Origin of the sequence: Gluconobacter sp. Dm-62 (genome assembly GCF_018256155.1) — a bacterium.
In the GTDB taxonomy this organism is placed as follows: Bacteria; Pseudomonadota; Alphaproteobacteria; order Acetobacterales; family Acetobacteraceae; genus Gluconobacter.
This window is the reverse complement of the sequence record NZ_JAERLY010000002.1, coordinates 1-230,686: the sequence shown is the minus strand read 5'-3', so window position 1 is coordinate 230,686 and position 230,686 is coordinate 1. Positions and strand designations below refer to the sequence as shown.

Annotated in this window: 207 protein-coding genes, 10 tRNA genes, 1 other RNA gene and 1 pseudogene (1 of these 219 cut by a window edge); 88 read left to right on the top strand and 131 right to left on the bottom strand. The window is 59.1% G+C overall.

Annotated elements, in window-relative coordinates:
* The 5 genes from glmU to JK202_RS02785 form a co-directional block, all read left to right on the top strand.
* Positions 1-1,318, top strand: partial view of a bifunctional UDP-N-acetylglucosamine diphosphorylase/glucosamine-1-phosphate N-acetyltransferase GlmU gene (gene glmU, locus JK202_RS02805; RefSeq protein ID WP_211557853.1) — the 3' portion only. 17 nt of this gene lie to the left of the window's left edge; 1,318 of the gene's 1,335 nt are visible here — the last part of the coding sequence; its start codon lies off the left edge, out of view; it ends in the stop codon at positions 1,316-1,318.
* Positions 1,318-3,144, top strand: a complete 1,827-nt coding sequence (gene glmS, locus JK202_RS02800) for a glutamine--fructose-6-phosphate transaminase (isomerizing) (RefSeq protein WP_211557851.1) — start codon at positions 1,318-1,320, stop codon at positions 3,142-3,144. The genes glmU and glmS overlap by 1 nt, the downstream gene beginning before the upstream one ends.
* A gap of 77 nt (positions 3,145-3,221) precedes the next feature.
* Positions 3,222-6,191 carry an FAD-binding and (Fe-S)-binding domain-containing protein gene (locus JK202_RS02795; RefSeq protein WP_211557849.1) on the top strand — a complete coding sequence of 990 codons (2,970 nt, stop codon included), beginning with the start codon at positions 3,222-3,224 and terminating at the stop codon, positions 6,189-6,191.
* 117 nt (positions 6,192-6,308) lie between these two features.
* The gene (locus JK202_RS02790; protein ID WP_211557847.1) at positions 6,309-6,929 is read left to right on the top strand and encodes a thiamine phosphate synthase; all 621 of its coding nucleotides are present in this window, start codon (positions 6,309-6,311) and stop codon (positions 6,927-6,929) included.
* 49 nt (positions 6,930-6,978) lie between these two features.
* Entirely contained in the window at positions 6,979-9,552 is a 2,574-nt protein-coding gene (locus JK202_RS02785; protein WP_211557845.1) for a cation:proton antiporter, read from the top strand.
* Here JK202_RS02785 and JK202_RS02780 read toward each other — a convergent pair.
* The gene (locus tag JK202_RS02780) at positions 9,549-10,973 is read right to left on the bottom strand and encodes a peptide MFS transporter (RefSeq protein WP_211557843.1); all 1,425 of its coding nucleotides are present in this window, start codon (positions 10,971-10,973) and stop codon (positions 9,549-9,551) included. The two genes, JK202_RS02785 and JK202_RS02780, sit on opposite strands and share 4 nt — an antisense overlap.
* A 571-nt stretch (positions 10,974-11,544) precedes the next feature.
* On the opposite strand from JK202_RS02780, the gene JK202_RS02775 reads away from it, so the two are divergent.
* Positions 11,545-13,170 carry a porin gene (locus JK202_RS02775; RefSeq protein ID WP_408872134.1) on the top strand — a complete coding sequence of 542 codons (1,626 nt, stop codon included), beginning with the start codon at positions 11,545-11,547 and terminating at the stop codon, positions 13,168-13,170.
* A 57-nt stretch (positions 13,171-13,227) separates the two neighbouring features.
* Positions 13,228-13,725 (top strand): hypothetical protein, encoded by a 498-nt coding sequence (locus tag JK202_RS02770; RefSeq protein ID WP_211557836.1) that lies wholly within the window; start codon positions 13,228-13,230, stop codon positions 13,723-13,725.
* Here JK202_RS02770 and JK202_RS02765 read toward each other — a convergent pair.
* From JK202_RS02765 to JK202_RS02730, 8 genes are read right to left on the bottom strand one after another with little or no spacing between them, the layout of a single operon-like run.
* Positions 13,722-14,519 carry an MBL fold metallo-hydrolase gene (locus JK202_RS02765; protein ID WP_211557835.1) on the bottom strand — a complete coding sequence of 266 codons (798 nt, stop codon included), beginning with the start codon at positions 14,517-14,519 and terminating at the stop codon, positions 13,722-13,724. The two genes, JK202_RS02770 and JK202_RS02765, sit on opposite strands and share 4 nt — an antisense overlap.
* The gene (locus JK202_RS02760; protein ID WP_211557834.1) at positions 14,516-15,301 is read right to left on the bottom strand and encodes a TatD family hydrolase; all 786 of its coding nucleotides are present in this window, start codon (positions 15,299-15,301) and stop codon (positions 14,516-14,518) included. Before JK202_RS02760 ends, JK202_RS02765 begins: the two co-directional genes overlap by 4 nt.
* Positions 15,298-16,833 carry a methionine--tRNA ligase gene (gene metG / locus JK202_RS02755; RefSeq protein WP_211557833.1) on the bottom strand — a complete coding sequence of 512 codons (1,536 nt, stop codon included), beginning with the start codon at positions 16,831-16,833 and terminating at the stop codon, positions 15,298-15,300. The genes JK202_RS02760 and metG overlap by 4 nt, the downstream gene beginning before the upstream one ends.
* 30 nt (positions 16,834-16,863) lie before the next feature.
* Entirely contained in the window at positions 16,864-17,787 is a 924-nt protein-coding gene (locus JK202_RS02750) for a DNA polymerase III subunit delta' (RefSeq protein ID WP_211557831.1), read from the bottom strand.
* Positions 17,784-18,428, bottom strand: coding sequence for a dTMP kinase (gene tmk, locus JK202_RS02745; protein WP_211557829.1), 645 nt, complete (start codon positions 18,426-18,428; stop codon positions 17,784-17,786). The genes JK202_RS02750 and tmk overlap by 4 nt, the downstream gene beginning before the upstream one ends.
* A 4-nt stretch (positions 18,429-18,432) precedes the next feature.
* Positions 18,433-19,707, bottom strand: a complete 1,275-nt coding sequence (locus tag JK202_RS02740) for a D-alanyl-D-alanine carboxypeptidase family protein (RefSeq protein WP_211557823.1) — start codon at positions 19,705-19,707, stop codon at positions 18,433-18,435.
* Positions 19,704-20,555 carry an RlpA-like double-psi beta-barrel domain-containing protein gene (locus JK202_RS02735; protein ID WP_249199562.1) on the bottom strand — a complete coding sequence of 284 codons (852 nt, stop codon included), beginning with the start codon at positions 20,553-20,555 and terminating at the stop codon, positions 19,704-19,706. Before JK202_RS02735 ends, JK202_RS02740 begins: the two co-directional genes overlap by 4 nt.
* Positions 20,542-21,537: a lytic murein transglycosylase gene (locus tag JK202_RS02730; RefSeq protein WP_211557819.1), complete on the bottom strand. Its 996-nt coding sequence runs from the start codon at positions 21,535-21,537 to the stop codon at positions 20,542-20,544. The genes JK202_RS02735 and JK202_RS02730 overlap by 14 nt, the downstream gene beginning before the upstream one ends.
* 183 nt (positions 21,538-21,720) lie before the next feature.
* Between JK202_RS02730 and JK202_RS02725 the strand changes: the two genes are divergently transcribed.
* Together JK202_RS02725 and JK202_RS02720 are read left to right on the top strand one after the other, a co-directional pair.
* Positions 21,721-22,287 carry a VTT domain-containing protein gene (locus tag JK202_RS02725; protein WP_211558686.1) on the top strand — a complete coding sequence of 189 codons (567 nt, stop codon included), beginning with the start codon at positions 21,721-21,723 and terminating at the stop codon, positions 22,285-22,287.
* 5 nt (positions 22,288-22,292) lie between these two features.
* Complete coding sequence (locus JK202_RS02720; RefSeq protein WP_211557817.1) at positions 22,293-23,357, top strand: ATP-grasp domain-containing protein; 1,065 nt, start codon at positions 22,293-22,295, stop codon at positions 23,355-23,357.
* A 21-nt stretch (positions 23,358-23,378) separates the two neighbouring features.
* On the opposite strand, the gene JK202_RS02715 is transcribed toward JK202_RS02720, so the two are convergent.
* A complete protein-coding gene (locus tag JK202_RS02715) occupies positions 23,379-23,843 on the bottom strand; it encodes an MlaD family protein (RefSeq protein WP_211557815.1) in 465 nt (154 codons plus the stop codon).
* Between the two features lie 171 nt (positions 23,844-24,014).
* Here JK202_RS02715 and JK202_RS02710 point away from each other — a divergent pair, with 171 nt between their 5' ends.
* Together JK202_RS02710 and JK202_RS02705 are read left to right on the top strand one after the other, a co-directional pair.
* On the top strand, positions 24,015-24,857 hold the full coding sequence (locus JK202_RS02710) for an undecaprenyl-diphosphate phosphatase (protein WP_211557813.1): 843 nt from the start codon (positions 24,015-24,017) through the stop codon (positions 24,855-24,857).
* 38 nt (positions 24,858-24,895) lie between these two features.
* Positions 24,896-26,437 (top strand): amino acid permease, encoded by a 1,542-nt coding sequence (locus JK202_RS02705; protein ID WP_211557810.1) that lies wholly within the window; start codon positions 24,896-24,898, stop codon positions 26,435-26,437.
* On the opposite strand, the gene JK202_RS02700 is transcribed toward JK202_RS02705, so the two are convergent.
* Positions 26,429-27,634, bottom strand: a complete 1,206-nt coding sequence (locus tag JK202_RS02700) for a mechanosensitive ion channel domain-containing protein (RefSeq protein ID WP_211557809.1) — start codon at positions 27,632-27,634, stop codon at positions 26,429-26,431. The two genes, JK202_RS02705 and JK202_RS02700, sit on opposite strands and share 9 nt — an antisense overlap.
* Before the next feature lie 203 nt (positions 27,635-27,837).
* Here JK202_RS02700 and JK202_RS02695 point away from each other — a divergent pair.
* Together JK202_RS02695 and JK202_RS02690 are read left to right on the top strand one after the other, a co-directional pair.
* Positions 27,838-27,912 (top strand) — tRNA-Met (locus JK202_RS02695).
* Between the two features lie 76 nt (positions 27,913-27,988).
* Positions 27,989-28,858 carry a glycosyltransferase family 2 protein gene (locus JK202_RS02690; protein WP_211557808.1) on the top strand — a complete coding sequence of 290 codons (870 nt, stop codon included), beginning with the start codon at positions 27,989-27,991 and terminating at the stop codon, positions 28,856-28,858.
* Between the two features lie 53 nt (positions 28,859-28,911).
* Here JK202_RS02690 and JK202_RS02685 read toward each other — a convergent pair whose 3' ends face one another.
* Both JK202_RS02685 and prmC read right to left on the bottom strand, forming a co-directional pair.
* Positions 28,912-29,370, bottom strand: a complete 459-nt coding sequence (locus JK202_RS02685; RefSeq protein WP_249199621.1) for a DUF4167 domain-containing protein — start codon at positions 29,368-29,370, stop codon at positions 28,912-28,914.
* 264 nt (positions 29,371-29,634) lie between these two features.
* Positions 29,635-30,477: a peptide chain release factor N(5)-glutamine methyltransferase gene (gene prmC, locus JK202_RS02680; protein ID WP_211557806.1), complete on the bottom strand. Its 843-nt coding sequence runs from the start codon at positions 30,475-30,477 to the stop codon at positions 29,635-29,637.
* Between the two features lie 33 nt (positions 30,478-30,510).
* On the opposite strand from prmC, the gene JK202_RS02675 reads away from it, so the two are divergent.
* Positions 30,511-30,981, top strand: coding sequence for a hypothetical protein (locus JK202_RS02675; protein ID WP_211557801.1), 471 nt, complete (start codon positions 30,511-30,513; stop codon positions 30,979-30,981).
* A gap of 3 nt (positions 30,982-30,984) precedes the next feature.
* Here the strand turns inward: JK202_RS02675 and prfA are convergent, their stop codons facing one another.
* The 6 genes from prfA to JK202_RS02645 all read right to left on the bottom strand — a co-directional run bounded on the left by prfA (position 30,985) and on the right by JK202_RS02645 (position 38,189).
* On the bottom strand, positions 30,985-32,046 hold the full coding sequence (gene prfA, locus JK202_RS02670) for a peptide chain release factor 1 (protein WP_211557799.1): 1,062 nt from the start codon (positions 32,044-32,046) through the stop codon (positions 30,985-30,987).
* 4 nt (positions 32,047-32,050) lie between these two features.
* Positions 32,051-33,298 (bottom strand): histidine--tRNA ligase, encoded by a 1,248-nt coding sequence (hisS, locus tag JK202_RS02665; protein ID WP_211557798.1) that lies wholly within the window; start codon positions 33,296-33,298, stop codon positions 32,051-32,053.
* Entirely contained in the window at positions 33,298-34,443 is a 1,146-nt protein-coding gene (gene ispG, locus JK202_RS02660; protein ID WP_211557794.1) for a flavodoxin-dependent (E)-4-hydroxy-3-methylbut-2-enyl-diphosphate synthase, read from the bottom strand. The genes hisS and ispG overlap by 1 nt, the downstream gene beginning before the upstream one ends.
* Before the next feature lie 91 nt (positions 34,444-34,534).
* Positions 34,535-35,797: a RodZ domain-containing protein gene (locus tag JK202_RS02655; protein ID WP_211557792.1), complete on the bottom strand. Its 1,263-nt coding sequence runs from the start codon at positions 35,795-35,797 to the stop codon at positions 34,535-34,537.
* Between the two features lie 14 nt (positions 35,798-35,811).
* Complete coding sequence (locus JK202_RS02650) at positions 35,812-36,855, bottom strand: nitronate monooxygenase family protein (RefSeq protein ID WP_211558684.1); 1,044 nt, start codon at positions 36,853-36,855, stop codon at positions 35,812-35,814.
* An 8-nt stretch (positions 36,856-36,863) separates the two neighbouring features.
* Complete coding sequence (locus JK202_RS02645) at positions 36,864-38,189, bottom strand: aspartate kinase (protein ID WP_211557790.1); 1,326 nt, start codon at positions 38,187-38,189, stop codon at positions 36,864-36,866.
* A 174-nt stretch (positions 38,190-38,363) separates the two neighbouring features.
* Here JK202_RS02645 and ubiG point away from each other — a divergent pair, with 174 nt between their 5' ends.
* Positions 38,364-39,119, top strand: a complete 756-nt coding sequence (gene ubiG, locus JK202_RS02640) for a bifunctional 2-polyprenyl-6-hydroxyphenol methylase/3-demethylubiquinol 3-O-methyltransferase UbiG (RefSeq protein ID WP_211557788.1) — start codon at positions 38,364-38,366, stop codon at positions 39,117-39,119.
* A 62-nt stretch (positions 39,120-39,181) separates the two neighbouring features.
* On the opposite strand, the gene JK202_RS02635 is transcribed toward ubiG, so the two are convergent.
* The 8 genes from JK202_RS02635 to JK202_RS02600 form a co-directional block, all read right to left on the bottom strand.
* Entirely contained in the window at positions 39,182-40,453 is a 1,272-nt protein-coding gene (locus JK202_RS02635) for a lactonase family protein (protein ID WP_211557786.1), read from the bottom strand.
* Between the two features lie 94 nt (positions 40,454-40,547).
* Positions 40,548-41,036, bottom strand: coding sequence for a DUF2147 domain-containing protein (locus JK202_RS02630; protein WP_211557784.1), 489 nt, complete (start codon positions 41,034-41,036; stop codon positions 40,548-40,550).
* Entirely contained in the window at positions 41,037-41,294 is a 258-nt protein-coding gene (gene grxC, locus JK202_RS02625) for a glutaredoxin 3 (protein WP_211557783.1), read from the bottom strand.
* Between the two features lie 7 nt (positions 41,295-41,301).
* A complete protein-coding gene (locus JK202_RS02620) occupies positions 41,302-42,072 on the bottom strand; it encodes a ComF family protein (RefSeq protein WP_349291815.1) in 771 nt (256 codons plus the stop codon).
* Positions 42,069-42,263 carry a DUF3553 domain-containing protein gene (locus JK202_RS02615; protein ID WP_249199620.1) on the bottom strand — a complete coding sequence of 65 codons (195 nt, stop codon included), beginning with the start codon at positions 42,261-42,263 and terminating at the stop codon, positions 42,069-42,071. Before JK202_RS02615 ends, JK202_RS02620 begins: the two co-directional genes overlap by 4 nt.
* A gap of 30 nt (positions 42,264-42,293) precedes the next feature.
* The gene (gene pgmG, locus JK202_RS02610; protein ID WP_211557780.1) at positions 42,294-43,700 is read right to left on the bottom strand and encodes a phosphoglucomutase/phosphomannomutase PgmG; all 1,407 of its coding nucleotides are present in this window, start codon (positions 43,698-43,700) and stop codon (positions 42,294-42,296) included.
* A complete protein-coding gene (gene galU, locus JK202_RS02605; RefSeq protein ID WP_211557777.1) occupies positions 43,700-44,584 on the bottom strand; it encodes a UTP--glucose-1-phosphate uridylyltransferase GalU in 885 nt (294 codons plus the stop codon). The genes pgmG and galU overlap by 1 nt, the downstream gene beginning before the upstream one ends.
* A 211-nt stretch (positions 44,585-44,795) precedes the next feature.
* Positions 44,796-44,881, bottom strand: a tRNA-Leu gene (locus tag JK202_RS02600).
* A gap of 59 nt (positions 44,882-44,940) precedes the next feature.
* Here JK202_RS02600 and lipB point away from each other — a divergent pair.
* The gene (gene lipB / locus JK202_RS02595; RefSeq protein ID WP_211557776.1) at positions 44,941-45,642 is read left to right on the top strand and encodes a lipoyl(octanoyl) transferase LipB; all 702 of its coding nucleotides are present in this window, start codon (positions 44,941-44,943) and stop codon (positions 45,640-45,642) included.
* On the opposite strand, the gene JK202_RS02590 is transcribed toward lipB, so the two are convergent.
* A complete protein-coding gene (locus JK202_RS02590; RefSeq protein WP_211557775.1) occupies positions 45,623-46,216 on the bottom strand; it encodes an outer membrane lipoprotein carrier protein LolA in 594 nt (197 codons plus the stop codon). The genes lipB and JK202_RS02590 overlap by 20 nt on opposite strands.
* Positions 46,213-46,527: a BolA family transcriptional regulator gene (locus JK202_RS02585; RefSeq protein WP_211557774.1), complete on the bottom strand. Its 315-nt coding sequence runs from the start codon at positions 46,525-46,527 to the stop codon at positions 46,213-46,215. The genes JK202_RS02590 and JK202_RS02585 overlap by 4 nt, the downstream gene beginning before the upstream one ends.
* A 69-nt stretch (positions 46,528-46,596) precedes the next feature.
* On the opposite strand from JK202_RS02585, the gene JK202_RS02580 reads away from it, so the two are divergent.
* The 3 genes from JK202_RS02580 to JK202_RS02570 all read left to right on the top strand — a co-directional run bounded on the left by JK202_RS02580 (position 46,597) and on the right by JK202_RS02570 (position 50,200).
* On the top strand, positions 46,597-47,217 hold the full coding sequence (locus tag JK202_RS02580) for a DnaJ domain-containing protein (protein WP_211557773.1): 621 nt from the start codon (positions 46,597-46,599) through the stop codon (positions 47,215-47,217).
* An 87-nt stretch (positions 47,218-47,304) separates the two neighbouring features.
* The gene (locus JK202_RS02575) at positions 47,305-48,321 is read left to right on the top strand and encodes an AAA family ATPase (protein ID WP_211557770.1); all 1,017 of its coding nucleotides are present in this window, start codon (positions 47,305-47,307) and stop codon (positions 48,319-48,321) included.
* 4 nt (positions 48,322-48,325) lie between these two features.
* The gene (locus JK202_RS02570) at positions 48,326-50,200 is read left to right on the top strand and encodes a cobaltochelatase CobT-related protein (protein ID WP_211557768.1); all 1,875 of its coding nucleotides are present in this window, start codon (positions 48,326-48,328) and stop codon (positions 50,198-50,200) included.
* On the opposite strand, the gene JK202_RS02565 is transcribed toward JK202_RS02570, so the two are convergent.
* Together JK202_RS02565 and JK202_RS02560 are read right to left on the bottom strand one after the other, a co-directional pair.
* Positions 50,154-51,581, bottom strand: coding sequence for a pyridoxal-dependent decarboxylase (locus tag JK202_RS02565; RefSeq protein ID WP_211557767.1), 1,428 nt, complete (start codon positions 51,579-51,581; stop codon positions 50,154-50,156). The genes JK202_RS02570 and JK202_RS02565 overlap by 47 nt on opposite strands.
* A gap of 78 nt (positions 51,582-51,659) precedes the next feature.
* Positions 51,660-52,481 carry a DUF1217 domain-containing protein gene (locus tag JK202_RS02560; RefSeq protein ID WP_211557765.1) on the bottom strand — a complete coding sequence of 274 codons (822 nt, stop codon included), beginning with the start codon at positions 52,479-52,481 and terminating at the stop codon, positions 51,660-51,662.
* A gap of 104 nt (positions 52,482-52,585) precedes the next feature.
* Between JK202_RS02560 and JK202_RS02555 the strand changes: the two genes are divergently transcribed.
* On the top strand, positions 52,586-53,449 hold the full coding sequence (locus JK202_RS02555; protein ID WP_211557763.1) for a DUF2125 domain-containing protein: 864 nt from the start codon (positions 52,586-52,588) through the stop codon (positions 53,447-53,449).
* Between the two features lie 2 nt (positions 53,450-53,451).
* Here JK202_RS02555 and mfd read toward each other — a convergent pair whose 3' ends face one another.
* Positions 53,452-56,973, bottom strand: a complete 3,522-nt coding sequence (mfd, locus tag JK202_RS02550; RefSeq protein WP_211557761.1) for a transcription-repair coupling factor — start codon at positions 56,971-56,973, stop codon at positions 53,452-53,454.
* Between the two features lie 72 nt (positions 56,974-57,045).
* Between mfd and recG the strand changes: the two genes are divergently transcribed.
* Together recG and JK202_RS02540 are read left to right on the top strand one after the other, a co-directional pair.
* Positions 57,046-59,199 carry an ATP-dependent DNA helicase RecG gene (recG, locus tag JK202_RS02545; protein WP_211557760.1) on the top strand — a complete coding sequence of 718 codons (2,154 nt, stop codon included), beginning with the start codon at positions 57,046-57,048 and terminating at the stop codon, positions 59,197-59,199.
* Between the two features lie 78 nt (positions 59,200-59,277).
* Complete coding sequence (locus JK202_RS02540; protein WP_211557756.1) at positions 59,278-60,978, top strand: bifunctional diguanylate cyclase/phosphodiesterase; 1,701 nt, start codon at positions 59,278-59,280, stop codon at positions 60,976-60,978.
* A 55-nt stretch (positions 60,979-61,033) separates the two neighbouring features.
* Here JK202_RS02540 and JK202_RS02535 read toward each other — a convergent pair whose 3' ends face one another.
* Positions 61,034-62,035, bottom strand: a complete 1,002-nt coding sequence (locus JK202_RS02535) for a lipid A deacylase LpxR family protein (RefSeq protein WP_211557755.1) — start codon at positions 62,033-62,035, stop codon at positions 61,034-61,036.
* Between the two features lie 277 nt (positions 62,036-62,312).
* Between JK202_RS02535 and JK202_RS16375 the strand changes: the two genes are divergently transcribed.
* Complete coding sequence (locus JK202_RS16375; RefSeq protein WP_211557754.1) at positions 62,313-63,011, top strand: cold-shock protein; 699 nt, start codon at positions 62,313-62,315, stop codon at positions 63,009-63,011.
* A gap of 145 nt (positions 63,012-63,156) precedes the next feature.
* Here the strand turns inward: JK202_RS16375 and smpB are convergent, their stop codons facing one another.
* The 4 genes from smpB to JK202_RS02510 are packed head-to-tail and all read right to left on the bottom strand — an operon-like array spanning position 63,157 to position 66,152.
* On the bottom strand, positions 63,157-63,651 hold the full coding sequence (gene smpB, locus JK202_RS02525; protein WP_211557752.1) for an SsrA-binding protein SmpB: 495 nt from the start codon (positions 63,649-63,651) through the stop codon (positions 63,157-63,159).
* Positions 63,652-63,659: 8 nt separating this feature from the next.
* A complete protein-coding gene (gene dapA / locus JK202_RS02520; protein WP_249199560.1) occupies positions 63,660-64,571 on the bottom strand; it encodes a 4-hydroxy-tetrahydrodipicolinate synthase in 912 nt (303 codons plus the stop codon).
* Between the two features lie 19 nt (positions 64,572-64,590).
* Entirely contained in the window at positions 64,591-65,427 is an 837-nt protein-coding gene (locus tag JK202_RS02515) for a prephenate dehydratase (protein ID WP_211557750.1), read from the bottom strand.
* Positions 65,427-66,152, bottom strand: a complete 726-nt coding sequence (locus tag JK202_RS02510; protein ID WP_211558678.1) for a 3-deoxy-manno-octulosonate cytidylyltransferase — start codon at positions 66,150-66,152, stop codon at positions 65,427-65,429. Before JK202_RS02510 ends, JK202_RS02515 begins: the two co-directional genes overlap by 1 nt.
* Positions 66,153-66,227: 75 nt before the next feature.
* Between JK202_RS02510 and JK202_RS02505 the strand changes: the two genes are divergently transcribed.
* The 3 genes from JK202_RS02505 (at position 66,228) to JK202_RS02495 (ending at position 69,959) form a co-directional block, all read left to right on the top strand.
* Positions 66,228-67,016 carry an inositol monophosphatase family protein gene (locus JK202_RS02505; RefSeq protein WP_211557748.1) on the top strand — a complete coding sequence of 263 codons (789 nt, stop codon included), beginning with the start codon at positions 66,228-66,230 and terminating at the stop codon, positions 67,014-67,016.
* A gap of 139 nt (positions 67,017-67,155) precedes the next feature.
* Entirely contained in the window at positions 67,156-68,406 is a 1,251-nt protein-coding gene (serA, locus tag JK202_RS02500; protein WP_211557746.1) for a phosphoglycerate dehydrogenase, read from the top strand.
* 50 nt (positions 68,407-68,456) lie between these two features.
* Positions 68,457-69,959, top strand: a complete 1,503-nt coding sequence (locus JK202_RS02495; protein ID WP_211557744.1) for a YifB family Mg chelatase-like AAA ATPase — start codon at positions 68,457-68,459, stop codon at positions 69,957-69,959.
* Between the two features lie 4 nt (positions 69,960-69,963).
* Here the strand turns inward: JK202_RS02495 and metC are convergent, their stop codons facing one another.
* Entirely contained in the window at positions 69,964-71,175 is a 1,212-nt protein-coding gene (gene metC, locus JK202_RS02490) for a cystathionine beta-lyase (RefSeq protein WP_211557742.1), read from the bottom strand.
* Positions 71,172-72,014 carry a sulfurtransferase gene (locus JK202_RS02485; protein ID WP_211557733.1) on the bottom strand — a complete coding sequence of 281 codons (843 nt, stop codon included), beginning with the start codon at positions 72,012-72,014 and terminating at the stop codon, positions 71,172-71,174. The genes metC and JK202_RS02485 overlap by 4 nt, the downstream gene beginning before the upstream one ends.
* A gap of 129 nt (positions 72,015-72,143) precedes the next feature.
* On the opposite strand from JK202_RS02485, the gene JK202_RS02480 reads away from it, so the two are divergent.
* Positions 72,144-73,223, top strand: a complete 1,080-nt coding sequence (locus JK202_RS02480) for an AI-2E family transporter (protein WP_211557732.1) — start codon at positions 72,144-72,146, stop codon at positions 73,221-73,223.
* Positions 73,220-73,846 (top strand): endonuclease/exonuclease/phosphatase family protein, encoded by a 627-nt coding sequence (locus tag JK202_RS02475; RefSeq protein WP_211557730.1) that lies wholly within the window; start codon positions 73,220-73,222, stop codon positions 73,844-73,846. Before JK202_RS02480 ends, JK202_RS02475 begins: the two co-directional genes overlap by 4 nt.
* 5 nt (positions 73,847-73,851) lie before the next feature.
* Here JK202_RS02475 and cls read toward each other — a convergent pair whose 3' ends face one another.
* Positions 73,852-75,264: a cardiolipin synthase gene (gene cls, locus JK202_RS02470; protein ID WP_211557720.1), complete on the bottom strand. Its 1,413-nt coding sequence runs from the start codon at positions 75,262-75,264 to the stop codon at positions 73,852-73,854.
* 155 nt (positions 75,265-75,419) lie between these two features.
* On the opposite strand from cls, the gene JK202_RS02465 reads away from it, so the two are divergent.
* Positions 75,420-76,142, top strand: coding sequence for an arginyltransferase (locus tag JK202_RS02465; protein ID WP_211557717.1), 723 nt, complete (start codon positions 75,420-75,422; stop codon positions 76,140-76,142).
* A 17-nt stretch (positions 76,143-76,159) separates the two neighbouring features.
* Here the strand turns inward: JK202_RS02465 and parC are convergent, their stop codons facing one another.
* Complete coding sequence (gene parC, locus JK202_RS02460) at positions 76,160-78,370, bottom strand: DNA topoisomerase IV subunit A (RefSeq protein ID WP_211557716.1); 2,211 nt, start codon at positions 78,368-78,370, stop codon at positions 76,160-76,162.
* Between parC and JK202_RS02455 the strand changes: the two genes are divergently transcribed.
* Positions 78,347-78,823 (top strand): hypothetical protein, encoded by a 477-nt coding sequence (locus JK202_RS02455; RefSeq protein ID WP_211557715.1) that lies wholly within the window; start codon positions 78,347-78,349, stop codon positions 78,821-78,823. The two genes, parC and JK202_RS02455, sit on opposite strands and share 24 nt — an antisense overlap.
* Here JK202_RS02455 and recO read toward each other — a convergent pair.
* From recO to JK202_RS02365, 18 genes are all read right to left on the bottom strand, one after another.
* The gene (recO, locus tag JK202_RS02450; RefSeq protein WP_211557708.1) at positions 78,817-79,587 is read right to left on the bottom strand and encodes a DNA repair protein RecO; all 771 of its coding nucleotides are present in this window, start codon (positions 79,585-79,587) and stop codon (positions 78,817-78,819) included. The two genes, JK202_RS02455 and recO, sit on opposite strands and share 7 nt — an antisense overlap.
* A 133-nt stretch (positions 79,588-79,720) precedes the next feature.
* Positions 79,721-80,629: a translation elongation factor Ts gene (gene tsf, locus JK202_RS02445; protein ID WP_211557706.1), complete on the bottom strand. Its 909-nt coding sequence runs from the start codon at positions 80,627-80,629 to the stop codon at positions 79,721-79,723.
* Between the two features lie 101 nt (positions 80,630-80,730).
* Positions 80,731-81,528, bottom strand: a complete 798-nt coding sequence (rpsB, locus tag JK202_RS02440; RefSeq protein ID WP_211557704.1) for a 30S ribosomal protein S2 — start codon at positions 81,526-81,528, stop codon at positions 80,731-80,733.
* Positions 81,529-81,726: 198 nt separating this feature from the next.
* Positions 81,727-85,149 (bottom strand): DNA polymerase III subunit alpha, encoded by a 3,423-nt coding sequence (gene dnaE, locus JK202_RS02435; RefSeq protein ID WP_211557702.1) that lies wholly within the window; start codon positions 85,147-85,149, stop codon positions 81,727-81,729.
* A gap of 68 nt (positions 85,150-85,217) precedes the next feature.
* Positions 85,218-85,913 (bottom strand): ABC transporter ATP-binding protein, encoded by a 696-nt coding sequence (locus JK202_RS02430; protein WP_211557700.1) that lies wholly within the window; start codon positions 85,911-85,913, stop codon positions 85,218-85,220.
* The gene (locus JK202_RS02425) at positions 85,906-87,156 is read right to left on the bottom strand and encodes a lipoprotein-releasing ABC transporter permease subunit (protein WP_211557699.1); all 1,251 of its coding nucleotides are present in this window, start codon (positions 87,154-87,156) and stop codon (positions 85,906-85,908) included. Before JK202_RS02425 ends, JK202_RS02430 begins: the two co-directional genes overlap by 8 nt.
* Positions 87,156-88,472: a proline--tRNA ligase gene (gene proS / locus JK202_RS02420; RefSeq protein WP_211557695.1), complete on the bottom strand. Its 1,317-nt coding sequence runs from the start codon at positions 88,470-88,472 to the stop codon at positions 87,156-87,158. The genes JK202_RS02425 and proS overlap by 1 nt, the downstream gene beginning before the upstream one ends.
* An 11-nt stretch (positions 88,473-88,483) precedes the next feature.
* Positions 88,484-90,142 carry a ribonuclease J gene (locus JK202_RS02415; RefSeq protein ID WP_211557694.1) on the bottom strand — a complete coding sequence of 553 codons (1,659 nt, stop codon included), beginning with the start codon at positions 90,140-90,142 and terminating at the stop codon, positions 88,484-88,486.
* 40 nt (positions 90,143-90,182) lie between these two features.
* Entirely contained in the window at positions 90,183-90,995 is an 813-nt protein-coding gene (locus JK202_RS02410) for a type III pantothenate kinase (protein WP_211557693.1), read from the bottom strand.
* Between the two features lie 16 nt (positions 90,996-91,011).
* Positions 91,012-91,743: a biotin--[acetyl-CoA-carboxylase] ligase gene (locus JK202_RS02405; protein WP_211557689.1), complete on the bottom strand. Its 732-nt coding sequence runs from the start codon at positions 91,741-91,743 to the stop codon at positions 91,012-91,014.
* A gap of 19 nt (positions 91,744-91,762) precedes the next feature.
* Positions 91,763-91,837 (bottom strand) — tRNA-Val (locus JK202_RS02400).
* A gap of 75 nt (positions 91,838-91,912) precedes the next feature.
* Positions 91,913-92,197, bottom strand: coding sequence for an HU family DNA-binding protein (locus JK202_RS02395; RefSeq protein WP_011251684.1), 285 nt, complete (start codon positions 92,195-92,197; stop codon positions 91,913-91,915).
* A 141-nt stretch (positions 92,198-92,338) separates the two neighbouring features.
* Positions 92,339-94,891: an endopeptidase La gene (lon, locus tag JK202_RS02390; RefSeq protein WP_211557688.1), complete on the bottom strand. Its 2,553-nt coding sequence runs from the start codon at positions 94,889-94,891 to the stop codon at positions 92,339-92,341.
* Between the two features lie 152 nt (positions 94,892-95,043).
* Positions 95,044-96,309, bottom strand: a complete 1,266-nt coding sequence (clpX, locus tag JK202_RS02385) for an ATP-dependent Clp protease ATP-binding subunit ClpX (RefSeq protein WP_211557686.1) — start codon at positions 96,307-96,309, stop codon at positions 95,044-95,046.
* 196 nt (positions 96,310-96,505) lie between these two features.
* On the bottom strand, positions 96,506-97,153 hold the full coding sequence (locus tag JK202_RS02380) for an ATP-dependent Clp protease proteolytic subunit (protein ID WP_211557684.1): 648 nt from the start codon (positions 97,151-97,153) through the stop codon (positions 96,506-96,508).
* Positions 97,154-97,288: 135 nt separating this feature from the next.
* Positions 97,289-98,620, bottom strand: coding sequence for a trigger factor (gene tig, locus JK202_RS02375; protein WP_211557682.1), 1,332 nt, complete (start codon positions 98,618-98,620; stop codon positions 97,289-97,291).
* A gap of 59 nt (positions 98,621-98,679) precedes the next feature.
* Positions 98,680-98,764, bottom strand: a tRNA-Leu gene (locus JK202_RS02370).
* Positions 98,765-98,832: 68 nt separating this feature from the next.
* Positions 98,833-100,302, bottom strand: coding sequence for an NAD(P)H-hydrate dehydratase (locus JK202_RS02365; protein WP_211557666.1), 1,470 nt, complete (start codon positions 100,300-100,302; stop codon positions 98,833-98,835).
* A 183-nt stretch (positions 100,303-100,485) separates the two neighbouring features.
* Between JK202_RS02365 and JK202_RS02360 the strand changes: the two genes are divergently transcribed.
* From JK202_RS02360 to JK202_RS02350, 3 genes are all read left to right on the top strand, one after another.
* Entirely contained in the window at positions 100,486-100,938 is a 453-nt protein-coding gene (locus JK202_RS02360; RefSeq protein ID WP_211557665.1) for a hypothetical protein, read from the top strand.
* Between the two features lie 373 nt (positions 100,939-101,311).
* Positions 101,312-103,444: a DEAD/DEAH box helicase gene (locus tag JK202_RS02355; RefSeq protein ID WP_408872133.1), complete on the top strand. Its 2,133-nt coding sequence runs from the start codon at positions 101,312-101,314 to the stop codon at positions 103,442-103,444.
* Entirely contained in the window at positions 103,419-104,762 is a 1,344-nt protein-coding gene (locus tag JK202_RS02350) for a class I SAM-dependent RNA methyltransferase (protein WP_211558676.1), read from the top strand. Before JK202_RS02355 ends, JK202_RS02350 begins: the two co-directional genes overlap by 26 nt.
* Here the strand turns inward: JK202_RS02350 and JK202_RS02345 are convergent.
* From JK202_RS02345 to JK202_RS02310, 8 genes are all read right to left on the bottom strand, one after another.
* Positions 104,707-105,063 carry an iron-sulfur cluster assembly accessory protein gene (locus JK202_RS02345; RefSeq protein ID WP_211557664.1) on the bottom strand — a complete coding sequence of 119 codons (357 nt, stop codon included), beginning with the start codon at positions 105,061-105,063 and terminating at the stop codon, positions 104,707-104,709. The genes JK202_RS02350 and JK202_RS02345 overlap by 56 nt on opposite strands.
* A 15-nt stretch (positions 105,064-105,078) precedes the next feature.
* Positions 105,079-105,447 carry an SUF system Fe-S cluster assembly protein gene (locus JK202_RS02340; RefSeq protein ID WP_211557663.1) on the bottom strand — a complete coding sequence of 123 codons (369 nt, stop codon included), beginning with the start codon at positions 105,445-105,447 and terminating at the stop codon, positions 105,079-105,081.
* Positions 105,444-106,685, bottom strand: coding sequence for a cysteine desulfurase (locus JK202_RS02335; protein ID WP_211557662.1), 1,242 nt, complete (start codon positions 106,683-106,685; stop codon positions 105,444-105,446). The genes JK202_RS02340 and JK202_RS02335 overlap by 4 nt, the downstream gene beginning before the upstream one ends.
* Positions 106,682-107,860, bottom strand: coding sequence for a Fe-S cluster assembly protein SufD (gene sufD / locus JK202_RS02330; protein ID WP_211557661.1), 1,179 nt, complete (start codon positions 107,858-107,860; stop codon positions 106,682-106,684). The genes JK202_RS02335 and sufD overlap by 4 nt, the downstream gene beginning before the upstream one ends.
* Before the next feature lie 14 nt (positions 107,861-107,874).
* Complete coding sequence (gene sufC, locus JK202_RS02325; protein WP_211557659.1) at positions 107,875-108,645, bottom strand: Fe-S cluster assembly ATPase SufC; 771 nt, start codon at positions 108,643-108,645, stop codon at positions 107,875-107,877.
* Between the two features lies 1 nt (position 108,646).
* Positions 108,647-110,128: a Fe-S cluster assembly protein SufB gene (sufB, locus tag JK202_RS02320; RefSeq protein ID WP_211557652.1), complete on the bottom strand. Its 1,482-nt coding sequence runs from the start codon at positions 110,126-110,128 to the stop codon at positions 108,647-108,649.
* Positions 110,129-110,140: 12 nt separating this feature from the next.
* Complete coding sequence (locus JK202_RS02315) at positions 110,141-110,623, bottom strand: SUF system Fe-S cluster assembly regulator (protein WP_211557651.1); 483 nt, start codon at positions 110,621-110,623, stop codon at positions 110,141-110,143.
* A gap of 121 nt (positions 110,624-110,744) precedes the next feature.
* Positions 110,745-111,944: a DUF445 domain-containing protein gene (locus tag JK202_RS02310; protein WP_249199558.1), complete on the bottom strand. Its 1,200-nt coding sequence runs from the start codon at positions 111,942-111,944 to the stop codon at positions 110,745-110,747.
* 224 nt (positions 111,945-112,168) lie between these two features.
* On the opposite strand from JK202_RS02310, the gene JK202_RS02305 reads away from it, so the two are divergent.
* Both JK202_RS02305 and JK202_RS02300 read left to right on the top strand, forming a co-directional pair.
* On the top strand, positions 112,169-114,946 hold the full coding sequence (locus tag JK202_RS02305; RefSeq protein ID WP_211557650.1) for a phosphoenolpyruvate carboxylase: 2,778 nt from the start codon (positions 112,169-112,171) through the stop codon (positions 114,944-114,946).
* An 86-nt stretch (positions 114,947-115,032) separates the two neighbouring features.
* Positions 115,033-116,616 carry a S10 family peptidase gene (locus JK202_RS02300; RefSeq protein WP_211557649.1) on the top strand — a complete coding sequence of 528 codons (1,584 nt, stop codon included), beginning with the start codon at positions 115,033-115,035 and terminating at the stop codon, positions 116,614-116,616.
* Between the two features lie 58 nt (positions 116,617-116,674).
* Here JK202_RS02300 and JK202_RS02295 read toward each other — a convergent pair whose 3' ends face one another.
* From JK202_RS02295 to JK202_RS02280, 4 genes are all read right to left on the bottom strand, one after another.
* Positions 116,675-117,049: a hypothetical protein gene (locus JK202_RS02295; RefSeq protein WP_211557647.1), complete on the bottom strand. Its 375-nt coding sequence runs from the start codon at positions 117,047-117,049 to the stop codon at positions 116,675-116,677.
* An 82-nt stretch (positions 117,050-117,131) separates the two neighbouring features.
* Positions 117,132-119,234 carry an elongation factor G gene (gene fusA, locus JK202_RS02290; RefSeq protein ID WP_211557645.1) on the bottom strand — a complete coding sequence of 701 codons (2,103 nt, stop codon included), beginning with the start codon at positions 119,232-119,234 and terminating at the stop codon, positions 117,132-117,134.
* 170 nt (positions 119,235-119,404) lie between these two features.
* On the bottom strand, positions 119,405-119,707 hold the full coding sequence (gene rpmB / locus JK202_RS02285; protein WP_041110511.1) for a 50S ribosomal protein L28: 303 nt from the start codon (positions 119,705-119,707) through the stop codon (positions 119,405-119,407).
* A 96-nt stretch (positions 119,708-119,803) separates the two neighbouring features.
* Complete coding sequence (locus tag JK202_RS02280) at positions 119,804-121,606, bottom strand: ABC transporter ATP-binding protein/permease (RefSeq protein ID WP_211557643.1); 1,803 nt, start codon at positions 121,604-121,606, stop codon at positions 119,804-119,806.
* A 44-nt stretch (positions 121,607-121,650) separates the two neighbouring features.
* Here JK202_RS02280 and JK202_RS02275 point away from each other — a divergent pair, with 44 nt between their 5' ends.
* The 3 genes from JK202_RS02275 to JK202_RS02265 all read left to right on the top strand — a co-directional run bounded on the left by JK202_RS02275 (position 121,651) and on the right by JK202_RS02265 (position 124,197).
* Positions 121,651-122,514 carry an NUDIX domain-containing protein gene (locus JK202_RS02275; RefSeq protein ID WP_211558670.1) on the top strand — a complete coding sequence of 288 codons (864 nt, stop codon included), beginning with the start codon at positions 121,651-121,653 and terminating at the stop codon, positions 122,512-122,514.
* Entirely contained in the window at positions 122,511-122,957 is a 447-nt protein-coding gene (locus JK202_RS02270) for a DUF3574 domain-containing protein (protein WP_211557641.1), read from the top strand. The genes JK202_RS02275 and JK202_RS02270 overlap by 4 nt, the downstream gene beginning before the upstream one ends.
* A gap of 121 nt (positions 122,958-123,078) precedes the next feature.
* Positions 123,079-124,197, top strand: coding sequence for an AI-2E family transporter (locus tag JK202_RS02265; RefSeq protein ID WP_211557638.1), 1,119 nt, complete (start codon positions 123,079-123,081; stop codon positions 124,195-124,197).
* A 21-nt stretch (positions 124,198-124,218) separates the two neighbouring features.
* Here the strand turns inward: JK202_RS02265 and JK202_RS02260 are convergent.
* The 7 genes from JK202_RS02260 to JK202_RS02230 form a co-directional block, all read right to left on the bottom strand.
* Positions 124,219-124,295: transfer RNA gene (locus JK202_RS02260), tRNA-Pro, on the bottom strand.
* Positions 124,296-124,355: 60 nt separating this feature from the next.
* Positions 124,356-125,150, bottom strand: coding sequence for a MerR family transcriptional regulator (locus JK202_RS02255; protein ID WP_249199557.1), 795 nt, complete (start codon positions 125,148-125,150; stop codon positions 124,356-124,358).
* A 19-nt stretch (positions 125,151-125,169) separates the two neighbouring features.
* Complete coding sequence (locus tag JK202_RS02250; protein ID WP_211557634.1) at positions 125,170-125,496, bottom strand: integration host factor subunit alpha; 327 nt, start codon at positions 125,494-125,496, stop codon at positions 125,170-125,172.
* A 74-nt stretch (positions 125,497-125,570) separates the two neighbouring features.
* The gene (locus JK202_RS02245; RefSeq protein ID WP_211557633.1) at positions 125,571-126,545 is read right to left on the bottom strand and encodes a beta-ketoacyl-ACP synthase III; all 975 of its coding nucleotides are present in this window, start codon (positions 126,543-126,545) and stop codon (positions 125,571-125,573) included.
* A gap of 7 nt (positions 126,546-126,552) precedes the next feature.
* Positions 126,553-127,662, bottom strand: a complete 1,110-nt coding sequence (plsX, locus tag JK202_RS02240; protein WP_211557632.1) for a phosphate acyltransferase PlsX — start codon at positions 127,660-127,662, stop codon at positions 126,553-126,555.
* A gap of 72 nt (positions 127,663-127,734) precedes the next feature.
* Complete coding sequence (rpmF, locus tag JK202_RS02235; protein ID WP_211557626.1) at positions 127,735-127,947, bottom strand: 50S ribosomal protein L32; 213 nt, start codon at positions 127,945-127,947, stop codon at positions 127,735-127,737.
* 153 nt (positions 127,948-128,100) lie between these two features.
* The gene (locus JK202_RS02230) at positions 128,101-128,682 is read right to left on the bottom strand and encodes a DUF177 domain-containing protein (RefSeq protein WP_211557624.1); all 582 of its coding nucleotides are present in this window, start codon (positions 128,680-128,682) and stop codon (positions 128,101-128,103) included.
* Positions 128,683-128,789: 107 nt separating this feature from the next.
* On the opposite strand from JK202_RS02230, the gene JK202_RS02225 reads away from it, so the two are divergent.
* A complete protein-coding gene (locus tag JK202_RS02225; protein ID WP_211557622.1) occupies positions 128,790-129,362 on the top strand; it encodes an outer membrane protein assembly factor BamE in 573 nt (190 codons plus the stop codon).
* 19 nt (positions 129,363-129,381) lie between these two features.
* On the opposite strand, the gene JK202_RS02220 is transcribed toward JK202_RS02225, so the two are convergent.
* From JK202_RS02220 to def, 4 genes are read right to left on the bottom strand one after another with little or no spacing between them, the layout of a single operon-like run.
* Positions 129,382-130,773, bottom strand: coding sequence for an ATP-binding protein (locus tag JK202_RS02220; RefSeq protein WP_211557621.1), 1,392 nt, complete (start codon positions 130,771-130,773; stop codon positions 129,382-129,384).
* A complete protein-coding gene (locus JK202_RS02215; RefSeq protein ID WP_211557619.1) occupies positions 130,751-131,449 on the bottom strand; it encodes a response regulator in 699 nt (232 codons plus the stop codon). Before JK202_RS02215 ends, JK202_RS02220 begins: the two co-directional genes overlap by 23 nt.
* On the bottom strand, positions 131,446-131,934 hold the full coding sequence (locus tag JK202_RS02210; RefSeq protein WP_211557617.1) for a helix-turn-helix domain-containing protein: 489 nt from the start codon (positions 131,932-131,934) through the stop codon (positions 131,446-131,448). Before JK202_RS02210 ends, JK202_RS02215 begins: the two co-directional genes overlap by 4 nt.
* Positions 131,931-132,443: a peptide deformylase gene (def, locus tag JK202_RS02205; RefSeq protein WP_211557615.1), complete on the bottom strand. Its 513-nt coding sequence runs from the start codon at positions 132,441-132,443 to the stop codon at positions 131,931-131,933. The genes JK202_RS02210 and def overlap by 4 nt, the downstream gene beginning before the upstream one ends.
* A gap of 189 nt (positions 132,444-132,632) precedes the next feature.
* Here def and rpsU point away from each other — a divergent pair, with 189 nt between their 5' ends.
* Positions 132,633-132,836 (top strand): 30S ribosomal protein S21, encoded by a 204-nt coding sequence (gene rpsU / locus JK202_RS02200; RefSeq protein WP_011251722.1) that lies wholly within the window; start codon positions 132,633-132,635, stop codon positions 132,834-132,836.
* Positions 132,837-132,953: 117 nt separating this feature from the next.
* On the opposite strand, the gene JK202_RS02195 is transcribed toward rpsU, so the two are convergent.
* From JK202_RS02195 to JK202_RS02170, 6 genes are read right to left on the bottom strand one after another with little or no spacing between them, the layout of a single operon-like run.
* Entirely contained in the window at positions 132,954-135,071 is a 2,118-nt protein-coding gene (locus JK202_RS02195; protein WP_211557613.1) for a prolyl oligopeptidase family protein, read from the bottom strand.
* 52 nt (positions 135,072-135,123) lie between these two features.
* Positions 135,124-135,990, bottom strand: coding sequence for a flagellar motor stator protein MotA (motA, locus tag JK202_RS02190; protein ID WP_211557612.1), 867 nt, complete (start codon positions 135,988-135,990; stop codon positions 135,124-135,126).
* Positions 135,991-136,016: 26 nt separating this feature from the next.
* The gene (locus JK202_RS02185) at positions 136,017-136,952 is read right to left on the bottom strand and encodes a flagellar motor protein MotB (RefSeq protein ID WP_211557611.1); all 936 of its coding nucleotides are present in this window, start codon (positions 136,950-136,952) and stop codon (positions 136,017-136,019) included.
* 50 nt (positions 136,953-137,002) lie between these two features.
* Positions 137,003-138,403, bottom strand: coding sequence for a glycosyltransferase family 39 protein (locus JK202_RS02180; RefSeq protein ID WP_349291812.1), 1,401 nt, complete (start codon positions 138,401-138,403; stop codon positions 137,003-137,005).
* Positions 138,404-138,407: 4 nt separating this feature from the next.
* A complete protein-coding gene (locus JK202_RS02175) occupies positions 138,408-139,514 on the bottom strand; it encodes a glycosyltransferase family 2 protein (RefSeq protein ID WP_211557605.1) in 1,107 nt (368 codons plus the stop codon).
* Positions 139,515-139,525: 11 nt separating this feature from the next.
* The gene (locus JK202_RS02170) at positions 139,526-140,008 is read right to left on the bottom strand and encodes an Lrp/AsnC family transcriptional regulator (RefSeq protein WP_211557603.1); all 483 of its coding nucleotides are present in this window, start codon (positions 140,006-140,008) and stop codon (positions 139,526-139,528) included.
* Positions 140,009-140,107: 99 nt separating this feature from the next.
* On the opposite strand from JK202_RS02170, the gene trxB reads away from it, so the two are divergent.
* Both trxB and JK202_RS02160 read left to right on the top strand, forming a co-directional pair.
* Entirely contained in the window at positions 140,108-141,082 is a 975-nt protein-coding gene (gene trxB, locus JK202_RS02165; protein ID WP_211557601.1) for a thioredoxin-disulfide reductase, read from the top strand.
* A gap of 118 nt (positions 141,083-141,200) precedes the next feature.
* Positions 141,201-142,100, top strand: a complete 900-nt coding sequence (locus tag JK202_RS02160; protein ID WP_211558668.1) for a LysR family transcriptional regulator — start codon at positions 141,201-141,203, stop codon at positions 142,098-142,100.
* 27 nt (positions 142,101-142,127) lie between these two features.
* On the opposite strand, the gene JK202_RS02155 is transcribed toward JK202_RS02160, so the two are convergent.
* From JK202_RS02155 to JK202_RS02140, 4 genes are all read right to left on the bottom strand, one after another.
* A complete protein-coding gene (locus tag JK202_RS02155) occupies positions 142,128-142,457 on the bottom strand; it encodes a hypothetical protein (protein WP_211558737.1) in 330 nt (109 codons plus the stop codon).
* A gap of 96 nt (positions 142,458-142,553) precedes the next feature.
* Positions 142,554-142,859, bottom strand: a complete 306-nt coding sequence (locus JK202_RS02150; RefSeq protein WP_211557599.1) for an integration host factor subunit beta — start codon at positions 142,857-142,859, stop codon at positions 142,554-142,556.
* Between the two features lie 40 nt (positions 142,860-142,899).
* Positions 142,900-143,808 carry a signal peptide peptidase SppA gene (gene sppA / locus JK202_RS02145; RefSeq protein WP_211557597.1) on the bottom strand — a complete coding sequence of 303 codons (909 nt, stop codon included), beginning with the start codon at positions 143,806-143,808 and terminating at the stop codon, positions 142,900-142,902.
* 86 nt (positions 143,809-143,894) lie between these two features.
* The gene (locus tag JK202_RS02140) at positions 143,895-144,362 is read right to left on the bottom strand and encodes a MucR family transcriptional regulator (RefSeq protein ID WP_211557595.1); all 468 of its coding nucleotides are present in this window, start codon (positions 144,360-144,362) and stop codon (positions 143,895-143,897) included.
* Between the two features lie 200 nt (positions 144,363-144,562).
* Here JK202_RS02140 and JK202_RS16370 point away from each other — a divergent pair, with 200 nt between their 5' ends.
* Complete coding sequence (locus tag JK202_RS16370) at positions 144,563-145,828, top strand: UdgX family uracil-DNA binding protein (RefSeq protein WP_211557594.1); 1,266 nt, start codon at positions 144,563-144,565, stop codon at positions 145,826-145,828.
* A gap of 27 nt (positions 145,829-145,855) precedes the next feature.
* Complete coding sequence (locus JK202_RS02130) at positions 145,856-148,099, top strand: FUSC family protein (RefSeq protein ID WP_211557585.1); 2,244 nt, start codon at positions 145,856-145,858, stop codon at positions 148,097-148,099.
* Positions 148,100-148,127: 28 nt separating this feature from the next.
* Here the strand turns inward: JK202_RS02130 and JK202_RS02125 are convergent.
* Positions 148,128-148,217 (bottom strand) — tRNA-Ser (locus tag JK202_RS02125).
* Positions 148,218-148,507: 290 nt separating this feature from the next.
* Between JK202_RS02125 and rplU the strand changes: the two genes are divergently transcribed.
* The 4 genes from rplU to proB all read left to right on the top strand — a co-directional run bounded on the left by rplU (position 148,508) and on the right by proB (position 151,366).
* Positions 148,508-148,822, top strand: a complete 315-nt coding sequence (gene rplU, locus JK202_RS02120) for a 50S ribosomal protein L21 (RefSeq protein WP_062494728.1) — start codon at positions 148,508-148,510, stop codon at positions 148,820-148,822.
* A 33-nt stretch (positions 148,823-148,855) separates the two neighbouring features.
* Complete coding sequence (gene rpmA / locus JK202_RS02115) at positions 148,856-149,122, top strand: 50S ribosomal protein L27 (protein ID WP_062494730.1); 267 nt, start codon at positions 148,856-148,858, stop codon at positions 149,120-149,122.
* 100 nt (positions 149,123-149,222) lie between these two features.
* The gene (gene obgE / locus JK202_RS02110) at positions 149,223-150,233 is read left to right on the top strand and encodes a GTPase ObgE (RefSeq protein ID WP_211557584.1); all 1,011 of its coding nucleotides are present in this window, start codon (positions 149,223-149,225) and stop codon (positions 150,231-150,233) included.
* Positions 150,230-151,366, top strand: a complete 1,137-nt coding sequence (gene proB / locus JK202_RS02105) for a glutamate 5-kinase (RefSeq protein ID WP_211557583.1) — start codon at positions 150,230-150,232, stop codon at positions 151,364-151,366. Before obgE ends, proB begins: the two co-directional genes overlap by 4 nt.
* A gap of 29 nt (positions 151,367-151,395) precedes the next feature.
* Here proB and JK202_RS02100 read toward each other — a convergent pair whose 3' ends face one another.
* A complete protein-coding gene (locus JK202_RS02100) occupies positions 151,396-152,019 on the bottom strand; it encodes a hypothetical protein (protein ID WP_211557582.1) in 624 nt (207 codons plus the stop codon).
* A gap of 54 nt (positions 152,020-152,073) precedes the next feature.
* Positions 152,074-152,340 (bottom strand): DUF2312 domain-containing protein, encoded by a 267-nt coding sequence (locus JK202_RS02095; protein WP_062510070.1) that lies wholly within the window; start codon positions 152,338-152,340, stop codon positions 152,074-152,076.
* A gap of 274 nt (positions 152,341-152,614) precedes the next feature.
* Between JK202_RS02095 and zwf the strand changes: the two genes are divergently transcribed.
* Together zwf and JK202_RS02085 are read left to right on the top strand one after the other, a co-directional pair.
* A complete protein-coding gene (zwf, locus tag JK202_RS02090) occupies positions 152,615-154,084 on the top strand; it encodes a glucose-6-phosphate dehydrogenase (protein WP_211557581.1) in 1,470 nt (489 codons plus the stop codon).
* Positions 154,085-154,090: 6 nt separating this feature from the next.
* Positions 154,091-154,561, top strand: coding sequence for a hypothetical protein (locus JK202_RS02085; RefSeq protein ID WP_249199555.1), 471 nt, complete (start codon positions 154,091-154,093; stop codon positions 154,559-154,561).
* Positions 154,562-154,585: 24 nt separating this feature from the next.
* Here the strand turns inward: JK202_RS02085 and JK202_RS02080 are convergent, their stop codons facing one another.
* Entirely contained in the window at positions 154,586-155,581 is a 996-nt protein-coding gene (locus JK202_RS02080; protein ID WP_211557580.1) for an alpha/beta hydrolase, read from the bottom strand.
* 75 nt (positions 155,582-155,656) lie between these two features.
* On the opposite strand from JK202_RS02080, the gene rnpB reads away from it, so the two are divergent.
* From rnpB to JK202_RS01960, 24 genes are all read left to right on the top strand, one after another.
* Positions 155,657-156,075: RNase P RNA component class A (gene rnpB / locus JK202_RS02075), an RNA gene on the top strand.
* Between the two features lie 286 nt (positions 156,076-156,361).
* Positions 156,362-156,856 (top strand): division/cell wall cluster transcriptional repressor MraZ, encoded by a 495-nt coding sequence (gene mraZ / locus JK202_RS02070; RefSeq protein ID WP_211557578.1) that lies wholly within the window; start codon positions 156,362-156,364, stop codon positions 156,854-156,856.
* Positions 156,853-157,824: a 16S rRNA (cytosine(1402)-N(4))-methyltransferase RsmH gene (gene rsmH, locus JK202_RS02065; RefSeq protein WP_211557576.1), complete on the top strand. Its 972-nt coding sequence runs from the start codon at positions 156,853-156,855 to the stop codon at positions 157,822-157,824. Before mraZ ends, rsmH begins: the two co-directional genes overlap by 4 nt.
* Positions 157,821-158,612, top strand: a complete 792-nt coding sequence (locus tag JK202_RS02060; protein ID WP_211557575.1) for a hypothetical protein — start codon at positions 157,821-157,823, stop codon at positions 158,610-158,612. Before rsmH ends, JK202_RS02060 begins: the two co-directional genes overlap by 4 nt.
* A gap of 81 nt (positions 158,613-158,693) precedes the next feature.
* Complete coding sequence (locus JK202_RS02055) at positions 158,694-160,679, top strand: penicillin-binding protein 2 (protein ID WP_211557573.1); 1,986 nt, start codon at positions 158,694-158,696, stop codon at positions 160,677-160,679.
* Positions 160,680-160,687: 8 nt separating this feature from the next.
* The gene (locus JK202_RS02050) at positions 160,688-162,148 is read left to right on the top strand and encodes a UDP-N-acetylmuramoyl-L-alanyl-D-glutamate--2,6-diaminopimelate ligase (RefSeq protein WP_211557571.1); all 1,461 of its coding nucleotides are present in this window, start codon (positions 160,688-160,690) and stop codon (positions 162,146-162,148) included.
* Positions 162,145-163,518: a UDP-N-acetylmuramoyl-tripeptide--D-alanyl-D-alanine ligase gene (gene murF, locus JK202_RS02045; RefSeq protein ID WP_211557569.1), complete on the top strand. Its 1,374-nt coding sequence runs from the start codon at positions 162,145-162,147 to the stop codon at positions 163,516-163,518. The genes JK202_RS02050 and murF overlap by 4 nt, the downstream gene beginning before the upstream one ends.
* On the top strand, positions 163,518-164,609 hold the full coding sequence (mraY, locus tag JK202_RS02040; RefSeq protein ID WP_211557566.1) for a phospho-N-acetylmuramoyl-pentapeptide-transferase: 1,092 nt from the start codon (positions 163,518-163,520) through the stop codon (positions 164,607-164,609). Before murF ends, mraY begins: the two co-directional genes overlap by 1 nt.
* Positions 164,606-165,952: a UDP-N-acetylmuramoyl-L-alanine--D-glutamate ligase gene (murD, locus tag JK202_RS02035; RefSeq protein WP_211557564.1), complete on the top strand. Its 1,347-nt coding sequence runs from the start codon at positions 164,606-164,608 to the stop codon at positions 165,950-165,952. Before mraY ends, murD begins: the two co-directional genes overlap by 4 nt.
* Before the next feature lie 4 nt (positions 165,953-165,956).
* Complete coding sequence (locus tag JK202_RS02030; RefSeq protein ID WP_211557562.1) at positions 165,957-167,150, top strand: FtsW/RodA/SpoVE family cell cycle protein; 1,194 nt, start codon at positions 165,957-165,959, stop codon at positions 167,148-167,150.
* Complete coding sequence (murG, locus tag JK202_RS02025; protein ID WP_211557560.1) at positions 167,147-168,244, top strand: undecaprenyldiphospho-muramoylpentapeptide beta-N-acetylglucosaminyltransferase; 1,098 nt, start codon at positions 167,147-167,149, stop codon at positions 168,242-168,244. The genes JK202_RS02030 and murG overlap by 4 nt, the downstream gene beginning before the upstream one ends.
* Before the next feature lie 39 nt (positions 168,245-168,283).
* Positions 168,284-169,717, top strand: a complete 1,434-nt coding sequence (gene murC / locus JK202_RS02020; protein WP_211557558.1) for a UDP-N-acetylmuramate--L-alanine ligase — start codon at positions 168,284-168,286, stop codon at positions 169,715-169,717.
* Positions 169,714-170,634 (top strand): UDP-N-acetylmuramate dehydrogenase, encoded by a 921-nt coding sequence (gene murB / locus JK202_RS02015; protein ID WP_211557557.1) that lies wholly within the window; start codon positions 169,714-169,716, stop codon positions 170,632-170,634. The genes murC and murB overlap by 4 nt, the downstream gene beginning before the upstream one ends.
* Positions 170,631-171,542, top strand: a complete 912-nt coding sequence (locus tag JK202_RS02010) for a D-alanine--D-alanine ligase (protein WP_211557556.1) — start codon at positions 170,631-170,633, stop codon at positions 171,540-171,542. Before murB ends, JK202_RS02010 begins: the two co-directional genes overlap by 4 nt.
* Positions 171,542-172,477 (top strand): cell division protein FtsQ/DivIB, encoded by a 936-nt coding sequence (locus tag JK202_RS02005; RefSeq protein WP_211557555.1) that lies wholly within the window; start codon positions 171,542-171,544, stop codon positions 172,475-172,477. The genes JK202_RS02010 and JK202_RS02005 overlap by 1 nt, the downstream gene beginning before the upstream one ends.
* Positions 172,474-173,871, top strand: a complete 1,398-nt coding sequence (gene ftsA / locus JK202_RS02000) for a cell division protein FtsA (protein WP_211557554.1) — start codon at positions 172,474-172,476, stop codon at positions 173,869-173,871. Before JK202_RS02005 ends, ftsA begins: the two co-directional genes overlap by 4 nt.
* A gap of 57 nt (positions 173,872-173,928) precedes the next feature.
* Positions 173,929-175,461: a cell division protein FtsZ gene (gene ftsZ, locus JK202_RS01995; protein WP_211557553.1), complete on the top strand. Its 1,533-nt coding sequence runs from the start codon at positions 173,929-173,931 to the stop codon at positions 175,459-175,461.
* 115 nt (positions 175,462-175,576) lie between these two features.
* The gene (gene lpxC / locus JK202_RS01990; protein WP_211557551.1) at positions 175,577-176,608 is read left to right on the top strand and encodes a UDP-3-O-acyl-N-acetylglucosamine deacetylase; all 1,032 of its coding nucleotides are present in this window, start codon (positions 175,577-175,579) and stop codon (positions 176,606-176,608) included.
* Positions 176,609-176,676: 68 nt separating this feature from the next.
* Complete coding sequence (locus JK202_RS01985; protein WP_211557548.1) at positions 176,677-177,576, top strand: outer membrane protein assembly factor BamD; 900 nt, start codon at positions 176,677-176,679, stop codon at positions 177,574-177,576.
* Between the two features lie 45 nt (positions 177,577-177,621).
* Positions 177,622-179,343, top strand: a complete 1,722-nt coding sequence (recN, locus tag JK202_RS01980; RefSeq protein ID WP_211557546.1) for a DNA repair protein RecN — start codon at positions 177,622-177,624, stop codon at positions 179,341-179,343.
* Positions 179,340-181,391, top strand: coding sequence for an NAD-dependent DNA ligase LigA (ligA, locus tag JK202_RS01975; protein ID WP_211557545.1), 2,052 nt, complete (start codon positions 179,340-179,342; stop codon positions 181,389-181,391). The genes recN and ligA overlap by 4 nt, the downstream gene beginning before the upstream one ends.
* Before the next feature lie 70 nt (positions 181,392-181,461).
* Positions 181,462-182,811 (top strand): hemolysin family protein, encoded by a 1,350-nt coding sequence (locus JK202_RS01970; protein ID WP_211557544.1) that lies wholly within the window; start codon positions 181,462-181,464, stop codon positions 182,809-182,811.
* Positions 182,812-182,847: 36 nt separating this feature from the next.
* The gene (locus tag JK202_RS01965) at positions 182,848-183,420 is read left to right on the top strand and encodes a nicotinamidase (RefSeq protein ID WP_211557543.1); all 573 of its coding nucleotides are present in this window, start codon (positions 182,848-182,850) and stop codon (positions 183,418-183,420) included.
* Between the two features lie 62 nt (positions 183,421-183,482).
* Entirely contained in the window at positions 183,483-183,842 is a 360-nt protein-coding gene (locus JK202_RS01960; protein ID WP_211557542.1) for an Ivy family c-type lysozyme inhibitor, read from the top strand.
* A 40-nt stretch (positions 183,843-183,882) separates the two neighbouring features.
* Here the strand turns inward: JK202_RS01960 and JK202_RS01955 are convergent.
* The 3 genes from JK202_RS01955 to gpt form a co-directional block, all read right to left on the bottom strand.
* Positions 183,883-183,959, bottom strand: a tRNA-Arg gene (locus tag JK202_RS01955).
* Positions 183,960-183,977: 18 nt separating this feature from the next.
* A tRNA-Pro gene (locus JK202_RS01950) sits at positions 183,978-184,054 on the bottom strand.
* A 49-nt stretch (positions 184,055-184,103) separates the two neighbouring features.
* The gene (gpt, locus tag JK202_RS01945) at positions 184,104-184,610 is read right to left on the bottom strand and encodes a xanthine phosphoribosyltransferase (RefSeq protein WP_211557540.1); all 507 of its coding nucleotides are present in this window, start codon (positions 184,608-184,610) and stop codon (positions 184,104-184,106) included.
* 70 nt (positions 184,611-184,680) lie between these two features.
* Between gpt and JK202_RS01940 the strand changes: the two genes are divergently transcribed.
* Positions 184,681-185,907, top strand: coding sequence for an MFS transporter (locus tag JK202_RS01940; protein ID WP_211557538.1), 1,227 nt, complete (start codon positions 184,681-184,683; stop codon positions 185,905-185,907).
* Between the two features lie 69 nt (positions 185,908-185,976).
* Here JK202_RS01940 and JK202_RS01935 read toward each other — a convergent pair.
* The 4 genes from JK202_RS01935 to ispH form a co-directional block, all read right to left on the bottom strand.
* Positions 185,977-186,052: transfer RNA gene (locus tag JK202_RS01935), tRNA-Asn, on the bottom strand.
* Between the two features lie 110 nt (positions 186,053-186,162).
* Positions 186,163-186,615, bottom strand: coding sequence for a ribonuclease HI (rnhA, locus tag JK202_RS01930; protein ID WP_211557536.1), 453 nt, complete (start codon positions 186,613-186,615; stop codon positions 186,163-186,165).
* The gene (locus JK202_RS01925) at positions 186,608-187,558 is read right to left on the bottom strand and encodes a homoserine kinase (RefSeq protein WP_211557534.1); all 951 of its coding nucleotides are present in this window, start codon (positions 187,556-187,558) and stop codon (positions 186,608-186,610) included. Before JK202_RS01925 ends, rnhA begins: the two co-directional genes overlap by 8 nt.
* 6 nt (positions 187,559-187,564) lie before the next feature.
* Complete coding sequence (gene ispH / locus JK202_RS01920; protein WP_062494789.1) at positions 187,565-188,575, bottom strand: 4-hydroxy-3-methylbut-2-enyl diphosphate reductase; 1,011 nt, start codon at positions 188,573-188,575, stop codon at positions 187,565-187,567.
* Positions 188,576-188,676: 101 nt separating this feature from the next.
* Between ispH and JK202_RS01915 the strand changes: the two genes are divergently transcribed.
* Complete coding sequence (locus JK202_RS01915; protein WP_211557532.1) at positions 188,677-189,270, top strand: hypothetical protein; 594 nt, start codon at positions 188,677-188,679, stop codon at positions 189,268-189,270.
* 133 nt (positions 189,271-189,403) lie between these two features.
* Complete coding sequence (locus tag JK202_RS01910) at positions 189,404-191,287, top strand: OPT family oligopeptide transporter (RefSeq protein WP_211557530.1); 1,884 nt, start codon at positions 189,404-189,406, stop codon at positions 191,285-191,287.
* Positions 191,288-191,314: 27 nt separating this feature from the next.
* Here the strand turns inward: JK202_RS01910 and JK202_RS01905 are convergent, their stop codons facing one another.
* From JK202_RS01905 to JK202_RS01895, 3 genes are all read right to left on the bottom strand, one after another.
* A complete protein-coding gene (locus tag JK202_RS01905) occupies positions 191,315-191,872 on the bottom strand; it encodes a hypothetical protein (protein ID WP_211557528.1) in 558 nt (185 codons plus the stop codon).
* Between the two features lie 215 nt (positions 191,873-192,087).
* Positions 192,088-192,660, bottom strand: coding sequence for a cob(I)yrinic acid a,c-diamide adenosyltransferase (locus JK202_RS01900; RefSeq protein ID WP_211557526.1), 573 nt, complete (start codon positions 192,658-192,660; stop codon positions 192,088-192,090).
* Between the two features lie 20 nt (positions 192,661-192,680).
* Positions 192,681-193,271 carry a DUF4142 domain-containing protein gene (locus JK202_RS01895; protein ID WP_211557524.1) on the bottom strand — a complete coding sequence of 197 codons (591 nt, stop codon included), beginning with the start codon at positions 193,269-193,271 and terminating at the stop codon, positions 192,681-192,683.
* A 115-nt stretch (positions 193,272-193,386) separates the two neighbouring features.
* Between JK202_RS01895 and JK202_RS01890 the strand changes: the two genes are divergently transcribed.
* Complete coding sequence (locus JK202_RS01890) at positions 193,387-193,818, top strand: DUF423 domain-containing protein (protein WP_211557522.1); 432 nt, start codon at positions 193,387-193,389, stop codon at positions 193,816-193,818.
* A 6-nt stretch (positions 193,819-193,824) separates the two neighbouring features.
* Here JK202_RS01890 and JK202_RS01885 read toward each other — a convergent pair whose 3' ends face one another.
* Positions 193,825-194,157, bottom strand: a complete 333-nt coding sequence (locus JK202_RS01885) for a hypothetical protein (RefSeq protein WP_211557520.1) — start codon at positions 194,155-194,157, stop codon at positions 193,825-193,827.
* Positions 194,158-194,246: 89 nt separating this feature from the next.
* On the opposite strand from JK202_RS01885, the gene JK202_RS01880 reads away from it, so the two are divergent.
* Positions 194,247-194,768: a thioredoxin family protein gene (locus JK202_RS01880; RefSeq protein WP_249199554.1), complete on the top strand. Its 522-nt coding sequence runs from the start codon at positions 194,247-194,249 to the stop codon at positions 194,766-194,768.
* 42 nt (positions 194,769-194,810) lie between these two features.
* Here JK202_RS01880 and JK202_RS01875 read toward each other — a convergent pair whose 3' ends face one another.
* The 12 genes from JK202_RS01875 to JK202_RS01820 all read right to left on the bottom strand — a co-directional run bounded on the left by JK202_RS01875 (position 194,811) and on the right by JK202_RS01820 (position 206,446).
* Positions 194,811-196,499, bottom strand: coding sequence for a M3 family oligoendopeptidase (locus tag JK202_RS01875; RefSeq protein ID WP_211557516.1), 1,689 nt, complete (start codon positions 196,497-196,499; stop codon positions 194,811-194,813).
* A gap of 41 nt (positions 196,500-196,540) precedes the next feature.
* Positions 196,541-197,752 (bottom strand): pyridoxal phosphate-dependent aminotransferase, encoded by a 1,212-nt coding sequence (locus JK202_RS01870; RefSeq protein WP_211557514.1) that lies wholly within the window; start codon positions 197,750-197,752, stop codon positions 196,541-196,543.
* On the bottom strand, positions 197,749-198,951 hold the full coding sequence (locus JK202_RS01865; RefSeq protein WP_211557512.1) for a pyridoxal phosphate-dependent aminotransferase: 1,203 nt from the start codon (positions 198,949-198,951) through the stop codon (positions 197,749-197,751). The genes JK202_RS01870 and JK202_RS01865 overlap by 4 nt, the downstream gene beginning before the upstream one ends.
* A gap of 152 nt (positions 198,952-199,103) precedes the next feature.
* Complete coding sequence (leuB, locus tag JK202_RS01860) at positions 199,104-200,213, bottom strand: 3-isopropylmalate dehydrogenase (RefSeq protein ID WP_211557511.1); 1,110 nt, start codon at positions 200,211-200,213, stop codon at positions 199,104-199,106.
* A complete protein-coding gene (leuD, locus tag JK202_RS01855) occupies positions 200,210-200,836 on the bottom strand; it encodes a 3-isopropylmalate dehydratase small subunit (protein WP_211557508.1) in 627 nt (208 codons plus the stop codon). The genes leuB and leuD overlap by 4 nt, the downstream gene beginning before the upstream one ends.
* The gene (gene leuC, locus JK202_RS01850) at positions 200,836-202,263 is read right to left on the bottom strand and encodes a 3-isopropylmalate dehydratase large subunit (protein WP_211557503.1); all 1,428 of its coding nucleotides are present in this window, start codon (positions 202,261-202,263) and stop codon (positions 200,836-200,838) included. The genes leuD and leuC overlap by 1 nt, the downstream gene beginning before the upstream one ends.
* Before the next feature lie 21 nt (positions 202,264-202,284).
* Entirely contained in the window at positions 202,285-202,677 is a 393-nt protein-coding gene (gene rplS, locus JK202_RS01845) for a 50S ribosomal protein L19 (RefSeq protein ID WP_041110658.1), read from the bottom strand.
* Between the two features lie 24 nt (positions 202,678-202,701).
* Positions 202,702-203,406, bottom strand: a complete 705-nt coding sequence (trmD, locus tag JK202_RS01840; RefSeq protein ID WP_211557501.1) for a tRNA (guanosine(37)-N1)-methyltransferase TrmD — start codon at positions 203,404-203,406, stop codon at positions 202,702-202,704.
* A complete protein-coding gene (rimM, locus tag JK202_RS01835) occupies positions 203,403-203,945 on the bottom strand; it encodes a ribosome maturation factor RimM (protein WP_211557498.1) in 543 nt (180 codons plus the stop codon). Before rimM ends, trmD begins: the two co-directional genes overlap by 4 nt.
* Positions 203,946-203,973: 28 nt before the next feature.
* A complete protein-coding gene (gene rpsP / locus JK202_RS01830) occupies positions 203,974-204,321 on the bottom strand; it encodes a 30S ribosomal protein S16 (protein ID WP_211557497.1) in 348 nt (115 codons plus the stop codon).
* A gap of 40 nt (positions 204,322-204,361) precedes the next feature.
* Positions 204,362-205,789 (bottom strand): signal recognition particle protein, encoded by a 1,428-nt coding sequence (gene ffh, locus JK202_RS01825; RefSeq protein ID WP_211557495.1) that lies wholly within the window; start codon positions 205,787-205,789, stop codon positions 204,362-204,364.
* A gap of 129 nt (positions 205,790-205,918) precedes the next feature.
* Positions 205,919-206,446 carry a Spy/CpxP family protein refolding chaperone gene (locus tag JK202_RS01820; protein ID WP_249199552.1) on the bottom strand — a complete coding sequence of 176 codons (528 nt, stop codon included), beginning with the start codon at positions 206,444-206,446 and terminating at the stop codon, positions 205,919-205,921.
* A 218-nt stretch (positions 206,447-206,664) separates the two neighbouring features.
* Between JK202_RS01820 and JK202_RS01815 the strand changes: the two genes are divergently transcribed.
* The 8 genes from JK202_RS01815 to JK202_RS16555 all read left to right on the top strand — a co-directional run bounded on the left by JK202_RS01815 (position 206,665) and on the right by JK202_RS16555 (position 215,502).
* Positions 206,665-206,754, top strand: a tRNA-Ser gene (locus JK202_RS01815).
* A gap of 136 nt (positions 206,755-206,890) precedes the next feature.
* Positions 206,891-208,033: a phage integrase central domain-containing protein gene (locus tag JK202_RS01810; protein WP_211557493.1), complete on the top strand. Its 1,143-nt coding sequence runs from the start codon at positions 206,891-206,893 to the stop codon at positions 208,031-208,033.
* A gap of 524 nt (positions 208,034-208,557) precedes the next feature.
* Positions 208,558-209,121, top strand: a complete 564-nt coding sequence (locus JK202_RS01805) for a hypothetical protein (protein ID WP_211557491.1) — start codon at positions 208,558-208,560, stop codon at positions 209,119-209,121.
* A 133-nt stretch (positions 209,122-209,254) separates the two neighbouring features.
* Positions 209,255-209,482, top strand: a complete 228-nt coding sequence (locus JK202_RS01800; protein ID WP_211557489.1) for an AlpA family transcriptional regulator — start codon at positions 209,255-209,257, stop codon at positions 209,480-209,482.
* A gap of 768 nt (positions 209,483-210,250) precedes the next feature.
* Positions 210,251-210,619 (top strand): hypothetical protein, encoded by a 369-nt coding sequence (locus tag JK202_RS01795; RefSeq protein ID WP_249199550.1) that lies wholly within the window; start codon positions 210,251-210,253, stop codon positions 210,617-210,619.
* Positions 210,616-212,511 (top strand): type IV secretion system DNA-binding domain-containing protein, encoded by a 1,896-nt coding sequence (locus JK202_RS01790; protein WP_211557487.1) that lies wholly within the window; start codon positions 210,616-210,618, stop codon positions 212,509-212,511. The genes JK202_RS01795 and JK202_RS01790 overlap by 4 nt, the downstream gene beginning before the upstream one ends.
* Positions 212,511-215,135 carry a MobF family relaxase gene (gene mobF / locus JK202_RS01785; RefSeq protein WP_211557484.1) on the top strand — a complete coding sequence of 875 codons (2,625 nt, stop codon included), beginning with the start codon at positions 212,511-212,513 and terminating at the stop codon, positions 215,133-215,135. The genes JK202_RS01790 and mobF overlap by 1 nt, the downstream gene beginning before the upstream one ends.
* 88 nt (positions 215,136-215,223) lie before the next feature.
* Positions 215,224-215,502: an HNH endonuclease gene (locus JK202_RS16555; protein WP_408872132.1), complete on the top strand. Its 279-nt coding sequence runs from the start codon at positions 215,224-215,226 to the stop codon at positions 215,500-215,502.
* Positions 215,503-215,728: 226 nt separating this feature from the next.
* Here the strand turns inward: JK202_RS16555 and JK202_RS01775 are convergent, their stop codons facing one another.
* The 8 genes from JK202_RS01775 to JK202_RS01740 all read right to left on the bottom strand — a co-directional run bounded on the left by JK202_RS01775 (position 215,729) and on the right by JK202_RS01740 (position 226,289).
* Positions 215,729-216,811: a hypothetical protein gene (locus JK202_RS01775; RefSeq protein ID WP_211557482.1), complete on the bottom strand. Its 1,083-nt coding sequence runs from the start codon at positions 216,809-216,811 to the stop codon at positions 215,729-215,731.
* Positions 216,812-216,813: 2 nt separating this feature from the next.
* On the bottom strand, positions 216,814-218,406 hold the full coding sequence (locus tag JK202_RS01770; protein WP_211557481.1) for a restriction system-associated AAA family ATPase: 1,593 nt from the start codon (positions 218,404-218,406) through the stop codon (positions 216,814-216,816).
* Complete coding sequence (locus JK202_RS01765) at positions 218,403-220,070, bottom strand: restriction endonuclease subunit S (RefSeq protein WP_211557480.1); 1,668 nt, start codon at positions 220,068-220,070, stop codon at positions 218,403-218,405. Before JK202_RS01765 ends, JK202_RS01770 begins: the two co-directional genes overlap by 4 nt.
* A 94-nt stretch (positions 220,071-220,164) precedes the next feature.
* Entirely contained in the window at positions 220,165-221,586 is a 1,422-nt protein-coding gene (locus tag JK202_RS01760; RefSeq protein ID WP_211557479.1) for an N-6 DNA methylase, read from the bottom strand.
* Between the two features lie 593 nt (positions 221,587-222,179).
* Positions 222,180-223,481: a DEAD/DEAH box helicase gene (locus JK202_RS01755; protein WP_211557477.1), complete on the bottom strand. Its 1,302-nt coding sequence runs from the start codon at positions 223,479-223,481 to the stop codon at positions 222,180-222,182.
* A gap of 294 nt (positions 223,482-223,775) precedes the next feature.
* Positions 223,776-224,384: a nitroreductase family protein gene (locus JK202_RS01750; protein WP_211557476.1), complete on the bottom strand. Its 609-nt coding sequence runs from the start codon at positions 224,382-224,384 to the stop codon at positions 223,776-223,778.
* 109 nt (positions 224,385-224,493) lie between these two features.
* On the bottom strand, positions 224,494-225,099 hold the full coding sequence (metW, locus tag JK202_RS01745) for a methionine biosynthesis protein MetW (protein ID WP_211557475.1): 606 nt from the start codon (positions 225,097-225,099) through the stop codon (positions 224,494-224,496).
* Complete coding sequence (locus JK202_RS01740; RefSeq protein WP_211557473.1) at positions 225,099-226,289, bottom strand: homoserine O-acetyltransferase; 1,191 nt, start codon at positions 226,287-226,289, stop codon at positions 225,099-225,101. Before JK202_RS01740 ends, metW begins: the two co-directional genes overlap by 1 nt.
* A 150-nt stretch (positions 226,290-226,439) precedes the next feature.
* Between JK202_RS01740 and JK202_RS16475 the strand changes: the two are divergent.
* A pseudogene (locus JK202_RS16475) lies at positions 226,440-227,402 on the top strand (glycoside hydrolase family 99-like domain-containing protein); the annotation flags it as partial.
* A 26-nt stretch (positions 227,403-227,428) separates the two neighbouring features.
* On the opposite strand, the gene JK202_RS01730 reads toward JK202_RS16475, so the two are convergent.
* The 4 genes from JK202_RS01730 to JK202_RS01715 form a co-directional block, all read right to left on the bottom strand.
* Complete coding sequence (locus JK202_RS01730; protein WP_211557472.1) at positions 227,429-228,439, bottom strand: tyrosine-type recombinase/integrase; 1,011 nt, start codon at positions 228,437-228,439, stop codon at positions 227,429-227,431.
* Between the two features lie 648 nt (positions 228,440-229,087).
* Complete coding sequence (locus JK202_RS01725) at positions 229,088-229,264, bottom strand: hypothetical protein (protein ID WP_211557471.1); 177 nt, start codon at positions 229,262-229,264, stop codon at positions 229,088-229,090.
* Between the two features lie 121 nt (positions 229,265-229,385).
* Complete coding sequence (locus JK202_RS01720) at positions 229,386-230,267, bottom strand: hypothetical protein (RefSeq protein ID WP_211557470.1); 882 nt, start codon at positions 230,265-230,267, stop codon at positions 229,386-229,388.
* Between the two features lie 87 nt (positions 230,268-230,354).
* Positions 230,355-230,686 (bottom strand): hypothetical protein (locus JK202_RS01715; RefSeq protein WP_211557465.1); only part of this gene is annotated, 332 nt, incomplete at its 5' end.

Here is a 230,686-nt window from a genome sequence, read left to right as displayed (position 1 = left end):
TCGCACCACTGCCATCATTCTTGCCGCGGGCCTTGGCACGCGCATGAAGTCCAGCCTGCCAAAGGCGCTGCATCGTCTGGGCAACCAGCCAATGATCAACCATCTCATCACAACCGCCAGGCAGGTCTTTGATGATGTGGTCGTAGTGACAGGCCCGGACATGCCGGAGCTTGAAAAGGCTGTCCATCCGTTCAAAACAGTCACGCAGACCGAGCGGCTTGGTACGGCACATGCCGCCAATACGGCACGGGATCTGTTCGGGATCGGCGATGTGGCCATCCTGTACGCTGACAATCCGCTCATCACGGCTGAGACAATGCGACGTCTGCTGGAAGCGAGAAGAGAAGGTGCCAGTCTGGCACTTCTGGGAATGCGGCCAGCGGAACCGGGACGGTATGGCCGGATTGTCGAAGACCAGGGCAGGGTCGTGAAAATCGTCGAGTTCAAGGACACTACGGAAGAAGAGCGCCAGATTACGCTCTGCAACGCAGGTGTCATGTGCGCAGGCGCGAACGACTTCCGGGCCTGGCTCGCAAATGTGCGTCCTGATAACGCACAGAGTGAGTATTATCTGACAGATGTCGTCGAAATGGCCGCGAAAACCGGTCCCGTCATTTGTGTGGAAGCGTCTGAAGCCGAGCTGGCAGGCATCAATTCCCGTTCCGAGCTGGCACGCGCTGAGGCAACTCTTCAAACGCGCCTTCGAAACGCAGCCATGGACGCAGGTGTGACACTCGTTGCGCCAGAAACCATTTTCTTTAGCACTGACACCGTTATCGAAGCGGATGTGACGATCGAGCCAAATGTTTTCTTCGGCCCCGGCGTCAGGGTCCGTTCCGGTGCCCTCATTCGTGCCTTTTCCCATCTGGAAGGCTGCGAAGTCGGCGAAGGCGCAATGATTGGCCCTTATGCCCGCCTGCGCCTCGGAACGCTCTGCGCCGCACACACGCATGTCGGCAATTTTGTCGAACTCAAGAATGTGGAGCTGGGCGAGGGCGCAAAGGCCAATCATCTGACCTATCTTGGTGACGCCTCCATCGGGAACGGCACGAATGTCGGAGCAGGAACGATCACCTGCAACTATGATGGCGTGTTCAAGCACCGCACCATAATCGGCGAGCGCGTTTTTGTTGGCTCGGATGCCATTCTCGTGGCTCCGGTGACAATCGGGGACGATGCGCTCATTGCGGCCGGGAGTGTCATTACTGATGACGTTCCAGCGGGCGATCTGGCTCTGGGCCGCACACGGCAGACGCTGAAAAGCGGACGAGGCCTTCAGATCAAACAATCTCTCAAAGCTCGGAAGGAACAGGGCTGATGTGCGGTATCTGCGGTATTGTTGGACACCAGCCAGCCAGTCCGATTGCGTTCGAGGCGCTGCGTCGCCTTGAATATCGCGGGTATGATTCTGCCGGTATCGCAACGCTGACGGCATCAGGAGACATCGAGCGCCGCCGTGCGGCCGGCAAGCTCGACAATCTTGAACATGTCCTGAAGGAGCACCCGCTGCCCGGTACAACCGGCATCGGCCATACGCGTTGGGCCACCCATGGCGCGCCCACGGAAAACAATGCCCATCCCCATGAAGCCGGTCGTGTAGCGATCGTGCATAACGGGATCATTGAGAACTTCGCCACGCTCAAGAAGGAGCTTGAGGCGAAGGGACGTGTTTTCGTAACCGAGACGGACTCAGAGACCGTCGCCCATCTGGTCGATGACTATCTGGGTCAGGGACTGGAACCTCGCGAGGCCGCCTTTGCTGCGATCAAGCGGTTGGAAGGCGCCTACGCCATCGCCATGATTTTCAAGGATCATGAGGGCCTGTTGATTGGCGCCCGGCATGGCGCGCCACTTGCCGTTGGGTACGGCAATGGCGAAATGTTTCTCGGGTCTGACAGCATTGCCCTGGCCCCTATGGCCCGGAAGATGACCTATCTGGAAGACGGAGACTGGTGCGAGCTTACTCCCGGTCATATCACGATCTTCGATATGACAGGTGCCGAAGTCAGCCGTCCCGTTCAGGACCTGACCTTCATGGCAGGTCAGGTCGGCAAGGATGGCTACAGGCACTACATGGAGAAGGAACTCCATGAACACCCGGTCGCCATCGGGCAGACACTGAAGCGGATCACGGACCCGGCGTCGAAGCGCATTGCTCTGCCGGCGATGCCGTTCGATCCGGCGCAGGTTCCCCGCATCACCATCACGGCCTGCGGATCGGCCTATTATGCCGGCATGGTTGGCCGGTACTGGCTGGAATCCCTTGCCCGCATTCCGGTGGAAATCGATGTTGCATCCGAGATGCGTTACCGCGAGCCGCCGCAGCCAGACAAGGGTGTGGCGCTGCTGATTTCCCAGTCCGGCGAGACCGCTGATACTCTGGGCGTTCTACGGAGCCTCAAGAAGGCCGGGCAGAGCATCGTCTCCGTGCTGAATGTCGAACATTCGACCATGGGACGTGAAAGCGATCTTGTGCTGGGTATGGATGCGGGGCCGGAAATCTCTGTCGCTTCCACCAAGGCTTTTACAGCGCAGCTCTCTGTTCTGGCTGCCCTTGCGATCGACTTTGCACGCGTTCGCGGCACCATGGATCAGGCCCGCGAGGAACGTTTAACAGCCAGCCTGCTGGATCTGCCGTCCCGTGCTGCGGAAGTCTTCACGCGAACCAAGGATATTCAGGCGATGGCGGCAGTTGTCGCACAGGCCCGGGATGTGCTGTATCTGGGACGCGGAATCTGCACGCCGATCGCGTTTGAAGGTGCGTTAAAATTAAAGGAAATCAGCTACATCCACGCGGAAGCTTATGCCGCGGGTGAGCTAAAACATGGGCCCATCAGCCTCATCGACCAGACCGTTCCGGTCGTCGCCATCGCCCCGTCCACGATCCTGTTCGACAAGACCCTGTCCAATCTTCAGGAAGCCAAAGCACGTGGCGGACGCATTCTTGCGTTTACAGATGCCGAAGGGGCCAAGCGTCTTGAGGGCGTGGCAGAACAGGTCGTCATCATGCCGGACGTGGACGCCTTTGTGGCGCCGATCCTGTATGCCATCCCCGTTCAAATGCTGGCTTATGAAGTGGCGCTCCTTAAAGGCACGGATGTGGACCAGCCTCGCAACCTGGCCAAATCCGTCACGGTCGAATGAAGGATTTTCCTATCGGGGGAAATTTTTTGCAGACATTATAATAGCATCACGTATGGCAGCCTGAAGGAGACGCAGCGATGGGCGGAGACGCAATATCCGGAACACAAACCGGAAATTCAGGGCTCTCTCCCAGCGCCTCCGAAATTGCCATACGCGAAGCTTTTGTCAGACGACTGGATGAACAGGGCTTTGAAGGTGATATCAGCCTTCAGGTTTCCTCCCGTCTGGTCTCTTCGACCGATAACAGTATTTACCAGCGCCTTCCGGCTGCCGTCATTCATCCACGCACCGCTGAAGATCTGAACCGGACCGTGCGCGCCGCCGCAGACGGGCGGCTGACGCTTGCGATCCGTGGGGGCGGAACAGGCACCAACGGCCAGTCCCTGACGGATGGCGTCGTGGTTGATGTATCACGCCATCTGGACCGGATCCTGGATTTTGATGCCGAAGCTGGCACGGTTACTGTCGAGCCGGGCGTCATCCTTGCCCGCCTCAACGCATACCTGAAACCCCACGGATTTTTCTTCCCGCCCACGGTTTCAACCGCCACCAGGGCGACGATCGGCGGCATGATTGCGACCGATGCGTCTGGAAAAGGGTCGCGGATCTATGGCCGGACGTCCGACTACATAGAAACAATGGACGTTGTGCTTGCGGACGGAACCGATCTCCACGTTGGGCAGCTGACCGCTGAACAGCTTGAGAGTGTCATGAACAAAGGGGCGGGGCTCGCGGCCCTTGCATACCGAGAGGTTCATCGGGTCGTCACGGAACAGGCGGATGAAATCCGCCGTGTCTTCCCGGACATGAACCGTGGTCTGACGGGATACAACCTCCAGAACGTGTTGCTCGAGGATGGGAGCTTCCATCTTGCGCGCCTTCTGGCCGGATCGGAAGGGACGCTTGCGCTAACCAAAAAGGTCATCCTTCGCGTCTGCCGTTTGCCGAAATATCGGCAACTCATTGTGGTTCGCTATGCCAGCTTCAATGACACCTTACGCGATGTTCAGACGCTTCTGCCGGCCAATCCGTCTGCCGTCGAGGTTCTGGATGATCGTGTCCTCGCCAAAGCCCAGCAGGACGTAACGTGGCACGCGCTTGAACGCGTTCTCGGCAACAAATCCGCCCTCCCGGTCAAGGGCATGAGCTTCGTCGAGTTCGTCGGGGACGATCTGGATGTTCTGCAACAGCAGATGGCACATGCGGTTACGCTTCTCGAGAACTCTTCTCACCAACCCATTGATCATAAAGCAGTTTCAGATCCGGATATTATTGCGAACCTCTGGACGTTGCGGGAAAAATCTGTCGGACTGCTCGGACGTCCTGACGGTCACAGGCAGGGTGTTCCATTTGTCGAAGATACGGCCGTGCCGCCGGAGGTTCTGCCGGAATATGTGAGCGAATTCCGCGATATTCTGGATGGTTACGGACTGTCCTACGGCATGTTCGGACATGCCGATGTCGGCTGTCTGCACGTCAGGCCGTTTCTGGATATGCTCACGTCGGAAGACCAGGCGCTGATCCGCCCGATTTCAGACGCCGTGGCCGAGTTGACGAAACGTCATGGCGGTCTGCTCTGGGGTGAACACGGGCGTGGCTTTCGGGGCGAATTCTCACCACTGTTTTTTGGAAAGACGCTGTTCACGGAACTCTGCCGGATCAAGGATGTCTTTGATCCCAAAGATATTTTCAACCGGGGCAAGCTCGCACCCGGCGGTGCGGGCTACCCCGTGGACCGGATCGACGGCATCCCGTTCAAAGGAAGCTTTGACGCGGAAATCGCTTCCGCACTCCGCGAGCCTTACGCACTTTCCGTAAGCTGCAACGGCAATGGCGCCTGCTTCAATCGTGAGCCGGACATGGCCATGTGCCCGTCCTATAAGGCCACAAAAGACAGGTCGCAGTCTCCCAAAGGCCGCGCCCTGCTGCTTCGGAGCTGGGCCAGACTGCGCTCTTTGCCAGAAAACGCACCCGATCGGGGGATGCTTGCCGCCCTGACCGAAGAACTCAAGTCTTCGCTTGATACCTGCCTGTCCTGCAAGGCCTGTGCAACACAGTGCCCGATCCGCGTGGACATCCCCTCCATGCGTTCAAAGTTTCTCTCGACCTACTTCCGCGATAACCGCAGACCCATTCGCGATACCCTTGTCTACTGGCTGGAGCCACTTCTGGCGGCAGGGCGCATGGCGCCGACCCTGGCCAATCTCATGATGCACAATCCGGTCTCGCAGAGCGTTCTGTCCCGTCTGGGACTTGTGGACCTTCCGCGCCTGCATCCAGCACGGGTGGGCGCCGAAAATCGCGTCAGCCGGTCATGGCTGCGTCGCAACCGTGCCAACCCGCGCGCCGTGATCCTGATGCAGGATTCCTTTACCGGCAGCTTTGACGGTGGACTTGTCGAGAAGGTTCATACACTTCTTTCCACACTTGGCCTGGACGTGAAGGTGACGCCCGTCTGGGACAACGGCAAGGCCCGTCATGTTCTGGGCTTTCGCAAGGGCTTCGGCATCACGGCCCGGACGGCCTTACGGAAACTCAGGTCTCTGGCGGCTTTTGATATTCCTGTCGTTTCGCTGGACGCCGCAACAGGGCTGATGTTCACGCAGGAATATCGTGAAGTCGCCGGAGACACGCCCATACCAGCCGTTATCCCGCTGGAGACATTCCTTCGCAAACACATAGAGCAGGGGACGTTGTGGACCGTGCAGGGCAGGCGCGATGGCAATGCCATGACAGTCATCTCCCATTGTACGGAGCAGGCTGCGCGGCCTGAGAGTGCCGGAGACTGGGCTTTCATTCTGCGTCATTTCGGACTGTCAATTGATGCCGGGAAAGCGGGATGCTGCGGTATGGCCGGGCTCTTCGGGCATCAGAAGGAGCATGCCGGACTATCACGCCAGATCTTTGACCAAAACTGGGCGACGAAGGTCGAAACTCCTGTTCTGGCAACGGGGTTCTCGTGTCGATGCCAGACCGAGCGCCTGGCCGGTCATCGCCCAGCGCATCCTGCAGAAGCATTGATATCCGCTTTGCAGGAACGCTCATGAAAACAAGACGTTGATAAGGATGTCGCATCTCTGGACGGCCTTGATCCAAGCTGTAACAGTGTTGTCCGATCTGATGATACGCGGCTGTGCATGCAGGCCTTGTGGAGTATGAATGTAATGTCTTCCCTTCCATCCAGGATCTATGCCGTCGTCGACCATCCACGCTGGATAGAACGACTTGGTGGAGCAGGTCTGCGCTTCATCGAACTCTATCTGCGCGATCTGTCTGAAGAAGACCTTCGGGCCCAGGCCCTGCTGGCTCAGGAGCTTGCGGCACGTTTCAATGTGTCGCTGGCGCTGAACCGCTACTGGCAGACGGCCATAGAACTGGGCTATGAATGGCTGCATCTTGGCCCGGAAGATCTGGAAACGGCAGATCTCGATGCAATCCGGGCTGCTGGCATCAGGTTTGGCATCTCGACCCATACCCACGAGGAGCTGGAAACAGCTCTGGCCTGCAGGCCGGACTATGTCTCCTTTGGCCCCGTCTGGTCCACGCAGCTTCGAGGCGTACCGCTGACCGGGCGGGGAGTGGAAAAGCTGGCAGAATGGCGGAAGCTGTGCGGGAACGTGCCGCTTGTCGCGATTGGGGGCCTCACGGTTTCCCGTCTGGCGAAATGTCTGGAAGCCGGAGCCGATACCGTTGCTGTCATGAGCGATTTCATCGGCCACGACGACCCGGAAGGTCGGGTCCAACGCTGGCTTGACGCTGTCTCCCGGGAAGCAGCACCAACTTGAAACACGCGACGTCGTCTGAAGACGACCACATGAAGGAGCCGAGACAACGATGATGGTGACAGGACTTGCGGCCGTACTCCTAGCGCTTGCGTTCCTGCTCACGCTTGTCAGCATCATTCAGCCGCTCGCGAAACGTCTCGAGATTTCCGAAGCTGTCCTGCTGGCGCTGACTGGGATCGGGCTTGGCCTCGTTGCGTCTCTTATCGTCCGCTCCTCAGCCACGGACCTGCTGGACGGTGCCGCTGAGGCGCTGATCTATTTCCCGGTCAACAGTGAAGCGTTCCTGCTGATCTTCCTGCCCATTCTGGTATTTCAGGGTGCAATGGCCATTGATGTGCGTCGCCTGGCGCATGAAACGGCGACAGTGCTTCTGCTGGCAGTCGTAGCTGTCATCGTCTCGACTGCGACCATCGGTTTCGCGCTTTATCCCTTTGCCAAGCAAAGCCTCGTCGTCTGCCTGCTACTTGGGTCAATCGTTGCCACGACCGATCCGTCCGCCGTGGCCGGAATCTTCCGCGAAATCGGTGCGGCCTCGCGTCTGACCCGCCTTGTCGAAGGTGAAGCGCTCCTGAACGACGCTGCAGCTATTTCAATCTTCTCGATCCTGCTCGCCGCCGTCACGTCGCATCATCAGATCCATCTGGCCGACGCGCTGATGGACTTCCTGACGGCCTTCATCGGTGCGATCGTGGTCGGCGTCTGTCTGGCGCGCCTCACATTACTCCTGATCGCAGGACTGGGCGGATCGGCCGCGTCCGAAGTCACGCTGACGCTGGCGCTGCCTTATGCCGTTTACATCCTGTGCGATGAGATGCTTGGTTTTTCCGGCGTTGTCGCAACGGCAGCGGCAGGACTGACGGTCTCCGCTTACGGACCGTCGACTTTCCGGCCGCAGGTCTGGCGCTTCCTGAATGAAATGTGGGAGCAGCTCGTTTTCTGGGCCGGTTCGCTCGTGTTCCTGCTGGCCGCCATGCTGGTGCCCCGCCTGCTGATCGGGATGACGAAATGGGATTTCGTTCTGATCCTGATCGCCAGCGTCGCGGGCCTGATCGCACGTTCAGCCGTGATTTTCGGAATGCTGCCGCTTCTGGCCATTACGAAACTCTCGCCGCCTGTTCCCAATCCCTTCAAGGCCACAATGGCCTGGGGTGGCATCCGTGGCGCCATCACACTGGCGCTAGCGCTGGCAGTGACCGAAAACCAGAGCGTTTCGAGCCCCGTCGCCCATTTTGTCGGCATCATCGCCACAGGCTTCGTGCTCATCACGCTACTGGTCAACGGGACCACGCTTCGCGCGCTCGTCCTGTTCTTCAAGCTGGATCAGCTTTCTCCGATTGATCAGGCCATCCGCCAGCAGATCGTGGGCATCGGTCTTGGGGAGGTCGCGGAACGTACACGGGAGCTTTCCGAGGAACTGGGATTCAGTGAGCAGACCCGCGCGGGCGTCATCAGCCGTCTGGAACGGCGCGCGGAAAAGGAGAGGGCGGCCAATAATTTTGAATCCGCCCTGAGCGACCGCAACCGCGTCAATATCGCCCTGATCACCATCGCCAATCAGGAGCGTTCCCTGCTGCTGGATCTGTTCCGGATTCAGGGACTGTCCCGGCGGGTCATGGAGACATTGCTGCGCACGGCTGAATCCATGGCAGATGGTGCGCGTCTCGAAGGGCGGTATGGTTATGTCCGGGCCCTCAAACGCCGTCTTCAGCCTTCATTGCGCTTCCGGATCGCGCAGGAACTCCATAGCCGCCTGCATATCGACGAACCGCTGACGAACTGCATGATGGAGCGTTTCGAGATGCTCATCATCGCACATCTCGTCTCGCTGTCGCTCCAACGGTTCATCCGCCAGCGCATGGAGCCAACGCTTGGCCCACGCATTACGGAAATCGTGTCCGAAGTGCTCGGGCGCCAACGTAAGCTGCTGGATGATGCGCTGGAGACGCTGCGTCTGCATTACTCCGGTTATTCCGAAGCGCTGGAAAGTCGCATCCTGCGTCAGATCGCCCTGCGTCTCGAAGACGAGGAATATGATGCACTCGAAGCCGATAACCTGATTTCCGAAGAACTGCATCGCGAATTGCACCGTGAGATCGAACGCCAGCGCGCCAGGCTGGATGCGCCACTACGATTCAATCTCAAGAGCGGCATCGAACAGCGCCTCAGGGCCTTTCCGGCCTTTAATGGTGTTCCCGACAGCGTGCTGCAGAAGCTCTCGGGCAAGGTTTCCATGCATTTCGTTTCGCCCGGCGAAGTCCTGTTCAAGCGGGGGCAGCGCGTTCGCGTTGTCTATGCGCAGGTGGCTGGGCTGGCAGAGGTCAATCTGGCGGAGCGGGATCTGCTGTTCGGAAGCGGAGACCTGATCGGCGCGGCATCGGTCATCCGCAACGAAATCATGCCTGGAACGGTGCGCTCCCTGCAGTTCAGTCATCTTCTTGCGATCCCGCGCCCGGTGTTTGAGAAACTGCTGAAGGACTATCCCATCGTTCAGCGTCTTATCATCCAGCGCAGCAAGAAAAGAGCAGACGGGCTTCTCACGCCCATCACGGTCCGCACGCTGGATGGTGACGCCGTCTCCACAGCTTCCGCTACGGAGATGCGGCGTCTGGTTGCACCGCCTTAAGAGATAGGGGGCAGCATCTGTTGTTCGGGAGCCAGCAGTTCTCGAAAGCGCACGGCGCAGAAACCAAGGATCGCCGCAGCCAGTAACGCTGCTCCCGAGTGCAGCAGCCAGAACGAGACGTCGGACATGCGTCCCAGAAGCGTCGCGAGCTTTCCGATCAGAAGATTGGAGAGGAACAGATGCAGTGAGAAGCAGGCAACGAGAACGGTGTTGATGCTCACCGGTGCAGCGCGTGAGAAGAGCGCCATTCCGATCGCATAGTACATTGAAAAACCGATATCATTCACGATGTGGAAAGCCACTCCCCAGAACAGGCTCACTTCGTGAAGACCGGGGCTGAGCCATGCTCCGAGAGCGAGCAGGAGCGGGGCGAAAGCAGCAATAAATGTTCCGATTGCCACCTTGGCGATTTCAGACACGTCCTGCCGCCTGCGCGCATAGGATTTCCAGAACCACAGGACACCGACGGAACAGAGAGCGCTGACAAACCCGTCGAGAGAAACCAGATCGCTTACCGGCATCTCGTATCCCAGAAGATGAAGCTGGAAATGCTCGCGGCCCCAAAGCAGATAGCCATCAAAAATTTCAGAATTAGGCACAGCTCCCAGAGCCATGACAGGAACCAGCACCAACAATAGTGCCGTCGTTCTTTTTTCTCGGGAAGTAAGGGCAGGGCGCTTGTGCTTTTCCTCTGTACCCGAAAACGAATTGGCAGATGCGGCAACGGACGGAAGCCAACGTCGGCCAATGAGATAAACAACCAGCCCGATCAACATGCCCAGACCTGCGGCCAAAAACCCCCAGTGCCAGGCAATTTGCGCGAGACTGGCACACAGAACTGGGGACACCATGACGGCAACCTGAAGGCCCATGGCATAGATCTGATACGCATCTGACCGCCGCCGATCGCTCAACGCATAAAGTGCGCCAACCTGGGCCCTAAGTCCTCCTGCCATACCAAGACCTGCCAGAAGAAGGCCGAGAGCCAGCACGAAGCTCCAGTCAAACGCCATCAGGAAATGACCTGCTGTCATGAGCACTGCTCCCAGCAGGATGGTCCTGGTCTGGCCGAGCACACGATCTGCGAGAAAGCCGCCGAGAAGAGGGGCGGCATAGATTAATGCCAGAAACAGGCCCGTAATGGCCCCAGCCATCGCACGTGGTCCTATTGGGGCATAAAGAACCGAAACAAACCGTTCCAGCGGCGCCAAACCAAGCACACCGCCCGAATGTTCAGGCTGGAGCAGGTGATCCGTCAGATAAAGCGCCAGAATGGCCTGCAGCCCGTAGAGCGAGAAGCCAACCCAGCCTTCAGTCAGCGTGAGAACCCACAGCCCGATAGGCTGTCCCCAGAGTTCTCTCTGGTTTCTGGCAATAGCAGAGGGTGCAACGTCGGAGGAAACAGGAAGAATCTCGGTCATGCAGCCTCATTCGCAGAACGGCGGAATGACTTGCGTAGAGGGAGAGGCCTAATGAGGTAAAGGGGAGAGAGGTAAGTGGCAAAATACCACAGGTGGTCACAGGATGGCATTTTGCCATTACGCCACAATCCGCTTGTTGATCAGTGGCATTAAGCCATTGGCGTCTAGTTTTTGGCATTATGGCAAAATGCCCGCGCGACTTAGGAAGTTCGAGTGCAATCAGTCTGATTCCGGGCAGAAAACCTTGAAAACAGGCTCTATGGCTTTTTGCCACAGCCTAAAAATGCCCGAAAACTGCTGTTTTCAAGGCTTTGGGAGAAATGGATGAAGATAGAATTCAGAATGTGGATTGCAGCCGGGATCACTCACACATGGATGTCGTATAAGATATATTATGCCAACTTATATACTCGGGAATCTTAAATTTCTGACGTTTTTGTGAGAACACATCCTATTGTTGCGAAGAATGTCTCCATTCGCGCTAGGAAAAGCGTTGTAGTCCATTCTACCGGTGAGAGCCCGCATTGCGATCACCGGTATATCCGCGGGAGCGGCTGTTCATATGCCATCTATGTCCCTGTGCCGCCTGAGTCTTCTGGGAAGCACATTCTGCATTGCTGCACTTTCCGTCCTCCCGAATGTCGCAAGGGCAGATGATTATACAGAACTGCTCGACATCCTCCGTGCCAAAGGGAGCCTGAGCCGCTCCGAATATAACGTGCTGCTGTCCCATCACCAGCATCACGCACATCCTTCACTCCAGCGCGACGATGATGGTTCGGCCTCGGCCCCCTCCCGACATCGCAACCGCTACATGCGCTATGGGCCCCAGAATGAAGGTAGCAGTCTGGAAGCTCCTCCTGATGTGACAACCATTGCGGCCGTTTCCGCAGCACGCCGCGCCGCGATGGACGCTTCTGCCAGTGCACAGGATGCCCGCAACTCCCTGATGGAAGCACGACGGACTTACAACCCGGACAGCATCGTTCGCGTGAAGCCGTATGTTGCAGGCAAAGGCGTCACAATTCAGGCTGGCCAGATCGACATCAACATCTCAGGCTTCGTCAATGCCTACTACACTTACAACAGCCCCAGCGGTGGCCGTCCGGTCGCAGGCGGCGTTTCGACCGGCAGCAGCGGTTTCGACTCCTCTTCCGTGCGTAACGGCCTGCTGCCAGGGGGTCTGATCCTCAAGCTGAATACGGTGCAGGACGGGATCAAGCTTGGCGCCGTCTTTGGCATGTATCCTGGCATCAACAACAACAACCCGAGCACATTCAACGCTAATTCCGGCGGTAGCCCGGTGGGCCTCGGAACGGCAGGCCTCGATTTTCGTCAGGTCTTCATGACTGCTGGCACCGACGAACTCGGTACGGTCAAGCTGGGTCGTGATATCGCGCTGTTTGCGTCTGACGCCATCCTGAACGACGCCACCCTCCTCAGCGTTGGCAGCACCGGCAGCAACGCCAACCCTGCCAATACGTCTCTCGGCCGCATTGGCGTTGGCTACGTCTATACCGACTGGCTGCCGCAGATCACCTATATCTCGCCGAAATGGAAAGGCTTTCAGGCCTCTGTCGGCGTCATGACTCCGCTAGACGAATACAACTTTGCCGGTGGTGGCATCTCCGCAACCACGACCCAACACAGTTCACCCATGCTTCAGGGCAAGGTCACTTATGACGGCAATATCGCCGGCTTCACGACCCGTTTCTGGAGCAGCTTCCTCGTCCAGCATCAGCAGAACCTGACCAGCTCCACACTTGGCACCAATAGCCGCAAGGGCACAACGGTCGAAGCGGGCGATGTTGGCTTGAAGGTCACGCGCGGACCATTTGAGGGCGTGGCCTATTACTATTATGGCAGCGGCCTCGGCACGACTGGCATCTTCTTCGATGGCGTCTCAGCCGATGGGCGCAAGCGTGATTCCGAAGGCTATTACGTTCAGGCAGCCTACAAGATCCTGCCCAAACTCAAGCTTGTCGGCAGCTATGGTGTCAGCAACCTCTATCAGGCAGCAGGCGAAGACAATCCGGACATGGTCCGGCGCAACCAGTCTGAAGTCGGAGCGATCTATTACAACCTGACGGACTGGTTCACGATCGTGGGCGAATATGCCCATACGGAATCGGATTCCCACAGCAGCGCCCACGAAAGCGACCACACGATGTCCGCCGGTGCAATGATGACGTTCTGAACCTGGAAACCCGGGCAGCTTCCCTGCCCGGTTTTTTAAAAGCAGACTGCGATGAGAATGTCTTCCGTCCCTGTCCTGTGCGCCCTGTTCGCGCTCCATGGAGTGGCAGGTGCCACCACGATGCAGAAGTTGATAGGGTCAAGGCTCGGAGTATTCCGATATCACGGAGCGGATGTCGTGCTGAACGGAGCCGGTACGTCACGGCAATATCTTGTCTACGCCCGGGACAGGAAATGGTGCGGTGTAACGGGAGGCTGCACGCTCTTCATTCTCACGAAAAGTGGCAATGACTGGCGGGTCCTGTCACGCATGACGCTGGTTCACCTGCCTGTTCGCATCCTGCCTCATCTGTCACAGGGCTGGCAGGATCTCGCAGTTTCCTATTCCGGGACACTGCCGGATGGACGCCCTGCCCTTGTTACCAGTCGCATGCGGTTTGATGGCGCGCAATATCCGTCCAATCCATCAGTTCCGCCCGCTGAACCGATCGCGCATCCGGGTGGACGGATTGTTCTCGCCACGGACAACCCGATACAGACCAGCGTTTCGCATTAAGCCGGAAGATCGAGTACCATTCCGTCATAGGCCGGCTCGACACCGTCCGGCAGTGTCCGTCGCAAGGTCTGGTAATCCATATCGGGGCCCATATGGGTCAGAATTACATGCTTCACGCCAAGCCGCTCGCGCCACTCCAGAACACGGTCGAGCCAGGCATGGGCCGGATGCGGATCATACTGGAAACAGTCCACGATCCAGGTCTGTACGCCTTCAAGCAGCGACAGCGCCTCATCCGAAAGCGTTTCGACATCCGTGCTGTAGGCAAAGCTTCCGCAACGCACGCCCAGAGACGTAATCCGACCGTGGCCCTGCTCAACAATCCGGACATCCAGTCCGGGGAACGTGATCCTCTCACCGGACTGGACGATCCGTTCATCAAAAACCGGCCGGTAAAATTCCGGCCCCTTCCAGGGCGCAAATGCATAGGCATAGCGTAGTCGCAGTTCTTCAAGTACGTCCTGCGTGCCCAGAAGCGGCAATGGCGTTCCGATCACCCGGTTGATGGCCCGCAATTCGTCCAGACCACCGATATGATCGCTATGCGGATGGGTATAAAGGACCGCATGAACATGGCTCAGACCGCAGTTCAGCATCTGATCGCGGAAATCAGGCCCTGAATCCACCAGAAGCCGAAAACCACCCTCACCTTCGATCACGACCGAGGAGCGCGTCCGACGGTTACGCGGCTCCGCGGGGTCACACGCACCCCAGATCCCCGTATGCGGCCCCTCCTCGCCCCCGATCATGGGAACGCCGGCGGAACCTCCACATCCAAGGATCGTCACCTTCATGCAGAGATCCTCGTAAACAGGCGACACGCGTTTTCGGTCGTGATCCGTGTGATCTCGTCGAGAGAAACGCCTCGTTCTTCCGCCAGACGTGCTGCCGTATGGGCAACATATCCCGGAGTGTTGGGCTTTCCGCGCTTCGGGACAGGTGCCAGAAACGGGCTGTCCGTCTCAACCAGAATGCGGTCTTCCGGCACCATCCGCGCGACTTCGCGGATTTCCTCGCATTTCGGGAAGGTCAGCAGGCCGGAGAAGCTGATATAGCCTCCCAGGTCCAGAGCTGCTTCGGCCAGTTTCGGACCGGACGCAAAGCAGTGGATCAGGAACGGAAATGCGCCCTTGGCATGTTCCTCACGCAGGATGGCGATCATATCGTCATCCGCGTTGCGGGTGTGGATGACGACCGGCAACCCCGTCTGGCGTGCGGCCGCAATATGGGTGCGGAACGCGGCGTGCTGGGCGGGTTTGGCTTCATCGCCGCTATGGAAATAATCCAGCCCCGTCTCCCCGATCGCCACGACGGAAGGTGCTTCGGTCTTGGCAACAAGTTCTTCAACCGACGGCAGACGCTCCTCACCCGCATAATCCGGATGGATGCCGATCGCGCACCAGATCCGCAGATCTGGCGTGTCATGCTGCGTCAGGGCAATCTGCGTGTCTGCTTTGGAAAACCGGGTCCCAATCGTGATCATTCCGGACAGGCCGGATTCCCGCGCCAGCTCGAAAGCGGGTGCGAGATCGTCGAGCTTGTCCAGATGACAATGGGTATCGATCAGTCCTGTCATGCTTCTTCCTCGACAAAGCGCGGGAACAGACCTTCCGGCTTGGGAAGCGTCCGGCCAGCGGGGATCAGCGTCTCAAGAGCGGCGAATGTCCGCTCGTCGTCCTGCACGCCGAGCTGGACCAGCATCTTGTCCATCGTGTCCGGCATGAAAGGCTGAAGCATGGTTGCGATCCCGCGGATCATGTCCACGAGAACCCGCAACACGTCCGCCATCCGCTCCGGATCGGTCTTTTTCAGGGCCCAGGGGGCCTGACGGTCAATATAGGAATTGGCCGCACGGATGACCTTCCAGACTTCTTCCAGCGCATCGGTAATCGCCTTGCGCTCGATCTGTTCGGACATGATCGTGGGCAGCAGCGTCACCATGGCCAGCATGGCCTGATCGTCTTCGGTCAGCGTGCCACGCGCGGGCAGAACACCATTCAGATTCCGAGCCACCTGGCTCAACGTGCGCTGGCACAGATTGCCGAGATCGTTCGCCAGTTCGACATTCGTGCGGGTGATCATGGAGCGGCGGCTGAAATTTGAATCGCCACCGAACGGCACTTCGCGCATCAGGAAGAAGCGCAGCGCATCCAGCCCAAATTCGTCAGCAAGCGCCTTCGGATCAAGGACGTTGCCGAGCGACTTGCTCATCTTCTCGCCCTCGACCGTCCACCAGCCATGGGCGAAGACGCTCTTTGGCAGATCAATGCCAGCCGCCATCAGGAAGGCGGGCCAGTACACGCAGTGGAAACGCGCGATTTCCTTACCCACGACATGCACATCCGCCGGCCAGAACTTCGCCCGCGGGTCGTTGAGGTCGGGATAGCCTACTGCCGTCAGGTAGTTCGCCAGCGCGTCGAACCAGACATACATGACATGGTCCGGATCGTTCGGAACCGGCACGCCCCATTTGAAGCTCGTGCGGCTGACGGACAGGTCGCGCAGACCCTGACGGACGAAGCTCTCGATTTCACGACGTGGACCGACGGGGCCAATGAAGTCGGGATTGTCTTCGTACAGTTTCAGAAGCCGGTCCTGAAAATCGGACAGACGGAAAAAATAGGAGGGCTCCTTGACGCGTTCGACGGGCGCACCGGACGGCGCCACAAGCGTTCCGTCGGGCTTTTTGACCAGTTCGTCCTCGCCGATGAAGGCCTCGTCGCGCGTGGAGTACCAGCCTTCATAGGCACCCAGATAGATATGCCCGTTCGCCGCGACTTTCTCCCACAGCGCCTTCGCCGCGCCCTTGTGGCGCTCTTCGGTGGTGCGGATGAATTCGTCGGTCGAGATCGCCATATCCTTCTGCATCTGGCGGAAGGAGGCAGAAACCTCGTCGGCATAGGCCTGCGGGTCCATACCCTTGGCCACGGCCGTCTGCTCGACCTTCTGGCCATGCTCGTCCGTCCCGCTGACAAACAGCACGTCTTCGCCGTTCAGACGATGGAAGCGGGCCAGAACGTCGGCCGCGATGGAGGTATAGGCATGCCCGATATGCGGAGCGCCGTTCACATAGAAGATCGGGGTCGTGATGGTGAAGCGCCGCGTCATGTCCACTCGTTTCATAACGCCCGGACCATCTCAGCTGCCGACAGCGAGTTCCGCTGCCTGACGGATGGCCTGGGCCTTGTCCAGGTTTAAGCCTTCGGTCTGACGCCTCAGCGTGTCCAGTTCGGAACACTGCCGCGCCGCCAGATCGGCCTTTGCAAGATCCCCGCGCCGCGCTGCCGAGCGCGCACGGTCTGCCAGTCCCTCGCCTAGCAAATCGCAGAGCAATGCGAAACCTTCAGCCTCTCTCGCAATACGTTCGCTCAGGGCCATGGTTTCCGAAGCACGCACCTGTCCGCCAAGGATTTCCGCCACAAATGACGCAATCGCCCCATCCCGGTCATGCGACAGAAAGAGTGCCCGTCCCGGCGATCCGTGGGCACGGGACAGCACATCCGCAGAAATGCCAGGGAGTGCGGCGCGCATATCCGCATCGGACAGCGCGGACAGCGTGAGCATCCGGCACCGGCTGCGGATTGTGGGCAGGAGGGCGCCCGGAGAAGACGTCGTCAGCAGCAGGACACAGCGCGGAGGGGGCTCTTCGAGGATCTTGAGCAATGCGTTGGCCGCAAAACGGTTCAGATATTCCGCCCCGTCCACGATCACCACGCGCCATCCGCCTTCGGTCGCCGTATGATGCAGGAAGGTCTGGACCGGACGGACATCCGCCGCTGTAATTTCGCCGCGCAGACGGCCTTTTTTCTCGTCAACGGCCCGCGAGATTTCCAGCAGGTCCCCATGCGTTCCGGCCGCAATGCGCCGTGCCTGTGACGAGTCCGGATTTTCCGCTTTCAGAAGTAGTCGGGCCAGACGGAAGGCCAGCGTCGCCTTGCCGATCCCCGCCGGACCACAGATCAGCCAGGCATGATGCAGCTTGCCGCTGGCCAAAGTCTGCCGAAACGTCGCTTCCGCTTCGCCATGACCGTACAGATTCAGAGTGTGCCGCGGATCGCTCACACGCCCTGAACCGTAAGACGGTCATGCACCGCCCGCAGGAGCGCCGCACTGACGGCTTCGGGCGTCTGGGCGGCATCCACCCGCTTCACCCGCGCCGGATCAGCCGAGGCAATCGCCTCGAACCCCGCCAGAACACGCTCGTGAAACGCTTCCGCCTGACCCTCGTAACGGTCGGTCTGACCGCCGCGTGCATTGAGACGCTCCAGCGCCTGCGTTCGCGGAAGCTCCAGCATGAGCGTCAGATCGGGTTCGCGATTCACGAGACGCCGCGCACCGTTCAGGAACTTCAGAACCTCTGCCGCGCCCTGCCCGACGCCATGACCCTGATACGCCAGCGTCGAATCATGGAACCGGTCGCACACCACGATTTCGCCACGAAAAAGTGCGGGAAGAATGGCGTTGTCGAGATGGTCCGATCGTGCGGCCATGTGCATCAGGATTTCCGCCCGCCAGGACAGATCGACCTTTCCGAACAGCAGCAGGTTGCGGATTTCTTCAGCGCCCGGCGTCCCACCGGGCTCCCGTGTCAGAAGGACATCGTGCCCTTCCGCGCGCAGGGCTTCGGCAAGAAGGCGGGCCTGAGTGGATTTCCCAGCACCCTCACCGCCTTCAAGTGTGATGAACAGTCCTTTTCCAGCCATGCCCTTACTGCGCAGGGCCGTGGCCCAGACGCGTCATGGCGCGGGCGACCAGTCCGAGTTTTGCAACCGATTCGCCAGCTTCAAGCGGCACGCGAATATCGGCCATGTTCGGCGCGGAAATCACCAACGCCCCACAGACCTGACCCTTCGTCACCGGCGCGATCACAGGCGAGGCATAATCCACCGCGATATGCGACCGCTGCTGCCAGCCGACCGGCAGCGTCATAACGATGTCAGCACCCGCCACCAGCGACACCTGACGATGCTCACCCATCCAGACCGGTGCAGAATCCACAACCTGTCCGCGACGGAACAGCGTGGCGTTCTCGAAATTCGCAAATGCCCAAGACATCAGACGCTCGCCCTCATGAGCGCGTTCGTTGCTTGAAGAGGTGCCATTGATGACGACGATGACGCGGTTGCCATTGCGCTTGGAACTGGCACACAGACCGAAGCCGCCCGCATCGGTATGACCAGTCTTCAGACCGTCAGCCAGGCCCTTGTCCACCAGCACGTTCCGGTTGCCCTGACGGATCCGGTTATACGTGAACTCAAGCTCACCGAAATAATGGTAATACTGAGGGAAATCGCGGATCAGATGCGAGGCCACGGTTGCGACATCGCGCGCCGTCATGAAGTGGCCGTCTGCCGGAAGGCCCGTCACGTTGACGAAATGGGAGTTCATCACGCCGAGCTTCGGCGCTTCCTCGTTCATCATGGCAACGAAGCGTTCTTCGGAACCTGCAATACCCTCTGCCAGAACGATGCAGGCGTCATTGCCGGACTGGATCAGCATGCCCTGGACCAGGTCAGACACCAGAACGCTCTGGCCAAGCGGCACGAACATCTTGGAACCTTGGGTGCGCCAGGCTTTTTCGCTGACCGGCAGGCTCTGTTCCAGACGGATACGACCCGTGGCCAGCATTCCGAACACGATATAGGCCGTCATCATCTTCGTGAGCGAAGACGGGGCCATGCGCTCATCAGACGCCTTGTCGAGCAGAACCGCGCCCGTGTCGTAATCCACGACGTAGGCCCAGCGCGCCACGGTATCGAACGGACCGATGGGCGTGTTCGCAGGTGTTCCAACCGGAGCGTCTGCCGCAGGAGCCGCAGCAGCTTTCGCGGCATGGGCCGCATGGTGGTGCGGGCGCGCAAACGCCTTCAGGGGTCTCGCAAAAGAAGCACAGGCCGCAATGCCTGCCACCCCACCGAAAAGAGAGCGTCTAGTCCGCACGTTCGTCCCCAGTTCCACGGCCTTCAGACAACGGGCCGTCATTCCACAATGATCCGCGCGCCCTCTACCCCGCACAGGCGGGTGTGGTCCAGTGCCGCATCCGCCTGTGCGATGTCGGAATAGGGTCCACCAAGAACGCGCCACTCAAGTCCCGCACCTTCGGAGGCATGCAGAACCGTCCCTCCACAGCGCATGGCAACACCTGCCGCCGCCGCATGGCCGGAAAATATTCCCATCACGACATACAGCCCCGATGGCCCCGGACTGCCCTGCATCCATGTTACGGGCAACGGCCCGGCCGATACGGATGCCGTCGCCGCCGACGAGTCGTTGCCATAGACCCGCGAAGAGCCATCACTCAGCGAGGTCTCACGCACTTCCCCCACGGGGGCTGCGGAAATGTTCTGCACGGGAGCCTTAACCAATCCTTCCGCAAGCGCGCGGCTGGCGGCTTCGTCTTCCGTGACCTCGACAGGCGTATCCACCGTCATACCCAGCAGATCCGCGGCCTTCGGGGAAAGTGCTATGATGCGTCCCGGATCAGCCGGTCCACGATCCGTCAGGCGGATGCGGACAATGCGCCCGTTCAGCAGATTGCGCACACTGACGATCGCCGGAAGCTGGAGCGTCTGGTGTGCGCCTGTCATACCTGCCGCAGACCAGGCTTCTCCGTCAGCGCTCAGACCCGAAGCGGGCGCCTGCTGGCGCGTTGCCAGACCGGTCGTGCGATAATCGAACTGCTCGTTGGGATAGAACCATCCATGCGTGCCCTGCCACGCATCTCCGAGTTCATAATGCGGATGGGCGACCGGCGCGGGTTGTTCATCGCGATGGCAGGCCCCCAGAAGCGGCAGAAGGGCCAGAGCGGCCCCGTAACTACGCAGAGACAATGCCCGTCCCCAGAAGCCCGACGCCCAGCGCATAGTAATCCGACGGGTTGTAGCGGCGGATCACGTTGAAGTTCCGATAGACCATGAAGGCCTGTGTCCCCGGACCATCAGGCTGCACGACAGCCCCCTTCACGTCCCGGCGCGAAAACGCCCCTCCATCCGCGCGACGCACGCCCAGCGCCATCCATTCGCCCAGCGTCCGCTGACGGGTGCGACCGATCTCGGCCTTGTCGAGCACTTTGGCGAGTGTGACTTCCTGCCCCCAAGGCTCGTTGACCTGCCAGCCGGATTTACCGAGATAATTGGCGATGGACGCGAACACATCCGCTTCCGACGTCCAGATATTACGCTTGCCGTCCCCGTCTCCATCAGCCGCATAGCGCAGATAGGCGCTGGGCATGAACTGTGCCTGCCCCATGGCGCCCGCATAGCTGCCGAGCATGGCTGCGGGGGAGATATCGCCGTCATTGAGGATCTGGAGCGCCTTCATGAGTTCGTTGCGAAAAAATGCCGAGCGTCGTCCGTCATAGGCCAGCGTCGCGAGCGCATCGATCACGGAATATGTCCCGTCATGCGCACCAAAACCCGATTCGAGCCCCCAGATCCCCATGACGGCGCGGTCATCGCATCCGAAACGCGCACTGACGGGAGACATGACGGGCTGCTGCGCCGCATAGACGCTGCGTCCCTTCGCAAACCGCGACTCCGGTAGGACGCGGTCGCGGTACTGCGCCCAGGTCAGGGTAAACTCCGGCTGGTGCCGGTCCAGCTTGAGGACGGACGCATTGGGCGTGCGGGTCAGGGCGAGTGCCTGCGAGATGATCGACGGCGAAAGACCCTGCGCCAGAGCCTGGGTGCGGACACTGTCGAGAAAAGCGCCATAACTCTGCGCGGGAGCCTGCGCACGGGCAGACGAGAGCCCCATTGCAGCCGAACCGGCGACGGAGGTCAGGGTAGCAAGCAGATGGCGTCTTTGAAGCACGGTCAGGACCAGTCCCTTTACGGGGAAAAATGATAGGGCATACGCTAGCAATCCACAGCACGGACCGCCAGCCTCGGCGGTAGTCTGGCAGTGCATTCGCACCGAAATATGGCAGGGCAAGATTGTCGTTGGCGCGCTGGCGTGCGAAACCGGCGCCTGAATGTTCATGGAACCTCCCCACTCGTGATCGCCATCGGCCCCGCCATGGCCTCCCAGCCAGTCTGGCTGAAGGCAGCCACCATCATTGTGGGCACCTTCATCCTTGAAGACGTGGCAACGGTGCTCTCCGCCGTCGCAGCCCGTGCAGACGCCATCAGTATTCCGCTGGCTCTGGGGGCGCTCTATGTCGGCGTCGCGGTCGGTGACCTCGGCCTTTATGGCCTTGGGGCTGCCGGCGCGCGATGGCCCTATCTCAGGCGCTTCCTGACCCTCCCCAAGCGCGAACGGACGCAGGACTGGTTCAGTGCCAATGTCATCCGCATCGTCGCCATCTCCCGGTTCGTGCCCGGCGCCCGCCTTCCGCTCTACACAGCATGCGGTTTTTTCCGTGCGCCGTTCCTGCGCTTTGCCCTGACCGCAGTTCTGGCTACGCTGGTGTGGACGACGTGTCTTTTCCTGCTCGCCATGAGAGTCGGCGGCTGGCTGCTCGCCCATCAGGGCGGCTGGCGCTGGGCCGGACTGGCGGGGTTTGTCCTGTGTATCGTCGTCGTCGGGCGCCTGATCGCCCGTCTCCAGACCGTGAGCCAGTAACAGCAATGTCCAATTCAGAAGCCGACCAGAACCCGCTCTCCCTTTTCGAATTCTGGCCCGGGTCCATCTTCTACACCCCCATCGTCCTTTACTGGATCGCCATGGGGATCAAATATCGCGATCTCAGCATCTCAACCGCCGCCAATCCGCGCATCGAAACCGGCGGCCTGTGTGGCGAGAGCAAGTCTTCGATCCTCGACATGGGCGGCTCCACGGCACAGTCCTATATCGCGCCCTATGTCGTTTTCCGTAGCGGCAAGGGTTCGGACCGCCGTGCGCTGGATGCCATGGAGCGCAAAGGCCTTTCTTTTCCCGTCGTTATCAAGCCCGATATCGGCTGCAACGGCACGGGCGTAAAACTCGTCCAGTCCCGCGAACAGCTCGAAACGGTCCTGCCGCAGTTTCCTGACAACGTGGACATGCTGGTTCAGGAACTCATTACCTATCCGGTCGAAGCAGGGCTGTTCTACATCCGCCATCCGGACGAGCCGCATGGCCGCATCACCTCGATCACCTACAAGGAAGCGCCAGTCCTGACGGGCGATGGTGTCTCCACGATTGAAGAGCTGATCCTCCGTGATCCCCGCATGGGCCTCGTTCCGCAGATTTATCTGCCGCGTCTGGCAGGGCGGGAAAAAAATGTTCTCGCCAAAGGCGAGGAGATGTCGCTGGTCTTCGCCGGGAACCACTGCAAGGGTTCCGTCTTCCGCGATGGCCGGGCCGACACTACGGACGCCCTGACGGACCGTCTGGACGCCATCATGAAAGACATCCCGGACTTTTATTTCGGTCGGGTGGACGTCAAGGCAGCCTCAATCGAGGATCTGCGCCGTGGTGAGAACTTCCGGATCATCGAGATCAATGGCGTCGGTTCCGAAGCCACCCATATCTGGGACCGCCGGACGACACTCTGGGAAGCCTATCGCGCCCAGTTTTCCCATTACCGCCAGACCTTCCTGATCGGTGCGGCCAACAGGGCACGCGGCTGGAAGACGTCTGGCGCGTTCTCGATGTTGCATTCCTGGCGTAAGCAGCGTCGGCTGCTGGCGTCCTATCCGCTGAACGACTGACCGCGGTGCGGCAACAGGGTCTTACTGACCCAGCTTACCACCCCCAAAGATATAATTGCTGACCTGCTGCTCCAGAGAGAGTTGATCCTGTGTATCGGTGATCTTGCCCTCGTTGGACAAAGTCTCACGGGAGTGGCCCGGCTGGATCTGCAGCGCATTATCCGCCGTCATGGTTGGGGCACCGATGCCCACAGCCGTATCCACGGGAAGATGTAAACGCTGGTCCAGCGTAAAGGCCACATCCGCCATCTGTGTCCGCGGATCGAGCGTGATGGATACGACACGTCCCACCGGAACACCGGCGAGATCGACATTCGCACCTGCGTGGAGGCCATTCGCGGAATTAAAAGCCGCATGCAGCAGGGCGCCCTGGAAATCAGGCCCCTTGCGCAATGCGTTGCCATAAACGAGGAATGTTCCGGCAATTGCCAGAACAAGACCACTGGCCAGGATGGCGCCCCCGCGGCCGCTCAATGTTGACTGCATGCCAGCCTCGCCTTCCGGAAAATCTTGAACAGAACGGGAGTTAGTCTTCCCATGACCGCCCGGTCAAGGTGAAGACCAAGAGTACGCGCAAGGTTGCGTCCTCTGCCACCATCAGGCAAGTGATCTGTTTTTCCGCCTTTGTGACGAAGGCTTCCACCCGAAACAGGCTCCATGACGCTTCTTCAGGCCCTTATTCTCGCCGTCGTCCAAGGAATTACCGAACCCTTTCCGGTCAGCAGCCTTGGTCATGCCGTTCTCCTCCCCGCGCTTCTGCACTGGGATCTGGATGAACACGCTCCGATGTTTCTGCCATTCCTGACCATGCTGCACGTGGGGACGCTGGTCGCGCTGGCCGGCGTGTTCTGGCGGGACTGGATGGCAATCCTCGGCGGGATCATCGGCCGCTACGGCAAATACCGTCAGATGGAAGCGATTCGGATCTTCGCACTGCTGGTTCTCGCCACCATCCCTGCCGTATTGGTGGGATGGCTTCTGGAGCATCGACTGCGCAACGTCTTTGGCTCCCCTCTCGCAGTTGCAGGCTTCCTGATCCTCAACGGCTTCCTGCTCATGGCGACCGAATGGCTCCGTCGCCAGAAGGGCCACCGCGACCACAAACCCATCGCAACGCTCGCTCCAAAGGATGCCGTGATTATCGGCATCTGGCAGTGTCTTGCCCTGCTACCGGGTCTGTCACGGTCGGGCGCAACCATGAATGGCGGTCTTCTGCGGGGACTGGACCATGAAACGGCAGCACGCTTTTCGCTTCTGATGGCCCAGCCGATCGTTCTGGCAGCAACCGTCCGGGAAGCCTGGCAGATGCGTCACATAGTGATTTCTCATGATGTCATGGTGCAATGTGTTGCTGGCGCCGTTGTGGCCGGACTGACTGCACTGGTCTGCTCGCTGCTCATGCTGCGTTTCTTCCGCAACCATGATGGCTGGGCCCTGACGCCTTTCGGGCTCTATTGCATCGTAGCCGGATTTTTTGCCGGTGCCGTCATTCTTCTCTGACCTTTCCAGCCGCCGTTTTTCGCGGCACATTGCGGATCATGCCAGCTTCGATACAATCTTCTCCGGACACTTCGGGCCCCAGTCGTCGCAAGACCCTTGAACAGGTCCTGTTTGAAAACGATACGAACGGGCTCAAGCGAAGCCTGACGGCCACGCAACTGGTTATCCTGGGCGTCGGTTCCACGATTGGCGCTGGCATCTATGTCATGACCGGAACGGCCGCCGCCGAATATGCGGGCCCTTCCGTTCTGATTTCCTTCGTGATCGCTGCCCTCGCCTGCCTGTTCACGGCATTTTCGTACGGCGAACTGTCTTCGACCCTTCCCGTGTCGGGCTCGGCCTACTCCTACGCCTATATTTCAATGGGCGAGCGAGTGGCCTGGATGGTGGGCTGGCTCCTGCTGCTGGAATACGGGATCTCCTGCTCAGCCGTCGCGGCAGGCCTCTCAGGCTATGCCAGCTCCCTTCTGGGCGTGACGGGATTTCACATGCCCGCGGCACTGACGCATGCCACACTCCAGCCCGTGGCAGGTACGGCCGGGGCGCAGATCAGTGCCGGCTGGAGATTCGACCTGATTGGTTTTGCAGCAACACTTCTCGTAACTGCACTGCTAGTCCGGGGTGTTGAAGAATCTGCGCGCATCAACACCATGATTGTGGCGCTCAAGGTCGGGGTTCTGTTTGTATTCGTGGCGCTGGGCATCGGGGCAGTCAATCCTGCGAACTGGCATCCGTTCATCCCCGCGAGCGAAGGTGGCTTCCATTACGGCGTGCGCGGTATTTTCCGCGCGGCGTCGGTCATTTTCTTCGCCTATGTCGGGTTCGAGGCCGTCTCCACAGCCTCGGCCGAGGCCCGCAACCCCACCCGCGACGTCCCGATCGGCATCATTGGCAGCCTGCTGATCTGCACCATCGTTTACATGATTGTCGCTACCGTCCTGCTCGGGATCGTGCCCTATCGTGAGCTGGATGTTCCTGACCCGCTCGCCATTGCCGTGAAGATCATGCACACGCCCTGGCTCTCCCTGCTGGTCAATATCGGTGCGACAATCGGGCTATGCTCGGTTCTGATGGGCCTGATGTACGCACAGTCCCGCGTCCTGCTGACCATTAGCCGCGACGGGCTAATCCCGCAGATCTTCTGCGTCATTCATCCGAAATTCCGCACTCCCTGGATTGGTACGATCGTTCTGGGCTTTGTGGTCGCCCTTATTACCGCCACGCTGCCGATCGACATCATCAGTGACCTTGTCTCTATCGGTACGGCCGCGGCGTTCGGGATCGTCTGCTTTACGGTCATCTGGCAGCGCAATACGCGACCTGACATCGTACGTCCCTTCAGTGTGCCTCTCGGGGGCATCCGCATCCGGGGGATCTGGATCGGGACGACCCCTGGGCTCGGGATTTTATTCTGCCTGGTCATGACCATCCCACTGGTCTCAGATATGATCCATGCCGTCAGCAGCGGCAATCCGGTCCCACTGATCCTTCTGGTGACCTATCTGACACTGGGCATTGCAACTTACGTCTTCTACGGGCGACGTCATTCGAAAATGCGCCCCGAAGCTTCCTCAGTCTGACGACATCGACGAACTTCCGGGGCCCATACCCGGGCCCATATAGCTTCCCGGCGGCGGACGGCCGATCGGCGGCGCCATCCGCTCCCACGGCTCTTGCGTACCCGCTGCAGGGGGCATCATGGAGAAGCGGGAACGCGGCAGCGCTTCAGGGCATTCATCACGAATGCGGGCGATGATCTTCTCACGGATATCACATCTCAGATCCCAGCTCTGAAGCGCCGTGCGCGCACTGGCGATGATGCGGATGGACATGACATGCGCGTCGCAATCCGCCACCTGCACATCAAACACCCGCCCGTCCCATAACGGACAGCCCCGCACGATCTCGTTCAGCATCTCGCGGATCTTGTCCATCGGTGCCTGATAATCGACCCACAGAAACACGACGCCAATGATGGCCGCGGAATTATGCGTCCAGTTTTCGAACTGGTTTTCCAGAAAATACGAGATCGGCACGATATGCCGCCGCCAGTCCCAGACCCGCAGCACCACATAGGTCGCGTTGATTTCCTCAACCCAGCACCAGTCCCCATTGATGATAATCAGGTCTTCCATACGGATCGGCTGGGTCAGCGCGATCTGGACACCGGCAATCAGGTTCGTCAGCAGGCCACGCGCCGACAGACCGACAATCAGCGATGCCGCTCCGGCCGATGCGAACAGCGACAGTCCGTATTGCTTGACGGACGGAAACAGCATCAACGCCGAGGCCACCGTCACAATCCCCACAAGGATTTCCGTCAGCCGCCGCAGGACACGGATCTGTGTCTGGTGCGAGCGGATCATGATGTCGTCCGTCTCCTCGCGCGCCGCCAGGCGGTTGAGATAGACCTCCGACATTATGCGGAAAACCATGATGGCCGAGAACCCGAAGGTCAGGATCAACAGGAACAGGAAAAAGAGTTGAAGATCGTCCTCCTGCGCCGCTGTAAAGCCCGTGGCCGCCGGCAGTGCCGACAACATGGCCAGCAGCGCCACCATCAGACGTGTAGGCCTGCGCAGGGATGAAACAATGCGCCGGATCAGCGCAGCCTTGCGGGAGCCAGGGATCCGCAGGAGCTGCGTCGTGACAAGATTGCCGCAATAGAACGCCAGCACCCCCACCATCACGAGCATCAGCACCGAAACAATGGAGGCTGGCAGCCAGGTGAAGTAGGACCTTATGGCAAACAGGGTGCTGACGAAGTGTTGCGTCACCAGATGAAGGACTCCTTGCATCGAGAGGAATTGAAGACCCGGAGGCGGTCGCATGGATTGGAAAACCGTAATACTCCAAATGCCATGGGCACCGTGGACAATGCGACCCGTAAAAACATCTTATTTTACCGGGACTAACGTGTTGACACCCCGAAAGATCCCCCTTAAAACCCCGCGACAACGCCGGTTAACTCCGGCCGGATGGCGGTGTAGCTCAGTGGTAGAGCAGGGGAATCATAATCCCTTGGTCGGCGGTTCAAATCCGTCCACCGCTACCATCCCTTTTCCCGAAAATAGAAGAAATCATTCCGTCGTGCCTCTACTGCCCGTATGGGTTTCCTGTATTCTCCGGGCATGAGCAAGAAACCCCTCGCCGTCGTGACGATGGTCTATAACGAGCCGGAACATCTTATGGTCTGGCGGCGCCATTATGGTGCTCAGGTCGGAGAAGCGGCCTGTTACGTGATTGATCATGGCTCAGATGACAACTCGACGTCTCATCTCGGACAGGTCAACGTCATCAGGATCCCCCGTTCACCGCAGGACGATGAACGCCGCACCCGCGCTATCGGAAAATTCTGCGACAGCCTGCTCGAATGGTATGACAGCGTCATCTACACGGATGTGGACGAGATCCTTCTGGCCGATCCGGCTTTCGTCCCTTCCCTGACGGAATTTGCCCTCCTCAACCGAACCCCGGTTGTCACAGCGACAGGGTTTGACGTCATTCATATCCCGGACGAGGAAGCCCCGCTCGACTACACACGCCCCTTCTCCCTGCAGCGTCGCCAACTCCGCTTTTCAAGCGCGATGTGCAAACCGGTTCTGACCCGTATTCCCATTACATGGGCGCCCGGTTTTCATTGCTGCGAGGAAGCTATTCCTAGCGTTGCAGCGCCTCTTTTCCTGTTCCATCTCCGCTATGCAGATCTTCCCTCGGGACTGGAACGTCTGGAGCGAACCCGCCGTCAGCCCTGGATTTCAGAAGACGTCGGACGTCATCAGCGCTTGGAAAATACCGACTGGGAAAACATGCTTCGCGGTATGGCGGGGCTGCCGCGGACAGAAGCCAGCCTGGACAGTCGGGATGAGCGCCTGACCTTCTGGCGCCAGCAGGTCGAAGACAGCACTCAGTCGCGCATGCAAGACCGCTATCGGCTCGACCTGCATCTGAGCGGAACCGAGCTGTGGCGCCTGCCCGACCGTTTTATAGGCCGTGTCTGAGATAAAAAAAACCGGCCCTTTGAAGGGCCGGTTTTTTCTGCTGAGCCGGAGCTTCAGTCTGCCTCGGCCTCAGCCGTGCGACGATCCTGCTCTTCATCCGAAGAACGTTCAGAGCTGTATTCGCCGTCCTGTTCATGAGACGGCTGTTCGTCGTCACCGCGCTCGCCACGAGGCTCCCGACGATCTTCGTAGGCGCGCTGACGCTGCTGTTGACGTTCGTTCCGCTCCTGCTGGCTCTTCTCGGCGGCCTGATTCATGGCGTTGAGAATACGGAAGTAATGCTCCGCGTGCTGGAAATAGGCTTCTGCAAGGATGCGGTCGCCAGTTCCGGTCGCGTCGCGGCCAAGCTGGAGATATTTCTCAAACAGCTGCTGCGCCGTACCACGCACCCGCAGATCGGGTCCGTTACTGTCAAACACATGGTTGCGGTTCAGAGGTGTCTGGGCACTGCTGCTGCGTGATGGCCCACTGCCCGCACGATGATGCCGGCCTCTTATGCGCTTCATATTCATCGACCCGTGATGCACTTTCATGATGACGCGGAGCGTTCTGCAACTGCAGAAAGTTCCGATCGCCGCTATCGAAAAAGACGTCTGTCTGTTCCGCTATGGCTGAACCCGGCTCAGCCAATCTTCCATCGTCAGTGCATGATGACATGAGCGATGGGCAAAGATACGTCTGACGGTGCCGATAAAACACCTTCAATTCGCATGCATTGGCTTTAGCAATACCAAGTTCCGTCAGTCAAGCCAACGGTTTTTCGTCAAGATCCATTTTCAGGCGCCCGATTGCAGCACCAGAGCTCTTTCCACGCCGCCCAGATCCACCTTATGCGCGACATCCCGCAGCCCGTTCGCCGCACCGAGCGCAGAAACCGAATCAATCTGCCCGATCCCCATCTCCAGAATGCCGTATCCGCCCGGAACGAGAAGCGCCAGCAGGCTCGCGCACAGGATACGATAGGCTTCCAGCCCATCCACCCCACCATCAAGAGCCCGGGCGGGCTCATACTGCACGACTTCAGGCATCAGCCCGGCCAGATCCCGGGTCTCGATATAAGGCGGATTGGACAGGACGATATCGAACCTTCCGCTCAACGCATCCGCCCAGCTTCCAGCCAGAAAAACACTGCGTTTCTCCAGCCCGGTGCGGATGGCGTTGCGCCGTGCCAGCGCCGCCGCCTGCGGAGACAGATCAACACCGACACCTGTTGCCTGTGGGTACTCAGACAGCGCCGCCAGCAAGAGACAGCCCGTTCCGGTTCCCAAATCGAGAATGGAGAGCGGCGCGTTACGGTCTGGACAGACATCCAGCAGGGCTTCGATCAGGGATTCACTATCCGCACGAGGGATCAGCGTGTCACGCCCCGTCTCCAGATCCAGCGTCCAGAAGCCGGTCTCGCCTGTGATGAATGCCAGAGGCTCCCGGTCCAGACGCCGTTTCAGAGCCTCTGCGAATCGCGATGCCTGCAGAGGCTCTACACCATCCAGAGACAGCAGGCCGCCCAGATCCCGTCCCGTCGCCCAGCACAGCAGAAGCCGCGCTTCACGCCGCGCATCTTCAATCCCCGCCAGGTGAAGGGCCTGTGAGGCCTCGCGCAAAAGATCATCTTTGGCCATTATCTTCAAAGCGAACCTGCTATAGTTGGTGTCATGAAGTCCAAACGTGCGCTCCTCTTTTCCGCTCTGCTGCTTGGCTGCACACTCACACCCGTTCAGGCACAATCAGACCTGTCGCGGGAACTGCCACCGTCCTTTACCGTGACGGACGAGCGCGCGCCCGAAGAAATTTCGGAAGTCTCGCGCCTCTATCTGGATGGCAATCTGGTTGCAACGTTCAGACTCGGACTGTCCAAGGCCCATGAAACCCAGACGATCACGCTTCCGGTCGGCCGCTCCGATGTGGATTACGCCCTGTGCGGGGAAATCACCATTATCCGGAACGGCCATCAGGAAACCCATCAGGTCAGCAGCGAAGGCCAGCTCCACCACCCCGAAGGCCATTCGCTTGATGCCGTGGGAACCAACAATTTCACTGATTTCTTTCTGGTCGATTACGACGATGCCGCCGTTGCAACGCACCGGCATGGGCGCGCTGCAGTCTGTGCCACACCCAATACCTGAGTTTCAGAACCCTGCGGCGGCGAGCAGTTCGGTCTGCTCTTCCCGCGTCAGGGCGTCGATGATTTCGTCGAATTCGCCGCCCATGATCCGGTCGATCTTATAAAGCGTCAGATTGATCCGGTGGTCCGTCACGCGGCCTTGGGGGAAATTGTACGTCCGGATCCGCTCCGAACGGTCGCCCGTCCCGACCTGTGACTTCCGGTCCGCGGCACGCGTGGCATGAAGCTGCGCGCGTTCCCGCTCATAGAGCCGGGCACGCAGGATCTTCATGGCCTTGGCCTTGTTCTTGTGCTGGCTTTTTTCTTCCTGCATCGCCACCACGATGCCGCTGGGCATATGGGTCACGCGCACCGCGCTTTCGGTCTTGTTGACGTGCTGGCCGCCCGCCCCAGAGGCCCGATAGACGTCAATCCGCAGATCATCGTCATTGATCGTGACATCAACTTCTTCGGCTTCGGGCAGCACGGCAACGGTCACGGTGGAGGTATGGATCCGTCCCTGACTTTCCGTTGAGGGAACACGCTGCACCCGGTGCACGCCGGATTCGTATTTCAGACGCGCAAAAACCGACCGGCCCGAAATGGTCGCCATGCCTTCCTTGAGGCCTGCGACTTCGTTCTCGGCATATTCCATGACCTCGAAACGCCAGCCATTCTGCTCCGAGAAGCGGCGATAGGCATCGAACAGTTCCGCCGCGAACAGTCCGGCTTCGTCACCACCCGCCGCTGGCCGGATTTCCAGAATGGCACTGCGCTCATCCGCCGCATCTTTCGGCAGGAGTGCCAGACGCAGAGCGTGCTGGAGGTCGGGCAAAGTCGCCTCGATCTCTGCCATTTCCATCTGCGCCAGCTCGCGCATTTCCGGATCATCAAGCAGGGCCTGCGCCCCGGCTTTCTGGTCCTCGGCACTTTTCCAGGCCTGAATGGATGCGACCACCGGCTCCAGTTCGGCATATTCCTGCGACAGACGGGTGAAGGCCTCACCCGTCAAATCGCCGGAAGACATCAGGGCCTGAACTTCTTCCGAACGCGCGACAATCCGCTCAAGCCTGTCATCAACCACCATGTGCTCAGGCGCGTCCTGCGCTCAGAACACGTACCAGATCTGCAAACGGGACTTCCTGCTGCTCGCGGCTGGACAGATCCCGAAGCTGCACCACGCCCTTGGCGATTTCCTCATCACCCAGAACAATCGCATGGGACGCACCGGACTTCACCACGCGCTCCATCCGCTTCTTCATGTTTCCACGGGTCTCGATCTCGGCCCGCATCCCGGCAGACCGCAGCGCGCGCGCAAGCGACGCGGCTTTGAGGATGGCTTCGTCTCCCATCGGCACCAGTGCAATTCCGGTCGGAAGCTCGGGAACAGAATCCAGCAGCATCGCCAGACGCTCGATCCCGCCAGCCCAGCCTATCGCGGGGATGGCCGGACCGCCCATCTGCTCCACAAGCCCTTCATACCGACCACCAGCCAGCACCGTGCCCTGAGCACCAAGCTTTGAGGTCACGAACTCGAACGCTGTGTGACTGTAGTAATCGAGGCCACGGACAATCCGCGGGTTCTCAACGAAATCCACGCCGAATGCCTGAAGGCTGGCCCGAAGCGTGTCCCAGAACTGGCGGGATTCATCGTTCAGATAGTCCGCAAACGCCGGCGCGTCGTCGAGAAGTTTGCGGTCCTGTTCGGACTTGCTGTCCAGAATCCGCAGCGGATTGGCTTCGAGACGGACACGGCTTTCTTCCGACAGCGCATCCGCATGGTCCCGGAAATACGCCACCAGTGCTTCCCGCCAGGCCTGACGGCTGGCCAGATCACCAAGCGTGTTGAGTTCCAGCGTGACGTGATCGCCCAGACCCAGTTCACGCAGGATGTCCTGCGCCATGGCAATCGTCTCGGCGTCCCGCAGCGGGCTTTCCGCACCAATCAGCTCCGCGCCTATCTGATGGAACTGACGGTAACGCCCCTTCTGCGGACGCTCGTAGCGGAACATCGGCCCGTGATAGAATACCTTCTGCGGCAGGGACTGCGTCAGGCCGTTCGTGACCAGCGCGCGGCAGATTGCTGCCGTGCCCTCAGGCCGCAGGGTGATGCTCTCACCGCCGCGATCCTCGAACGTGTACATCTCCTTAGACACGACATCGGACGTCTCGCCGAGCGTGCGCGAAAAGACGCGCGTGTCTTCGAAGATGGGTGTGCTCCATTCCTCGAAACCATAGGTCCGCAGAACCCGGCGCGCCGTTTCCACAACATGGTGGTGGCGACGCATGGTGTCGCCAATAAGGTCGTGGGTCCCGCGTGGGGGCTGAAGTCCTGACATCAGCTGGCTGCCGGATCCATCTGCTTGGCCGTGGAGGCCTCGACCTTGCCCGCCTCGATATCCGAAACCTTCTTCTCCACGAGGTCCACGATGTGCTCGATCATATCGCCAGCCGGCATCGTGTGATCCTGACGGCCTGCGGCATAGACCATGTGACGGCCATTGCCGCCGCCGGTCACACCGATATCGGTCATCAGGGCCTCACCAGGGCCATTCACGACGCAGCCGATGATGGACAGCGTCAGCGGGGTCTTGATGTGCTGCAGACGATCTTCAAGGGTCTGCACCGTCTCAACGACGTTGAAGCCCTGACGCGCACAGGACGGGCAGGAAATGATCTTCACGCCACGATGACGCAGGCCGAGGGACTTCAGGATATCCCAGCCGACCAGCACTTCTTCTTCCGGCGCGGCCGAGAGCGACACGCGCATCGTGTCACCCACGCCAGCCCAGAGCAGATTGCCCAGACCGATGGACGACTTCACGGTGCCTGCACGTTTGGAGCCAGCCTCGGTGATGCCAATGTGCAGCGGGTGGTCACAGCAATCCGCAAGCTGCTGATAGGCCGCGACGGCCATGAACACGTCAGATGCCTTCACGCTGATCTTGAACTCGTGGAAGTCGTGATCTTCAAGGATCTTCGCGTGTTCCAGAGCGCTCTCGACCAGAGCCTCGGGGTTAGGCTCACCGTACTTCTCAAGCAGGTGCTTTTCCAGCGAGCCGGCATTTACACCGATCCGAATGGAGCAGCCGTAATCCTTGGCGGCGTTGACGACTTCACGTACGCGCTCGGCGCTGCCGATATTGCCCGGATTGATGCGCAGGCATGCTGCACCGGCCTTCGCGGCCTCGATGGCGCGCTTGTAGTGGAAATGGATGTCCGCGACGATGGGGACGTTCACTTCATGTACGATCTCTGCCAGGGCGGCCGTGCTGGCCTCATCCGGACAGGAAACACGCACGATGTCCACGCCGGCCAGTTCGGCCACACGAATCTGTTCGATCGTGGCCTGTGCATCGGATGTCAGGGTGTTGGTCATGGTCTGCACGGAGATCGGGGCATCACCACCGACCGCAACCTTGCCGACATGGATCTGGCGCGACTTGCGACGCTCGATGTGCTGATAGGGACGGTAGCTGCTCATGATTTACCTCTTCGTGCCCGGGAAGGACCGGGAGCTCTGACCCAGTGGGCTGTATTCAGGGGCACTGAGCCCCCCTGACGGATATAAGGGTTTAATGCGATGGCGACGATTGTTCCAGCGGCTGATGTTCAAGCTGCCGGGCATTCAGGTCATCGGCTGAGACTTCATGCGCTGGCGGCGGTGCTTTCCGCGCAACGGGCGCTGGCTTTGCGGCCAGAGGCGAGGATGCCGCACCCGGGGATGTGATGGCCGGAGTTTCCGCGGCAGGAACTGGCGCGTCAGGCTGAACGGGCAATGCAATCCCGGATCCAAAAGCGCCGGAGCGGATGGCATCTGCCGTCACTTCAACGTTGCGCCTGACCTGACCTTCCTTGCCCAACGGGGCACTGGTTGCCCCGGCAGTAGTCAGGACCACACCGCCCGCATTGCCGAAAGACATACGGAACGGCGCGCCAGCCGGGTCACCCTGCCAGCTCTCTCCCGGCTGCATGACGCGCGAGATAAGAACATGCCCGTCACGGTCCCGGACCTGGGTCCAGACCTGAGACAATGCCCTGAGCACCACGGCGCCCTCCGGAACTGCGGGCGGCAGATCAGTAGCTGGCTGCCCGGGCGTCGCCTCTTTTTCGGCTGAAGGTGCCTCACCCGGTGGCGCGGGTTCTGCGTCTTCGTCCGTGTCAGGAGACATGGCAGCTGTTCCTACCGTCTGGGCCGGAGCAGCTGCCGCCAGGGCTGGCGATGACGGTGCAGGCTGATTTGGTCCAGCAGCCTGTGAAGGCACTACGACGGGTACAGGTGTTGAAGTCACCGGCGCATGTGGCTCAGGCGTTGGTGCGCGTCCTGGCATCACGGAGGCCACCTGCGGGGACGTCGTTGCCAGTGTTGCTGCACCCGACATCAACTCTGCTACGGCCGGGACCTGCCGCTGAGCCGGATTGTCATGCTCGGTAAAGCGATACCAGCCTACATAGGCGGCCACCACAACTACCAGCCCTGCGGCGACCAGCACCCCGATTGGCAGTCCCCTGTCACCTTCAGGCTGAGGGAAAACCAGATCCGGTTTGCGGGTTACGGCACCGCGCGTATCACGCCGGAAACGCTCGACCAGCGCGTTGGCGTCAAGCTGCATGGCGTGCGCGTAGGTGCGGAGGAATCCAACCGCATATGCGACACCAGGCAGACCTGCCAGATCGTCTGCTTCAAGGGCTGCCAGAAGTTTTGGCCGGATTCGCAGCCATTCCGCCACGTCCTCCAACCGCCATCCCAGCTCTTCGCGACGCGTACGCAACACCGTTCCAACACTAGGCTGGTCAGAAGGCTGCGACAACGGGCGGCTGGAGGGCGGAGGGGACATGACCGGAAAATCCGTTAGCTGGACGCGTGAATGCGGGTTTCACGCTGCTTTATGGCATCGACGGCCTGCTGCACCAGCGTTGCAAGGATGTCGGCGACCGGACGGATTTCCTTGACCATGCCGACGGACTGACCTGCCATGACGGAACCCGTTTCCACATCCCCTTCGATAACGGCACGACGCAGCGCACCGGCCCAGTAGTGCTCGATCGAAAGCTGGGCTTCTTCCTTGGTCAGTTCGCCGCTCTGAAACTTCTGGAGCGCCTCGCCCTGAAGCCTTGCATAACGGCGGCCACCTTCATTCGACAGGCCGCGCACCGGAATGACCGGGAACAGCTCGTCGAGCTGCACGGTCGTCACCGCATCGCGGGCATTGGCGCGCAGAAAGGCCTTCTTGAAGTTTTCATGCGCAATGCTTTCTTCGGAAGCCGCAAACAGCGTTCCGAGCTGCGCACCGGCTGCACCCTGCTCCAGATAGGACAGAACCGCGTCACCGCGTCCAAGCCCACCGGCCACGAATACGGGCACGTCGCGGATATGTGGCAGGATTTCCTGCGCCAGTACCGTCAGAGACACCGGCCCGACATGGCCGCCCGCTTCCGAACCTTCAATCACGAGGGCCTCGATGCCCATGCGCACCAGACGCTTGCCCAGAGCCAGAGCCGGCGTAAAGCCGATTGCCCGTGCCCCGCCATCACGTACCTTGCGGATCGTGGCGCTGTTCGGAACGCCGCCTGCCAGCACGATGTGCGAAACATTATGCGCCAGACAGACATCCACCAGTCGGTCCAGATCGGGGTGCATGGTAATGAGATTCACACCGAACGGACGCTTCGTCATCGCCTGCGTGGCAACGATTTCCTCTTCCAGACGCTCCGGCGACATCGCACCACAGGCAATGACACCAAATCCGCCGGCATTGGAAATCGCGGAAACCAGATGCCGCTCGCTGACCCAGGACATGGCGCCGCCCAGGATCGCGACTTCGCTTCCAAGGAAGTCACAGCCCGGCTTCCACAGCCGATCCAGAGTCTCGCGGGCGTCCAGGGTCTCGCTCAGGGTTTCGCTCACGCGTCGGTTTCCTCTTTTGAATCAAGGCCGTAAGCCGTGTGGAGCGCGCGCATAGCCAATTCGGTATATTCGGAATCGATCAAAACCGAGATCTTGATCTCGCTCGTTGAGATGACCTGCACGTTGATGCCGCGATCGGCAAGCGTGCGGAACATCCGCGCGGCCAGACCGGCATTCGAACGCATGCCGATTCCCACGACGCTGATCTTCACCACATTATGCGACGTAATCAGCTCGCCATACTGGACGTATTCGCGGGCCTTCTCCAGCACGGCACGGGCGGCGGCCTCGTCGGCCTTGCTGACCGTGAAAGTCATGTTCGTCATGTTGTCCACGCCAACGCTCTGGACGATCATGTCGACATTGATGTTCGCGGCTGCCAGCGGATCGAAAATCGCAGCGGCGATGCCCGGACGGTCCGGAATGTTCCGCACGGAGATTTTCGCTTCGTCATGCGAGTTGGCAATCCCCGCAACCAGTTCCTTCTCCATGATCTCGTCCTCATCAACAACAATCGAACCGCTGTCGTCATCCGTATCGGAAAAAGACGACAACACCCGCACCCGGACACCCTCGCGCATGGCGAGACCGACGCTGCGGGTCTGAAGTACCTTGGCGCCTACGGAAGCCAGTTCAAGCATCTCTTCATAGGTGATGCGATCCAGCTTCTTGGCGCGTTTCACGATGCGCGGATCGGTCGTGTAGATCCCGTCCACATCAGTATAGATATCACATTGATCAGCATTGATCGCAGCCGCGACAGCAACGGCGGACGTATCCGACCCCCCGCGTCCCAGCGTTGCAATCCGCCCATCAGGACCGACACCCTGGAAGCCGGCCACAACGGGAACAACGCCGTCATCCAGACAAGTGAGCAGCGAGGAACCATCAACGCTTTCAATAGCGGCCTTGCCATGGGCGTCATCCGTCACAAGCGGAATCTGCCAGCCCTGAAACGAACGTGCTTTCACACCAAGCGCCTGAAGCGCGATGGACACCAGTCCGCTCGTCACCTGCTCGCCGGCAGCAACAACGGCGTCGTATTCCTTCGGATCGGCCAGCGGGTTCAGCTCGGCGCAATAGCCGACCATCCGGTTCGTCACGCCCGCCATCGCGGAGACCACGACTGCAACACGGCGTCCGCGGTCATGTTCCGCCTTCACGCGTTTTGCAACGTTCCGGATACGCTCGATATTCCCGACGGACGTGCCGCCGAATTTCATGACAACCGTCTTCCGTTTCCCGCCTTCAGCCTGAATGACGGCATGGGGATCGGCACGACCGGAAAGCTGGTCGTGGACGGGAGTATCGGGCATGGACATCGCGGATAAGGCTCCAGTACGTGTCTGGCGTTGTGCGCTCGGGTCTGGCATCGGGTACGGCAAAGACATGCATACCGCCCGGCACCTGAACAGACTCTGCCGGTCCACATACTCGTCTCGCTCCGTTACGTCCAGATGACGCGCGGCAGACAGGCACACAGAAGGACAGTTCCGATGCCCACTGACACCTCTCCGGGACAGGATTCCAGACGTTCATCCGTTTCAGAATCCGAAATTGCCCATTTCAGCGCCCTGGCGGAAGACTGGTGGAATCCGCGTGGCCCCATGGCGCCCCTGCACGCCATGAATCCCCTGCGCACCGAGTGGGTCAGCCGTCACGTTGCCCCTCTGCGCAAAGCATCCCCCGGGCCTCTGAGCCTGCTTGATATTGGTTGTGGCGCGGGTCTGGCGAGTGAGGCTTATGCCAAACTCGGCTTCGACACACTCGGAATCGATGCCAGCGCCCCCGGCATCCACGCTGCGGAAGCGCATCTGGCCGAACATCCCCTTCCGCCCGAAGCAGCCCCCCTGTCTTATCGCAATAGCAGTGCTGAAGACCTCGTGGCGGAAGGGGCAGGCTTTGATGTCGTCAATGCCTTGGAGGTCATCGAGCACGTCAATGATCCGCAGGACTTCCTGAACATGCTGGCCACGTTGACAAAGCCGGGCGGGATGGTCGCGGTCTCCACGCTGAACCGCACACCGCGCTCCTTCGCCGTGGCCAAACTCGGTGCGGAATACCTGCTGCGGATGCTGCCCGTCGGCACCCATGACTGGAAGAAATTCATCAAGCCCGATGAACTCGCCGCCATGGCCCGCAAGGCCGGTCTGCGGATGCTGGACATTGCCGGGATGAGTTACGTCCCGTTCCAGTGGCGCGAAAGCCGCGACACCGGCATCAATTACATCGCGATTTTTCGCAAGGACTGAACAAAAAAGGGCGGTTGCAGCAGGAGAACCTGCTGCAACCGCCCTGATCCGAAAGCGATCGATCAGACCTGCGTGTTCATGAACGCAAAGGTCGTCGGGCTACCAACGGGGGTGAAATTGTTCGTAAACGCAATTTCGCCCGTCTTCTTGTCCACCTTGAAAGACGTGACCGCATCCGAGCGCTGGTTGGCGCAGAACAGGAAGGCGCCGGACGGATCGAACATCAGCGCGCGGCCGTAATCCGCATGCATCCAGACCTCGTCCTGAAGCGTCAGCGTTCCATCGCTCCCGATGGCGAACACGGCCAGCGAATCACCCAGACGGTTCGAGACATAAACGAACTTGCCGCTGGCCGAGATCAGGATTTCAGCCGCAAGCGTTGAGCCACGGAAATGCGACGTAACGGTGCTGACCGTCTGGATGTCACTGATCGCACCCGTCGCGGGATCGAAATTGGAGACCACAACCTTCGAATCCTGTTCGCACAGATTGTACAGGATGCGGCCGGAATGGTTGAACTGGAAGTGGCGTGGCGCCGAGCCCGGTTCCATATCGTAATAAGGAGTCTTGGCCGGGATCAGCTTTCCGGTGTCGATATTCAGCGTCCAGACATAGACCCGGTCCAGACCGGCATCATCCGCCAGCACGAACTTGCCGCTCGGGTCGGAATGGATCATGTGCGGATGCGAACCCGAATGATCGGACACGGCAAAGTTGCCCTGTGGGTTGTCCGAGGCCCTCTCCGGCTGGCGCGGCCCCGTGTTGTGCACAACGTCCGATGCCTCACCCAGTGATCCGTCCGAACGGATTGGCAGGACGGCAACGCAGCCGCCGACATAATTGGCGACCAGCACATAGCGACCCGAATGGTGGATGCTCAGATGGGCCGGAACGGCGCCTTTCGAACTGACAACATTCAGCTTACGCAGTGATCCCGTCTTGGTATCAATGGCAAAAGCCGTGACAGAGCCGTCACCGTCCTTGTTGAAATCATCAATCTCGCTCAGCGCATACATAAAGCGCTGGTCCTTGGAGATCGCAAGGAAAGAGGGACTGGCGATATCCGTGAACGTCGTGATCGGCGTTAGAACGCCTGTATCGCGGTCCATATCGAAAACGGAAATACCCTGCCCGTTCCCTGTTCCACCGCCTGGCGGTCCGTGTTTCGTATAGCCGCCAACAAAACAGATTGTCTTGGAGACCGGCTTGGGCGGCGGAGGCGGCGTGAGAACCGTCTTTTCAGGATCAGCGGCACCAGCAACGCCGGTACCGGCCGCAGCAACGCCGGCAACCAATCCGACCGCGAAGCTGCGGCGGGAAACAGGATGGGACATGATGGGTCTGCATTCCTTTCGATGTGGCAGGGATAACGCCCGCCGCCAGAAAAAGACGCATCCAGACCCCGTCACAGGTTTCCCGGCAACAGACCTAACGCGCATCCTTCGGCAGTTTGCATTGCGGCCCAACAGGCGGACCAGTGTAGCGGGTCCAAGTCTGGGTTTCACCCAGAAGAGGCATTCCCAGAACGAATCCGCGCAGTTTCAGGACATTGGGCTCGGACACCCATATCCGCGCCTGATAGACTCGTCCGGTCCGCGGATCAAGAATATGACCCTGCCACTTGCGGTCTTCAATTGGGACAAAGTCTGTCAGCATGCGGATGCCACATTGCGAACGTCCCCACACATCCTTGGGAACGGCCCCGTCATAAGCCATGCCAATCAACTGCCCACAGAGCATGTGACCACAGGGCTGAATGGAAAACAGCCCATCATGTTCTTCCGACAGCCACAGCCCCTCTTCCGGAATATCCGATGAGGACTGGTCTGGTGGAACGGGCGTCTGAGCCTGGGCCGGAACACAGGAAAGTGACGCCACAGCCAGCAGGACAGCCGCGAAAAAGCCTGCTCCCCGCATTCAGACCTTGCCCAGCAGAGCATCAAGACGCCCTGCACGCTCGAGCGCCATCAGGTCATCACAGCCCCCCAGTCCCTTCCCATCGACAAAAGTCTGGGGGACGGTCCGGCTGCCGGAGCGACGAATGGAAGCCTCACGCTCGGCTGACCCGTGGGGTGCATTGATTTCCTGAAACTCTATCCCCTTGGAGCGCAGCAGGCTGACGGCATGCACGCAGTAAGGACATCCAGGCTGGGTAAAAATCTCGATCTTCGACATAGGATCCTCATTCCTGGACATAGCGCGGGTTCTGTTCATCCACTCTCCCGGTCCGGGCTGCAACCAAAATATCGACGCTCGACGCACCGGCTTTCATCAGCGCCTCAGTACAGGCCCCTGCCGTGGAGCCCGTCGTCAGCACGTCATCCACCAGAAGAACGGCCTGTCCGCATATCCGGTTTTCTCGCCCCTTCCTGACCCGGACAGCATGTTCCATCTCCCGCTCACGCTCCCCGGCAGACAGCCGGGCCAGTGCCTTGGTCGACCGGACACGCTGAAGAGCATCCACCACACAGGGCACGCCCGCAAGTCGTGAAATGCCCTGCGCCATGAGTCCAGCCTGATTGTAACGCCGTTTCCACAATCGGGTGCGATACAAAGGGACAGGCACGATAACAGTGACGGTCTTCAGCATGTCGCCTGCGGCAGATGTCATGTGGCGGGCCAGAACTGCCGCGTTTTCAGTATGATCGGAATATTTCAGCGGCAGGATCAGACGCCGTGACCACGCATCATAAACAAATGCAGCGCGTGCGGAACGCCAGACGGGCGGATGCGCCTCGCAGACCGCACAGCAGCTCTGCGCACCTCCCAGCCCTTCATTTTCCAGCGGCACTCCGCAACGATGACAGAAAGGGGAAACTATCCGGTGAGCCGCCTGAAAACACGTGCTGCAGAACGCGCCGTCCGTCATGACTTCTGTCCCGCAGGCTGCGCAGGCAGGAGGTAAAAGCGTGTTCAGGACAACGCGTGCGCTGCGGGTCAGAAGCCGTTTCACCGCGTTCGCGGAACTAGCCTGAGCGTGATTCGGGAGGCGTCGATCAGGACCTTGCCCTGATGCTGGAAATTGACGGTCACCCGCTCTCCTACAGCCGACTGGACCTGTCCCCAGCCCCACTCAGGGTGATCGGGATGCTGGACGATCTGCCCCGGTTCAAGGAATGACTGGAACGGGCCGGTCACTGACAGACCTGCCAGGACACCTTAATGCGTTCCATATCAGTGCCCCGCATTCTTATCGGAAAAATCAGGAGCCTTAAGGCCCGAGGCTTCAAGCTGGACCGCGAGAGCCCCCTTCAGACGATCCAGCCCAGGCTCATCACTAGCTTCAGCGCGGGCAACCAGAACAGCCTGCGTGTTGGACGCCCGGAGAAGCCACCAGCCATCAGCAGTATTGACGCGTACGCCGTCAATTTCAGAAATGTCTGCGCCTTCCATCCGAAGACGTCCAGCCACTTCCGTAATCACTTCGAACTTGCGTTTGTCGTCGCAGTGGAAACGAAGCTCAGGAGTCGTGACCGTCGCCGGGAGGCTGTCACGGAAATCCGAAAGTGGCCCCGGCAGACGCGACACGATCCCCAGGATGCGAACCGCTGCGTACAGCGCATCGTCAAAGCCATACCACTTGTCAGCAAAGAAAATGTGCCCCGACATCTCGCCAGCAAGCGGAGAGCCGGTCTCAGCCATCTTGGTCTTGATAGGCGAATGCCCGGTCTTCCACATCAGGGGCCGACCACCAGCCTTCGCGATTTCGTCGAAAAGGATCTGACTGGCTTTCACATCGGCGATGATCGTTGCGCCCGGATGGCGGCTCAGAACATCCTGCGCAAGCAGAACCAGCATCTGGTCACCCCAGAAAATCTGGCCACGATTATCAACTATGCCGATCCGATCCGCATCGCCGTCAAAGGCAATCCCGAGATCGGCCTGCGTTTCATCAACAACCCGGATGAGGTCCTGAAGATTTTTCTCCACAGTCGGATCGGGGTGATGGTTCGGGAAATGTCCGTCGATCTCCCCAAAAAGCACCGTATGCTCACCGGGAAGACGCTGGACCAGACGTTTCAGAACCTCACCCGCTGCGGAATTCCCATTGTCCCAGACAACCCTCAGGGGCCGGACACCGTCGCAGTCCTGAACCAATCGATCAAGATATCGGTCGGAGATATCCATTCTGCGGTATACGCCTTCCGTTGCGGGAAGAACGTTGCCTGATACGGCCAGGCGGCCCAACTCATGGATCTGGTCACCGTAAAACGGCTTTCCGCCCATCATCATCTTGAAACCGTTATAATCGGGCGGGTTGTGACTGCCTGTGACCATGATGGCACCATCGGCTTCATCTGCCACAGATGCAAAATAGAGCATGGGCGTTGGCCCACACCCGATCCGCGTCACATCCGCCCCGGATTCAACCACGCCCCGAACCAGCGCTTCTTCCAGAACAGGCGAGGAAAGACGACCATCATATCCGATGACCATCCGCTTCCCGCCCGCACGGAGAACCATGCTTGCAAACGTGCGACCAATAGCAAAAGCATCGGCAGGATACAGTGTCTCCTCGACGATCCCACGGATGTCATATTCCCGCAGGCTCGTCGGATCAAACTCATGCCGAAATGGCATCAGGGCGCATCGACATACTGCTTGTACTTCTTGAGAAACGCCTTCACCGAGGCCCCAAGATCTTCACGGTCGATCGAGAACGCGATCTGTGCCTCAAGGAAGCCAGCCTTATCGCCGCAGTCATAGCGTGTGCCTTCGTAGCGCAGACCATGGAACGGCACTTCGCCGATCGTCTTGGCCATGGCATCCGTCAGCTGGACTTCATTGCCCGCGCCACGCTCCAGCTTCGCCAGATATTTCATGACTTCCGGCGTCAGCACATAACGGCCGATGATGGACAGGTTAGATGGTGCATCCTCCGGCGCAGGCTTCTCAACCAGACCTTTGACCTCGACCAGCTTACCATCGTCATGGCCAACATCGAGAATACCGTATCGGTTCGTATGCTCGGGAGGGACTTCCGTCACGGCCACGACATTACCGCCGGTTTGATTGTATGCCTCGACCAGCTGACCGATACAGCTGCGCCCCTTAACGATATCATCCGGCAGGAGGATGGCAAACGGGTCGTCGCCAATGAAGGAGCGCGCGCACCAGATTGCATGTCCAAGGCCCAGCGGCTCCTGCTGACGCACGGCGACGAGCGATCCAGCCTGAACGCTGCTGGGAGCAAGCGCTTCAAGCGCGCTTTTTTTGCCGCGCTCTTTAAGCGTGGCTTCAAGCTCGTAAGCAATGTCGAAATAATCGATCAGGCTGTCCTTGCCACGACCGGTCACGAGACAGAACTCTTCGATCCCCGCTTCGCGAGCTTCATCAATCGCGTACTGGATCAGCGGCTTGTCGACGACAGGAAGCATTTCCTTCGGCATGGCTTTAGTCGCGGGCAGAAACCGCGTTCCGAGGCCGGCAACAGGAAGGACAGCTTTTTTCAGTGGCTTGATCACAAAACCTCACACATCAGCCGAAATGACGCCCGACCGCCGAACTGGAAGTCCAGACGTTCTCAAGGACGCAAGAGCATTAAACCTGTCTCAATAGTCTGGCAACAACATGGCACAGACCAGTGGACCGCAGAGAAACGCCTTGTTCCCCTGTGGGGTTTGTTTTTTCATGATGTGTGATTTTTACTGGGATACACTGACATCTAAATGTCAGTGGTGCGGCCGAGAAGACTCGAACTTCCACGGGGTTGCCCCCACAAGCACCTCAAGCTTGCGCGTCTACCATTCCGCCACGGCCGCCCCGTGACAAACGACCCTGCTTCGTGCATGACCGTCTGGTGTGGGAGGGGCTATAGCCGATGCCAGAAACGAGGGCAATGACCCGAAATGAGATTTGTGAAGAAATTTTGTGGAAATCCACGCAGGGACTGACACCTTACCCTGAAGCGCTTGCGTTCATGGAAGAGCGCGCACGGGCCATTCATCAGGGAACATCAGAGCCGCTGGTCTGGCTGGTTGAGCATCCGCCTGTCTTTACGGCAGGCACATCGGCCAAGGACGCCGACCTCTATAATCCTCACGGCTATCCGACCTATGCGGCCGGACGTGGTGGCCAATGGACCTATCATGGGCCGGGGCAGCGGCTGGGCTATGTCATGATGGATCTGACGAAGCCGAACGGTACTGTCCCTCCCCGTGACCTGCGCGCGTTTGTAGCGGGTCTGGAAGGCTGGATGATCGACGCCCTCGCCCGGCTCGGCGTCACGGCTTTTACCCGCGAGGGACGCATTGGCGTCTGGACCGTTGATCCCCTGACCGAACTTGAAGCCAAGATCGGGGCTTTGGGCATTCGCGTAAGCCGCTGGGTGAGCTGGCATGGTGTTTCAATCAATGTCAGCCCCGATCTGGACGACTTCGACGGAATCGTGCCCTGCGGCATCCGCGAATTCGGCGTCACCAGTCTTCAGCGATTCGACAGCAGTCTGACGATGAAAGATCTGGATGACGCCCTCGCCGCCTCATGGCCCGGGCGCTTTGGCTCTATCCCGCAGGAGGCGTGAAAACGGAGGGGACGATCACCACGCCCTGTTTCACATCCGACAACAGGACGCCAAAATGATGCTGCCGGGCATCCACGCCCTGCAATCCGATCAGGCTGAGCTGACCGTTCACGTCCGAAAACTGGATCGTCAGCAGGCCCTGTGAGGGGTTATCGGCCTGTGCCACGGAAATCTGAAGTGATCCGTTCCCATGCCGTACATCCGTCACCTGGATGTCGCCATCAAAGCGGATCGGGTGCTTCAGCAGCAGTCCAAGCGGATTGTGCCGCAGCGACAGATGTGTGACAGCGCCCGTCCCCTGATCATCCAGAACAAGATGCCCTTCCCCGGCCACCAGTTCCATCGGATGCGGTACGACGTAATCCAGCCTCAGATGACCCGGGATATATGAAAAGCGTCCACCGCTTTCGCCTTCATCCGGTCCGCGCTGGATGAAAGCCGCCTGCAATCCCTGAATCCCGTTCAGATAGGCCTCAATACGATGCACATCATTCTGGTCGGCTTTAGGCAGATGGCTGTATCCGCCCGTTGCACAGCCTGAAAGAAGCAGAAGCGTCAGAAGAGCACGTTTCATGGGGTTTGTTCTCCGTGCAGGACCAGTGACAGGGCATGCAGGCCGGAACTGAACTCTCCGCCCAGCAGATCATTGATCAGCCGGTGCCGCGCCACGCGGTTCAATCCGTCAAACCGTGCGCTTGTGATGGCGATGTTGAAATGCGTCTCTCCCCCGCCGCCAAGCGCTTTCGCCCCGGCGTGATGGGCGTGGCGGGCGCTGTCATCATGGATTTCGAGCTGTGTGGGCGAGAGTTCTTTCTGAAGGAGGGCCGCAATCCGTTCGCGTCGGCTGGAGGGCGGTGCGGAGGGGTGTGAAGCTGTTTCAGACATGATGAAAATCGTCCCGCTTGAGGAATGCCCGCTTGCATCGGGCGGCTGTGATTGCCCATATCAGACACCATGCAGCGCAAATCCACCAGACACCGGGCCTTTGATCCCGATCCTGACGCGCCGGAACAGGTCTGTGACCATCCGGGCTGCAACGAACTTGCCGGCTATCGGGCGCCGCGCGGGCGTGATGCCCTGCGCTCGTATTTCTGGTTCTGTCTTGAGCATGTCCGGGAATATAATTCTCGCTGGGACTTCTATCGCGGTATGACGCCAGGCCAGATCGAGGCGCATCTGCGGGCCGACGTCTCGTGGCAGCGCCCGTCCTGGAAACTGGGGACCGGCACGGCAAACAAGGCGGAGTTCAACGAGGACGACGTCATTGACCCGCTGGACATCCTCGGCGCCACCCGTCACAGCCGCGCAGAGCGTGCAAAAGACGCGGCACGGCAGCGTGCTTCTGCGCAGGCCGCGGGTATTCCCGAGCCCCTGCGCCAGCCGCTCGCCACACTGGACCTGACATGGCCCGTCTCCTTCGATGAGGTCAAAACCCGCTATCGCGCCCTCGCCCGTCAGCATCATCCCGATGCCAATATCGGCGATGCGAAATCCGAAGAGCGGTTCAAGGCCATCGGATCGGCCTATGCCGTCCTCAAAGTCCATTTCACGCGTCAGGACGATTTCGTTTCCTGAATTTTTAGACTGGAACAGAGGGCGCCGAGGCTCCATCTTCTCCAGAACGTCCTGTATCCAAAGATCCAACGAAAGCCTGACAGTCCCATGAGTGATTTCGCGACGATTGACACCCCTGAAGCCGTGACCACCGCTGAAAATGCTTCGGCCCCGACCAGCGTTCTCGGCGCACCTGACCTCATGGTCTCCTCGGCAGACGTTTTCGGCATCCGGACTGACATCCAGGTTCCGGCGTATTCCATCCGTACGGAACACGTTCCCGACATCGACCCGTCCTACAAGTTCGACGAAGACACAACCCGCGCGATTCTGGCAGGCTTCGCCTTCAACCGCCGCGTCATGGTTCAGGGCTTTCATGGCACCGGTAAGTCGTCCCATATCGAACAGATCGCCGCACGCCTGAACTGGCCCTGCGTCCGGATCAACCTCGACAGTCACGTCTCGCGGATCGATCTGATCGGTAAAGACGCCATCGTGCTCAAGGACGGCAAGCAGGTTACGGAATTCCGCGAAGGTCTGCTGCCTTGGTGCCTCCAGCATCCCTGCGCCCTGATTTTCGATGAATACGACGCCGGCCGTCCGGACGTGATGTTCGTCATCCAGCGCGTGCTGGAAGCCGAAGGGCATCTGACGCTTCTGGACCAGAACCGCGTCATTCGTCCGAACCCTGCCTTCCGCCTGTTCGCCACAGCCAACACGGTCGGACTGGGCGACACGACCGGCCTGTATCATGGCACCCAGCAGATCAATCAGGGCCAGATGGACCGCTGGAACATTGTCGCCACCCTGAACTACCTGCCGCTGGAACAGGAAGTGGGCATCGTCACGTCCAAGCTGAAAATTCCGGCAACCGACAAGGAGGCCACCACGCTGATCGAACGCATGGTGGCCTTGGCGAACCTCACGCGCTCCGGTTTCATGGCCGGTGACATCTCAACTGTGATGTCACCGCGTTCCGTCATCGCCTGGGCCGAGAACAACCGTATCTTCAACGACGTCGCCTTCTCCTTCCGCCTGACCTTCCTCAACAAATGCGATGAAGCCGAGCGCGGCATCGTGGCGGAATACTATCAGCGCTGCTTCAACGCCTCACCGCTGGCCTGATCCCTTGTCCGCTCCCAAGACTTCCCTCACCGACGAACAACGGCAGGAACGCTTCCGTCAGGCCACTGTCGCCACCTTGCGTGCCATGGGTGGCGCACCAGAGCAGGGCGTGGATTTTCAGGGCGCCGTCGACGGCAGTCGTCAGAACGCGACGGATGCTGGCAGTGTAGAGCTGCCTTATCTGTCACGCCACATGCACGACTGGGAAATCCGCAAGATCCGTGGGGCCGCGGACGCTGCCGCTCTGCGGATGCGGTATCATGCTGACAGAGGCACGAATGCACCGGCTGAACCTCTGGCCCGACAGGCATTCGATGCACTTGAACAGGCCCGCTGCGAAGTCTACGGTTCACGCCATATGGCAGGCGTGCGCGCCAATCTGGAACAGCGCGTCGCCCAGCACTGCGCCGAGATTGGCTGTAACCGTATGAAAACGCGCGAGGAGATGCCAGCCCCCGTGGCGCTGGATCTCCTCGCGCGTGAAGCCATGAGCGGCCATTCCATGCCGGTTCAGGCGGGAGCGGCACTGGATGAATGGCGCGCTTCCCTGACACCCGCCGCCAAGACGGCCCTTGCCGATATGGCCCGCACCCAGAGCGACCAGACGGCATTTGCCCGCGCCACAACCCGTTTCCTTGGAGCCTGCAAGCTCACGACCGCCCCTGATGAGGACGAAGAGCAGATGGCACCGTCCGATCTGCCGTCCGACGAAGAAGAAACAACGGACAGCGACGCACCTGAAGCGGATGGCCAGGACCAGCAGGCTCCTGCTGCGACGGAAGAGGAAGAAGGCGGCTATCAACCCGAGAGCGGCGAAACCGGCCTCTCTGGCGAGAGCGAAGCCACGGACGCCGCTGAGATGTCGGAAGACGGCACCGAGGAAGCGGCTGGCCCCTCGGACGAGCAGGCCGAGACAGGCCCGTCCGAAGCCCCCAATACCTACAAGGCCTACACCACGGATTTTGATGAGGAAGTGAATGCCTCCGATCTGTGTGATGCGGACGAACTGGACCGCCTGCGTCAGAAGCTCGATCAGCAGATGTCCCAGCTCCACGGGCTTGTGTCACGTCTGGCGCACCGTCTGCAACGCCGCCTCATGGCCCAGCAGCAGCGCCGCTGGGAGTTCGAACAGGAAGAAGGCATTCTCGACGCCGGGCGCCTCTCCCGCGTTGTGACCAATCCGACGCTCCCGCTGTCGTGCAAGCATGAGTGTGAGACGGAGTTCCGCGATACGGTTGTCACTCTCCTGATCGATAATTCGGGCTCAATGCGGGGGCGCCCGATCGGGACGGCCGCGATCTGCGGCGATATTCTCGCCCGGACGCTCGAACGCTGCGGCGTAAAGGTCGAGGTTCTTGGCTTCACGACACGACAGTGGAAAGGTGGCCAGAGCCGCGAACGCTGGCTCAAGACCGGCCGCATTCCCCAGCCGGGACGCCTGAATGACCTGCGCCACATCATCTACAAGGATGCAGACACTCCTCTGCGGCGCGCCCGGCGCAATCTGGGTCTGATGCTGCGTGATGGCCTGCTCAAGGAAAACATCGACGGCGAAGCCCTGCTCTGGGCCTGGAAACGCCTGCGTCGTCGCTCCGAACACCGTCACATCCTGATGGTGATTTCAGACGGTGCGCCTGTTGATGACAGTACGTTCTCGGCCAATCCGCACAACTATCTGGAAGATCATCTCCGACAGGTGATCGCCCGGATCGAGGCGGACCGTGGCACGGAGCTTCTGGCCATTGGCATCGGGCATGACGTGACGCGCTATTACCGCAACAGCGTCACCATCAGTTCCGCCGAAGACCTCGGCGGAACCATGATGGCACAGCTCAGCGCGCTGTTTGCGCCTTCAACCGGTCGTCGCGCAGCGCGATAATGGCGTCCAGCATCTGGTCGGTATGAACGGTGGTGGTGCGGTGATTGACGATCGCCGCCCGCACCGCCAGCCGACCATTGATCTTTGTCGTGGACGGCGCAGCGATCCCGCTTTCATGCAGATCCTGCACCAGTTCCGAAACTTCGGCATTCTCAAGACCGTCGATCCCGAAACACACGATATTCAGGGTTACTGGCGCCAGCAGAGTCAGGCCGTCCGTGCGCTCAACGCGCCGGGCCAGATCGGTTGCGACGTCACAGCAGGTTTCGACCATCTCTCCCATACGCTCAGACCCGTAATGACCCAGCGTCATCCAGACCTTGAGCGCCCGAAAGCCGCGCGACAGGTCTGGTCCAAAATCACAGAACCATGGAGCACCCGCCGCAAGCCCGCGCTCTTCGCGCACGAGATAATCCAGGGACTGCGCAAAAGCCGCCGCATGTTTGTGGCTGTCACGCACCAGCACACAGCCGGCGTCGTAAGGAACCTGCGCCCATTTATGGAAGTCGAACGCAAGGCTGTCTGCCTTTTCGATTCCGGCAAGCTGTGACTGATAACGCGCTGAAAGACAGGCCAGCGCCCCGAACGCTGCATCGACATGAAACCAGAGCCCGGCGTCACGGGCGATAGCCTCGATTTCCACCAGATCATCAATGGCACCGCAATCCACAGTCCCGGCCGTGCCCGCAACCATGAAGGGCACCAAACCGGCTTTGCGATCGGCGGCAATCATGTCGCGCAATGCCGCAACCTCCATCCGGTGATCCGCCAGAACCGGCACACGCCGAAGCGCTTCGCTCCCAAGCCCCGCCAGATCAAACGCCCGGGGCAGACATCCGTGGGCTGTCGTTGCGGCATAACCAACGAGCTTACGCCCCTTAAGGCCTTCCATACGGATGGAAAGATCCTGCGCACGACTCGCCGTAATCACGCTGATGAAATTGGCCATGGAAGAACCGGTCACGAGACAGCCGGAACCATCCTGCGGCATTCCGACCATCTGTAGAGCCCAGCGGATGACTTCGCGCTCAACTTCAATCGGCGCGTGATCGCGGCCACCGCAATTGGCGTTTAGCCCCCCGGCCAGCATCTCCGCCAGCATCCCAACAGGTGTTCCAGCCCCATGTACCCATCCCATGAAACCCGGATGCGTATTCCCAGCCCCATAAGGCACGACCAGTTCAAGGTACCGCCCGTACAGATCGTCAACGGAGCGTCCCTTTTCCGGCAGCCCCTCCTTCAGGACATCCCGAACCGTATCCGGCATGGGTCGCCAGACCGGACCCTCATTAACCCGCTCCATGCGATCAAAGACTTCGTCCAGCATCCGGTGGCCGATGTCACGGATGCTGCGCCAGTCCTTAGGGTCCAGTCCGGCCATGAAATATCCCTTCACCTGAAATGCGGTCAGGTGTCTGCGATACAGACCCCTTCTGCTGATGTCACGCCAGCAGAAGACTTAGAACAAGGCGGAATACAATGATGAGCTGCTGTCGCTACCCGAACTCCCCGTAAAGAGTGACAGGATACCGGTTGTGGATCCGTCCCCCCCATAAAGGGTGAGCATGCTTGCAGGTGTTGTGGTCGCGATAGGATGAATTTGCAGCAGCGCGAGATACTGTTGCGCGAACTGCTGGATTCCCTTGGTTGTGTTAAGCTTGGACATATCCAGCTTGGATCCCAGAAGGCGGACCTGCTGATCGTAATCCAGCGCACCGAACTGGGTTGGATCAAAACCGGAAACGACTTCCGCAACCTTCAAGAGCTTCGGATCGGACATCACAGTCGCCAGCGTCATGTCCGTCGTAGCTGTTCGGGTAAAATACAGGGCGTCTCCCAGACCCGGTGTTTCCGTCTGCAGACTGTCCTCGTAGCTATTGGTCAGGTAACTCTGGGTAATGCTCTGCACTGTGTCAGCCGAGGCCAGTGGCGAGGTCGACCAGTCCGAAAAAGCATTCGCAAATGCCTTCCATGACGCATTTCCGCTCGTCTGTGCCAAAGACTTGGTCGAGGTCGGATCCTGCGTCATGAGCTTCGTGAGTACGGCGGTCTCACCGATCGCCGAGGACATTCCATACGCCCCTAGTACAACCTTGAGTGCCTTGTAGTTTTTCAGAAGCTGGTCTGGCGTCTTGATCGCAGATGCATCCTGCTGAAAAGTTGCAACAGCCTGCTGCGTGGAGACGCTTGTTTTTTCCCATTTGTTCGCCGAAGACTCTTCATTCTTGATGATGGAGAGATACTGCGGAATGGCGGGCATGGCGGAAATGGAGGAAGACACGCGCGTTTCTCCGAAAGAGGAGTAAGTGCCATCATTTTACCGCCGCATTCCCTAATACAGTCTTAACGTCTCTCATCCCTCTTCACAGTCCGGAAAAACACCTTATGTCCACTCGTCTGACCCTGCTTGCCGCCACGGCTGCGCTTCTGATGCCGGTCGTGGCCAGCGCTTCCACGCTTCCCGGCCTGCCCGCCTCCTGTTTCACATACGAACTCGGCGGAACGCAGAGCAGCACTCATGGCCTGACAGCAAAGAGCCTTCACGCCTCCCTGGCCGGAACCGATCTCACACTGGATATCCGTGGCGTGACCCTGTCCGACCCGTCTGGCCACGTCGAGAGCGCGACGCTGGAGCGTTTTAACGCCGTGGCCGCCTATGCCGCGCTCAGCGCCTTTCGCGGCGGCATCAGCCCCGCCTGCAAGGACCAGAGTCTGACGATCAACAGCAGCGACATCCGCAACGGAACCCCGCAGGCTAGCTGGACGAATGTGACCCTCGCCCGTCCGGGTCACGATATGACGATCCGCAAGGCGTCGATCCAAGCGGTTCAGACGACGCCGGACCTGCGTCTGAAAGTTGAGGGCACGGGCATCCATGATACCAAACAGCCGCTCATGCCTACGCAGCTTTCAGCAGATTTGACGGTTCAGGGCCTCGATACCGCCCGCCAGCAGATCACGATTAACGCCCTGCATGCCGTAACCGGAACCAGCGCCATTGACGGCAAGGGCACCATCGAGCCCGGCGCCACGGCGGCCACCTCGGCTGCGGACCTGCATATCGGTGTGACGAACGTCGATACCCTGATCGGCCAGATCCGCGACACGGCGCCCAAAAAGGTCGTGGCCGCCCTGACGATCGCCCGGCTGATGGGCCGTCAGAGCGGTGATGCGACTCTGTGGGACATCGGGCTGAGCGGTGGCGTCGTGACCGTCAACCGTATTCCGCTGCCGTTCTCGGTGCCTTGAAATCAGTCCCCTGAATCTTCTTTCTCAAGCTTGCGGAGCATCTTGCACAGGAGCGTCGTGACCTTCTTGGCATAGCCAATGCGGGTCGCGTTCGTCATTTCGCGGATGACCGCAAGCTTCTGATCGGGACGGATTTTTACGCCCGATTCCTTCTTGCGCGTGACCCAGTCAATCAGTGCGGCCGGATTGCCGAAACGGTTACGACGGAACTGGATCACCATGCCCTTCGGCCCGGTCTCCAGACGCTCCACACCCGCCTCACGGCACAGACGCTTGATCAGAACCACTTCGAGCAGATTGCCGACTTCCGGCGGTAGCAAGCCGAAACGGTCCACGAGTTCCGCCCGCATGGCCTCGACTTCGGCCTCGTTCGTCAGTGACGCAATCCGCCGGTACAGCCCCAGACGCACCGGCAGATCCGGGACATAGGTTTCGGGAATCAGGACCGGCAGGCCCAGAATGATGGTGGGGGTCCAACTGTCCTCGTCGTCCTGACGCTTGCCGCGTTCGCGGCGCATGTCGATCACGGCGTCTTCCAGCATCTGCTGATACAGCTCGATCCCGACTTCCTTGATATGCCCGGACTGCTCGTCACCCAGCAGGTTACCCGCTCCACGCAGATCCAGATCGTGAGACGCCAAGGTGAATCCGGCTCCCAGCGAATCGAGCGTTTGCATGACCTCCAGCCGCTTTTCCGACGATGCAGAAAGCGGCCGCGTCTGCGGCCAGGTCAGATAGGCATAGCCACGCTGTTTGCCACGGCCGACACGTCCGCGAAGCTGATAGAGCTGCCCTAGGCCGAACATATCTGCGCGGTGGATAATGATCGTGTTCACGCTCGGCATATCCAGCCCGCTTTCCACGATATTGGTGGAGAGCAGGATGTCGTATTTCCCGTCCGCGAACTCCGTCATGACGCGTTCGAGTTCCGTAGGCGTCAGACGGCCATGCGCCTGAACGGTCTTGGCGTCCGGGACTATTTCCGCCAGACGCTCGGCCATTCGGTCCATATCCGCCAAACGCGGCACGACACAGAAGACCTGACCGCCGCGGAATCGTTCACGCTGAATCGCCTCGCGGATCATCACGCTGTCGAACGGCGTGATGAAGGTTCGCACTGCCAGACGGTCCGTCGGCGGCGTTGCGATCAGGCTCATTTCGCGCACGCCGGATAGCGAAAGCTGAAGCGTTCTCGGAAGCGGCGTGGCAGAGAGCGTGAGAACATGCACGTCCTCACGCAGCGCTTTGAGGCGTTCCTTGTGAGAAACGCCGAAATGCTGCTCCTCATCGATGATCAGCAGGCCTAGCCGCTCGAACGCGACGGTTTTGGCCAGCAGCGCGTGGGTGCCGACAACGATATCGACCGTGCCATCCGCCATCCCTTCGCGGACCTTCGTGGCCTCCTTGGGCGTTACAAGGCGCGAAAGCTGCGCGATATTGACGGGAAAGCCTTCGAACCGCGCTGTGAAGCTGCGGAAATGCTGCCGGGCCAGCAGCGTCGTCGGCACCACGACCGCGACCTGCATCCCCGAAAGTGCTGCCACGAAGGCTGCCCGCAACGCCACTTCCGTCTTACCAAAACCCACATCGCCACAGACCAGCCGATCCATCGGACGCCCGGCGCTCATGTCTTCGAGCACGTCCGCAATCGCGCGGGACTGATCTTCCGTCTCCACGAACGGGAAGCGGGCGCAGAATTCGTCCCAAAGTCCTTCGGCCGGTGCGAGCGTGGGTGCGTCCTTCATGGCACGGGCCGCGGCCGTCTTGATCAGTTCTCCCGCCATGACGCGGATGCGGGACTTCATCTTGGCCTTGCGGGCCTGCCACGCCGTGCCGCTCAGCTTGTCGAGCTGAACCCCGGCCTGCTCGGAGCCAAAACGGCTCAGAAGTTCGATATTCTCGACCGGCAGGAGGAGCCGCTGCTCTCCGTCATACAGGATCGACAGATAGTCATGCGCGACCCGGCCTTCGACGACCGTTTCCAGCCCCACATACCGCCCGATTCCGTAATCGGAATGAACGACCAGATCGCCTTCTGTAATTTCGCCAACCTGCGAGATGAACTGCTCGCCGCGCTTGCGACGACGGGGGGGACGGGAAATCCGCTCGCCCAGCAGATCCTGTTCGGAGACGAAGCACAGACGATCCGAGACGAACCCGCGCTCCAGCCCCAGCGTCAGAAGACCGGTCGTACCCTTGGGCATCCCCGCGGCATCCGGCCAGTCGTCATAAGACGTGACCGTAACGCCATGTTCCGCCAGCAGATGCGAAATCCGCTCCCGTGAGCCACGGCTCCAGGCCGTAACGTAGGTCCGGCGCCCGGCTTCGGCCCAGGTTTTCACCTGCTGGCCGAAGGCCTCGAACATCCCTGCCCGCGTTCCATCCTTTGCCCGCGCAAACAGCGGACCCGGGCGATATCCCGCATCCACGCCCTGCGCTGTGTCCGGCATGGCGAACGCATTGAGGATAACGGACGGCACATCCGCCAGCATCGATTCCCAGCCATGAGCATCCAGATACAGCCGGTGCGGCGGCAGGGGACGGTACGGGATCTCGCCTTCGCGCGTTGGGACGCGACGGGCCTGATAATGATCGGCGATCATGTCCAGCCGGGCTTTGAGAATTTCCGGCGCATGATGATCGAAACTGACCGCACCACCCGGCAGGTAATCCAGCAGCGTTTCCATCTGATGGCCGTCACCGTCATGGAACAGCGGCAGGTAATGCTCCAGCCCCGGATAACGGCGCCCGTCCGAGACGTTTTCGTAAATCGTGTCGGACGTCGCAGCCGGGCCGAACGAATCGCGCCAGCCGGTCCGGAAGCGGCTGATGCTGTCGGGGCCCAGCGAGAATTCGGACACCGGGCGCAGTTCGAAGCGTTTTAGCGTTTCGGTGGAGCGCTGCGTTCCAACATCGAACGCACGGATGTTCTCAACTTCGTCTCCGAAAAGATCCAGCCGGATCGGGTCGCTTTCGCCAGCCGGGAACAGATCGAAAATCCCGCCCCGCGTCGCGAACTCGCCCGCTTCCATGACCGTATCGGTCCGGGTGTAACCATTGGCGACCAGCAGTTCGATCAGCATGGCCTGATCGAGGCTTTCGCCCGTCTTGACGCTGATGGACTGTCCGCGGAACGCCGAGCGCGGAGGCACGCGCTGGATCAGGCTGTGCACGGTCGTCAGAACGATGCGCCGCGCCTTTGTGGGCTCCAGCAAACGGCACAGCGTCCCGGCCCGTTCGGCGATCAGAACCGGATTGGGCGAAACGCGGTCATAGGGCAGACAGTCCCAGGCTGGCAGGCGCAGAACTTCGACTTCCGGCACGAGCCAAGCCAGCATGTCGGCCAGCGCGGCCACGGCGGCGTCATCGCGCGCAATATGCAGCAGTGGTCCGTCATGCTCGGCAAGGCGCTGGCGGAGAAGAAAGGCCACACTGCCATCAGGCACGCCCCAGACGGTCGGCCCGAAGGACCTGCCGAAAGACGTTGTGGACATTTCACGGCTCATGGTTTCGTTTTGTTCCATCCTGCTAATGCCCTATACCTGCCGTTCCATCGCCTGTCAGCCCGAGGAGCACGGGAAGCGCCCGTTGTCACGATGCCGTCCGAACACGTCCCGCCGTCTCTCCCGCATCCTTCCGAACCAGAACAGCGTCCTGAAGCAAGCCGGGATGACCGTCTCGCACCGCTTTTTGCACCGCTGACGAGCCTGCCCGGCATCGGCCCGCGACATGCCAGCCTGCTGGAGAAAATTGCGGCTGGCCGACGCGTGCTGGATCTGCTGTTCACCCTGCCCGAGCGGGTCGTTGACCGGCGTATTCTGCGCACAGTTGCCGACGGACACAATCTCGCTCCCGGCGAAATCCTGACGGCCCATGTGCGGGTGCTGACCCTGCGCACGGCCAGCCGCCCCGGACAGCCCTCCATCATCCGCACCGAAGACGAGACCGGGAAGCTCGATCTGGTCTTTTTCCAGACGCGCAATATGCCAAGCCCAACCGTGGGGGCCGAGCTTCTCGTCTCCGGCAAGACCGGCAGCTTTCAAGGCGAGCTGACGATGCCGCAGCCCGATCATGTCGTAAGCTGGGCCAAACGCGACAGCTTCCCCTCGCTCGAACCCGTCTGGCCGCTGACCGCAGGCCTGTTCCCCTATACGGTCCGCAAGGCCATGCGTGCTGCTCTGGCCCTTCTGCCCGACGTGCCGGAATGGCTGGACCCGACCCTCGTCAGCCAGCGGAAATGGCCGTCTTTCACCCAGGCCCTGCGCCTGATGCAGTCCCCCGAGATCATCCCGCCCGAAATCGCCTGGGAGCCGGTCCGCAACCGCGCCCTGTCCCGCCTCGCCGCAGACGAGCTTTTGGCCGACCAGCTCTGTTTCGGACTTGCGCGCCTCAAGGCCCGCGAGCGGCATGGACGCAGCTTTCCCGGCAATGGCGAGCTTCAGGCCGAAATGCTCCGGCGCTTCGGGCATAAACCGACCCACGCTCAGACCATGGCCATTGCCGAAATCGCCGCCGACCTCTCGGCCCCGACACCCATGATGCGGCTGCTTCAGGGTGATGTCGGCGCAGGCAAGACCTTTGTGGCGATGAACGCCATGCTCCAGACCGTCGAGTCCGGCGCGCAGGCCGCGCTGATGGCCCCCACCGAGATTCTGGCGCGCCAGCATTTCGAAACGCTCTCCCGCCTTTGCCCGGCGGAATGCGTTTATCTGAGCGGCACCATCAAGGGCGCAGCACGACGTAAGACCCTCGCGGCGATTGCGGATGGAACTGCGAAAATCGTCGTCGGAACCCATGCCCTGTTTCAGGATGGTGTGACCTTCCACGACCTTGGCCTGGCCGTCATTGACGAACAGCACCGATTCGGCGTCCGCCAGCGTATGAATCTGAGTGCCAAGGGCGAAGCGACAGACATCCTTGTCATGACCGCCACGCCTATCCCCCGCACGCTCCAGCTCATGGAATGGGGCGAAATGAGTGTCAGCCGTCTGGATGCCAAGCCTCCCGGCCGCCAGCCGATCCGCACGACCCTGCATAGTATGGAGTCGTTCGACAGTGTTCTTGCAGGCATCACCCGTGCCCTGCGGGATGGCGTGCAGGTCTTCTGGGTCTGCCCTCTTATCGAGAACAGCGAGACGCAGGCCGCGGCTGCCGCAGAAGAGCGCTGGGCCTCACTGGAGCAGCGTTTCGAGGGACTCGTGGGCCTCGCCCACGGCAAACAGGACATCACCGTCCGTCAGGACGCACTAGACACGTTCCGTCTGGGAAAAACACGTCTCCTCGTCGCCACGACCGTTATTGAGGTTGGCGTGGATATTCCCGCCGCCTCCGTCATGGTGATCGAGCATGCCGAACGGTTCGGTCTCGCCCAACTCCATCAGCTTCGCGGACGAGTTGGGCGTGGCTCAAAAAAATCCTTCTGCCTGCTGCTTCATGACAGGGCCGCCACGCCGACAGCCGTCCGGCGTCTGAGCCTTCTACGCGACACGAATGACGGCTTCCTGATCGCTGACGAGGATTACAGGATCCGTGGCGGTGGCGACATCGCAGGCGACCGGCAGTCCGGCCTACCCGGTTTCCGTCTGGCCCAAGGGGCACGCCTCAGCCTGCTTCTGACGGCCATGCAACAGGACAGTGAACGTGAAATCGCCCGCAATCCACATCTGCACGGCCCTCGCGGGACAGCGCTCAGAATTCTTCTGGAAATATTTGACCGGAATGATCCCGACAGGCTTCTGATTTCCGGTTAGACAGAAAAGTTCGGGGGGATATAATGCCCGTTCTTGGTTGTTAGTGAAGTCAACTGAATTTCAGGGAGTATACGAGTGATGAGCAGTCCTGCCAGAGACGCTCAGAAAGAGACTACGTGCGAATACTCTGGCATTTCTTCGGATAGCCGCTCTCTGCTCTTTCGCCTTCTTCTACCCGCAACAGGTGCGGTCGCTGTCGCGTTGCTGGAGATCTCCACCAGCGGTATCATAAATATTCTACAGTCCGCAGGTTCTCTTCCGTCGGTATTGCATAAGACTGCTTCAGGGAAGATTATTCTTGCTGCGGAACGTGAGCGCACTGACGAAGCGCTTTTCTCGTGCCCCTCACTTGAAGGCTGGTCACTCTTCGGGCTTCCTGTTTCAGCTACTCCTCTGGGCGGTAAAGCGGGCTGGTTTCTGGTTGCCCTGTGCCAATCTGGCAAAAGCTTTTCTCCCAGCGCCACAGATGCCATGGAGGATGTTGCGAGACAGCTCAAGAACGAAGCTGCAAGAGCCCTTGGAAGATCCGCCCTGCCGGACCGTGAGGAAAGTCTCCGTGTCCTGCATCAGTTCATCGAAAAAACCGGAACGCTCTCACGGCGTGCCGTTTTCAGTCTGATCCATCTCAATCTTGATCACCTTTCGCTGATCAACGACCGCTATGGCTGGGATACGGCCGACCTGATCCTCGCCGAGATGATCCGGCGCCTTAGATCGGTTCTGCCAGAGGGCTGCTTCCTGAGCTCGATTGGGGGCGGTCATTTCATGGTTCTGACCCCGCCAGGAACAACGGCTGTTACGACGCGCTCGTTGGTCAACGCGATCTTACAGATTTCCAGTACGCCTGTTTCCCTGGATATGGGTGCCGTTCCGTTTTCAATTTCCGCAGGCTGGAGCGTCTATCCGCAGGATGCAAACGATGCAAACCAGCTGATTCTTGCTGCGCGTGCAGCATTGACCGAGGCCAATCGGACGGGTGGCGGACATGAACGCCGCGCCAATGCCGAGCTCACCAATAACTACGCCCTCACTGCCAATCTGGAACAGGACCTTCTTAAGGCTGTTGAGGATGACGCGCTCTTTCTGAAATGGATGCCCATCGTTGATACCGTCAGCCAGAAAATTGTAGGGCATGAAGCTCTGCTTCGCTGGACCCGGCCGGGCCACGGTGAGGTCGCTCCCAACCTGTTCATCCGGTATGCCGAAGAAGTTGGCATGATCGAGGCTCTTGATAGCTGGAGCCTGCGCAGCGCCTGTATGGCTGCGTTGCGATGGCAGACTCCACTGAGGGTCTGCGTGAATGTGTCTCCTGCCTGGCTGGTTAACGAGCGGCTCTCGGGACTCGTTGATAGGGTCTTGGGCGAAACAGGCCTTGCGCCTGGACGACTACAGATCGAGCTGTCTGAATGCCGTCCCTTTGGCCCCTCCGACATCGCATTTCGTGAGCTCTCTCGCGTCCGTGCGCTTGGCGTCCGTCTGGCCATAGATGATTTCGGCGCAGGTTATTCTTCACTTGAACGACTGCGTATCTATCCACTGGACCAGATCAAGCTTGACCGGGCCTTTGTGCAATATCTGGGCGAGGACATGCGTGCCGACGAGATCATGCACGCCATTCTCTCACTCGCCCGTTCGCTGAATATTACCTGCTGCGCAAAGGGTGTCGAAACCGAACATCAGATGGCCCTGCTGGACGCCAATGGCTGTGAGGAAGTGCAGGGCTACCTGCTGGGTGCTCCAGTTCGCGACAGTCACGTTCCACACCTCGCCCAAGCATAAAAAAAGCCGCTTCCATTTCGGAAGCGGCCTTTCTGAAAGCGCGATTGGCAAAAAATCAGAATTTGACGGAGAGCTTGAGCGAGCCGTAGTTGAACAGACCGGCTTTCTGTGTCTGGAACTGCGCTGTCTGCCAGTTCTGGCTGTAAGACAGACGCACGCCATGCCACATCACCGCGACACCGGCATGGATCTCGCCCACATCCCAGACCTTGTCGACATGAGGTGCATTGGGACGGACGGTGCTGCCCTGAAGCGTCACGTCATACCCCACGGCCTGTCCTTCGACACCGCCATAGAAATACCAGGCGAAAGGACGAGTCGCACGGAAGGCGTCCGTGCCATCCAGCCCCGGTCCGATCGTCGAGTTGCCGAAATCACTATCCAGCCCCTGCCCGATACGGAACGTCGTCGCCACATCCGCATAGGTTCGATAATCACCTGCGGCGCCCGAGATCGCCGGCAGCACGTCAGCATGAATGCCATAGACATTCAGGACCGGCAGACGCCAGATCCGACCAGCCTGAACCTGGAAAATCGGCTGATTCGCAAGCTGATGTCCCCAGCCCGTGCTCGGCGTATCGCTGATGGCCTTGTGGAAGCCGTTCTGAACCTGCCGCCCGAGTCCTGCTGGGCCAAGCATGCCGAACTGGATTCCCATTACGGTCCGGGAAAGGTCGGTATCGTTGATGAGATTGACCGTTCCCAGCAGCAGTCCCGCATAAGGCCGGTCGCCCGGCAGCGGATTGTCAGCCTGCGTGTCACGCGGCGTATCAATGATCTGCTGCAATCCGATGCTGATACGCTGGACGCCATCCCCCATCAGGATACGGTTCAGCTTCGCAATTGGACGCGGCAGATTATCGGTGCCTGAAGTCCAGTTGATACGCAGACCAGACGTATAATACTGGTCCGAAGTCCCTTTCAGGGTCGAAATGGCATCGTTTTCGCCCTGGACAGTCCAAGTTCCGTACGGATCCTGCAAAGGAGTAGCCATGGCAGAAGAAGACAGTGCCAGCACGGCAGTGGCTCCAATGGAAAAAGTCAGTCGGCTTCGCATGGGCACCTCTGTTACGCGCGGGATCCGGGACCATCAAGTACTGGAGAACGTGTGTATGTCATTTCCACGACCGGAATCAAAGTGTCGAGAAGACTGTTCCCAATCTTAAAATTAGCGCGAGTTATGTTTCAGCCCCATATTCCTTGTGGCAGAGAAGGAAAAAAGCGTGCTAGAGATTGCCGCAGGAAAGAAGCAGCATCGTTTTTTTCCAAATTTTTGAAATTACGTCACGGCAGGGTCAGCCCTACCATGGCACCCCAGTCTCGGGATTAGACCGTTGAGAAACAACAGAACCGACCGCAGCAGCTTCAACTCACCTCGCCGCGGCGGGTTTGACGACACATACTCGTCCCAGCCGTCCTATGGCGACCGTGGTGGCTTTGGTGGTGGAAATGGCGGCGGTGGCGGTGGCTACGGCGCCCCTCGTCGCAGCAACAGCTTCGTCGCAGCTTCAGGCCCAGAAATCAGCTCCCGCGTGAAGTGGTTCAACACCGAAAAGGGTTTCGGTTTCGTTGAACTGTCCGATGGCTCGGGCGATATCTTCCTGCACGCCAACGCTCTCACGAACGCTGGTGTCAGCGCCGTGAACCCGGGCGCGACCGTTGTGGTTCGCATCGGCCAGGGTCCGAAGGGCCGTCAGGTTGCTGAAGTCCTCTCCGTTGACGAGAGCACGGCAGAAGCACCCCGCCCCCGCGCAGCTTTCGGCGATCAGCCCCGCTTCGGTGGCGCAGCTCGCCCGGGCCGTCCGGCTCCGGACCTGTCCCGCGCTGAAGACATGCGCGGCACTGTCAAGTGGTATAACGCCACGAAGGGCTTCGGCTTCATCACGCCGGAATCCGGTGGCAAGGACATCTTTGTCCACGCTTCCGCTCTCGAGCGCTCCGGCCTGCCGACGCTTGACGAAGGTCAGACGATCAACGTCAAGGTTGTTCAAGGCCAGAAGGGTCCGGAAGCCGCTGAAATCAGTGGTGACTGAACGACTCGGACTTCGGTCTGAGTGAAAAAAGCCGCTGCCAGCTTATGCTGCAGCGGCTTTTTTAATGCGTATTGCCTGAGAGACAGGCAACAAAAAAGGCCGGAAATATCTGACCTTTCAGGTTTGTCTGACGAGAAGGCTCGGCTCAGAATTCCTTGCCGCTGTTTCTTACCAATCTGGCCTTATCCCGCTTCCAGTCCCGCTCAGCGATGGCATGACGCTTGTCTTCCTTGCGTCGGCCCTGCCCCAGACCAAGCGTTACTTTCGCCATTCCGCGATCATTGAAGTGAATATCAAGCGGTACCAGACTCGCGCCCGCACGGCTGACGGCACCGAGGAAATGAACAATCTGTTTGCGATGCATCAGCAGCTTGCGCGGCGCACGCGGCTCGAAACGGGAAAGAACGCCTCCCTGGTATTCCGGAATGTACGAGTTAAAGAGCCAGATTTCGCCATCACGTTCGGCCGCATAAGCCTCCGTAATCGTTGCCCGGCCGAGGCGAAGGCTTTTAACTTCAGGCCCTTTCAGGACAATCCCGGCTTCGGTCGTCTCAAGGATAGTATAGTCAAACCGACCCTTGCGGTTCTGGGCGGCCATGCCATGAGAAATCATGCCGCTCTTGGTTTTTTTTCCGGCCATACCTGCGATCAATCCAGAAGTTCAAGCGCACGCAAAGCATCATCAACAGCCAGACGCGTTGCTTCCTGCGGCTCTGCCAGAGGCAGACGTAGCGTAGCGTTGCACAGACCCAGTCGTGACAGGGCATACTTCACCGGTCCCGGATTACTCTCCATGAACATCGCGTCATGCAGAGGGGTCAGATGATCCTGAATGGCGATTGCATCCTCAATGCGCCCTTCCTGCCAGGCCAGATGCATATCTGCGCACAGATGGGGCACGACATTGGAGGTCACACCAATACAGCCATCGCCACCCGCCGCCAGGAATGACAGAACGCTATTGTCATCGCCGGAAAGCTGGTTGAACGGCTTGTCCACAGCACGACGTACTGCAATCGGACGGGCCATATTTGCGGTAGCGTCTTTGGTACCAACGATGTTGGGATGCTCGCCCAAACGCGCCATGGTCTCTACCGAGATGTCCACGACGGAACGGCCCGGAATGCAATACAGGAAAATTGGCAGAGGCGTTGCATCGGCAATCGTCATGAAGTGACGGTAAAGCCCTTCCTGCGACGGCTTGTTGTAATAGGGCACAACAACCAGAAGACTGTCCGCTCCAACAGAATGGGCATGCTTCGCCATAATGACGGCCTCGGACGTGCTGTTGGAGCCAGCTCCCGCCATGACACGCACACGGCCATTTGCTGTCTCGACGCAGTGTGCGACAACACGGCCATGCTCTTCATGCGACAAGGTCGGACTTTCGCCCGTGGTTCCGGCCGGGATCAGCGCTGTCGTACCCGCGTCAATCTGGCGCTCGATCAATTTCGTCGAAATATCGAAATCGATCCGTCCGTCCGTGTGCATCGGAGTGACCAGAGCCGTCAGCGACCCCTGATACATGCTCGTGTCAGCCATTGTTCCGCCTTCTGTCATGGACTTGCCTGTCCTGCCGTCACGCTGCGCGGCGCGAGAGGCTGTTTGGGTAAACACCCAGAATCCTGAGATCGTCGCTGACCTGCTCCAGTTCCGCGAGCGCGGCCGCCAGGGCCGCCTGTTCCGGATGTCCTTCAACGTCCATCAGAAACTGCGTTGCCGCAAACGAGCCGTCCAGCATGTAACTTTCGATCCGCGTCATGTTGATACCATGCCGGGAAAATCCACCCAATGCCGCGTACAGAGCGCCTGGACAGTTCCCGACCCGCATCAGCAGAGTTGTCAGCACATCTGTGCGCTCTGGCGAGGGAATGCAAGGCCTGCTGGAGACACGGTAAAAGCGCGTCGTATTGTGCGAAGCATCTTCGACATTGCTCCGCAGCACTGTCAGCCCGTTCAGTTCGGCTGCAAGAGAAGAGGCAATTGCTGCGTCCTCCTTGCGTCCCCACTGCGCCACCATTTCGGCGGCACCTGCTGTATCGAACTGCACCACTGGCTCCACCCCGAGTTCGCTGATCAGCTTGCGAACCTGACCCAGCGCTACAGGATGCGTGTGAATCCGGCGGATATCCCCGATTTTCGCGCCTGGCACACCCAGAAGGCAGTGCTCCACGCGCTGGAAATATTCTCCGACGATGTGAAGTCCGGCATCAGGCAGCAGGGAATGGATATCGGGAACGCGCCCGGCGAGCGTATTTTCACAGGCCAGCAGCGCTTCATCGGCCCGACCATCATGCACGGCATCAATCGCATCCGCGAAGGTTGGGCACGGCCGCGTCGTCCAGCCTGGACGCGCCTGCCGGCAGGCCAGATCGGAATAGGCGCCCGGACGGCCCTGAAATGCAATGACGGGCATCAGACCAATCCTCTCACATGCTCAAGATCAGCAGGCGTATCCACGCCCTGAGGGGCATGGTCAATCCTTGCACACCCGATTGCCATCCCGGCCTGTAGGGCACGAAGCTGTTCAAGGCTCTCCCGACGCTCCAGTGCGGAGGGCGCGAGCGCTACGAAACGCTCCAGTGCCGTCCGGCGCCAGGCGTACACGCCCACATGATGCCAATGCGGCCCCTCACCCCATGGAATGGGCAACCGGGAAAAATACAGTGCCCGCGTCACGTCTGCGTCGTCAAAGGCGCACGCGATCTTTACGACCTGCGGAGCACCACGTTCAGCATCGCTCGTGACCGGAGCGGCCAGTGTTCCGATATCGATCGCCGGGTCTTCCAGCGGCTTGAGAACAGCCGACAGGCTGGAGGGTGCGATCAGGGGCAGATCGCCCTGAAGGTTGATGACCACATCATGGATGCCGTCGGGATCCACTTCCGCCAGCGCTGCGTGTACGCGGTCAGACCCGCTCGCCAGCTCCGAGTCGGTCAGAACGCCCCGGACGCCGGGAATGCCCTGGACGGCCTCAAGGATCTCTTCGTCTCCCGCTGCCACGACTACCGGTCCAACCTGCGCTGCGAGAGCCTGGTGGACGACCCGGACAATCATGGGAACGCCCCCAATATCAGCGAGGGGCTTGCGCGGCAGGCGGGTCGAAGCAAGTCTGGAGGGAATGACGATGATCGGATGCATGGCCCCTCTGATGCCGCCCGCCACCACGGGCGTCAATCTTATGCCATGCTCCTGGGACGGGAATAGACGAAAATCATGACTGAAACGGTTCTGCAGACTGCTATCGACGCCGCAACAGCCTGCGCGGACATCGCTCGCGAGACCGTCCTTCCCCATTTCCGGACGTCCCTTTGTGCCGATGCCAAATCCGATGACAGCCCCGTCACCATTGCGGACCGACAGGCAGAACAGGCCATGCGTGACATTCTCGCAAAGCGCCTGCCGGAACACGCCATTCTTGGCGAAGAAAACGGCATGAGTGGCGCCAGCAGCGACTGGCTCTGGGTTCTCGATCCCATTGACGGCACCCGTGCTTTCCTGACCGGCCGTCCCACGTTCGGCACGCTTATTGCGCTTTTTCATAAAGGCCGTCCCGTCCTCGGACTGATCGACCAGCCCGTGACCGGAGAGCGCTGGATTGGCGTTTCAGGCCAGCCCACGCGTTTCCTGTCCGACCGTCTGCCCGGCGTCATTGGCACCCGTTCCTGCCCGAAAGCCGCCGAAGCCGAACTTTCCTGCACGGCACCCGAAATTATGACCGCCGATCATGCACCGCGTTTTGCCAATCTGCAGAAGCACACCCGGCGCACGTCCTGGGGCGGAGACTGCTATGCCTACGGCCTCCTTGCCCTCGGCCAGATCGACGTCATTGCGGAATGCACCATGAAACCCTGGGACTGGGGCGCGCTCGTTCCGGTTGTGGAAGGTGCAGGAGGCCGCATCGCAGACTGGCAGGGACAGCCGCTGACGCTCGAAAGCGATGGCACCGTCCTGGCCTGCGGAGATGCAACCCTGCTTCCCGAACTCGTGCGCCATCTTTCCTGAAACCCGCTGATCGGCTAGGGAGGGGGCCCCGGCGGACGTGGCGGCAGACATAAGCCGGGGCCGGTCTGGTCACGGCCAGATCTGGTGAACCAGTTTGAATTGAAACCGGAGCCTTCCGGTTCATGACCGGGACGGATTTATGGAAACGCAGTTCTCTCTCCCCAAGAACAAGATCCGCATTCTTCTTCTGGAAGGCATTCACGAAAGCGCCGCCTCCCATTTCGCCGACCAAGGCTATGCCGAAGTAACGCGCGTCAAGGGCGCCCTTGAAGGCGATGCGCTGAAAGAGGCCCTGCAGGGCGTGCACATGGTTGGCATCCGCAGCCGGACGCAGCTCACCCGTGAGGTTCTTGAAGCTGCAGACCGCCTTATGGCCATTGGCTGCTTCTGCATCGGCACGAATCAGGTCGATCTGAACGCAGCCCGCATGCTCGGCATCCCCGTCTTCAACGCGCCATTCAGCAATACGCGGTCCGTGGCCGAGCTGGTCATGGGCGAGGTTGTCATGCTGCTGCGCCGCATCCCGTCGCGTTCGGAAGCCTGCCACAAGGGCGGCTGGGACAAATCCGCCACCAATGCGTGGGAAGTCCGGGGCAAGACGCTCGGCATCGTTGGTTACGGCTCCATCGGCTCGCAGCTTTCGGTTCTGGCCGAAGCATTCGGCATGCGTGTCCTGTATTTCGACGTGATGCCACGCCTGCCGCATGGCAACGCCATTGCCGTCTCAACCCTGAACGATCTGCTTGCCCAGTCTGACATTGTCAGCCTGCACGTGCCGCAGACGCCGGAAACCGATCTGCTGATCGGCGAGGCGGAAATCCGGGCCATGAAGTCCAATTCCATCCTGCTGAACAACGCGCGCGGCAATGTCGTGGATCTCGAAGCTCTCGCTGCCGCCCTCAAGGACGGTCATCTGATGGGTGCGGGCGTGGATGTGTTCCCCGTCGAGCCCAAGAAGGCTGGCGAAGAATTCAAATCCCCTCTTCAGGGCCTCGAAAACGTCATCCTGACGCCACATATCGGCGGTTCCACCATGGAGGCGCAGGAGCGCATTGGTGTCGAAGTCGCACGCAAGCTGGTGGATTATTCCGACGTGGGGTCCACGATCGGTTCGGTCAATTTTCCCAGCGTCCAGCTTCCCGAGCGCCCGCGTGGCACGCGCTTCATGCATGTCCACGCCAACCGTCCCGGCATCATGCGTCAGATCAACGATCTGTTCGCCGCACAGAACTGCAATGTGACGGCCCAGTATCTCCAGACGGATGGTGAAGTCGGGTATGTCGTCGTCGAAGCCGAGTCGGAAGGTCCGGACATGGACACGGTACTGCTGGATGGCCTCAAGGCTCTCGACGGTACGCTGCGTGCCCGCCTGCTGTATCAGCGCTCCTGAAGCGCTTTCTGTTAACCATCGGTAAATAATTCCGGGCTAGGATTTGTCTTATGACGAGTCCCAGCCCGCATACACCTGCCCTCGCCCGCATCCAGAGCTTTGCCTTCTCTGGCATTGAAGCCGTCCCAGTGACGGTCGAGGTTCAGGTCTCCAGCGGACTTCCGGCGTTTCTCGTGGTGGGGCTGGCGGACAAATCCGTTGGCGAATCCCGTGAGCGTGTCCGTGCCGCGCTGACAGCTATGGGGCTGGCGCTTCCGCCCAAACGCATTCTCGTTAATCTCGTACCGGCCGATCTTCTCAAGGAAGGGGCGCATTTTGACCTTCCCATCGCGCTTGGCCTGCTCTGCGCCATGGGGATCCTGTCTTTCGAGGCAGTCTCGGCTTATGCCGCCGTCGGCGAACTGTCACTGGACGGACGCATCAACCCCGTAGCTGGCGTTCTTTCAGCTGCTATTGGTGCAGTTGCAGATAAACTCGGACTGATCTGTCCGGCCGCACAGGCTCTCGAAGCACGCTGGGGCAATGGCAGTACGGACGTTCTCGGCGCACCGACGCTCGCCGCTCTTGTGTCCCATTTTCAGGGACAGCAGGTCCTGTCCCCAACTCCGCTCCCGACCGAACATTTTATCGAATACGGCCCTGATCTCGCGGATGTCAAAGGCATGGCGATCGGACGTCGCGCTCTGGCAATTGCTGCGGCCGGGGCTCATTCGATGTTGATGAGCGGGCCGCCCGGTGCCGGAAAATCCATGTTGGCCAGCCGTTTGCCCGGTATTCTTCCCGATCTGACACGCGAAGAAGCGCTTGAAACAAGCCGTATCCACAGCGTGTCAGGCATTCTGCAAAACGGCAGGCTGGTCGTGCGTCCGCCGTATCGGGCACCGCATCACAGTGCGAGTCTTCCCGCTATTGTGGGTGGTGGCGCGAAAGCCCGGCCCGGCGAAGTCAGTCTTGCCAATAATGGTGTCCTGTTCCTCGACGAACTGCCGGAATTTTCACGATCCTGTCTGGAGTCTCTGCGCCAGCCGATTGAAACCGGCAGTATTTCCATTGCCCGGGCGGCCCATCACACGACCTATCCCGCGCGCTTTCAATTCATTGCGGCCATGAACCCGTGCCGCTGCGGCTATCTTGGCGATCTGGAGCGAAGCTGCCGCAAGGCCCCGCGGTGTGGGGAAGACTATACGGCCAAGATTTCCGGCCCGATGCTCGACCGCATCGACCTGTGCGTCCAGATCGATCCGCTCTCCCCGATCGAAATCAGCCGCGCCCCGAAAGGTGAGACCAGCGCAACGGTTCGTGCCCGTGTGGAAATTGCCCGCAGGCGCCAGATTGTCCGTCAGGGCGTTCCCAATTCGCAGGCCTCCCCGGACGATCTCGACATGGATGACGACGCCCGGTCCATCGCTGAACAGGCGGCTGAAAAACTGCGCCTGTCCAATCGCGGGATCACGCGCCTGATCCGCGTGTCGCGCACCATTGCCGATCTGGAAGGAACGCAGAGCATCCAGCGCCATCATGTCGCCGAAGCCCTGACCTTCCGCCGCCGCTAGGCGGTCAGAACTGAAGACCGTCCAGTCCGCGCGCCAGATCGGTCTTCAGATCCTCAACATCTTCCAGCCCGATATGCAGGCGGAAGGTCGCGGATGTCGGGCCACCCTCGCCCGTCACGCGCCGGACATGCCCTGTCGTCGGCAGGACAAGACTTTCATAGCCGCCCCAGGACGCGCCGATCCCGAACAGGCTCAGTCCGTCAATCATGCGCTCGGCAGATTCAACGGAGATTTCGGGCTGAAGCTCTACCCCGAACAGACCGCAGGCTCCGGTAAAGTCGCGCTTCCAGAACTCATGCCCCGGACAGTCTTCAAGCGCCGGGTGCAGCACCCGTGCGACTTCTGGGCGCGTTTTGAGCCACTGCGCGATTTCCAGAGCCGAGCGCGACTGATGCGCCAGCCGCACGCCCATAGTCCGCAGGCCGCGCAATGTCAGCCAGCAGTCATCCGGGCCCGCACACTGGCCAAGCTGGATCGCGGCATCGCGCAGCGTCTTCCAGTGCGCTTCGTTATTGACCGTGATTGATCCCATGATGACGTCCGAATGCCCGGCGGGATATTTCGTCAGGGCCTGAATCGACACGTCCACGCCATGGACGAAAGGCTGGAACACACCGATCCCCCAGGTGTTGTCCAGCATCAGCAACGCACCAGCTTCATGCGCCACTTCAGCCAGCATGGGCACGTCCTGTACTTCGAACGTATGACTGCCCGGGCTTTCGGCGAACAGGATCTTCGTTTCGGGGCGCACAAGGGCCGCGATCTCGGCGCGCGATGCCATGGGCGGGTAATACGTCGTCAACACGCCAAGCCGCTGAAGCATCGTGCCAGCAAACCGGCGCGTGGGGCCGTAAACCGAGTCTGGAAGCAGCAGGTGGTCACCGGAGCCAAGAAACGCCAGCAGCGGCATCGTACACGCTGCCAGACCCGAATTGACGACCTGCGTATGCGTCCCGCCTTCGATCAGGCTGAGCATTTCCTCAAGCTGGTGCTGGATCGGCGATCCCATGGCTCCATACACGACCTTATGCCCGTGGCTGCGGCCGTCCGTCCTGTTCATGGCTTCCAACGTAGGAAAGAGGACAGTCGAGCCACGGCTGACGGGCGGGTTCACGAATTCTCCGGTTTCGGGGAGATCGTGCGAACGCCCTTCCCGCACCAGCATGGAACCCATCCGGCTCCAACCCGCACTCACCCGCTTTTCCAGATCGCTCATGCTCCTGCTTCTCCCGTTACGACTGGTGCGTCGGGGTCGCTGCCCCATTCTGCCCAGGATCCATCATACAAAGCTGCGTCGCCATATCGCGCGATGGCCAGAGCCACTACGATCGTTGCGGCTGTCAGACCCGAACCGCAGCTCGCAATAACGGAACGTCCTTCTGCGGCTGCAAGAATCCGTTTCTGCTCGACGGCAGGCAGAAAGCAGCCATTTCCGTCCACGAGGCGCGTCCAGTCCATGCTCTGCGCGCCTGGCATGTGACCGCCACGCACACCCGGACGGGGCTCAGGCACAGTTGCGGCAAAACGGCCCGCACTTCTTGCATCCAGCACCAGCGCATCGGTCCGTTTCAGCGCCTGACGCACATCTTCCGATCCCGCCAGAAGCCCATAACGCGGACGGGGACGGAAAACTGCCGGTTCGATTGCAGGTGCCGGACCGCTTTCAACCGGACCACCCGCTTTCACCCAAGCCTCAAGCCCGCCATCCAGAATCCGCGCATTCCGGTGCCCGAATAGTCGTGCAAGCCACCATCCGCGGCAGGCGCCTACACTCCCGCGGCCGTCATAGAACACGACCGGCATTTCCTCGCTCACGCCAAGAGCACTCATAAGGTGTGCGAACCGCGCGGCACCCGGCACCGTATGCGGGAGCGGACTATCCGGATCGGCAAAAACATCGATATCGAATCGCTGGGCGTCAGGCAGATGGCGTTCAGCGAATGCGGCATCGGGATCGCCCTTCTGCCCCGGCAAAAGCACGCTGGCATCAAGGGGAACGAAGCGCCCGACCTCGGGGATCAGGGTCGCGGCATCAACAAGTGGCGAGATCGTCATGTCCTCACCATAGGTCGAGGGATGCGTCCGGCGCCAGAGCGTGCCAATGTGTCAGTCAATGAACACGCAGCCCACAGAGTCATGCCAGCCCGGGCATCCGTCCGGCTCCAGTCAGGAGGGTGGCGCCGCATGACGACCGAGCGGATTCTCCTTGGCCTCATCCTGGCTGGGATTGCCTATGGGTGCGGGATCATCCTGTGGCCGTTCCTATCGGCCATCCTGTGGGCCGCGATCCTCGCTTTCACCACATGGCCGATCTATCGCCGGATGCGCAGGCATGTTCGCCCCGTACTGGCCGCGCTTGCCATGATGGCTCTGAGCGCGCTTTTCATCGTCGTCCCTCTTGCTGTTCTGACCAGCGCCGGGATCAGCGACATTCCTGCCACGATCTCACAGATCGACGCTTTGATCCTGCATGTCACCAGCGCCAATCCGCCACCCGCATGGGTGAGTCGTATCCCAATGGCGGGTCCCCACCTCGTGGAAGCCTGGCACCATTTCAGCCATGACATCGGCGCCTTCGCGACCGAAGTGCTGCGCCCCTATGCCGGACAGATCGCTCATCTGACGCTGACGGTCCTTCTACGCCTGGCAGGCGGCCTCGCCGAACTCGTCATGGCGCTGTTCGTCGCGTTCTTCCTGTGGCTCAACGGCGATCCGCTCGGCAACACCATCACCGCCCTGATCGACCGCATCGCCGGCCCCCACACCACGCCCCGCCTCATCAACATCATCGGCCGCACAGTCCGCGGCACGGTTTACGGCATCCTCGGCACAGCCCTGATCCAGGGCGTCCTTACCGGGATCGGCCTCATGCTGGCGGGTGTTCCGTCGCCGGTTCTGTTGGCGGGCATTACGGCGTTCGTCGCGGTCTTTCCTATCGGTGCGCCTCTGGTGTGGGTGCCCGCCGCCATCTGGCTGGGTATGACCCACCATTTCGGCCACGGGCTGTTTCTTGCCATCTATGGCATCCTCGTCATCTCGGGCGCTGATCATATCATCCGCCCGGCGTTCATCGCCCGTGGCGCGCAGCTTCCCTATCTGCTGACCGTGCTCGGTGTTCTTGGCGGCATCGTGACGTTCGGTGGCGTCGGCATTTTCCTCGGCCCTGTCCTGCTGGCTGTCGGCTATACCCTGACCAGCGAATTCGCCGCCGGTCCCCATCACCGCGAACGTAACCCCCTCTACCTGCCGGAGCCTCCGAAATGATGACGTCCCTTCAGTCCGGAGCCTCTTTCAAGATCCTGAGCTGGAACCTTTACCGATGGGAAGGCGCGTCACTCGAAGACGTGCTAACCGTCATTCGCGCGGAAAATCCGGACATCGTCGTCATGCAGGAGGCACAGGAGGCCGTGGACGAACTGCCCGAAATCCTCGGTGGCTATTACGATCGCATCCCGCTTCCCGGCCGTCCGCATGGCACGGCCTGCTGGAGCCGTCTGCCGTTTACCCGGCCTCCCTCATTCTGCCGCCTGCCGCGCGGTCTGCTGGTCAAACGCACGGCCCAGCTTATTGATTTTGGGAGTTTCTCGCTCGCCAACGTGCATCTGTCTCACGGCCAGATTCTAAACCGCAGGCAACTTCGCAGCATCAGCACCAACATGCGGCATCGCGCCGTCATCATGGGTGATTTCAATCTGGTCGGGCCTGTCCTGCTTCCGGGCTTTCTGGATGTCGGGCCACAGGAAAAAACGCACCGGATGCTGAACCATGTCCCGCTGAGGCTGGATCGCTGCCTCGTGCGTGGTCTGTCCCGCATGGAAGCGCGTGCCCTGCCGCGCTTTGGCTCCGATCATCGTCCCATCTGCGTCACGCTTCGGCTGGCCGCGTAACACCCTCACAGATAGGGCAGCAAAAGCCTGATTGCCGCATTGCGCATTCGGATCAGGAACGGTTTTCTGTCCAGATCATGATGGGTCAGCCGGTTGCGACGATGAGTTTCCATGAATATGGACAGCTCTTTCGCCACGCCGGTATCATAGATTTCCAGATTGATCTCGAAATTCAGCCGCAGGGAGCGCATGTCGATATTGGCACTTCCCACGAAGCTCCATTCATCATCCACAACCATCAGCTTGGAATGATTGAATGGCGGATCAGCCATCCATACCCGGCAGCCTGCATCCAGAAACGGCCGAAGATTGGCATCGCGCGCATGGTCGATCAGCGCGTGATTGCTGCTTCTGGGTACGACGATATCGATAACCACGCCACGTAATGCCGCGAGAATAAGCTCCGTCGAGAAGCGGTCATCCGGCAGGAAGTATGGCGTCATGACCCAGATATGGCTCCGGGCCAGCGCGAAGGCCTGCAACATCCCGTATTCGATCTTTTCCAGATCCGTATCCGGCCCGGACGTGACGATCCGCATCGGCACATCACCTACCGGCGACGGCTCGGGTAGATAACGTTCGCCTTCGAGTTCCTCGCCCGTCGTGAACGACCAGTCCCAGGCGAACGCCACGGCAAGCTGATGCACGATCGGCCCCTGAAGGCGGAAATGCGTGTCCGCCACCGGCAGCTTCGTCCGAAGCCGGAGCATGTTCTCCTCGCCGATGTTCAGGCCGCCCATGAAGCCGATGGTGCCATCCACCACGAGGATCTTGCGGTGATTTCGCAGATTGATGAACGGCATGCGCCAGGGCCAGACCGAATGCATAAAGCGTGCGCAGGCCACGCCCTCACGCCGCAGCCGGCGCTCAATCCCGCAGCGGAAATATCCGCTCCCGATCCCGTCCACCAGAACCCGGACCTCGACCCCGCGCCGCTTGGCCGCCACCAAGGCCTCGGCAAAACGCTGCCCGACCTCATCAGCACGAAAAATGTAGGAGCACAGGATGATCGACGTCTTCGCCTGCCCGATTGCCTCCAGCATGGCCGGATAGGCATTGTCCCCGTCATGCAGGCAGGTGATCGAATTGCCCCGCATCAGGGGCCGTTCCGTCAGACGGCCCAGCATCTTTGAAAGCGGCGCCAGATCGCCATCCACGGTCTGACGGTACTGCGCCAGTGGATCGCGCCCTTCCCACAGATGCCGGTTGACCATTTTCTGCGCCCGGCGCCGGACACGGTTGATCCCGAACATCAGATACAGCACCGTCCCCAGAACGGGCGCAATCCAGCAGATGCCGATCCAGCCCGTGCAGGACGCCGTATCGCGCTTGTGCACCAGTGCATGAACCGTGACGAGCAGGGGCAGCGTCCAGCGCAGAATCTGCATGACAATGTGGAAAACGGTCCAGTGCGTCATAAATCTCCCTGCGGCGGACATCCTATGCTGCAAACAGCACATCAGCCCCCGGATCTTCTTCCGTCATCCTTTCGCAAAGATGGAGGATGCGCCAGCACCCGTCCTTACGATAGGATCATCTTCCGGCCCCGTCTTTCGAAAAAGGAGAGCATCCCATGCAGCATCGCCCACAGCTCTTCTACACGACGGCTCCGGCCCCGTGCCCCTACCTGCCCGACCGTACCGAGCGCAAGGTCCTGACTGAACTCGCAGGTCCCGACGCCATGGCCCTGCACAACCGCCTGTCGCAGGCGGGGTTCCGCCGCAGCCACGCCATCGCCTATGCGCCCGTCTGCGTCGGCTGCCGCGCCTGTACGCCTATGCGCATCCCGGCTGTGACCTTCGCGCCCACGCGGACGCAGAAGAAAGTCCGCAGCCGCCATGCGGACCTCATGGTGAACATGGTGCCCCCGGTCCCTACGGACGAACAGTTCCGCCTGTTTGAAATGTATCAGGCCGTCCGCCATCCCGATGGTGACATGGCCCATATGTGCTGGCGCGATTATGCCGAGCTGATCGCCAATACGCCGGTCGAGACCTTTCTGGCCGAGTTCCGTCGTTCCGATGGCACGCTCGTCTGCGTCAGCCTCATTGACCGTCTCTCGGATGGTCTGTCAGCCGTTTACACATTCTATGACGTCAACGACCTGACGGCCTCATGGGGCACGGTTTCGATCCTGTGGCTGATCGAACAGACCGCCCGGATGGGGCTGGAGCACCTGTATCTGGGCTATTACGTGCCTGGCAGCCCCAAGATGGCGTACAAGGCCGCCTTTGGGCCGGCGGAAGTGTTCCGGGAGGGTCACTGGAGCCTGTTGGCCGGAACGCTTCCGGCCTGAACAGGCAGCGCTGCTTCTCAGCTCTTGTTGCGAAGCATCCACTGCGGCGCGGCACGACCCACGGCCCCCCGACGTCCTTCCAGAGGCGTCAGATCTGCGGCTGGCCGGACCCGCTGGCCCTCCTGCCACAACAACCCTTCGGACACCGTCAGGGTGCGCATATCGCGCAACGCGCTGTCGCCCAGCTTCTGGAACGCGACACCAGCGCCACGCGTCATTTCCGGCACCTGCTCCAGCGGGAAGATCAGTGCGCGCTTGTTCTGCCCCAGCGTCAGGACATGCGTGCCGCTAACCGGGATGCAGGCAAAGACCTCATCACCGTCCTTGACGTTGAAAACCTGCTTGCCTGTCCGCTTTTCCGCCACGAGCCCCGCTTCAGAGACGATCATGCCGCGTCCGGACACAGAGGCAATCAGGCGACGCCCCTCGTCCGAAACCGGGAAGAACGTTACGATCCGGTCTTCCTGCGGCACTTCAACCACGGTCCGGAACGGCTGCCCGAAGCCACGCCCGCGCGGCAGATCGGCCGCCTTGATCGTAAAGGCCTTACCGCTGCTGGAGATCAGGCACAGCCTGTCCGTGCTCTGACATTCGACAGAAAGCCAGGCCTCGTCGCCTTCCTTGAAGCGGTGTCCCTGCGGATCAAGCCCATGGCCCTTCATGGCGCGGATCCATCCCTCGCGGGACAGCAGAACTGTCAGAGGCTCACGGTCGATTTCCAGCGCTGCTGAAATATCAACGGGCTCTGGTGCCGCGGCAATCAGCGTCCGCCGGTCCCCAAGCGGACCAGAGCCGAACTTCTTGATGGTGCCGTCCAGATCCTTGCAGATCCGCGTCCAGCGCCGACGCTCCGAGCCCAGAAGGGTCTCAAGCCCCTTCTGCTCGTCCGCCAGTTTATCCCGCTCGCGCCGGATTTCCATTTCCTCAAGTCGCCGCAGGGAGCGCAGACGCATGTTCAGAACGGCTTCGGCCTGAATATCTGTCAGGCTGAATGTCGCCATGAGGCTGACCTTCGGCTCGTCTTCCTCACGGATGATGCGGATCACTTCGTCTAGGTTCAGATAGACTGCAAGGAAGCCCTCAAGGATTTCCAGCCGTCGCAGGACCGCCGCCAGACGATGGTTCGACCGCCGCACCAGCCCTTCATGCACATGATCCAGCCAGGCCCGCAGAACCTGCTTCAGCGACAGCACGCCCGGAACACGGTCTCCGCCCAGAACATTCATGTTCAGGCTGAAACGGTTTTCAAGCGCCGTGTTGCGGAACAGCGTCTCCATCAGGACTTCAGGTTCGACACCTTTGGTCTTGGGCTCCAGCACCAGACGGATATCAGTCGTGCTTTCGTCCCGCACATCGCCCAGAAGTGGCAGCTTGCGCTGCTCCATCAGGTCCGCGATCTGCTCGATCAGACGCGATTTCTGCACCTGATACGGGATCTCGGTGACGATAATCATCCAGGTGCCAAACCGCCCCTGTTCGACGTCCCATTTTGCACGGGTGCGGAAGCTGCCACGACCTGTCTCGTAAGAGCGGACAATGGAGTCGCGCTCTTCCACCAGAATGCCGCCCGTCGGGAAATCCGGGCCGGGCATCAGATCCACCAGTTCAGCGATCGTCACATCCGGCTTCTCGATCAGAAGTTTCGCGGCCCGGCAGATTTCGGCGGCATTATGCGGAGGGATGCTCGTCGCCATCCCCACGGCAATGCCCGCCGCGCCATTGGCCAGCAGGTTCGGGAACGTACCGGGCAGCACGATCGGCTCCTGATCTTCATTGTCGTAAGTCGCGCGGAAATCGACCGCATCGTCCTGAATTCCGTCCAGTAGCGCCTGCGCCACTTCCGTCAGGCGGCTCTCGGTATATCGCATGGCCGCCGCGCCATCGCCGTCGATCGAGCCGAAATTGCCCTGCCCTTCGACCAGCGGATAGCGGACAGCAAAATCCTGCGCCAGACGCACCAGCGCCTCATATACGGACGCATCGCCATGCGGATGGAACTTACCGATCACATCACCAACGACACGTGCACACTTTTTAAACCCTGATGTGGGATCAAGGCGTAGCTGCTGCATCGCATAAAGGAGGCGGCGGTGGACCGGCTTCAGGCCATCACGCACGTCCGGAAGGGATCGCGACATGATTGTCGACATCGCATACGCAATATATCGCTCGCTCAGAGCCTCAGCGAGCTTGGTATCCTCGATATGACCAGCCAGATCCGTTCCCATGCATCTCCCCTCTTTCGTGCAGGACTTAGACACTGGCGTGCCCTCCTGTCCAGCGCTCTCCTTGTTGGCACTGCTGCCTGCTCACCCTATCGCCCCGTGCAGAAGGCAGAAGCCTCGTTCGCGCTGGCCGGCTTCAGGGCTCATCCGGCCGATACGACCGCACGCTGGGCGATGATGAACCTCCTGCCCCCGAATACCCTGACCTACCGCATGCAGAACGGACAGCCAGTCCTGCTCTACGCCGATCCCATTGCCTGTGGCTGCGTCTTTATGGGCGATAAACGTGCCTATGCTGCCTACAAGGCGAGCCACCGGGTCGATCTTCTGCAGGAGCAGCGCATGACAGCCGAAATCAACCAGCATCCAGGCTGGGACTGGTCCGTGTGGGAAAGCACGGCCGATGTGGACGTGGTCAGTGGCCTGCGTCCCGGCCCCAGCCACGTTTTTTACTGAGCCGCATCCGCTGACGCCTCGGTCTCGGGGATCGGCTGAAGCCGCTGCACATACTCGACCAGCCGCTCCCGCGCCGCAGGGAGCGGCTGATGGCGCACACCAAACACCCAGCGCGACAGGAAATGTCCTGTCAGTGCAAGGCCATCCTTCCAGTCCACAGGTGTCCCTTCTTCAGCCTCATCCTTCATCAACGACGGTAGAGGCAACAAGCGGTCCCGCCACTCACCCGCGGCATCGCGACTGACAGCCCGGCCAGAACGTGGGGACACATAGGCCAGATCATCCGCCGAACCCGTCACCGCACAGCACGAAAGATCCAGCCCGTATCCAAGACCCGCCAGCAATTGCCCTTCCCATCGCAGATAAGCCCCCATGGGGGCAGGCTCGGGGGCTACGCTGATCAGTGTCAGAAGCCTGACCAGCCGCATGAACAGTTCCGGATGTGCCTCGCCCTGCGGCAACGCACCGTCCACCAGAGCGCAGGCGCTGCTGACCATCTCAAGCTGTAGTGGCGCATCCAGAATGCGCCCCGCCACACACTGCACAGGCTCAGCCGTCAATGTGCCGAGTTGATCGGCCAGCCGCGCTCGCCATCGCGCCATGACCAGATTCCCGGTCTGCCACAAAGAGGCCTGACGCCGGGACGCTCCGCCTCGTGCCATGCCGTGTGAGACGCCATGCTCTTCGCTGAAGAGATGAACGAGGGCGCTCCCCTCGCCATAAGGCCGGACCGACAGAACCAGCGCCGCCGCTTCCCATTCCATTGTCGATCCTTCCCGGAATGCACTCAAAAATAAAAAAAGGCCCCTGCACGCCAGAGCGCACAGGGGCCTTTCTACAGACTTTCGATCTCAACCTGAACCGGCCAACGCCGGCTCAGGGCAAGAGCGGAAAACCTTACTTGGTGCCGGCAGCAGCCGCGACTTCAGCAGCGAAGTCGTTCTCTTCCTTCTCGATGCCTTCACCGAGCTGGAAGCGCTCGAAACCAGCAAGCTTTGCGCCAGCCTTTTCGACCACCTTGGACACGCGGCTTTCGCCGTCCAGAACCCATACCTGCTCCAGAAGAACAACTTCTTCATAGAACTTGCGGATACGGCCTTCGACCATCTTCTCGATGATGGCTTCCGGCTTGCCGGACTCACGGGCCTGCTCGATCAGAACAGCGCGCTCGCGCTCCAGGGACTCCGGATCGACGCTGGCAACGTCCAGGGCAGCCGGACGGGTTGCCGCAACATGCATGCCGATCTGGCGACCCAGCGTCAGCAGGGCGTCGGACTCGGACGGGGCTTCCAGAGCAGCCAGAACGCCGATCTTGCCAATGCCCGGGCGCAGTGCACTGTGGACGTAGCTGGCAACAACGCCGGACTCGACCGACAGGACCTTGGCGCGACGGATGGCCATGTTCTCGCCGATCGTGGCAATCAGGTGCGTCAGTTCGTCAGCAACCGTACGGCCCGACGGAACCTTGCCAGCCTTGATGGCGTCCAGATCGTCGCCAACTTCCAGAGCAACGTGAGCAACCTGCTCGACGAAAGTCTGGAACGCTTCGTTACGGCCCACGAAGTCCGTCTCAGCGTTGACCTCGACCATGGCGGCGCGGTTCTTGGCGGACACAACGCCGACCAGACCTTCAGCCGTCGTACGGCCGGACTTCTTCGCAGCCTGGGACAGACCCTTCGTGCGCAGCCAGTCGATGGCGGCGTCCATGTCGCCGGCAGCTTCCGTCAGGGCCTTCTTGCAATCCATCATGCCTGCGCCAGTGGCTTCGCGCAGTTCGCGGACCAGGGCTGCTGTGATTTCTGCCATTTATCTCATCCCTTAAAAAAGATCATGCGGCCGGACGAACTCGCCCGGCCGCATGCCATGTTTCAGTTGCCGTTTTCCATGACCGGACCCCGGCAGTCTGTTCAGCCTGCGGAAGCGGGAGCTTCTGCGCCTTCAGCAGCGGCGGCTTCCAGAACAGCCGTCTCAGCCGGCAGTTCTTCAGCAGCACCGATGTCCTGGCCCGAAGCAGCCATCTCAGCGGAAATACCGTCGAGAACCGCACCGGAAACCAGATCGCAATACAGGGTGATGGCGCGGATGGCGTCATCGTTGCCCGGGATCGGATAGGTCACGCCAGCAGGGTTGGAGTTGCTGTCCAGAACACCGATGACCGGAATGCCAAGCTTCGTGGCTTCTTCGATCGCCAGCTTTTCCTTGTTCGTGTCGATCACGAACAGCAGGTCGGGCAGGCCACCCATTTCCTTGATGCCGCCGAGGGAGCGCTCGAGCTTCTCGCGGTCACGCGTGATGTCGAGAACTTCCTTTTTCGTCAGACCGGCCGTGTCACCGGACAGCATGTCGTCGATCTGGCGCAGACGCTTGATGGAGCCCGTGATGGTCTTCCAGTTGGTCAGCATGCCGCCGAGCCAGCGGTGGTTGACATAGTACTGGCCGCAACGCTGTGCAGCTTCAGCAACATGGTCAGCCGCAGCGCGCTTGGTACCAACGAACAGGACGCGGCCACCGTTGGCGACCGTGTCACGGACAACCTTCAGGGCGCGGTCCAGCATCGGAACCGTCTGCTGCAAATCGATGATGTGAACCTGGTTGCGCACACCGAACAGGTACGGCGCCATGGCCGGGTTCCAGCGACGGGTGTGGTGACCGAAATGAACGCCGGCTTCGAGAAGCTGGCGCATGGTGAAATCAGGCATTGCCATGATTCAGAATTCCTTGCGTCTGGTTAAACCTCCGCATGGCAACGTCCTGAGATCAGGACACCAGAAAACCCTAGAGCCATGCGTGCGGATTGTTCCCACCCGGAGAAAACTCCGAAGAAGAACGGTCGCGATATGGCGGAAAATGCCCGCAGACGCAAGACCTGTCAGCAGAGTTTCACGGAATATCCCCAGTCCGGATCAGACCTGCTGCGCTTTTTCCACGCCGCGAATTGTCCGCAGCCGCTCCGCCAGACGGGGCGTAACGCGGTACAGCCCAGGGATGGAGATCTCAACATCCTGCGTCTCTTCGACGGAAGGAAGCAGTTTCACCCGGCCAAAACCGCCCTGAACTTCTTCCAGAAGAGCCGTCAACTCGGGCAGAACGCTTTCCTGCTTCAACCAGACCCGGATTTCCGAACGCTCTGCCGCAGCCGCGGCTTCAAGATCAATGACGCTCTGAGCTGTAATCCGGAGCGCATCACCATCAATCTTGAGTTCGGCATTTACCAGAATAGCCTGCCCCGCAACCAGAAGATCCCGGCAGGAAATCAGTGTTTCCGAGAACAACGTTACCTCACATCCTCCTCCGCTATCCGACAGATTGACCCATGCCATTTTCTTGCCAGTCCGCGTCGGACGCTCTTTCCGATCTACAACACAGCCCGCAATCTTGACCCGCGTAGTTCCTGTTTTTGCGGCATTTTCCAGAGCATTGGAGGGCGTCACACCCAGTCGGCGCAGCACACTGCGATAGGCATCCAGCGGATGGGCACTCATGTGGAATCCGATAGCGGACGCCTCAAGCGACAGGCGCTCAAAATCGGGCCACGGGCGCCCTTCATTCAGCCGCAGGATCTCGCGCTCCTGTCCGGCTCCACCGAAAAGTCCGGTCTGTCCCATTTTCTCTTCCTGCGCTCGTGCCTGAGCGCGACGCAGGAGGATGTCCGCACTGGCAAAAACAGTGTGCCTGTCTTTGAGAAGACTGTCGAAAGCCCCTGCTTTTGCAAGACTTTCGATCTGGATCTTGTTAAGGCTCTTGGGGTCACAGCGTTCCGAGAAATCAGTCAGATCCTGAAACGGACGATCTCCGCGTGAGGCCACGACGCTTTCCATCGCAGCTGATCCAACACGCTTGATAGCCGACAAGGCATAACGGATACCCTGACGGCCATCTTCCAGATTTTCGATCGAAAAATCTGACATAGATCTATTGATATCAACGGGTAACACGGGAATTTTCATTCGCCGCGCTTCCTGACACAACGCTGCCAGCTTGTCCGTCTTTTCCCGGGCCAGAGACATGCAACCTGCAAGGAATGCAACCGGATGGTTCGCCTTCATCCAGGCTGTCTGATAGGACACCAACGCATAAGCCGCAGCATGCGACTTGTTGAAGCCGTAATCGGCAAAACGAGCCATAAGATCAAAGACTTCGACCGCTTTTTCCTGAGGAATTCCCCGCGCCGTCGCTCCTTCGGTGAAGATGGCACGCTGCTTTTCCATTTCAGAGGCAATCTTTTTGCCCATTGCGCGCCGCAGCAGATCCGCGCCGCCCAGACTGTAGCCAGCCATTTTCTGCGCGATCTGCATGACCTGTTCCTGATAGACCATGATGCCATAGGTCTCTTCAAGAATATCGCGGATTTCCTCGTGTGGTGGCTCCCAGTGCTCACCATGTTTGCGGCGACAGTAATCCGGAATGTTTGCCATTGGCCCCGGACGATACAACGACACGCCCGCAATCAGATCCTCAAGCCGGCTGGCCGCCATCTGCTTGAGCATGTCCCGCATGCCCGCGCCTTCGAACTGGAACACACCAGCCGTATCGCCCTTGGCCAGCATCTCAAACGTCTTCGCATCATCAAGTGGAATGCGTGAGAGATCGACTGTAATGCCCTGTTCTTCAAGGAAATCCAGACCGCGCTTGAGGATGGTGAGCGTCGTCAGGCCCAAAAAGTCGAACTTCACCAGCCCGGCCTGCTCGACATATTTCATGTTGTATTGCGTCACGAGCATATCGCTCTTGGGATCGCGATAGAGTGGGACCAGCTCCACCAGTTCGCGATCCCCGATCACCACACCCGCAGCGTGCGTCGAGGCGTGACGGTACAGCCCTTCAAGCTGTAACGCGATTTCCATCAGACGCTTGAGCGACTCATCACTGTCGCGCATTTCCTGGAGCCGGGGCTCTCCATCGATCGCGTCTGACAGCGAAACGGGCTTAGCCGGATTGTTCGGGATCAGTTCGGCAACGCGATTGACCATGCCGTAAGGCAAGCCCAGTACGCGGCCCACGTCGCGCACAGCTGCCTTGGCCTGAAGCTTTCCGAACGTGATGATCTGCGCCACACGGCTTCCACCGTATTCCTCGCGCACATAGCGGATCACCTCATCGCGGCGGTCCTGACAGAAATCGATATCGAAATCCGGCATGGAGACACGTTCAGGATTAAGGAACCGCTCGAACAGCAGGCCGAATGGAATGGGGTCGATATCCGTGATTGTCAGCGCATACGCGACCAGCGATCCTGCACCAGAGCCACGACCCGGCCCGACGGGAATATCATGCGCTTTTGCCCACTGGATAAAATCGGCGACGATCAGGAAGTACCCTGGGAAGCCCATCCCGACGATGATATCGAGTTCGACCTGAAGGCGCTCAGAATAAAGCCTGCGTTTCTCCTGATCCGCATTGACTGCTTCGAGACGCTTTTCCAACCCTTCCCAAGCCATGGCCCGAAGCGTCTCCTCTTCTGTCGACCCTTCGCGAACCTTCGGGCAGATCGGCAGGAGCGGCTTGCGCGTACAGGCCGCCACCGCACATTTCTGGGCGATGATCAGCGTGTTGTCACACGCTTCCGGAAGATCATGGAAGACAGCTCGCATTTCCGCAGGTGTCTTGAACCAGGCCTGCGAAGACACATGCCAGCGATCGTCTTCCGCAATGGTTCGGCCCTGTGCGATACACAGCAGCGCATCATGGGCCTCGTGCATTTCAGGTTTGGGGAAAAAGCACTCATTGGTCGCCACCAGCGGAATGCCCATCTGGTCCGCAATCGGGATCAGAACACTCTCAACATCCCGCTCGCCAGCTTCTCCAAGCCGGTTCAGTTCGACCGCGATGTTCCCCCGAAATGCCTCTTCCAACCGCGTCAGAAGAGCCTGCGCTTCGGATTTCTGTTCTTCGAGGATGAGCTTGTTGATGGGCCCGCGATTGCCACCCGTCAGCAGGAACAGCCCGGCGGCGTGCTGGCACAGAAATTCAATCGCAACAGACGGATCGGCAGGGTCGCCGTTCAGAAAGCCTTCGGAGGACAGGATCTGGAGATTTGCCAGACCTTCCTCATTTCGTGCCAGAATGACCAGCGGCTCTGACATCGCTCCAGGTTTTGTAGACCGCGGGGGCAGCGAAATCTGGCAGCCAACGATCGGCTGAACGCCATTGCTGCGACAGTACAGCGAGAATTCGAGCGCACCGAACAGATTGCCGCTATCGGTCAGGGCGACGGCCGGCATTCCGTTCTTCGCAGCCAGACTCACGAGTTCCGGAATCCGGATCGCGCCCTGACTTAGCGAGTAAGCGGAATGATTTCTGAGATGAACAAAATCGGCATGAGACATGCTGACAGTGTATCAGGGACGGCCATTGGATACAGGAGATTTTGATATCCCCTGTTCCAAATCAGTGCTCAGAACGGGACGAGCTTGCCATTCCGCAATGTCACGGTCCGGTCCATGCGGGCCGCCAGCTCTTCATTATGCGTTGCAATCAACGCCGCCGCGCCCTCTTCACGCACGACACGCAGAAGCTCACCAAACACATGATCGGCCGTGCCAATATCGAGATTTCCCGTCGGCTCATCCGCGAGAAGCAGCTTTGGCTGATTAGCCAGCGCACGGGCAATCGCGGTCCGCTGCTGTTCGCCGCCCGACAGACGCCCCGGCAGCGAATCAAGACGGTGTGACAGTCCGAAGCGTCCAAGGAGGTCGCGCGCCCGCTCCCGTGCCTTGCGTGGCGACACACCTGCGATCAACTGCGGCAGCATGACGTTCTCACATGCTGTGAACTCACCGAGCAGGTGATGAAACTGGTACACGAACCCGATCTGGTCTCGCCGGATTGCCGTTCGAACCGTATCGCTCAGACCGTTGGCCGGGCGATCCGCCACGAAGACTGTCCCTTCGGAAGGCGCTTCCAGCAATCCTGCCAGATGCAGAAGCGTGGACTTCCCGGTCCCACTTGGCGCCACCAACGCCACGATCTCTCCGGCGCGAAGCTCGAATTCTGCCCCACTCAGGATCTCAAGCGTCTCTTCACCCGAGCTAAAACGGCGCGTTAGCCCCTCAAGACGCAGGGCGCTCGCACCCGTTACAACTTCATTCATGGCGCAGCGCCTCGATCGGATCAGTTCTGGCTGCCCGCCAGGAAGGATAGAGTGTCGCCAGAAGCGACAGGACCAGCGACATTCCGATCACTTCCCAGACCTGTGACCACACCAGCTTCGCCGGCAGGCGCTCCAGAAAATAGACTTCCGGATTGAACAGGTTTGTCCCTGTCAGGGACTGAAGCCACTGGCGGATGCGTTCGATATTCAGCGCAAAGGCAATTCCCAGCGCCGATCCCGCCACGGTCCCCACGATGCCGACGGATGCGCCACACATGAGGAAAATGCGCATGATTGCGCCACGGCTCGCCCCAAGTGTTCGCAGCACGGCGATATCCCGGGTCTTGTCTTTTACCATCATGATAAGCGATGAAATCACGTTGAAGGCCGCGACCAGAATGATCAGCGTCAGGATCAGGAACATGACGTTCTGCTCGACCGTGACTGCATCCAGAAAGCCGTTGGCGCTCTGCGTCCAGTCCAGCACCCGCAGGCGCGGATCTTCCAGCCGCTCGGCAATCGCCTTGCGCGTCGGCTGCACATTGGACGGATCAGCTGTCGAGACCTGAATGAGCGAAACGGCGGACGCCCCAAGCATCAGGAATTTCTGGGCGGCAGGCAGCGGCATCAGGACGATGCTGGAATTGTAGTCGTTCCAGTTCGCATCGAAAATGACCGCGACATGATAGGTCTTAACCCGCGGCATTGTCCCGAACGGTGTCGCTTGGCCGTCCGGAAACAGCAGCGTAATCGGAGAGCCGATCGTCAGCCCGGCCCGGTCTGCCATCGTCGTACCGATCGCAACCGCGTTTTCGCCTGTAAAGTCGTTCAGACTTCCGGCGATGATCCCGCTGCTCAGCGCCGTCCAGTCACGGAGAGACTGCTGGGACACGCCCTGCATTTCCGCGCCGGAAGAAAAACGCCCCGCCTCTACCAGCACAGTTCCCTGCGCCATGGGAATAACGGATTTTACACCCGGGACCTGACGGATCGCCACAACGTCGTTTTCGTAAGCCTCGATGGGGCGTCCGTAGCCGTACACGGTCAGATCGCCGTGCAGGCCCAGAATGCGCCCCATCAGATCGGCCTTGAACCCGTTCATCACCGACATGACGATGATGAGCGTTGCCACTCCGAGCGCGATCCCGATCAGGGAAAAAATGGCAATAATCGAGGCGAAGCGTTCGCCACGGCGGGCACGGAGATACCGCCCCGCCACCATGCGCTCAAAGCGGCCAAACATCAGGCGGCTCCGATTTTCGCCAGAGCGTCCTCGACCGACAGCTCAAACCGCTCGCCCGTGGCGCGCTGCTTGAGTTCGACCTTGCCTTCCTTGGCGCCGCGCGGCCCAACGATGATCTGCCAGGGATGCCCCATCAGATCCGCATCGTTGAACTTCACGCCCGCACGTTCCGCGCGGTCGTCATAGAGCATGTTCTCGGGATCGATGCCGTAAATGCGATCACAGATCGCATCACAGGCTTCATCACCCTGACGCAGGTTCAGGATCGCAGCACGATAGGGTGCCACGGATGCGGGCCAGATGATGCCTGCATCGTCATGCGATGCTTCGATGATCGCACCCACAAGACGCGACACGCCAACACCGTAGGACCCCATATGCGGATGGAACGGTGCGCCGTCCTGACCACTCACTTCGATCCCCATGGACGCAGTATATTTCGTCCCGAAATAGAAGATGTGGCCGACTTCGATGCCACGGCCTTCACGCTTGCGCTCGTCCGGAACCTTGGCCCATTCGGCCTCGTCGTGCTTTTCGTCCGTTGCCGCATAATGATCGGTTACGGTTGAGAAGAACGTGGCGAGGCTTTCGGCGTCGTCACAATCGACCGGACGGCTCAGCCAGTCCTGCTCTTCAAGGGCTGCGTCGAAGAACACGCCGCTTTCACCCGTGGGGGCCAGAACCAGGAATTCGTGGCTCAGATCGCCGCCAATCGGACCGGTATCGGCGACCATCGGCACAGCCCGCACGCCCAGACGCTGGAAGATGCGCAGATAGGACAGCATCATCCGGCGATAGCTGGCGACGGCACCTTCGTAGGACGCATCGAAGGAATAAGCGTCCTTCATCAGGAACTCACGCCCGCGCATCACGCCGAAACGGGGGCGAACCTCGTCACGGAATTTCCACTGGATGTGGTAGAGCGCCTTCGGCAGTTCCTTGTAGGACTTCACGGACGCTCCGAAGATGTCCGTGATCATTTCCTCGTTCGTCGGCCCGTAGAGCAGATCGCGGCCATGACGGTCCTGGATCCGGAGCATTTCCGGGCCATAGGCGTCATAACGTCCCGAGCGACGCCACAGCTCTGCTGACTGAAGCGTCGGCATCAGGACTTCCTGTGCGCCGATGGCGTCCTGCTCTTCGCGGACGATCTGCTCGATATTGCGCAGAACCCGCAGCCCTGCCGGCAGCCAGGCGTAGATGCCCGAAGAGGTCTGGCGCACAAGGCCAGCCCTCAGCATCAGACGGTGAGACGCAATCTGCGCCTCGGCCGGAACTTCCTTCAGCGTCGGCTGGAAGGCTTTCGTCAAACGCATGTGTATTTCTCTCAGACGCGCAGCAGATGGACATCAACGAGCGGACGCTTCTGAAGCTTGCGCCCCAGAGCACGGCGCAGGGCCGTCTTGGCCGCATCCCGGAAAGCGGCATCGTCCTGACGCAGCTCGTCCGGGATCTGGTCGATGGAATCAGCGAACTCTTCCTGAATCCGGATGCTTTCCGGATCGTCAGATTCCAGCAGACCCGGCGCGCTGATCTTCGGCTCGCCGATGACATAGCCTTCATCATCGACAGCGAAACTTGCCAGCACGATGCCGTTGAACAGCATCTTGCGACGCGCGGCCAGAACCCCGCCCGTCATTGGCAGCAGACGGCCACCATCCAGCGCCAGACGGCCCGTCGGTGCCGTATCGACAACCTTCACCTCACCCGGAGACAGGTTCAGGATATCGCCATCTTCCAGCAGGATCGGGTCAGAACCCATCTCATGCGCCAATGCGGCGTGAGCCGTCAGGTGACGCCATTCGCCATGGGTCGGGATGCTGTATTTCGGACGGACGATCCGGTACAGCGTGCGAATGTCTTCGCTGGTCGCATGACCGGAGGTGTGAACCTTGGCATCCTTGTCCGTCAGGACCGTCACGCCGCGGCGCGACAGGTTGTCCTGCACGGCCATGACGGCCTGCTCGTTGCCAGGGATCATCCGCGAGCTGTAGATCACCGTATCGCCCTCGCCGAGGGCGATGTTCGGGTGCGTGTCCGAAGCAATCCGGGACAGGGCCGAACGCGGCTCGCCCTGACTGCCCGTGATGATCATCAGCAGATTTTCGTCGTCCACGTCCCGCGCATCCTGCTCGGTCAGGAACGGCGGCAGATCCTGGAAATAGCCGCACTCGCGCGCAGCCGTCTCAAGGTTCCGCAGCGAACGCCCAACAATCATGACCACACGGCCAGATGCCTGTGCCGCTTTCGCGATGCTCTCGACACGCGCCACGTTACTGGCAAAGCACGTCACGGCAATCCGGCCTTCCAGACCCGCGATCAGCTCCGTCAGGCCCTTGCGCACATCGGCTTCGGACTCGGATTTGCCGGGCTTGAGCACATTCGTGCTGTCACCGACCATGGCCAGAACGCCTTCGTCGCCCAGCTTGGCAAACGTCTCAAGATCCGTCACCGGACCGACCAGCGGGTTCTCGTCGAGCTTCCAGTCGCCCGTATGGACGATCAGGCCATGCGGCGTCCGCAGCGCCACAGCCTGCGCTTCAGCAACGGAATGCGTGACGGAGACGAACTGAAGATCGAACGGCCCCACCTCAAAGCGCGAAGCCGGGCGGATGACATGGATCTTAACCTGATTGTTCAGATGCGCTTCCTGCAGCTTGCGTCGCAGAACGGCAGCTGCAAACGGCGTCGCATAAACCGGGCAGCGCAGATAGGGCCACAGATGCGCCACCGCACCCAGATGATCCTCATGTGCATGCGTGATCACCAGACCACAAAGGTCCCGCGCACGATCGGCGATGAAGGTCGGGTCCGGCATCAGCACTTCGGCTTCAGGCGTATCGTTGCCCGAGAACCCGATGCCGCAGTCGATGGCAAGCCAGGTGTCGCGCCCGTTCTTGGTGAGGCAGTAGAGATTGAAATTCATACCGATCTCGCCCGTCCCGCCCAAGGGCAGGAAAGACAGACCGTCTGGTTTTTCTGTCATGATGGTTCCTTGCAGTTATGACATATAATCGGAGTGATATTCATTGCCCGATGCCCTGTGAGCGTCCGGGGGAATAGGAAAGCGGCGGACCCGTATTGCGGTCTGCCAGAAGGCGCAGGCCATCCAGTGTCAGATCGGGCGCCAGCACATCAAAAAGCGGCGTTCCCTCAGAGAACAGTGGAGCCAGACCGCCTGTTGCGATCACAGTTGGCTTTGCGTCCATTTCATCGGAAATACGGCGGATCAGTCCCTCGACGAGACCAACATAACCCCAAAACAACCCGGAACGCATCGCAACGCTCGTATTGCGGCCAATCGCCGTTGAGGGGCGGCCAATGCTCATGCGGGGCAATCGTGCGGCGGCACGGTGCAGCGCGTCGATCGACAGGTTTACACCCGGAGCGATCGCACCTCCACAGAACTGACCGGCACTGTTCACGACATCAAACGTGGTTGCCGTGCCAAAATCGACAACAATTAGGGGCGCGCCATAGCGTTCGCGTCCCGCAAGGCCATTCAGGCGCCGGTCCGCACCAAGCTCATTGGGATTGTCGACCAAAACGTCGATCCCCCAGTCCAACCTGGCATTGGCGACCAAAGGCACAACGTCCAGCCATTCGCGACAGAAACGGCGCAGCTCGTACAGCGCGACCGGCACGACCGTCCCGATGATGGCGCGCGCAATGCTTTTTGCGTCCAGACCCAGTCGATCAAAAAGTGTCAGAAGCCATGCGGCATACTCATCGGCCGTCCGCGCTTCGTTCGTCGAAATCCGCCACTGTCCCAGCCACGACTCTCCATCGTGTACAGCGAACACGATGTTGGTGTTTCCAGCATCAATGACGAGAAGCACGTTGCAGTCCGGTCCTTCAGTCCAGCAGGATATCGCCGGTTACAACCGGAATGGTTTCACCGTTGGGCAAGGCAAGCAGCAGGCGTCCCTGCGCATCGAGCCCTGAAAACGAACCTGTAATATAGGTTTCACAACCCTGAACCGCAAGTCGCGTCCCGACCGGGTGGGCTCTCGTCAGCCAGGCAGCCCGTATCGGCTCAAATCCCTGCCCTGCCAGAATGGCGGACCAGCGCTCGATCTGCACCACCAGCATCTCACCGAAGGCTCTTGCGGAAGGTGCTGTTGTCTTTTCGGAAAGCGCTGCCAGACGACGACCGGGAATTTCCGGTGCCTGCGTCAGATTGGCTCCGATTCCCACAACCACCCAGGATCTACCCTGCCGGCCGCCTGTTTCGATCAGCACACCGGCCATTTTGCGTTCATCCAACAGGAGATCATTAGGCCATTTCACCATAAAAGGTGACGGCCCTGTAGCGGTCGGACAGAAATGCGTGGCGGCCTCATACAACGCAACCGCAATCAGAAACGGAAGAGCCGCGATGAAAGCTGCTGGATTGGCAGGGCGGAACAGAAGGGAGATCGCAAGATTGCCGCCTGGATCGCTCCAGGTTCGTCCGCGCGTTCCGCGACCTGATGTCTGGGAAAAAGCCTGAATGGCAAGATGTTCGGGCTCACCGGCCTCGGCTCTGGTTTTGCACAGATCGGAAGTGGACCCGAGCGTTTCGTAGTATTCGAAACGCCAATTCATAATTTTACAGTATTCATGATGGTGGGCGATGACGGGATTGAACCGCCGACCCTCTCGGTGTAAACGAGACGCTCTACCGCTGAGCTAATCGCCCTCAGAATGTTTGTGAGGTCTATATACACGGTTCCGGATGGCGGTAAAGCCACCCAGAACCGTTTTGTGAGCTTTCTCAGCTCACGGCGTCCTTCAGACCCTTGCCCGGCTTGAAGCGGACAGAGGTGGATGCCGGAATGTCGATCTCTTCGCCCGTACGCGGGTTGCGGCCCTTGGCGGCCTTGCGCGTTGCGGTCACGAAGCTGCCGAAACCGACGAGACGGACTTCCTGCTTCTTGGCAAGCGTCGCTTCGATCGTGCTGAACACCGCATCGACAACTTCGCTGGCCTTGGCCTTCGGAAGATCGGCAGCGTCTGCAACGGCGGCGATCAGTTCCTGCTTGTTGAGGGGCTTCTCCATGATGTGCCTTTCTGGTGTTAGAGCGCCTGAGCCGGGCTCTGGTGAGTCCCTTCTGGCTCAGGCGCCTTGTTCGATCTGCGGCCGCACTATGAAGCGGATTTTGCCCGCGTCAACTGCTAGAATCGCAGAAGCGTATCAGTGTCAGTGCGGAAGTGCCTGCGGAGCCGTTTTATCTACCGCAATTCCACCCATTGGATCGACGCTTTCGTCCCATTCGATGGGCTCGGGCGAGCGCGTCAGAGCAATCTTCAGGACCTCGTCCACATGGCTTACGGGAATGATCTTGAGGGCATGGCGGACATTGTCCGGCACCTCCGCGAGATCCTTCTCATTATCCTTGGGGATCAGCACTGTCTTGATGCCTGCCCGTAGGGCCGCCAGAAGCTTCTCCTTGAGCCCACCGATCTCCAGAACACGACCACGCAGCGTGATCTCGCCCGTCATAGCCACATCCTTGCGAATGGGGATCTGGGTCATGATGCTGACCAGCGATGTCGCAAGCGCAATACCGGCCGATGGGCCGTCTTTCGGAGTCGCACCTTCGGGGAGATGGATATGGATATCCCGCTTCTCAAACAGCGGTGGACGGATCCCGAAATCCTGGGCCCGCGAGCGGACATAGGACAGCGCGGCCGAAATGCTTTCCTGCATCACCTCACCGAGCTTGCCGGTCTGCTTGACCTGCCCCTTGCCCGGAACCATCACGCTCTCAATCGTCAGGATTTCGCCGCCAACCTGGGTCCATGCCAGACCCGTCACGACGCCAACCATATCTTCCGTCTCGGTCTCACCATGACGGAAACGGCGGACACCCGCATATTTCTCAAGATTTTCAGGCGTAATCTCAACGTGCTTCACGCCCGTCGTGATGATCTCCTTGACCGTCTTGCGCGCAAGCTTTGCCAGTTCGCGCTCAAGGTTCCGGACACCGGCTTCGCGGGTATAGGCCCGAATCAGCTCGCGGATCGTATCATCCGTAACCGTCCACTCATCCGGCTTAAGGTTATGCGCCTCGGCCTGCTTGCCCAGAAGATGACGGCGCGCAATCTGCACCTTTTCGTCTTCTGTGTAGCCAGACAGATTGATGATCTCCATGCGGTCCAGCAGCGGCTGGGGCATGTTCAGACTGTTGGCCGTCGTGACGAACATCACATCCGACAGATCATAATCCACTTCCAGATAATGATCGGCAAACGTCGAATTCTGCTCCGGATCAAGCACTTCGAGCAGCGCAGATGATGGATCACCACGCCAGTCAGCACCCAGCTTGTCGATCTCATCGAGCAGGAACAGCGGGTTGGATGTCCGCGCCTTTTTCATGCCCTGAATGATCTTGCCCGGCATGGAGCCGATATAGGTCCGGCGGTGACCACGGATTTCGGACTCATCACGCACACCGCCCAAGGACATCCGGATGTAGTTCCGGCCTGTCGCCTTGGCGATGGAGCGCGCCAGCGAGGTCTTGCCCACGCCCGGAGGACCGACAAGGCACAGAATCGGTCCCTTGAGCTTCTGCGAGCGCGTCTGCACAGCCAGATACTCGAGGATCCGCTCCTTGACCTTTTCAAGACCGTAGTGCTCGGCTTCAAGAACGTCCTCGGCCTGCTGGAACTCACGCGTGATCTTGGAACGCTTCTTCCAGGGAATACCCAGCAGCCAGTCGAGATAGTTGCGGACAACCGTGCTCTCGGCCGACATCGGGCTCATGCCACGCAGCTTCTTCAGCTCGGCATGGGCCTTTTCCTTGGCCTCACGACTCAGACGGGTCTTGTTGATCTTCTCTTCAAGCTCGGAGTTCTCGTCCTTGCCGTCTTCGCCCTCGCCGAGTTCCTTCTGAATCGCCTTGAGCTGCTCATTCAGATAGTACTCGCGTTGGGTCTTCTCCATCTGCCGCTTCACGCGGTTACGGATGCGCTTCTCGACCTGCAGGACGCCAATTTCCGTCTCGATATGGGCAAAGACCTGCTCCAGACGACGGGCCGCAGAAGCAGTCTCAAGGATTTCCTGCTTTTCGGAAATCTTGAGATTCAGGTGGCTCGCGATCGTATCGGCAAGCTTGGAAATGCCCTCGATCTGGTTGATCGAGACCATGACTTCCGGCGGGATCTTCTTGTTGAGCTTGATATACTGCTCGAACTGCGAAACCGTCGAACGGCTCAAGGCCTCGATTTCGCTTCCCGGAGCGGCATCCACGGCCTCTTCAGGAATTTCTTCGATCTCGGCTTCAAAATGGCCGTCCACATCGAATAGGCGCGTGATATGCACACGACGCGTCCCCTCAACCAGAACCTTGACGGTCCCGTCCGGCAGCTTCAGCAACTGGAGGATCGTCGAAACGGTGCCATAGCGGTAGATGTCATCCACCGATGGGTCGTCCAGCGAGACATCCTTTTGCGCAACAAGCAGGATCTGCTTGCTTTCGCGCGTGACCGTCTCCAGCGCCTTCACCGACTTTTCACGTCCGACAAACAGCGGCACGATCATGTGCGGGAAAACGACGATGTTTCGCAGCGGCAGAACAGCCATCACGTCGTGACGCACAGGCTCCTGCACGGTTTCGACAACCGTTGCGGTGGCAGCCTTACGCGGCTTGCGGACAGCTTTTTTTGGAGCCGCAACGGGCTTCTCAGCGACGGCGACGTCATCCGTCTTCTTTGTGCGGCGACGGGTTTTCGGCTTGGTATCGTCAGTCATTCACTTGATCTCCAGAGGGACGATCTTGCGGTACCGACCTGCCAGGCAGCGCTGGCACCGCATTTCTTTCATGCTTGAGAGGCATGAATTCGGACAACCTCAGTCAGTTATGTCGAAAGCCGATGGGCCCGGCACAAGAGCCGGGAGCATTTTTACGCAGACTGCTCTGCGGGTTCGGACTTGCCCTTCCCATAGACATAGACTGGCTGGGCCTTGCTTTCCGCCACTTCCCGATTGATGACGACCTCTTCGACGCCTTCAAGACCGGGAAGATCAAACATCGTGCCAAGCAGGATGTTTTCCAGGATCGACCGCAGGCCACGCGCGCCGGTTTTACGCTCGATGGCACGCTTGGCGATGGCTGCCAGCGCATCTTCCGTGAAGGTCAGCTTGACGCCTTCCATTTCGAAAAGACGGCCGTACTGCTTGACCAGCGCATTCTTGGGCTTGCTAAGGATCTGGATCAGGGCCGATTCATCCAGATCATTCAGAGCAGCGATAACAGGCAGACGACCAATGAACTCGGGGATAAGACCGAATTTCAGTAGATCTTCCGGCTCCACGCTCTGAAGGATCGCGCCAAGACGCCGCTCGTCATCCGAACGGACATCCGCGCCGAAGCCGATGCCCGACCCCTTGCCGCGGGCCGAGATGATCTTGTCCAGACCGGAGAAGGCGCCACCGCAGATGAAGAGCATATTGGTCGTATCGACCTGCAGGAATTCCTGCTGCGGATGCTTGCGACCACCCTGCGGCGGCACGGAGGCAACAGTGCCTTCCATGAGCTTCAGGAGAGCCTGCTGCACACCCTCGCCCGACACGTCACGGGTGATGGACGGGTTGTCGGACTTGCGGGAAATTTTGTCGATCTCGTCGATATAGACAATACCGCGCTGCGCCCGGTCCACATTGTAATCAGCGGACTGCAGCAGCTTGAGAATGATGTTCTCCACGTCCTCGCCAACATAGCCGGCTTCGGTCAGGGTCGTGGCATCGGCCATCGTAAAGGGAACGTCAAGGATCCGCGCCAGCGTCTGGGCGAGCAGGGTCTTACCCGAACCCGTCGGGCCGATCAGCAGGATATTGGACTTCGCGATCTCGATATCGCTGCTCTTTGCGACATGGGCGAGGCGCTTGTAGTGGTTATGAACCGCCACGGAGAGCGCACGCTTGGCCTCGAACTGACCGATTACGTAATCGTCAAGGACCTTGCAGATTTCCTTGGGGGTCGGAACACCGTCACGGGACTTCACGAGATGGGTCTTGTGCTCTTCACGGATGATGTCCATGCAGAGTTCGACACACTCATCACAGATGAAGACCGTGGGACCAGCAATCAGTTTGCGGACTTCGTGCTGGGATTTCCCACAGAACGAGCAATACAGGGTGTTCTTGGAATCGCCGGACTTGTTGCTCATTGCTGTTCCCTTTCCCTTGCGCACGACCCGACCACATTGACGCAGCGGACATGCGAAAGAACTTTAACTTTAGGCCGAGGTCAAAGCCTTCGGCAACCCCGGAGCCGAAAAGCCCCAAGACACGAAAAGCGGCATATCGGAATGCCGCTTTTCGGTTTCAGAGGGAGCGCCAGACTCCCCCCGCTTTCTAGACGTCTTAACTCGGGTCTGGTGTGGTTTCGTGCGGGTTGCGCTCGACCACCTTGTCGATGAGCCCGAATTCCCGAGCCTCGTTGGCTGAGAGGTAGCTGTCACGTTCGAGCTTCTGCTCGATCTGTTCCAGCGTCTGGCCAGTATGCTCGCGATAAATCTCGTTCAGCCGCTGACGGATGATGAGAATTTCCCGAGCCTGGATCTCGATATCCGAAGCCTGTCCCTGAGCACCACCGGACGGCTGGTGAACCATCACGCGAGCATTCGGGAGCGCGTAACGATGCCCCTTTTCGCCACCTGCCAGAAGCAGGGAACCCATGGAAGCAGCCTGACCGATACAGACCGTGCTCACGGGGCAGCGGATGTACTGCATGGTGTCATAGATCGCGAGACCGGCGGAGACGACACCGCCCGGACTGTTGATATAGAACGAGATTTCCTTGGTGGGGTTCACGCTCTCCAGATAAAGGAGCTGCGCGCAGATCAGGGACGAAACCTGATCATAGACGGGTCCGGTCAGGAAAATGATGCGCTCCTGAAGGAGGCGCGAAAAGATGTCAAACGAGCGCTCTCCGCGGGCAGTCTGCTCGACCACCATCGGCACCAGAGAGTTGCTGAACACCTCGAGGGGATCACGATCCCGAATGGCCATGCTGTCTGTTCCTCAATGCCCGATAGGCTTTCTTCTGCTTCCTAACATGGACCCGACATGGCGTTCCGTCAAAGGGAGCAGGCAGGAAAAAAACGGGCACTCCGAAGAGTGCCCGCTGGTTCCCGCGCCGAAAGATCAGAGTTCGGCGGGTGGGATTTCGGCCAGTTCTTCCGGCGTCACTTCCTTGTCGGTGACGTCGGCCAGTTCGATCAGATAATCGACGACCTTGTTTTCCAGGATCGGGCCACGAAGCCCTTCAACGGCCTGCGGGTTCTTGGAGAAGAACTCGAAAACCATCTGTTCCTGACCCGGATAACGCTGGGCTTCCTGCTGCATCGCACCGAGGAGCTCCTCGCGGGAGACCTGGATTTCCTGCTTGCGGCCGATCTCGGCCAGCAGCAGACCCAGCTTCACGCGACGCTCTGCGATACGACGGTAGTCGGCCTTGAGCGTCTCTTCATCCTTGCCGGCATCTTCCTCGTCCAGACGACCGGCCTTGCGGTCTTCCTCGACGCGGGACCAGATCTGGTTGAACTCGGCGTCAACCATGCTGGACGGCGCTTCAAAGTCCGTCTTCTCGGACAGGGCGTCCAGAAGGTCACGCTTGATGCGCAGACGCGAGAGCTGCTGGTATTCACCCTCAGCCTGCTCGGTGATGATCTTGCGGATCTGCTCGAGGTTCTCGAAACCGATCGTCTTGGCAAGCTCGTCGTCGATAGGTGCATCAACGGCCTTCTTCAGGGACTTTGCCTTGATGTCGAAGGTCACGGCCTTGCCAGCCAGCTCTTCAGCCTGATAGTCGGCGGGGAACGTCACGTTGATGACGCGCTCTTCGCCAGCCTTCATGCCTTCCATCTGCTCGGCGAAGCCGGGGATGAAGCCTTCGCCACCGATTTCGACGTTCACATCGTCAGCCGTGCCACCATCGAACGGCGTGCCGTCCAGCTTGCCCACGAAATCAACGCAGACAACATCGCCCTTGGCGGCCGGACGGTCTTCTTCGATCGTCTCGAACTTGCGGCTGCGACGGGCAACATCGTTCAGAGCCTTCTCGACGGTCTCTTCGCTGACCTTGGCGCCGAGGCGCGTCAGTTTGAGGCCGGACAGGTCCGGAACAGTGATTTCCGGCAGAACTTCCGTCTCGATCTTGAACTCAAGATCCTTGCCGTCTTCAATTGCGGAGGTTACTTCGACCTTCGGCTGCATCGCCGGACGAACCTTCTGCTCTTCGAACACTTTCGTCGTGGCGTCGTTGACGACTTCCTCGAGCAGCTCCGCATTCACGGAATCGCTGTAGCGCTGCTTGACGAGGGAGGCCGGCACCTTGCCCGGACGGAAGCCCGGAAGCTTGATCGTCTTGGCGACTTCGGCGAGTCGGGCATCGCGGCGAGCCTGCAGGTCGGCAGACGGGACAACGACGGTGAAGGCGCGCTTAAGTCCTTCGTTGAGCGTGGGCGTAACCTGCATGAGCCAGGCGATCCTCTCGGGCGGTAGGTTGGTCAAATCTCTTTCTCGGGAAGCCGGGTTGGTGCGGGCGGAGGGACTTGAACCCCCACGACTTGCGCCACCAGAACCTAAATCTGGCGTGTCTACCAATTTCACCACGCCCGCAGCGCTCGGCTTCCAGGCTCGTGTTACCGAACCTCGGAAGCGCGGCCTTTAGCGCATGAAACGAGACTTCACAACAGGGAGGCGGTCCCCTTTTTAAATGTCGCCTCCTGCGCAAGGCGCGTTGCAGTCGCCCGAGCCGCCCCCAGAGGTACGTCCAGATCCTCGGCTACAGGCCACCCATGATGGGCTTTTCCAGCTTCAATTCCGGCCTCTCCATGAAGCCAGACACCTGCGCAACACCCCTCCCAAATGTCCATTCCCGCAGCAAGCAGGGTTGCGATTACGCCTGTCAGGGTATCACCCGACCCTGCCGTCGCCAGCGCAGAAGAAGCATGCGTGTTAATGGCGAGGCGCCCGTCGGGCGCTGCGATGATGGTGTCAGGCCCCTTCATGACGACGACGGCCCTGATGCGCTTTGCGGCTGCAAGTGCTGCATCAAGGCGACTGCCTTCAACAGGCCCGAAAAGCTTTCGAAACTCTCCGATATGCGGGGTGATGGCGGCAACACCTTCCAGTCGGGACAGATCCTGTGCACCCCACGTCAGCGCCCCTGCATCAGCAAGGACGGTTCGATCGGCCGCCAGCAGTTGCGGGAGAGTTCTTGCAACCTCGTCTTCAGTGAGGCCCGGGCCGCAGATCCAGACTTTGCGTCGCGCATCTTCGAGCAGTTTGGAAAGTGGCGCGTCGTCCACGATCAGACCCGGATCCCCGAGTCGGTAAGCTGGCGCCCCCTCGCCCGCCGAAATCCGGACAAGACCTGCACCGCTGCGCCTGGCACCGCGCGCCGATAGCCGTGTAGCCCCTGGCATTTCAGCACCCCCACACAGACTGACGACGCCACGACGGTACTTGTAATCGCCATCACCGGAGACTGGCAGCGTCCAGAGGCCCGGCTGATTGTGCTGCACGGCGGCCGTAATACCTTCCCAAGCCTGCACAGGCATACCGATATCGGCACAGACCACTTCCCCACAAGAATCAGAGCCGGGTTGCAGGAGATGGCCAGGACGCGGACGGACAAATGTGACAGTCAGCACACAGTCCCGCACCTTGCCCAGCGTTTCCCCCGACGCGCCGGCAACGCCGCTGGGCATGTCGATTGCAACAACCTGAGGGGCAGCAGCGAGAGCCGATGCAACCTCATCACTTACGGGCCGCTTCAGTCCGGAGCCGAACACTGCATCCACCACCAGATCGGCAGCCGCCAGTTCCTCTGCTGCAAATGGCACTGTAGGACCTGTCCAGCGGGCGGCCATTTCGGCGGCGGGAGTGCCGGGTTTCGGACTCGCGAGAGCAGCAACGCGAACCGACCATCCCCAGCGTGCGAGATTGCAGGCGACGACATAACCGTCTCCGCCGTTATTTCCCGGACCACAGGCCACAGTCACCCGGCGGGGCGAAAAACGGTTGCGGATCACCCGGGCCGCAGCCCATCCGGCATTCTCCATCAGGCGCGTAGAGGGCAGGATCGCAGCAGCCGCATGATCCATGCGATCACTTTCTTCAGGGAGCAGTAATGCGAAAGGATGAATGGACATTATGGGACGTTCTCCTGCTGTATCTTGATAAGAGAAAGCATGACCGGTTGGAGCGTTGCCTTTGCCAGATCGGGTCTGACGGCTGTTCCCTCTGGCGCTGATGGGGCCGCGTCGGGTATTGCAGGGAAATGCTTCGGGAATGTTCTTCCCCTCTTTTCCCATTTGCAACCATGACGAGGATCAATGACAGGATCGATCATCTGGAGCCTCGTGCTCGCAATCCATGTGCTGTGCATGACCTACTGGGTCGGCGGCTCGATCTATTCGACCCTCGTCGTCCGCTCAACGGTCGGACTGCTTGATCCGGGGCCGCGAAACTCCGTCCTGCTTCAGGGATACACGCGTTTTTTCCGCGGGCTCTATCAGGTTGTTCCGTTTTCGTTGCTGACCGGGTGGGGTCTGGTATTCCATGAAGGCGGGTTCGGTGCAGTCCCCTGGCCCGTTAACGCAATGCAGTTGCTGGGTCTCGTCATGGCGGTCATTTTCATTCTGACCGTCCAGGGGCCATTTCGTCGTGCCCGACGCGCCATGCGCCCCCAGCCAGCCCTGTTTGATACGCTGCGCAGCCGCACGGCGATGATGGCAGGACTGGGCGTCCTGACCATTCTTGTCGCCGCAATGGCACGCGGCATCTGAAATCGTATGCGATACGGCGCTTTTATGGCCGTATCGCTTGCCATTCCTGCCATTTATCGATAACGCACCAGATTATAGCTGCGGGCAATTGCCCCGCCCTCAACTCCGGCCCTCACCCGTTCGGGTGCACGCCGTCAACGAGAGTCTCGAGAGTCATTTGAGCGCGAAAACGACCTCCGGTCCTTCCAAGTCCCGTACGACTGCCACGTCCAGACGCGGACGCCCCTCTGCTACGCGTGCCGCCGCAGCCGAAATTTCCCCGACCATCGCCGATGAAGGCGAAACCGCTCCGGTAACCGAAGCGCCTGTCGCCAAGGCTCCGCGTGCGCGCCGCGCCAAGGTTGCGACCCCGGCGAATAAAGAGACCGGCGTAGTGAAAACTGCCGCACGCCGAACCCGCAAGACGGCAGCGCCTGTCATTGCCCCCGCGGCCAAAGACGAAGCGCCGGCTCCGAAGGTCGCAGGGCGTCGCAAAAAGACTGTTGCAGAACCCGAGGCAGTGACCGAACCCGCCAAAGCTGCACCGGCCGCGCGTCAGCGTCGTACTGCGAAAGCGGCAGAAGTCGTGACTGAAACCGCAGAGGCTGCTCCGAAACGCCGTGGCCGCCCGCGTAAGACACCGGTTGTGGAACAGCCTGCTGTCGAAGCTATTGCGCCGGAAGCAATCGAGACTCCGGTTGCCCCTCGTCGTCGCGGTCGGCCCCGCAAAGCCGATGCTGCCGTCGCAGTAGCGGAGACGGCGCCGAAAGCATCTGTAGAAAAGAAGGCCCGTGCGCCCCGTCGCAAGGCTTCAGCCCCGGCTGTGGAAACAGCGGCCCCCGTGGTTGAGGAAGCCCCGTTGGCTCAGACCGAGCCTGCGACAATCGAGAAGCCTGCACGTCGTCGGCGCTCCAAGGCGACGGCCGTAACGCCAGCTGTTATTGAAGAAGCCGATGCTACCCCTGCCGTCGTTGAGGCCGTGGTGGTTGCCGAAGAAGTTTCGGATAAACCCCGCTTTGCTGATCTGGGACTTGGCGAGCCGATCATGCGGGCCATTGAGGAGCTGGGTTACGAGCACCCGACTCCCATTCAGGCGCAGGCCATCCCAGAAGTCCTGAAGGGCCATGACGTTCTGGGTGTAGCCCAGACCGGCACCGGCAAGACGGCCTCCTTCACCCTGCCGATGCTCCAGAAGCTGTCCGGATCGCGTGCCAGGGCCCGGATGCCGCGCTCGCTGATCCTTGAACCGACACGCGAACTGGCTCTGCAGGTTGCGGAGAATTTCAAGCTCTACGGCAAGTATCTTCGTCTGACGCATGCCCTGCTGATCGGCGGCGAAAGCATGGCCGAACAACGTGACGTTCTGAACCGTGGCGTTGATGTGCTCATCGCAACGCCGGGACGCCTGCTCGACCTGTTCGGACGTGGCGGCCTGCTGCTCACGCAGACCAGTACGCTCGTGATCGACGAAGCCGACCGCATGCTGGATATGGGCTTCATTCCCGATATCGAAAAAATCGTCGGGCTGCTGCCAGCCCATCGCCAGACCCTGTTTTTCTCCGCCACCATGGCTGAGGAAATTCGACGTCTGGCCGATGCGTTCCTTCGCCATCCGGTTGAAATCACGGTTTCGCGCCAGTCTTCCGTCGCCACGACGATCGAAGAAGCTCTGGTCATCGTGCCGGAGGACGAGAAGCGTCGCACGCTCAAGAAGCTGCTGCGTCGTGAAAACGTCCAGAGCGCGATCGTGTTCTGCAATCGCAAGCGCGATGTAGACATGATCCAGCAGTATCTGACCAAGCATGGGATCGAGGCCGGGCATCTGCATGGTGATCTTGCCCAGTCGCTGCGTTTCTCGACGCTGGAGCGTTTCCGTTCCGGGGAACTGAAGTTCCTAGTGTGCTCGGACGTGGCAGCGCGTGGTATTGATATTGGCGGCCTGTCACATGTTTTTAATTATGATCTGCCGTTTAATGCGGAAGATTATGTCCACCGCATCGGCCGGACGGGTCGTGCCGGCAAGGAAGGCCACGCCTTCAGTCTGGCAACCCCGCGTGATCGCAGACTGCTTGAAGCCATCGAGACCCTGACAGGCAAGGTGATTGCGCGTCCGGTTCTCGAAGGCATTATGACCGTTGACTGGGCTCCGGAAGACGGCGACCGCCAGCTGGTCGAAGCTACGCCAGTCTCCGCCCCTGTCCAGCAGGAAACAGCGGAAGACGGAGAGCAGCGGGCTCGCAAGCGCCGTCGGGGCGGCCGCAAGCGTAACCGTGGTGACCGTGAAGAGAGCGAGACCGTTCAGGCTCCCGTGGACACTGCCGCACCTGTCGCGGTAATCGAGCCTCCTGTACGCCACCGCTCAGTTGAACTGGCTCCTGCGTTCGAAAACGATGGACCAAAGACGGGCTTTGGTGGTGATACGCCCGCTTTCATGCTGGTTCCACGCCGCAGGAAAGTTACGGTTTCCGATAGCGCCGATCCCGCTGCTCCTGTTCAGCATGATGGGCGCCATTACGGTAATGAATGATACCTTGACCGGAGTTGCAGAACTCCGGATTGAAGGACTGGGTGCAGCAGGCGATGGCGTTGCGCATCTTGATGGCCAGAGCGTTTTCATCCCGGGCACGTTGCCTGGGGAAGACGTTCGGGTTCGCCTTGCTTCCACCCCTCCCGAACTGATTAATATCGTTCACTCCTCTCCTGAACGTGTGACTCCACCGTGCGACCTGTTTGGCGCGTGTGGGGGCTGTGCGTTGCAGCATCTCTCCCTGCCGGCCCTGCTGGAATGGAAATCACGCCGTGTCGTCCAGGCCCTGACAGCCGCAGGCTTTACGGATCTGCCGCCTGCACGGATGTTCCAGACAGCGCCTGAAACACGGCGCCGGATGGATTTTGCTGTCCAGCGCGTGCCCGGTGGCGTGATCATCGGACTGCATCGCCGCAACGGCGACCCCGTGGACATGACGGAATGTCACGTCCTGCACCCTGCAATTTTTGAACTTCTCACACCACTGCGTGAGGTTCTGGGAAGTCTAGGCGCCCTGACGAGCCGCGGCAGCCTGATGGTCAACCTGCTTGATAGCGGACCGGATCTGACACTTCAGACCCCTGCTGCGCTCACAAGTGCGGATCGCATCAAGCTCGCGGCCTTTGCGCGTGAACATGATCTGTCGCGGATTTCCTGGCAGGATCCAAAAGATCTGGGCATCGAAACGGTGGCCCAGTCCGGAGCGGTGCGGGAAGATTTCGGCGGTGTGATCGTCTCCCCGCCACCTTCCGCATTTCTTCAGGCCGCGGCTGACGCCGAGAAGGCGATCGTCACCGCAGTGGTTGATGGATTGCCGTCGCTGAACAAAAAAGACGTGACGGTCGAACTGTTTGCCGGTTGTGGCACACTCACCTTCCCGATGTCGGAGAAGGGCCGGGTCATGGCCTATGAAGGCAATCTGGCCGCGGCAAACTGCCTTAAGGCAGCAGCTGGCGGTCGACGCGTGGATGGTTTTCATCGGGATCTCGGGCGTCAGCCTCTGCTCCCGCATGATCTGAAATCAACACGGGCTGTTGTTCTGGACCCGCCTTATGCAGGTGCAGGTGCGCAGACCTTGCCTCTGGCAAAGTCGGCCGTGCCGGATATCGTGTATGTGAGCTGCAATCCTGCCGCGCTTGAGAAAGACGGTAAAGCTTTGTGGAACGCAGGATTTTCAGTCGTCGGGCTGACGATCGTGGACCAGTTCCTCTGGTCCACGGAAGTCGAAGCGGTCGTCGTGCTGTCGCGGGACGTAAAGCGGATCAGACGTGAAAACTCTCGCCGCAGCCGCAACGACCTTTCTCGTTCGGATTCCTGAACGTAAAACCGGATTCGAGGTCCTTGACCTCGTAATCCATGATGGTGCCGGTCAGGAACAGGGTGGCCTTGCGATCCACCAGCAGGGTTACGCCCTGATCCTCGACCCGCTCATCGGCAGGCTGCGGGGCTGTCACAAAATTCATTTCGTAGGATAGCCCCGAACACCCGCGCGTCCCCACACTGATCCGCAAAAGATGGCCCTGATGCGTTCCCGCATACAGGGTCTTCAGGCGTTTGGCGGCCTGATCGGACAGGGTCATGAGAGCGGGCAGCGGACGGCGCGTTGCAACGTCGGACATGATGGTTTTTCCGGATCAGAACATATTCAGGGCAAGACGGGCATCATCGCTCATACGGCTCATATCCCATGGCGGATCCCAGACGATCTCGATCGTCGCCTGGCTCACACCCGGAACATGAGACACGGCATCACGCACCATCTCGGGCAGTTCCTGCGCGCTGGGACAGTTTGGAGCCGTCAGCGTCATTTCCATATGAACGCGGCCATCGTCATGCAGGTCAATCGCGTAGATCAGGCCAAGCTCATAGACGTTGACCGGGATCTCCGGATCATAAACCGTGGCAATGGCTGCGATGACGGCTTCCTGATCCGGAGCAGCGCCCGAAGCAGGAACGCAGGCTTTGTCTTCACTGGGAGAGATATCGGTCATGGCTTCACTCATGTGAGCATCATCCGGGCCCGTTCAAGGCCTTCGATAAACGTGTCGATTTCGTCGGTCGTGGTGTAGATGCCGAAACTGGCACGCGCCGTGGCCTGAACACCCAGACGCCGGACCAGCGGTTCGGCACAATGCTGCCCCGCGCGGATGGCAATCCCGAGCTGATCGAGCAGCGTTGCCAGATCATGCGGGTGAGCGCCGTCCATGAGGAAGGAAATCACGCCACCACGCTCTTCAGGCGCACCAAGAACACTCAGGCTGTTGATGCCGCGCATCTTTTCCAGCGCGTAGCTGGTCAGTTCCGCTTCATGACGGGAGATCGCATCATAACCAATGCTTTCCACGAAACGGACGGCAGCACCCAGACCAATCGTTTCCAGAATGGCCGGTGTTCCGGCTTCGAACTTGTGAGGCACATGGGCCCAGGTGGCGCGTTCGAACGAGACGTTCTGGATCATATCACCACCGCCCATGAAAGGCGGCATGGCGTCCAGAAGCTCCATCTTGCCCCAAAGCACACCGATCCCCGTGGGACCATAGAGCTTGTGCCCGGTGAAGGTGAAGAAATCTGCCCCGAGCTCCTGCACATCAATCCTGCGATGCACGACAGACTGTGACCCATCCAGCAGGATGCGCGCGCCGTAAGCGTGAGCGATTTCCGTCAGTTTCCTGGCCGGCGTGAGGGTCCCGAGCACGTTGGACATATGCGTGATGGCAACGAGCGCCACCTTGCCGTCCGAAAGGAGCGCTTCGTAGGCGTCCAGATCGATGTCACCGGCGGCATTGATGGGCGCAACCCGCAGATCAATGCCTGCACGGTCCCGCAACATGAGCCAGGGCACGATATTGGCGTGGTGCTCGAGTTCAGAAATCAGGACCGCCTGACCCGGCTTGAGCATGCAACCAAAGCTGTGGGCCACGAGGTTAATGGCCTCGGTGCTGTTGCGGGTAAATACAATCTCGCGATGGTCGGGCGCATTCAGCAGACGGGCAACGTCATGACGGACGCGCTCATAGGCTTCCGTCGTTCGCTCGCTCATCCAGTGCAGGCCGCGATGGATATTGGCATATTGGTGATAGGCCGCATCCCGCATGGCCTCGATCACGACATCGGGCTTCTGCGACGAAGCCGCGCTGTCGAGAAAGACCAGCGGCCGACCATGAACGGTTTCGTTCAGGATTGGGAAATGAGCGCGGATCTCGGCCGTCGTTTTTGCGGACGTATCGCGAGTGCCCGTCATGACGCCATGCTCCGTCCCAGCAGATCACGCAGGGCCTCATCGGCAACGAGATCCAGTGCATCAATTAGGAACGCCCGCACAAGGATATCACGCGCCTGGGCTTCAGGAACGCCGCGGGAGCGCAGATAGAAAAGCTGCTCGTCATCAAGGGCGCCCACAGTCGCACCATGGCTGCACTTGACGTCATCCGCGTAGATTTCCAGCTCAGGCTTGCTGTTGATCTGCGCTTTTTCAGACAGAAGCAGCGCCTGGTTCATCTGGTAGCCGTCCGTTTTCTGGGCGACGCGATCCACGAGGATCTTACCCTGAAACACGCCCTGCCCGGCGTCAGACAGAACCGTCTTGACGGTCTGGCGCGAACTACCGTCCGGAGCCGCATGATGGATCATGGATGTCAGATCATTCAGACGCTGCCCATCCACGATCTGCACACCATTCACATGCACAATCGCATGGGGAGCGCCCAGCGTGACGACGGCTTCATGCCGGGCAAGGTTGCTGCCCTGGTTCAGAGTAAAGCTGTCGTACTCGCCCTTCTCCGACACATTGGCGGAAACGATGGCGAGATGCGTACCCGTCAGGCTTTCGCGCTGCAATTTGACGTGACGCAGCTTAGCACCTTTGCCTACGACGATATCGAAACGCGGATTGGCGATATACCGCCCCTCACCTGCATTCACATCATATAACGTCAGGGAAGCGCCATCCTCCAGCACGATGCGGTGCTGAAGATGCATCGAGACATTATCGCCATCAGACAGGCTGATGAGAGTCAGAAGTCCCGCATCCGTTCCGGCCGGAATGCGCAGATCGAGGCCTTTTTCACCCAGCGCTGCGTTCAGCGTGGCGGAAAACATGCCCTTCAGCGGAGAAATGTTCTCCGAACCCTGCGTAGCCACCTCAGGTAGAGCTGACAGGCCCTCCAGAAGTCTGCCATTCCCATACACCATGCGCGCGCCGTTTTCAGGCAGTGGCAAACGGTCAAGGAATGTACTGACGGCCTCAGAAGCCAGAGGTGCCGCCTGATGCCACGCCGTATCCGCAAGAGTGCGAAGCGGGGTATAGCGCCAGGCTTCGACACGCCGCGTCGGCAGGCCCGTCTCGGCGAGGGCAGCCCCATGCCCGGCGGAACGCTGGATGAACGCCTCCAGAGCCCGAACGGCGTCCTGCGTCACGGTCGGCGCTCCACTCACGCTGCCGCCTCGAGAAACTGGGTATATCCCTGCTTCTCAAGCGTCTTGGCGATATCAGGACCGCCGCTATGGATGATGCGGCCGTGCGCCATGACATGCACGCGGTCCGGCACGATATAATCGAGCAGACGCTGATGATGCGTGATGACCAGAGCGGAGAAATTCGGGCTGCGCAGGGAGTTCACACCTTCCGCGACGATACGCAGGGCATCAATGTCGAGCCCGCTATCCGTCTCATCAAGAATAGCGAAAGACGGCTGAAGTAGACGCATCTGGAGCACTTCATTGCGCTTCTTCTCGCCACCCGAGAAGCCGACATTAACCGCACGCTTGAGCATGTCGTCGGACATGGACAGGTGTTTGGTCTCGGCACGGACAGCCTTAAGGAAGGCCACGGCATCCAGTTCGGCTTCACCACGCGCCCGGCGAACCGCGTTCACGGCAGTCCGCAGAAAATTCGCGTTGTTCACACCTGGCAGTTCGACTGGCGACTGAAACGCCAGGAACAGACCAAGGGCCGCACGCTCTTCGGGATCAAGGGCAAGCAGATCCTGCCCCTTGAAAGTGGCGGAACCACCCGTGACTTCGTAGTCGTCACGACCGGCGAGCACGTAAGACAGCGTGGATTTACCCGAGCCGTTCGGCCCCATGATGGCGTGGATCTCGCCCTTGGGGACTTCAAGATCAAGCCCCTTGAGGATGTCCTTGGGGGTTCCATCGGCGTCGATGCGGGCCTGAAGACCCTGAATTTTCAGAAAATCGCTCATATTAACCCACACTTCCTTCGAGGCTGATCTGCAGAAGCTTCTGCGCCTCGACCGCGAATTCCATCGGCAGCTCCTTGAGCACCTCGCGGCAGAAACCATTGACGATCAGACCGACTGCATCTTCTTCCGACAGTCCGCGCGAACGGCAGTAGAAGAGCTCGTCTTCAGAGATTTTTGACGTGGTCGCTTCATGCTCCACGCGCGCCGTCATGTTACGGCTTTCGATATACGGCACCGTATGCGCGCCGCACTGATCGCCGATCAGCAGGCTGTCGCACTGCGTGAAATTGCGTGCGTTCCGCGCCTTTGGCTGCATGCGGACCAGACCGCGATAGGTGCTGTCAGACTTGCCGGCCGAAATGGTCTTGGCAATGATCGTCGAGCGCGTATTCGGCGCCAGATGAATCATCTTCGTGCCCGTATCGGCCTGCTGGTGGTTGTTGGTCACCGCAACCGAATAGAACTCGCCGACCGATCCCTCACCCGCCAGCACGCAGGACGGATATTTCCATGTGATGGCAGAGCCTGTCTCGACCTGCGTCCAGGAAATCTTGGAGCGCGCGCCACGGCAGATGCCACGCTTGGTGACAAAATTGTAGATGCCGCCACGGCCCTCATCGTCGCCCGGATACCAGTTCTGAACAGTGGAGTACTTGATCGAGGCGTCTTCCATCGCGATCAGTTCGACCACAGCCGCATGAAGCTGGTTTTCGTCACGCTGCGGCGCCGTGCAGCCTTCCAGATAGGAGACGGTCGCGCGGTCTTCGGCGATGATGAGTGTGCGTTCGAACTGCCCGGTATTGCGCGCATTGATGCGGAAATAAGTAGACAACTCCATCGGGCAGCGGACGCCCTCGGGAATGTAGACGAACGAACCGTCCGTAAAGACGGCGGAGTTCAGGGCACCGAAGAAATTGTCAGCCACCGGAACTACCGTGCCCAGATATTTCTGAACCAGTTCGGGATGTTCACGGATCGCGTCGGAGATCGGGCAGAAGATCACCCCGGCTTCGGCAAGTGTCTTGCGGAAGGTCGTCGCGACGGACACGCTGTCAAAGACGGCATCGACCGCGATGGGCAGACGCTCTTCAGCACCTTCCACACCGGCAAGCAAAGCCTGCTCATGCAGCGGAATGCCGAGCTTGGCGTAGGTCCGGAGCAGCTCGGGATCGACTTCTTCAAGGCTTTTGGGGCCGGGCTTCTTCTTCGGCTGGGCGAAGTAGTGCGCATCCTGATAATCGATCGGCGGGTAATGGATATGGGCCCAGGTCGGCTCTTCCATTTCCAGCCACGCGCGAAAAGCCTTCAGACGCCAGTCCAGCATCCACTGCGGCTCACCCTTGCGCTGTGAAATCAGGCGCACCGTATCTTCGTTGAGGCCCTTGGGCGCGATATCCATCTCGATATCGGTTTCAAAGCCCCATTCGTAGCTGGATTTCGCGAGCTTTTCGACTGTCTCGCGGGTTTCCGTCACGGCTGGCATGGTGTGTTGTCCTTAACTGACCACATCGGTCACGGAGGTTGTCTCCGCTCCAACGGAGGCGGCAGGTGCGAACGCGGGACCGCGCTTTGGCAGGCGCTCCGCGTGACGGCCCATATCCGCCAGTGTGATGCTGTTGAGTGTGCTGAGGATGGCGTCGTTCACAACGTCCCACTGCCCCGACAGGCCGCAAAGCGAGCTGTGCTCACATTCGCGCCCGTCACAACAGGCTGTAATGGCGATCGGGCCATCCACCGCTGCGATAACGGCTGCAACGGTAACTTTTTCAAGCTCGCTAGCAAGGCGGTAACCGCCTCTGGCGCCACGATGGGAAAGAACCAGACCATTGGAAGCCAGCCCCTTGAGGAGCTTGGCAACGGTAGGCTCGGGGACGCCGGTTTCTACTGCAAGGGCTGCTGCTGTTGCCAGTCCTTCGTGACGACCGAGATGGACCAGAAGGACAGTGGCGTAATCGGCCAGTTTTGACAGCCTCAGCATCGCTTGCACACTCACATCTTGTTCTAATTCAAGACTTGCTAAGTCCTGATTTGTTTCAAATGACCCATCCCGGAGCAAAGGTCAAGACTTCTGTATCCGACTGCTCGTCAGACATGGAATGTTACACGCCAAAAAACAGTCGGGAAACGCCGTCGAGCGCGGCTCCGGCGAGAAATCCGACGACTGTGCCATTTATGCGGATGTAGGCGAGGTCACGACCAACACGCGACTCCAGCCGGGCGGCCAGATCGTTCCCATCCCAGCCCGCCATCACAGCGGCGATAAAGCCAGACAACTTTTCACGCAGACCCGGAAGGATCCTCTGGACTGTACTTTCGACGGCCTGATTGACCTTAAGACGCAGAGACTCATTGGACCGCAGGGTGCTGGCGAGCTGCACCACAGCGGCATCAATCACAGTGGCGCTCCACCCATCCTCACGCCCGCTGTCTTCTTCAACCATCCGGCGCAGACGATCCCAGAGTTCCGAACTCCATCCCTTGAGGCTGGTGTGGGTCAGAACCGACGTGATGGTATCAGCCATATCCTTGCGCCGTGCGGGATCGTGCTCGATCCGGTCGATCTCGCCACGGACCCAGGTGGTGAAACCGTGGCGCAACTCCGAGTCCATTGGATCAACCCGCTCGAACTCGGCATGAAGCGCCATAAGAACCCGGCTGGCGACCGACCCTCCGATGGCCCAGCCCAGGAAGCGTCCCCCCTGCTCGCGCACACGTTCCTCCACAAAATGTCGAAGGTCCGACTCACGGGAGGTTACGGTGGTCTTGATGCGCTCCAGCAGGAAAGACAGGACTTCCTGATGCATTTCGCTATCGACCATGGCCCGCATTCCGCGCGAGACCAACGGCGCCATTTCTTCACCATTCAGAAGAACTGGCAGCGCTCGCGAAATGGCCGTCTTGGCACGTCCGTCTTCAAGGCGATCGAACATCAGGGGGATGGCGGAACGCATGCTGTTGACGAGCGTCTGGCGGGTCGCCGACTCACTCAGCATGTCGGCAATCAGGCCGGAAAGGTCAATTTTCGACAGGGCACGGCGGACGTCTTCTTCGGTAAAGAACTGCCCGGAAATGAAACGGCCCAGCGCCTGCCCAAGACGTTCTTTCTGACGGGGCAGGATGGCCGTGTGTGGGATCGGCAGCCCCAGTGGATGACGAAAAAGAGCGGTAACGGCAAACCAGTCAGCAAGGCCGCCTACAACTCCTGCCCTGGAGCCGGCGCGTAACAGACCGAAAGCCAGACTGTCATCGCCGATGTGCCGGGCCGCCGCCAATGTGGTGCCCGCAGCGAGTGCGCCCATGCCAACAAGCAGACCTCCTGCCATAAATCTTGGCGAGAGACCGGCAGGCCCGGAGTTTCGGGAAACGGGAGGGGGCGTATCCGCGTGCATGATCGCACCGATAGCATTATCCCGACGTGCTGTCGCGTCCAGAGCAAGGTTGCGCTTGGCGGCAGGGCGTGAAAAGTATTGCGGCCCGTTTTCCTTCCATTTTTCTTTTTTTCGCAGAAGCGAGACTGCTCCCGATGTCTGACTGCGCCTCCCGGCTCGATCCATCCCTCCATGGCCGCATTGACGCGATGACGTCACGGCTTCTTCACGAGCGCGATGGCCTCGCAGACCTGATTGCGTCCATTGGTTGCAGCCTGTCCAGCGATGACCGGAACGAAAGCCAAACTCAGATCACTGAAATCGAGAATGTCATCCGCGCATTACGGGATGAACATTTCGTGGAACGTGCGGCCCATCTTCGCTCCTATGTCGGGCTGGATGCGGCTGATCCGCAAGACCGGCTCAAGGCCGTGGCAAAGCGCCTGGTGGATCAGGCGTCTGATGCTGCATCCCTGACGATCCCCAAAATTGCAGCTGTTTTTACCGCCCATCCAACCTTTGCACTGGCGGACGGGGTTTATGATATCCTGACGCAGCGCGCCGAAAATCCGGAACTGCCGGTTCCGTGCCTGAAGACGCATCGCCGTCCGGGACCGCCAACACTGGCTCAGGAACAGGCTCTCGCACTGGCAGCTATCCTGCGCGGGCGCGACGCGCTCGACGACCTGACGGCCGTTCTTCTGCAGGAGATGGCCCAGAGATGGTCTGGCGAAACCGGTCAGGTTGATCCGTCTCCGGTCATTCTCGCGAGTTGGGTCGGGTTTGACACCGATGGACGCAACGATATCGGCTGGTGGGATACGCTGCGCATCCGCCTTGAGCTGAAATTTTCCCAGCTTCACCGTCTGACGGATGGCCTGGGACGACTGGGCCTGCAGGACAGCGCGTTGGCCATGCGGGCACGTCGGGCAATTGAAGCCGTAAAGACACAGCATGCTGCCTGCCCGACCGGGCGGGATGCAAGCCCGGACATCATCCGCGATTTCGCGCAGACGCTGATTTCCTTTCGGGAAAAGGCACTGCTTGACGCAGCCGAACTTCTGCCGCTGTTTCAGGATGCAGCAGCCGGACTGGACGAGGAAAGCTTACTCCAGCTGCGCACTATCCGCGCGGGGTTCATGAACCATGGTCTTGGCATTGCGCGCATCCATACCCGCCTGAATGCAGCACAGATTTATAATGTTGCGAGAACCCGACTGGGTTTGACGGACGATCCGGCGCTGCCCTCGCGCCGCCGCGTGTTGCTGGCAAAAATAGACGAGGCTCTTTTGGACCTGACCCCACGCTCCGTCGATTTCGGGTCACTGCTGGTCGAGCCTGCCTCTGCTGCACGTCTGATGATGACGATGGCGCAGATCCTCAAGCATATCGACTCAGGATCACCCATCCGCTTTCTCATCGCCGAGACCGAGAGCGGCTACACCCTGCTGGCCACACTGTGGCTGGCACGACTGTTCGGAATCAAAGACCACCAGATCGAGATTTCGCCGCTGTTCGAGACAGAAAGCGCGCTTGAAAACGGCGAAACCATTCTGGAAGAAGCCTTCCGGTCAAGCCACTGGCGCGACTATCTGCGGGCAAACGGACGACTGTCGCTCCAGTTTGGCTATTCCGATTCGGGCCGGTATGTTGGACAGCTTGCGGCTACCAATCTGGTCGAGCGTCTCCGCATGCGCACCCTGTCGCTTCTGGCAGAGCATGGACTGGAAGACGTCTCCCTGACGCTGTTCGACACGCATGGTGAGAGCATTGGCCGCGGCGCGCATCCCTTCAGCCTGCGTCAACGTCTCGATTATTTCTCCCCTGCCCGTACACGGCTCGCGATGCGCGAGGCCGGCATTGGCTGTCGGGTTGAAACCGCATTTCAGGGTGGCGACGGATATACGCTGTTCGGCACCAAAGCACTTGCAGCGTCCACGATCGCAACACTTGCGGAACATACGGCTGAAATTCCGCATGATACGAGAGATCCGGTCTATGCGCGCCCGGATTTCGCCGCTGATTTCTTCTCGACCATCGCACTCGACATGGGCGCGCTGGTCGATGATCCGGGCTATGCGGCCCTCCTGAGTGCATTCGGCCCCTCCCTGATCGACAAAACCGGTTCGCGGCCCTCTGCACGTCAATCCGATGCCGCGACGGTAACGCGCATCACGCATCCGGGGCAGCTTCGAGCCATCCCCAACAACGCAATTCTTCAACAGCTGGGCTGGTGGGCGAATGTGCTACACGGGCTGGGCAATGCGGCACAGCGACACCCTGAAACCTTCGAGCAGTTCGCCACGGACTCTTCGCGGTTTCGCGAAGCCATGGATTTTGCGCGTCAGGCCCTCGCCCATTCCGATCTGGATGTACTGCGTGCCACGATCCATCAACTTGATCCTGGCACATGGCTGGACCGCGCTGCAAAAGCACGGGGCGATGAAGAACGTCAGAGCCTGCTGACCATTTCGCACGGGCTGGAGCTGCTACGATTCTGGACCAGCGGCCCAGCCATGTTCAGGCGCATCCAGACAGACCATATCGCCCTGCGCGCAGCCTGGCCCGACGCGCCGCGGATGGAAGCCCGCGAGAAACTTCTGCATGCAATTCGCTTTGCCCTGATTGACCGGCTCTGGGACCTTTCAACGCGTATTCCCTATTTCGGGCCACGCAACAGCCTGACGCGGGAAGCCATCACGAACCTGATCCTCTGTCTGGATGTGCCACGCGCGTTGCATCTTCTGGAAGATCTGTTCCCCCTGACAGCCCCGAGCGTCGCAAACCTAGATTTTGGCGAACCGGGCGATGCAGCAGAAGCGGCAGGCTTTGCCCGTGAACATGAGGAAATCTTTGAACCATTGTCGCGCTGTTTTGCGCTGCTGCGTGAGGTTGGCATAGCCATCATGCACGCCAATCGGGCTTTCGGTTAAGACGTGATACGCGGCCAGAACTCTCGTTTTCTGGCCGCAGACATCTAAAAACCTGCGTAACAAACCCTAACGGAAAGTTCTTCTGCATGCTTCGCAAGGCCCTTCTTCTGGGCGCAGCCATCATGGCCGTGCCTGCTCTGGCCGCAGAATCCGCGACACCGCCCCCCAATGCCGACAGCGTGACAAACGGGATTGTAACGGTGAATGGCGCGACTATTCCCTATCGGGCAGTTGCAGGCACCATTCTGGTTCACGCCGCCGATTACAACGATTCCAGCGATATTCTCGCACAGCGTGGCACGAAGCTTGATGGCGGCAAGGACGACGACAGCAAGAATGCGCCGGTCGCCTCCATGTTTTACACTGCCTATTTCAAGGAAGGCGTTCCGTCGGAAAAGCGCCCGATCACTTTCCTCTATAACGGTGGTCCGGGATCAGCTTCCGTCTGGGTCCATATGGGCACGTTCGGTCCGCGTCGGGTGAACACACCTGGCGATACACACCTGCCAGCCGCTCCTTATGCGCTGATCAACAACCCACAGTCGCTGCTGGATGTGTCGGACGTTGTTTTCATCGATGCGCCGGGCACGGGCTTCTCGCGGATTGCTGGCAAGGATGCAGCCAAAGAGTTCCTCGGCGTTGACGGCGACGCAGAGGCCTTCACGCATTTCATTTCGAAATTTCTGGCCAAATATCGCCGCTATAACTCGCCCAAATATCTGTTTGGCGAAAGCTACGGTACGATGCGGTCCGCCGTGGTCGTCAACAATCTGGAGCAGGACGAGAACATCGACTTCAACGGGGTGATCCTGCTGTCGCAGATCCTGAACTACGACAACAGCGATGACAGCCCGCAGTTCAATGCCGGTGTTGACGATCCGTATGTGCTCGCACTGCCGACCTATGCCGCGACGGCCTGGTATCATCATTGCCTTCCGGCCGAACATCCAGACCTGAAGTCCTTCCTGCATGAGGTCGAGCATTTCGCGATGACCGACTACACGCTGGCCCTGCGTCAGGGCGCGGACCTGCCAGAAGACCAGCGTCAGGCCATTGCGGCAAAGCTGCACGACTATACGGGTCTGCCGGTCGATTACATTCTGCGGGCGGATCTGCGCGTCAATGGCGGCGAGTTCGACCAGCAGCTTCAGGCAAAAACCGGCATGGCGACCGGACGTCTCGACACCCGCTATTCAAGCCCGACAATCGATCCGATGAGCCAGGAAGTGGATTACGATCCGCAGTCCAGCGCCATCAGCTCGGCCTATGTCACGGTCTTTAACGACTACGTCCGCAATACGCTAAAATACGGCACCGACGAGGACTACCGCCTCTATAACAGTCAGGGCCACTGGGACAGTCATCACCATCAGCCCGGCCATGGATATCAACCCGAAGGCGAGCCAAACGTCATGACGGACCTGGCCATGGCGATGAAAACCAATCCAAACCTGCACGTCATGCTCAATGCAGGCTATTACGACCTGGCGACACCGTATTTCGAGGGCGTATACGAGATGAAGCACCTGCCCATAGCGGCCAGCCTGCAAAAGAACATCGAGTATGCGCAGTATACTTCCGGCCACATGGTTTATGTGGACCCGACGACGTTGCAGCAGCTCCACGACAATGTCGCGGCATTCATCCGACGGACGGACAATCTGCACTGATCCCTGACGGGACCGGAACAGGCGGCGGGAGGGAAAGCTTTCGCCGCCTTTTTTATGCTCAGACTTTGCGAACAGGCCAGCCGATCCGGACAAGCACGCTGTCAGGTCCGTTGACCGCAAAATCGTACATGCCCCAGGGCTTGATCGACGGCCCCTCCTTTTCCAGAACCTGTCCGGCAAACACCTGCGCCAGCGCATCCACGTCAGGACGGCGGAAATAAAGGCCGAACGGATTACGCCCGGCCTCGACCCAGCCGGGAACAGCCCGTGTCAGATGGAGTTCCTCACCCTCCGGGGTTTGCAAAAGCCGGTATTCGGGCGTGCTGCCATCCCGGGGTAAGAAGCCAAGAAGGGCAAAGAACTGTTGCGCCTGTAAAAGATCGTTCACAGGCAGAATTGCGATGACGGCTCTACTGGGTTCAGGCTGGGACATCAGTCTCTCCTTGGCGGGTTGAACACAAAAAACCCCGCCAGATTGCTCTGGCGGGGTCTGATGTCTCACCGGGGCGAAAAAATCAGGCGGACTTCGCGATGATTTCGTCGGCCACGTTGCGAGGAACAGCCTCGTAGTGATGGAACTGCATGGTGAAGGATGCACGGCCCTTCGTTGCAGAACGCAGGTGCGAGATGTAGCCGAACATTTCCTTCAGTGGCACCTGTGCACGGATCATCACGGTCGAACCAGACGTTTCCTGGCTCTGGATGATGCCGCGGCGACGGTTAAGATCGCCGACAACGTCACCGACGTGATCGTTCGGGGTCGTGACTTCAACGTCCATGATCGGCTCGAGAATCACCGGACCGGCGTTCTTCATGCCTTCACGGAAAGCAGCCTTGGCGGCGATTTCGAAGGCCAGAGCCGACGAGTCAACGTCATGGTACTTACCGTCGAGCAGCGTGAACTGGAAGTCCACGGTCGGGAAGCCGGCGAGAACACCCGTGGTGCTCTGCATGCGGATGCCCTTTTCGACAGCCGGGATGTATTCCTTCGGAACCGTACCGCCAACGACCTTGTTGGTGAAGATGATCTCATCCGGCTTGTCAGACGGAGCGAACTCGATCTTGACTTCAGCGTACTGACCCGAACCACCAGACTGCTTCTTGTGGGTGTACGTCTCGATGTGGGTCTTCGTGATCGTCTCACGATAGGCCACCTGAGGCGCACCGATGTTGGCATCAACACCGTATTCACGGCGCAGACGGTCAACGATGATGTCCAGGTGAAGCTCACCCATGCCGGACAGGATGGTCTGACCCGTTTCCTGATCGGTCTTGAGATGCAGGGACGGATCTTCAGCCGTCAGCTTCTGCAGAGCCAGCGTCATCTTCTCGACACCGTCCTTGGTCTTCGGCTCGACGGAGATGTCGATAACCGGAACCGGGAACTGCATACGCTCCAGAACCACTGGATCGGCGGCATCGGCAAGCGTGTCACCCGTGACGGTGTCCTTGAGGCCCACGAATGCGGCAATGTCACCGGCACCGACGGACTTCACTTCCTGGCGCTTGTCGGCATGCATCTGGAACATGCGGCCGACGCGTTCCTTGTGACCCTTCGTTGTGTTCAGGATGGTGTCACCGGAGTTCAGGACGCCACGATAAACGCGAACGAAGGTCAGCGTGCCGTACTTATCGGAGATGATCTTGAACGCAAGGCCAGCGAACTTGCCGTCCGGATCAACCGGAACGATCGGCAGGAAGTCCTCGTCAACCTCTTCGCCTTCCGGCGGAGCGATACGGATGCCTTCGACTTCGTCAGGAGCCGGCAGGTAATCGATCACGGCGTCGAGCAGGGGCTGCACGCCCTTGTTCTTGAAGGCCGTACCGCACATGACGGGACGGAATTCACCGGAGATCGCACCCTTCTTGATGCACTTCTTGAGGGTTGCGACGTCCACGTCACCCTTCTCGAAGTACTCTTCCATGGCAGCGTCGTCCACGGCCAGAGCCGTATCGAGCAGAGTCTGGCGGGCTTCGTCAGCCTTTTCCTTCAGGTCGGCCGGGATTTCTTCGTAATGGAACTTGGCGCCGAGTTCGCCGCCTTCCCACACGATGGCGCGCATCTCGACCAGATCAACCACGCCAACGAAGTTTTCTTCGGCGCCGATCGGGAGCTGCAGCGGCACGGCCACGATGTCGAGCTTCTCTTTCAGCGTGCTGAAAGCATAATAGAAGTCGGCGCCGGTACGGTCGAGCTTGTTGATGAAAATGACGCGCGGAACGTTGTAACGGTCAGCGAGGCGCCAGTTCGTTTCCGACTGCGGCTGCACGCCAGCCACGCCTTCGATCACGAAGATCGCGCCATCGAGCACGCGGAGCGAACGGTTGACTTCGATGTTGAAGTCAATGTGGCCCGGGGTGTCGATGATGTTGATGCGGTGGTCGTTCCACTCACACGTCACGGCTGCCGAGGTGATCGTGATGCCACGCTCACGCTCCTGCGCCATGTAATCGGTGGTGGTGTTGCCTTCGTGGACCTCACCGATCTTGTGAGAGACACCCGTGTAATACAGGATACGCTCGGTCGTCGTGGTCTTACCGGCATCGATATGCGCGGTAATACCGATGTTGCGAATCTTCGAGAGAGCCGACTTGGCTTCCTGAACGCTTTCGGACACGGAGAACCTCCAAAATACAATGAAAGGTGTTTCAGCCTGGACCGAAACACCTCCGCTGCGGCCCTAGTGAAAGGACCGAACCTGATTTATCCCAGTGGCGGCTGAATGACCCAGACCGCCATGGTTTTCAAGAGCAATCTTGTTACCAAACAAAGTTCGGTACAGATTCCTCAGGCGGTCTGGGCAGCCTTGCGTTCCTGAACGCGCAGGATACGGCGCTTGATGACCTGGGCTTCCGTCGGAAGCTTGCGGTTCGGTGTACCCAGCAGGAACGAATCCAGCCCACCGTTGTGCTCAACCGTGCGGATACCATTGGTGGACAGGCGCATACGCACCGAAGCACCGAGAATATCGGAGATCAGCGTGGTCTCCTGCAGGTTCGGGAGAAAACGACGGCGGGACTTGTTATTGGCGTGGCTGACGTTGTTGCCCGTCAGCACGCCCTTGCCCGTGATCTGGCAACGGCGAGACATGGTGGTACTTTCCTCGATGCTGGATGACGCAGGACAGCGAGGTCCGGCGTGTTCCGTAAATCAGGCGCGGCTTATGACGTATGCTTGGGGGCTTCGTCAACCCCCGGAGACGTTTTCACCGGCCTGTGCAGCCCACATTGCGGCATAATGACCACCTGCGGACAGCAGTTCCATGTGGCTTCCCTGCTCCACCACGCGCCCTGCGTCAAGTACGACGATGCGATCGGCGTCCTGAACCGTGGAAAGACGATGCGCAACAATAACCGTCGTGCGTGCCTGCGACAGGACCGCGAGTTCCTTCTGGATGGCGACCTCCGTGCGGGTGTCGAGCGCGCTTGTGGCCTCGTCCAGCAGAAGGATGCGCGGGTCCTTGAGGATGACGCGGGCAATGGCCACACGCTGCTTCTCGCCCCCAGAAAGCTTCAGCCCCCTTTCCCCCACGACCGTCTCATATCCATCCGGAAGTTCCCGGATAAACGCATCGATCTGGGCGCTCCGAGCGGCTCTTTCAATATCGTAGCGGGATGCCAACAGGTCACCATAGGCAATATTGTCGCCAATGCTGGAATTGAAGAGCACCGTATCCTGCGGCACCGTGCCGATGATGTTCTGGATGTCCGCCGGCGCAATATCGCGCAGATCGTGACCATCGATGCAGACCGAGCCTTCTGTCGGATCGTAGGCCCGGGTCAGCAGGCGCCCCAGAGTGGATTTCCCCGAGCCTGTATGCCCCACGATGGCCAGGGACGTCCCAGCAGGCACATTGATGGAAACGTCATACAGGATCTGCCGTGCAGGGCTGTAGCCAAAGGAAACATGGCGAAAGTCCACCGCAGCAGCCCCGGCCTCCGAAAGTTTTCCAGGCAGATGTATGGGCTGTGAGGCGCGTCCGATTTCCGAGCGGATGGCGAGCAGCTCGAGATAGTTTTCCAGATCGACCCGGGCATTGCGCCATCCTGCACTGACGTAGTTCAGGGCCCCAACAGACGAATAAAGCCCACTGAGATAACTGCCAATCAGGACGAACTGCGCCACAGCGAGGCGATGGAGCACGATGTCATGGGCTGCCATGGCAAGGAGTGTTGTGGTGGTTGCTGCAATCAGAATGCCACGACTGACCTGAGACAGGCTGACATACCGTTGGAGGCTGATCTCGGCCTGTCTCAGATCTTTGCGCGCGGCGTCGTAACGGGCGATTTCATGAGGCTCGTTGGCAAAGCTTCGGACCGTTTCGAAGTTCAGAATACTGTCTACGAGCTGATGCTGGGCCTGATTACTGGCACGGTTACGCGCACGTCTGGCCGTCATCCGCAGTCGGGTGAAGATATAGGAGACGGCGGAATACAGTCCGAGCGCGATCAACAGCAGTGCGACATAACGCCAGTCAAAAATCTTCAGGATGACGGTCAACGTCATGATGAGTTCGATAACGTTGGGCAGCACATTGAAAAGCGCCAGAGAAAGCAGTGTTCCGACTGCATCCGCACCACGGTCGAGTGTTCTGGTCAGGGAGCCGGTCTGACGATCCAGATGAAAGCGGACACTCAGGTCATGCAAATGACGAAGGCCAAGGACAGCAACGCGACGCTGAAGATCCGCTTCAACCGGCTTGACCAGAAGCTCCCGCAGCGGCGTTGCCAGTCCCGAAATGATCCGGATGACCGCATACTGAGCAATCAGCCAGACCGGGACAGCCAGAAGAGTTTCGGGGCGTGACAGGCTGCTGACCATACGACTGAAAAGCCAGGGCGTGGCAACGGCCGTACCGCTTTCAATCAGAAGAATAACCAGCGCGATGCCGATGCGCGTCGCATCAGGCCAGAGTTTTTCCGGCCGAATCAGGGGCCACAGAACCCGTAGGGGAAGCGCTTCGGAAGTCGAATCGGTTTTCTTGAACATGCCCTGACTATTGGAAGTGCCGACGATGCTTTGCAAATGGCCCCCTGCATGCGACATATTGGCCCGTGGCTGATAAATCTTCTTCTCCCTCCCTCGAACCGTTTCTCCGACATATCGCGGCCTGCAACAGCGCGGTTCTGCCGGGCGGCCGAAATCCGTTTTTCTGTGGTGCCGAGCAGATCGGCTGGGTCAGCCCTGCGACGACAAAAGCCCTTGAATCTCTTGGTCTGACTCAGGAACAGGCTGTTGGCGTAAATCTGGGTGCAGAACTTTTTCCGCTCTCCCAGGCCCTTTGCGATATGGGGCTTTACACGTCCCATAACGAAGCGTTCGATGTTCGTAACGATAGCGGGGCCGTTCTGGGACAGGTGGATCGGGGCGCCATTCCCGTTCTGGGGCTCGCAGCAGAGGGTGTGCATCTGAACGGGCTGGTCGAACGTGCGGAAGGGCTCTTCCTGTGGGTGGCCCGTCGCAGCATGAGCAAGCGACTGGACCCCGGGAAGCTGGACCATCTCGTCGCCGGTGGCATGAGCGCGGGCCTCGATCCGCAGACAACGGTTATCAAGGAAGCGCAGGAAGAAGCGGGAATACCAGCTGATCTTGCAGCAACAGCACGTGCAGTAAGCCGGATCGAGTATGCGCTTGAACGTCCTGAAGGATTAAGGCGTGACGTCCTGCACTGCTATGATCTGTTGCTGCCCGAGACCTTCGTGCCAATTGCTGAAGATGGCGAAGTGGAAAGCTTCCATCTTCTGCCAATCCAGAATGTCATGGCACTCGTCCGGGATACCGACGACTTCAAGTTCAACGTCAATCTCGTTCTGATCGACCTTTTTATCCGCCGTGGTCTGTTCGAACCTGCCGAGGCCATCATTCTGCGCAATGCCCTGACAGGACAGCCCGCATGAGAAGGGCTGTAGCCCTGCTTATTCTGACCGCGCCGCTACTGGGCGGATGTATCGTACCGGTCAGCGTCACGCCCAACCTGTGCCGGGAAATCCAGACGCATGATGATCTTCAGATCCGCCTGATGTTCGGCCTGACACGCCCGGACGGCAGCGTGATTGACGATGACGACTGGCAGGGATTTGTGGACAGCGAAATCACCCCACGCTTCCCGGCCGGTTTTACCGTGATCGACGGTCAGGGACAGTGGTACGATGCAGCCGGTCACAGGATCATCCGGGAAGGAGCACGAATCGTCTGGATCGTGGCGTCGTCTTCGGATCGTAGCCTTCAGCCGCATCTGAAAGCCATTCGCCAGTCCTATCAGAAACGTTTCAGCCAGCAGGCCGTTGGGCTCGCGATCCAGACGGGTTGCTCTTCATTCGAGAGCGTTCCCGTGGAATAGTTCCACGATAAAGAACTGCGTTTCTCGGTTTTTGAATCTTTCTTCATCCGGACTTCTCTCGTCGGGGCAGCTTTCTCCGCGCAGGACGACAGTCCAGGCATATTTTCTTTCCGGAATTCCCATGACTGATCCTTCTCTTCCATCCGAAACCATTACGGTCGAGGCCTCAGCCTCCACAGGAACGATACAGAGGCGCGCACGGGGCTTTCTAGCGCTCTTCTTTGTGGCCATAGGGCTCTACACCCTCAAGGGCTTCCTGCCCGCACTCCTGTGGGGTTGTGTATTCGCCATTTCGATCTGGCCGCTTTATCGCCGCGCCGAGCTTCGTTTTGGCCGAAGCGACTGGCTGCCCATGCTCTTTACCGTGGCGGTCGCGCTGATCTTTCTGGTTCCGGTTTCGCTGGTCGGCGTAAAAGTCGCAGACGAGGCACGGAGTGCCCTGGAATGGATTGATGACGTCCGGAACAATGGCATCCCGATGCCGGAATGGGTGCCTCATCTGCCGTTCATGGCCGCTCAGGCCACCAATTGGTGGCAGAACCACATGACAAGCCCGCAACGCCTCTCCCACCTGCTCCACTCAGTCGATGTCGGACATGGCATGCAGATGACCAAGCAGGTCGGCTCACAGCTTGCACGCAGGGGCACGCTGTTTGCGTTCTCGCTCCTGACATTGTTCTTTTTGCTGAAGGACGGCGATAGCGTAGTTCGCAAGTGCCTTCTGGGTTCGCAGCGCCTGTTTGGTGAGCAGGGCGAAAGCCTGGCCAAGCAGATGATCTCTTCCGTTCACGGCACTCTGGCCGGACTGGTGCTGGTCGGTCTGGGCGAAGGCGCCATTATGGGCATCACCTACATGGCAACAGGGGCACCTCAGCCGTTACTGTTCGCTATGGTAACGGCCGTGGCCGCCATGATCCCATTTCTGGCCTGGCCGACAGTAGGACTGGTGGCACTCCTGCTGCTGGCAAAGAGCAGCATGATTGGCGCGATCATCGTCGCCGCGATCGGATCTGTTGTGATTTTCATCGCAGACCATTTCATCCGCCCTGCCCTGATTGGTGGCAGCACGAAAATGCCGTTTCTCTGGGTACTTCTGGGAATTTTGGGAGGCGCTGAGACCTGGGGCCTGCTCGGCCTGTTTCTCGGCCCCGCGATCATGGCCGCGCTGCATCTGCTTTGGACGCTCTGGACCGAGACCAACCCCCGCAAGGGAGTTTATGCAGAAGATACAGGATCTTAAAAAAAGGATTTACCGCAGGACTGGTCGGGCAGGCGGGATTCGAACCCACGACCCCCAGTCCCCCAGACTGGTGCGCTACCAGGCTGCGCTACTGCCCGTCGTCCTGCGGTGGCGGTGGTTTAGCAGTGTCCTGCCATCACCGCAATGGGGCATTGTGACTAGACGGGCAGAAGATTTCTCAAATTCTGCAGCTCTTCGAGAATTTCGCGCAGTTCCGAACGGAGCAGACCGTTCTCAGCCTCGGTCTTTTCCAGTGTATTGAAAAGAAGCTCGTTTTCGTCGCGAAGCGTCACGAGGAGAGCAGAATCGGCGGCTTCGGCTTCGGCTTCGGCTTCGGCTTCGGCTTCGGCTTCGGCTTCGGCTTCGGGGCTCTCGTTCTCGGCAAGAATGTCAAGCGTCTCCGTCACAACAACAACATCATGAGCCGCAGCTGGAATTTCCGGAAAAACAATATCGTCAACAGTATCGCTCACCGGATCTGCGTCGATTTCTTCACTCTCGACAAACACAGCAATCGGCAACGCATCCACTGCCGGTTCGGGAGTTTCGTTGACGGAGGGGGACTGAAGGAGAGCAATCGGAGTTGGATCCAAGGCCTCGTCTGTAGCGTCCGGATGAGTTTCAGACGCAACTTTCGAAACAGCTTTCTGGCTCGCACGCGCTTTCTCGGCGCGTCGTTCGCGAAGAACCCGCAGAACCCCCTGCCCCTTGTACCCCTGTACATAAAGCAGGTCCGAAATCAGCCGGAGTGTCTCGATGTGTTCGGGACTGTAATACCGGCGCCCACTTTCCCCGCGAAACGGCTTTACGCCCGGATAAATGGTTTCCCATGAACGGAGGCGATGCTGGGGAATATGAAGCTCTTCAGCAACTTCACTGATGGTGCGGTAGGCGTCTGGAGCCTTTTTAGCCTTTTCCGAAACTGTCGAGAGATTATTGTCCGGCGAAGCCATGACTGCCTCAGAAGGGAAATTATCTGTCATGCGAGGCAGCCTCTGCTCCCACGGCATTTTCAGAGCCGTTCATACGATCTCTCAGCAGTTGGGATGGTCTGAACACCAGTACTGCCCGTGGCAGAATCGGAACTTCCACGCCAGTTTTGGGATTGCGGCCGACACGTTCACCTTTCTGACGAACAGAAAATGTGCCGAACCCACTGAGCTTCACGGATTCACCCGCTTCAAGGCGGTCAGAAATCGCGCCCAGAAGGCTCTCGAGAATCATGGAGGAATCATGCCGGGAAAGACCGACACGACTGTAAAGATGCTCAACAAGATTCGCGCGCGTGACTGTGCTCATGTCACTTGCGTATCATGACGCTCAGAACAGTCAAAGGAATCAATCATTAACCTGCCCTCATTCAGAGAGCATGTTTACATCCTGACGAGAGCAGATCCCCAGGTCAGACCGCCGCCCAGCGCTTCCATCAGGACGAGATCACCCTTCTTGATGCGCCCGTCACGGACGGCCTCGTTCAAAGCCAGCGGAATTGAGGCAGCCGACGTATTGGCATGACGGTCCACCGTAACCACGACCCGGTCAGACGGGAGCGACAGTTTCTTTGCCATCCCATCAATGATCCGAAGATTCGCCTGATGCGGAACCATCCACTGAATATCCTGTCCCGTCAGACCATTTGCAGCCAGCGCCTCATCTACGGCCTGAGACAGCTTAACCACGGCATGCCGAAAAACCTCACGCCCCTGCATTCTCAGATGCTGTGTCGTGGAAGGGCATCCAACAGCACCATCGACGTAAAGGATGTCGCCTGTCCGACCATCAGAATGCAGGTGCGTGGACAGAATTCCCTCACCCTCATCTGCCCCGGATTCCAGCAGAACGGCGCCCGCACCGTCACCAAACAGGACGCATGTAGAGCGGTCTTTCCAGTCCAGCAGGCGTGAAAAAACTTCGCTGCCAATCACGAGAATCTTTTTCGCTTGCCCGGACTGCATGAGCGCCGCAGCTGTCGCCAGGGCGTAGACGAAACCAGAACACGCGGCACTGATGTCGAAACCAAACCCTCTGGTGATACCAAGACGGGCCTGAACCTGTACCGCTACAGCGGGAAAGACCTGATCCGGTGTCGCCGTAGCGACCAGAATGGCATCGACTTCAGAAGCCTCTACCCCAGCATAGTCCAGTGCCTGGCGGGCCGCCTCGGCAGCCATACTGGCAGTAGTTTCATCACCGGAGACGATATGCCTTTGTGCGATGCCGGTCCGGGTCCTGATCCATTCGTCTGAAGTCTCAATGCCGTATCTGCTGGCAAGATCGTCGTTGGTGATGATATCGCGCGGCAGGTAACCCCCGACACCCGTCAGGCGAACACGAATGGGATCGGACATGTTTTTTTCAGCTCACAGGTTCAGGGGTAGCCTTGGTGGAGACAGGGACGACTGGCTCGGGAGCCCCCATGCCCAACTGCTCCAGACGGTCGCGGATCTTGTCGTTCAGGTGGTGTGTTACCGCGTCCATGGCAACATCAACGGCGGCAGCGAAGCTTTCACCATCTGCCCCGCCATGCGATTTCACGACAATTCCGTTCAGACCAACAAACAGGGCCCCATTATAACGACGAGGGTCGATCCATTCCCGCATCCGTTCCAGCCCGGGTTTGACAAGCAAATATCCCAGACGGGTCAACAGATTTGTTTCGAAAACCCGGCGTAGCAGGCTGAATGCGAGTTTGAGCGCGCCTTCCCCCGTTTTCAGCGCAACATTTCCGGTAAAGCCATCCGTCACAACCACATCGGTGGTTCCGGCCGTGATGTCATGTCCCTCAACGAAGCCATGGAACTGCGGTGCGAGAGGGCTGGTCCTGAGACGTTCGGAAGCCTGCCGCAGGCGATCATCGCCCTTCAGCTCTTCCGAACCAACATTGAGAAGCCCGATCGTAGGAGACGGCAGACCAAGCGCCGCCTGCGCAAAGGCCTCGCCCATGATGGCAAATTCGACCAGGTTGCGGGCATCACAGGCGATGTTTGCGCCAAGATCCAGCATCACGACATCACCGCGCGCAGAAGGCTGGACAGCCGCCATGGCGGGGCGTGAAATCCCTGGAAGGGCTTTAACAATGATCTTGGCAAGCGCGAGCATGGCACCGCTGTTACCAGCAGACACCACACCCCGCGCTTCACCCGCAGCGACGGCTTCCATAGCCATACGCATGGACGATCCGCGGACACGCAATGCCGAAGTCGGCTTCATATCCATCGGGATACTGGCTTCGGAGTGACGGATGTCGCACAGACGTGAAGCTTTGGGGTGCTTGGCCAGAGCGGACCTGAGAAGAGCTTCGTCTCCGATCAGGAGAATACGGGCTTTCGGGTGCCGGTCGGCAGCCAGATCAAGTCCGGCGAGGACGATATCCGGGGCTCTGTCACCACCCATTGCATCGACGGCGAGGGCGTAAGGCCCGGAGGCCGCGATGTCACGTTCGGACGTGACAGGCGCTTTGGTCATTGAGACAGTTTCCCGGACAGCATCACAGATGCGGGCCGCGCTCCTGGGAGACGACGGACCCGCAGGTAGGGATCAGGCGCGGACGGCGGTCTTCAGGCCCTTGCCGCTGTTTCCAGCAGCGACCACTTCACGGCCGTCATAGTGACCGCAGTGGCTGCAAACGTGATGCGGGCGCTTCATTTCGCCGCAGTTCGAGCACTCTGCATGAGCCTCGACGGTCAGGGCGTCGTGGCTGCGACGCATGCCACGACGGGACGGCGTAGTCTTTCTTTTAGGGACGGCCATGGCTTTTATGCCTCTTTCTGCTTCAGTGTCGGCACCCCTGCCCCGCTCCCCGCGGCGCCCGGTGCCCTGTTGTTCGTCGTCTCGTAATTACGTCGAGTTCAGGCGGGCGGCTCTAGCAGAGCCCGGGGCAACCCGCAAGTCAGACGTGAGATTTTATTCTTTTTTACCCCCGTTTTTCAGCGCGGAAAGCGCCGAAAACGGATTGGGACGGCATGGGCCATCCGGCCCCTCGCCAGACAACTGTGCCCCTTCTTCCCCTTCTGCAGGCGCCACGTCAACTGCATTTTCCAAACCGACACCCGGTTTGCGCGGATATGGGTCCAGCATCAGGGCCAGCTGTTCGGCTGCAGCCTCGCCGATATCGAGGGCCTTTCCATCGTGTGGCACCTCATCCGGGCCGTCCAGATCGATGGAATCGATATCAAATTCGTCCTCCGGCATCTCTTCCGCGGGAATGAAGCGCAGAAAGAAGGTCTCGGCCAGAACATCTTTAAAAGGTTCGGAGGTGATGACGCACACCTGCGTAACCTTCGCCGCAAGATGTCCTTCCGCGAGGACACTCCGGTTGGTGGAAGGCGTTAAACGGAAGCGGCAGCTAAGTGCTTCGATTTCAGGAATTCCCAGACGCGCGGCCAGTGCCTGGCGTTCGACGGCCGAGGCCTCGATCGTCTCTTCCAGTCCCGATCCCAGCCGGTTGAAGAGGATACGTCGAGAAAATTCGGGTGAATGGGACATTCAGGCACTCCAGCCCCCGGAATATGGGGGAAATCGTTGACATGCAGGCGCCGTTCGGGCACGCGCTCATTTGAGCGGTTCTCTTGCACAGGATAGTTTTCGGATCCATGAATAACGCATCTTCCCCGACGCCCCAAAGCAGAACACGCCTCCTTCGCCGTTTCGCACAGGCCGGAGTGGCATGTGTCCCGCTGCTGCTCGGCGGATGCTCGTTCTTTTCTCCGATTCCCGAGCCACGCGGCTCCCTGATCGAAAAGACCGATTACGCGCAGCTCGTTCCTGGGACTAGCACGCGCACGGACGTCCTCGATCTTCTCGGATCGCCGACCGCGCATGCGACTTTCGACGACAACACATGGATTTATGTGTCCATGATCACGTCACCGACGCCGCTGACCTTCCCGAGTGTAAAGAAGCAGCAGGTCGTGGTCCTGAACTTCGATAACGGCGGCGTCCTGCGCAAGATGGACACGCTGAACAAGAAGAACGCGATGTATGTGGGCATGGTGGGCGCAAAAACTCCGACCCCGGGTACCAGTTCTTCCATCCTGCAGGAACTGCTTGGCAATGTCGGCCGCTACAACCCGATGAGCGGCATGAGCAGCCAGTTCGGTGGCAGCACCGGTCCAATGGGCGGTCAGGGTACAGGCAATGGCGGCGCTGGCAATTCGCTGCCCTAAGGTTTTACAGATCTGACTACTATTTCGGGAGGCTGAGCAGAACGCCCAGACCTCCCAGCGGACTGTCCATCAGGCGGATTGATCCACCATGGGCATGAATGATGTCACGGACGATCGTCAGCCCCAGACCGCTTTTTCCATCCTGACCACCGCTCGTGCCATTGAGTTCTGAAATGGCTGCCCGACGGCTTGCCGATAACCCGGGTCCGTTGTCTTCAACTGCAATTTCAATATTCCGCTCTCCCTCACGCAGGGAAAAGCGCATCGCGCCCCCATGACGGCGCGCGTTTTCCGCGAGGTTTGTCAGAACACGGCGGAGTGCATCAGGCCGCACCACAGCTTCCACGCCCTCGCGGCCTTCTACACCCAGAACCTGGCCGCCTGCCCGAACAGTGGCGGCGGCAACATCGTCCAGCATTCCCCTGAGATCGGTCAGGACAGGTTCTTCTGCCCCTTCACCACGCGCGAATGACAGATAGCTGCCAATCAGGCGTTCCATATCTTCGATGTCCGTGACCATATCCGCAAGATCCGGTTTCAGCGTCTCGGCACGGATCGGACCGAAGGTCGGAATCATGGCAACAGTCAGACGCAACCGGGTCAGAGGCGTGCGCAAATCATGCGATACCCCCGCGAGCACCGCGGTTCTCTGTGCCACAAACCGATTGACCCGTGCCTGCATACGGTTGAACGCGACAGCGGCCTGGCGGACCTCTCGTGCGCCCTGAGGCCGTATCGGCCCCTGATCCCGTCCCATCCCGAACAGTTCTGCGGCATGACCCAGCCGGCGAATGGCGCGTACCTGATTACGCATGAACAGACCGGCAATCAGGAACAGCAGGATGGAACTGCTGACGGCCCAGACAACAAACAACCAGATCGGCCCGATATTCAGGCGCTTCACTGGCACCATGACCACCATCACGCCGCCTGGAAGCTGAATTGATGCCCGAACGGTCTGGGGGGCCTCTGACCAGTCTACATCATAGGGTCGTCCCAGATTCTGCCGGATCGATCGGGCAAAATCATCATCCATCGGGCCGAGAACGTGATTGGTGCCATGACGAGACAGCTCTTCACCGGGATGGAAAGAGAATCCCAGCTGGGTCCGCGATGACGCATCCTGAAGAATAAGCGCACGCTCTGCTTCGGAAGAGCCATGCTCGACCATCGCAATGACGAGCGACACTTCGCCCGTTACGCCGTCTGACAGGCGCCGCGACACGACATTCAGATAAGTCCCATAGAACAAACCCAGTGCAATAGCCTGCGTAACCAGAAGCGGAATGAGAACAATCAGCATTGACCGCCCCATGAGAGAGCGCGGCAGAATACGCCTCAGGGGACGATCCAGCCTCTGCCATCCGTCATCTCGCGTCACGCCAGGGTCAGCGTCCTGGTTTGAGAACATAGCCCTTCCCACGGACAGTATGAAGGAAACGGGGTTCCTTGGGATCAGCTTCGATCCGGCGACGCAGGCGTGTGACCTGAACGTCAACGGCACGCTCACCGATCTCGTCCATCTCAAGTGCCTTGGCGATTGCTTCCCGGGAAAGAACCGTTCCTGGCTGGCTGGTCAGAACCCCCAGAAGAGCAGATTCCCCACCCGTCAGATGCACTGGTCCCTGCGGTCCACTGAGAAGTCCGCGTTTGACGTCAAATTCCAGCTCCCCCAGACGCAGGATGTCGGGAACTTCATCAATCACCGGCAACGAGGGCACCACCCTGCGCAAATGCGCCCGCAGACGAAGCAGAAGTTCGCGGGGCTCGAAAGGCTTGCCCAGATAGTCGTCCGCACCGGCTTCAAGGCCGCCAATTCGATCCGCGGGCTCACCGCGCGCAGTCAGAAGCAGGATCGGGAGCGACAGGCCATCCCTGCGCAGGCTGTTCGTCAGGGAGAGCCCATCCTCACCTGGCATGGTGACGTCGAGAACGAGTGCGTCAGGCTGGATACGCTGCAAGACTTCACGTGCACTCAGCGCATCCAGCGCCGTACTGACACGATACCCATTTTCAGACAGGTAACGCTGGAGCAGTCGCAAAAGCCGGGGGTCGTCATCGACGACCAGAATATGTTCATCGCTCATCGAACTGGGGTCCCTGCAGGAGCCTGAAGGGGTGTGAGAACACGCCTGAAACCTTCAACTGCCGTCATGCCAGCTTCACGATAAGCCCGGGTCATGACTTCGCGGATCATAAGGAAGAGTTCACGCTCAAGTGCCTCCCCGGCCTCAGTCAGGCGCAGAGGGCGTTTGCGTCGATCGTGGCGATCTTCTTCCTGCACAAGCAACCTGCGCTCCCGCAGGTCTCCCAAAGCCCGGCCGAGAGACTGCTTGGTAATGCCGAGGCTGTTAAGCAGGGTACCAGGCGTGATCCCAGGGTGAGCAGCCGTCAGAAAGAGAATGCGGTGATGCGCCGGTCCCAGCCCTCTTTCACGCAAAAGTATTTCACAGTCGGCGTTCAGGGTTCGCCAGGCCAGCATCATGGCTTCATAAGACTGACGGATACGGTCTTCGCGAAGATAGAGATGTGCAGTGGCAGATGACGGCACATCCATGAGGCGGGAAGTCACCGAAGAATTTCCTCTACATATCCAAAGCGATCGAAAGCCGTGATGCGCTGTGGATAAAGAATGCCATTCAGATGATCGTTTTCATGCTGCAGGACATTGGCGTGAAAGCCTGTCGCCTCACCCTCAACCGCCTCGCCGTTCTCGTTCACGCCGGAGTATCGCACCGCGGCATACCGTGGCACATCGGCCCGCAGCCCCGGAATCGACAGGCAACCCTCGCTGCAGATCATCATCTCGTCCCCGACAGGGGTAATTTCAGGATTGATCAGAACACGGGGCAGCAATGCCTCCTCGGGATTCGCCACACGGTTCGTGGGAACATGATAGACAAAGATCCGCACAGATTGATGGACCTGGGGAGCTGCAAGCCCCGCCCCCCGCGCATCCGCCATTGTTTCCAGCATGTCTGCAATGAGAGACTGGATTTCCGGGGCCTTCGGGTCGGAAACAGTCTGTGCCTCCTGATGCAGGACGGGGTTACCCATGCGGGCGATCTTGAGCAGGGCCATGAAATCATCTGTCCTTCAAACGGGTGGTAGCGTCCGGTCGACCCAGAGTGCGCGTTGGGAAGAATCCATTCAAGCGCCCCTGAATGAATTGCGTTCCCCGCAAAAGATGTGTTAAGGGCACCATCCTTAGTTGGATTGCCATATCACGGGTGGCGCTGAAGAGCGGGCCCATAAGGAGTTGACGGCACCGTGCAGGTTCTCGTTCGTGACAACAATGTTGACCAGGCGCTTAAGGCGCTCAAGAAGAAGATGCAGCGCGAAGGCGTGTTTCGTGAAATGAAGCTGCGTCGCCACTTCGAAAAGCCCTCCGAAAAGCGCGCCCGCGAAGCAGCTGAAGCTGTTCGTCGCGCCCGCAAGATGGAGCGTAAGCGTCTGGAGCGTGAAGGCTTCTAAGCTTTCCCGTCCTCCGAACGGAAAAAAAGCCGCGTCCCTCGGGATCGCGGCTTTTTTTGTGCCTGCATTCCTGCTGACTCCCCTGCCCGCCATCTGCGGACAGGGGGACGGTGCAGCTTACTGCGTATCCATCAGTCGATGGCTGAGATAGATGGCTTCCAGAGCCCGCTCATGCGCGACCTCCGCCGCATTGACCGTGCCAGCGTGGCCACCTTCCACATCCTCATAATACAGGAAAGGAAGTTTCAGGGTTTCGAGCCGGGCAGCGAAGCGGCGCGCGTGAATCGGGCCGACGCGATCGTCACGTGTTGACGTGAAAATAAATGGCTCCGGATACGACACGCCTGCTTTCAGGCTCTGCAAAGGCGACATCTTCTCCCAGAATGCGCGCGGTCCCGGCTCCGAGATACTGCCATACTCAGCAGCCCAGGATGCTCCTGCCGCCATCTGCTCGTAATTCATCATATCCAGAAGCGGCACTCCGATGATGGCAGCGTTCCACAGCTCGGGGTGCTGGGTGAACTCAACACCAGCCAGAAGCCCCCCATTAGACCTCCCCCGCAGCCCCAGATGCTGTGGGGACGTGATATGGCGCCCTATCACGTCCCGGGCGACAGCTGCAAAATCGTCATAGGCTTTCTGCCGCCCCTCCCGACGGGCAACTTCGTGCCATGCCGGGCCAAACTCTCCGCCTCCGCGGATGTTGGCCATCACGTAAACCCCACCACGATCAAACCATGTAATACCCAGATCCGGATGATAGACGGGCAGATAGGACAGACCGAAGCCGCCATAGGCCGTCATCAACGTCGGGCGGGCGCCATTCTTCTGCCAGTTTCTGGCATGAACGATGAAATAGGGAATGGCCGTACCATCCGAACTGCTGGCCGACATCTGCTCCACGACCATATTGGACGCATCGAATAAATCCGGCTGACGATACAGGGGCCGGGCAGTCTGCTCCGCCGTATTCAGGCTCCAGAGCTGTGGCGGCTGAATAAACCCTTCAAGCTGAAGATATGCCTGAGCAAGCTTCGGATCTGACGAGACAATTTCTGCTGCCATGTTCTTTGGGAGTGAAATGGAACGCGAGGTCCATGAACCGTTCTCAGCATGGCGAAAAAGTTTCAGAACCGGCTGGACGTTATCATACAGGACAACCACGAGACCGTCCCGGGTCACGGCCAGAGCCTCCCCCATACCATCCCCAATGGTCTGACGGGACGTAGGAGACAGGACAAGCTGAGGAGCGGCAGGATTTTTCAGGTCCAGCGCGACAATGCTGTCCGCATGAAATGTCTGCCCCGGCAGAGCCCAGTCCTGCAGAAGATGCAGCACCAGTTGGCCATCCATATAGGACAGGCTGTCATATTTTTCCGGCAGAGGCAGGCGGGTCAGTTGCCGCGTTTCAGGATTGAAGAGACTGAGTTCCGTATGAAAGAAATCCCGATGGCGACTGATGAGAAAAAGCTGCTCTCCTTTTTCATCGCGCAGACATTCTGGAGAGACATCCATATCCGTGGTCTGTCCGCGATAGATTTCAACAGCCTGAGCCAAAGGATGCCCACGACGCAAAAGCCGGACCGAATAGGGATAGCCTGAGTGGGTCAGTCCAGCATCGTCTGTTCCCCAGTCGCGCGAAACCAGCAGGGTGTTGGCATCAACCCAGATGGCAGTCTGTTTTCCTGATGGCAGAGCAAACCCGTCTTTTACGAAAGAGTTTGTCTGCGTGTCGTATTCCCGGACCACATGCGCGTCTTCTCCCGCCTGAGACAGGGACATGAGGCAAAAGCGATCCTGTGGACTGAGACAGTCCAGACCTTCCATGACCCAGTTGGCATGCTCGGTACGGGCCAGCGCATCGAGATCGAAACGTGTCTGCCATACCGGATGGCCGGAATTGAAGGATGTTACCGAGGAACTGCGCCAGATTCCGCGGACATGGACTTCGTCCTGCCAGAAATTCCAGATCTCTCCACCCTGCTGTGTAGGAACCGCAAGACGTGCCGGAGACTGCTGAGCTTTCAGGATTTTCTGATAGAGAGGCGTATAGCGGGGATCAGAAGTGAGCGCTGCTTCGGTATGGGCGTTCTGTGCCCTCACCCAGCCCAGCGCCTTGGCACCGTCCGTCTGGCTCAGTTCAACAGGAGACGGAAGAGAGAGTGTACCTCCATAGGCTGCCAGCGGCAGGATAGAGAGGGATAGGCACAATGCTCTCGCAAGAACAGGAAACATGGAAAGCCTTTACGATACCGACAATATCGGCATCGTAAAGACACTCGGCCAATCAAGCCACAGCAGCTGCGCTGACCGCTTCCTCGACTTCCTGAAAGCTTGGCATCAGATCAGAAGGAATGCTCTTGCGACCAATCTCGACGCTGACCTGAGGGGCATTCCCCTGAAGATGCGCTACGATCACGGAGCGAACCAGATCGAGATAAGAGGACTCTTCCTCAACGACCCCTCCCAGCCTGCTGGCGATTGGAGCCACAATTCCGTAAGCAAGAAGAATACCTAGGAATGTGCCGACCAGAGCACCAGCAATCATTTCACCCAGAATAATGGGAGGCTTGCTGATAGATGCCATCGTCTTGATCACACCCAGAACCGCAGCCACGATCCCCAGAGCGGGCAATGCATCGGAAATGGACTGTAGGGCGTGAGGGAGATGCATTTCCTCGCGCATATTTTTCTTGAGTTCGTTCCCCATCACTTCGTCCATCTGATAGGGGTCAGTCGCGTTCATACCCGCCATACGCAAATAGTCGCAGATGAATGAGCAAACATGCGAATTATCACGGATTTTTGGAAAAGCCCCGAAAACCGTGCTGCCTTGCGGGTCCTCAATATGAGATTCAAGTGCCATGAAGCCCTTGGAAGAGGCCAGCTTCGCGATGTGAAAGAGCAGGCTCAGCAGGTCGACATAATCTGAGCGGGCATACTGCGAGCCTTTCATGGCCTTCTTAAGCCCTCCGGGAAGATGCTTCACGGCGGCCATGGAATTGGCCATCAGAAAGGTGCCCACCGCCGCGCCCAAAATAGTGAGAAGCTCGAAGGGCATTGAAGAGACAAGAGGCCCAATGGCCCCGCCGGATGCCACGAACGATCCGAAGACACAGCCCAGAACAACAACCAGACCGATAATGATGAACATCCGAAAATTTCCTGACTGACTTGAATTTATTGAGAAATATCGGGCGACAGCACCAGAACGATGCGACGGTTCCGGGGATCGAGAGGCTGAGTGGGATCGAAGAGATTCCGGTCTGCATATCCGCTGACGGACTTCAGGCGCCCATCCGGAAAGCCGCTCTGAACAACGAGATCCCGCACGGCAACCGCGCGTGCGCTCGACAGGCTCCAGTTGCTCAGTTGTCCGGGGCGATAGGGGGCGGCGTCGGTATATCCGGCAATGGACAGTTTGCCGTGCAGTTTTTCGAGATAGGGCACGACTGCCCTGATCAACTGGATCGCATGCGGATTGGGCGAAGACTGCCCCATGGCAAACATCGGCTGATGCTCGGAATCTGCGATCTGGACATGCAATCCGTCATCGCCGACCGTAACCGAGACCTGAGAATGGACATCCGCCAGTTCGGGCGTATTGCTGATAAGAGCCTGGATTTTTTGAGCCGCAGCAGCTCTGGCTTCCTGCTCGGCTTTCTCGGTGGCAGGCGTGACAGGGGGCTCACCGGGTTGAATCTGGCTGTCATGCAGAACAACGATCTGCGCCGTATGAACACTGGAAGGGCTCTGGTCCTTCGCCTGCTGAGAGCGCGCGGCCCCCTGAGACGGTTTTCCGTACTGATCTTTCCCAGGTTTCAGGGCGACAGCTTTTGTCTCCAGAGACACTGGTTCCGGCGCAGCTGGGAGGACGTTGTCCACCGGCGGAGGCATATCCTTCCAGACAGCCATCGGATTGAAAAAATTGGCGATACCCTTACGCTGCTCTTCCGTCGTGGCATTGATGAGCCACATGACCAGAAAGAACGCCATCATGGCCGTTACAAAATCGGCGTAAGCGATTTTCCAGGCCCCGCCGTGATGACCACCTTCAACAACATCAAACCGCTTGATGATGATCTTTCGAGCTTCTTTGCCGTTCTGGTTGGACATCCCGCCTCCTGAGTGTTCCCAGTATGGCAGGCACATTGTTAAGGAGAGGTTTAAGAACGGTCCGGCAGCTGCACACCCGTAACAGATTCTCGGATGCCGAAGACGTAGCAGCGGACGGCCTGATCCCGAACTTCCCGACACAAAATATCGGTATTTCCGGAAAATGCACCATGCCGCTGCTCTTCGACAACCATCGCTTTTTGTGAAGATGCAGCGTGAAGACGGAACAGAGACCAGCGGGGATCTGTTCCGATAACGGGCAGGATTTTCTGCGTAAATGCCAGCCGGGCGGCCAGAGCATAATCTTCCACAGCCAGAGCTGTTGCCCCCTCTGCCCTGGCCTTCAAAGCGAGTTGCCGTGAAAATGTTTCCCAGCCTCCGGTCAGACGCAGCACCGGGTCACGATGGGGCACGAGATGCAGAGGCGAGAATATAGCCTGAATACAGACAATGAGCGTCAGGGCAAAGCCGCTAACCACAGGCCAGCGGACGCGCCAGCCTGTCTCAAGAGCCACCAGGGCGAAGACGGGATAAATCACGGCGGGCCAGTTGGGTTGCACCCGATCACCAAAGGCATGGGTAACAAATACGATCGCCGGGACCAGAGCCAGCCATGCCAGAAGCCGGTTGCTCTTCACGCAGGCCCAGAGTCCTGCCGCGAACAGGATGAAAATAAGAGGCGTGGCCAGTCCGATCTGACCACCCAGCAACTCGCCCATGAACTGAACAGCCCGTGCCGGATGCCAGTCTCCTGTCCGACCGCCCTGTCTGAGAAAACTGGCCCAGTGATGACTGGCGTTCCACAGGATAACCGGCGACATCGCTATGAATAGTCCTGGAATTGCGAGCCAGGGGCCGGACTGTCGTCTCAGACGGTCCGTGGTGAGGACTGCGCCGCCCAGTCCGAAACCGATCAGAACGGCAGTATATTTTGAATCAAAAGCCAACCCCAGCAGCGCCCCTGAGCCGATCCACCACGGGAGGGCCTCGCGTGAGGTCAGATCAGAGTCGATCGCGCGGCTTAGGGTGTAAAGAAACAGCGTGACGAAAAAAAGAAGCGGCGTGTCCGGCGTCATGGTGGCTGCACCCAGCCCCAGCATGAGAGTCGCATTCAGCAAAAGCGCGGCATTCAGTCCCGATTGAGGCCATGAACGGGTCGGCAACATCCGGCGTGCAGCCTGATAGAGTGCCCAGCTTCCCGGCAGAACCGACAGTGGACCAAGGAAACGCACACCTAATGGTGTATCGCCGGCAAGCCATGTTCCGGCACGAATCCACAGCGCCACCATGAACGGATGGTCCAGATAGCCAGGCTGTAGATTGCGGGACCAGACCCAGTAATAGGCTTCGTCCGGCGTGAGCGGAACACTGGCGGCCAGAGCCAGACGGATGATCGTCAGTCCTGCAAGAAGCCCCCAGAAAATCAGGATTTGTCTCGTGGTTTCAGCCACAGGCTCAGCGCCAGACAAGCGTGGAGGAGACGGCATAATTCCAGACAACGCCTATGACGGCCCCTGCGGCAGACGAGCGGTCCCAGTGCCCATGGCCAGCACTGTCGAGCATCATGCGGGCAATTCCAATATTGGCGACGGCCCCGAGGGAACAGACTGCAATGAAGATCATCAACCCGCGCCAGAGCTTCGCCCCTTTCAGGCGGCGGTCGTGATAGGTGAAGCGGTTGTTGAGCAGAAAATTCGTCAGAATAGCGACAGCCGTTCCAGCCAGCTGGGCCCACGAGAAGCTCAGCCCACAGGCTCCGGCCAGATTGAGAACGGCCACATTGACGGCCACCCCAATCAGTCCCACCAGGGCAAAGGCCATGAAGCGTGTCGGCAGCCAGCCATGCGCCAGCTTGTCGAGTAGCATGGTTGCGAACTGGAGCATGACAACAACGTCAAGCTTGCTCTCACCTGCCAGTCGCGGCCTGAAAACAAACGGCACTTCGACGATACGGACAGACCGTGGTGCGGACATCACCAGATCAAGCAGAATCTTGAATCCGGTTCCAGACAGCCGCGGGAGTAACGCATCAAAAAGATCCCGTCGCATGGCAAAAAAGCCGCTCATCGGATCGCTTAGCGGATGCGGCATAATGGCCTGCGCGGCCCTGATACCCGCATCGGACAGCATGTGCCGCCAGTGCCCCGCCAGTCCGGCGCTGTCTCCACCCTCTATATGCCGGCTCGCCACGACGATTTCAGCACCATTCTGCAATTCGGCAAGCATTGTCCGCAGAACGGATTCATCGTGCTGAAGGTCGCCGTCCATAACTGCAACATAGGGTGCGCTGGAGGACAGGATACCTTCGATCACTGCGGAAGACAGGCCACGGCGGCCAACCCGGCACAGCACACGGACCCGGGGGTCCAGACACGCAAGACGGGATACCTCGGCAGCGGTCCCGTCGGGGGAACTGTCATCAACGAAAATGACCTCCCATTTCCGGCCTGCAAGCGCTTTATCCAACGCCGCGACCATCGGCTCCACGTTGGAGACCTCATTATAACATGGGACGATGACGCTCAGTTCGGCCGGAAGAGGCAACAACCGGGAGGAGCTCATGAGATCAGTCGTCAGATTGGCACGCCGGCAAGATCACGGCTTGTATGAATGGTCTGAAGGGTCTGGACGCGGACGACATGCGGACTGTCGGTCAGCAGGCGCGTCAGGGCATTCTGATGGGCGGCATCGCGGGCGACAAGACGCACAAGAAAGTCACCACCACCCCGGATCATGTGACACTCGCGCGTTTCGGGCCATGCGCCTACCTGCGCCTCAAACGCCTCAAGGACACTCCCCTTCTGGCTCTCAAGGCCGATCAGGGCATAAAAATTCAGAGACCAGCCAAGCAGCGCGGCATCCACCTCGGCATGATAGCCTTTGATGATTCCAAGTTCCTCAAGCCGCCGGACACGTCGCAGACAGGGAGGTGCGGAAATGCCGGTGCGACGGGCCAATTCCACATTGGTCATGCGTCCATCAGCCTGGAGTTCGGCGATGATCTGCCGGTCAATGGCATCCAGTTCGATCGGTGCGGGGTGCGAAGGAGCGTTCATTTCAATCTGACGTATATGGCAGCTGACATGATCCGCAAAGATGGCACATGCGTCGGAAGTCTTTATATGAGGGGACCAGATACCCACTGAGGACCCATCATGCCCGAAATCCATCATACGGATCTGCTGGTCGTTGGCGCCGGCCCCGCTGGCTACACCGCTGCAATCTACGCAGCTCGCGCAAGTCTCAAGCCAATTCTTGTGACAGGAATGCAGCCCGGAGGCCAGCTCACCATCACGACGGATGTTGAGAACTATCCTGGCTTTGCGACTCCTGTGCAGGGCCCCTGGCTCATGGAACAGATGCGCGCTCAGGCTGAACATGTCGGCACACGTCTGGTGTACGATCTGATTACCCAGGCAGACCTGAAAAGCGGTCCGGGACCGGATGGATATTTCCGACTGACTGGAGACTCGGGAGACGAATTCCGGGCACGGACAGTCGTGATCGCAACCGGTGCCCAAGCCAAATGGCTGGGCCTCGAATCGGAAAAGCGTCTTCAGCGTGGTGGGGTCTCGGCCTGTGCAACGTGTGACGGCTTCTTCTATCGCGGCAAAACCGTTGCCGTGATTGGCGGTGGCAATACGGCTGTCGAAGAAGCACTGTATCTGACGCATCACGCGGACAAAGTTCATCTGATCCATCGCAGGGACAGCCTGCGGGCCGAGCGTATTCTGCAGGAACGCCTGTTTTCCAATCCGAAGATCAAGGTTCACTGGAATCAGGCGGTCGAGGAAGTTCTGGGGGCCGGAGAGCCGGAAGTTGTTTGTGGTGTAGCGCTGCGGGACACTCAGACAGGCGCTTTGTCGAAACTGGATGTGGATGGTGTTTTTGTGGCCATCGGACATACGCCGAATGCTGGCCCATTCCGTCATGAAGTCGCCTGCGATGAAGATGGATACATCCTGACGGAGAGCGCTGGGACGGAGACTTCAGTCAAGGGCGTGTTCGCCGCCGGCGACATTCAGGATCGCATTTTCCGGCAGGCCGTGACGGCAGCCGGAACAGGCTGCATGGCAGCTCTGGAGGCCGAACGATATCTTTCTGGCATACCTGCTATGACAAAAACTTGACCCTTGCCTGTGGTTCAGACAGTTTCGTCCATTCAACGACATATCTTGACGGATAACGCCGGGACATATGGTTAAGAAGGACGAGGACCGTCGCATCGGCGAACGGGGAGAAAACCAGATGGACTGGGACAAGCTGCGGATTTTTCATGCCGTGGCAGAAGCCGGGTCCTTCACCCACGCCGGTGACCGGCTGGGGTTAAGCCAATCGGCAGTCTCGCGCCAGATCTCCGCGCTTGAAGACGTTCTGCGTGTGCCGCTTTTCCATCGGCATGCGCGCGGGCTGATCCTGACGGAACAGGGCGATGTTTTGAACCGCACGGTCCGGGAAGTGTTTTCAAAACTGGCCCTGACTCAGGCGTTTCTGAGCGAAAGCAAGGAGCGGGCAGCCGGGAAAATCAAGATTACGACGACAACCGGGTTCGGTCTGTCGTGGCTTTCTCCGCGTCTGAACCGGTTTCTGGAACTGCATCCCGATATTGAAGTCACGCTTCTGCTCGAAGATGCGGATCTGGATCTCGGCATGCGCGAAGCGGACGTTGCGATCAGACTTCATCCCCCTACACAGCCTGATCTGGTTCAGCGTCATCTCGCAAACTTCCCGATGCCGATCTATGCCAGCGCCGAATATCTTGAGCAACATGGCACGCCGCAATCTCTGGAAGACCTTGCCAATCACCAGATTATAAGCTTCGCCGGCTGGCATCTGCCACTACCGAACGTGAACTGGCTGCTTGACCTGTTGCGTCAGGAGGGCGTTGCCCGACAGGGGAGCCGTCGTCTGGCAATCAATAATATTTCTGCTGTGGCAAATGCGATTGCAGCTGGTACGGGAATCGGGTCCCTGCCCCTTTATGCTGCTACAGGCTATCCAGGGCTTGTGCGGATCCTGCCCAATCAGCAGGTGCCACTGGTGGAAGCCTATTTCGTCTATCCCGAGGAACTCCGGACTTCCAAGCGGATTGCAGTTTTCCGTGACTTCCTGCTCTCCGAAATCAGTAATCTCAAGGGACACGATTAGGATCTAGCTAGGAGGCAAAATTGCCTCCTAGCCTCTGCGGCCATGTGCCGCGGGACAGGCATGGAGCCGATTGCTGGAGCGGAATACCGCTTCCCCGATCGGGGCAAACCCACTTCCCCGCCCCAAACGCCGCGCGCTGTTGGGCATCTGCTCCAGCACAATGACCCCGGACGCCATGCGATAACAGATCTTCGCCTGCACCGAACCCGATCTTGCGCCGTGATAAGATGGTTTCTTTGATTGAGAGGACAGCTGCCCGTGAGCCAGAGCTGCGGGCGATACCAGAACGGAATACCCCGTCAGGCACAGACCAATGGTCCAGGCACACACAACCAGAAAATATGGAACAGGCTTCATGCGTTTATAGTACCGTGGAAGCGGTATCCAGAACCAGTCCTGGCTGCCGCGCGCAGCGTTCTTTGTCGTTCCTGATGCGGCCTGAACACAGCTTGTTCAGTCGTCTCGCTTTTTGGAAGACAGTCGCTGGTTGACGCGCTCCCTGAGCTCCTTGCCAACCTTGAAAAACGGAACACTTTTTTCCTCAACCGGCACGACGTCCCCTGTGCGCGGATTGCGCCCCGTTCTGGCCGCTCTCTCACGAGGAAGAAAAGCTCCAAAACCCCGCAGCTCCACACGATCGCCACGAGCGAGCGCTGCACCGATCTCGTCGAACACGGCATGGACGATGCGCTCTATGTCACGAGTAAGAAGATGCGGATATGCGGCCGCCAGTTCCGCGATGAGTTCGGATCGGGTCATGACAGTTGTTCCACCTGACTCCGCCTTCTGAAACAGGTTATCAAAGTTGCAAAATCGCAACGGCTCCGTCAAGGCCTTCGCGATCGATCAAACTGGAGAAAGTTCCCCCAAGCAAGCCCTTCAGAAGCGCTTTTTTTCCAGACCACTCATACCAGTAGCGAGTGCGACTGGAGAGCAGAGGTAAAACCGGATATGGCGCATTACCGATTTTCAGCTGCTTTCTGAGCCAGATTCGGGCAGCGTCTTCATCACCAAGTTCATCCACCAGCCCGAGTGCTATGGCCTGCCGCCCGGTATAAGCACGGCCATCAGCCAAAGAGCGGACTTTTTCTTCGCTCAGATGACGGCCCTCCGCGACCATGGAAACGAACTGACCAAACAGGTCATTCACCAGCCCCTGAAGCATCTGGCGACCTTCCGGCGTCAGTGTACTGGTTAGATCGGTCTGATCCTTCATTGCACCAGATGTGATGGCAGCTATGCCGATTCCCAAACGTCCGAGGCCGACTGAAACATCCGGACGCTGAAGGATCACGCCGATTGACCCCGTCAGTGTGGACGGCAAAGCCACGATATGCTGAGCGGGTACGGAAAGCATGTAGGCCGCTGACGCTCCCATATCTCCCATCGAGACGGCGACGGGTTTGACTGACGCAAAGCGCTTGACCGCTTCGTGCAGCCTTTCACCTCCGGTAACGCCCCCACCGGGACTGTCCACTACAAGCAGCAGACCTGTAACGTCCGGCGCGCTCTGAGCCTGTTTCAGGGCGCGTACGGTCTGCGTAACGTCATTCTGGACGATGCCGGTGATGGCGAGACGAACGATATGCGGTTTATGGCTGGCGAGCGCACTAACGGAACTACGGTGACCCGCAAGCGAAATGACCACCGCACTGAAAAAGGCGACGAGAGCACCGATCCTCCATAGCACCAGTTGCCGGTGCTTCATCTGACCCGCCAGAAAGGCATTCAGTTCAGCGTTGATCGATCTGCTCCCGTCTATGTGGTCTGAGGAGGATGGTCAGTTGATGTCGCTCAATCTTCCTTCTTGGTCCGACGCCCGCGAGCGCTTTCCTTTTTACCCTCGCCCGCTGCCGCGCTGATCTTCCGGCCAAGACCGATCTCACGAGCCAGAGCTGAACGGCGCTGTGCATAGTTGGGCGCGACCAGCGGATAGTCTGACGGAAGGCCCCACCGTTCACGATACTGTTCCGGCGTCATGTCATAAGCGCTCTGGAGGTGACGCTTGAGCATTTTCAGCTTTTTGCCGTCTTCGAGACAGATAATGTAGTCGGGAAAAACGGAGCGCTTGATGGGTACTGCCGGCTGAGGACGTTCTGCCTGCGGCTCTTCCTCAGGAACTCCGGCTTTGACCAATGCGTCATACACCTGACGGATCAGGGAAGGCAGTGCTTCTGCCTCGAGTGTACCGCGCGACGCCTGAGCAGCAACGATCTGGGCGGTGAGCTCCAGAAGACCTGTATTGGAAGTGTTTTCGGACATGATATTTCACCCCTCTGCTCGAATGGTTTTTTTCAGTTCCATAACGCCTGTAAAGGGTCAGGTAAATGCGGCATGGAAATATTTAGCGTATGCCTTTGCCGACTCATGATTATCATCATATCAAAATAACCCGCAAACAAAAAAAGGTAAGCGGGATTGCCGGAGTATTCAGTTCTGAGGCCGGTAACTGGGAAGGTAACATGAACCACCAAACTGTTGTGCTCTCAACGACAAGTGATTTTTCCGGCTGGCGCGCATGGTCGCGAAAACTGCTTCATGACAGAATACCTGCCGATTCAATACGGTGGATTATAGAGCCTCCGGCAACACTCTATGCGTCATCTGCAACACGAGTCCTTCCATCTGCCCCCTCAACAACCAGTATTCCCCGCTCTCTGGCCACGCTTTTTCCAGCTGTTTTTGTATCTGAAGCTCCCGAGCGGTTTCATCTGCTTTATCTGACACTTCAGACCTTGCGTGATGGGGCGGCAGTGCCAGAAGAACTCACAGACGAACTGAAGACACTGGCCGCGCAGAGTCGGAACCGGGCACTCGACCTTCGTTGCCAGATGCCGGACGCTGGAAACCAGGACTGGCAGATCGTCCGTACATCCCATACTGCGGCGTTGATCGACAATCAGGCGAGCGCGCTCGCAAATCTAAGACCTTCTCCGTGGGTTGTGACTGCTCCTGATCGCACGCTGTGCTGGAACGGAAAGGAATACCGCTTCGGACCGGGGCTGGACAAAGATGTCTCTGATCCGGCGGGAATCATCATAGCGGCACGCAGCATCGCAACGGCGGGTGCAGGCAATGCATGGTGGGATGGAATTGCTCCCCTGCGACTACATCCAGGCATTGATGATATTGCCTCCTCCCCGTCACTCCCCAGCCTTCGCGGCAAAGCCGTTGATTGCCAGATGTGCGATCTCTGCGGCCCTGCGACACGGACCGTCTCAGGAGAAGGCAATCCAGACGCCCGGGTCATGTTTGTCGGAGAGCAGCCTGGCGATCATGAGGATCTTCAAGGGCGGCCGTTCGTAGGACCGGCCGGCCAACTGTTCGATCGCGCACTGAAGGAAGCTGGAGGGAACAGAGCAGAAGCGTGGATCACCAATGCCGTCAAACATTTCAAGTTTGTGGCGAAAGGAAGCCGCCGTATCCATCAGAAACCCAACACAGGCGAAATAACGGCCTGTGCTCCGTGGCTGGCGGCAGAGCGCAAGATTTTGGCACCGAAAGTCACCGTGATGCTGGGCGTTACAGGGGCCAGCGCTGTTCTGGGACGTCAGGTGACAGTGTCGCGTGAGCGTTCAAGGCATATTCCCATGGAAGATGGAAGTATCGGTCTGGTAACCGTACATCCGTCTTATCTGCTCCGCCTTCCTGATGAGGAGTCGAAGACACGCGAATATACAAAATTTGTAACCGATCTCAGAATGGCAATTTCCGCTCTCGCCGGATAATGCTGTTAGGGCTAAGAAACTCACGCAATGAGTGGCAGCACCATATCCTCGGGACAACCGACTCCGGATAATACGACCACACGGCCTGCACCTTTGCGGCCGCGCGCGCGTCCTTTTCTTTCGTGGCTGTACGCACCCAGCCCCTCGTCCGTCACGTTCGCCCTGCGTAATACGATTGCAGCATGTCTCGCAGTTGGTATTGCGTTCTGGATGGAACTGGATGACCCCGCATGGGCTGCCATGACAGTCTGGGCGGTCGCCCAGACCAGCCGGGGCGAAAGTCAGTCCAAGGCAAAATGGCGTATTGTCGGCACTGTCAGTGGCGCAATCGCCGCTATTACCATCATGGCAGCGGCTCCTCAGGCTCCATGGATGTTTTTCCCCATGATTGCCCTGTGGATCGGCCTGTGCAGCGGATTTGCGACATTCGTCAGCAACTTCCGCTCCTATGCCCTTGTTCTTGCAGGATATACCTGTTCGATCATCTGTATGGGTGCAGCTTCCAATCCCGACAATGTCTTCATGGTCGCGATGTCACGGGGCACTTACATTGTACTTGGCGTGCTGTGCGAAGCGCTCATGGGTCTCATTTTCGCGACAAGTCAGGAAAGACATGCCCGCGCCCAGCTTCGACAGAAACTTGAATCGGCCCTGGTTCTCGTCACAACCACATTATGCAGCCTGCTAGGAGAAGAGCGCGGCGCCCTCAATGCTGCGCGCCGCCAGTTCGGCACGATTCTGACAATCAATGATCAGATTGAATTTGCTGAAGTCGAAATGGGACCACACGGCCACGAAGGTGACCACGCACGAGCGGCTCTCGCGGCGGTTTCTGCGCTCCTGTCTCGCGGCTTCGGCATGGCCATGCGCCTTCAGGTCCTCAACCACGACCATCCGGCCTTCACCAGAACAGCCGATGAGATCCTTTCTTTTCTGAAGCAGTTCCCGCAGCGCCTTCCTGACCAGAATGCCGTCCCTGCCCTTCTCGCCGACCTTCAGCATTTTCGCGATGTTTGCCGCCTCTATGCAGCACCGCACCGTGAAACCGATATCCGCCCCGATCTCGAACCCATTCCTGGCCATGAACCATTTGACCCGACAGATGAGGGTCAGAAAATGCAGGAAGATCGACTGGATGAACGCGTCCTGTTCGTCTCCCTGGGAGAACTTCTGGGGGATCTGGAACAGGCCATCAAGGAATACGAGGCCAGCACACATCGCATTAAGGGCGATCATTTCCATTTCCAGCTTGAAACCCACCGTGACACCCGTGAAGCCGTACATAATGGCCTGCGTGGCGCCTGCGCGGTTTTGATCACAGCCTACATCTATGAAGTCACCGCGTGGCCGAACGGGCTCGGATTTATCGCCATTACCACACTGGTCTGCGGTCTGTTCGCAACCAAGGAAAACCCCGTACTCGGCACGACAGAGTTCCTCAAGGGCGCGGTAGCAGCCTATTTCATGGCATGGATTCTGGTTTTTGTGCTCATGCCAAAGGTCACAACTTTCGAGACGCTGGCCCTGTTCCTTGGACCAGCAATGTTTCTGGGGGGCCTCGCCAAGGGTAACCCGTCAACAGCAGGCGGCTCCGCAGCTTATGGTCTTCTGCTTCCGGCAATGCTGGGGCTCGAGAACCACCACGTCATGAACGAAGTCGCATTTTACAATGGAAACATGGCGACAGTTCTCGCTGTGGCTGTCAGCGTTATCGTCTTTCGAAGCGTGTTGCCCTTCAGCAGTGACGCCGAGCGCTTCCGTCTGCGTCGCATCATGCTGGGAGAGCTACAGCGCCTAGCACATCCAAGCTTCACGCCGCGCATCAGCGTCTGGATCGGACGCAATACAGATCGCTTTGCCCGCCTGATCCGCCACGCAGGTCCCACCCCGGCCCCACTCATCGAGGCCTGTATCCTTGGTACACTGGCGACCCTGACACTCGGGCTGAACGTTATTCGCCTCCGCGCACTTCTTGACCGGGAATATTTACCCGAAAGCGCGCGGCGCCCGATCCTGCTCGTCCTCCATTATGTTGAAGAATCAACCCGACGGCATGACAAGGCCGCTCGGATTGCTGAAGCAGCCGTAAGGCGCCTTCGTGCCCTTGATGCTCAGGAAACAGATCTGGTGACCCGTCTCGAACTAACACGGGCAATCACCTACCTCGTCGTTATCGCCTACACAATGCGAACGAACGAAGACTTCCTTGACGCAAGCAAGCCATTCCGAGGCGAGAAAAACAGCCGCCTGCTTAACTCAGGACAAGGCTAAGGATTTTCTGGATAGCTTTAAGGTCAGATGGCGGAGAGGGTGGGATTCGAACCCACGGTACCCGCGAAGGCACAACGGTTTTCGAGACCGCCCCGATCGACCACTCTGGCACCTCTCCGTACGGCTCTGCTTTTGCGCTGAACCTGATCGACGGAGGGGCTTATGGCGGGGTTTAACAAACATTGCAAGGGGGCTGGAGCCCCTTCCTGAGAGAAAGATGCTTGGGAAGAGCTTTTTCGCTCGTTTCTGATTGACTGTAAGGCCTCATATCTGTATCGACCGCGGCTGTTCCATGTGACCATTCCTGTTGGAAAGCATGGAGCCAACGACAAAAAGCGACTGGGTCGCGCCAGATCGGGACAACCCGGCAGAAGCGGCCACGAGATCGGAACAGAGAGAGTTTCCAGAATGTACGCAGTCATCCGCACCGGCGGTAAGCAGTATCGCGTTGCTCCCGAGAGCATCCTCAAGGTCGAGAAGCTCGAAGCTGAAGCCGGCAGCACCATCACCTTCACCGACGTCCTGATGGTTGGCGGCGAAGGCACCGTGACCGTCGGCGCGCCGCTGGTCGCTGGCGCAACCGTGACGGCAACCGTTGTCGCTCAGGATCGTCTGCCGAAGGTGATCATCTTCAAGAAGCGTCGTCGTCAGAACAGCCGCCGCAAGAACGGTCATCGCCAGCCGGTAACCGTCCTGCGCATCAACGCGATCAACGCGGCCTGATTGGCCCGACACTTTAGGTAAGGACAAACAGCCATGGCACAAAAAAAGGCAGGCGGCTCAAGCCGTAACGGACGCGACAGTGCAGGTCGTCGTCTGGGTGTGAAGAAGTTCGGTGGCGAAAGCGTCATCGCAGGCAACATCATCGTCCGTCAGCGCGGCACGAAGATGAAGGCTGGCGCCAATGTCGGTATCGGCCGCGACCACACACTGTTCGCTCTGACGGACGGTCATGTGAAGTTCCAGCGCCGCGCAGAAGGCCGCGTCCACGTTTCCGTGGCACTGCCGGAAGCTGCTGAATAAGCAGCCCGCGTTTCCAGCGCGAGCGGAAGGGGCCGGTCCTGTTCGGGACCGGCCTTTTTGCGTATAAAGCGCCCCTCACCTTATTCTTTCGGACAATACGATGAAGTTTCTCGACCAGGCCAAGATCTATGTGCGTTCCGGTGACGGTGGGGACGGCGTGATCGCATTTCGGCGCGAGAAATACATTGAATATGGCGGTCCGGATGGTGGTGATGGTGGCCGTGGCGGCGACATTGTATTTCGTGCTGTCCCCGGCCTGAACACGCTGATCGATTTCCGCTACACGCAGCATTTCAAGGCCCGTAAGGGTGGTAATGGCGCGGGCTCAAACCGGACCGGCGCGGCATCGTCCACCGTCACCATCAATGTCCCGATCGGCACCCAGATTTTCGACGAAGATCGCGAGACCCTGCTGGCCGATCTCGACACAGAGGGCAAGGAAGTCCTCCTATGTCGTGGTGGAGACGGCGGTCTTGGCAATACCCATTTCAAGAGCAGCACCAACCGCGCACCTCGCCGGGCCGACAAAGGATGGCCGGGCGAAGAGCGCTGGGTATGGCTTCGTCTTAAGCTGATTGCCGATATCGGTCTCGTTGGCCTTCCGAATGCTGGCAAATCCACACTTCTGTCCGTCGCATCCCGTGCCCGTCCCAAGATTGCGGATTATCCGTTCACGACCCTGCATCCGCAGCTTGGCGTGGTGCGTCTGAACAATACGGAAGAATTCGTAATCGCCGATATTCCCGGGCTGATCGAAGGTGCCAGCGAAGGTGCCGGTCTGGGAGACCGCTTTCTGGGGCATGTGGAACGTTGCGCGACACTGCTGCATCTGATCGACGGCACGGAAAGCCAGGTTGTGAAGCACTGGCGCCTGATCCGAAAAGAACTTCAGGCCTATGATCCCGAACTCGCCGCCAAGCCCGAGATCATCGTTCTGAACAAATGCGACTCCCTGACACCTACGCAACGCTCCGCCAAAAAGCGTGCTCTGGCAAAAGCGTCTGGTGCTGAAGTCCTGATGCTGTCCGGCGCGACACAGGAGGGTCTGCCTGAGCTGCTTCGTCTGCTTCAGGATCGCGTGACGGCTGCCAAAAAGGATCGGCAGGGATGATCGCTCCGGCCTCTGCTCCTCATCTGGCGCAGGCCCGCCGGATCGTCATCAAGATCGGAAGCGCACTTCTGGTCGATTCCAGCAATGCGACACTGCGTCAGGAGTGGCTGCAAAGCGTCTGTGCAGATATTGCCGACCTACGCAAACGGGGCGCAGAAGTCATTGTTGTGTCCTCTGGCGCAATATCTTTGGCGCGGCATCGCCTTGGCCTGACGTCTCGCCGGCTGCGCTTGGATGAGAAGCAGGCTATGGCCAGCGTCGGTCAGATCGGGCTTGCGCAGGGCTGGAGCGCAGCACTCGCAGATCACGACCTGATTGCAGCCCAGCTTCTCCTCACACCAGACGATACCGAAAACCGTGAGCGCCACCTTAACGCGCGCGCTACACTCCAGACGTTACTCGATCTGGGCTGTGTTCCCGTCATTAACGAAAATGATGCCATCGCAACTGGCGAAATCCGCTTCGGCGATAATGACCGGCTGGGGGCCCGCGTAGCCCAGATGACGGGCGCCGACTGTCTGGTGCTGCTCTCTGATATCGACGGGCTGTACACAGCAGATCCGCGGCAGAACCCGTTTGCACGCCACATTCCCGTTGTCGAACAGATGACGGATGAGATCATGGCCATGGGAGGCGAACCACCACCTGGATATTCGTCAGGTGGTATGCGTACGAAACTTCTGGCCGCTCGGATAGCGACACGCGCAGGTGCCAATATGGTGATCGCGGCCGGACAGGAATATCATCCACTTCGCCAGCTGCAGAATGACGGTCTGTGCACCTGGTTTCTGGCCCAGACGGATGCCGGATCAGCCCGCAAACGCTGGATTGGCGGCAGCCTTCAACCCAGAGGGATGCTGACCATCGATGCCGGCGCCCATCGAGCCCTTCAGGATGGTGCATCCCTCCTGCCCGCAGGTGTGACCGCACTGGAGGGTACGTTCGGGCGTGGCGATCTGGTCGTCATCCGCGGAACTGACAGCAATGTTATCGGACGAGGCCTGATCGCTTATGATTCGGAAGAAAGCCAGAAGCTGATTGGCCATCGTTCCGGAGAAATGGAACAGCTTCTGGGATATCGCGGGCGGGACGCCCTGATCCATCGGGATGATCTGGCGCTCGATTATCCCTGAGAATTGATCGTTTCCCTGCCCATCTTACTTTAGCCTCTGGGAGGCCAGCGCAACTTGGGCTCTGAACGGGAGCGGTAAGCCTCATCATCGGCAACCGTCCGAGCCGGCTGCTTCCGCTCCATCCCACGTGCAAGAGGCTCTCGCCCAGCGTCCGCAGTATCCTGCTCCCATGGCGCACGGGCCCAGGCGCGCTCTGAGGCACTCGGCATTTCCGTTCGCGCGCCTCCTGATACAGACGCGCTTCCACGGCGCGGCAGTGTTTCAGGGTCCCCCTGCCCCGGACCGTCCTCATAGGACGGTAGATCAGGGCGAAGAGCCCGCGCCGGCATCAGATAATCCTCGTCCGCCTGGGTCATGAGCGGCTGCACCACACGCGTTTCTGATACGGGGTCCGTGCGCTTCTGAGCTGCTGACGCAACCTGCCCGCCCCGATCCCCCACAACATTTTCAGAACGCGTCGAAACGGCCAGACGCATGTTAAGCGCCCGCAATTCCGCCCGCAGTTCCGCAATCTGGAACTCCAGATCCTGTAAGCGGGGTTTGGTCCCAAAGACGGCGAAGGGCATGCAGAGCAGCGCCATCGCAAACAGGGCGGCGACCACGGCCAGGCACCCGAAGGCCCAGCCTGGCAGCCATGAAAAATCAGACATCATAAGGAGGCCTGGTCCAGTCTGAAGATGGCGCGTTCGGGTTTCCGGAGACCGGAATTACATGCCAAGGGCACGACGGTAGATATCAAGCAGCGTTTCCTGCTCTTCAACCTCGGCCGGCTCCTGCTTGCGCAGACGGATAATCTGCTTGATGACTTTTACGTCAAAACCGGCAGATTTGGCTTCAGAGAAAATGTCCTTGATGTCCCCGGCCAGAGCCTTGCGCTCTTCTTCCAGACGCTCAACACGCTCGATGATGGAGCGCAGACGGTCTGCAGCGATCCCGCCTGTGGCAGCGCCTTCGCTTTTGCTTTCTGCATCCATGTCCGGTTTCCTTATATCGTCTGGGCTATGTTTCGCCGACGCTGCTTAACACAGCATCCGCCGCGCGGCTTATCGTGATGAGGGCGGGACGGTCAACGGAATTATGTGCACGTTTCATGAACGCGTGAGCATGACGAAACTTTTCTCCCGATGTCGTGCAGGGCCAGTCCCTTGACAGGAAGGCTTCTGACAGGGAACTAGACGGTGCCTGAAAGGGCCTGAACCCTAACCCTTTTTTCCCGGTCTGCGGGTTCGAGAGGTCAGAGAGTCTTCCATGGAACATTTCCAGCAGGTCGAGCCCTTCGACTATGTCATCTTCGGCGCCACTGGCGATCTCACGATGCGCAAGCTGCTGCCCGCGCTCTACAACCGTCTCCGAATAGGACAGATTCCAGACGATGCCTGCATCATTGGAGCCGCCCGTACGGAACTGGACCGGGAGGCCTATGTTGCGCGGGCTCGTGAAGCGCTTGAGCGCTTTCTTCCTTCGGATATCCTGAGTCCCGGACTGGTGGAGCGCTTTCTGGCGCGTCTCGACTATGTGACGTTGGACAGCAGCCGCGAAAGCGCTCAGTGGGATGTCCTGAAGGCCCAGCTTGCCAAAACGGATCCTGACCGTGTGCGGGTCTATTATTTCGCAACCGCGCCACAGCTTTATGGCAGCATCTGCGAAAACCTGCACCGTTATGGGCTGATCACACCCAAGTCCCGTGTCGTGCTTGAAAAGCCGATCGGAACGGACATGGCCACCGCGACCGCCATCAATGATGGGGTTGGTCAGTATTTTCCGGAAAAACAGATCTACCGTATCGATCACTATCTCGGCAAAGAGACGGTCCAGAATGTTCTCGCTCTGCGTTTTGCCAATCCGCTGATGAACGCAGCGTGGTCGTCAGAGCATATTGAGAGCGTACAGATCACGGCAGCTGAAACCGTCGGTGTGGAAGGTCGTGCGGCCTATTACGATACGTCCGGCGCACTTCGGGACATGATCCAGAACCATCTGCTTCAGGTTCTGTGTCTGGTGGCCATGGAAGCTCCGGATTCTCTGGAAGCCGATGCTGTTCGCAATGCCAAGCTTGCCGTTCTGAACGCCCTGCGTCCTATCACGGAAACTTCCGCAGCGACTGAGACCGTGCGCGCCCAGTACACGGCAGGCGTCGTCGATGGCGAAAACGTTCCGGGTTATCTGGAAGAACTTGGCAAGCCGAGCTCTACCGAAACCTACGCCGCCATCCGCGCCTGGGTGGATACGCCACGCTGGAAGGATGTGCCCTTCTATATCCGCACAGCCAAACGCTCCGGCCGCAAGGTCAGCGAGATTGTCGTGACCTTCCGCCCCGCAGCAACCACAATGTTTGGGGCTACGCCCGCCAGCAACAGACTTGTTCTGCGTATTCAGCCCAATGAGGGTGTGGAACTGCGGTTGAACGTCAAGAACCCTGCCCTTGACGTATTTAACCTTCATCCTGCGGATCTCGACGCTTCCATCCGCATGGAAGGCGGCATGCCGTTCCCGGATTCCTATGAGCGTCTCCTGCTTGATGCCGTTCGAGGCGATCCGGTGCTCTTCATCCGCCGCGACGAGGTCGAGGCTGCATGGCGCTGGGCAGAACCGGTCCTTGATGCATGGAAACATGACAAGGTGCCCATGCAGACCTACAGTGCGGGTTCTTACGGCCCTGATCAGGCGACACGCCTGCTCGCCGACCATGACGATACCTGGCATGAAGCCTCGGAGTGACACCATTTGAACGATGATAAGAGCGCAACGCCCCGTCTGGGCCGCGCGCCGGGCAGAAGCTCACGCCGCCAGCCCCGCAGCTTCAAACAACTCCTGCTGCGGCGGCTTCTGATCGTTATCCCGGCTTTTCTGCTGATGTTCATTGCAGTCCGCACCGGGCTGCTGGACATGTCCTATGACAAGATCACGTTCAGCAAGCTGAGCTGGTTCGACAACACGGCTCTGGTGGAGCATCTGCGCCTGGCAGTGGTGAAGGACAACCTGACCGATCTGCCACGCAACTGTCTCGTCTTCGTGGTCAACGGCAATGCGTCTGACAACACGCCGACGATGGATGTTCTGGGACGGCACGGAAATGGTTGTCCCGGCACGACCCCTTCGGCTGATAAGTTGTTCAGCCTGAAGATCAACCGCTCCGCACGAACCGTGCAGACCGACGCGGGAACGCCTGGCGCGTTCCATGATCTGCCACTTTAAGATTTCTTGAAAGAGCGGAGCCTTCTACAAGGCTCCGCCCGTTTCCTTCGCGAAAGCCTCGCGCAGGAACGCTCCCCCTTCCCTCAGCGCCTGACGCCCATCCCGAAACAGCGCATAGCCGTTCAGGAAGCCATGGATCATGCGTGGAAAATTTTTCAGCCTGACCGCAACACCGACATCGTTGAGACAGCGGGCGTAAAGTTCCCCTTCCCCCCTGAGCGGATCAAATCCTGCCGTCACGATCATGGCGGGCGGAAGGTTTTTGAAGTTGTTGGCCAGCAGCGGAGAGAACGCGGGATCGAAAAGCTGTTCCGGGCTGCTCAGCGTCTGGCCACAATACCAGTACAGAAGCTCCGCAGTCAGCATATACCCCTCGGCATAAGCCTCCCGGGACGGCGGGACGAACGGGCCACTCAGAGCAGGATAATAGAGAAGCTGGGCGCTGAGCGGACGCATGCCCTGCGCCTGAACCCATTGTGCAAGCACAGCCGAAAGATTGCCTCCCGCACTGTCTCCCGCAACCGCGACGGGAACATCTGGCGCGATCGTTTGGAATATCCAGCTCAGCGCGGCTTTTGCATCCTCCAGCCCAGCCGGAAACCGGTGCTCCGGTGCGAGACGGTAATCCAGCGAGAGCACCATCGCTCCTGATGCCGCAGCAAGGCGGCAGCAGATCCCGTGATGGGAGATGAGGTCACAATGAACGAATCCACCCCCATGCAGAAAGAGCACAACCCCACGGGTTTTTCCACGCGGCCGATACAGACGTGCGGTGCGAGGCGCCTCTGCTCCAGGGAGAAGGATTTCACACCAGCGGCGGATACGGAGCGATGACAGGCCGACCGGAAAGCTTGGACGTCCCGTTACCCGCCGAATCTGCCGCAGGATGTCCGCGGACGGCCGGGGGGAAGGAATAGGTGGAATTTCGTCAAGGACCATCCGGCGCGGTGTGACACCCCGCCTACGTGCCTGTCGGGACAGCCAGAACAGAAAGATCCGCAATGTCAGGGTCGGGCGCATCTCGCCATTATGCCGGGAGCCACTCTAAAAGTCTGCCCTTGACCGCAAGGGCATCCCGGAGCAGTGTCTGCGCCGCCAGACGGCTGGACGATCGCTGTGTGTGCGATGAGGATCGCACACAGGGAGGAAAGTCCGGGCTCCATGGAAAAACGGTACCGGTTAATTACCGGCGGGGGCGACCCTAGGGACAGTGCCACAGAAAACAGACCGCCCGCCGGACTGTACCCCACGCGTTCATTCGCCGGGGAATATGTTGCGGGTAAGGGCGAAACGGTGCGGCAAGAGCGCACCGCATCTCCGGCAACGGCGATGGTCATGGTAAACCCTACCGGGAGCAAGACCGAATAGGAACGGCAGGTTTCCGCAAGGAAGCCGAGGGTTTTTCACCCCGTCGTTCGGGTTGGTTGCGTGAGGCCTGCAGCAATGCATGTCCCAGAGGAATGATCGTCCCGCTTTCGGGCGGACAGAACCCGGCTTACAGGCCGTCTGGCACCTCTGAAAAATCTGTTCTTCCAGTAATTGTTCCCCTCCCCAAAGAAGAACAAAAACAGAACAAATAACGGCAGGTATAGATCCGCCTCCGCGATTATCCCTGATAAACCCTAACAAACTGGAAAAATTTTCGTCACATTTCTCGTTTTGAAAATGTCGCAGTTTTCTGCGGTTTTCTGACGATATCTGTTTGACGTCCCATGAAATCCCATGATATCCCAGTAAAGACCAAGCCAAATAACCAGCAACCGCATGACCGGTTCTGACGCAGAAGGAGGCACATCATCCATGAGCATGTTCCTCGGCACGCATCAGAACCGTTTTGATGCCAAGGGGCGTGTCTCCATTCCCGCATCTTTCCGCGCAGCCCTGAAATCTCAGGCCCAGCCGGGAGATCCACTGGTCATCCTGCGCCCCTCCCATCTGCATCCCTGCATCGAGGGCTGGACGGTCGGAGCCTTCGCATCTCTTGCGACCCCGCTCGACGAATACGATCCCTTTTCGGAAGACCATGAAGATCTGGCCGCCAGCCTTTACGCAGACGCTTATCCGCTGGACAGCGACAAGGAAGGTCGCATCATCCTTCCCGAAACCCTGCGTACTCACGCAGTCCTGACGGACGAGGTTTCCTTCATGGGCCTTGGTCGAACATTCCAGATCTGGAATCCGGAAGCAGCAGCGGAGCGCCGTCAGGCTGCCCGCAGCCGTGCAAAAACGCTCGCGACCAGCCGCCGGCCAGTCAGCGCTTCTGCTGCCAGCAATACAGCAGGAACAGCAGAATGAACGCGATTACTCTGGTTCATTCCGGCCATGTTCCGGTCATGCTGAAAGAGGTGCTCGAAGCCCTCTCTCCGCGTGCTGGCGGACGGTATCTGGATGGCACGTTCGGCGGCGGCGGCTATGCCCGTGCTATCCTGAATGCAGCCGACTGCACCCTTGACGGTATTGACCGCGATCCTGCCGCCATCGAGCGCGGAAACGCCATGGCCATTCAGGCCAACGGGCGGCTAAGGATGCATCAGGGCACATTCGGCGACATGGAAGCGTTGGTCGGGGCAGAAGGTCCGTTCGATGGCATTGTTCTGGATCTGGGCGTCTCGTCCTTCCAGATCGATCAGGCCGAACGCGGCTTCTCGTTCCGCAATGACGGGCCGCTGGACATGCGCATGGGATCGGACGGCCCTTCAGCAGCCGATCTGGTCAACACCAGCAAAGAAACCGACCTTGCGGACATCCTGTATCGCTATGGTGAGGAAAAACTCTCCCGCCGCATCGCGCGCGCTATTGTGGCCGCCCGTGCTGAGGGCCCCATCACGACCACCGGCCAGCTCGCACATATTATCCGCTGCTGCGTCCCCCGCGACCGCGCCAATATCGACCCGGCCACCCGGAGCTTCCAGGGGCTGCGGATCGCCGTAAACGATGAGCTGGGTGAACTGGAGCGAGCGCTGGAAGCAGCCCCTCGCCTTCTGGCGCCCGGCGGCATTTTCGTGGTCGTAACATTCCATTCTCTGGAAGATCGTCTGGCGAAACGCGCCATGGCAGTTCTTGCAGGCCGGACGGGAAACCCTTCCCGTTACGAACCGGCGCCACTCCGTCAGGAAGCACCGGCTTTTTCCCTTCTTCATTCCCGTCCCCTCTCCGCCACGGATGAGGAATCCCGGGAAAATCCGCGCGCGCGCAGCGCCCGTCTGCGCGCACTGGTCCGTAATCCCGTCTCCAAGATGCCCGCCTCAGGAATGCCCTCATGATCCGGCCCTTCACCGTCGCCTGCGCTGTCCTCGCCGCAGGATCTGGCCTGTTTCTCTATACCAAGAAGCATGAAACCACGGTTCTGGATCAGAAGATCACGAAGATCGTGCAGGAGACGCAGCGCGTGCGCGGCCAGACCGCCATGCTTCGCACCGAATGGGCACTCCTGAACCAGCCGGATCGCCTGAATACTCTGGCAGCACGTTTTGTTCCCGCCCTGCATCCGATGGAGCCGGACCAGTTCATCCGCATGGCGTCGCTCGAAGCGCATCTTCCTGCGCCCGGCTCGAAAGCACAGCCGGCAGACCCGCGCGAAGGGCTGCATGAAGTCGTGAACCGCGCTGCCGAAGCAGCACATCTTCCCCTGCCAGCACCGCAGACAGCCGTACATGCTCCTGCTCCCGTTCAGACTGCTCCCGCCTCTCACCCGGTGGTCGTGGCCATGGCCAGTCACCCTGTTGCAGTCTCGAAGCCTGCCATCGACAAGCCGCACACCGCCCATGCTCGCAGTGCGGATACGCAACTGGCTCTGGCTACGCCACGCACGGCTACGCCTCCTGTCCACGCTCATCCGGACAGCGCGCCAGGTGTCCGCCTTGTGAGCTATCGTGAAAGCCATCCTGCTCCATTGATGGTCGCCGCCTGGCACCCACAGACCGTGCGCGTCAGCCATACTGCAGCAGTGACACGTCTGGCCGAAGAACGCCCACATACGCATCGCACACAACTTTCCGCTCTGGGAAATGCGAATGACGCATTGCCCGCGCCTGTGCCGTTGGCTAACTGAAAGCTCTTCCATCGTTAACCGCTCGTTCAGCATTTTCGGATAGCTTAGGGCGAGCCCTTCAACAGGACGCACCCCCGCACGATGCCTCAGGACGTGCCACCTTCTTCCGGTTCGCAGCGCCCCGAGCGTCCGGATGTGCCGTCAGGGCGTTTCCGGCAGAGCGTAACGCCGCGGGGATTTCGTAGGCTGAATCTTGACCAGATGCATGGGCGTCTGCTCGGCGTCGGGATGGGATTTCTCGCAATTTATGGCGCTGTTGCCCTGAAGGCGACTGTCGCCACTGTCCTGATGCCGATGGAGCCTGAAAAACGCCAGATTGCGCCTCAGGTCCCGGAAATTCCCAAAAGTGATCCTCGCGGAGAAATGTCGGGTGATTTCGTCCTGCCGACTGTCAAGCGCGCCACCATCACGGACCGTACAGGTCAGGCCCTCGCGCTCTCGCTTCCCGTGGCGCAGGTCTATGCCAATCCGATGGAACTGATCGATCCGGCTGATGCTGCCGACAAGCTCCGGAAAGTTCTGCCGCAGCTCGATCGTGACGAGACGATCCGTCGCCTGTCGCTAAAGAAACAGTTCGTCTATCTGGCCCGTGACATTTCGCCCGTTCAGGAGATCGCGATCAACAATCTGGGCATTCCCGGCATCTATTTCGAAGCTGGCGAACGCCGTCATTACCCTCTGGGGCGCACCGCTGCGCAGATCATGGGCAGTGTCGATATCGACGATCACGGCATTGCGGGGGTGGAACGGTATTTCGACAAGCGCCTGAACTCCGACAAGTCGCCGCTGCGCCTGTCACTGGACGTCCGCGTGCAGACCGTCGCACATGACGAACTTCAGGCTGCAAAAGACGAATTCTCGGCCATTGGTGCGAGCGCGATCGTCATGGATGTCCGCACGGGCGAAATCCTGGCTATGGTCAGCCTGCCCGATTACGACGCCAACGATTTCGGCCACGCCCCCAACGATGCGCGCTTCAACCGCGCCGTCACTGGCATGTACGAGCCCGGTTCAACCTTCAAGCTCCAGACCGCCGCAATGGGCCTGCAACTCGGCGTCGTCCATCTGTGGGACCGCTTTTCGACCATCCCGATCCGGGTAGGCCGCTTTACGATCCGCGACATGAAGACGGACCATTTCGCCCCATGGCTCTCCCTGCCCGGCGTTCTGGCCTTTTCGTCCAATCCGGCAGCGGCGCATATTGCGCTCGATGTGGGCGCGGCGCGGCAGCAGGACTGGCTGCGGAACATGGGCTTTTTCAACCGTGTTCCCGTCGAACTGCCCGAAGCCGGACGTCCCCTCGTTCCCGCATCACGCAACTGGGGCATTTCCACGGTTATGACGGTCGGGTTTGGACATGGTGTGGCCGAGCCGCCGCTGGCCATCGTCCGTGGCACGGCAGCAACCGTGAATGGCGGTATCCTGCTCAAACCAACCCTCGTGGCGCGCGATACCGAGGACGACAGCAAACCCGTTCCGGATGCCGATGCGGCACAGGTTCGTCCTGTCGCCTACCGACCGGGGGCAGACAGCGACGAGATCGGTGCCGAAACGCCCGTGGGCACCCGTGTCCTGTCCGAGCAGACTTCGGCACTCCTGCGCAAGCTGCTGCGGCTCGACGTGACACTGGGCAGCGGTAAATCCGCGGAGGTACCAGGCTACTATGTTGGCGGCAAAACCGGCACGGCGGAAAAAATTGGCGCGCATGGCGGCTACCTGAAACACGTCAACGTCTCAGCGTTCACCAGCGTGTTCCCGATGAACAACCCGCACTACGCGGTTTACGTGATGCTCGACAGTCCGCAAGGCACAGCCGCCACGCATGGCTGGACGACAGCGGCCTGGAACGCAGCGCCCACCGTCAAGAAGATCATCTCGCGCGTCGGCCCGATCCTGAACCAGTTCCCGGATCTGGCAAACAAGGACGCCATCGACGCTTCTCTGGCCATTCCAATGAACCCAGCCGTTCCCGCCGGATACCGTGCCCTTGGTCCCGGGAATGATCCGGGCGATCCCCGCAATCAGCCACACGCCCCAAAGACCCCGCCCTCCAAGACACAGCACTGAAACGTCTCATGCGCCTTTCCCAGCTTTTCGCCCTTTGCGGCACGTCGCAGTCCCTGACAGACGATCCCGACATCCTTGCCGTAACGGCTGACAGCCGTAGAGTTGGGCCGGGAACGCTGTTCTTTGCCCTGCGCGGAGTGAAGCAGGACGGAAGTGCCTTCATTACGCAGGCAATCTCGCAGGGGGCCGCTGCCGTGATCGTGGATCATGATATTGCGCGCCCGACTGCAACGCTCCCCGTAATCATGCGCCCCGACGCCAAGAAGCTGCTTGCCCGCATGGCGTTTATCCTTGCAGGCCCGCAGCCCTCCTGCATTGCGGCAATCACTGGAACGAACGGTAAGAGCAGCACGGCCGATTTCCTGCGCCAGCTCTGGATCCTTCAGGGAAAACGGGCAGCAAGCCTTGGGACGCTGGGCCTCATTTCAGACACGGACGTTCCGGCCCCACCGAGTTTGACAACGCCGGATCCCGTATCGCTATCCCAAACTCTCGCCGCACTGGCTTACAGCGGGGTCGAGCATGTCGCGCTCGAAGCTTCATCGCACGGACTTGAGCAGCATCGGCTGGACGGTATTACGCTGACGGCGGCAGGTTTCTCCAATCTGACGCGCGACCATCTCGATTATCATCTGACACTGGAAGCCTACCGGACGGCAAAGCTGCGCCTGTTTGAGGACGTTCTGCCTGCTGGCGGCATCGCGGTCGTCAACGCGGACATGGACAACGAGACTTTCACTGCCCTTCAGGATATTGCAGCCCGGCGCAGCCTGAAACTTCGCAGTGTCGGACGCAACGGAACCACACTCCGACTGATCGAAGCGCGTCCCACGCCATCCGGTCAAATCCTGCGTCTGGCTCTGCACGGCGAGGAGCTGCCTGAAATCTCCCTCTCTCTGCCTGGGCGTTTTCAGGCCGACAATGTGATGCTGGCAGCCGCCATGTGCTGGAACGACGACGCCGAAGCCCGACATGTTGTCGAACTTCTGCCGCGTCTGACCGGCGTCCACGGCCGGTGCGAACGCGCCGTCGCATTGCCCAACGGCGCCGCAGCCTATGTCGATTATGCCCACACCCCCGATGCGCTCGACTGCGTCCTGTCCAGCCTGCGCCCACATACGGCAGGACGTCTGGTCGTGGTTTTCGGCGCAGGCGGTGACCGTGACCGCGGCAAACGCCCACTCATGGGGGAAGTCGCTGCCCGAATGGCAGATCTGGCCATCGTGACGGACGACAATCCGCGCACCGAAGACCCAGCATCCATCCGTTCTGAAATCCTGACGGCATGCCCCGACGCGCTCGAAATCGCAGACCGTCGCCGCGCCATCGCAGCAGGGCTTGAAGCCCTGAAGCCCGGCGACATCCTTGTCGTCGCTGGAAAAGGGCATGAGCAGGGTCAGATCGTCGGCACGGACGTCCTGCCCTTCGACGACCGTCTCGTCATCCGTGAACGGGCAGGTGCGGCATGAACGCTCTGTGGAACAGCGCGGACCTTCGGGCTGCAACCGGCGGAACGCTGAACGTAGATGTTCAGGTCACGGGCATTTCGATCGATACCCGAACTTTGGCACCGGGCGACCTGTTCATTGCCCTGCATGGCGAAACGAGCGACGGCCATGCCCATGTCCAGCAAGCTCTGGACAAAGGCGCCGCCTGCGCGCTTGTGCATGACACGACAGGTCTGGACGATCCGCGCCTTCTGATCGTCTCGGACACCATGACCGCCCTTGTCGATCTGGGCCGCTATGCGCGCTCGCGCTTTCGCGGAAAAGTCGTCGCCATCACCGGAAGTGTCGGCAAAACGACGACCAAGGACATGCTGAACGTCGCGCTGTCCGCCATCGGCCCGACACATGCCGCCGTGGCGTCCTACAACAATCACTGGGGCGTTCCCCTGACGCTGGCACGCCTGCCGCAGGACGCGCGGTTCTGCATCAGTGAAGTCGGCATGAACCATGTGGGCGAGATCGCGCCTCTGGCCGCTCAGGTCCGACCCGTTGTTGCGATCATCACCACGATCGGCACGGCGCATCTCGGCCATATGGGCAGCATCGAGGCAATTGCGCGGGAAAAATCCGCCTTGTTCGGCGCGCTGTCAGACAAGGGCACCGCCATCGTTCCCGATGACGCGCTCGGGCAGACCTATTTCACAAAGGCTCTCCCCGAAAGCTGCGTTCTTTGGCGTTCAGGCTTCTCAGAAGCCGCAGAGCTCCGGATCGAAAATCTGCACTGTTCAGCAGACGGCAGTCATTTTTCGCTGCACATGGCATGCGGCACCCAGAACGTGACACTGACGGCTCCGGGCGAGCATCTGGCCCGCAACGCGGCTCTTGCGCTCGGCGCGGTTGCAGCCCTTGGCGAAGACGTCGCCGTTGCCGCCAACGCATTACGGAACTTTGTACCGGCTGCCGGACGTGGGCAGATCCGTACGATCCTGAACAACGTGCGGCTGCTCGATGAGAGTTACAACGCCTCCACACCCAGCGTCCGCGCAGCTCTGGCAACCCTCGCACTCCTCCCAGCCCAGCGTCACATCGCGGCCCTCGGGGACATCCGCGAACTCGGCACGTTCGCCGACGCCGAACACCGCTCTCTGGCCGATGCCGTGCAGTCTGCCAAAGCTGTTGCCTTCTGCTGCGGGCCTCATATGCGCGCGCTCTACGACGCGCTTCCGTCCGAGCTTCAGGGCGGATACGCCGCTGATGCCGCGTCTCTGGCGCCCCTGCTCCTCAACGCCCTTCGTCCCGGTGATCTTCTGCTCGTGAAAGGCAGCTTCGGCAGCCGGATGCGTGACGTGATCTCAGTCCTCGATAACGCTTCCAGCCCGGTTTCTTCCTGATGCTTTTCAATCTCATCGCCGCTCACGACACGTCCCATGGCGGGTTTTTCAACCTGTTCCATTACCTGACGTTCCGCTCGGGCTGCGCTTGCCTCACCGCGCTGGTCATCTCGCTGGCACTGGGCAATCCGTTCATCGCGCAGCTCAAGCGGATCCAGCGAGAAGGCCAGCCGATCCGCACGGTCGGGCCCGAGCGGCATATTCTGGAAAAGGCCGGAACGCCCACGATGGGCGGCATGCTGATCCTGATCGCCCTGTTTTCGGCGACCCTGCTCTGGGCCGATCTGACGAATGGCTTTGTCTGGGCCGTCATGCTGACAACGGCGGCTTTCGGGGCAGTCGGGTTTGCTGACGATTACCTGAAGCTGTCCAAGCGCAACACGACCGGCGTTTCCAAGCGCACCCGATTGGGCTGCGAATTTCTGGCATCACTGGTTGCCGGAATCTGGCTGCAATATCTGACGCCGCCGGAACTGCGCAACATGCTCGCCTTTCCGTTCGTGAAGGATGTGCTGCTTCCGTTGGGCTACGCTTTTCCGATCTTTGCAATGATCACCATCACCGGCTTCGGAAACGCCGTGAACTTCACGGATGGTCTGGATGGTCTGGCCATCGTCCCGGTCGTAATCGCAGCACTGGTCTTCGCCCTGATTTCGTATCTGGTCGGCAATCACGTCTTCGCCGACTACCTGCAACTCCACCCGGTTCCGGGCACCGGCGAACTCGCGGTTTTCTGCGCGGCTCTGATTGGCGCGGGCCTCGGCTTCCTGTGGTTCAATGCCCCACCGGCTGCCGTCTTCATGGGCGACACCGGTTCCCTGTCCCTGGGGGGCGCTCTCGGAGCCGTAGCCGTCGCCACCAAGCATGAACTCGTCCTGTGCATCGTGGGCGGCGTCTTCGTGGCTGAAACCCTTTCCGTCGTCATTCAGATCTTCTGGTTCAAGCGGACAGGACGGCGCGTATTCCTCATGGCGCCCCTGCATCACCATTTTGAGAAAAAGGGCTGGCAGGAGCCGAAAATCGTGATCCGCTTCTGGATCGTCTCCATCGTGCTGGGCCTGTGCGGTCTGGCAACACTGAAACTGCGATGAGCAGCTTTCCGTCCGACCTTCTTGCGGGCGAGCGTTACGCCGTCTGCGGTCTGGGGCGTAATGGCGCAGCTGTCGTGCAGGCACTACTCGCAATGGGTGCGGACGTTCAGGCCTGGGATGATCGCAATGCCGATCTTCCTGCGCAGCCAAATCTGACGGTCGCTCCCCTGACCGACCTGTCTGGCATGACGGCCCTCATCCTGTCTCCGGGCATTCCGCATCTGCTGCCCAAAGCCCATCCCGTCGCGGATCTCGCAAGAGCGCAGGGGATCCAGATCCTGTCCGATGCCGAGATCCTGTATCGCGCCGTTCGGAAGTCTGGCTCAAAGGCCGCGTTCGTCGCCGTCACCGGAACAAACGGAAAATCGACCACGACGGCCTTGATCGCCCATCTTGTCACAACGGCCGGGCGGCCCTGCGCGGCGGGTGGCAATCTTGGAACGGCATCGCTCGCATTGCCCCTGCTGGCCGACGACGGCGTGTATGTCATCGAAATGTCGTCCTACATGCTGGAACGCCTCGACCAGTTCCATGCAAACGCGGCATGTCTGCTGAACCTGACCCCCGATCATCTGGACCGGCACGGTGATATGGCGGGTTATGCGGCGGCCAAAGCCCATGTTTTTGATAATATGGGTCCGGACGATCTGGCCGTGATCGGCATGGATGATGATTGGTGCCAATCCATCGCGTCACAGGTTACATCGCGTGGCGTGCAGGTCGTTGAACTGGATGCCGACACCCTGCCGCCCTATGACGGCCCTGCCCTTCCCGGACGTCACAATGCCCAGAATGTCGGCGCGGCTTTGGCCATTGCGCGCCATCTCGGCCTTGATGAAATGGCAATCCGGATCGGCCTCAAATCCTTTCCCGGGCTTGAGCATCGCCTGCAGAAAGTCGCGGAACGCGACGGAATTTCTTTCATCAATGACAGCAAGGCCACGAACGCCGAGGCCGTCTCAAAAGCTCTCGCCGCTTATGACAAGGTCATGTGGATTGCGGGCGGCGTTTCAAAAACTGGTGGCATCGAGAGTCTCGCGCCCTTTTTCAATCGCATTGCACAGGCTTTTCTGATCGGACAGGACGCGGATATTCTGGCAGCCACGCTGGAAACGCATCGCGTACCCTTCCAGCAGTGTGAAACGCTGGAAAAAGCTGTCCCCGCCGCGTTTGAAGCGGCTATCGAACAGAACATCCCCATCGTTCTGCTGTCACCGGCCTGTGCAAGTTTCGATCAATTTCGCAGTTTCGAGGATCGAGGTTCACACTTCCTTCAGATTTGCGATAATATCGTAAAATCAGGCCATTCGGGCACCACACGCACGCAGAAGCAGGAGAATTGACACCATGTCGGGACTTTCCCGTGTCGATACTTCTGCTGTTGCCCGCTGGTGGCGAAACCTGGACCGGGTAACGCTGGCCTGTGTCGGCCTGCTGATCGGTCTGGGCTATGTGCTGATGCTTGCAGCCAGTCCTGCAGTGGCTTCGCGTATTGGCGCCTCGCGCAACATGTTCATTCTCAAGCAGGTAATCTTTCTGGCACTGGCGGGAGCCATCGTGCTCGGAACCTCCTACCTGTCCCGGCAAGCTATCAAGAAGCTGGCGATCATCGGTGGCATTATAGCTCTTGGGGCTACGGCCATGACGCTGGTGCATGGCATGGAAATCAAGGGCGCGCGCCGCTGGATTGCGTTGCCCATGATGTCGGTCCAGCCCTCCGAGTTTCTCAAGCCGTGCTTTGCAGTTATGACCGGATGGCTGCTGTCCGCACGCCGTTCCGTCGTAATGTGGGGTAATATTGCCTTCCCCGGGATGCTGGTAGCCTTCGCATGCTTCGGGTTCATTTTGGTCCTGCTGAAATCACAGCCTGACATTGGAATGCTGTCCGTCATCACGATGGTCTTCATGACACAGTTGTTTGTGGATGGCCTCAAACTCTACTGGGTCGGCTTGTGCGTCGCTGGAATGGCGGGAGCGTTTGCTGTCGCCTACATCGTCTTCCCGCACGTCCAGTCCCGTGTGCAGCGCTTCCTGCACCCGGATGTCGGTGACCACTACCAGATCGACACCGCTCTACGGGCGTTCGGCAATGGCGGCCTGCTGGGACGCGGGCCCGGCGAAGGCCGCGTGAAAGATCTGCTGCCCGATGCCCATGCTGACTTCGTTTTCGCGGTTGCCGGCGAAGAATACGGCCTAATCCTGTGCATCGGAATTATCATGCTTTTCGGGATCATTGTCCTGCGCACCCTGCTCAAGCTGATGCACGAGGAAGACCCGTTCGTCATCGTGTCTGCTGCCGGATTGGTGACCGGTTTCGGTCTTCAGGCCTTCGTCAACATGGGTTCGACATTGCATCTGATCCCGACAAAGGGCATGACCCTCCCCTTCATTTCCTATGGCGGCAGTTCGGCAATGTCGGTGGCCCTGACCATGGGTATGGTTCTGGCCCTGACACGTCATCATGTCGGTCAGAGCCGGATTGGTCAGAGAACCTCTGCGCCTTATGGCCAAGGACCACTGTTTGAGAGGAACGCACCGTGAGCCGCCCCATCGTTATCGCCGCCGGTGGCACGGGCGGACATTTCTTCCCGGCCGAAGCCGTCGCAACCGTACTCGCGGAACGGGGACACGACCTTGTCCTGATGACGGACGCCCGACACGGACGCCGCGAAACTGGCCTGTTCAAAGACCGTCCGCAATATGTGCTGGACGGAGCTGGCGTGGCTGGCAAAGGCGTTGGCGGGAAAGTCCGTGGCATACTCGCCCTGCTGCGCGGCATGATGAACGCACGTCGCGTCCTCGGCTCTCTGGACGCGGCGGCTGTCGTGGGTTTCGGCGGCTATCCGTCCATCCCGCCTTTGACCGCATCGCGCCTTCTTCCTTCCGCAAAACGTCCGGAGATGGTCATTCATGAAGGCAATGCCGTACTCGGGCAGGCCAATGCCTTTCTGTCCCGCTTTGCACCGCTAATCGCCACATCCTACGCGAACGTTGCCCGGCTCCCGAAGAACGCACAGAAGACGCTGACCGGTATGCCCGTCCGTGCGGGCATCGAGGCGCTGTTCGGGAACGTCTATGCTCCTCTCGAAGGCAGGATAAACCTTCTCGTCTGGGGTGGTTCGCTGGGTGCACGTGTATTCTCCGAGATCGTGCCACAGGCGCTGGCCGCCCTGCCCGAAGAATTCCGCACCCGCCTGAAAGTCACCCAGCAGATCAAAGCCGAGGATCTGGATCGCGTCCGCGCAATTTACGAAAATGCCTGCATCGAAGTCGAGGCTGCACCGTTTTTCACGGATGTTCCGGCCTGCCTGAAAGATGCCCATCTCGTGATCGGGCGTGCGGGCGGCTCATCAGTCGCAGAACTGGCCATGGTCGGGCTGCCATCCATTCTGGTGCCACTCCCCATCGCCGCGTCCGATGAACAGGGTGCGAATGGTCAGGCACTCGTGGACGCAGGTGCAGCCTGGATGATCCGCCAGCCCGATTTTACGTCCGCAGCCCTGACGGCTCTGCTGACAGACCTGTTTTCCCATCCCGAAAAGCTCGAAAATGCAGCAAAAGCCGCTCATCTGTGTGCGCGCCCTCATGCTGCCGCAAAAGTCGCTGATCTGATTGAATCCGCCCTGCGGTCCTGATCCCTGTTTTTTTCGTTCTTGCCCAAGAGTACCTGCCCCATGCGCGCCCTGCCCCTGAACATCGGAACCATTCACTTCGTCGGCATCGGCGGCATCGGCATGTCCGGTATCGCCGAGGTCCTGCACATGCTGGGCTATAAGGTGCAGGGCTCCGATATTGCCGAGGGCGCCAATGTGCAGCGCCTGCGCCAGTCCGGGATTGTCGTGCATATTGGCCATGACGCCACCAATCTGGGCGATGCGCAGGTCGTCGTAACCTCGACGGCCGTGAAAAAGGACAATCCGGAAGTCGTAGCTGCCCGCGCCAAGCTCATTCCCGTCGTGCGGCGCGCGGAAATGCTGGCCGAACTGATGCGCCTGCGCTGGTCCGTCGCGATCGGCGGAACGCATGGCAAAACGACCACGACGAGCCTTGTGGCCTGCGTGCTCGAACATGCGCGTCTGGACCCGACCGTCATCAATGGCGGCATAATCGAGGCTTACGGCACCAACACGCGTATGGGCTCGGGCGACTGGATGGTCGTCGAGGCCGATGAAAGCGACGGATCCTTCCTGCGCCTGCCAGCCGTGATTGCGGTGGTAACCAACATGGATCCGGAACATCTGGATCACTGGGGCACGGAAGAGGCCATGCAGGCCGGCTATGACCAGTTCGTCTCGAACATCCCGTTCTACGGCTTTGCCGTTCTCTGCGTGGATCACCCGCAGGTGCAGCAGATGATCCCTCGCCTGTCGGATCATCGCGTCATCACCTATGGCTTCAGCCCGCAGGCTGATGTGCGCGCCGAAAAGGTTGTCATGGACAAGCGCGGCGCCACATTCGAGGTCGTCGTCACCAACCGCCAGCGCAACCGCTCGCGCCGCGCCGGGCCGTTCCGCCTGCCGATGCTTGGACACCACAACGTCCTGAACTCGCTCGCGGCCATCGCCGTCGCGCTTGAAATGGAAATCAGTGATTCCGTGATCGCGTCCGCCCTGACGACCTTCAAGGGCGTCAAGCGCCGCTTTACGCGCACGGGCGAATATAACGGCATCTCCATTATCGACGATTACGGCCATCACCCGGTCGAAATCGCCGCCGTGCTCAAGGCTGCCCGTCAGGCCGGTGCGCGCAACGTCATCGCCGTCATGCAGCCGCACCGCTATTCCCGCCTGAAGGTCCTGTTCAACGAGTTCTGCACCTGCATGAACGACGCGGACACAGTCATCGTGGCGGATGTCTATGCCGCGGGCGAAGCACCGATCGACGGTGCGGGCCGCGATGCGCTTGTCGAAGGTCTGCGTGACCGCGGCCACCGCTCCGTCGTGCCGCTCCCCGATCCGGCCCATCTGGCGGAAATGATCAACGCCATCGCCAAGCCTGGCGATTACGTCGTCTGCCTCGGCGCCGGCACCATCACCCAGTGGGCGCAGGCCCTTCCCGCACAGCTCGAAGCCCTGAACCGCCAGCCCGCAACCGAAGGCGCGGTATGACGGTCAACAGCGACTTTCCCGTCACGGGCCTGCGCGGTCGGCTGACCCCGAACGCCCCGCTGGGCCCCCGCGCATGGTTCCGCGTGGGCGGCCCGGCGGACTGGCTGTTCGTCCCCGAAGACCGGGACGATCTGACCCTTTTCCTGCGCGGAAAGCCGGCGACCATGCCGGTTACGATTCTGGGTGCATGCTCGAACGTCATCATCCGCGACGGTGGCATTGCCGGTACGGTCATCCGTCTGGCGCGCGGCTTTGCGGATATTGACGTGCAGGGCGACAGCCTGATCGTGGGTGCAGCCGCTCTCGACATTACGGTAGCTGAATACGCCGCAGCCGCAGGATTGGCGGGGCTGGAGTTTCTGGCTGGCATTCCGGGCTCGATCGGCGGCGCCGTCCGCATGAATGCGGGCGCCTATGGATCGGATATCAATGCCGTTCTCGAATGGGCAGACATCCTGACGGCCGAAGGCGAACTCCTTCGCCTGTCACATGACGACCTCGGCTTTGCCTATCGTCATTCAGAGCTTCCCGAAGGCAGCGTGGTCATCCGCGCCAGCCTCCGCGGCACACCGGACAACGCAGACGCTATCCGCAGCCGCATTGCAGACATCCGGGCTTCGCGCGAGGCCTCACAGCCTGTTCGGGCGCGCACCGGTGGCTCCACATTCCGTAATCCAGCAGGCCACAAGGCCTGGCAACTCATTGACGATGCCGGGTGCCGTGGTCTTCAGATCGGGGACGCGCAGGTCAGCGAGAAGCACTGTAACTTCCTGCTCAATCTGGGACAGGCCAGCAGCGCGGATCTGGAAACGCTGGGTGAAGCCGTGCGCGAAAAAGTGCTGGCACAGAGCGGCGTGGACCTGCATTGGGAAATCAAAAGGATCGGACGTCAGTCCGAAGGAGAACAGACGGTATGAAGGTCGCAGTCCTGTTGGGGGGAACATCCAGTGAGCGGCCTGTCAGTCTCGTCAGTGGCGAGGCCGCGATCGAAGCGCTGCGCGAAAAGGGACATGACGTCACCCCGATTGACGTCGGACCGGACATCGCAACGACCATCGCCCAACTGAAAACTGCCGCTCCGGACGTAGTTTTCAATGCCCTCCACGGCCCGCGTGGTGAAGATGGCGCCATTCAGGGCGTTCTGGAATGGCTCGGTCTGCCCTACACCCATTCCGGCATCCGTGCTTCGGCTGTAGCAATGGACAAGGGCGCCACCCGCATTCTTCTGGCCGCAGCCGGCCTGCCGGTGGCGCAGGGCCGTGTGGTGACGGTCGAGGAACTGGCCGAAGCCGATCCGCTTCCCGCACCTTACGTCATCAAGCCCGTGGCCGAAGGTTCGTCCGTCGGGGTCGAAATCGTGCGGACAGGCGATAACCGCCGTGCGGAAATCGCACAGACCTGGCGCTTCGGAAAAGAAGCGCTGGTCGAGAGCTTCATCCCGGGCCGGGAACTGACCGCCAGCGTCATGGGAGACCGGGCGCTCGCAGTCACAGACATCCTGCCCAGCGAAACGGCTGCGTTCTACGACTTCGAAGCCAAGTACAAGGCGGGCGGCTCGCGTCACGTGGTTCCTGCGGAACTTCCGCAGGCCGTGACAGAGCACGCACTCGATTACGCCCTGCGCGCCCATCAAACGCTGGGCTGTCAGGGCGCGAGCCGTACGGATTTTCGCTACGACGAGGACACCGACACGCTGGTCATCCTTGAGGTCAACACACAGCCCGGCATGACACCAACATCGCTTCTTCCAGAGCAGGCCGCCTATTGCGGAATTTCCTATCCGGACCTGTGTGACTGGATGGTCCAGGAGGCACTGACGCGCTGATGCGGGAGGATCCGTCCTTTCAGAGAGACGATTTTGTCCGGGACCGGTATTCCGGGGCCTTCCCGCCTCAGGAAGACCGTCCATCACGGGCAAAGCTGTTCTGGCGCCGGCAACGGCGGCTGGTCTGGCCTGCGATCGTGTTTCTGGTTGTGATGGGAATTGCCGGTGCTGGCGTCCGCCTGTTGTATGATGCTGCGTCTGAAGAGCGCTTCGCCCCGCTTCGGGCGCGTCTGGTAGAGATGGAACCGCTACCCATCCGCCACATCGTTATCAACGGCCGTGGTATGACGAGTGAAGCCTCGATTGATGAGGCTCTGGGAACAACCATCGGGCATCCGATTTTCGGATTTTCCGTTGAGCGCGCGCGTCAACGGCTTGATGAGCTTCCCTTCATCGATCATGCAACAGTCGAACGGCACATGCCCGATACGGTCATCATTACGCTCGTGGAGCGCACCCCGATCGCCGTCTGGCAGGATCGGGGGCACTTCATGCTGATCAACCGTGCCGGTGAAGAAGTGTCTGATCAGGGTCTGACGGGCAAAAATGCACAAGCATTTCTCCAGCTTCCCCTTGTGGTGGGCGAAGGTGCGAATACAGCCGCCGCAACAGTGATCGATGCCCTGAACCACGAACCGCTGGTCAAAAGCCAGGTGGCAGCTCTGATCCGGGTAGGAAACCGCCGCTGGAACGCAACTCTCAAGGACGGCACCACTGTTTTGTTGCCTGAGGGCGAAGAAGCCGCAGCCTTTACGCGCCTTGCGCGTTACCAACAGAGCATGCGCCTTCTGGAACGTCCGGTGCAGTCTATTGATCTGCGCCTTCCGGACAGAATGGTCGTCCACCAGCCGCCACAGGCCGCTCCCCCGACAGAAGGGACGAAAACCGATCCGTCCTCATCTCCACCACCAGCAGACAGCACGAAGCAGCCATGAATGACCTTACCTCCATGTCAGATCTTCCGGCATTCCGTCGCCGGGGCGGTCTGAGGGGCCGGTCCCTCATCCCCGTTGGCGGCGAACGTGATGCGAGCGTCAATCGGGTTCCGCGTGATATCCTGCCCCTCCCGCCAGAGGAAACGCATCGCAGTATCGCATGGCGTCCGGGCATTTTCGGTGCGCTGGATATCGGCACGACGAAAATGACATGCCTGATCGGCAAGGGTGAGGCCGACGGGTCCATTCAGGTTCTGGGCCACGGATGGCGCCGTTCTCACGGTATCCGTTCAGGATCGATCGTCGATATCCGCGAAGCCGAAGCCGCCATCCGGGCCACGGTCGGACAGGCCGAGGAAGCCGCTGAGCGACGCATGGACTCACTGGTCGTCAACCTGTCCTGCGGCAGGCCGCTGAGCCGTCTGGTTGATGCACAAATTCCAATCGGTGGCCGTGAAGTGACCGCAGGAGACGTCCAGCGTCTCATTGCGGAAGGACAGGCCCGTGCCTGGATGGAAGGCCGTGAGGTCATCCACACCCTCCCCATCGGATATGTCGTGGATTCCATTCCCGGAATTGCAGATCCCATCGGCCATCAGTGCGAAGAACTGGCCACCCGGATGCACGTCGTGGACATGAATTCTAGCGCACTGCGCACTCTGGATGCCGTGCTGCAACATGCGGAACTCAAGCTGGACGGGCTGGTTGCAAGTCCCTTTGCCTCGGGCGTTTCAGTGCTGGCAGCCGAAGAGCGGGAGCTTGGCGTGACCGTCGTGGAAATGGGCGGCGGCACCACGTCTCTTGCCGTATTCTGCGAGGGCAAACTGCTCCACACAGCCCAGATCCGCGTCGGCGGCCTACACGTGACCCGCGACATCGCAGGCGTCCTGTCGACATCGCTGGAAACGGCCGAGCGTCTCAAGACGATGTATGGCGCAGCCCAGATGGGCTCCGATGACCAGAGGGAAATCCTGTCGGTTCCCCTGATCGGCGAGAACAGCGACCGGCTGGTGCGCCTTCAGCGCTCCAAGGTCATTTCCGTCATCCAGCCGCGCATCGAGGAAACGCTGGAACTCGTCCGGCAGTCACTCGACAATGCGGGGCTGGGCCGACTGGCCAACGGCCGTGTCGTTCTCACGGGTGGCGCTTCCCTTCTTGAAGGGATCGTCCCCGTTGCAACCCGCATCCTCGGGCGCCCCGTGCGGATGGGAAAACCCCAGAATATCTATGGCCTGCCAGAGACGGCCGCGGCTTCGGCAGGCTTTTCAACCGCTGCGGGGCTTCTGGCCTGGGCAGCGGGTGCGGATCGGGACTTCGGAGATATTTCCGCGCCCGAACCAAGACCTCGCGGACTTGTTAAACGTCTCGTAGGCTTCATACGCAATAATGTATAAGCTACTACAGATCGTAACGCCCTCACCTGTCGCTTTCATGAAGTTCCGGACCAGATCATGACGCTGAACCTTACTCCTACTCCCAATTCCCACGTTGAACTGGCGCCACGGATTACCGTGATCGGCGTTGGCGGCGGCGGTACGAACGCTGTCGACAACATGATCGCGTCTGAACTCAAGGGGGTCGAATTCGTCGTTGCCAATACCGACGCCCAGCAGCTTGCCCACTCGAAAGCTGAACGCCGCGTCCAGCTTGGCCCGCATCTGACACGCGGTCTGGGTGCAGGCGCCAAACCTGAAATCGGTCGGGAAGCAGCAGAAGAGGCCGCTCAGGAAATTGACAGGCAGCTTGAAGGTGCGAATCTTGTCTTCATCACGGCTGGCATGGGTGGCGGCACGGGCACAGGTGCGGCTCCGGTCATTGCCCGCATGGCCCGTGAACGCGGTGTCCTGACAGTTGGCGTTGTCTCCAAGCCCTTCAATTTTGAAGGTCGCCGCCGCACAACTGCAGCTGAAGTCGGCATCGCCGAACTCCAGAAACATGTCGATACGCTGATCGTTATCCCGAACCAGAACCTGTTCAATTCTGCGACACAGAACACGACGTTCCGTGAAGCATTCCGGATGGCCGACAACGTCCTGAACATGGGTGTGCGCGGCATTACGGACCTCATGGTTTCTCCAGGGCTCATCAATCTCGATTTCGCGGACGTCAAGGCCGTAATGGAAGAGATGGGCAAGGCCATGATGGGTACAGGCGAAGCATCCAGCGAAGAAGATGCGGAAGACCGTGCAGTCCTCGCAGCCGAGCGTGCAATTTCCAACCCGCTGCTGGAAGACGCGTCCATGGCTGGCGCGCGCGGCCTTCTCATCAACATCACTGGTGGCGAAGATCTCACCCTGTATGAAGTCAATGCCGCCGCAGATCGCATCCGCGAAGAAGTTGCCGACGACGCCAACATCATCTTTGGTGCGCTGATCGATGAGAAGCTGAATGGCCGCGTTCGTGTGTCTGTCGTCGCAACTGGCATCGACACCCAGCCCCGTCAGGATCCATCGGCTCCGGGTGAAAGCCGCCAGGGAACAGCGCCACAGACGAACTCTGCTCCCCAATCCCCTCCGCGCGACAATGCAGCACCGCGTGCAACTGCGCCGTCTTTCCAGCCGGGTTCCACCTATGCTGGCGGACCGCCGCGTCCGAATTTCACGCTCGATCCCCAGCAACCCGCACAGAATACGGCTCCCCAGCCTCTGCAGGAAGCTCCCGCTCCCCAACCTTCCAACGCAGAGCAGCAGTCGATGCGTCAGGAAAATACACACGAGCCTTCCCCCCGGGCTGGTCTGTTTTCTGATCCGTCCCGTCATGCGCCTCCGCCACAGGCCGAAGCACCTCGCAGTCTGTTTGGGATGGTCACAGGGGCCTTCCGCAGCCGCCCTGCACAGCCGCAGCAGGCACAGCAGCCCACACAGCGTACGGAACCCAACACGACGCGCGACCCCTATCAGCCCCAGGCACCGCAGCATCAGGAACAGTCTTCCAGCGGTGGTGACGATTCCAATCTGGATATTCCCACCTATCTGCGTCGCTGAACGATTACCCCCTCATTGACTTGGTGAGGGGGTAATATCCGGCAACAATCGTTGACTGGAACTGGGACCCGGTATCTGTTTTCTAGTCTCCGGAAGTAGATTTTTCGGAGGCTTTATGCAGGTTACGCCCACGCATGGTGGCAACACGACGAAAAGTGTTGATGCAAAGCGGCCGGAAACGGTTTCAGGTATTGACGGGACGCCTTCCCGCCTGGAACGCAACGGCTCAAAAAATCTGCAGACAACTCTCGCCAACCCCATTCACTGTCAGGGAATTGCCCTGCACAGCGGCGTAACCGTCGATCTGATTCTTTCTCCTGCGACCGCCAATACCGGTGTCAGGTTCCAGCGCTCGGACGTGGAAGGCTCTCCGTCTTTCCCGGCCCGCTACGACCATATTATAGATACCCGTCTTTCGACCGTTGCGGCATCCGATTCAGACCCGTCCCTTCGTGTTGCGACAATCGAACACCTGATGGCAGCTTTGAATGCCTGCGAAATCGACAACATCCTGATTTCCGTCAGCGGTCCTGAACTCCCGGTTCTCGATGGTGCTTCAGACGCCTTTGTGTTCCTGATCCGCTGTGCTGGCCGCCAGATCCTGGATACGCCTCGGCAGGTCATTGAAATCCTGCGCAATGTCCGGGTTGAAGGGGAGAATGGCGCGTTCGCTGAGCTCCGTCCCGCCCAGCGAGGATTGTCTCTTGCCATCTCACTGAGTTTTCCAGCGCAGGCTATCGGTAACCAGCGTTATGCCATGCAGCTGGACGAGCAGCGATTCATGGAGGAAGTTGCTTTTTGCCGAACCTTCGTGAACCGTCAGGACATCGAGTATCTTCAGAGTATAGGGCTCGCCCGGGGCGGTTCTCTGGACAACGCAGTTGTCGTTGATGGAGAAAACATTCTCAATCCCGCAGGCCTGAAAATCGAGCGTGAGTTTGCCCGTCATAAACTCCTAGACGCCATCGGCGATCTATATTGTGCCGGCCATCGGATGCAGGCCGGATTTATTGGCCACAAGTCCGGACACACGCTGAATAACAAACTTCTGCGTAAGGTTTTTTCAGATTCTGCCAACTGGTGCTTCGTTCCTTTAGCCCCCTCCCGTTCCGTTACAAAGACCCTGCGCGCCCGCGTTGCCGCCTGAGACACATGGCAGGTCTTTCGTCAGCGCATTCCCGTGATATAAGACGGGCTTCCACGGGAAGAGCAGGTATGACAAGCAGCACTCAGCGTCATTTTGAAGCATCGGTCACGAATGGTGGTTTCATTCTGAGAGCTGCGGCTGTCAGCGGGCTTCTGCTGCTGTCCGGCTGCTCCCTGTTTTCGCATCAGCACGAAAAACCCGCGATTCCGAAAACCGCTGACGCTGAGACCCTGTATAATTACGGGATCGACGCCCTGCACACGGGCCATTACGAACTGGCTGGCGGTGAATTCGAGCTGCTGCAGCAGAACTATCCCTATTCCGGCTTCACAGGTAATGCGGAGCTGATGGAGGGGTATTCCTACTACCTTCAAGGCGAATACGCGCTTTCGGTTCAGCAGCTCGAACGCTATCTCCAGCTGCACCCAACAAGCCCCGACGCGGCCTATGCCTTCTATCTACGTGCACTTTGCTATTACGAGCAGATTGCTAACGTCGAACGCGACCAGCAGGGCACAGTTGAAGCACTGGACGCGCTGGAAGAAGTCATCACCCGCTTCCCGCAAACGTCCTATGCCCGCGATGCCCAGTTGAAGATCGATCTGTGCCGCGACCATCTGGCCGGCAAAGAAATGCTGGTCGGCCGCTGGTATCAGCAGCAACGCAATTACGAAGCTGCCATGACACGCTACCAGCGCGTCGTGCAGGATTACCAGACGACCAACCATGTCGCCGAAGCCCTCGAGCGTCTTGTTGAAGTTTATCTGGCCCTTGGTCTGAAAGATCAGGCACACCAGACGGCCGCCGTCCTTGGTTACAACTATCCCGACAGCCAGTGGTATCGTTATGCCTATAATGATCTTCGGGAAAACCATCTGCTCAAGGGCGATCTCAAGAAGCCGGTCGTACATCCGGGCCAGCCGGACCATCGCGGATTTTTCTCGCGGGCCTGGCACAGCGTCTTCTGATATTTCCCCTTTGAAACGGGGCGCTACGCTCCCAACATTGCTGTCATGCTGACACATCTCTCGATCCGCGACGTCGTTCTGATCGAAAAGCTCGATCTTGGTCTCGCGCCTGGTCTGACGGTCCTGACCGGCGAGACCGGCGCTGGAAAGTCCATCCTGCTCGACAGTCTGGGGCTGGCCCTCGGAGAGCGCGCCAGCGGTGGCCTTGTGCGCTCGGGAGCCACTCAGGCCAGCGTGTCGGCTATTTTTGAAATCGCCAGCGATCATCCGGTTTTTGCCCTGCTCGACGAGCACGGCATTATCCGCGAAGACCCAATGGACCCGATCGTCCTGCGGCGTATTGTAACTCCCGACGCGCGTTCCCGCGCCTATATCTGTGACCAGCCGGTCGGCGTGGGGCTGCTGCGCCGCGTGGGTGCCCATCTTGTGGAAATTCAGGGTCAGCACGAACAGATGGGACTTGCCGATCAGAGCACCCATCTTGATCTGCTGGATGCCTTTGGGACTGCCCCGCCTCTCAGGGAAAAAACGGCTCGTACTTTCAGGCAATGGGCGTCGGCACGCACCGCCCTGAAAGCCGCACGCAACGATATGGAGGCTGCGGCACGCGAGGAAGAATGGCTGCGACAGACGGTCGATGATCTGGAACGTCTTGCCCCCCAGGAGGGCGAAGAAGATGCTCTCGCAGCAACCCGCGTCAGCCTTCAACACGCCGAACGACGTGGAGAAGCCGTTGCTGCCGCCCTATCCGAACTGACCCCTCGCGACCGCCGCTCCTCTGCGCCTGCCGCGGCTCTTCGCTCCGCAAGCCGGGCATTGGCCAGACTGCTGCCCGCACCGACGGAAACGGAAACACTTTCCGACAGTCATCAAACACAGGCACAAGACGCGCTCGACGCTCTCGGCAAAGCCGAAGAAGCCCTAGCCGAAGCCGAAATGCTGCTGAGCCGGCTTGCCGCAGACACAGAAGGCGACCCCCGCCTGCTGGAAGAGACAGAAGAGCGGCTTTTTGCGCTCCGTGCAGAGGCGCGCAAGCACAACATCTCCGTCGCAGAACTTCCCGCTTTCCTCTCTGAGCTCAAAAGACGTCTTGCAGCCCTCGATTCCGGAAATGCCGAACTGGCGCGTCTGGAAACTGCCTTGACCGAAGCGCGTCTCGCCTACGAAGACGCGGCACGCACACTTTCCGCTGCCCGAAAAAAAGCTGCAGAAAAACTTGAGAAGGCGGTCAGCACGGAACTGCGCCCCGTCAAACTGGAGCGCGCCCGCTTTATTGTCTCCCTCTTGCCGCTCGGTCCCGATCACTGGAACAGTCAGGGCATGGAACAGGCGTCCTTCCTGATCGCCGCCAACCCCGGACAGTCTCCTGGCCCCCTCGCCAAGGTGGCGTCAGGCGGTGAACTGTCACGCCTCATGCTCGCACTGAAAGTGGTTCTGGCGGAACGCTCCGATGTCGGCACACTGGTGTTCGACGAGGTCGATTCCGGCGTTGGCGGTGCCACGGCGTCCTCGATCGGCGACCGGCTTCACAAGGTCGCGCAGGACGTACAGGTTCTGGTCGTCACCCACAGTCCGCAGGTTGCAGCCCGCGGCGACCACCACCTGCGGATCGCCAAGCATATCCGCAATGAGCGGACCGAAACGCTGGCAGAACCCCTGCCTCATGATGCCCGGCGCGAGGAAATCGCCCGGATGCTTGCGGGCGACATCATTACCGACGCAGCCCGAGGGGCTGCCGACAGCCTTCTGGGACATCAGATTTCATGACCATCGCCCCTGTTTCTGCCGCCGAGCGTCACGCTGCACTCGAAGCGGACCTCACGCGGTGGGACGAGGCCTATCACGGACGTGATGAACCCGAAGTTTCTGATGCGGTCTATGACGCAGCCAGACGAGAGCTTCTGGCGCTGGAGGAAGCACATCCGGATCTTCGCTCCGAAGACAGTATCAGCCAGCGCGTCGGCACCACTCCCGATTCTGCTTTCGGCAAATATCGCCACCTCGTTCCCATGCTGTCCCTCGATAATGTCTTCGATCCGGAAGGCTTCGACGGGTTTGTCTCGAAGGTCGGGCGCTTTCTTGGTCTGGACGAAGACGGACTTCAGGCACTCCAGTTCGTGGCTGAACCCAAAATCGATGGCCTCTCCATCAGCCTGACCTACGAACACGGGCGTTTCGTGCGTGGAACCACGCGCGGAGACGGCATCGAAGGCGAAGACGTTACGGCCAACTTATTGACCTTGAAGGACATTCCGCGCGAACTGCCTGGAGATTTTCCTGAACGGATCGAAATCCGCGGCGAAGTCTTTCTTTCAAAGAGCAGCTTTCTGACCCTCAATGAACAGCAGGTCGCGCGCGGAGCAAAGCCCTTCGCCAATCCCCGCAACGCCGCAGCGGGCTCCCTTCGCCAACTGGATGCGGAAATCACGCGTAGTCGCCCGCTTTCCCTTTTCGCTTATGCTCAGGGCTACACGTCCTCGCCAGTTGCGACGACACACTGGGACTATCTGGAAAAGCTGCGGGGATGGGGTTTTACGGTCAATCCGCTCTCCGAAATGATCGCCCATGCCCGTGACATCCCAACCTATGTGGAAAAACTGGCTCGCGAGCGCTCGGAGCTGGATTACGATATCGATGGCATCGTCTTCAAACTGGACGATATCACTTTGCAGGAGCGGCTCGGCTTCGTAGGCCGTGCGCCACGCTCGGCCATAGCCTGGAAATTTCCGGCAGAACAGGCCATCACGCGCCTGCGGGACATTGAGATCCAGGTCGGTCGCACGGGCGCCCTGACCCCGGTTGCGCATCTGGAACCTGTGAATGTCGGTGGCGTCATCGTCTCACGTGCGACCCTGCACAACGAGGACGAAATTGCCCGCAAGGATGTGCGCGTTGGCGATCTGGTCCGCCTGCAACGCGCAGGAGACGTCATCCCGCAGATTTTGGGACCTGTCCCGAGCGAGGAGCCACGTTCGGAGCCCTTCGTCTATCCTGACCACTGCCCGGTCTGCGGATCGCTCGCCGAGCGCGTGCATGGTGAAGCCGTTCGTCGCTGCACCGGGGGCCTGACCTGCGAAGCGCAGCTCGTGGAGCGCCTGATCCACATGGTCTCGCGCAACGCCTTCGACATTGATGGCCTTGGCGAGCGCAGCATCCGGGAATTTCACGAAATCGGCTATATCCGTACGCCCGGCGATATCTTCCGCCTGCGCACGCACGAGGAAGCACTCCTCCAGCGTGACGGCTGGGGACGCCTTTCGGTAGACAACCTGTTCCGTGCCATTGAAGATCGACGCACTATCCCGCTGTCCCGGCTCATTTTCGGCCTTGGCATTCGACGCATTGGAGAGCGCAACGCCCAGCTTCTTGCCCGGCACTATCAGACGTTCGAAAACTGGCGTACGGCCATGTTGGCCGCTCGGCCAGACTCTGATGAACGTGCCGCACTTGGCGCAATCATGGGCGTGGGCGATGCAATTGCCGATGAGCTTTCTGCGTTTTTCTCAGAAGGCCATAATATCGAAACCCTCGATGATCTGGCTTCGGAACTCACGGACATCATGCCCGAAGAAGCCCCGTCGGAAGGGCATCTTTCTGGAAAAGTCATTGTCTTCACCGGCACCATGACCACCATGACGCGCCCGGAAGCCAAGGCCATTGCCGAGCGTCTGGGTGCCCAGGTGACGGACAGTGTGTCAAAAAAGACGTCTCTGGTGGTTTTGGGAGAAAAAGCCGGGTCCAAGGCAAAAAAAGCCGCTGAACTCGGAATTGAGACCGTCGATGAGACCGGCTGGCGCGTGTTGGCGGGGTTGTAACAGAACTGCAAAACCAGAACCGTGAGAAAGTTGGTAACATACCGCTTTTTCAGGGTATAACGCCTCCCGCATGTCAGTCTCCCCCTCTTCCCAGCACCAGATTGTTCTCCTCCTGCTGGGCCTTCTCGCCACGGTCGCGCTGATTGGCGTCTCTGTGCTGATCTCGCTGTCTGAAATTTCCTTTGCTGCAGCCCGCGATGTGCGGCTGCGTTCCAAGGCGGAAGCGGGGGACCCGAGGGCCGTTGCGTTTCTCAAGCTGCGCCGCAACAGCGGTCAGGTCATCACGGTCCTGCAGATCTGCCTCAATGCAGTCGGGGTCCTAGGCGGCATCATCAGCGAGTCCATGCTGAGCGACCCGATTGCGGAAGGTTTCCGCCTTCTCGGAACGACCCCGTCACTGGCCGACAAGCTTGGCTCCGCATGCTCGTTCATTCTGATCACCGGTCTGTTCGTCCTGTTTGCAGATCTGCTGCCCAAGCGGATTGCAATGAACGCACCGGACCGGATCGCACTCAGGGTCGGCTGGTTTCCGGCCGTTGCCCTCAAGGTTCTCTATCCGGCAGTTCTTGTTTTCTCGAAGATCTCAGACTGGCTGCTTAAACTTCTCAAGATTCCGGCTGCAGCAACAGTCGAGCCCGTGACGCCGGAAGATCTACGGGCCATTCTCGCAGCAGGAACAGCCTCTGGCGTCCTTCTTGAAGAAGAGCACCAGATGATCCAGAACGTGCTCGGCCTTCAGGACCGTGCTGTCACGTCTGCCATGACGCCGCGCGATGAAATCGTCTTCCTCGACGTGCAGGAGAGCCCGGAAAGCCAGCGCGACAAAGTCAGGGTGCGTCCCTATTCCCGCTATCCGCTCTGCGATGGTGGCCTCGACAAGGTTATCGGGTCCATTCGTGCCGAAGACGTGCTGGTCGCAGTCGTGGATGAACCGCAGCCTAAAAGTACGGGCCTGGTTCCGGTGGCGAGCCAGCTCTTCCGGATGCGTCGTGATGTTCTGTCCCTGCCCGACACGCTCAACCTGTGGGAGACCCTGGCCCAGTTTGAGGCGCACTCGGCCGGCTTTGCCCTGATTGTCAACGAATATGGCCTTGTGGTGGGACTCATCACGTACAAAGACATCATGGGCGCACTGATGGATGGTCTGGTCAGCCCGTTCGAAGAACAGGCCATTGTTCGTCGCGACGACAAATCCTGGCTCATTGACGGCGCCGCCCCCATCGGCGACGTCATTCGCGAACTGGACATCCCCATGTTCGACGACGCCCAGAATTTCGACACGGTTGGCGGTTTCGTCATGAACCGACTGCGCCGCATGGCCCGCAAGGCGGACAGCGTGCAGTCATCCGGATTCCGGTTCGAGGTCGTTGATGTGGAAGGCTTCAGAATCAACCAGTTGCTGGTAACACGGCTGAACTGACTTCCAGTACGTGAACGAGGCTGCTTAGATCGTAAGATGACTGATCTCAGCCGCTCCGCTCTCATCCTCGTTGATATCCAGAATGACTTTCTGCCCGGCGGCACACTTGCCGTCCCGGATGGCGACAGCATTCTTAAAGCCGTCAATGCCCTCACCAGACGTCCGTTCAGGGCTGTTGTTGCGACGCAGGACTGGCATCCCCCGCATCACTGCTCTTTCAGCCCGCAGGGTGGCCCTTGGCCGCCTCATTGCGTTGCAGGAACTCATGGGGCCGATTTTCCCGACTCACTTCGGCCTGAACCCGTGACGCATATCGTGCGCAAGGGGGTCTTGCAGGAACGGGACAGCTATTCCGGGTTTCTCGATAACGACCGTGCAACCTCTACCGGGTTGGACGGGTTATTAAAGGGGCTGGACGTGAACCACGTTATCATCTGTGGGCTGGCTCTTGATTACTGCGTGACAGCGACAGCGTTGGATGCGGTGCTGTGCGGTTATCAAACGGACGTAGTGCCTGATGCATGCCGGGGGATCGCAGGCGACTCCAGAACAGTTCTGGAAAAGCTTGAAAGCCAAGGGGTTCTGCTGACAAGCCTCCACGACTTCTGAAGGTTATAAATATGCGGACGGTTAGACGGTTTCTCGCCTTTTTTGCATTCGCGGCAATTCAGATGGCGTCGGCGGCCACACCATCTACTACGGCTGAACTGGCTCAGACCAACGGATTCAGACAGGCGTATCAGGCTATGTTGACCCTTCCATCATGGGTAACGACAGCGCAAGCGACATCTGTACCAATCAGTAATTTCAATCTGGGCGGTAAACCCTACTTTTTAGGGCATATGTGCCGTCCACATGACTGCGCGGCAGAACAACTTGAAGTCGTGTTCGCGAAGGACCATTCAGCAGCTTGGGGCCTGTTGAGCCTCAAGGGAGAGAAATCCCTCAGGCAGAATTTTCTGGGCGCACCTGATGCAGACATGCAGAAAGTTCTGCTCAAAGCCTATCAGGATAATAATCCATCCGACTGAATTTAAACGCAAATGGGCGCTGACCGCGCCATGAGATGGCTGGTGCGCCCTGATGGACTCGAACCATCGACCCACAGCTTAGAAGGCTGTTGCTCTATCCATCTGAGCTAAGGGCGCATCAATGAGGCCATTAACTGGTCGGGGCGCCCGGACTCGAACCGGGGGCCTCTTGTACCCAAAACAAGCGCGCTACCAGGCTGCGCCACGCCCCGAACCGGCCGAAACCTAGGATGTCTGGCCGGTCGAGGCAAGAGGGTTTTTTTATTCGCCTTCGCTTCTTACAAGCGGGGGTACGAAAAGTGGCGCTGTATCCCAAGGAAACAGGACCCAGGTGTCCTGTGCGACTTCTGTTACGAAGTGATCAGTGAAGGGCTTGCCTTCCGGCTTGGCGTAAAGGCAGGCAAACACGGCTTTGGGGAGAAGCTCGCGAACAATGCGGGCAGTTACACCCGAATCCACAAGATCATCCACGATCAGGAAGCCTTCGCCATCTCCTGCGGCGACGGGCGGCTTGACGACCTTCGGCTCGTGCTGCGTGCCTTCTTCGCCTGCATAGCTGATGACCGAGACGCTCTCGATCAGGCGGCATCCCATTTCGCGACCAAGAATGGCAGCGGGGATCAGGCCACCACGTGTAATGGCAACGATTCCGCGAAAAGGCCCGTGCTTCTGCATGAGAGTTGCGGCCAGAAGGCGTGCGTCACGGTGGAGCTGGTCCCAGGTGACGGTCGCATAATGAACGGTTTGGGGGGTCTGATTGGCTGTCATGGTCTTCCTCTGCCTTCCGTCTCGCAATTTTGCAATAAACTTGCGCAACGGAAATGCCTAAAGTGCCGCAATGATTGATCAGGCCCTACGCTCTCTTCCCGGCCTTCCGTCCCTGATTGTCGGAAGAATTTTCTCACAGCTTTCCGCAACAACCATGACGATCGCCATTGGATGGCAGATCTATGCACTGACCCATAACGTAGCATCACTGGGATATCTGGGACTGGCTCAGTTCCTGCCCATGGTCCCGCTGACATTCGTTTCAGGCCATGTTGCAGATCGCTTCAACAGACGCGCTATCGTCCTGATTTGCCAGGTCTGCGAAATCCTGGCCACGGCGGCACTCGCTTTTGCGGCTGCATTCCATGTTCTGACAACGGGTGCGATCTACACATTCGCGGCGTTCTATGGAGTTGTGAGAAGCTTCGAGATGCCCTGTCAGCAGGCATTCCTTCCAGCCATTGCTCCACCCAATCTTCTGCCCCGGGCACAGGCCCTGCTTTCGTCACTGTTCATGACGGCTTCCATCGTCGGCCCCAGCCTCGGCGGCCTGCTGTATGGCATCGGGCCAGTTGTCTGTTACGGGCTCTCTGCGACAGGATTTGTCGTGGCTTTTTCAGGCACAGTGTCATTGAAACTGACTCACACTGTACCGGCCAAGGCACCGGTCACCTTCGCATCGGTTTTCGCAGGATTATCTTTCCTCAATCGCCGCCGGGATCTTCTTGGAGCCATTACGCTTGATCTGTTTGCCGTGCTTCTGGGAGGCGCCACGGCCATGCTGCCAGTTTATGCAGATGGGATCCTGCATGTCGGTCCGATTGGACTTGGCCTGCTCCGCGCCGCCCCCGCTTTTGGCGCCCTCCTGATGTCTCTGGGGCTGTCCCGGTACCCTCTGAAGGGGCGTGCTGGTCTCATCATGTTCATATCAGTCGTCATATTTGGAATTGCGACCATTGCCTTTGGCGCATCCCACACTGTCTGGCTGTCGATTGTGGCCCTGATGGTTCTGGGAGCTTCCGACGTCATCAGCGTGGTGATCCGTTCGTCCTTGATCCAGCTGGCAACACCGGATTCGATGCGTGGGCGCGTCTCCGCCGTGAACACGTTATTCATCGGATCCAGCAATCAGCTTGGCGAATTTGAAAGCGGAATGCTCGGAACCGCAATCGGACCGGAAGCAGCCGTTATTGCTGGTGGCGTCGGCACCATTGTGGTGGCCGTTGTCTGGGCACGCCTCTTCCCGCGCCTGTGGACGCTGGATCGACTGGAAGACGTCTTTCCCGAGGAACAGTAAGGCCAGAAATGCAAAAAGCTCCCAAGAGGGAGCTTTTTTGCGGCCGGAGCGCCTTTTCAAAGAAAAGGCTGGCTCCCGAAGTAGGACTCGAACCTACGACCCAGCGATTAACAGTCGCTTGCTCTACCAACTGAGCTATTCGGGACCGGCGAGGTGGTATGTAGCCAAATGGCCGGGGTCGGTAAAGCCCCTAAATGAACTTTTTTTGGAGATTTTTTCGTTTTCCTTCAAAGACCTGAGAAAAACCGTCATTTTTCAAAGCTCTTCACGCCCTCGCGTTGCGAGCTGATCCACACGTTCGTTGTTTTCATTGCCAGAATGCCCTTTGACCCAGAGCCATTCGATTTCATGCTGCTTTGCGGCTTCCAGAATTCGCTGCCACAAATCCATGTTGGCCACAGGATCGCCCGCAGCATTCCGCCATTTCCGTCGCACCCAGCCCGTATGCCAGCGGGTAATACCGTTGCGCAGATATTCGCTGTCCGTATGCAGCGTTACGATGCATGGGCGCTTGAGAGCTTCCAGCGCCTCGGCAGCAGCCGTCATTTCCATGCGGTTGTTGGTGGTCTCCGGATGGCCGCCCAAAAGCTCCTTTTCCTGACCGCGACAGATCAGAAGCGCCCCCCATCCCCCTGGCCCCGGATTGGGTTTGCACCCTCCATCCGTCCAGATTTCTACCTGAGGCCGTTCCGCTGACGCCTCAGACATGAGCAACGCCTTCGAAATGACGCAGGCGCACCAGATAGGCCAGCGGATCTTTGCGGGTCACCAGAGCGTTGGCTGGCGTGTTGATCCAGTCATACAGCCGCGTCAGAAGGAAGCGGATGGCAGCGCCCTGACACAGGGTCGGAAGCGCGGCTTTCTCTGCCTCGCTGAGCGGACGAATGCTCTCATAACCCTGAAGGATCGCAGCGGCAAAAGACGGCTCGAACGTCTTTTCGTCACGGAAGCACCAGGCGTTCAGGCAGATAGCCAGATCGTAGGCCAGAAAATCCGTACAGGCGAAATAGAAGTCGATCAGCCCGGACACCTGCCCGTTCTGAAAGAAAACATTATCCGGAAACAGGTCTGCATGAATCTGACCGCGCGGAAGAGCCTCCGAAGACGGCCACGCACCTTCGATTTTCTGAAGCGCTGCCCGGACTTCAGCCGTCAGGCCGGGTGAAAGCGCGTCTCCGCTCTCGCCACAGCTTTCGAGCAGCGGGCCCCATGCCGCTGGAGACAGCGCATTTGGACGGACCGCGTCATAACCTTCGCCTGCGTTGTGCAGCCGGGCCAGCGCCTTGCCGAGTTCCAGACACAGGCCCGCGTCAAGCTGGGTCGCGGAAACACCGGGAAGAAATGTCGTGATTGCGGCAGGACGGTCCGCAAGAATCCGGAGGGCATTTCCGTTCCGGTCCGATACGGGGAGTGGGCAGTTCAGCCCCCTGCCCGCCAGATGCTGCATAAGCCCCAGAAACCATGGGAGTTCAGCGGCATTCACCCGGCGCTCGAACAGCGTGAGAATGAAATCCCCCCCCGTTGTGCGGAGGAGGAAATTGCTGTTTTCGACACCCTCGGCGATGCCATGAAACGAGACCAGCGTCCCGATCTCGTAAGTGCCAAGAAACGCTTCAAGCGTCTCGGCCGCCAGTTCCGTATAGACGGCCATGAGAAATCAGTCGTCCTCGCCAGCCAGGGGGCCAGGCAGACGGAAGTTGATGTTCTCTTCCTTGACGATACGCTCTTCGATCTTGAGCGTGTACTTCTCGGCCAGAGCCGTCACCATTTCCTGCACGAGGCTCTCGGGAGCGGACGCACCGGCACTGATGCCAAGCGTTTCCACACCTTCGAGGACACTCCAGTCCAGATTTTCGAGCTTCGGCACCAGCAGCGCACGGCGCGCGCCCGACCGCTCGGCCACTTCCCGCAGACGCTGCGAGTTGGAAGAGTTTGGCGAGCCGATCACGATCACCAGATCACTTTCGGGCGCGATGGCCTTGACGGCTTCCTGACGGTTGGTCGTGGCGTAGCAGATGTCTTCGCGCTTGGGGCCTTCGATCAGCGGGAAGCGTGAGCGCAGGATGTCCACAATCTCGGCCGTATCATCGACAGACAGCGTGGTCTGCGTGATGAAAGCCAGCTTTGCGGGATCTTCCGGCTGGATCGTGCGGGCTTCTTCCGCATCGTTGATGAGCGTGACGGCGCCCGGCGGAAGCTGGCCCATCGTGCCCACGACTTCCGGATGGCCCGCATGGCCGATCATGAGGATATGAAGCTGGTCCGGGCCACCGCCTGCGAAGTGACGCTCGGCTTCACGATGAACCTTCGACACCAGCGGGCAGGTCGCATCCAGATACAGCAGGTTGCGGCGCTGGGCTTCTGCCGGCACGGCCTTGGGAACGCCATGGGCCGAGAAAACGACGTGTCCGTCTTCGGGAACCTCGTCCAGTTCCTCGACGAAAATGGCGCCCTTGGCTTCCAGTCCTTCAACGACCGTCCGGTTATGGACGATCTCGTGGCGGACATAGACCGGAGCACCATAACGACGCAGGGCCTCTTCCACGACACGGATGGCACGGTCCACGCCGGCACAGAAGCCACGCGGACCGGCGAGCAGGACGCGAAGGGTTTTATGGGCTTCCACACCATCGGTGCGGGAAGGAGCGAAAGTCGTCTGTTCTGACATGGTGTTCCCCAAGCGGGCGGAGTTCGATATGTAGGACCAGTATCGACCGGATTGCCTCTCGTCGCAACGTCCGGGCCGCTTTGTGGGAGTTTCTTCAGCTGATGCCAGCCATCCGGCGCTTCGCCTCGCCCCTGTTTGCTCCGGCTTTTGCCTTCGTGGCACTTTCGAGTCTGGCCGGCTGCGACGAATCCAACCCGAGTTTCTTCGCACCCGCCTGTCCGGCGCTCGATATTCCGGGTTCGGCAGCGGACCAGTTTGTCTATGACGGCAAGAGTGCGGATATCGGCAGTCTCGTGAGTCACGCTCAGATCGCCTCCCTTTCCGGGGACTGCGAGCGTGGCCCGGATGGACCGCACGGCCACCAGACCGTCCGTACGCGCTTGAGTCTTGCGATGAACCTGACCCGTGGGCCAGCCGCAACCAGCAGCATGATCGACGTGCCATATTTCATCGTCATCATGCGTGACGGCAAGATCGTGGACAAAAAAGTCTTTACTGACAGCTTCCGCTTCCCGGCCAATGTCAGCACACAGTCGGTTCGGACCAACCTGCGACTGATCGATCTTCCCGGCAGCGAAAACATGATGCAGGAAAATCCATACACGCTGGAAATCGGCTATCAGCTGACCCATGGCGAGCTGGGCTATAACCGCGAGCATCTCACTCCGGTCGCATTCCACAGCCACACCCAGTAAATAAAACGTCAGGCCTGACAGACCTCAGACAAAAGCGGCAATCCGTTCCACGATAACGGTTGCCGCCTGAACGGCCCGGCATGCGGACAGAGCAGAATGTTCTGTATCTGCCATCATTTCGGAACAGAAATACATGGACAGTCGCGAACTGACCCTCCGCGGGATTATTCTCGGAGCCCTCATCACAGTCGTATTTACGGCAGCGAACGTCTATCTGGGTCTGAAGATCGGACTGACCTTTGGCTCGTCCATTCCAGCTACGATCATTTCGATGGCGGTCCTGCGTCTCCTGGGCGGCGGGACCATGCTGGAAAACAACATGGTCCAGACCCAGGCCTCCGCAGCGGGCACCCTGTCCTGTGTGTTTGCGGCGTTCCCAGCCCTCATCATGGTCGGGTACTGGCATGAATTTCCATATGTCATCACGCTCCTGCTAACCATGGCGGGTGGCATGACTGGTGTTGTCTTCACCATCCCGCTCCGACGCGCGCTTGTGAGCAATTCCGACCTGCCCTACCCCGAAGGAACAGCCTGCGCAGAAATTCTACGCGCTTCATCGCCAGAGGGAGATGCCAGAAGCCTGCGATCACTGACGCTGGGCACAATCATTTCAGGCGTGATTGCCTTTGCAACTTCGGGACTACGTCTCCTGTCAGACGGTTTTTCTGCCGCAACCGTTGTCGGGTCGTCAGCCTTCCGCCTGAATGGAAGTTTCTCGCTTGCCCTGCTGGGCACCGGATACCTGGTCGGGATCGGCGGCGGGATCGCCATGTTGCTCGGCGTAATACTGGCCTGGGGCATCATGGTGCCGGTTCTGGGTCATCTTGCCCCTTCAGCCACCCCACTGGCTGAAGCTACAGGTCTCTGGCTGCACAAAGTCAGGTTCATCGGCGCCGGAACCATTGCGGTTGCTGCAATCTGGACATTGCTGGCTCTTGCACGGCCAGTGGCGCAGGGCCTTAAAGAAGCTCTCTCCGTCACTCATCTCGCAACCGGCGATGACAGCGACCGCGATCTCTCTCCCAGAACGCTGATCGGCCTGTGTGCCGGGCTTGCAATTCTGCTTGCCGGACTGTTCGCCTATTTCCTGTGGCCCGTCATGCCGCATGGTGGTGCACTGGGGACCCTGATTTTGATCGGCCTCATCGCCTGTTTCGGACTGGGCTTTCTGGTCGCGAGCGCCTGTGGCTACATGGCTGGTATCATCGGCTCGTCATCCTCGCCAATTTCCGGCGTTGGAATCATTGCGATCATTGCGATTTCAGTCGCCCTCTGGGGACTGGAGAGCGGCGGCCTTCTCACGGTCGGGCAGCGCCCGGTTGCCATTGCTTTCGGGCTGTTCGTCCTGTCCGCAATCACGGCATCGGCAGCCGTTTCAAACGATAACCTTCAGGACCTCAAGACCGGCCAACTCGTTGGTGCAGCCCCCTGGAAGCAGGAGATTGCCTTGCTGATCGGCTGCGCGGTCGGTGCGATCGTCATCCCCTGGGTGCTTCAGGTCCTGTATCAGGCTTATGGCTTTACCGGCGCCATGCCGCGCGCGGATATGGACCCGTCACGCGCCCTTGCCGCGCCACAACCCGCACTGATGGCAGCCATCGCAACCGGCATTCTGACTCACCAGCTTGACTGGCTCATGCTGGAAATCGGAGCGGCACTTGGCGTGGTTCTGGTGGTGCTGGATATTGTGCTGCACCGCCGTAATCTGGCCCTTCCGCCGCTGGCCGTTGGTATGGGAATCTACCTTCCGGCAGATGTCTCCGTCACAATCGGCATTGGCGCCGGGCTTGGATGGCTACTGCGGCGTTTCCCCAAAGAACAGGGAACAATGATCGCATCAGGCTTTATCGTGGGAGAAAGCCTGATCGGCGTTGCTTTGGCGGCAATGGCGGGAGCTACAGGAAGCGCCGATACGCTGGCACTTCCTATACCAGCCCTGCTCAATGCCGGGCTGGGTTGGGCTGTCTTTTGTGGGGTGCTGCTCTGGTTCGGGCGGCAGGTCAAACAGTCACAGTAAGCATAAGTGAAACGTGAAGGCCTGTGATCAGGCCTTCACCCACCACTGCACAGGCTCCTGTTCGGAAACTTCTGTTCCCGCCATCTCTACAGCTTCCGGAGCAACTTCCTTGCGGGGGCGCCCGACCGGACGGGGCGTACGACGGGCCGCTTCGGCAGCCTGTTCGCGCGCCTGATGCAGAGAAGCCTTCAGCGTCTGGATCGCATCCTGGTTTTCACGCAGCTCGCGGTTCAGTTCCGTAATCTGGATCTTCGCATGAGCTTCGCGCGTTTCGAACGCCTTGAGCTGGGACCTGATTTCCATCAGGCTCCGCTCGGCTTCTTCCCACCGACGCTGCTCGCGCTTGACCGACTGCCGCAGGCGCTCGATTTCTTCTTGATCTTCCTGACTGGGATTGCGCGCGGCAATTCCGCGGCTACCCTGATGTTCGACCACCACCTGTCCGTCACGAACAAAACGTCGACGACGCTCGGGGGTAGCAGTGACAGGCCGCGATTTGGGAGCGCGGGAAGATGCTCCTGCACCCAGACGGGCCAGAGCCTGCCGCAGCTTGTCTTCTTCGTTAACCTGATGCTCGTCCTGCATTCTGTATTTTTCAACCAATATGATATTTGTAGATTTTTCCCCTGCGGGACAGGTCTGCCGAAAGACAGAAAGGCTGACCGGGCGTCAGCCCACTCAGCAACGACATGTCCTGACAAGGATATGAAAAGTCGACTCGCCTGGAGGATCTCCAGCGTTCTGACCCGATTTTCCTAGCACTTCATGCGTGCTCTGTCATCAGGGTAATGGCCGCATGCTTATATTTTCTTCTGATTCCAACGTCCCGGAGACCAGAGAATATCCGTTTCACCATGATTATTGGCATGACGGGCAAGAACAAAGAAGTAATCAGACAGTCTGTTGAGAAAACGAAGCGCTTCTTTGGGAGGCTGCTCCAAAACGGCAACCCGACGCTCGGCACGGCGCGCCACCGTTCTTGCAAGATGCGCCTGAGCTGCAACAGCGCTCCCCCCTGGCAGGATGAAACTTCTGAGTTCCTGCTGGTGTTGGCGCATGTCTTCAAGTCTGGATTCAAGCCAAATGCTGGCTTCTGATGTCAGACTGGGTGCCCGCTCGGGGTCAGGCAGACAGAGATCTGCGCCCAGATCGAACAGACAGGACTGGATCTGCCGAACCTCGCCTTCAAGTCCGGCAGTCCGGGGATCCTGCACCAAGGAACAGCACAAAATCCCCAAATGGGCATTGAGTTCATCAACAGTTCCCATCGCCTCGATACGGTCAGACGACTTGGAGACACGCGTCCCGTCTCCAAGTGATGTCTGTCCCCCATCTCCACCACGGGTCACAATCCTGTCGATGCGAATGCTCATGCTCTAACCAGTTTCTGTTTTCAGCGGTTTCGTTTGTGTTTTGCATGATGGCTGATCGTGTGATCACCCATCAGGTCATGCGCCCGGGACGTGTGATCTGTCAGCATCTTGTCTGTGTCCGAAGCAAGCGTCTTCACGTCAGGCGTGCCCCCTGAGGCCTTGGCCGTCGTAATGGCCTTACCCAGATCTGCTGTCCGCGTGCTTACGACATCACGCAGGAACATGCGATCGAAGGCTGCCCCGCAAAGGTGGGAAAACGAATCGACGTGCTCCTGATCGGCTGCATCGATCTTGGCGGCTAACGTCAGGTTGGCATCCGATGCAATCTTGGCTACGGCCTTCTGGTTGGTCGTGTGGTCACCCTGCACGGTTGTCGCAAACGCTTTGATTACGTCGCTGTTGCTGTGAGTTGCGGCAAGCGTCGCAATGGCAATCTGGGTCTGATCCATTTCGTCGACCTGCTGGATGAACGCTGCATCCCCCGTGGTCAGCTTGTAAGTCGAGGCCACACTCGGAAGCGCAGGCGCCGGCGGTGCATCAGGAGCATTACAGGCAGCCAGACCAGCAATAAGGCCAGCGGACAGGCACAGGCGGAGATATGAAACAGTCATCGAAGCTTCCTTTTTCAAACGCGCCTGCCCCAAAGAGACAGGCCGCGACAGACTGACAATCCACTCATGACAGTCTCTCATTCGCTGTTCAGACAACACATGATACATTCACGGCATGTCCGCAAATCCTGTCCGCTCCAATATGCCCGATCTGATCCGCGGAAGTTTCGTTTTCGCCACCCTGTCCGCCGCAGCGGGCGTCATGCTGGGGGCACTGTCCGCCCACCTTCCGGACCGCCTTTTTGCCGTTCCGAACGGCCGGGACATGCTGCATTCTGCTGTTGAAATCCAGATGTGGCATGCGCTGGGGCTTTGCATACTCTCTTTAAACGCAGCCCGCCTGTCGCCAAAACTGATCCGGCTTTCCTGTCTGTGCATGGCGATAGGCATGGTTCTGTTCTGCGTACCAGTCACCCTGCTCGCGCTCTTCAACCTGAAACTTGGTTCCATATCAATCGGACGGATCGCGCCTTATGGCGGCACGATGCTCATGATCGCCTGGTGTCTGGCTGCTGCCTCGGCTTTGAGGCGTCCCTTCCCGCGCTAGAGCCTGTCAGCTCCAGCGTTTCCTGATTCGCTGGAAAACAATCAGTCCAATAAACTGTATCGCGAGCGCAAGCAGGAAGCAGACAATCATAATACCGGTCAGAATCAGCTGTTCCCGCCCAAGGCCTGATTCAATATGGAACAGGCTGTAGAGCTCCTGCCAGGCTGATGTGCCTGCCACATGCTGCGCAAGTTTGATCGCCGGCTGCCAGAAGCGGAATATCGACGCGAATGCGAGCGTCAACACGACGAGGGTTGCAGTGCGGATCAGGGTTTCCGTTACACTGACCTCACGCTGAGAAGTCGCTTGCGGACGTGCTGATGGTTTTTTCAAACGCATGACCTTTCATGGAAATTGGGCTTTAATCATCTGTTCTCGTCTTTCTGCGTTATGGCATGCAGAGGACAACATCAATGAAAGCCTTTTTCATGCGCCGTTCCCTTCTTGCCGCTGCCGGCCTCGGTCTGGCGCTCACCGCAGTTCTGCCGGCACAGGCCGCATCTACTGTGCCAGCCGTGCCTGCCCCTCAGTTGACCGAAACTTCAGCCCCTCCTGTCGCCACACCCTATCCAGACACAGCGGTCGCTCGTGAGCAGGTAGCGCAGGCCTTTGCTCTGGCACAAAGGACCCATCGCAAGGTTCTGCTGGATTTCGGCGGCAACTGGTGCCCGGACTGCAAAATGCTCGGCGGCATTTTTGCCCTGCCCGACGCCGCACGCTGGCTCGATAGCCAGTTTGTCGTGGTCCCGGTCAATGTCGGACGCATCAATACCAATCTTGACCTGGCTGCACGTTACGGCGTGACCATCAAGGCAGTGCCGACCGTCATCATCGTGACACCAGACGGTCACGCCCTGAATGGCGACGGATCGACTGCTCTGGGCAATGCCCGCAGTATGTCCCCGCAAGCTGTTCTGGACCTCATTTCCAGTTGGAACAAACGCGGATAACGCATTGAGGCTCCGGCTTTTTTCCGGAGCCTCATCCCATATTCAGAGGGCGAGCACCTGCTCGGCTTCATGCACGACTTCTGCCAGAACATCGGCCTCGAACGGAGAGGTCAGCCCGGCCTCAGAGACAAGCTGCGCGAACGGCTTTGAGCCGCCTTCAGCGCAAAGCTTGCGATAGGTTTCCAGTGTCCCTTCCCGATCAAGACGTGACCCCAGCCAGAGCTGCAACGCACAGCACTGCGCCAGTGCATAATCGATGTAATAGAACGGCAGCCGATAGATATGGAGCTGCGCCTGCCAGCGTCTACCCTTCGCCGGATAAGCCAGATCGCCCCAGTCCCTCCACGGCATATAAAGCTTTTCAAGCCGCTCCCAGGTCTGATGACGCTCTTCGGACGTCATCTCCGGATGCGCGTAAACCTCATGCTGAAAGTGATCCACACACACGCCATAAGGGAAGAATGACAGGGCATCGATCAGATGCATCCGACGATAGCGATCCGCCGCACCGTCCTCAACCAGTTCGCCAATCTGCGGCCAGGTCAGGAACTCCAGTCCCATCGAATGAATTTCGGCAGCTTCCATGGTCGGCCAGAGCTGGTCGATCCACGGCAGGTCACGGCTTTTCCAGTTCTGGAACGCATGTCCCATTTCATGCGTGAAAACGCCAATATCATTATGGGTGCCGTTGAAATTGGCAAAGATGTAGGGCGTTCCAACCGTTGGGAAGGACGTGCAGAAACCGCCCCCTGCCTTGCCGTCTCGGTTCTTCAGGTCGAGATAGCCCAGATCCCGCATCTGCGCGTAAAAATCTGCCATTTCGCCTGATGGATCGAGGTCACGGAACATACCCTCCGCGCGCGCCACCAGAAGATCATGATCGCCCGCAGGTCCGGGATTTCCCTGCAGGTCAATCAGGGCCTCATCCCACGCCATCACCTTGTCCCAGCCCATTTTAAGGCGTCGGCGCTCCATGAGCGAACTGATCAGCGGGGTGACATAGGCCAGAACTTTCTCGCGAAATGTCGCAACCTGCTCGGGACCGTAATCTGTCCGCCGCATCCGACGGTAACCCAGTTCGATATAGTTTTCGAAACCAAGCGTCTTCGCCATCCGGTCACGCAAAGCGACAAGCTTGCCGTAAAGAGCATCGAGCTCCGTACCATTTTCCTCGAAGAACGCCCAGCGCGCCGCCTCGGCCGCATGGCGAACATCCCGATCCATCCCTTGAAGGTAAGGCACAAGCCCGGACAGGTTAAGCGTCTTGCCATCAAAGGGGATTTTCGCAGCAGCCAGAAGCGCCGTGTACTCTCCGGCGAGACGCGCCTCTTCTTCAAGATCCGTGCTGATGCGCGGATCGAAAGTCGTCGTGTCAGATTCCCAGAGCCGGACGACATGTAGCGTGACGATGGCCTCAAGGCCTTCGCGGTCGGGATCGGCCAGAAGGCGCTTCTTGACGGTCACCTCATGATCGGTCGCGACCGGGGAGAGCCGGTCTGCATAGTCACGACCAGCCTTCGCAGCTTCATCCTGCGTATTGCGCGAAAACTGCAGATGCACATGCGACGCCCACGACTCATACTCGCGCCGGATAGCATCAAAAGCGTGTAGAGCTTCCACACGGTCGCCGGCATCAAGCAGGGACGCGATGGCGTCATAACGGGCCTTGAGAGACTGTTCGTCAGGCCGGGGGAAAGACAGTTCGGAGAAGGGAGGGATTGTCTTCGTCATGGCCCAATTCTGCCATTCCCACGCCTTTGCGTCCATGCCTGTCAGGCAGGTCGGATATCACCCACAAACTGCGCGATACGGCGGCAGGCCTCGACCAGCTGCTCATCCGAAGCCGCAAAAGACAGACGCAGATACGGACTGTATCCGAAGGCCGAACCCGGCACGGTCGCAACATGCGCCTCGTCCAGAAGCGCCTCCGCAAAAGCCACATCCGTGTCGAGCACGCGTCCCTGCCCCGACGTTCTGCCGATCAGAGCCGCAATGCCCGGATAGGCATAGAACGCACCATCCGGCACCACACAGGTCAGGCCGGGCACCTTCTGCAACATACCCACGACCAGACCGCGGCGGCGTTCATAGGTCTCCAGCATTCGGGCGATCCCGTCGGCATCGCCATCCAGAGCGGCGACCGATCCGGCCTGCGCAAGCGTGCAGACGCCAGACGTGGAATTACCCTGAACCGCCACCATGGCCTGGATCAGCGGAACCGGCCCACAGGCGAACCCGACCCGCCAGCCCGTCATGGCATAAGCCTTCGCCATGCCGTTCACGATCAGGATACGGTCTGCCAGATCCGGCGCAACACTCAGCAGCGACAGGTGCTTCTTCCCGTCGAACGTCAGATGCTCATAGATCTCGTCGCTCATCACCAGAACATGCGGCGCCGCGCGCAGTACATCCGCAATGGCTTCCAGATCCTGCCGTTCGAGGATGGCACCGGTCGGATTGTTCGGGAAATTCAGGACCAGCCATTTCGTCTGCGGGGTGATGGCCTCGCGGATCGCTTCAGGATCAGGACGGAAACCATTTTCTTCCCGACAGCTGATCTCGACCGGAACCCCGCCAAGCATCCGGGTGATCAACGGATAACTGACCCAGTATGGTGCCGGGACAATGACCTCGTCGCCGACTTCCAGCGACGCCATCAGCGCATTGAAGATGACCTGCTTGCCACCATTCGCAACCATGATCCGATCGGAGGTGACGTCCAGACCGTTATCCCGCCGGAATTTCCGGATGATGGCCTCAATCAGCGGCTTCTGACCCGGGATCGGCGGATATCCCGTATCCCCGGCCTTTGCCGCCGCATAAGCGGCTTCGATCGCTTCGGGAGGCGACGGAAAATCCGGCTGCCCCAGCGCTAGAGATATGACGTCCGCACCCTGCGCCTTCAGTTCACGCGCACGGGCCGCCATGGCGATCGTTGCGGGACGGGGAAGATCGGCCAGACGGGAGGCTATGGTGAAGCTCATGAAAGCCCCTGACAGAACGTCTGGATCCGGGTGCAGGCTTCCATCAGAAGCTCCGTGCTGGTCGCATAGGAAATGCGGAAATAGCCCGGCGTGAGAAAGGCCGTACCATGCACCGCCGCAACCCCTGTTTCCTCCAGCAGAGCCGTCACAAAGGCTTCGTCACCATCAATCAGGCGACCACCTTTGCTGGTCTTGCCCAATGTTCCGGCGATGGACGGGAAAGCATAAAATGCGCCTTCAGGAAGAGCACAGCTCAGACCCGGCGCCTCATTCAGCATCCCGACCACCAGATTGCGGCGTTCCTGATAGACCGCGACCATTTCCGAAATGAAAGTCTGCGGGCCGGATACGGCTTCCTGGGCTGCGGCCTGGGCAATGGAGCACGGATTGCTCGTGCTCTGCCCCTGGAGTTTGACAAGCTGCCGTGTGAGTTCAACAGGCGCTGCTGCAAACCCGATCCGCCAGCCTGTCATGGCATAGGCTTTGGACACACCATTCATCGTCACAGTGCGTGAACGCAGACGCGGTTCGACCTGTACAATGGTTTTGGCAACTGCCCCGTCATACAGAAGCTTGGCGTACATATCGTCCGTCAGGATCCAGATATCCGGATAGTCCAGCAGCACATCCGTCAGCGCCTTGAGCGCCTCGGTATCGTAAGCCGCACCTGTCGGATTGCAGGGCGAATTCAGACAGAGCCACTTTGTACGCGGCGTAATCGCGGCACGAAGTTGATCTGCCGTCAGACGAAAACCGTTTTCCGCTGCCGTCTGGATGATGACGGGGGTTCCATCTGCCAGCGTCACGATATCAGGATAGGAGACCCATGCCGGTGCCGGGATAATGACCTCATCGCCCGCATTCAGCGTGGAGACCATGACATTGTAAATAACCTGCTTGCCACCCGTTGAGACGCAGATTTCCTCAGCTTTGTAGTCGAGATCGAAATCTGCGTTCAGACGCGCCGCTACTGCTTTGCGCAGTTCAAGCGTCCCCGCAACGTCCGTGTATTTCGTCTTGCCTGCTTCGATGGCCCGGATCGCTGCCCGCTTGATGAAGTCAGGCGTATCGAAATCTGGCTCACCTGCCGAAAGGCTGATGATATCGCGCCCCTCGGCTTTCAGGGCGCGCGCTTTCTGGGTCACGGCAATCGTCTGGCTGGGGAGAATACGGTTCAGACGGTCGGCAATAAAAGACATGACAGGTTTCCGGATCATTTTGGCGGCATGATCCTAAACGCGTTCCTACAGCTTTGACCACAGCTCACCTGGCTCAGTTCAACAAAAAAGGCGCCTCCCTGACAGGAAGACGCCTTGATGCCGACAGTATCGGAAAACCAGAACAGGAAAACTCAGGCCAGCTTTTCCATTTCACGAAGAACCGCCTGCCCCATCATTTCAGTCCCAACTCGCGCCATCCCTGGCGACATAATGTCACCGGTACGCAAGCCCGAAGCCAGAACATTGGAGACTGCCGTTTCAATCAGGTCCGCGTCCTCAGCACGATTGAGCGAATAACGCAGCAACATCGCAAAAGACAGGATCTGCGCCAGCGGATTGGCGATCCCCTTGCCTGCAATATCCGGCGCACTGCCATGAATCGGCTCGTATAGAGCATTGCGCTTGCCATCGGCGCGAACCGGACCAAGCGTTGCAGACGGCAGCATTCCGAGCGAGCCCGTTAGCATGGACGCCAGATCAGACAGGATGTCTCCAAACAGATTACCCGTCACAATGACATCGAACTGGTTCGGATCACGTACAAGCTGCATCGCGCAGTTATCGGCCAGCATGTGGGAAAGCTGAACGTCAGGATATTCGCGTTTGTGAATGTCCGTTACGACTTCCTTCCACAGAAGGCCGCTCTCCATGACATTGCACTTCTCGACCGAACACACGCGGTTGTCGCGCTTGCGGGCCAGATCGAAAGCAACGCGAGCCACACGCTCGATTTCAGAAGTCGTGTAGACTTCCGTGTTGATGCCGCGGCGCGAACCGTCCGCCAGCGTCTCGATCCCACGCGGTTCACCGAAATAGATGCCGCCAACCGTCTCACGGACGATCATCAGATCCAGTCCACGCACCACTTCAGGCTTCAGCGCGGACGCATCGATCAGGGCATCAAACAGCTTGGCCGGACGCAGATTGGCGAACAGCTGCAATTCCTTGCGCAGCTTGAGGATCGCAACTTCCGGACGCTTGTCAAACCCGACATGGCTCCAGGCCGGATCACCGACCGAACCAAACAGCACTGCATCAGACTGGCGAGCCAGTTCAACGACTTCATCACGGATCGGCACGCCATGCACGGCAAGCGAAGCTGCACCAACGAGTTCTTCCGTGATTTCAAGCTTCAGCCCGCGATGTGCACTCATCCAGTGCACAATCCGCGCGACTTCGCGCATGACTTCCGGGCCGATCCCGTCTCCGGCCAGAACCAGAAGCTTGTGTGCGTCGCTCATTTTGCAGTCCCTATGGTAATTGACGGCACCCAGGCACGGCTGGGACGATGCTCAAAACTGCTGATTTCGGCATCATGCGCCATGGTCTGTCCGATATCGTCCAGCCCTTCCAGCAGCATGTGGCGGCGGAACGGATCGACCTCAAACGCAATGGTCTCGCCATTCGGACGCACAATGACCTGCCGCTCCAGATCGACCGTCAGACGCGAATTGGAACCCTGACGGGCATCGTCCATCAGCTCGTCGCAGATCTCGCGCGGCAGCGGGATCGGCAGGATGCCGTTCTTGAAGCAGTTATTGAAAAAGATGTCGGCAAAGCTGGGTGCAATGACGCAGCGGATGCCGAAGTCCAGCAGGGCCCAGGGGGCATGTTCACGCGAGGAGCCACATCCCAGATTATCATAGGTAATCAGGATTTCGGCATGCCGGTACGGCTCCTGATTGAGCACAAAATCCGGCTTTTCGTTACCATCGGCGTCATAACGCTGGGCTGCGAAAGCGCTCTTGCCCAGACCGGTCCGCTGGATGGTCTTGAGGAAGCGGGCCGGAATGATCTGGTCCGTATCGATGTTCTCAGTCGGCATCGGAGCCGCAATGGCGGTCAGTTCCGTGAATTTGTCCATCAGACGGTCTCCCTCACCAGTTCACGCACATCGCACAGATGCCCTGTAACGGCAGCAGCAGCAGCCATTGCGGGTGAACAGAGATGCGTGCGGCCATCCGGGCCCTGACGACCCTCGAAATTACGGTTGGATGTCGAAGCGCACCGCTGACCCGGCGTCAGACGGTCCGGGTTCATTCCCAGACACATCGAGCAGCCTGCTTCTCGCCATTCAAAACCGGCATCAAGGAAAACCTTGTCCAGCCCTTCCGCTTCAGCCGCATGCTTCACCAGACCGGAGCCCGGAACAACCATGGCGCGAACGTTCTCGGCCACGTGCCGTCCGCGGACCACATCCGCAGCAGCGCGCAGATCTTCCAGACGGCTGTTGGTGCAGGAGCCGATGAACACGACATCCACAGGCGTCCCGGCAATTTTCTGCCCGGCTTCAAGCCCCATATAGTCCAGCGCACGCTGGATCTGGGCCGCACGGGCCGGATCGGCAACGTCCGACGGAGACGGCACGGAACCGTCGATCGGCAGCACATCCTGCGGGCTGGTGCCCCATGTGACGGATGGGATGATCTCTTCAGCGGCGAGCGTGACTTCGGTATCGAAGTAAGCACCCTCGTCAGATGCCAGACTGCGCCAGTAGTCACAGGCCTGCTCGAACGCTTCACCCTTGGGGGCGAAGGGACGGCCCTTCACATACGCAAACGTCGTCTCGTCAGGGGCCACAAGCCCCGCACGCGCGCCGCCTTCGATGGACATGTTGCACAGCGTCATACGGCCGGCCATGTCCAGATCACGGATCGCGGATCCTGCAAATTCAATGACATGCCCGGTGCCGCCAGCGGTACCGATCCGGCCGATGATGGCCAGCATGATGTCCTTGGCGGTCACGCCGGGGCCGACCTTGCCCTCGACGGAGACTCGCATGTTCTTCGCGGGCTTCTGCAGGATCGTCTGGGTCGCAAGCACATGCTCGACCTCGGACGTGCCGATCCCGAACGCCAGCGAGCCAAGGGCTCCATGCGTGGAGGTATGGCTGTCGCCGCAGACGATCGTCATTCCCGGCAGCGAAATACCCTGCTCAGGCCCGACGACATGCACGATGCCTTGCGATGCGGAGCGCAGCGGAAAATAGGGAACGCCAAATTCGGCGACATTCTTCTCAAGCGTTTCGATCTGGAGGCGGCTCTGCGGCTCCTCGATCGGCTTGGAACGGTCGGACGTGGGGACGTTGTGGTCCACCACGGCCACCGTGGCATCCGGACGACGCACGCGACGCCCGGACAGCCGCAGACCTTCAAAAGCCTGCGGGCTTGTCACCTCATGGACGAGGTGCCGGTCGATGTAGAGGATGCACGTCCCGTCCTCGAGACGTTCGACGACATGATCGTCCCAGATCTTGTCAAAAAGGGTTCTGGGCGAATTGGTAACGGGCATCCTGTCTCTACTCCGAACGGTTTAGGAAGCGGCCTTGCTGTCCGCCTTCGGCAGATCGCGGGGACGCTCGGCAATACGGGCGGACTTGCCCGAACGGCCACGCAGATAATACAGCTTCGCGCGACGCACCTTACCGCGACGCACGACTTCGATGCTGGCGATCGACGGTGCGTACAGCGGGAACACGCGCTCGACGCCTTCACCGTTGGAGATCTTGCGAACCGTGAAGTTGCTGTTCAGGCCCTTGTTGGAACGGGCGATAACAACACCTTCGAAGCTCTGCACACGCTCACGCGTGCCTTCAACAACGCGGACGCCAACGCGGACCGTGTCGCCTGCAATGAACTCGGGAACAGCGCGGACGCCGGAAAGACGCTCGATCTCGCGCGCCTCATACTGCTGGATAATGTTCATGACCAAACTCCTGAAAACAAAACTTCAATGGACCTGCTGTCGTGCCAGATACGCATCCCAGAGGTCCGGGCGGCGCGCCTTCGTGACGGCGATTGACTGTTCATGGCGCCAGCGGGCGATGGCGCCATGGTTGCCGGAGAGAAGAATGTCGGGCACGTCCTGCCCCTCCCACACTGCCGGCTTGGTATACTGTGGATATTCAAGAAGCCCGTCGGCGAAGCTCTCGTCCTGACCGCTGACATCCGATCCCATGACGCCGGGAAGGAGACGGACACACGCATCCAGAAGTGTCAGGGCGGGAATTTCCCCCCCCGACAGTACGACATCGCCCATGCAGAGCTGTTCGATATCGTGCTTTTCCAGAACGCGCTCATCCACCCCTTCGAAGCGACCACACAGAACCACGACCCCCGGCCCGGATGACAGACGCTCCGCATCTTCATGCGACATGCGCCGTCCCCGCGGTGTCGGATAGACAACCGGACGGCCATCCAGCGCGGGAAGCGCCGAGAGGGCCGTATCCAGAACATCTGCCCGCATCACCATGCCGGCTCCGCCACCAAAGGGCGTGTCATCCACGGCCCGGTGACGCCCCAGTCCGTGCTGGCGCAGATCATGCGCCTCACAGGACCAGATCCCCCGCTCCAGCGCCCGGCCCGCAAGGGAAAACCCCAGCGGCCCCGGGAACATGTCGGGGAAAAGGGTCAGGATGTCCGCGCGCCAGCTCATGCCCGCACCTGGACCTCGCCGGACAGATCTCCCTCAACCTCGACTTCAACGGGAGGGATGAGAACCACTTCCCGTTTTGCAAGGTCCACGCGGGGCACGCAGGCCAGTGTGAACGGTACGATCAGCCCACGATCCACTTCGAGGCTGACGCCCGCGCCGTAATCGTGAACCACCGCAACCGTTCCCAGGACTTCCCCGTCTTCCGAGACCGCCGTCATGCCGATCAGATCAGCATGATAGAACTCGTCGTCCCCGGTTTCCGGAAGAACGGTGCGCGGAACATACAGCTTGACGTTGACCATCCGTTCGGCAGCCGTACGGTCAGGAAGATCCTGCCTATCGGCATCCGTCAGGGCAGCCACGCCTGCTGAAACCCAGCGCGCCGTCCACGCCTTCCCCTGCCCGTCATGCAGCGCACCCAGCATCTCGACCGTAGCCGGATCGTCTGTGGCAGCATGAAGATGCACCAGACCGCGAACACCGTGCGGGCGACCGACGGTGGCAATCAGGACATCACTGTCAGGGTTGAAGCGGGGCACGTCTCGGACTTCCTGAAAAACAGCTTAATCAGGCTGCGGCAGCAGCGGCGGCAGCAGCCTTGGCGCGCTCCTGAGCCTTTGCCTTCGGAGCGGACTGCTTCGGCTGCTCGTTGTAGGTCGGCTTCGGAGCCAGGCCTGCATTGCCGAGGAAGCGGGCAACGCGGTCCGTTGCGAGGGCGCCGTTGGACAGCCAGTGCTTGATGCGCTCGTCAACGAGACGGATACGGTCGGCATGGTCAGCCGGCAGCATCGGGTTGTAGGAACCGACCTTCTCGATGAAACGGCCATCGCGCGGGCTGCGGCTGTCGGCAACAACGATGTGGTAGTAGGGACGCTTCTTGGCACCTGCACGTGCAAGGCGGATCTTGAGGCTCATGAAATACTCCTGAGAGACAGACTTGTAAAAACGGGACGGATCAGGCGAAAGGCGGGCGTCCGCCGGGTTTACCCCCGGGGCCACCCATGCCCTTCATCAGATCCGCCAGACCTCCTGCACCACCCATGCCGCGCATCAGGCCACCAAGGCCCATCTTGCTGATGCGTTTCATCATGGTGGACATGTCGTTGAACTGTTTGAGCAGACGGTTGATCTCCGGAACCGTGGTTCCCGAGCCTGCCGCGATGCGCTTTTTGCGGGACGCCTTGATGATGTCCGGCGTCTTGCGCTCCTGCTTTGTCATCGAGGAAATGATGGCCTTGTGACGCTTGAAGATCGACGTATCGAGCTCCTTGTCACCCAGCATATCCTTGATCTTTCCCATCCCCGGCATCATGCCGAGAATACCGGAAATCGAGCCCATGCGGTTGATCTGGTCGATCTGGGAGACGTAGTCATCCAGATCGAACTTGCCCGCGAGCATCTTCTTGGCGACGCGCTCACCTTCCTCGTGATCGAGGGTTTCGGCGGCACGTTCCACCAGCCCGGCAACGTCACCCAGACCAAGAATACGGCCGGCAACACGTTCGGGATGGAATTCTTCAAGCGCTTCAAGGTTCTCACCCGAGCCGGTCAGCTTGATCGGCGCGCCTGTGATGGCCTTCATGGACAGGGCCGCGCCGCCACGGGCATCGCCATCCATACGGCTCATGACAACGCCGGTAATGCCAACAGCCTCGTTGAAGGCCTTGGCCGTGTTGACGGCGTCCTGACCGGTCATCGCGTCAACGACCAGCAGCGTCTCAGCCGGTTTGGTGAGCGCGCGGATTTCCCGCACTTCATCCATCAGGGCTTCATCGATCGACAGACGCCCCGCCGTATCGAGAATAACGACGTCATAGCCTTCAAGACGCCCCGTCTCGAGGGCACGTTTCGCGATCTGGACGGGAGACTGCCCGGCGATAATCGGCAGAGCCTGAACGCGACCTGTCTTGGCGTTAACGCGCTCAGCCAGCTGCTGGAGCTGGAGCTGCGCGGCAGGACGCTGGACGTCGAGACTGGCCAGCAGGACTTTCTTGCTCTCGCGACCAGACAGCCGCAGGGCAATCTTGCCTGACGTTGTTGTCTTGCCAGAGCCCTGAAGGCCCACCATCAGCACCGGAACCGGCGGATTGGCGGACAGATTCAGCGGAACAGCCCCTGCCCCACCAAGCGCGTCGATCAGCGCATCATTGACGATTTTTGCAACGGCCTGACCGGGAGAGACGCTTTCCAGCACCTCATGGCCCACAGATCGCTCACGGACCTTGTTGACGAAGTCCCGCACCACAGGCAGAGCAACGTCTGCCTCCAGCATGGCGAGACGTACTTCACGCATGGCCTCGGTGACATCAGCCTCCGAGAGCTTTCCATTTCTGGAAAGGCCTTCGAGGACACCGGACATCTTGCCTGAGAGTTGATCGAACAACGGGTCACCTTAAAAGCAAACAGAAAAACGCCACTGCGCGAGTCTTCGCGAGGTGGCGTGTCCGGAAACAGGAACGGTCTATCCCCTTGGCGCCGAAGCGTCAAGCGATAGACGCAGAGGCCGCAGCTTTCAGGGCATATCGTCCGGTTCACCCTCCGGGGGCGGCCCCATAAGAGCTTTCATCTGCTCATGAAGCGCCTTGATCTTGTCCATCGTCTCTTTGGCCTGCTGACGCTGTGCAGGTGTCAGCAGATCATGGAGCTGCTCCATAGTCTCCAGATGAAGAGCCGAGACCTTAGCCTTGATCGAGTCTTCCTGCTTGCCGAGATCCGCAAGCGTGGCACGGTCCAGATCGCCGACTGCATCAAGGGCATCATGGATTTTGCCTTCAATGACATGTCCTTCAAGACGCAGCGCATGCTCATCCTGATGGGCCTTTTCGAAAATGGTTTTGAGCTTTGCCTGCTGGGCAGCCGTCAACGTAATGCCTGGCGGAATAGGAGGCATCATATGACCAGGACCGCCATGCGGGCCTCCCGGCGGATGTTGCCCTCCACCGGGAGCATGATGCCCTTCAGCCGAAGCCGTAAGAGGAGCCGCTGCCAGACCGAGGGCAGCAATGACAGGAAGAAAAGCGACAGGACGAAAAATCGTCATGGACGTCATATCCTTGAAGGTTATGGCAGCCGGAGACGCACACAGCGCCTCCATGCATTCCTAGATGGCATGCTTCAATGTTGCTGACCTCCCCCTCCTCCGTTTCAAAGAGTAAGGCTGCAGAATATATGTAACACAGCGACTTGACGGACGATGCCTCCCGTCGCATGAAGCATCCCGATCCGAACAGAATCTTTCAGAAATGAAGACTGCCGGATGGAGAGGTGGCCGAGTGGTTTAAGGCAGCGGTCTTGAAAACCGCCATACGTGAAAGCGTATCGTGGGTTCGAATCCCACCCTCTCCGCCACTTACCCTTACAATCAAGTTTTATAGCGTCGCATAATTCGCAGAACTCTGCGGGTATCTGCTATTTTCTTGTTGCATGCCGACTCATCAAATCGCATTGTATCCCACACCTCGCGTGGTATGGAGTGTGGGAATAAATGGGAAGGCTATCAGCCACGGCCGTAAAGGCTGCCAAGGAGCCTGGACGCTACGGAGATGGCGACGGGCTGTATCTCGTGGTGACCCCATCTGGAAGTAAGTCGTGGGTCTGCCGCGTCCAGAAAAACGGTAAGCGACGCGATATCGGGTTAGGCAGCGTCAAAAAGGTGCCCTTAGCACTTGCACGAGAGCGGGCAGTCAAAACCCGAATGCAGGTCGAGGTCGGAATTGACCCCGTCTTGGAGCGCCGCAAAGAGGCTGGCATTCCCACATTTCGCGAAGCCGTCCTCCAAGTCTTTGCCGAAAACAAGACGACTTGGAAAAATCAGAAGCATCGCGCGCAATGGCTCTCAACGTTGGAGCGTTACGCGTTCCCCATCATTGGTGACCTCTCAATTGGCGAGCTAGACGGTCATCATGCGCGTGACGTCGTTGCCCCTATATGGTTGGAGAAACCAGAAACAGCTCGGCGGGTCCGTCAGCGGATTGGTAGCGTCGTCGATTGGGCAATCGGAAAAGGATACCGCGCGCTCCCTTTGCCTTTGGCGGCTATGGATAAATCCCTCCCTAAGGTCAAAACGAAGCCCGTTCATCATGCGGCGCTACCTTACGCGGAAGTCCCAAAATTTTTTGCCTTCCTTCAGTCAGGGGAGTCGATAGGCCGCCTCGCACTCTCAGCGCTGATCTTAACAGCCGCACGCTCTGGCGAGATCCGTGGAGCGACTTGGGACGAAATTGATTTTGAGAATGCGCTCTGGACCATCCCTGCGGAGCGCATGAAGGCCGGACGGGAGCATGTGATCCCCCTTTCTCCACAAGCACTCTCTATTTTTCAAAAAGCGGCTCGGTTCCGTGAGGCCCGCAGCCCGCTAGTTTTTCCAGGACAGAGGGCCGCCAAGCCTCTGTCCGATATGACCCTGACCAAGATCTGCCGAGACGCCCAGATTGACGCTGTCCCGCATGGCTTTCGATCATCGTTTCGAGACGGGGTTGCTGAAGAGACGACATTTGACGGCGATATTGCCGAAATGGCTTTGGCTCATGCCATTGGCAATAAAGTCGAGGCTGCGTATCGGCGTGGTAACCTATTGGAAAAAGGGCGCATTATGATGAATTCTTGGGGATCTTTTTGTGAAAAATAGTAGAAATTTAGATATTGTTAATGTCGAATTGTTGAGAGTCTGTGCCGCGAAATTTATAGACCCAGATAATTTTCAGAAAATATTGGAAGAATTTGATCTAATCGCCAATCTTTTTCGAAAAAGATTTTATTATGTTATCTATTTTTCCTTGTTCATTACAGCAATTCCGTCTGTTTTTATTATTTATAATTTAGATACAACATCACGAAGTTTATATTTTACTATTTTAATTTATATGTTCTGCATGTCGATATATTCAATTCCTTATTTTTTATTGAATTTCTATATCCAATGGCATTTGAGTTTCTCCAATTCCTTCCTTTCAAGAAGAATATACAATTTTGAAATTCCTAAGCGCCTGACGGTTTTCTTCGATTTATTAAAAACTGAGCAAATTCGGGTTTATCCTCAGTGGATGAAGCCCCGTACGAACCAAAGTGCTCTACGGGCCATCTTTGGTAAAAGAGGCGTGACACTAGAGCCCCCCCCTTACAGGAGAGGCTTTTAGCAGCAGACTGCTTCCGTTGCTTCTCTCGTCCCGGAAAAGCGATTGGGGATTTTGCGCGATTAAAGGGTACCGCTCTCTTGGAAAAGGGCCGCTCTATGTTCCATTTGAGCCAGCCGCTCTGAGTGAAAGTCCGGATCTAAGCGGTGATATGCCTCAAAATTCTACTGCGGGATCTCCCTCAGCTGCTGCCTTACCCGTGCAACGTCACGAGCATTGGCGGCATGATATTCATCCTGAGTTTCGAGAAATTTTCTGCGAAAAACTCTTTGATTACCTGAAATGGACAGGAACAAAAGCCGCAATCGGGAAAATAGGCGTCATGGCGGCCTTGACGCGCACAGAATACGTCGAAAACCAAGGGCATCGGGAGATGGTTCAAGTTCTTGTGACAACAGCTACTGAAGAGATCGAAAAACAAATGTCTCCAAAAAAAATCGACGATATCTGGCCGCGCGACCAGAAAAATCCAAACTTCACTTTGGTTATGACGCAGATTCTAGGGTTCGGAAAAAAAGGTGTGTCTTATGATCGTGTTCGAGCTGTCCGAGATACATTACGTTTGCAAGCTCAAAGACAATAAATATAACATATTGTTTTATATAAATTTTTTCTTTCTCTGCGCAATTTTTTGAGTTGAAAAAACGAAAAGCCTCGTAGTTTTTCAAAGGCCCCGTTTAGGTGGAATCGTTCTCAACGAGCGAGGAAACGCCATCATGAAACACCCTGTGCCCACTCTGCTTTTGACGATGGAGGAGGTTATGCGGCTGAGCGGTTATCGTAGCCGCTCGTCCATCTATCGTCTTGTCCGTCGCGGACTGGCGCCGCCGCCTGTACTCATTGGCAGCGGCCGCGTCCGCTGGCGCGCAGCGGACATCGAGCAATGGCTCCAGGCTCTTCCGGTCCAGCTGGAGAGAGTGAGCTCGTCCGAGCCAGCAGCTTAAACACGCCTTCGGGCCATTTTCTTAAAAGTTGAACATTTTAATTTCGTGCCGGCTCGGTACGTGAACGGTTTCGCATGTCTTTTTTCCGGAAAATTACGTGGTGGCTTCGAGGCTCTCATAATCATGAGATCACGATCGATCTCCCCCAACCCACGCATCTTCTCATTCTCGATGAGATCCGGCCTTTCTTGAACAGGCTGCTGCAAGACGATGCTGCGGGACAAACCTATCGCCAAAGCATCGCCCATTGGCCGTGGATGCCGCACCCGCCACTCAACGTCTATAAAGGAGCCACGAGCGAGTGCCGGATCTACGGTCCGCGCCAGTGGACTTACTACGGAGAGGAGCGCCCGCTTTGTGGATGGGTCTGCTCCCAAGACGTTGTCACAGACCTAAACGGCCTGGAGACCTACACCCTTCAGCAAGCCATCCAGGAATCCATAGACCACGCAATCGAAACCTGGATGAAGACGTACCACCCGCGTCCCCCGGGTGATGCCTCGGTTTTTCAGGCGCGCGACGCGCGCTCTCACTCGACGGAGAGCGAGCGCCCATGATACATCATCGAACAATCGCTCTCGACTGTTTGACGCTCGATGCCTTGCATCGAGCCACAGAGAGAAGAACACACCTCACTCACGAAGCAATGGCTTTTGACCGCCAGTTTTTGCGAGTGCGATCCGCATACACAGCGTCAGCACCTCTCGGAAGTGGGAGACTATCAAGGTTTTCTGAGAGTGCGCATCGCCTACGTGGGCAGGTGCAGCCATGAGCACTGTTCAGCACACTCTGCGCCTACCATTGGCCCTTGATAAAGCACTGCGTCACCATGCAACGACCCGCGAGACGACGCCTTATGCTCTCTTGCAGCTCTGTGTCCGCACGGGCCTGAAGACACTTTGCGAAGCACATGACACGGAACCGCTTCTCAAGGAGATGGCTCAGGAGCTGGGCAGCATGAGTGCACGCTTGGTTCAGGTTGAACGTCTCGCAGAGCGTGCCCTTTACGTCTCCTGTGCCGCCTATGTTTACGCCAGAGCGGGATCAGCTTCAGCGCGCCCAGATGAAAGGCATCTCACAGAGGATATTGCGGCAGCCTTCCAGCGCCAGCTCTCTCTTGCAGGAGCGGCATCATGAGCAATGACCTGGATCAGCGGGCCCATGCGAGCGCCCTCCTTGCTCTAAGACATGCCGAACGACGGGCACGCGTTCTGCGTGCTCTGTTGTGGGTTCTCCCCAGTGCACTGCTCGGCGCTGGGATGATTGTCTGGCTCATAATCGATACAGACACACTCCATATGACCGCTCAATATCTGCTCGCGGAGATGATGCGTCCGGTCTCCATGCTCTCTGGAGAGGACCCGCTCTTGAGCGTTGTCTGGACGGGGCAGTCTTATTCTTTGACAGCCTCTGATCTGCGCGCATCGCCTTTCGCACGGCAACGAGCCCTAAGAACTCTCTTCGTTTCCCTTGGAGGCGCTGTTCTTGGAGGGGGTCTGGCTACCATTGCGATTGTGCTGACGGCGTCCAGCCGCCAACGCAAAGCGGCGGCTGAGTTGGCGGATCGCTATATCAGTGGAACACAACTGGTCTCGGCAGACGTCCTGGCTCAGGCCACAGGTAATCCCAACGACCCTGCGCCGCTCTTCATCGGATCAGTGCCGATCCCGCGTGGCTTTGAAACCCGCCATTTTGAGCTGGATGGCTCGACAGGCTCCGGCAAGACCACAGCCATGCGTCAGATGCTCGATGGCATTGAAGCCCGTGGCGAGCCTGCGATCGTCTATGACATCTCCGGCAGTTTCGTCGCTCAGTATTATAACCCTGTGCGGGGCGACATCATCCTCAGCCCCTTTGATGCCCGCGGGGTTTATTGGAACCTCTTCGACGAAATCCAGCATCCGGCGGATGCAGCGCGTCTTGCGCGCTACCTGATTAACGAGACCGGAGATCGGGATCGAGACGTCTGGTTAGAGACGGCGCGCATCCTGGTCGCCAATATCTTGCGCCAGCTTTGGGAAGAACAACGCGGAACACCGACCGCGCTAATCGAGGCGCTCCAATATATGACAAGTGAGGAGCTAGGTCGCTGGCTGGCGCATACCCCCTCAGCGCGGACCTTTGCCGAAGATGCAGAACGCGCCACAGCCAGCGTACTTTTCATGCTCGCCAAGGCCGTCAATCTGCTGATGTTCCTGCGGGCCGCGCCAGAACCTGGCACCAAAGGCTTCTCCTTTGCTGCGTTCTTCGGCGGCCTGGACAAGTACAAAGGTGGAACACGCGCTCCGTGGGTCTTTGTGCCGCGCAAGGAAGACTACTTCGAAGCCGTCAAACCGCTCATGGCGCTTTGGCTCGAATGCGCGGCCTCAGCAACGCTCGCCTTGCCGCCCTCAAACACGCGGCGCCTGTGGTTTGTGCTCGACGAGTTCCCCGATCTTCCGCGCGTTGACAATATGACGCGTCTGCTCCCCCAAGGGCGACAGTTTGGGGCTGCGGTCATTCTGACCTTTCAGACCATCGGTCAGATGCGCAGCCGTTACGGCGAGCAAGATGCCCAGGCCATTTTGGGCAACTGCAACACGAAGCTGTTTCTTCAACTCTCAGATACAGACAGCCGAGAGCGTGCCTCTGCCACGATTGGCAAGGTCGAGGTGGAGATCCAGACGGTCTCGGGCGTGATGGACACCAAGGCCCGCAAGCCGCAGATCACCGTGAGCTCTCGACGGGAAGTCCGACCCGCTGTGATGGAGAGCCAGTTCCGCCTGCCACCAGGACGCGGCTATCTGCTTCTCCCGGATGGCTTGCCGGTGGCGCAGATCACTTTGAGCACAGACCATATTGCGGCCCGAGGTCCTGCGAGGGCGGCCGCATTTATTGCCATCGACCCCGCCAAAACACTTTGGGGACAGAAAGACCGGCAGAGCGCGGCGCGTGATGTGGCCACCATGGAGAAAACCCAACCTGAGAAAGCGCAAAAACCGACAGCGGCTTCTCCATCAAAACCTGCTCTTGATCGGGGGCCTGTCTGATGGTGGCGACCATTTCTGGGCTGAGAAATGCAGCCCAAGCCAGCGCCTATTATGAGGCCGACGATTATTATTCTGAGGATGGCAACGCGCCGTCTGTCTGGCAGGGGAAAGGCGCGGCAGAGCTCGGTCTCTCCGGTGCGGTTGATTCTGAGACGTTTACGCGTCTCCTCCACGGACAGATCAACAAGGATCAGCGATTAGGGGCCTATCAAGATGGGGAGTGGGTCCATCGTCCGGGATGGGATGTGACCTTGAGTGCCCCCAAATCTGTCTCGGTCATGGCCATGGTGGCAGGCGATCGCCGCCTGATCAAAGCTCATGACGCGGCGGTCCGTCGCACAATGGCGCTGGCCGAGCAGCATCTGGCGGCGACCCGCATCCGGGAAGAAGGAGAAGTCCGCCGTGAAGTGACGCAGAACCTTGTAATTGCAAGCTTCCGACACGGGACCAGCCGCGCGCTCGATCCGCAGCTCCACAGCCACAACGTCATTTTGAACATGACGCAGGATCAAGACGGCCAGTGGCGGAGTTTGGAGCCACGGGCCTTTTACCAACTTCAAAAGCAGCTTGGCGCGCTCTACCGCCAGGAATTGGCGCATGAGGTGACAGAGCTGGGCTACGGGATCACCAAAAGCAAAGACTCCAGCTTTGAGATTGCCGGTTTCTCTCCTGAAAGCTTGGAGAGGTTCAGTCAGAGAGCTCAGGCGATTGAGGCGCAACTGGCAAAGCGTGGGAAATCTCGTGGCCAAGCCAGTGCAGCAGAGAAACAGACTGTCGCGCTAGAAACACGATTGGCCAAAGAGGCGGTGTCGCAGGCAGACCTGGTGAAAACCTGGCGTGAGGGCGCCGAGGCTGCGGGACTGACAGAGGAAAAGCGCCGCCAGCTTGTGACGGAGGCTCAGGGACGCCTGGCGGCGCAAGTCGCTCAAGAGAGCCCTAACACGTTTGGCCGGGAGCTCTTGGCGGATCAGGCTGTTGCTCAAGGGGCGGCGATGCTGGGCGAGCGCAATTCTGTCTTTGCCACGACAGCGCTGCATGAGGCGGCAGGACGTTTTGGGCTCGGCACGGTCAGCCAGGCCGAGATTGCTGAGGCGATCATACGGGCTGAGACGGCTGGCGAGCTAGAGAGACGGACCTATCGCGATTATAGGGGTGCCGCCTTTGAGGGCATGACGACCGCAACCAATATCGCACACGAGAGGACACTCTTACGGCTCGAAGAGGACGGACGGCACCAAGCCGCGCCCATCCTCTCACCTCTTGAGGTGGGCAAAGCCGTGGCTCAGGCTGAGCAGCGCTCAGCCCTCAAAAGGCACGCCTGGAATGAGGAGCAGCGTACCGCGACTGCTCAGATCCTCACAAGCAGCAATCAGATCGTTGGACTCCAAGGCTACGCGGGCACGGCCAAGACCTCAACCGTTCTGACAACAGTGGCGAAAAGCGCGGAAGTGCAAGGCTATCGCGTTACGGCCCTGGCCCCGACCGCCTCAGCCGCGCAGGTGTTGGGAGACGCTCTCGACAGTCGAGCCGATACCTTGGCGCGGCATCTTCTGGCACCAGGGCGTCCCCGCTCCCAGCTTCAGCTCTGGATTGTCGATGAGGCGTCGCTTGTTTCAGCCAAAGACATGGCGAAGCTCTTGAGCACAGCGCAGAGCCATCGGGCACGGGTGCTCTTGGTGGGGGATATCAAACAGCTTGGCTCTATTGAGGCTGGGGCGGCGTTTGAACAACTTCAGGAGGCGGGCATGGAAACGGCCAAGCTGACGACAATCTTACGTCAGACCAATGAGCATACAAAGGCAGCCGTAGAGGCAAGTTTGGAGGGGAACGCCAAGAAGGCCTTGGAGGCCCTGGATCGCGGCGGCGGCCGTGTGGTGGAGATTGCTAGTCGTGAAGCGCGTTTCGCGCAGATTGCCGAGGACTATGCGGCTCTCAACGCAGAAGAACGGCAGAAAACTCTGGTCATTGAGCCATCACGCGAAGGACGAGATGCTCTGACCCAGGACATTCGAAACAAGCTCATTGAACGTGGACAGCTTGGCGCTGAGGCTCTCAAGGCGACGAAGTTTGTCTCCAAGGACCTCACAAAAGCGGAGGCCAAGCGGGCGGAGAGTTATGAGCTCGGCGATATTGTGCGCTTTGCGAAGGATTACGTGGATAAGGGCATCTCTCGGCATGGTGCCTATCGGGTCATTCAGGCGGACGAGGCGAGAAATGTGATTACGCTTCAAGATGAGCGCGGACGAGAGCTCTCCTGGCATCCCAGGCAATGGGGAGCAGCGCAGGCCCAGGTCTATCGCGAGGAAGCTTTAGAGCTCCGCGTGGGGGATCGCGTTCAGTTTACCCGGAACGACAAAGCGGCGAAGCGTGTGAATGGGCAGCTTGGGGACGTGATCGCAATCGACCCAGACCGAAGCCTTGCCCGCGTCAAACTCCAAGGCAACCGGATTGAGACATTGAGCTTGGAGAGCGCGCTCTACACGGATGACCGCTCGAAGATGCAAATTGGGCTCCAGGAGCGTGCAGGAATGGCGGCTCGCGCGCTTAAGGAACACGGAGCCGATATGCAGGCGGGACAGCACAAATCACGAGAAAAGGTCCAGCACGCCAGTCTCGCTCTGTGAGGCACGCCATTGTGCCCGCTGCAATCTTATATAACCAATTGAGCCATGCTTTGGCCGTTTGAACTCAATCGATCCTATCATCGTCCTCATGCGGCTCTTGCCCCTAACTCGGCAAGCACGCGTGTTGCATTGGCAAACGTCAGAGCACGAAGCAAAGCAATACGAGATTACTTTCTGGCTCATGCGAGGGGATCTGGTGAAAATTGTCGCAGCGCATCATATTCACAAACTGAGTGATGGCGGGCCGCTTCACCCTGCCTCGGTTGCCGCACTCTGCCCTAATTGTCATCGAAAATTCCATTGCTGGGCAGACCAGGTGGCTTTGAACAACGCATTACTTGAGCTTGTGCGGCAACTCGAAAAGTAAATGATTTTTCCGTTATGAGGAAGAGCCGCCAGTCGGCTATCGATGAGAATTGATCGATAGCTGTCATTCGTAGCGCTCACGTTTATGGCAGCTAGCAACCAATCAACCCTAGTCATTCAGCCGCCTATTTTCACACAAGAGGAGCAGACCGGCAGCTATTCGAATAGCTGCCCCTTAGCTCCGAGGCTTGGCGTCCATGACCAAAACTCTCTAACTATACACATCATCATTGCGCGTATTCGACGAAGCACCACAACCATTGGCGAACGTCTTCACCGATATGCGGGTCCAAGCAAGCTTGATTGAGCAGCTTGAAGGCTTCTGCTTTGAGGAAGGCGCGATCCGCATAACCATCTTGAATGACGCCTTGGATATAGCGGGGTATCTCAGCCGCAACCGCATCAGGGGTGTGGCCGGATCCTTTTTCGCACAGGAACCAACCGCCATAATGCTTAATCCAACCAAGGAAATCGGCATCAAGCACATCACGCGCGTAGCGCACCTTGATTTGATAGACCGCATCCCATGTCTCAGCTTGGTCAGAATCGCAGCCAACCATGACTATATCCCAGCGCGGCAGGACATAGCCGCCAACCGTATTGCCCTTGAAAAATTGGCTGCCTGCCAAGCTGATACTATAGGTTGGTCCGGCATAGGGATCCGAACAGCGGCGGCGCAGCCCATCATTGCTGGTCAATATGTCGATATCACGCTTGAAGGTAGAATTGCACTCGTGGCAGGCGGGCGGCAGATTGCGCAGATCCGCGGCAGCAAACGGATAGATAGAAACAGGCATCAAATGATCGAGTGCATGCCGCGGCGCTTCGGGCGCGCGGAAGTAATTGAGTCCGCAGAACGGACAATGTCTAATATTACTCCTATAGATAACACCATATTGATTATCGCGCAAAAAGCCGCCGTCCTGCTTAAGACTCGACAGCTGCCCGAAAAGATAGGTCGCGAGGTCGCTCACAGACGCGTGGATCGAGGGCGGAAGCGAAGCGAGCGTCGGGCACGGAGCATTGTCGCTAAATACGTTCGGCAGCGCAGTCTGCCGAAGAATGGCCGTCCGCACCTCCGATCGTTCGGCAGTAGTCAGCTTGCGATATTCGCGTAAAAAGTTCGAGCGCTTTGAGCGTAGGCCGGTACGCTGCGCAAGCAGCTCGCGTCGCTCAAGTGGCAAACACTCGGGCCATGACAAGGGGCGGTGTCGCGCGTCAATCGCGTTCATACCAGCAAGCACCATGTCGACAACAACCTTATTCAGCCAGTTCTGGTTTAAGGCTCCAATCGGATACGAGAACAACATCACTAGGCCTGATTTTTCAGCTTTCGCAAATGATCAGCAAGAAGCGCTTTCCCGATTGACGGGCCGAGATCTTTGAATCCCTCTTCGACTGTTCTCAAATCATTCGATTTGAGAAGGCTCTCAATTTCTCTTTCAGCTATATGCGAATGGGGAGGGCGGATGCCAAAGCAGCTTTCGAGGATGCGATCAAAAGTAGTGCCAAACGTCTCAATTTTCGGATCGTTTACGGCGAACTTGCCACTTTCGGCATCCTTCGAGAAAATCATCACCTGATCTCTCGGCATGTCCGACGGCACGAACGGGGCATGGGTCGTCAGTAAAAATTCTTGGTTCTCTCTCTCGCCTACCATTTTAAGAAGCTGCTGAACAAACTCGACGCGCCATCTCGGGTTGAAGTGTGATTCAGGCTCATCGAGCAGAAAGATCGCATTAGCGTCGGCGACCATCGCGTAGATACCAAGAATCAACGCCTGCTGATGTTCGCCGTCTGACAGTGACACATAGTCAACCGGATCCGATGCCTTGCCCGCTGGCCAAAAGCGGACCTCTTCGAAGCTGAATACCATATCTTCCTGCTGCGGTTCGGGCAGCCGGGAGGCGAAGCGTCGCTCTTTTACTGCCTTGTCAAACCGCTTGCGCGCCGGGCGCGGGATAGCAAGATCATTGAGAAGTGCTAGCTTGTGCAGCGAACGATAGAGCGAGAAGGCATCGGCCCAAAAATGTCTGAACGCGTCGCGTGTTGCCTGGGTGATCAAGAAATCGAAAGTGTAGGTCTCGGTTTTCTCATCTATGTGCCAGCATGTTGCGGCACGCTGGAGATTACCGATGACGGTCTCAAGCTCATCGGTGAGCTGGATGCCTTTGCGTGGGGATATATGCTTCCCCTTTGCACCGTTACGGACAACGGAGTGCGCAAGCCGCACTATGCAGCGACATGACGCAAGATCGTCTAGGCCCGCGTGACGCAACAGTTCTGCCTGGACAAAGTCCGACCCCAGCATGAGATTAGAGAAAAGTACCTCCAGATTGGTGCCATAATCAATGAGCATCAAGCGGTTATCAGGTACCGTCTTCGCATCTGTGCCGCGCGCTGCCTCAGCGACATCCCGCGCATAACCGCTCCTGCTGGCGAGAAAGGGTAGGCTTAGCGTCTCATTGTCACCAGAGGTGTAACCGATGATCAATGGCGGGAGAAACTGTCCAAAGACAGGTTCTCCCGGCTTGACGATTTCACCATTGGCACGGACAAGCTCGATCGGCCCTGACTTCTTGCCCTTCCTGCCGCGCATTAATCGCACAGTTTCATAGCAATCTGTCCCGACTAGCCTCACCATATATTCCAACTCGAAGAGGACTGCGTCGTTCGCGCTGCGCCGCTCTTCGCCAGGTGCGTGCGCATGCCACGCCGCCTGAAAAATCTCGGCTATCAACTGGAGGAATTGAGACTTTCCCGACCCGTTGGGGCCGATCATACACAGAGGCGCAAGGGCCTCGTTCGCCTTGCCGTCACCACCGCGGCCGAACCATATCTGCGTACCGTCATAAAGGCCGCCTCCCGTTCCGGATCGCTCTATCGTGAGCAGCCGCAATCTCATTGTGCGGCTCTCCTAAGCAGCATGCGGCCTTCCTGCTTGTCGAAAATCTGCTCAAGGCTGGGAGATGTGCCACCTAGCAGCTCGAAGAGTGCATCCCGCACAGCGTTGTAGGGCAGAACCACACGCCGAGCGATCGCCTCGAATGGCAGCCCCTTTTCGGGCCACTCAATGCTGTCGGCCAATACTGCTTGCTTTGGATCGGTCTTCAATGTCTTTGCTTTCGAAGGTTTCGGCAGCACGGCGAGAGGGACGACCGGCATTTTTTGGATGCGTTCGAGCAGTTGGTGAGCAGGCTCATCAGCGGGATCGTGTTGGACCAGTTGCCCCGAAAAAGCCTTTACCAAAAGCCGCTGTTCTGCCCGGTCGATTAGCCGCAACGCCTGCTCGACATCAGTTGTAAGGCGATCAACTTTGGCAAGTGCGTTCTCGATACGCCGGACGATCTCCCGCTGTTCATCGAGCGGTGCGAGCTTAATGTTGAACGCCCTGATCTCAGGAAAATAGATCGTCGTGTGGGTTGTACCGCGACCAAAATCGCGGATATCGTCGCCCTCCGACAGCAGGGCGTACATAAGGTACCTCGGATCAAGAGCCTTGCTGCACGACCAAGTGACGAAATCCTGGCTAGTCGCCATTTCACGCCCCATGATCGCGACATAGCCAACCGAGGCCGTACGCGACAGCACGACCGTGCCCGCCGGGAGTAGGCGTGCAGCAGAATTGGCAAGACCTGCCTCGTTGATGGTCTGAATCGTCCTCTGGATAACGGTGCCATGATGCAGATTGGCGTCGGGGATCCCAATCCACGGCACCTCGCCGTTCCACCATTCAGGATGGGACCTGCTTGGCGTATGTCCAGTCTCCTGGCGCGCCACGCGCAGTAGAGGCACCCACCCCCACCCCGGGGCGAGCACGGTGCCGGGGCTGTTGACGGATATCCCCCCCCTCCCGGCAATGATCTCATTCGTCGGCTTCCGTCCTCCCTGAGCTTGTTTGGGTGCTTCGACACGCGCCAACAGGTCGGTAACTGGCTCGAGATCACGCTCTGCGCGAAAATCAGCAGTAAGCTCGCCGCGAAATGCGCACCGAAGAAGATTTATGCGATATTGATCGACTAGCGGGGCGACACTGCGCAGTTCATTGCGCGACAGATCAATGCGCGCGCTCAAATCTTCGAGACGTGCAACAATCCGGCGCTGCTCGGCCACAGGCGGAATTGCCGCCAGATGATCTTCGATGTGATGTTTAGAGAGGCCCGGAATGTCACCCTGCGCGTGCTCAATAATCTCACTCGCGCGGTAAGCGATGGTTCGCAACATGAACTGAAAATCGAGCTCAACACTGGGCTGATAGGCATGGATGTCACGTCCGATCGCTGCTTTTATACCTGGGAAGACCTTGCCGACGCCGCCACCTTTGACGGTAATAAATATGCACCCATCTGGCACTATCCTGCGCGGATCGGTTGTCCACTTCGGCTTGTAAAACGTGCGTCCGTCCCACTGTTCTGGGCCGGTAATATAGGGGATGCCGCGTCCCTCTTCGTTCACGGTATTAGCGCTTGGAGACTGCCCAGCATAGAGAATACCTATGTTGCCGAGCTTCACACGAATCCAACCAGCCGGAAGCCCGCTCATCTTTCTGTGCGTCTTGCTTGCAAGCACGCGTTTAGCATCCGTCTTGTTCTAGTGTGGCTGACACCATAATCGGAACGGCCTTCAGCCGGGACATGTAGCTTTGACATGGGAGCAATGCTCATTAGTCAAGATTCACTTCAAGATTTTCGCCTTCGCCTTCGATCTCGGTATTAAGCGCGTCCAGTTCGCCCAGAGCTGCGCGTAGATGGCCAATGATTGCGACGAGGATATCACCTGGATCCTGCTTAACGTCGTCCGAGTCGTCACTTTCATCGCGCATCCACAGCCAGTTCAAATTGTCGTTACGCTCAGCAATTTGCGCGCGCGAGAGCTTGCGCCATCGGCCGTCATCGCCCTCCTCCTCGCGAGGTGATGTACCCATGGGATCGTTACCGTAAACCCGTTCGAAGTCATCAAAATGCTTATCGAGCAGTGGGTGAGTCTTGTTGAACGTAGGCATGTTACTGCGCAGATCATAAAACCAGACATCGTCAGTAGCGAGACCCGCTTTTTTTGCGAAGAAGAGCACATTAGTCTTGACGCCCGCGCCAGAAAAAATGCCCTTCGGAAGCCTCAAGATAGTGTGTAGCCGGCACGTCGCCATCAAATCCTGGCGCACAGAGCGACCAACTCCGTCCTCGAACAACACGTTATCGGGAAGCACAACTGCTGCGCGGCCGCCGTCGCACAGCGTCAGATAGATGTGCTGCAGAAACGCTAGCTGCTTGTTGGTATTGCGATAAGTAATCTCTGCGCGCAGTGCTCGGCGGCTGCCCGCTTTGCTGCCGAAAGGCGGATTGGCCAAAACAAGACTAGCTGCGGCCAATCCATGTCCGTCTTCGGTCAGCGCATCACCATGCACAATCTCCGCATTGAGCCCGTTCAAAAACATGTTCATTAGACAGATTCTACGGGTATTTTTCTCGATCTCGACGCCCTGATATATAGGAGGCTTGTCACGATATGCCTTCGCAGAGTGACGGGACCGCAAATAGCGATCAGCGGTGATCAGAAAGCCGCCGCTGCCGACAGCCGGATCTTGGATTAGTTCTCCGAGATCGGGTTTAGAAACTCGAACCAAGGAATTCACCAGTGCGCGCGGCGTGAAATATTGACCAGCCCCCGACCGGACATCTTGCGAGCTCTTCTCGATTAATCCCTCATAGATCTCACCGAACCGATCGCCGCTGACATCTTGCCAGGCAATCTTCGCAATACCATCGACGACTGCGTAGAGATTCTCGGAATGCGAAAATACCGTAGTCGGAAAGGCATAAATTGCACGAATAACGTCGCTTTTGGCGGCGGTGCCTAGATGGGTCAGCATTTCCTGATAGAAGCCGAGTAGCCCTTCCTTCGGATGGCGGACGAGATCGGTCCAGCGATAATTTGGTGGAAGCAGCCGTTCAACGCCGTTTTCTTCAGCAATTTTCAGAAAGAGAAGATAGGTGAGTTCAGATACATATTGATGATAGCTGATTCCGTCTCCGCGAAGGATATGGCATAAGTTCCAGATTTTTTGGACAACGGTCTCATTTTTCATTTACTTCGATCACTTGCGCCAAAAAAAATCTTATGCTGTTCACTGTCGCCTCTTAATCCTCGGAAATGCACTACCGAGGTTAGATCTAGCAAGGGGCAACAGAATTGCACGCGGTGTGACGTACGCGCAAGGTTTACCTTGAGATGAGCTCACGCCATCCGGTACGATAACATCTCTGGAAAAGAAATGTCTGCTATCCTGCTGATGCTTCTCCAGAGCCGATCGAGCGCTAAATCTCAAAATCTGTCTATCGCAGTTCGCTTGGCAACGTCTGCTTTCAGGCAATCGTCAAAGCCAATTACATGTATGACTCGAGGGCGACAGCGGGCATGGAGCATCACATCTTGTGATGCATTAAAGGTGGGTACTTTATGTGGTATGGTATAGTAACACCCATATAAATTATAATGTTTTTCAATGCTTTAGTTGACATTTTAGGAAGACACCCTCTCCGCCAGAATTTCTAAAAAACGCCGAATCAATAAGCTTTCGCAGCATGGGCATTTTGCGCATCTCTGTTGGAACGCAATAAAAAAGCCCACCTCTGCAAGTGCAGAAGCGGGCTTTTTTGTAATCATCCGACCAAAAACAGATCAGCGCGAACCTGAGCGGGGGCCGCCGCGACCGGGAGCGCCACCACGGCTTCCACCCGGACGACCACCCGAGGGCGGCCCGGAGCGACGACGGCCACCACCGCCCCCGCCGCCGCCACGACCGCCGCCAAGGACCGGCGGACGCTGCGTGGACAGACGCGCTTCTTCGGAATGGAACGGATGATCCGTCACGACAGGAATGGGCTTGCCGATCTTCTTTTCAATATCCTTGAGCCATGCGCGCTGTTCAGCATCACACAGCGATACTGCGCAGCCCTCACGCCCTGCACGCGCCGTACGGCCAATACGATGAACGTAGGATTCCGGCACATTCGGCAGATCGTAGTTGAAGACGTGGCTGACCTCGTCCACGTCAATACCGCGCGCAGCAATGTCAGTAGCGACCAGCGCCTTGATGGCGCCGCTGCGGAAACCAGACATGGCTCGTTCGCGAGCACCCTGGGACTTGTTGCCGTGAATGGCTTCAGCCCGGATTCCGTTCTTGTTCAGGAATTCGGCGACCTTGTTGGCTTCATGCTTCATCAGCGTGAAAACCACGGCGCGGGCAACGCTAGGGCTTTCCAGCAGCATGAGAGCCGCATCTTTCTTGCTACCCGAATCAACGAACATGACAGCCTGATTAATGCGATCAACCGTGCTCGACTCAGGCGTGACCTGAACCGTCGCCGGATCCTTCAGGAGCGAATGAGCCAGATCACTGATGGACGGCGGCATGGTCGCAGAAAACAGAAGAGTCTGACGCTGCTTAGGAAGCAGAGCCATGATACGCTGAATATCGCGCACGAAGCCCATATCGAGCATCCGGTCAGCCTCGTCGAGGACAAGGATTTCCAGAGTAGAGAGATCGATATATTTCTGCCCGATCAGATCAAGCAGACGTCCGGGCGCTGCAACAAGAACGTCCACGCCACGTCTCGTCGCTTCGATCTGCCGTCCCTGCCCTACGCCACCGAACACGACGGCATAGGAGAATTTCATGTGCCGTGCGTAGGCCGCAAAGCTCTCACCGATCTGGGAAGCCAGTTCGCGTGTCGGAGCAAGGACCAGAGCGCGGACACCCTTTGGAGGTGCAGGCCGACGGTTTGAAAAGATATGGTTCAGAATCGGCAGCGCGAATGCCGCAGTCTTACCAGTTCCGGTCTGCGCAAGCCCTAGAAGGTCACGGCCTTCAAGCAGATAGGGAATGGCACCTGCCTGAATCGGCGTCGGCGTGGTGTAGCCTTCTTCTGCAAGAGCTTTCTGAATCGGCTCGGCTAGCTTGAGTTCGGCAAAACTGGTCATGGACCTCTCCTTTGAGACGGCAAGGTCATGCTCAGGCAACCGCGCCGCTATATGTCCTGCCCGACCAACTGGCCGCAGGCTTTCATTGCAGACGACACCACGCTGTGACCGCCCATAAAACCGGGCCCATAACAGGCCCGGACTTTACAGAACCGGCAGGATCATGAATTGTCATCACACCCCAGAAAACTGGCTCTGATGTGCACATGGGATGTAGGACAGCATTTGTCCCATTGCAAGGAGACAGCAACGCGTTGTCGCAAAAAGCCATTGGTATTTCTTGAGATTTTGCAATCAGGAGAAGCAGTCGTACTGAACCACTGCATCAAGAGGCAAAAACCCACCACGCTGACGGGGCGATGATGCCTCACGCCCGAGCGCGACGAACATAACAATTTCATGATCTGACGGAAGGTTGATGATTTCGCCCGCCTGATCGAAATCGAAGCCATCCATAGGACAGGTCTGAAGGCCGTATGCAGCGGCGGCCATCATCAGCGCGTAAGCAGCCAACCCGCAGGAACGGAACCCCTCATCGCGCTGCACCTGCTCACGGCCTTCATAATAAGACCGGATCATCCCGACATACCCTTCTCGCACGGATTCTGGAGCATCTTTCCAGTACCGGGACGGATCTTTCTGCCAGGCCTTGATATCGGCACACATAACAATCAGCGCAGAACAGTCCTCGACCTGCGGCTGGTCCCATGCAGCAGCCCGGATCCGACGCCGCTGCTCTGCGTCCCGCACGACCAGAAAGCGATAGTTCTGAATATTAAAAGCTGTCGGAGCATATCGGGCGGCATCCAGAATCGCCGTCAATTCGGCATCTGGAATCTGATAATTCGGATCAAAATGCTTGGTTGCGCGCCGTGATGCGATGGCCTGAAGAATCTCACTCATGAATTGGGAACTCCGCTCTGACTGTTATCCGATCAGATCCTGCCAGAGCAGAATCCGGCCTCCAGTTTTAACCAAAGCCGGGAGCGAAGGTTGCAAAACATTGCAGCAGCTAGTGCCCTGCCCGACTGAGAAGGAACATGGCCTGCTCGCCAAAAAGGTTGGCCAACCGGATGGAACGGCGCCACGGCGCGCGGGCACCATCTTCGTCAATCGCAAGCCATTGCTGGACGACATATCCCTCTTCTTCACAAAGCAGAAGAAAGTCCCGGATTGTGCATGGATGAATATTGGGCGTTGAATACCAGGGCGTGCTCCACACGGACGTCATCGGCATCCGCCCTGTTGTCAGAAGCTGAAGCCTCAGGCGCCAATGTCCAAAATTAGGAAAAGACACAATGGCATGACGACCAATCCGGAGCATCTGGCGCAAGACCTCACGCGGCCGTTCGACAGCCTGCAATGTTCTCTGCAGCACCACATAATCGAAGGTGTCATCGGGATAATCCGCCAGATCGTGATCGGCGTCACCATGCATAACCGGCAGCCCATGTGCGACGGACTGGGTAACGTTCTGCATATCGATCTCGATCCCCCGGGCATCACAGGAGCGCGTCCGATACAGATAATCGATCAGGGTGCCGTCCCCACTGCCGACATCAAGAACGCGGGCACGCGGCGCAATCATTTCAGCAATCAGGCGCTGATCTACACGCATCAGCGTTCTCCCGCCAGAAAGGCAGCATGTTCTGCAGCACCGTTAATGAAGCCACGGATGGTACGATCGAAGTCAGGCTCATCCAGCAGAAATGCGTCATGTCCGCGGTCACTTTCGATTTCTACGAAAGAGACATTCGCCCCCGCCCGGTTCAGAGCACGCACCAGCAGACGGGATTGGGAGGTCGGAAACAGCCAGTCCGAGCTGAAGGACACCACGCAGAAACGGGTCTGTGATTTCCGGAACGGGTTGGCCAGATCACCGTCATGTTCGGCAGCCAGGTCGAAATAGTCCATCGCCCGTGTGATTGTCAGATACGAATTGGCATCAAAGCGACGCACGAACGTCGACCCCTGATGCCGCAGGTAGCTCTCGACCTCGAACATTTCCCCAAACAGCGATGGACTGCTGGACGCTGGCACCGCTGTAGCCGCATCATGCCGGACCCGCCGTCCGAATTTACGGCTAAGCGCTTCCTCGGACAAATAGGTAATATGCGCCATCATCCGCGCGACGCCGAGCCCTCGCGCCGGAATGGCATCGAAATCCCTGTAATGCCCGTCATGCCAGTCCGGATCGGCGAAAATGGCCTGCCGGCTGACTTCATTGAAGGCAATATTCTGGGCCGAATGAAAGGGAGACGTCGCAATTGGCATCGCCGCAAATACGCGGTCCGGGAAGTCGGCAGCCCAGGTCAGGGCCTGCATCCCACCCATTGATCCACCGATGACTGCAAAAAGACGGTCAATTCCCAGATAATCGATCAGTTTTGCCTGGGTCGCCACGATATCGTGCATGGTAATGGGTGGGAACTCACTGTCCCATGCCTTCCCCGTCTGCGCGCAGATCGATCGCGGCCCCGTGGTCCCCATGCATCCACCAAGAACATTGGAGCATACGACGAAATAGCGATCCGTATCGATCGGCAGACCGGGGCCCACCATCCGGTCCCACCATCCCGGCTTTCCAGTGAGTGGGTTCTGCTCCGCCAGATACTGATCCCCCGTCAGGGCATGACAGACCAGGATGGCGTTGTCACGCGCCGGGGAGAGCGTCCCGTACGTGCAATAGGCAATCTCCAGCGGCGCCAGATGCACCCCACACTCCAGATCGAGACCGTCATCCAGCCGCACAGTCCGATGTGTATAGACCGGACCATCTGCGATGCTCTGTGACGCGCTGATGTCCATCCCTGACCTGCCTCTGATGCCATGACTGAAGGCAGCATGCCTCCCGGGCGCCACGGTATGACACTGCCTGACGATGCGATCAAATCCCCTTTTGGATTGACGATGAATTAACGACTTGAATAAAGTTAAAAAACCGTAAAAAAGTTACCCATGCCGAACGCATTCTCACATTCGCCCGCTGAAGAATCACGGATATCACCATTTCCGGTTGATGCCTCTCCGCTACAGATCCTCGGCCATTCCGGCATTTTTGACGCATTTTATTACCTGAAGACCAATCCAGACCTGAAGAGCTTCGGAACCGCCGTTCTGCAGCACTATCACCAGCACGGCTGGCGCGAGGGTCGGAAACCAAATCCCTTTTTCGACCCCCACTGGTATCTCAGCCAGAACCGCGACGTCATTGGCGATCCCCTGCTTCATTATATTCTGCATGGCGAGCGTGAAGGCCGCCGTCCGATCGCTTGGTTTGATCCAGTATGGTACGCACGCACCTACCGTGTCCCGGAGCGGATGCTGTCCCTCGCCCATTACCTCAAGAACCGTCACAACACGCCGTTACGCCCAATCCCCGAGTTCGATCCGGATTTTTACCTGCGCTCTTATCCCGATGTTGCCAAAGCTGGCCTGGATGCGCTCGAGCACTACATGGTTCAGGGATTTCGCGAAGCACGCCGACCTTTCGACGGGTTCGATCCGCTTTATTACAGACGAAAACACCTCCGCCATTCCCCGGACAGCAATCCACTACTGCATTACCTTGAAAACCGGGATCGTCCAGACGTCCACCCCAGCAGCCCCGGGACCGAAATATCGGTCTTTGCCGAGATCAAACGCCGGAGCAAACCAGGACCACTTTTTGAGAAAGCCCGACCTTTACCCAGCAGCGCCATTCGGCGTGCCCGGGTTCTGGCCTATTACCTTCCACAATTTCATACCATTCCGGAGAATGATGCGTGGTGGGGCGACGGGTTTACGGAATGGACCAACCTGCCCCGAGGTATCCCGCGCTTTTCTGACCATTACCAACCCCGGATCCCGCGGGACCTGGGCCACTATACGTTAAACACACCGGAAATCCTTGAACGACAGGCCAGCATGGCCCGCGCTGCGGGGATCGAAGGCTTCATCTTCTATTTTTACTGGTTCAGTAACGGAGTTCGTTTGTTTTCAATGGGTTGCATAGCGGTTTCTTCCGGTTTCCAAAAACTGGTTTCCGCTCTGGAAATTGCCTCCGCTGCCATGCGTTTTTGGTCGGCTGAACGGGTGTAGTGCTCAACCATCTTGAGCGTCTTGTGGCCGGTTATTGCTGCGATCTCGTGCGTCGAACATCCAGACTCCGCCAAGAGCGTTGCGGCTAATTTCCTCAAGCCGTGAATATTGAAACCTGCCGGAATTATTCCTCTCGCCTGGGCGTCGTTCATGCTGCGAGTGATGTTATGAATTGTCATCGGACCGCCGCGCACGCCTGTCAGAATATGGTCGCAGGTCTTCGGCCATTGCGTCATTGCTTGCGCGAGAACGGGATGGATAGGAACCCAGAGTTCGGTCCCCGTCTTAATCTGCCGGACAAAGATTGCGCCGTTCTGAATGTCACTCCAACGCATGGCGCATAAATCGCTTCGGCGCTGCCCCGTGAAGAGCGCAAGCATAACCGCTCGCGACAAATAGGGTGGCAGATCGCGGATCGCGTCTCTGGCCATTTCCTTCGTCCATGCGGGCAGCGGAGTATATGGGAGCATCCCGATCCGAGCCGCGGCGTTCGCGTCCACCCACTCCCGATTAAGCGCCCAGGACAAGAATGCACTACTGGCTTGTATGAACTGGTTTGCGGCACCCGTTCCGCGTCCGGCAGCAATCGCATCCCTGAACTGGAGAATGACACGCCGGCGCAGTTCCCGGATGGGAACCTGTTCGATGCGCTCTAACTCCTTCAAATAAATGATCCGGCTGCGCTGCGAGCTTAATTTTGTCGAGCGCCACTCCGGGCTTTGATAATAAAGGCGCAGCACCGCGCCAATTGTTCCGACGGACGGTGCTTTTGGGGTCTCCTTCGTTGCTCTTGGGTAGCGGTACTCCTTAACGGATCCGTCGGACAACGTCTTTCTGACGATCTTGAAGCCGTCGAGATGTGGTGGCGATTTCTTCACAGGCTTTGGCTACCGCATCTTCAGTTGATGGAGAAAATGAGACGCCGCTTTGCTCAAGCATCATGGCGTCGATTGCATGGATATCCCATCGCGGGCTTCGTGGTCCTAGGTGCATTGACGGTTGCGGCAAGCGCCCTTCCGCAACCAAGCGAGGAAGGCGATGGGGCTGAGTACATAGACGCTTGGCTACGGCTTCTCTGTTGAGCCAGCGCTCAAGTGTTTCCTGCATTAGCAGCCTCCCCGCGAGGGACGCTCGAAAGCGCGTTCCATTCTTTGACCGTCATGACGAATGGAATTTCTCCCATTCTCCGACACATCACCCAGCCTGACTTCTGAACCATGAAGTGCAGAGGCCCAGAGTTGTCGTACTTAATCTTCGGGCTTTCACTCATCCCCGTTCCTCCACTCTTTCCCCATGCACGGCTTCCAACCTCGCAGCCAATGGAATGCGTGCGAGTAGTCTGTGTGTACTGTCGAGATTCTTACGCGTGTCTCTGAGATCCTCTCGAAGCTGGGCTATTTGATCCACCAAGCATGAGAACGCAGTCAGAGTGCCTTCAATTTCCTCTGCGGCTTCTGTGCAAAGACCGTCCTTACGCTCTCGCAGTCGCGCGCATAAGGATTGGGCCTGACGAATACTTTCCGCCTTCATCCCCTCTCCTCCGCGTCCATGGCTGCATCAATCGCGGCGCGGAATGAGGCGCGCCAGTTTCCGCCTCGGACGTCCCATTCCACACCTTTGGTAGAATCATTCCACCTCGATCGGGCACGCGCGCAGTTCTGGTCAAACCAATCCAGCCGCTCTGTATCCGTCCGCCCGCTCATGCCGGGTCTCCTGCGAATGGAGCCCAGACGACTTCATATCCGTGCCGCTCAAAAAAATCGGCATCTGATTGGCTTGATGTGTGACGCCAAGGTGCCCAAGGACCAATGCGATATTTCCACATCACACCCCTCCCTCGCGTGTGAGGGCGCCGCGCAATTCGCCCGTAATGAATTGAGCATCCAACTGGCGTTTAGCCGCCTCGATCTTTTGGGTCTTGGTTAAGTCAGGACGATGCAATACGGCCAGCAGATGAACTGCGGCTAGCCCCTTGTCCGCAACCTCCGCTTTTAATGTTTCTTCCCGCGCCTTACTCGCCTCAGCATCGGCCCTCGCAAGCTGCTCGGCTTCCTTTAGTGCGGCGAACTCCGCTTCCAGCGCGGCGACGTTGGCGGGGCGATAATAAACCGGCACATCGTTCGGAAATGGCTTCCGATGTAGTGCGGTCGATGCGTGCTTTGCTTCTGATATAGCAAAGAAATTGGGTGTATCCGCAGGAACATATCCGGCCGGCTCCTGTCCCTCCACATCCTTCCGGCGCTGTTCCGCCGCGCCTCGGGCTTCGGCGCTTTTGATGTCCTGCTGTCGTTCGGCTTCATTCTCCTCCAACGCTCGCCATGCTTCCTGCATCTGCGAGATAAGACGCGGAAAAGTGGCATGCTGGATATCTGTCGCGTCTTCGCATTCACCGCTTTCAACGGGATGTGAAATATTCCATTCCGTTCCTGTGTCCGGGTTGTGGAATAGATACCCGCAGAAGGACTCCCGCATCTGCTCCGTCTCAACAGAAGCCTCCTCAGGCCAGCTCACGATATGACCGCCGCACGCTTCCCAGACCTTGCGGTCGAAGGTGTAAGGCTTGCCATCCGGCAGAAGGAACTGGCGCAGGTCAGGCGATACGCACGGAATAATGGTGAAGGGCGCGCGTCTTGCCACGGACGGGACTTCCAGTACCACAACACAGCCTGGACGGATCGCATCGAAATCCTTGGGGTTCTGGGTCATCTCAAACACTCCCCGGCCGCGGACCGGCCGCCAAGTGGAACAGGATCACGAGAGCCAGCGCCTCGATTAGGGTGGGGATCGTGTGGGTCATGCTCGCACCACCTTCCCGGCATCATCCAGCCGGTACGCAACACCAGCCTCAATTCCATCCTCGCCTTCATAGAGAGGTGTGAAGCGTGAGCGTTTGCCATCGTGCCAGACAAGTGAGGCACAGCCGCTTTCACCCAAGGTGACCTGAGTTCGCCTACCTGCAGATGCGACAACCGCATTATTGCCTTCGCACTTGACCCGGGCGCCGTCCCCGCTGCTGCCGATCTGGGCGCCGTTCCCGCTGCTGCCGATCCGGGCGCCGTCCCCGCTGCTGCCGATCTGGGCGCCGTTCCCGCTGCTGCCGATCCGGGTGTCGTCCCCGCTGCTGC

Excerpts from the sequence above, each read along its gene's own strand:
- glmS (WP_211557851.1), top strand. The coding sequence starts at position 1,318 with ATGTGCGGTATCTGCGGTATTGTTGGACACCAGCCAGCCAGTCCGATT.
- JK202_RS02795 (WP_211557849.1), top strand. The coding sequence starts at position 3,222 with ATGGGCGGAGACGCAATATCCGGAACACAAACCGGAAATTCAGGGCTC.
- JK202_RS02790 (WP_211557847.1), top strand. The coding sequence starts at position 6,309 with ATGTCTTCCCTTCCATCCAGGATCTATGCCGTCGTCGACCATCCACGC.
- JK202_RS02785 (WP_211557845.1), top strand. The coding sequence starts at position 6,979 with ATGATGGTGACAGGACTTGCGGCCGTACTCCTAGCGCTTGCGTTCCTG.
- JK202_RS02780 (WP_211557843.1), bottom strand. The coding sequence starts at position 10,973 with ATGACCGAGATTCTTCCTGTTTCCTCCGACGTTGCACCCTCTGCTATT.
- JK202_RS02775 (WP_408872134.1), top strand. The coding sequence starts at position 11,545 with ATGTCCCTGTGCCGCCTGAGTCTTCTGGGAAGCACATTCTGCATTGCT.
- JK202_RS02770 (WP_211557836.1), top strand. The coding sequence starts at position 13,228 with ATGTCTTCCGTCCCTGTCCTGTGCGCCCTGTTCGCGCTCCATGGAGTG.
- JK202_RS02765 (WP_211557835.1), bottom strand. The coding sequence starts at position 14,519 with ATGAAGGTGACGATCCTTGGATGTGGAGGTTCCGCCGGCGTTCCCATG.
- JK202_RS02760 (WP_211557834.1), bottom strand. The coding sequence starts at position 15,301 with ATGACAGGACTGATCGATACCCATTGTCATCTGGACAAGCTCGACGAT.
- metG (WP_211557833.1), bottom strand. The coding sequence starts at position 16,833 with ATGACGCGGCGCTTCACCATCACGACCCCGATCTTCTATGTGAACGGC.
- tmk (WP_211557829.1), bottom strand. The coding sequence starts at position 18,428 with ATGGCTGGAAAAGGACTGTTCATCACACTTGAAGGCGGTGAGGGTGCT.
- JK202_RS02740 (WP_211557823.1), bottom strand. The coding sequence starts at position 19,707 with ATGACGGCCCGTTGTCTGAAGGCCGTGGAACTGGGGACGAACGTGCGG.
- JK202_RS02720 (WP_211557817.1), top strand. The coding sequence starts at position 22,293 with ATGTCCAATTCAGAAGCCGACCAGAACCCGCTCTCCCTTTTCGAATTC.
- JK202_RS02715 (WP_211557815.1), bottom strand. The coding sequence starts at position 23,843 with ATGCAGTCAACATTGAGCGGCCGCGGGGGCGCCATCCTGGCCAGTGGT.
- JK202_RS02710 (WP_211557813.1), top strand. The coding sequence starts at position 24,015 with ATGACGCTTCTTCAGGCCCTTATTCTCGCCGTCGTCCAAGGAATTACC.
- JK202_RS02705 (WP_211557810.1), top strand. The coding sequence starts at position 24,896 with ATGCCAGCTTCGATACAATCTTCTCCGGACACTTCGGGCCCCAGTCGT.
- JK202_RS02690 (WP_211557808.1), top strand. The coding sequence starts at position 27,989 with ATGAGCAAGAAACCCCTCGCCGTCGTGACGATGGTCTATAACGAGCCG.
- JK202_RS02685 (WP_249199621.1), bottom strand. The coding sequence starts at position 29,370 with ATGAATATGAAGCGCATAAGAGGCCGGCATCATCGTGCGGGCAGTGGG.
- prmC (WP_211557806.1), bottom strand. The coding sequence starts at position 30,477 with ATGGCCAAAGATGATCTTTTGCGCGAGGCCTCACAGGCCCTTCACCTG.
- JK202_RS02675 (WP_211557801.1), top strand. The coding sequence starts at position 30,511 with ATGAAGTCCAAACGTGCGCTCCTCTTTTCCGCTCTGCTGCTTGGCTGC.
- prfA (WP_211557799.1), bottom strand. The coding sequence starts at position 32,046 with ATGGTGGTTGATGACAGGCTTGAGCGGATTGTCGCGCGTTCGGAAGAA.
- hisS (WP_211557798.1), bottom strand. The coding sequence starts at position 33,298 with ATGTCAGGACTTCAGCCCCCACGCGGGACCCACGACCTTATTGGCGAC.
- ispG (WP_211557794.1), bottom strand. The coding sequence starts at position 34,443 with ATGAGCAGCTACCGTCCCTATCAGCACATCGAGCGTCGCAAGTCGCGC.
- JK202_RS02655 (WP_211557792.1), bottom strand. The coding sequence starts at position 35,797 with ATGTCCCCTCCGCCCTCCAGCCGCCCGTTGTCGCAGCCTTCTGACCAG.
- JK202_RS02645 (WP_211557790.1), bottom strand. The coding sequence starts at position 38,189 with ATGTCCATGCCCGATACTCCCGTCCACGACCAGCTTTCCGGTCGTGCC.
- ubiG (WP_211557788.1), top strand. The coding sequence starts at position 38,364 with ATGCCCACTGACACCTCTCCGGGACAGGATTCCAGACGTTCATCCGTT.
- JK202_RS02635 (WP_211557786.1), bottom strand. The coding sequence starts at position 40,453 with ATGTCCCATCCTGTTTCCCGCCGCAGCTTCGCGGTCGGATTGGTTGCC.
- JK202_RS02630 (WP_211557784.1), bottom strand. The coding sequence starts at position 41,036 with ATGCGGGGAGCAGGCTTTTTCGCGGCTGTCCTGCTGGCTGTGGCGTCA.
- grxC (WP_211557783.1), bottom strand. The coding sequence starts at position 41,294 with ATGTCGAAGATCGAGATTTTTACCCAGCCTGGATGTCCTTACTGCGTG.
- pgmG (WP_211557780.1), bottom strand. The coding sequence starts at position 43,700 with ATGCCATTTCGGCATGAGTTTGATCCGACGAGCCTGCGGGAATATGAC.
- lipB (WP_211557776.1), top strand. The coding sequence starts at position 44,941 with ATGCCAGAAACGAGGGCAATGACCCGAAATGAGATTTGTGAAGAAATT.
- JK202_RS02590 (WP_211557775.1), bottom strand. The coding sequence starts at position 46,216 with ATGAAACGTGCTCTTCTGACGCTTCTGCTTCTTTCAGGCTGTGCAACG.
- JK202_RS02585 (WP_211557774.1), bottom strand. The coding sequence starts at position 46,527 with ATGTCTGAAACAGCTTCACACCCCTCCGCACCGCCCTCCAGCCGACGC.
- JK202_RS02580 (WP_211557773.1), top strand. The coding sequence starts at position 46,597 with ATGCAGCGCAAATCCACCAGACACCGGGCCTTTGATCCCGATCCTGAC.
- JK202_RS02575 (WP_211557770.1), top strand. The coding sequence starts at position 47,305 with ATGAGTGATTTCGCGACGATTGACACCCCTGAAGCCGTGACCACCGCT.
- JK202_RS02565 (WP_211557767.1), bottom strand. The coding sequence starts at position 51,581 with ATGGCCGGACTGGACCCTAAGGACTGGCGCAGCATCCGTGACATCGGC.
- JK202_RS02555 (WP_211557763.1), top strand. The coding sequence starts at position 52,586 with ATGTCCACTCGTCTGACCCTGCTTGCCGCCACGGCTGCGCTTCTGATG.
- mfd (WP_211557761.1), bottom strand. The coding sequence starts at position 56,973 with ATGGAACAAAACGAAACCATGAGCCGTGAAATGTCCACAACGTCTTTC.
- recG (WP_211557760.1), top strand. The coding sequence starts at position 57,046 with ATGCCGTCCGAACACGTCCCGCCGTCTCTCCCGCATCCTTCCGAACCA.
- JK202_RS02540 (WP_211557756.1), top strand. The coding sequence starts at position 59,278 with ATGAGCAGTCCTGCCAGAGACGCTCAGAAAGAGACTACGTGCGAATAC.
- JK202_RS02535 (WP_211557755.1), bottom strand. The coding sequence starts at position 62,035 with ATGCGAAGCCGACTGACTTTTTCCATTGGAGCCACTGCCGTGCTGGCA.
- smpB (WP_211557752.1), bottom strand. The coding sequence starts at position 63,651 with ATGGCCGGAAAAAAAACCAAGAGCGGCATGATTTCTCATGGCATGGCC.
- dapA (WP_249199560.1), bottom strand. The coding sequence starts at position 64,571 with ATGACAGAAGGCGGAACAATGGCTGACACGAGCATGTATCAGGGGTCG.
- JK202_RS02515 (WP_211557750.1), bottom strand. The coding sequence starts at position 65,427 with ATGCCCGTCATTGCATTTCAGGGCCGTCCGGGCGCCTATTCCGATCTG.
- JK202_RS02510 (WP_211558678.1), bottom strand. The coding sequence starts at position 66,152 with ATGCATCCGATCATCGTCATTCCCTCCAGACTTGCTTCGACCCGCCTG.
- JK202_RS02505 (WP_211557748.1), top strand. The coding sequence starts at position 66,228 with ATGACTGAAACGGTTCTGCAGACTGCTATCGACGCCGCAACAGCCTGC.
- serA (WP_211557746.1), top strand. The coding sequence starts at position 67,156 with ATGGAAACGCAGTTCTCTCTCCCCAAGAACAAGATCCGCATTCTTCTT.
- JK202_RS02495 (WP_211557744.1), top strand. The coding sequence starts at position 68,457 with ATGACGAGTCCCAGCCCGCATACACCTGCCCTCGCCCGCATCCAGAGC.
- metC (WP_211557742.1), bottom strand. The coding sequence starts at position 71,175 with ATGAGCGATCTGGAAAAGCGGGTGAGTGCGGGTTGGAGCCGGATGGGT.
- JK202_RS02485 (WP_211557733.1), bottom strand. The coding sequence starts at position 72,014 with ATGACGATCTCGCCACTTGTTGATGCCGCGACCCTGATCCCCGAGGTC.
- JK202_RS02480 (WP_211557732.1), top strand. The coding sequence starts at position 72,144 with ATGACGACCGAGCGGATTCTCCTTGGCCTCATCCTGGCTGGGATTGCC.
- JK202_RS02475 (WP_211557730.1), top strand. The coding sequence starts at position 73,220 with ATGATGACGTCCCTTCAGTCCGGAGCCTCTTTCAAGATCCTGAGCTGG.
- cls (WP_211557720.1), bottom strand. The coding sequence starts at position 75,264 with ATGACGCACTGGACCGTTTTCCACATTGTCATGCAGATTCTGCGCTGG.
- JK202_RS02465 (WP_211557717.1), top strand. The coding sequence starts at position 75,420 with ATGCAGCATCGCCCACAGCTCTTCTACACGACGGCTCCGGCCCCGTGC.
- JK202_RS02455 (WP_211557715.1), top strand. The coding sequence starts at position 78,347 with ATGACCAGCCAGATCCGTTCCCATGCATCTCCCCTCTTTCGTGCAGGA.
- parC (WP_211557716.1), bottom strand. The coding sequence starts at position 78,370 with ATGGGAACGGATCTGGCTGGTCATATCGAGGATACCAAGCTCGCTGAG.
- recO (WP_211557708.1), bottom strand. The coding sequence starts at position 79,587 with ATGGAATGGGAAGCGGCGGCGCTGGTTCTGTCGGTCCGGCCTTATGGC.
- tsf (WP_211557706.1), bottom strand. The coding sequence starts at position 80,629 with ATGGCAGAAATCACAGCAGCCCTGGTCCGCGAACTGCGCGAAGCCACT.
- rpsB (WP_211557704.1), bottom strand. The coding sequence starts at position 81,528 with ATGGCAATGCCTGATTTCACCATGCGCCAGCTTCTCGAAGCCGGCGTT.
- dnaE (WP_211557702.1), bottom strand. The coding sequence starts at position 85,149 with ATGTCTCATGCCGATTTTGTTCATCTCAGAAATCATTCCGCTTACTCG.
- JK202_RS02430 (WP_211557700.1), bottom strand. The coding sequence starts at position 85,913 with ATGAATGAAGTTGTAACGGGTGCGAGCGCCCTGCGTCTTGAGGGGCTA.
- JK202_RS02425 (WP_211557699.1), bottom strand. The coding sequence starts at position 87,156 with ATGTTTGGCCGCTTTGAGCGCATGGTGGCGGGGCGGTATCTCCGTGCC.
- proS (WP_211557695.1), bottom strand. The coding sequence starts at position 88,472 with ATGCGTTTGACGAAAGCCTTCCAGCCGACGCTGAAGGAAGTTCCGGCC.
- JK202_RS02415 (WP_211557694.1), bottom strand. The coding sequence starts at position 90,142 with ATGACAGAAAAACCAGACGGTCTGTCTTTCCTGCCCTTGGGCGGGACG.
- JK202_RS02405 (WP_211557689.1), bottom strand. The coding sequence starts at position 91,743 with ATGAATTGGCGTTTCGAATACTACGAAACGCTCGGGTCCACTTCCGAT.
- JK202_RS02395 (WP_011251684.1), bottom strand. The coding sequence starts at position 92,197 with ATGGAGAAGCCCCTCAACAAGCAGGAACTGATCGCCGCCGTTGCAGAC.
- lon (WP_211557688.1), bottom strand. The coding sequence starts at position 94,891 with ATGACTGACGATACCAAGCCGAAAACCCGTCGCCGCACAAAGAAGACG.
- clpX (WP_211557686.1), bottom strand. The coding sequence starts at position 96,309 with ATGAGCAACAAGTCCGGCGATTCCAAGAACACCCTGTATTGCTCGTTC.
- JK202_RS02380 (WP_211557684.1), bottom strand. The coding sequence starts at position 97,153 with ATGGCCATTCGGGATCGTGATCCCCTCGAGGTGTTCAGCAACTCTCTG.
- tig (WP_211557682.1), bottom strand. The coding sequence starts at position 98,620 with ATGCAGGTTACGCCCACGCTCAACGAAGGACTTAAGCGCGCCTTCACC.
- JK202_RS02365 (WP_211557666.1), bottom strand. The coding sequence starts at position 100,302 with ATGTCCATTCATCCTTTCGCATTACTGCTCCCTGAAGAAAGTGATCGC.
- JK202_RS02360 (WP_211557665.1), top strand. The coding sequence starts at position 100,486 with ATGACAGGATCGATCATCTGGAGCCTCGTGCTCGCAATCCATGTGCTG.
- JK202_RS02350 (WP_211558676.1), top strand. The coding sequence starts at position 103,419 with ATGGGCGCCATTACGGTAATGAATGATACCTTGACCGGAGTTGCAGAA.
- JK202_RS02345 (WP_211557664.1), bottom strand. The coding sequence starts at position 105,063 with ATGTCCGACGTTGCAACGCGCCGTCCGCTGCCCGCTCTCATGACCCTG.
- JK202_RS02340 (WP_211557663.1), bottom strand. The coding sequence starts at position 105,447 with ATGAGTGAAGCCATGACCGATATCTCTCCCAGTGAAGACAAAGCCTGC.
- JK202_RS02335 (WP_211557662.1), bottom strand. The coding sequence starts at position 106,685 with ATGACGGGCACTCGCGATACGTCCGCAAAAACGACGGCCGAGATCCGC.
- sufC (WP_211557659.1), bottom strand. The coding sequence starts at position 108,645 with ATGAGCGATTTTCTGAAAATTCAGGGTCTTCAGGCCCGCATCGACGCC.
- sufB (WP_211557652.1), bottom strand. The coding sequence starts at position 110,128 with ATGCCAGCCGTGACGGAAACCCGCGAGACAGTCGAAAAGCTCGCGAAA.
- JK202_RS02315 (WP_211557651.1), bottom strand. The coding sequence starts at position 110,623 with ATGCTGAGGCTGTCAAAACTGGCCGATTACGCCACTGTCCTTCTGGTC.
- JK202_RS02310 (WP_249199558.1), bottom strand. The coding sequence starts at position 111,944 with ATGGGCGCACTCGCTGCGGGCACCACATTGGCGGCGGCCCGGCACATC.
- JK202_RS02305 (WP_211557650.1), top strand. The coding sequence starts at position 112,169 with ATGTCTGACTGCGCCTCCCGGCTCGATCCATCCCTCCATGGCCGCATT.
- JK202_RS02300 (WP_211557649.1), top strand. The coding sequence starts at position 115,033 with ATGCTTCGCAAGGCCCTTCTTCTGGGCGCAGCCATCATGGCCGTGCCT.
- JK202_RS02295 (WP_211557647.1), bottom strand. The coding sequence starts at position 117,049 with ATGTCCCAGCCTGAACCCAGTAGAGCCGTCATCGCAATTCTGCCTGTG.
- rpmB (WP_041110511.1), bottom strand. The coding sequence starts at position 119,707 with ATGTCTCGCCGTTGCCAGATCACGGGCAAGGGCGTGCTGACGGGCAAC.
- JK202_RS02280 (WP_211557643.1), bottom strand. The coding sequence starts at position 121,606 with ATGTTCAAGAAAACCGATTCGACTTCCGAAGCGCTTCCCCTACGGGTT.
- JK202_RS02270 (WP_211557641.1), top strand. The coding sequence starts at position 122,511 with ATGAGAAGGGCTGTAGCCCTGCTTATTCTGACCGCGCCGCTACTGGGC.
- JK202_RS02265 (WP_211557638.1), top strand. The coding sequence starts at position 123,079 with ATGACTGATCCTTCTCTTCCATCCGAAACCATTACGGTCGAGGCCTCA.
- JK202_RS02255 (WP_249199557.1), bottom strand. The coding sequence starts at position 125,150 with ATGGCTTCGCCGGACAATAATCTCTCGACAGTTTCGGAAAAGGCTAAA.
- JK202_RS02250 (WP_211557634.1), bottom strand. The coding sequence starts at position 125,496 with ATGAGCACAGTCACGCGCGCGAATCTTGTTGAGCATCTTTACAGTCGT.
- JK202_RS02245 (WP_211557633.1), bottom strand. The coding sequence starts at position 126,545 with ATGTCCGATCCCATTCGTGTTCGCCTGACGGGTGTCGGGGGTTACCTG.
- plsX (WP_211557632.1), bottom strand. The coding sequence starts at position 127,662 with ATGACCAAAGCGCCTGTCACGTCCGAACGTGACATCGCGGCCTCCGGG.
- rpmF (WP_211557626.1), bottom strand. The coding sequence starts at position 127,947 with ATGGCCGTCCCTAAAAGAAAGACTACGCCGTCCCGTCGTGGCATGCGT.
- JK202_RS02230 (WP_211557624.1), bottom strand. The coding sequence starts at position 128,682 with ATGTCCCATTCACCCGAATTTTCTCGACGTATCCTCTTCAACCGGCTG.
- JK202_RS02225 (WP_211557622.1), top strand. The coding sequence starts at position 128,790 with ATGAATAACGCATCTTCCCCGACGCCCCAAAGCAGAACACGCCTCCTT.
- JK202_RS02220 (WP_211557621.1), bottom strand. The coding sequence starts at position 130,773 with ATGTTCTCAAACCAGGACGCTGACCCTGGCGTGACGCGAGATGACGGA.
- JK202_RS02215 (WP_211557619.1), bottom strand. The coding sequence starts at position 131,449 with ATGAGCGATGAACATATTCTGGTCGTCGATGACGACCCCCGGCTTTTG.
- def (WP_211557615.1), bottom strand. The coding sequence starts at position 132,443 with ATGGCCCTGCTCAAGATCGCCCGCATGGGTAACCCCGTCCTGCATCAG.
- JK202_RS02195 (WP_211557613.1), bottom strand. The coding sequence starts at position 135,071 with ATGTTTCCTGTTCTTGCGAGAGCATTGTGCCTATCCCTCTCTATCCTG.
- motA (WP_211557612.1), bottom strand. The coding sequence starts at position 135,990 with ATGTTCATCATTATCGGTCTGGTTGTTGTTCTGGGCTGTGTCTTCGGA.
- JK202_RS02185 (WP_211557611.1), bottom strand. The coding sequence starts at position 136,952 with ATGTCCAACCAGAACGGCAAAGAAGCTCGAAAGATCATCATCAAGCGG.
- JK202_RS02175 (WP_211557605.1), bottom strand. The coding sequence starts at position 139,514 with ATGAGCTCCTCCCGGTTGTTGCCTCTTCCGGCCGAACTGAGCGTCATC.
- JK202_RS02170 (WP_211557603.1), bottom strand. The coding sequence starts at position 140,008 with ATGAACGCTCCTTCGCACCCCGCACCGATCGAACTGGATGCCATTGAC.
- trxB (WP_211557601.1), top strand. The coding sequence starts at position 140,108 with ATGCCCGAAATCCATCATACGGATCTGCTGGTCGTTGGCGCCGGCCCC.
- JK202_RS02160 (WP_211558668.1), top strand. The coding sequence starts at position 141,201 with ATGGACTGGGACAAGCTGCGGATTTTTCATGCCGTGGCAGAAGCCGGG.
- JK202_RS02155 (WP_211558737.1), bottom strand. The coding sequence starts at position 142,457 with ATGAAGCCTGTTCCATATTTTCTGGTTGTGTGTGCCTGGACCATTGGT.
- JK202_RS02150 (WP_211557599.1), bottom strand. The coding sequence starts at position 142,859 with ATGACCCGATCCGAACTCATCGCGGAACTGGCGGCCGCATATCCGCAT.
- sppA (WP_211557597.1), bottom strand. The coding sequence starts at position 143,808 with ATGAAGCACCGGCAACTGGTGCTATGGAGGATCGGTGCTCTCGTCGCC.
- JK202_RS02140 (WP_211557595.1), bottom strand. The coding sequence starts at position 144,362 with ATGTCCGAAAACACTTCCAATACAGGTCTTCTGGAGCTCACCGCCCAG.
- JK202_RS16370 (WP_211557594.1), top strand. The coding sequence starts at position 144,563 with ATGAACCACCAAACTGTTGTGCTCTCAACGACAAGTGATTTTTCCGGC.
- JK202_RS02130 (WP_211557585.1), top strand. The coding sequence starts at position 145,856 with ATGAGTGGCAGCACCATATCCTCGGGACAACCGACTCCGGATAATACG.
- rplU (WP_062494728.1), top strand. The coding sequence starts at position 148,508 with ATGTACGCAGTCATCCGCACCGGCGGTAAGCAGTATCGCGTTGCTCCC.
- rpmA (WP_062494730.1), top strand. The coding sequence starts at position 148,856 with ATGGCACAAAAAAAGGCAGGCGGCTCAAGCCGTAACGGACGCGACAGT.
- obgE (WP_211557584.1), top strand. The coding sequence starts at position 149,223 with ATGAAGTTTCTCGACCAGGCCAAGATCTATGTGCGTTCCGGTGACGGT.
- proB (WP_211557583.1), top strand. The coding sequence starts at position 150,230 with ATGATCGCTCCGGCCTCTGCTCCTCATCTGGCGCAGGCCCGCCGGATC.
- JK202_RS02100 (WP_211557582.1), bottom strand. The coding sequence starts at position 152,019 with ATGATGTCTGATTTTTCATGGCTGCCAGGCTGGGCCTTCGGGTGCCTG.
- JK202_RS02095 (WP_062510070.1), bottom strand. The coding sequence starts at position 152,340 with ATGGATGCAGAAAGCAAAAGCGAAGGCGCTGCCACAGGCGGGATCGCT.
- zwf (WP_211557581.1), top strand. The coding sequence starts at position 152,615 with ATGGAACATTTCCAGCAGGTCGAGCCCTTCGACTATGTCATCTTCGGC.
- JK202_RS02080 (WP_211557580.1), bottom strand. The coding sequence starts at position 155,581 with ATGCGCCCGACCCTGACATTGCGGATCTTTCTGTTCTGGCTGTCCCGA.
- mraZ (WP_211557578.1), top strand. The coding sequence starts at position 156,362 with ATGAGCATGTTCCTCGGCACGCATCAGAACCGTTTTGATGCCAAGGGG.
- rsmH (WP_211557576.1), top strand. The coding sequence starts at position 156,853 with ATGAACGCGATTACTCTGGTTCATTCCGGCCATGTTCCGGTCATGCTG.
- JK202_RS02060 (WP_211557575.1), top strand. The coding sequence starts at position 157,821 with ATGATCCGGCCCTTCACCGTCGCCTGCGCTGTCCTCGCCGCAGGATCT.
- JK202_RS02055 (WP_211557573.1), top strand. The coding sequence starts at position 158,694 with ATGCCTCAGGACGTGCCACCTTCTTCCGGTTCGCAGCGCCCCGAGCGT.
- JK202_RS02050 (WP_211557571.1), top strand. The coding sequence starts at position 160,688 with ATGCGCCTTTCCCAGCTTTTCGCCCTTTGCGGCACGTCGCAGTCCCTG.
- murF (WP_211557569.1), top strand. The coding sequence starts at position 162,145 with ATGAACGCTCTGTGGAACAGCGCGGACCTTCGGGCTGCAACCGGCGGA.
- mraY (WP_211557566.1), top strand. The coding sequence starts at position 163,518 with ATGCTTTTCAATCTCATCGCCGCTCACGACACGTCCCATGGCGGGTTT.
- murD (WP_211557564.1), top strand. The coding sequence starts at position 164,606 with ATGAGCAGCTTTCCGTCCGACCTTCTTGCGGGCGAGCGTTACGCCGTC.
- JK202_RS02030 (WP_211557562.1), top strand. The coding sequence starts at position 165,957 with ATGTCGGGACTTTCCCGTGTCGATACTTCTGCTGTTGCCCGCTGGTGG.
- murC (WP_211557558.1), top strand. The coding sequence starts at position 168,284 with ATGCGCGCCCTGCCCCTGAACATCGGAACCATTCACTTCGTCGGCATC.
- murB (WP_211557557.1), top strand. The coding sequence starts at position 169,714 with ATGACGGTCAACAGCGACTTTCCCGTCACGGGCCTGCGCGGTCGGCTG.
- JK202_RS02010 (WP_211557556.1), top strand. The coding sequence starts at position 170,631 with ATGAAGGTCGCAGTCCTGTTGGGGGGAACATCCAGTGAGCGGCCTGTC.
- JK202_RS02005 (WP_211557555.1), top strand. The coding sequence starts at position 171,542 with ATGCGGGAGGATCCGTCCTTTCAGAGAGACGATTTTGTCCGGGACCGG.
- ftsA (WP_211557554.1), top strand. The coding sequence starts at position 172,474 with ATGAATGACCTTACCTCCATGTCAGATCTTCCGGCATTCCGTCGCCGG.
- ftsZ (WP_211557553.1), top strand. The coding sequence starts at position 173,929 with ATGACGCTGAACCTTACTCCTACTCCCAATTCCCACGTTGAACTGGCG.
- lpxC (WP_211557551.1), top strand. The coding sequence starts at position 175,577 with ATGCAGGTTACGCCCACGCATGGTGGCAACACGACGAAAAGTGTTGAT.
- JK202_RS01985 (WP_211557548.1), top strand. The coding sequence starts at position 176,677 with ATGACAAGCAGCACTCAGCGTCATTTTGAAGCATCGGTCACGAATGGT.
- recN (WP_211557546.1), top strand. The coding sequence starts at position 177,622 with ATGCTGACACATCTCTCGATCCGCGACGTCGTTCTGATCGAAAAGCTC.
- ligA (WP_211557545.1), top strand. The coding sequence starts at position 179,340 with ATGACCATCGCCCCTGTTTCTGCCGCCGAGCGTCACGCTGCACTCGAA.
- JK202_RS01970 (WP_211557544.1), top strand. The coding sequence starts at position 181,462 with ATGTCAGTCTCCCCCTCTTCCCAGCACCAGATTGTTCTCCTCCTGCTG.
- JK202_RS01965 (WP_211557543.1), top strand. The coding sequence starts at position 182,848 with ATGACTGATCTCAGCCGCTCCGCTCTCATCCTCGTTGATATCCAGAAT.
- JK202_RS01960 (WP_211557542.1), top strand. The coding sequence starts at position 183,483 with ATGGCGTCGGCGGCCACACCATCTACTACGGCTGAACTGGCTCAGACC.
- gpt (WP_211557540.1), bottom strand. The coding sequence starts at position 184,610 with ATGACAGCCAATCAGACCCCCCAAACCGTTCATTATGCGACCGTCACC.
- JK202_RS01940 (WP_211557538.1), top strand. The coding sequence starts at position 184,681 with ATGATTGATCAGGCCCTACGCTCTCTTCCCGGCCTTCCGTCCCTGATT.
- rnhA (WP_211557536.1), bottom strand. The coding sequence starts at position 186,615 with ATGTCTGAGGCGTCAGCGGAACGGCCTCAGGTAGAAATCTGGACGGAT.
- JK202_RS01925 (WP_211557534.1), bottom strand. The coding sequence starts at position 187,558 with ATGGCCGTCTATACGGAACTGGCGGCCGAGACGCTTGAAGCGTTTCTT.
- ispH (WP_062494789.1), bottom strand. The coding sequence starts at position 188,575 with ATGTCAGAACAGACGACTTTCGCTCCTTCCCGCACCGATGGTGTGGAA.
- JK202_RS01915 (WP_211557532.1), top strand. The coding sequence starts at position 188,677 with ATGCCAGCCATCCGGCGCTTCGCCTCGCCCCTGTTTGCTCCGGCTTTT.
- JK202_RS01910 (WP_211557530.1), top strand. The coding sequence starts at position 189,404 with ATGGACAGTCGCGAACTGACCCTCCGCGGGATTATTCTCGGAGCCCTC.
- JK202_RS01905 (WP_211557528.1), bottom strand. The coding sequence starts at position 191,872 with ATGCAGGACGAGCATCAGGTTAACGAAGAAGACAAGCTGCGGCAGGCT.
- JK202_RS01900 (WP_211557526.1), bottom strand. The coding sequence starts at position 192,660 with ATGAGCATTCGCATCGACAGGATTGTGACCCGTGGTGGAGATGGGGGA.
- JK202_RS01895 (WP_211557524.1), bottom strand. The coding sequence starts at position 193,271 with ATGACTGTTTCATATCTCCGCCTGTGCCTGTCCGCTGGCCTTATTGCT.
- JK202_RS01890 (WP_211557522.1), top strand. The coding sequence starts at position 193,387 with ATGTCCGCAAATCCTGTCCGCTCCAATATGCCCGATCTGATCCGCGGA.
- JK202_RS01885 (WP_211557520.1), bottom strand. The coding sequence starts at position 194,157 with ATGCGTTTGAAAAAACCATCAGCACGTCCGCAAGCGACTTCTCAGCGT.
- JK202_RS01880 (WP_249199554.1), top strand. The coding sequence starts at position 194,247 with ATGCGCCGTTCCCTTCTTGCCGCTGCCGGCCTCGGTCTGGCGCTCACC.
- JK202_RS01875 (WP_211557516.1), bottom strand. The coding sequence starts at position 196,499 with ATGACGAAGACAATCCCTCCCTTCTCCGAACTGTCTTTCCCCCGGCCT.
- JK202_RS01870 (WP_211557514.1), bottom strand. The coding sequence starts at position 197,752 with ATGAGCTTCACCATAGCCTCCCGTCTGGCCGATCTTCCCCGTCCCGCA.
- JK202_RS01865 (WP_211557512.1), bottom strand. The coding sequence starts at position 198,951 with ATGTCTTTTATTGCCGACCGTCTGAACCGTATTCTCCCCAGCCAGACG.
- leuB (WP_211557511.1), bottom strand. The coding sequence starts at position 200,213 with ATGAGCGACGCACACAAGCTTCTGGTTCTGGCCGGAGACGGGATCGGC.
- leuD (WP_211557508.1), bottom strand. The coding sequence starts at position 200,836 with ATGGACAAATTCACGGAACTGACCGCCATTGCGGCTCCGATGCCGACT.
- leuC (WP_211557503.1), bottom strand. The coding sequence starts at position 202,263 with ATGCCCGTTACCAATTCGCCCAGAACCCTTTTTGACAAGATCTGGGAC.
- rplS (WP_041110658.1), bottom strand. The coding sequence starts at position 202,677 with ATGAACATTATCCAGCAGTATGAGGCGCGCGAGATCGAGCGTCTTTCC.
- trmD (WP_211557501.1), bottom strand. The coding sequence starts at position 203,406 with ATGAGCTGGCGCGCGGACATCCTGACCCTTTTCCCCGACATGTTCCCG.
- rpsP (WP_211557497.1), bottom strand. The coding sequence starts at position 204,321 with ATGAGCCTCAAGATCCGCCTTGCACGTGCAGGTGCCAAGAAGCGTCCC.
- JK202_RS01820 (WP_249199552.1), bottom strand. The coding sequence starts at position 206,446 with ATGACGATTTTTCGTCCTGTCGCTTTTCTTCCTGTCATTGCTGCCCTC.
- JK202_RS01810 (WP_211557493.1), top strand. The coding sequence starts at position 206,891 with ATGGGAAGGCTATCAGCCACGGCCGTAAAGGCTGCCAAGGAGCCTGGA.
- JK202_RS01800 (WP_211557489.1), top strand. The coding sequence starts at position 209,255 with ATGAAACACCCTGTGCCCACTCTGCTTTTGACGATGGAGGAGGTTATG.
- JK202_RS01795 (WP_249199550.1), top strand. The coding sequence starts at position 210,251 with ATGAGCACTGTTCAGCACACTCTGCGCCTACCATTGGCCCTTGATAAA.
- JK202_RS01790 (WP_211557487.1), top strand. The coding sequence starts at position 210,616 with ATGAGCAATGACCTGGATCAGCGGGCCCATGCGAGCGCCCTCCTTGCT.
- mobF (WP_211557484.1), top strand. The coding sequence starts at position 212,511 with ATGGTGGCGACCATTTCTGGGCTGAGAAATGCAGCCCAAGCCAGCGCC.
- JK202_RS16555 (WP_408872132.1), top strand. The coding sequence starts at position 215,224 with ATGCGGCTCTTGCCCCTAACTCGGCAAGCACGCGTGTTGCATTGGCAA.
- JK202_RS01775 (WP_211557482.1), bottom strand. The coding sequence starts at position 216,811 with ATGTTGTTCTCGTATCCGATTGGAGCCTTAAACCAGAACTGGCTGAAT.
- JK202_RS01770 (WP_211557481.1), bottom strand. The coding sequence starts at position 218,406 with ATGAGATTGCGGCTGCTCACGATAGAGCGATCCGGAACGGGAGGCGGC.
- JK202_RS01760 (WP_211557479.1), bottom strand. The coding sequence starts at position 221,586 with ATGAAAAATGAGACCGTTGTCCAAAAAATCTGGAACTTATGCCATATC.
- JK202_RS01755 (WP_211557477.1), bottom strand. The coding sequence starts at position 223,481 with ATGACCAGTTTTGCCGAACTCAAGCTAGCCGAGCCGATTCAGAAAGCT.
- JK202_RS01750 (WP_211557476.1), bottom strand. The coding sequence starts at position 224,384 with ATGAGTGAGATTCTTCAGGCCATCGCATCACGGCGCGCAACCAAGCAT.
- metW (WP_211557475.1), bottom strand. The coding sequence starts at position 225,099 with ATGCGTGTAGATCAGCGCCTGATTGCTGAAATGATTGCGCCGCGTGCC.
- JK202_RS01740 (WP_211557473.1), bottom strand. The coding sequence starts at position 226,289 with ATGGACATCAGCGCGTCACAGAGCATCGCAGATGGTCCGGTCTATACA.
- JK202_RS01725 (WP_211557471.1), bottom strand. The coding sequence starts at position 229,264 with ATGAGCGGGCGGACGGATACAGAGCGGCTGGATTGGTTTGACCAGAAC.
- JK202_RS01720 (WP_211557470.1), bottom strand. The coding sequence starts at position 230,267 with ATGACCCAGAACCCCAAGGATTTCGATGCGATCCGTCCAGGCTGTGTT.